At 65.3% G+C, this 221,195-nt stretch carries 217 protein-coding genes, 6 tRNA genes and 1 riboswitch (2 of these 224 only partly in view); of the genes, 94 read left to right on the top strand and 129 right to left on the bottom strand.

Annotated elements, in window-relative coordinates; translation table 11 throughout:
• The 14 genes from nuoF to DAEP_RS0102740 all read right to left on the bottom strand — a co-directional run.
• Positions 1 to 752 carry the 5' portion of an NADH-quinone oxidoreductase subunit NuoF gene (gene nuoF / locus DAEP_RS0102805; RefSeq protein WP_027243612.1) on the bottom strand. The gene continues 547 nt to the left of window position 1, outside the view, so only the first 752 of its 1,299 coding nucleotides appear in the window; its start codon is at positions 750 to 752; its stop codon lies off the left edge, out of view.
• Between the two features lie 6 nt (positions 753 to 758).
• Positions 759 to 986 (bottom strand): DUF5337 domain-containing protein, encoded by a 228-nt coding sequence (locus tag DAEP_RS0102800; protein WP_008557044.1) that lies wholly within the window; start codon positions 984 to 986, stop codon positions 759 to 761.
• A 45-nt stretch (positions 987 to 1,031) separates the two neighbouring features.
• On the bottom strand, positions 1,032 to 2,201 hold the full coding sequence (locus tag DAEP_RS0102795; RefSeq protein ID WP_027243611.1) for an NADH-quinone oxidoreductase subunit E: 1,170 nt from the start codon (positions 2,199 to 2,201) through the stop codon (positions 1,032 to 1,034).
• Between the two features lie 144 nt (positions 2,202 to 2,345).
• On the bottom strand, positions 2,346 to 2,687 hold the full coding sequence (locus DAEP_RS0102790; protein ID WP_027243610.1) for a hypothetical protein: 342 nt from the start codon (positions 2,685 to 2,687) through the stop codon (positions 2,346 to 2,348).
• Positions 2,684 to 3,901 carry an NADH-quinone oxidoreductase subunit D gene (locus DAEP_RS0102785; protein WP_027243609.1) on the bottom strand — a complete coding sequence of 406 codons (1,218 nt, stop codon included), beginning with the start codon at positions 3,899 to 3,901 and terminating at the stop codon, positions 2,684 to 2,686. The genes DAEP_RS0102790 and DAEP_RS0102785 overlap by 4 nt, the downstream gene beginning before the upstream one ends.
• A gap of 40 nt (positions 3,902 to 3,941) precedes the next feature.
• Positions 3,942 to 4,838, bottom strand: a complete 897-nt coding sequence (locus tag DAEP_RS0102780; protein WP_027243608.1) for a sulfotransferase — start codon at positions 4,836 to 4,838, stop codon at positions 3,942 to 3,944.
• Positions 4,835 to 5,440 (bottom strand): NADH-quinone oxidoreductase subunit C, encoded by a 606-nt coding sequence (locus tag DAEP_RS0102775; RefSeq protein WP_027243607.1) that lies wholly within the window; start codon positions 5,438 to 5,440, stop codon positions 4,835 to 4,837. The genes DAEP_RS0102780 and DAEP_RS0102775 overlap by 4 nt, the downstream gene beginning before the upstream one ends.
• Positions 5,441 to 5,457: 17 nt before the next feature.
• Entirely contained in the window at positions 5,458 to 5,991 is a 534-nt protein-coding gene (locus DAEP_RS0102770) for a NuoB/complex I 20 kDa subunit family protein (RefSeq protein WP_027237089.1), read from the bottom strand.
• Positions 5,982 to 6,347, bottom strand: a complete 366-nt coding sequence (locus DAEP_RS0102765) for an NADH-quinone oxidoreductase subunit A (RefSeq protein WP_008556024.1) — start codon at positions 6,345 to 6,347, stop codon at positions 5,982 to 5,984. The genes DAEP_RS0102770 and DAEP_RS0102765 overlap by 10 nt, the downstream gene beginning before the upstream one ends.
• 234 nt (positions 6,348 to 6,581) lie before the next feature.
• Positions 6,582 to 7,364 carry a crotonase/enoyl-CoA hydratase family protein gene (locus tag DAEP_RS0102760; RefSeq protein WP_027243606.1) on the bottom strand — a complete coding sequence of 261 codons (783 nt, stop codon included), beginning with the start codon at positions 7,362 to 7,364 and terminating at the stop codon, positions 6,582 to 6,584.
• Between the two features lie 20 nt (positions 7,365 to 7,384).
• Positions 7,385 to 8,242 carry a hydroxymethylglutaryl-CoA lyase gene (locus tag DAEP_RS0102755; RefSeq protein WP_027243605.1) on the bottom strand — a complete coding sequence of 286 codons (858 nt, stop codon included), beginning with the start codon at positions 8,240 to 8,242 and terminating at the stop codon, positions 7,385 to 7,387.
• Between the two features lie 80 nt (positions 8,243 to 8,322).
• A complete protein-coding gene (locus DAEP_RS0102750; protein WP_027243604.1) occupies positions 8,323 to 10,260 on the bottom strand; it encodes an acetyl/propionyl/methylcrotonyl-CoA carboxylase subunit alpha in 1,938 nt (645 codons plus the stop codon).
• An 87-nt stretch (positions 10,261 to 10,347) separates the two neighbouring features.
• Positions 10,348 to 11,952 carry a carboxyl transferase domain-containing protein gene (locus tag DAEP_RS0102745; protein WP_027243603.1) on the bottom strand — a complete coding sequence of 535 codons (1,605 nt, stop codon included), beginning with the start codon at positions 11,950 to 11,952 and terminating at the stop codon, positions 10,348 to 10,350.
• A 100-nt stretch (positions 11,953 to 12,052) separates the two neighbouring features.
• Positions 12,053 to 13,579, bottom strand: a complete 1,527-nt coding sequence (locus DAEP_RS0102740) for an AMP-binding protein (protein ID WP_027243602.1) — start codon at positions 13,577 to 13,579, stop codon at positions 12,053 to 12,055.
• Positions 13,580 to 13,728: 149 nt separating this feature from the next.
• Here DAEP_RS0102740 and DAEP_RS0102735 point away from each other — a divergent pair, with 149 nt between their 5' ends.
• Positions 13,729 to 14,331, top strand: a complete 603-nt coding sequence (locus DAEP_RS0102735; protein WP_027243601.1) for an OmpW/AlkL family protein — start codon at positions 13,729 to 13,731, stop codon at positions 14,329 to 14,331.
• Between the two features lie 95 nt (positions 14,332 to 14,426).
• On the opposite strand, the gene DAEP_RS0102730 is transcribed toward DAEP_RS0102735, so the two are convergent.
• Positions 14,427 to 15,587, bottom strand: coding sequence for an isovaleryl-CoA dehydrogenase (locus tag DAEP_RS0102730; protein ID WP_027243600.1), 1,161 nt, complete (start codon positions 15,585 to 15,587; stop codon positions 14,427 to 14,429).
• Between the two features lie 159 nt (positions 15,588 to 15,746).
• The gene (locus DAEP_RS0102725; protein WP_008554482.1) at positions 15,747 to 16,400 is read right to left on the bottom strand and encodes a DUF1236 domain-containing protein; all 654 of its coding nucleotides are present in this window, start codon (positions 16,398 to 16,400) and stop codon (positions 15,747 to 15,749) included.
• A gap of 164 nt (positions 16,401 to 16,564) precedes the next feature.
• On the opposite strand from DAEP_RS0102725, the gene DAEP_RS0102720 reads away from it, so the two are divergent.
• On the top strand, positions 16,565 to 17,023 hold the full coding sequence (locus tag DAEP_RS0102720) for a CreA family protein (RefSeq protein WP_027243599.1): 459 nt from the start codon (positions 16,565 to 16,567) through the stop codon (positions 17,021 to 17,023).
• On the opposite strand, the gene DAEP_RS0102715 is transcribed toward DAEP_RS0102720, so the two are convergent.
• Both DAEP_RS0102715 and DAEP_RS0102710 read right to left on the bottom strand, forming a co-directional pair.
• Positions 17,011 to 18,204: a DegT/DnrJ/EryC1/StrS family aminotransferase gene (locus tag DAEP_RS0102715; RefSeq protein WP_027243598.1), complete on the bottom strand. Its 1,194-nt coding sequence runs from the start codon at positions 18,202 to 18,204 to the stop codon at positions 17,011 to 17,013. The genes DAEP_RS0102720 and DAEP_RS0102715 overlap by 13 nt on opposite strands.
• 79 nt (positions 18,205 to 18,283) lie before the next feature.
• Positions 18,284 to 18,946 carry an HAD-IA family hydrolase gene (locus DAEP_RS0102710; protein ID WP_008556586.1) on the bottom strand — a complete coding sequence of 221 codons (663 nt, stop codon included), beginning with the start codon at positions 18,944 to 18,946 and terminating at the stop codon, positions 18,284 to 18,286.
• Between the two features lie 131 nt (positions 18,947 to 19,077).
• Here DAEP_RS0102710 and glmU point away from each other — a divergent pair, with 131 nt between their 5' ends.
• From glmU to DAEP_RS0102695, 3 genes are read left to right on the top strand one after another with little or no spacing between them, the layout of a single operon-like run.
• Positions 19,078 to 20,433, top strand: a complete 1,356-nt coding sequence (gene glmU, locus DAEP_RS0102705; protein ID WP_027243597.1) for a bifunctional UDP-N-acetylglucosamine diphosphorylase/glucosamine-1-phosphate N-acetyltransferase GlmU — start codon at positions 19,078 to 19,080, stop codon at positions 20,431 to 20,433.
• Complete coding sequence (gene glmS, locus DAEP_RS0102700) at positions 20,433 to 22,253, top strand: glutamine--fructose-6-phosphate transaminase (isomerizing) (RefSeq protein WP_027243596.1); 1,821 nt, start codon at positions 20,433 to 20,435, stop codon at positions 22,251 to 22,253. The genes glmU and glmS overlap by 1 nt, the downstream gene beginning before the upstream one ends.
• 5 nt (positions 22,254 to 22,258) lie before the next feature.
• Positions 22,259 to 22,942 carry a DNA alkylation repair protein gene (locus DAEP_RS0102695; protein ID WP_027243595.1) on the top strand — a complete coding sequence of 228 codons (684 nt, stop codon included), beginning with the start codon at positions 22,259 to 22,261 and terminating at the stop codon, positions 22,940 to 22,942.
• Positions 22,943 to 22,995: 53 nt separating this feature from the next.
• Here DAEP_RS0102695 and DAEP_RS0102690 read toward each other — a convergent pair whose 3' ends face one another.
• The gene (locus tag DAEP_RS0102690) at positions 22,996 to 23,445 is read right to left on the bottom strand and encodes a hypothetical protein (protein WP_027243594.1); all 450 of its coding nucleotides are present in this window, start codon (positions 23,443 to 23,445) and stop codon (positions 22,996 to 22,998) included.
• 90 nt (positions 23,446 to 23,535) lie between these two features.
• Between DAEP_RS0102690 and moaA the strand changes: the two genes are divergently transcribed.
• The 3 genes from moaA to DAEP_RS0102675 are packed head-to-tail and all read left to right on the top strand — an operon-like array spanning position 23,536 to position 26,915.
• Positions 23,536 to 24,546 carry a GTP 3',8-cyclase MoaA gene (gene moaA / locus DAEP_RS0102685; protein ID WP_008556982.1) on the top strand — a complete coding sequence of 337 codons (1,011 nt, stop codon included), beginning with the start codon at positions 23,536 to 23,538 and terminating at the stop codon, positions 24,544 to 24,546.
• Position 24,547: 1 nt separating this feature from the next.
• Positions 24,548 to 25,864 carry a 3-deoxy-D-manno-octulosonic acid transferase gene (locus DAEP_RS0102680; protein WP_027243593.1) on the top strand — a complete coding sequence of 439 codons (1,317 nt, stop codon included), beginning with the start codon at positions 24,548 to 24,550 and terminating at the stop codon, positions 25,862 to 25,864.
• Positions 25,857 to 26,915 carry a glycosyltransferase family 4 protein gene (locus DAEP_RS0102675; protein WP_027243592.1) on the top strand — a complete coding sequence of 353 codons (1,059 nt, stop codon included), beginning with the start codon at positions 25,857 to 25,859 and terminating at the stop codon, positions 26,913 to 26,915. Before DAEP_RS0102680 ends, DAEP_RS0102675 begins: the two co-directional genes overlap by 8 nt.
• A gap of 112 nt (positions 26,916 to 27,027) precedes the next feature.
• Here the strand turns inward: DAEP_RS0102675 and DAEP_RS0102670 are convergent, their stop codons facing one another.
• The 5 genes from DAEP_RS0102670 to DAEP_RS0102650 all read right to left on the bottom strand — a co-directional run bounded on the left by DAEP_RS0102670 (position 27,028) and on the right by DAEP_RS0102650 (position 33,284).
• Entirely contained in the window at positions 27,028 to 28,191 is a 1,164-nt protein-coding gene (locus DAEP_RS0102670; RefSeq protein WP_027243591.1) for a M20 aminoacylase family protein, read from the bottom strand.
• A gap of 33 nt (positions 28,192 to 28,224) precedes the next feature.
• Entirely contained in the window at positions 28,225 to 29,391 is a 1,167-nt protein-coding gene (locus tag DAEP_RS0102665) for a M20 aminoacylase family protein (RefSeq protein WP_027243590.1), read from the bottom strand.
• 199 nt (positions 29,392 to 29,590) lie between these two features.
• The gene (gene argE, locus DAEP_RS0102660) at positions 29,591 to 30,757 is read right to left on the bottom strand and encodes an acetylornithine deacetylase (RefSeq protein WP_027243589.1); all 1,167 of its coding nucleotides are present in this window, start codon (positions 30,755 to 30,757) and stop codon (positions 29,591 to 29,593) included.
• Complete coding sequence (locus tag DAEP_RS0102655; RefSeq protein WP_036760409.1) at positions 30,754 to 31,464, bottom strand: SDR family NAD(P)-dependent oxidoreductase; 711 nt, start codon at positions 31,462 to 31,464, stop codon at positions 30,754 to 30,756. Before DAEP_RS0102655 ends, argE begins: the two co-directional genes overlap by 4 nt.
• Positions 31,464 to 33,284, bottom strand: coding sequence for an ABC transporter ATP-binding protein (locus DAEP_RS0102650; RefSeq protein ID WP_027243587.1), 1,821 nt, complete (start codon positions 33,282 to 33,284; stop codon positions 31,464 to 31,466). The genes DAEP_RS0102655 and DAEP_RS0102650 overlap by 1 nt, the downstream gene beginning before the upstream one ends.
• 341 nt (positions 33,285 to 33,625) lie before the next feature.
• On the opposite strand from DAEP_RS0102650, the gene DAEP_RS0102645 reads away from it, so the two are divergent.
• The 4 genes from DAEP_RS0102645 to DAEP_RS0102630 all read left to right on the top strand — a co-directional run bounded on the left by DAEP_RS0102645 (position 33,626) and on the right by DAEP_RS0102630 (position 38,756).
• Positions 33,626 to 35,329 carry a peptide ABC transporter substrate-binding protein gene (locus tag DAEP_RS0102645; RefSeq protein WP_008556100.1) on the top strand — a complete coding sequence of 568 codons (1,704 nt, stop codon included), beginning with the start codon at positions 33,626 to 33,628 and terminating at the stop codon, positions 35,327 to 35,329.
• Positions 35,330 to 35,478: 149 nt separating this feature from the next.
• Complete coding sequence (locus DAEP_RS0102640) at positions 35,479 to 36,486, top strand: ABC transporter permease (RefSeq protein ID WP_008556597.1); 1,008 nt, start codon at positions 35,479 to 35,481, stop codon at positions 36,484 to 36,486.
• Positions 36,479 to 37,450, top strand: coding sequence for an ABC transporter permease (locus DAEP_RS0102635; RefSeq protein WP_027243586.1), 972 nt, complete (start codon positions 36,479 to 36,481; stop codon positions 37,448 to 37,450). The genes DAEP_RS0102640 and DAEP_RS0102635 overlap by 8 nt, the downstream gene beginning before the upstream one ends.
• A 232-nt stretch (positions 37,451 to 37,682) precedes the next feature.
• Complete coding sequence (locus tag DAEP_RS0102630; RefSeq protein WP_027243585.1) at positions 37,683 to 38,756, top strand: YeeE/YedE family protein; 1,074 nt, start codon at positions 37,683 to 37,685, stop codon at positions 38,754 to 38,756.
• Here the strand turns inward: DAEP_RS0102630 and DAEP_RS0102625 are convergent.
• The 5 genes from DAEP_RS0102625 to DAEP_RS0102605 all read right to left on the bottom strand — a co-directional run bounded on the left by DAEP_RS0102625 (position 38,692) and on the right by DAEP_RS0102605 (position 44,963).
• Positions 38,692 to 39,972 (bottom strand): DUF3422 family protein, encoded by a 1,281-nt coding sequence (locus tag DAEP_RS0102625; protein WP_027243584.1) that lies wholly within the window; start codon positions 39,970 to 39,972, stop codon positions 38,692 to 38,694. The genes DAEP_RS0102630 and DAEP_RS0102625 overlap by 65 nt on opposite strands.
• A gap of 213 nt (positions 39,973 to 40,185) precedes the next feature.
• Positions 40,186 to 41,613, bottom strand: coding sequence for an NAD(P)(+) transhydrogenase (Re/Si-specific) subunit beta (locus DAEP_RS0102620; protein ID WP_027243583.1), 1,428 nt, complete (start codon positions 41,611 to 41,613; stop codon positions 40,186 to 40,188).
• 15 nt (positions 41,614 to 41,628) lie between these two features.
• Positions 41,629 to 43,200, bottom strand: coding sequence for a Re/Si-specific NAD(P)(+) transhydrogenase subunit alpha (locus DAEP_RS0102615; protein ID WP_027243582.1), 1,572 nt, complete (start codon positions 43,198 to 43,200; stop codon positions 41,629 to 41,631).
• A gap of 138 nt (positions 43,201 to 43,338) precedes the next feature.
• Positions 43,339 to 43,788: a methyltransferase family protein gene (locus tag DAEP_RS0102610; protein ID WP_027243581.1), complete on the bottom strand. Its 450-nt coding sequence runs from the start codon at positions 43,786 to 43,788 to the stop codon at positions 43,339 to 43,341.
• Between the two features lie 224 nt (positions 43,789 to 44,012).
• Positions 44,013 to 44,963: an MBL fold metallo-hydrolase gene (locus tag DAEP_RS0102605; RefSeq protein ID WP_027243580.1), complete on the bottom strand. Its 951-nt coding sequence runs from the start codon at positions 44,961 to 44,963 to the stop codon at positions 44,013 to 44,015.
• Positions 44,964 to 45,108: 145 nt separating this feature from the next.
• Between DAEP_RS0102605 and DAEP_RS0102600 the strand changes: the two genes are divergently transcribed.
• The 4 genes from DAEP_RS0102600 (at position 45,109) to kynA (ending at position 48,500) form a co-directional block, all read left to right on the top strand.
• The gene (locus DAEP_RS0102600) at positions 45,109 to 45,861 is read left to right on the top strand and encodes an SDR family NAD(P)-dependent oxidoreductase (protein ID WP_027243579.1); all 753 of its coding nucleotides are present in this window, start codon (positions 45,109 to 45,111) and stop codon (positions 45,859 to 45,861) included.
• Complete coding sequence (locus DAEP_RS0102595) at positions 45,861 to 46,244, top strand: MmcQ/YjbR family DNA-binding protein (protein ID WP_027243578.1); 384 nt, start codon at positions 45,861 to 45,863, stop codon at positions 46,242 to 46,244. Before DAEP_RS0102600 ends, DAEP_RS0102595 begins: the two co-directional genes overlap by 1 nt.
• A gap of 80 nt (positions 46,245 to 46,324) precedes the next feature.
• Positions 46,325 to 47,518 (top strand): kynureninase, encoded by a 1,194-nt coding sequence (gene kynU, locus DAEP_RS0102590; protein WP_008553945.1) that lies wholly within the window; start codon positions 46,325 to 46,327, stop codon positions 47,516 to 47,518.
• A gap of 148 nt (positions 47,519 to 47,666) precedes the next feature.
• Positions 47,667 to 48,500 (top strand): tryptophan 2,3-dioxygenase, encoded by an 834-nt coding sequence (kynA, locus tag DAEP_RS0102585; RefSeq protein WP_027243577.1) that lies wholly within the window; start codon positions 47,667 to 47,669, stop codon positions 48,498 to 48,500.
• Positions 48,501 to 48,533: 33 nt separating this feature from the next.
• Here the strand turns inward: kynA and DAEP_RS0102580 are convergent, their stop codons facing one another.
• Entirely contained in the window at positions 48,534 to 49,115 is a 582-nt protein-coding gene (locus DAEP_RS0102580) for a TetR/AcrR family transcriptional regulator (protein ID WP_027243576.1), read from the bottom strand.
• Between the two features lie 94 nt (positions 49,116 to 49,209).
• Between DAEP_RS0102580 and DAEP_RS0102575 the strand changes: the two genes are divergently transcribed.
• Complete coding sequence (locus tag DAEP_RS0102575; RefSeq protein WP_027243575.1) at positions 49,210 to 49,674, top strand: (2Fe-2S)-binding protein; 465 nt, start codon at positions 49,210 to 49,212, stop codon at positions 49,672 to 49,674.
• A gap of 3 nt (positions 49,675 to 49,677) precedes the next feature.
• The gene (locus DAEP_RS0102570) at positions 49,678 to 51,918 is read left to right on the top strand and encodes a xanthine dehydrogenase family protein molybdopterin-binding subunit (RefSeq protein WP_027243574.1); all 2,241 of its coding nucleotides are present in this window, start codon (positions 49,678 to 49,680) and stop codon (positions 51,916 to 51,918) included.
• 37 nt (positions 51,919 to 51,955) lie between these two features.
• Here the strand turns inward: DAEP_RS0102570 and DAEP_RS0102565 are convergent, their stop codons facing one another.
• The 3 genes from DAEP_RS0102565 to DAEP_RS0102555 form a co-directional block, all read right to left on the bottom strand.
• Complete coding sequence (locus tag DAEP_RS0102565) at positions 51,956 to 52,471, bottom strand: GNAT family N-acetyltransferase (protein WP_051337309.1); 516 nt, start codon at positions 52,469 to 52,471, stop codon at positions 51,956 to 51,958.
• Between the two features lie 25 nt (positions 52,472 to 52,496).
• Complete coding sequence (locus tag DAEP_RS0102560; protein WP_008555703.1) at positions 52,497 to 53,276, bottom strand: gamma-glutamyl-gamma-aminobutyrate hydrolase family protein; 780 nt, start codon at positions 53,274 to 53,276, stop codon at positions 52,497 to 52,499.
• Between the two features lie 130 nt (positions 53,277 to 53,406).
• On the bottom strand, positions 53,407 to 54,027 hold the full coding sequence (locus DAEP_RS0102555; protein ID WP_245595047.1) for a helix-turn-helix domain-containing protein: 621 nt from the start codon (positions 54,025 to 54,027) through the stop codon (positions 53,407 to 53,409).
• A gap of 163 nt (positions 54,028 to 54,190) precedes the next feature.
• On the opposite strand from DAEP_RS0102555, the gene DAEP_RS0102550 reads away from it, so the two are divergent.
• The gene (locus tag DAEP_RS0102550) at positions 54,191 to 54,673 is read left to right on the top strand and encodes a fasciclin domain-containing protein (RefSeq protein ID WP_008555377.1); all 483 of its coding nucleotides are present in this window, start codon (positions 54,191 to 54,193) and stop codon (positions 54,671 to 54,673) included.
• Positions 54,674 to 54,785: 112 nt separating this feature from the next.
• On the opposite strand, the gene DAEP_RS0102545 is transcribed toward DAEP_RS0102550, so the two are convergent.
• From DAEP_RS0102545 to DAEP_RS0102535, 3 genes are all read right to left on the bottom strand, one after another.
• On the bottom strand, positions 54,786 to 55,214 hold the full coding sequence (locus DAEP_RS0102545; RefSeq protein WP_027243571.1) for a GlcG/HbpS family heme-binding protein: 429 nt from the start codon (positions 55,212 to 55,214) through the stop codon (positions 54,786 to 54,788).
• A gap of 114 nt (positions 55,215 to 55,328) precedes the next feature.
• Complete coding sequence (locus DAEP_RS0102540; RefSeq protein ID WP_027243570.1) at positions 55,329 to 57,476, bottom strand: malate synthase G; 2,148 nt, start codon at positions 57,474 to 57,476, stop codon at positions 55,329 to 55,331.
• Between the two features lie 228 nt (positions 57,477 to 57,704).
• Positions 57,705 to 57,911 (bottom strand): hypothetical protein, encoded by a 207-nt coding sequence (locus DAEP_RS0102535; RefSeq protein WP_008554087.1) that lies wholly within the window; start codon positions 57,909 to 57,911, stop codon positions 57,705 to 57,707.
• A gap of 125 nt (positions 57,912 to 58,036) precedes the next feature.
• Between DAEP_RS0102535 and pepN the strand changes: the two genes are divergently transcribed.
• The 3 genes from pepN (at position 58,037) to DAEP_RS0102520 (ending at position 62,500) form a co-directional block, all read left to right on the top strand.
• Positions 58,037 to 60,601 (top strand): aminopeptidase N, encoded by a 2,565-nt coding sequence (gene pepN / locus DAEP_RS0102530; RefSeq protein ID WP_027243569.1) that lies wholly within the window; start codon positions 58,037 to 58,039, stop codon positions 60,599 to 60,601.
• Positions 60,594 to 61,052, top strand: a complete 459-nt coding sequence (locus DAEP_RS0102525; RefSeq protein ID WP_027243568.1) for a hypothetical protein — start codon at positions 60,594 to 60,596, stop codon at positions 61,050 to 61,052. Before pepN ends, DAEP_RS0102525 begins: the two co-directional genes overlap by 8 nt.
• A gap of 278 nt (positions 61,053 to 61,330) precedes the next feature.
• On the top strand, positions 61,331 to 62,500 hold the full coding sequence (locus DAEP_RS0102520; RefSeq protein WP_036760407.1) for a hypothetical protein: 1,170 nt from the start codon (positions 61,331 to 61,333) through the stop codon (positions 62,498 to 62,500).
• 42 nt (positions 62,501 to 62,542) lie between these two features.
• On the opposite strand, the gene DAEP_RS0102515 is transcribed toward DAEP_RS0102520, so the two are convergent.
• Positions 62,543 to 64,909 (bottom strand): Tex family protein, encoded by a 2,367-nt coding sequence (locus DAEP_RS0102515; RefSeq protein WP_027243566.1) that lies wholly within the window; start codon positions 64,907 to 64,909, stop codon positions 62,543 to 62,545.
• 172 nt (positions 64,910 to 65,081) lie between these two features.
• Here DAEP_RS0102515 and gatB point away from each other — a divergent pair, with 172 nt between their 5' ends.
• From gatB to DAEP_RS0102500, 3 genes are all read left to right on the top strand, one after another.
• Positions 65,082 to 66,593 (top strand): Asp-tRNA(Asn)/Glu-tRNA(Gln) amidotransferase subunit GatB, encoded by a 1,512-nt coding sequence (gatB, locus tag DAEP_RS0102510; protein WP_027243565.1) that lies wholly within the window; start codon positions 65,082 to 65,084, stop codon positions 66,591 to 66,593.
• A gap of 272 nt (positions 66,594 to 66,865) precedes the next feature.
• Complete coding sequence (pepT, locus tag DAEP_RS0102505; RefSeq protein WP_027243564.1) at positions 66,866 to 68,107, top strand: peptidase T; 1,242 nt, start codon at positions 66,866 to 66,868, stop codon at positions 68,105 to 68,107.
• A 169-nt stretch (positions 68,108 to 68,276) separates the two neighbouring features.
• Positions 68,277 to 68,753: a DUF4177 domain-containing protein gene (locus DAEP_RS0102500; RefSeq protein WP_027243563.1), complete on the top strand. Its 477-nt coding sequence runs from the start codon at positions 68,277 to 68,279 to the stop codon at positions 68,751 to 68,753.
• Between the two features lie 17 nt (positions 68,754 to 68,770).
• On the opposite strand, the gene DAEP_RS0102495 is transcribed toward DAEP_RS0102500, so the two are convergent.
• Positions 68,771 to 69,025, bottom strand: a complete 255-nt coding sequence (locus DAEP_RS0102495) for a BolA family protein (RefSeq protein WP_008555905.1) — start codon at positions 69,023 to 69,025, stop codon at positions 68,771 to 68,773.
• 107 nt (positions 69,026 to 69,132) lie between these two features.
• Here DAEP_RS0102495 and DAEP_RS0102490 point away from each other — a divergent pair, with 107 nt between their 5' ends.
• The 7 genes from DAEP_RS0102490 (at position 69,133) to DAEP_RS0102465 (ending at position 76,708) form a co-directional block, all read left to right on the top strand.
• Entirely contained in the window at positions 69,133 to 69,756 is a 624-nt protein-coding gene (locus DAEP_RS0102490) for a J domain-containing protein (RefSeq protein WP_008556276.1), read from the top strand.
• 332 nt (positions 69,757 to 70,088) lie between these two features.
• Entirely contained in the window at positions 70,089 to 70,457 is a 369-nt protein-coding gene (locus DAEP_RS0102485) for a hypothetical protein (protein WP_027243562.1), read from the top strand.
• 379 nt (positions 70,458 to 70,836) lie between these two features.
• A complete protein-coding gene (cobS, locus tag DAEP_RS0102480) occupies positions 70,837 to 71,823 on the top strand; it encodes a cobaltochelatase subunit CobS (RefSeq protein ID WP_008557330.1) in 987 nt (328 codons plus the stop codon).
• Positions 71,824 to 71,825: 2 nt separating this feature from the next.
• Positions 71,826 to 72,284 carry a hypothetical protein gene (locus DAEP_RS23880; RefSeq protein WP_154665021.1) on the top strand — a complete coding sequence of 153 codons (459 nt, stop codon included), beginning with the start codon at positions 71,826 to 71,828 and terminating at the stop codon, positions 72,282 to 72,284.
• The gene (cobT, locus tag DAEP_RS0102475) at positions 72,265 to 74,142 is read left to right on the top strand and encodes a cobaltochelatase subunit CobT (RefSeq protein WP_027243561.1); all 1,878 of its coding nucleotides are present in this window, start codon (positions 72,265 to 72,267) and stop codon (positions 74,140 to 74,142) included. Before DAEP_RS23880 ends, cobT (DAEP_RS0102475) begins: the two co-directional genes overlap by 20 nt.
• 360 nt (positions 74,143 to 74,502) lie before the next feature.
• Complete coding sequence (locus DAEP_RS0102470) at positions 74,503 to 76,293, top strand: aminopeptidase P family protein (RefSeq protein ID WP_027243560.1); 1,791 nt, start codon at positions 74,503 to 74,505, stop codon at positions 76,291 to 76,293.
• A 73-nt stretch (positions 76,294 to 76,366) separates the two neighbouring features.
• Positions 76,367 to 76,708, top strand: a complete 342-nt coding sequence (locus DAEP_RS0102465) for a DUF427 domain-containing protein (protein ID WP_008557439.1) — start codon at positions 76,367 to 76,369, stop codon at positions 76,706 to 76,708.
• Between the two features lie 263 nt (positions 76,709 to 76,971).
• On the opposite strand, the gene DAEP_RS0102460 is transcribed toward DAEP_RS0102465, so the two are convergent.
• From DAEP_RS0102460 to ftsW, 15 genes are all read right to left on the bottom strand, one after another.
• Complete coding sequence (locus tag DAEP_RS0102460; protein ID WP_008554548.1) at positions 76,972 to 77,163, bottom strand: hypothetical protein; 192 nt, start codon at positions 77,161 to 77,163, stop codon at positions 76,972 to 76,974.
• A 237-nt stretch (positions 77,164 to 77,400) separates the two neighbouring features.
• Positions 77,401 to 79,083: a chloride channel protein gene (locus tag DAEP_RS0102455; protein WP_008556129.1), complete on the bottom strand. Its 1,683-nt coding sequence runs from the start codon at positions 79,081 to 79,083 to the stop codon at positions 77,401 to 77,403.
• A gap of 91 nt (positions 79,084 to 79,174) precedes the next feature.
• Positions 79,175 to 80,824 carry a DNA repair protein RecN gene (recN, locus tag DAEP_RS0102450; protein ID WP_027243559.1) on the bottom strand — a complete coding sequence of 550 codons (1,650 nt, stop codon included), beginning with the start codon at positions 80,822 to 80,824 and terminating at the stop codon, positions 79,175 to 79,177.
• A gap of 27 nt (positions 80,825 to 80,851) precedes the next feature.
• On the bottom strand, positions 80,852 to 81,700 hold the full coding sequence (locus DAEP_RS0102445; protein WP_008553720.1) for an outer membrane protein assembly factor BamD: 849 nt from the start codon (positions 81,698 to 81,700) through the stop codon (positions 80,852 to 80,854).
• Positions 81,701 to 81,939: 239 nt separating this feature from the next.
• On the bottom strand, positions 81,940 to 82,875 hold the full coding sequence (lpxC, locus tag DAEP_RS0102440) for a UDP-3-O-acyl-N-acetylglucosamine deacetylase (protein WP_008554947.1): 936 nt from the start codon (positions 82,873 to 82,875) through the stop codon (positions 81,940 to 81,942).
• Between the two features lie 211 nt (positions 82,876 to 83,086).
• Positions 83,087 to 84,781: a cell division protein FtsZ gene (gene ftsZ, locus DAEP_RS0102435; protein ID WP_027243558.1), complete on the bottom strand. Its 1,695-nt coding sequence runs from the start codon at positions 84,779 to 84,781 to the stop codon at positions 83,087 to 83,089.
• A 371-nt stretch (positions 84,782 to 85,152) separates the two neighbouring features.
• Entirely contained in the window at positions 85,153 to 86,487 is a 1,335-nt protein-coding gene (gene ftsA / locus DAEP_RS0102430) for a cell division protein FtsA (protein ID WP_008553434.1), read from the bottom strand.
• Position 86,488: 1 nt separating this feature from the next.
• Positions 86,489 to 87,382, bottom strand: coding sequence for a cell division protein FtsQ/DivIB (locus tag DAEP_RS0102425; RefSeq protein ID WP_027243557.1), 894 nt, complete (start codon positions 87,380 to 87,382; stop codon positions 86,489 to 86,491).
• Entirely contained in the window at positions 87,370 to 88,290 is a 921-nt protein-coding gene (locus tag DAEP_RS0102420; RefSeq protein WP_027243556.1) for a D-alanine--D-alanine ligase, read from the bottom strand. Before DAEP_RS0102420 ends, DAEP_RS0102425 begins: the two co-directional genes overlap by 13 nt.
• 317 nt (positions 88,291 to 88,607) lie before the next feature.
• A complete protein-coding gene (murB, locus tag DAEP_RS0102415; RefSeq protein WP_036760405.1) occupies positions 88,608 to 89,549 on the bottom strand; it encodes a UDP-N-acetylmuramate dehydrogenase in 942 nt (313 codons plus the stop codon).
• Positions 89,501 to 89,812 (bottom strand): hypothetical protein, encoded by a 312-nt coding sequence (locus DAEP_RS0102410; RefSeq protein ID WP_027243554.1) that lies wholly within the window; start codon positions 89,810 to 89,812, stop codon positions 89,501 to 89,503. Before DAEP_RS0102410 ends, murB begins: the two co-directional genes overlap by 49 nt.
• Before the next feature lie 136 nt (positions 89,813 to 89,948).
• A complete protein-coding gene (locus tag DAEP_RS0102405; protein WP_008557826.1) occupies positions 89,949 to 90,197 on the bottom strand; it encodes a DUF2484 family protein in 249 nt (82 codons plus the stop codon).
• Positions 90,198 to 90,297: 100 nt separating this feature from the next.
• Positions 90,298 to 91,695, bottom strand: a complete 1,398-nt coding sequence (gene murC / locus DAEP_RS0102400; protein ID WP_027243553.1) for a UDP-N-acetylmuramate--L-alanine ligase — start codon at positions 91,693 to 91,695, stop codon at positions 90,298 to 90,300.
• A 5-nt stretch (positions 91,696 to 91,700) separates the two neighbouring features.
• On the bottom strand, positions 91,701 to 92,792 hold the full coding sequence (locus DAEP_RS0102395) for a UDP-N-acetylglucosamine--N-acetylmuramyl-(pentapeptide) pyrophosphoryl-undecaprenol N-acetylglucosamine transferase (protein ID WP_027243552.1): 1,092 nt from the start codon (positions 92,790 to 92,792) through the stop codon (positions 91,701 to 91,703).
• A 26-nt stretch (positions 92,793 to 92,818) separates the two neighbouring features.
• Entirely contained in the window at positions 92,819 to 93,985 is a 1,167-nt protein-coding gene (gene ftsW / locus DAEP_RS0102390) for a putative lipid II flippase FtsW (protein WP_008555008.1), read from the bottom strand.
• A 236-nt stretch (positions 93,986 to 94,221) separates the two neighbouring features.
• On the opposite strand from ftsW, the gene DAEP_RS0102385 reads away from it, so the two are divergent.
• The 3 genes from DAEP_RS0102385 (at position 94,222) to DAEP_RS0102375 (ending at position 96,213) form a co-directional block, all read left to right on the top strand.
• Positions 94,222 to 95,403 (top strand): BaiN/RdsA family NAD(P)/FAD-dependent oxidoreductase, encoded by a 1,182-nt coding sequence (locus tag DAEP_RS0102385; protein WP_027243551.1) that lies wholly within the window; start codon positions 94,222 to 94,224, stop codon positions 95,401 to 95,403.
• Positions 95,404 to 95,469: 66 nt separating this feature from the next.
• Positions 95,470 to 95,763, top strand: a complete 294-nt coding sequence (locus DAEP_RS0102380) for a putative quinol monooxygenase (protein ID WP_027243550.1) — start codon at positions 95,470 to 95,472, stop codon at positions 95,761 to 95,763.
• Positions 95,764 to 95,769: 6 nt separating this feature from the next.
• Positions 95,770 to 96,213, top strand: coding sequence for a MarR family winged helix-turn-helix transcriptional regulator (locus DAEP_RS0102375; protein ID WP_027243549.1), 444 nt, complete (start codon positions 95,770 to 95,772; stop codon positions 96,211 to 96,213).
• 87 nt (positions 96,214 to 96,300) lie between these two features.
• Here DAEP_RS0102375 and murD read toward each other — a convergent pair whose 3' ends face one another.
• A complete protein-coding gene (murD, locus tag DAEP_RS0102370) occupies positions 96,301 to 97,698 on the bottom strand; it encodes a UDP-N-acetylmuramoyl-L-alanine--D-glutamate ligase (protein ID WP_027243548.1) in 1,398 nt (465 codons plus the stop codon).
• 154 nt (positions 97,699 to 97,852) lie between these two features.
• Here murD and DAEP_RS0102365 point away from each other — a divergent pair, with 154 nt between their 5' ends.
• On the top strand, positions 97,853 to 98,755 hold the full coding sequence (locus tag DAEP_RS0102365; protein ID WP_425411780.1) for a glutaminase: 903 nt from the start codon (positions 97,853 to 97,855) through the stop codon (positions 98,753 to 98,755).
• Between the two features lie 330 nt (positions 98,756 to 99,085).
• Here the strand turns inward: DAEP_RS0102365 and mraY are convergent, their stop codons facing one another.
• From mraY to DAEP_RS0102325, 8 genes are all read right to left on the bottom strand, one after another.
• Complete coding sequence (gene mraY / locus DAEP_RS0102360; protein ID WP_008556339.1) at positions 99,086 to 100,168, bottom strand: phospho-N-acetylmuramoyl-pentapeptide-transferase; 1,083 nt, start codon at positions 100,166 to 100,168, stop codon at positions 99,086 to 99,088.
• A 22-nt stretch (positions 100,169 to 100,190) separates the two neighbouring features.
• Complete coding sequence (locus DAEP_RS0102355) at positions 100,191 to 101,591, bottom strand: UDP-N-acetylmuramoyl-tripeptide--D-alanyl-D-alanine ligase (protein WP_027243546.1); 1,401 nt, start codon at positions 101,589 to 101,591, stop codon at positions 100,191 to 100,193.
• Positions 101,588 to 103,075 (bottom strand): UDP-N-acetylmuramoyl-L-alanyl-D-glutamate--2,6-diaminopimelate ligase, encoded by a 1,488-nt coding sequence (locus DAEP_RS0102350; RefSeq protein ID WP_008554042.1) that lies wholly within the window; start codon positions 103,073 to 103,075, stop codon positions 101,588 to 101,590. The genes DAEP_RS0102355 and DAEP_RS0102350 overlap by 4 nt, the downstream gene beginning before the upstream one ends.
• A 19-nt stretch (positions 103,076 to 103,094) precedes the next feature.
• Positions 103,095 to 104,879: a peptidoglycan D,D-transpeptidase FtsI family protein gene (locus tag DAEP_RS0102345; protein WP_008555170.1), complete on the bottom strand. Its 1,785-nt coding sequence runs from the start codon at positions 104,877 to 104,879 to the stop codon at positions 103,095 to 103,097.
• Positions 104,876 to 105,226 carry a cell division protein FtsL gene (ftsL, locus tag DAEP_RS0102340; protein WP_008557751.1) on the bottom strand — a complete coding sequence of 117 codons (351 nt, stop codon included), beginning with the start codon at positions 105,224 to 105,226 and terminating at the stop codon, positions 104,876 to 104,878. The genes DAEP_RS0102345 and ftsL overlap by 4 nt, the downstream gene beginning before the upstream one ends.
• A complete protein-coding gene (gene rsmH, locus DAEP_RS0102335) occupies positions 105,223 to 106,215 on the bottom strand; it encodes a 16S rRNA (cytosine(1402)-N(4))-methyltransferase RsmH (protein ID WP_027243545.1) in 993 nt (330 codons plus the stop codon). Before rsmH ends, ftsL begins: the two co-directional genes overlap by 4 nt.
• Before the next feature lie 3 nt (positions 106,216 to 106,218).
• Positions 106,219 to 106,722 (bottom strand): division/cell wall cluster transcriptional repressor MraZ, encoded by a 504-nt coding sequence (mraZ, locus tag DAEP_RS0102330; protein WP_083792689.1) that lies wholly within the window; start codon positions 106,720 to 106,722, stop codon positions 106,219 to 106,221.
• 855 nt (positions 106,723 to 107,577) lie between these two features.
• On the bottom strand, positions 107,578 to 108,642 hold the full coding sequence (locus DAEP_RS0102325) for an Mrp/NBP35 family ATP-binding protein (RefSeq protein WP_027243543.1): 1,065 nt from the start codon (positions 108,640 to 108,642) through the stop codon (positions 107,578 to 107,580).
• 364 nt (positions 108,643 to 109,006) lie between these two features.
• Between DAEP_RS0102325 and DAEP_RS0102320 the strand changes: the two genes are divergently transcribed.
• Positions 109,007 to 109,216 (top strand): DUF1127 domain-containing protein, encoded by a 210-nt coding sequence (locus DAEP_RS0102320; protein WP_008556344.1) that lies wholly within the window; start codon positions 109,007 to 109,009, stop codon positions 109,214 to 109,216.
• Positions 109,217 to 109,626: 410 nt separating this feature from the next.
• Here DAEP_RS0102320 and DAEP_RS0102315 read toward each other — a convergent pair whose 3' ends face one another.
• A complete protein-coding gene (locus tag DAEP_RS0102315) occupies positions 109,627 to 111,996 on the bottom strand; it encodes an ATP-dependent helicase (RefSeq protein ID WP_027243542.1) in 2,370 nt (789 codons plus the stop codon).
• Between the two features lie 208 nt (positions 111,997 to 112,204).
• Between DAEP_RS0102315 and DAEP_RS0102310 the strand changes: the two genes are divergently transcribed.
• Together DAEP_RS0102310 and DAEP_RS0102305 are read left to right on the top strand one after the other, a co-directional pair.
• Positions 112,205 to 114,007: a sensor domain-containing diguanylate cyclase gene (locus tag DAEP_RS0102310; RefSeq protein ID WP_027243541.1), complete on the top strand. Its 1,803-nt coding sequence runs from the start codon at positions 112,205 to 112,207 to the stop codon at positions 114,005 to 114,007.
• 78 nt (positions 114,008 to 114,085) lie between these two features.
• Positions 114,086 to 115,237 (top strand): alpha-hydroxy acid oxidase, encoded by a 1,152-nt coding sequence (locus tag DAEP_RS0102305; protein WP_027243540.1) that lies wholly within the window; start codon positions 114,086 to 114,088, stop codon positions 115,235 to 115,237.
• Between the two features lie 18 nt (positions 115,238 to 115,255).
• Here the strand turns inward: DAEP_RS0102305 and DAEP_RS22380 are convergent, their stop codons facing one another.
• Entirely contained in the window at positions 115,256 to 115,693 is a 438-nt protein-coding gene (locus tag DAEP_RS22380) for a BLUF domain-containing protein (protein WP_008557343.1), read from the bottom strand.
• 408 nt (positions 115,694 to 116,101) lie between these two features.
• On the opposite strand from DAEP_RS22380, the gene DAEP_RS0102295 reads away from it, so the two are divergent.
• Both DAEP_RS0102295 and DAEP_RS0102290 read left to right on the top strand, forming a co-directional pair.
• Entirely contained in the window at positions 116,102 to 119,545 is a 3,444-nt protein-coding gene (locus DAEP_RS0102295) for a pyruvate carboxylase (RefSeq protein WP_027243539.1), read from the top strand.
• A 66-nt stretch (positions 119,546 to 119,611) separates the two neighbouring features.
• Positions 119,612 to 120,103 carry a DUF2314 domain-containing protein gene (locus tag DAEP_RS0102290; protein WP_027243538.1) on the top strand — a complete coding sequence of 164 codons (492 nt, stop codon included), beginning with the start codon at positions 119,612 to 119,614 and terminating at the stop codon, positions 120,101 to 120,103.
• Between the two features lie 88 nt (positions 120,104 to 120,191).
• Here DAEP_RS0102290 and DAEP_RS0102285 read toward each other — a convergent pair whose 3' ends face one another.
• Positions 120,192 to 120,377, bottom strand: coding sequence for a hypothetical protein (locus DAEP_RS0102285; protein ID WP_008555921.1), 186 nt, complete (start codon positions 120,375 to 120,377; stop codon positions 120,192 to 120,194).
• Positions 120,378 to 120,533: 156 nt separating this feature from the next.
• On the opposite strand from DAEP_RS0102285, the gene DAEP_RS0102280 reads away from it, so the two are divergent.
• The 7 genes from DAEP_RS0102280 to DAEP_RS0102250 all read left to right on the top strand — a co-directional run bounded on the left by DAEP_RS0102280 (position 120,534) and on the right by DAEP_RS0102250 (position 124,989).
• Positions 120,534 to 120,608: transfer RNA gene (locus DAEP_RS0102280), tRNA-Gly, on the top strand.
• Between the two features lie 144 nt (positions 120,609 to 120,752).
• The gene (locus DAEP_RS0102275; protein ID WP_027243537.1) at positions 120,753 to 121,712 is read left to right on the top strand and encodes a DNA cytosine methyltransferase; all 960 of its coding nucleotides are present in this window, start codon (positions 120,753 to 120,755) and stop codon (positions 121,710 to 121,712) included.
• An 86-nt stretch (positions 121,713 to 121,798) separates the two neighbouring features.
• Positions 121,799 to 122,701 carry a NaeI family type II restriction endonuclease gene (locus DAEP_RS0102270; RefSeq protein ID WP_027243536.1) on the top strand — a complete coding sequence of 301 codons (903 nt, stop codon included), beginning with the start codon at positions 121,799 to 121,801 and terminating at the stop codon, positions 122,699 to 122,701.
• On the top strand, positions 122,686 to 123,099 hold the full coding sequence (locus tag DAEP_RS0102265; protein ID WP_027243535.1) for a very short patch repair endonuclease: 414 nt from the start codon (positions 122,686 to 122,688) through the stop codon (positions 123,097 to 123,099). Before DAEP_RS0102270 ends, DAEP_RS0102265 begins: the two co-directional genes overlap by 16 nt.
• Before the next feature lie 90 nt (positions 123,100 to 123,189).
• Positions 123,190 to 123,264 (top strand) — tRNA-Gly (locus DAEP_RS0102260).
• Positions 123,265 to 123,409: 145 nt separating this feature from the next.
• Positions 123,410 to 123,484, top strand: a tRNA-Gly gene (locus DAEP_RS0102255).
• Between the two features lie 146 nt (positions 123,485 to 123,630).
• On the top strand, positions 123,631 to 124,989 hold the full coding sequence (locus DAEP_RS0102250) for an aminotransferase (RefSeq protein ID WP_281171938.1): 1,359 nt from the start codon (positions 123,631 to 123,633) through the stop codon (positions 124,987 to 124,989).
• Between the two features lie 75 nt (positions 124,990 to 125,064).
• On the opposite strand, the gene DAEP_RS0102245 is transcribed toward DAEP_RS0102250, so the two are convergent.
• Complete coding sequence (locus tag DAEP_RS0102245) at positions 125,065 to 125,304, bottom strand: Lrp/AsnC family transcriptional regulator (RefSeq protein ID WP_008554915.1); 240 nt, start codon at positions 125,302 to 125,304, stop codon at positions 125,065 to 125,067.
• Between the two features lie 203 nt (positions 125,305 to 125,507).
• Here DAEP_RS0102245 and hisB point away from each other — a divergent pair, with 203 nt between their 5' ends.
• Positions 125,508 to 126,095: an imidazoleglycerol-phosphate dehydratase HisB gene (gene hisB, locus DAEP_RS0102240; RefSeq protein ID WP_027243533.1), complete on the top strand. Its 588-nt coding sequence runs from the start codon at positions 125,508 to 125,510 to the stop codon at positions 126,093 to 126,095.
• Position 126,096: 1 nt separating this feature from the next.
• Positions 126,097 to 126,735, top strand: coding sequence for an imidazole glycerol phosphate synthase subunit HisH (gene hisH, locus DAEP_RS0102235; RefSeq protein WP_008553606.1), 639 nt, complete (start codon positions 126,097 to 126,099; stop codon positions 126,733 to 126,735).
• Between the two features lie 64 nt (positions 126,736 to 126,799).
• On the opposite strand, the gene DAEP_RS0102230 is transcribed toward hisH, so the two are convergent.
• The gene (locus DAEP_RS0102230) at positions 126,800 to 127,531 is read right to left on the bottom strand and encodes an AraC family transcriptional regulator (RefSeq protein WP_027243532.1); all 732 of its coding nucleotides are present in this window, start codon (positions 127,529 to 127,531) and stop codon (positions 126,800 to 126,802) included.
• Between the two features lie 100 nt (positions 127,532 to 127,631).
• Here DAEP_RS0102230 and DAEP_RS0102225 point away from each other — a divergent pair, with 100 nt between their 5' ends.
• Positions 127,632 to 128,168 (top strand): peroxiredoxin-like family protein, encoded by a 537-nt coding sequence (locus DAEP_RS0102225; protein WP_027243531.1) that lies wholly within the window; start codon positions 127,632 to 127,634, stop codon positions 128,166 to 128,168.
• A gap of 110 nt (positions 128,169 to 128,278) precedes the next feature.
• The gene (locus tag DAEP_RS0102220) at positions 128,279 to 128,530 is read left to right on the top strand and encodes a WGR domain-containing protein (RefSeq protein ID WP_008553387.1); all 252 of its coding nucleotides are present in this window, start codon (positions 128,279 to 128,281) and stop codon (positions 128,528 to 128,530) included.
• A gap of 20 nt (positions 128,531 to 128,550) precedes the next feature.
• Here the strand turns inward: DAEP_RS0102220 and DAEP_RS0102215 are convergent, their stop codons facing one another.
• On the bottom strand, positions 128,551 to 128,937 hold the full coding sequence (locus DAEP_RS0102215; protein ID WP_027243530.1) for a DUF2147 domain-containing protein: 387 nt from the start codon (positions 128,935 to 128,937) through the stop codon (positions 128,551 to 128,553).
• Positions 128,938 to 129,072: 135 nt separating this feature from the next.
• Between DAEP_RS0102215 and hisA the strand changes: the two genes are divergently transcribed.
• Positions 129,073 to 129,795 (top strand): 1-(5-phosphoribosyl)-5-[(5-phosphoribosylamino)methylideneamino]imidazole-4-carboxamide isomerase, encoded by a 723-nt coding sequence (gene hisA, locus DAEP_RS0102210; protein ID WP_008555560.1) that lies wholly within the window; start codon positions 129,073 to 129,075, stop codon positions 129,793 to 129,795.
• 95 nt (positions 129,796 to 129,890) lie between these two features.
• Positions 129,891 to 130,118, top strand: a complete 228-nt coding sequence (locus tag DAEP_RS0102205) for a hypothetical protein (RefSeq protein ID WP_008555731.1) — start codon at positions 129,891 to 129,893, stop codon at positions 130,116 to 130,118.
• A gap of 2 nt (positions 130,119 to 130,120) precedes the next feature.
• On the opposite strand, the gene DAEP_RS0102200 is transcribed toward DAEP_RS0102205, so the two are convergent.
• Positions 130,121 to 130,567, bottom strand: a complete 447-nt coding sequence (locus tag DAEP_RS0102200) for a DUF302 domain-containing protein (protein ID WP_027243528.1) — start codon at positions 130,565 to 130,567, stop codon at positions 130,121 to 130,123.
• Between the two features lie 191 nt (positions 130,568 to 130,758).
• On the opposite strand from DAEP_RS0102200, the gene hisF reads away from it, so the two are divergent.
• Positions 130,759 to 131,520 (top strand): imidazole glycerol phosphate synthase subunit HisF, encoded by a 762-nt coding sequence (gene hisF, locus DAEP_RS0102195; RefSeq protein WP_008557877.1) that lies wholly within the window; start codon positions 130,759 to 130,761, stop codon positions 131,518 to 131,520.
• An 11-nt stretch (positions 131,521 to 131,531) separates the two neighbouring features.
• Entirely contained in the window at positions 131,532 to 131,849 is a 318-nt protein-coding gene (locus DAEP_RS0102190) for a phosphoribosyl-ATP diphosphatase (RefSeq protein WP_027243527.1), read from the top strand.
• A 227-nt stretch (positions 131,850 to 132,076) separates the two neighbouring features.
• On the opposite strand, the gene DAEP_RS0102185 is transcribed toward DAEP_RS0102190, so the two are convergent.
• The 3 genes from DAEP_RS0102185 to rlmB all read right to left on the bottom strand — a co-directional run bounded on the left by DAEP_RS0102185 (position 132,077) and on the right by rlmB (position 134,098).
• Entirely contained in the window at positions 132,077 to 132,547 is a 471-nt protein-coding gene (locus DAEP_RS0102185; RefSeq protein WP_027243526.1) for a CoA-binding protein, read from the bottom strand.
• A 205-nt stretch (positions 132,548 to 132,752) separates the two neighbouring features.
• A complete protein-coding gene (locus DAEP_RS0102180) occupies positions 132,753 to 133,190 on the bottom strand; it encodes a YHS domain-containing (seleno)protein (protein WP_245595046.1) in 438 nt (145 codons plus the stop codon).
• 131 nt (positions 133,191 to 133,321) lie between these two features.
• On the bottom strand, positions 133,322 to 134,098 hold the full coding sequence (gene rlmB / locus DAEP_RS0102175) for a 23S rRNA (guanosine(2251)-2'-O)-methyltransferase RlmB (RefSeq protein ID WP_008554973.1): 777 nt from the start codon (positions 134,096 to 134,098) through the stop codon (positions 133,322 to 133,324).
• Positions 134,099 to 134,218: 120 nt separating this feature from the next.
• On the opposite strand from rlmB, the gene DAEP_RS23875 reads away from it, so the two are divergent.
• A tRNA-Tyr gene (locus DAEP_RS23875) sits at positions 134,219 to 134,302 on the top strand.
• Between the two features lie 133 nt (positions 134,303 to 134,435).
• Here DAEP_RS23875 and DAEP_RS0102170 read toward each other — a convergent pair.
• From DAEP_RS0102170 to DAEP_RS0102150, 5 genes are all read right to left on the bottom strand, one after another.
• Positions 134,436 to 134,954 (bottom strand): DUF2478 domain-containing protein, encoded by a 519-nt coding sequence (locus DAEP_RS0102170; protein ID WP_027243524.1) that lies wholly within the window; start codon positions 134,952 to 134,954, stop codon positions 134,436 to 134,438.
• Positions 134,955 to 135,016: 62 nt separating this feature from the next.
• Complete coding sequence (locus DAEP_RS0102165; protein ID WP_027243523.1) at positions 135,017 to 135,679, bottom strand: NnrU family protein; 663 nt, start codon at positions 135,677 to 135,679, stop codon at positions 135,017 to 135,019.
• 124 nt (positions 135,680 to 135,803) lie between these two features.
• The gene (locus DAEP_RS0102160) at positions 135,804 to 137,840 is read right to left on the bottom strand and encodes an ABC transporter permease (protein ID WP_036760404.1); all 2,037 of its coding nucleotides are present in this window, start codon (positions 137,838 to 137,840) and stop codon (positions 135,804 to 135,806) included.
• A complete protein-coding gene (locus DAEP_RS0102155; protein ID WP_008554486.1) occupies positions 137,840 to 138,892 on the bottom strand; it encodes a quaternary amine ABC transporter ATP-binding protein in 1,053 nt (350 codons plus the stop codon). The genes DAEP_RS0102160 and DAEP_RS0102155 overlap by 1 nt, the downstream gene beginning before the upstream one ends.
• A 10-nt stretch (positions 138,893 to 138,902) precedes the next feature.
• Positions 138,903 to 139,868 carry an ABC transporter substrate-binding protein gene (locus DAEP_RS0102150; protein WP_027243521.1) on the bottom strand — a complete coding sequence of 322 codons (966 nt, stop codon included), beginning with the start codon at positions 139,866 to 139,868 and terminating at the stop codon, positions 138,903 to 138,905.
• Positions 139,869 to 140,058: 190 nt separating this feature from the next.
• Between DAEP_RS0102150 and DAEP_RS0102145 the strand changes: the two genes are divergently transcribed.
• Entirely contained in the window at positions 140,059 to 140,247 is a 189-nt protein-coding gene (locus DAEP_RS0102145; RefSeq protein ID WP_027243520.1) for a hypothetical protein, read from the top strand.
• A 21-nt stretch (positions 140,248 to 140,268) separates the two neighbouring features.
• Here the strand turns inward: DAEP_RS0102145 and DAEP_RS0102140 are convergent, their stop codons facing one another.
• From DAEP_RS0102140 to bioB, 7 genes are all read right to left on the bottom strand, one after another.
• On the bottom strand, positions 140,269 to 141,237 hold the full coding sequence (locus DAEP_RS0102140) for an ABC transporter substrate-binding protein (protein ID WP_027243519.1): 969 nt from the start codon (positions 141,235 to 141,237) through the stop codon (positions 140,269 to 140,271).
• Positions 141,238 to 141,420: 183 nt separating this feature from the next.
• A complete protein-coding gene (locus DAEP_RS0102135; protein ID WP_027243518.1) occupies positions 141,421 to 142,212 on the bottom strand; it encodes a methyltransferase domain-containing protein in 792 nt (263 codons plus the stop codon).
• Positions 142,209 to 142,826 carry a pimeloyl-ACP methyl esterase BioG family protein gene (locus tag DAEP_RS0102130; protein WP_008557808.1) on the bottom strand — a complete coding sequence of 206 codons (618 nt, stop codon included), beginning with the start codon at positions 142,824 to 142,826 and terminating at the stop codon, positions 142,209 to 142,211. The genes DAEP_RS0102135 and DAEP_RS0102130 overlap by 4 nt, the downstream gene beginning before the upstream one ends.
• Positions 142,827 to 142,829: 3 nt before the next feature.
• Positions 142,830 to 144,128, bottom strand: a complete 1,299-nt coding sequence (gene bioA, locus DAEP_RS0102125) for an adenosylmethionine--8-amino-7-oxononanoate transaminase (RefSeq protein WP_027243517.1) — start codon at positions 144,126 to 144,128, stop codon at positions 142,830 to 142,832.
• On the bottom strand, positions 144,125 to 144,751 hold the full coding sequence (bioD, locus tag DAEP_RS0102120) for a dethiobiotin synthase (RefSeq protein WP_027243516.1): 627 nt from the start codon (positions 144,749 to 144,751) through the stop codon (positions 144,125 to 144,127). The genes bioA and bioD overlap by 4 nt, the downstream gene beginning before the upstream one ends.
• The gene (locus tag DAEP_RS0102115) at positions 144,748 to 145,887 is read right to left on the bottom strand and encodes an 8-amino-7-oxononanoate synthase (RefSeq protein WP_027243515.1); all 1,140 of its coding nucleotides are present in this window, start codon (positions 145,885 to 145,887) and stop codon (positions 144,748 to 144,750) included. The genes bioD and DAEP_RS0102115 overlap by 4 nt, the downstream gene beginning before the upstream one ends.
• Positions 145,887 to 146,864 (bottom strand): biotin synthase BioB, encoded by a 978-nt coding sequence (gene bioB / locus DAEP_RS0102110; RefSeq protein ID WP_027243514.1) that lies wholly within the window; start codon positions 146,862 to 146,864, stop codon positions 145,887 to 145,889. The genes DAEP_RS0102115 and bioB overlap by 1 nt, the downstream gene beginning before the upstream one ends.
• Before the next feature lie 213 nt (positions 146,865 to 147,077).
• Positions 147,078 to 147,206: riboswitch (TPP riboswitch) on the top strand.
• Between the two features lie 137 nt (positions 147,207 to 147,343).
• On the opposite strand from bioB, the gene thiC reads away from it, so the two are divergent.
• The 7 genes from thiC to thiD are packed head-to-tail and all read left to right on the top strand — an operon-like array spanning position 147,344 to position 153,317.
• A complete protein-coding gene (gene thiC, locus DAEP_RS0102105) occupies positions 147,344 to 149,158 on the top strand; it encodes a phosphomethylpyrimidine synthase ThiC (protein ID WP_027243513.1) in 1,815 nt (604 codons plus the stop codon).
• Positions 149,155 to 150,123, top strand: a complete 969-nt coding sequence (locus tag DAEP_RS0102100) for an FAD-dependent oxidoreductase (RefSeq protein WP_027243512.1) — start codon at positions 149,155 to 149,157, stop codon at positions 150,121 to 150,123. The genes thiC and DAEP_RS0102100 overlap by 4 nt, the downstream gene beginning before the upstream one ends.
• Positions 150,092 to 150,289 (top strand): sulfur carrier protein ThiS, encoded by a 198-nt coding sequence (thiS, locus tag DAEP_RS0102095; protein ID WP_008555944.1) that lies wholly within the window; start codon positions 150,092 to 150,094, stop codon positions 150,287 to 150,289. Before DAEP_RS0102100 ends, thiS begins: the two co-directional genes overlap by 32 nt.
• Position 150,290: 1 nt before the next feature.
• Positions 150,291 to 151,058, top strand: a complete 768-nt coding sequence (locus DAEP_RS0102090) for a thiazole synthase (RefSeq protein ID WP_027243511.1) — start codon at positions 150,291 to 150,293, stop codon at positions 151,056 to 151,058.
• Positions 151,058 to 151,651, top strand: coding sequence for a thiamine phosphate synthase (locus tag DAEP_RS0102085; RefSeq protein ID WP_027243510.1), 594 nt, complete (start codon positions 151,058 to 151,060; stop codon positions 151,649 to 151,651). Before DAEP_RS0102090 ends, DAEP_RS0102085 begins: the two co-directional genes overlap by 1 nt.
• Positions 151,648 to 152,616 (top strand): HesA/MoeB/ThiF family protein, encoded by a 969-nt coding sequence (locus DAEP_RS0102080; protein ID WP_027243509.1) that lies wholly within the window; start codon positions 151,648 to 151,650, stop codon positions 152,614 to 152,616. The genes DAEP_RS0102085 and DAEP_RS0102080 overlap by 4 nt, the downstream gene beginning before the upstream one ends.
• Positions 152,613 to 153,317, top strand: coding sequence for a bifunctional hydroxymethylpyrimidine kinase/phosphomethylpyrimidine kinase (gene thiD / locus DAEP_RS0102075; protein WP_027243508.1), 705 nt, complete (start codon positions 152,613 to 152,615; stop codon positions 153,315 to 153,317). Before DAEP_RS0102080 ends, thiD begins: the two co-directional genes overlap by 4 nt.
• Before the next feature lie 148 nt (positions 153,318 to 153,465).
• Here thiD and DAEP_RS0102070 read toward each other — a convergent pair whose 3' ends face one another.
• Entirely contained in the window at positions 153,466 to 154,455 is a 990-nt protein-coding gene (locus DAEP_RS0102070) for a hypothetical protein (RefSeq protein WP_027243507.1), read from the bottom strand.
• Between the two features lie 168 nt (positions 154,456 to 154,623).
• Here DAEP_RS0102070 and DAEP_RS0102065 point away from each other — a divergent pair, with 168 nt between their 5' ends.
• The 3 genes from DAEP_RS0102065 (at position 154,624) to DAEP_RS0102055 (ending at position 157,051) form a co-directional block, all read left to right on the top strand.
• Complete coding sequence (locus DAEP_RS0102065) at positions 154,624 to 155,112, top strand: hypothetical protein (RefSeq protein ID WP_036760943.1); 489 nt, start codon at positions 154,624 to 154,626, stop codon at positions 155,110 to 155,112.
• Positions 155,113 to 155,323: 211 nt separating this feature from the next.
• A tRNA-Thr gene (locus DAEP_RS0102060) sits at positions 155,324 to 155,399 on the top strand.
• Positions 155,400 to 155,758: 359 nt separating this feature from the next.
• Positions 155,759 to 157,051, top strand: coding sequence for an O-acetylhomoserine aminocarboxypropyltransferase/cysteine synthase family protein (locus DAEP_RS0102055; RefSeq protein WP_008556968.1), 1,293 nt, complete (start codon positions 155,759 to 155,761; stop codon positions 157,049 to 157,051).
• Between the two features lie 52 nt (positions 157,052 to 157,103).
• Here DAEP_RS0102055 and DAEP_RS0102050 read toward each other — a convergent pair whose 3' ends face one another.
• Positions 157,104 to 157,835 carry an SIMPL domain-containing protein gene (locus DAEP_RS0102050; protein ID WP_027243505.1) on the bottom strand — a complete coding sequence of 244 codons (732 nt, stop codon included), beginning with the start codon at positions 157,833 to 157,835 and terminating at the stop codon, positions 157,104 to 157,106.
• 177 nt (positions 157,836 to 158,012) lie between these two features.
• Between DAEP_RS0102050 and DAEP_RS0102045 the strand changes: the two genes are divergently transcribed.
• Positions 158,013 to 160,574, top strand: a complete 2,562-nt coding sequence (locus tag DAEP_RS0102045; protein ID WP_027243504.1) for a hypothetical protein — start codon at positions 158,013 to 158,015, stop codon at positions 160,572 to 160,574.
• A 135-nt stretch (positions 160,575 to 160,709) separates the two neighbouring features.
• Here the strand turns inward: DAEP_RS0102045 and hppD are convergent, their stop codons facing one another.
• A complete protein-coding gene (hppD, locus tag DAEP_RS0102040; protein WP_027243503.1) occupies positions 160,710 to 161,810 on the bottom strand; it encodes a 4-hydroxyphenylpyruvate dioxygenase in 1,101 nt (366 codons plus the stop codon).
• Positions 161,811 to 161,962: 152 nt separating this feature from the next.
• Between hppD and DAEP_RS0102035 the strand changes: the two genes are divergently transcribed.
• The 3 genes from DAEP_RS0102035 (at position 161,963) to DAEP_RS0102025 (ending at position 165,696) form a co-directional block, all read left to right on the top strand.
• Complete coding sequence (locus DAEP_RS0102035; protein WP_027243502.1) at positions 161,963 to 162,418, top strand: Lrp/AsnC family transcriptional regulator; 456 nt, start codon at positions 161,963 to 161,965, stop codon at positions 162,416 to 162,418.
• Positions 162,419 to 162,483: 65 nt separating this feature from the next.
• Positions 162,484 to 163,704, top strand: coding sequence for a PAS domain-containing protein (locus DAEP_RS0102030; protein ID WP_027243501.1), 1,221 nt, complete (start codon positions 162,484 to 162,486; stop codon positions 163,702 to 163,704).
• Between the two features lie 102 nt (positions 163,705 to 163,806).
• Positions 163,807 to 165,696: a monovalent cation:proton antiporter-2 (CPA2) family protein gene (locus DAEP_RS0102025; protein ID WP_027243500.1), complete on the top strand. Its 1,890-nt coding sequence runs from the start codon at positions 163,807 to 163,809 to the stop codon at positions 165,694 to 165,696.
• A 50-nt stretch (positions 165,697 to 165,746) separates the two neighbouring features.
• Here the strand turns inward: DAEP_RS0102025 and cobT (DAEP_RS0102020) are convergent, their stop codons facing one another.
• Entirely contained in the window at positions 165,747 to 166,763 is a 1,017-nt protein-coding gene (cobT, locus tag DAEP_RS0102020; RefSeq protein WP_027243499.1) for a nicotinate-nucleotide--dimethylbenzimidazole phosphoribosyltransferase, read from the bottom strand.
• A 101-nt stretch (positions 166,764 to 166,864) separates the two neighbouring features.
• Between cobT (DAEP_RS0102020) and cobS (DAEP_RS0102015) the strand changes: the two genes are divergently transcribed.
• Positions 166,865 to 167,623: an adenosylcobinamide-GDP ribazoletransferase gene (cobS, locus tag DAEP_RS0102015; protein ID WP_027243498.1), complete on the top strand. Its 759-nt coding sequence runs from the start codon at positions 166,865 to 166,867 to the stop codon at positions 167,621 to 167,623.
• Positions 167,624 to 167,690: 67 nt separating this feature from the next.
• Here the strand turns inward: cobS (DAEP_RS0102015) and DAEP_RS0102010 are convergent, their stop codons facing one another.
• From DAEP_RS0102010 to DAEP_RS0101990, 5 genes are all read right to left on the bottom strand, one after another.
• Positions 167,691 to 168,200 carry a CarD family transcriptional regulator gene (locus tag DAEP_RS0102010; RefSeq protein ID WP_008553660.1) on the bottom strand — a complete coding sequence of 170 codons (510 nt, stop codon included), beginning with the start codon at positions 168,198 to 168,200 and terminating at the stop codon, positions 167,691 to 167,693.
• A 299-nt stretch (positions 168,201 to 168,499) separates the two neighbouring features.
• Positions 168,500 to 168,838 (bottom strand): ferredoxin FdxA, encoded by a 339-nt coding sequence (fdxA, locus tag DAEP_RS0102005; protein ID WP_008556369.1) that lies wholly within the window; start codon positions 168,836 to 168,838, stop codon positions 168,500 to 168,502.
• Between the two features lie 62 nt (positions 168,839 to 168,900).
• Positions 168,901 to 169,275: an RNA-binding S4 domain-containing protein gene (locus tag DAEP_RS0102000; protein WP_027243497.1), complete on the bottom strand. Its 375-nt coding sequence runs from the start codon at positions 169,273 to 169,275 to the stop codon at positions 168,901 to 168,903.
• A gap of 7 nt (positions 169,276 to 169,282) precedes the next feature.
• Complete coding sequence (locus DAEP_RS0101995) at positions 169,283 to 172,234, bottom strand: helicase-related protein (protein WP_027243496.1); 2,952 nt, start codon at positions 172,232 to 172,234, stop codon at positions 169,283 to 169,285.
• A 27-nt stretch (positions 172,235 to 172,261) separates the two neighbouring features.
• Positions 172,262 to 172,828, bottom strand: coding sequence for a tetratricopeptide repeat protein (locus DAEP_RS0101990; RefSeq protein WP_027243495.1), 567 nt, complete (start codon positions 172,826 to 172,828; stop codon positions 172,262 to 172,264).
• 100 nt (positions 172,829 to 172,928) lie between these two features.
• Here DAEP_RS0101990 and DAEP_RS0101985 point away from each other — a divergent pair, with 100 nt between their 5' ends.
• From DAEP_RS0101985 to DAEP_RS0101965, 5 genes are all read left to right on the top strand, one after another.
• The gene (locus DAEP_RS0101985; protein WP_008554433.1) at positions 172,929 to 173,219 is read left to right on the top strand and encodes an SCP2 sterol-binding domain-containing protein; all 291 of its coding nucleotides are present in this window, start codon (positions 172,929 to 172,931) and stop codon (positions 173,217 to 173,219) included.
• Entirely contained in the window at positions 173,219 to 174,181 is a 963-nt protein-coding gene (locus tag DAEP_RS0101980) for an alpha/beta fold hydrolase (protein WP_027243494.1), read from the top strand. The genes DAEP_RS0101985 and DAEP_RS0101980 overlap by 1 nt, the downstream gene beginning before the upstream one ends.
• A 159-nt stretch (positions 174,182 to 174,340) precedes the next feature.
• Positions 174,341 to 176,161, top strand: a complete 1,821-nt coding sequence (locus DAEP_RS0101975) for a M3 family oligoendopeptidase (protein WP_027243493.1) — start codon at positions 174,341 to 174,343, stop codon at positions 176,159 to 176,161.
• Positions 176,161 to 176,643, top strand: coding sequence for a GNAT family N-acetyltransferase (locus tag DAEP_RS0101970; protein WP_027243492.1), 483 nt, complete (start codon positions 176,161 to 176,163; stop codon positions 176,641 to 176,643). The genes DAEP_RS0101975 and DAEP_RS0101970 overlap by 1 nt, the downstream gene beginning before the upstream one ends.
• The gene (locus tag DAEP_RS0101965; RefSeq protein ID WP_027243491.1) at positions 176,644 to 176,868 is read left to right on the top strand and encodes a hypothetical protein; all 225 of its coding nucleotides are present in this window, start codon (positions 176,644 to 176,646) and stop codon (positions 176,866 to 176,868) included. It abuts the gene before it with no gap.
• Positions 176,869 to 176,893: 25 nt separating this feature from the next.
• Here the strand turns inward: DAEP_RS0101965 and DAEP_RS0101960 are convergent, their stop codons facing one another.
• The 4 genes from DAEP_RS0101960 to DAEP_RS0101950 form a co-directional block, all read right to left on the bottom strand.
• A complete protein-coding gene (locus DAEP_RS0101960; RefSeq protein ID WP_008557604.1) occupies positions 176,894 to 177,163 on the bottom strand; it encodes a DksA/TraR family C4-type zinc finger protein in 270 nt (89 codons plus the stop codon).
• Between the two features lie 94 nt (positions 177,164 to 177,257).
• Positions 177,258 to 177,659: a hypothetical protein gene (locus DAEP_RS23870; protein ID WP_154665020.1), complete on the bottom strand. Its 402-nt coding sequence runs from the start codon at positions 177,657 to 177,659 to the stop codon at positions 177,258 to 177,260.
• 36 nt (positions 177,660 to 177,695) lie between these two features.
• Positions 177,696 to 178,592, bottom strand: a complete 897-nt coding sequence (rpoH, locus tag DAEP_RS0101955) for an RNA polymerase sigma factor RpoH (RefSeq protein ID WP_008554396.1) — start codon at positions 178,590 to 178,592, stop codon at positions 177,696 to 177,698.
• Positions 178,593 to 178,766: 174 nt separating this feature from the next.
• Positions 178,767 to 179,792, bottom strand: a complete 1,026-nt coding sequence (locus DAEP_RS0101950; protein ID WP_027243490.1) for an RluA family pseudouridine synthase — start codon at positions 179,790 to 179,792, stop codon at positions 178,767 to 178,769.
• Between DAEP_RS0101950 and DAEP_RS0101945 the strand changes: the two genes are divergently transcribed.
• Positions 179,791 to 180,096 carry a DUF6476 family protein gene (locus DAEP_RS0101945; RefSeq protein WP_027243489.1) on the top strand — a complete coding sequence of 102 codons (306 nt, stop codon included), beginning with the start codon at positions 179,791 to 179,793 and terminating at the stop codon, positions 180,094 to 180,096. The two genes, DAEP_RS0101950 and DAEP_RS0101945, sit on opposite strands and share 2 nt — an antisense overlap.
• 10 nt (positions 180,097 to 180,106) lie before the next feature.
• Here DAEP_RS0101945 and DAEP_RS0101940 read toward each other — a convergent pair whose 3' ends face one another.
• On the bottom strand, positions 180,107 to 180,688 hold the full coding sequence (locus DAEP_RS0101940; RefSeq protein ID WP_008555507.1) for a hypothetical protein: 582 nt from the start codon (positions 180,686 to 180,688) through the stop codon (positions 180,107 to 180,109).
• Positions 180,689 to 180,853: 165 nt separating this feature from the next.
• Between DAEP_RS0101940 and DAEP_RS0101935 the strand changes: the two genes are divergently transcribed.
• Positions 180,854 to 181,213 carry a hypothetical protein gene (locus DAEP_RS0101935; protein WP_008557043.1) on the top strand — a complete coding sequence of 120 codons (360 nt, stop codon included), beginning with the start codon at positions 180,854 to 180,856 and terminating at the stop codon, positions 181,211 to 181,213.
• A gap of 195 nt (positions 181,214 to 181,408) precedes the next feature.
• Here DAEP_RS0101935 and DAEP_RS0101930 read toward each other — a convergent pair.
• Together DAEP_RS0101930 and DAEP_RS0101925 are read right to left on the bottom strand one after the other, a co-directional pair.
• Positions 181,409 to 181,485 (bottom strand) — tRNA-His (locus DAEP_RS0101930).
• Between the two features lie 184 nt (positions 181,486 to 181,669).
• Complete coding sequence (locus tag DAEP_RS0101925) at positions 181,670 to 182,167, bottom strand: GNAT family N-acetyltransferase (RefSeq protein WP_008557055.1); 498 nt, start codon at positions 182,165 to 182,167, stop codon at positions 181,670 to 181,672.
• 88 nt (positions 182,168 to 182,255) lie between these two features.
• Between DAEP_RS0101925 and DAEP_RS0101920 the strand changes: the two genes are divergently transcribed.
• Entirely contained in the window at positions 182,256 to 182,441 is a 186-nt protein-coding gene (locus tag DAEP_RS0101920; RefSeq protein WP_027243488.1) for a DUF6324 family protein, read from the top strand.
• A gap of 192 nt (positions 182,442 to 182,633) precedes the next feature.
• Here DAEP_RS0101920 and DAEP_RS0101915 read toward each other — a convergent pair whose 3' ends face one another.
• The 5 genes from DAEP_RS0101915 to ribB all read right to left on the bottom strand — a co-directional run bounded on the left by DAEP_RS0101915 (position 182,634) and on the right by ribB (position 186,131).
• Entirely contained in the window at positions 182,634 to 183,116 is a 483-nt protein-coding gene (locus DAEP_RS0101915; RefSeq protein WP_036760940.1) for an MmcB family DNA repair protein, read from the bottom strand.
• A gap of 353 nt (positions 183,117 to 183,469) precedes the next feature.
• Positions 183,470 to 183,799, bottom strand: coding sequence for a hypothetical protein (locus tag DAEP_RS0101910; RefSeq protein WP_008555818.1), 330 nt, complete (start codon positions 183,797 to 183,799; stop codon positions 183,470 to 183,472).
• 172 nt (positions 183,800 to 183,971) lie between these two features.
• Positions 183,972 to 184,454: a transcription antitermination factor NusB gene (gene nusB, locus DAEP_RS0101905; protein WP_008555352.1), complete on the bottom strand. Its 483-nt coding sequence runs from the start codon at positions 184,452 to 184,454 to the stop codon at positions 183,972 to 183,974.
• Entirely contained in the window at positions 184,451 to 185,002 is a 552-nt protein-coding gene (locus DAEP_RS0101900; protein ID WP_008556683.1) for a 6,7-dimethyl-8-ribityllumazine synthase, read from the bottom strand. Before DAEP_RS0101900 ends, nusB begins: the two co-directional genes overlap by 4 nt.
• 1 nt (position 185,003) lies before the next feature.
• The gene (gene ribB, locus DAEP_RS0101895; protein ID WP_008553589.1) at positions 185,004 to 186,131 is read right to left on the bottom strand and encodes a 3,4-dihydroxy-2-butanone-4-phosphate synthase; all 1,128 of its coding nucleotides are present in this window, start codon (positions 186,129 to 186,131) and stop codon (positions 185,004 to 185,006) included.
• A gap of 195 nt (positions 186,132 to 186,326) precedes the next feature.
• On the opposite strand from ribB, the gene DAEP_RS0101890 reads away from it, so the two are divergent.
• Positions 186,327 to 187,379: a proline racemase family protein gene (locus tag DAEP_RS0101890; protein WP_027243486.1), complete on the top strand. Its 1,053-nt coding sequence runs from the start codon at positions 186,327 to 186,329 to the stop codon at positions 187,377 to 187,379.
• Positions 187,380 to 187,543: 164 nt separating this feature from the next.
• On the opposite strand, the gene DAEP_RS0101885 is transcribed toward DAEP_RS0101890, so the two are convergent.
• Positions 187,544 to 188,131, bottom strand: coding sequence for a riboflavin synthase (locus tag DAEP_RS0101885; protein WP_027243485.1), 588 nt, complete (start codon positions 188,129 to 188,131; stop codon positions 187,544 to 187,546).
• 164 nt (positions 188,132 to 188,295) lie between these two features.
• Between DAEP_RS0101885 and DAEP_RS0101880 the strand changes: the two genes are divergently transcribed.
• From DAEP_RS0101880 to DAEP_RS0101870, 3 genes are all read left to right on the top strand, one after another.
• Positions 188,296 to 189,588 (top strand): capsule biosynthesis protein, encoded by a 1,293-nt coding sequence (locus DAEP_RS0101880; RefSeq protein ID WP_027243484.1) that lies wholly within the window; start codon positions 188,296 to 188,298, stop codon positions 189,586 to 189,588.
• Between the two features lie 95 nt (positions 189,589 to 189,683).
• The gene (locus DAEP_RS0101875) at positions 189,684 to 190,820 is read left to right on the top strand and encodes a polysaccharide biosynthesis/export family protein (protein WP_027243483.1); all 1,137 of its coding nucleotides are present in this window, start codon (positions 189,684 to 189,686) and stop codon (positions 190,818 to 190,820) included.
• Between the two features lie 6 nt (positions 190,821 to 190,826).
• Positions 190,827 to 192,839, top strand: coding sequence for a capsular polysaccharide biosynthesis protein (locus DAEP_RS0101870; protein WP_027243482.1), 2,013 nt, complete (start codon positions 190,827 to 190,829; stop codon positions 192,837 to 192,839).
• A gap of 188 nt (positions 192,840 to 193,027) precedes the next feature.
• On the opposite strand, the gene ribD is transcribed toward DAEP_RS0101870, so the two are convergent.
• The 18 genes from ribD to DAEP_RS0101780 all read right to left on the bottom strand — a co-directional run bounded on the left by ribD (position 193,028) and on the right by DAEP_RS0101780 (position 209,763).
• Positions 193,028 to 194,125 carry a bifunctional diaminohydroxyphosphoribosylaminopyrimidine deaminase/5-amino-6-(5-phosphoribosylamino)uracil reductase RibD gene (gene ribD / locus DAEP_RS0101865; protein WP_084204389.1) on the bottom strand — a complete coding sequence of 366 codons (1,098 nt, stop codon included), beginning with the start codon at positions 194,123 to 194,125 and terminating at the stop codon, positions 193,028 to 193,030.
• Positions 194,125 to 194,592 carry a transcriptional regulator NrdR gene (gene nrdR, locus DAEP_RS0101860; RefSeq protein WP_008554741.1) on the bottom strand — a complete coding sequence of 156 codons (468 nt, stop codon included), beginning with the start codon at positions 194,590 to 194,592 and terminating at the stop codon, positions 194,125 to 194,127. Before nrdR ends, ribD begins: the two co-directional genes overlap by 1 nt.
• A gap of 123 nt (positions 194,593 to 194,715) precedes the next feature.
• Complete coding sequence (locus DAEP_RS0101855; protein WP_027243480.1) at positions 194,716 to 195,132, bottom strand: secondary thiamine-phosphate synthase enzyme YjbQ; 417 nt, start codon at positions 195,130 to 195,132, stop codon at positions 194,716 to 194,718.
• A 60-nt stretch (positions 195,133 to 195,192) separates the two neighbouring features.
• The gene (locus tag DAEP_RS0101850) at positions 195,193 to 195,618 is read right to left on the bottom strand and encodes a hypothetical protein (protein ID WP_036760936.1); all 426 of its coding nucleotides are present in this window, start codon (positions 195,616 to 195,618) and stop codon (positions 195,193 to 195,195) included.
• Positions 195,619 to 195,665: 47 nt separating this feature from the next.
• On the bottom strand, positions 195,666 to 196,076 hold the full coding sequence (locus DAEP_RS0101845; RefSeq protein ID WP_027243479.1) for a hypothetical protein: 411 nt from the start codon (positions 196,074 to 196,076) through the stop codon (positions 195,666 to 195,668).
• Positions 196,077 to 196,203: 127 nt separating this feature from the next.
• Complete coding sequence (locus DAEP_RS0101840; RefSeq protein ID WP_036760933.1) at positions 196,204 to 196,605, bottom strand: hypothetical protein; 402 nt, start codon at positions 196,603 to 196,605, stop codon at positions 196,204 to 196,206.
• A gap of 106 nt (positions 196,606 to 196,711) precedes the next feature.
• Positions 196,712 to 197,008, bottom strand: a complete 297-nt coding sequence (locus tag DAEP_RS0101835; protein WP_027243477.1) for a hypothetical protein — start codon at positions 197,006 to 197,008, stop codon at positions 196,712 to 196,714.
• An 84-nt stretch (positions 197,009 to 197,092) separates the two neighbouring features.
• The gene (locus tag DAEP_RS0101830) at positions 197,093 to 197,638 is read right to left on the bottom strand and encodes a DUF4166 domain-containing protein (RefSeq protein ID WP_027243476.1); all 546 of its coding nucleotides are present in this window, start codon (positions 197,636 to 197,638) and stop codon (positions 197,093 to 197,095) included.
• Complete coding sequence (locus DAEP_RS0101825; RefSeq protein WP_027243475.1) at positions 197,635 to 198,066, bottom strand: thiol-disulfide oxidoreductase DCC family protein; 432 nt, start codon at positions 198,064 to 198,066, stop codon at positions 197,635 to 197,637. The genes DAEP_RS0101830 and DAEP_RS0101825 overlap by 4 nt, the downstream gene beginning before the upstream one ends.
• Before the next feature lie 9 nt (positions 198,067 to 198,075).
• Positions 198,076 to 198,435, bottom strand: coding sequence for a hypothetical protein (locus DAEP_RS0101820; protein WP_154665019.1), 360 nt, complete (start codon positions 198,433 to 198,435; stop codon positions 198,076 to 198,078).
• Between the two features lie 46 nt (positions 198,436 to 198,481).
• Positions 198,482 to 200,470: an RNA polymerase sigma factor RpoD gene (gene rpoD, locus DAEP_RS0101815; protein WP_008554298.1), complete on the bottom strand. Its 1,989-nt coding sequence runs from the start codon at positions 200,468 to 200,470 to the stop codon at positions 198,482 to 198,484.
• Positions 200,471 to 200,603: 133 nt separating this feature from the next.
• On the bottom strand, positions 200,604 to 202,601 hold the full coding sequence (dnaG, locus tag DAEP_RS0101810) for a DNA primase (RefSeq protein WP_027243473.1): 1,998 nt from the start codon (positions 202,599 to 202,601) through the stop codon (positions 200,604 to 200,606).
• A gap of 1 nt (position 202,602) precedes the next feature.
• Positions 202,603 to 202,941, bottom strand: a complete 339-nt coding sequence (locus DAEP_RS0101805) for a hypothetical protein (protein ID WP_008557154.1) — start codon at positions 202,939 to 202,941, stop codon at positions 202,603 to 202,605.
• A gap of 37 nt (positions 202,942 to 202,978) precedes the next feature.
• Positions 202,979 to 203,524 (bottom strand): sarcosine oxidase subunit gamma, encoded by a 546-nt coding sequence (locus DAEP_RS0101800; RefSeq protein ID WP_027243472.1) that lies wholly within the window; start codon positions 203,522 to 203,524, stop codon positions 202,979 to 202,981.
• Positions 203,517 to 206,462, bottom strand: coding sequence for a sarcosine oxidase subunit alpha family protein (locus DAEP_RS0101795; RefSeq protein WP_027243471.1), 2,946 nt, complete (start codon positions 206,460 to 206,462; stop codon positions 203,517 to 203,519). The genes DAEP_RS0101800 and DAEP_RS0101795 overlap by 8 nt, the downstream gene beginning before the upstream one ends.
• On the bottom strand, positions 206,459 to 206,728 hold the full coding sequence (locus DAEP_RS0101790; RefSeq protein ID WP_008556358.1) for a sarcosine oxidase subunit delta: 270 nt from the start codon (positions 206,726 to 206,728) through the stop codon (positions 206,459 to 206,461). Before DAEP_RS0101790 ends, DAEP_RS0101795 begins: the two co-directional genes overlap by 4 nt.
• Positions 206,729 to 206,794: 66 nt before the next feature.
• Positions 206,795 to 208,048 (bottom strand): sarcosine oxidase subunit beta family protein, encoded by a 1,254-nt coding sequence (locus tag DAEP_RS0101785; RefSeq protein WP_027243470.1) that lies wholly within the window; start codon positions 208,046 to 208,048, stop codon positions 206,795 to 206,797.
• 284 nt (positions 208,049 to 208,332) lie between these two features.
• Entirely contained in the window at positions 208,333 to 209,763 is a 1,431-nt protein-coding gene (locus tag DAEP_RS0101780) for a Glu/Leu/Phe/Val family dehydrogenase (RefSeq protein WP_008554842.1), read from the bottom strand.
• Positions 209,764 to 210,110: 347 nt separating this feature from the next.
• On the opposite strand from DAEP_RS0101780, the gene DAEP_RS0101775 reads away from it, so the two are divergent.
• From DAEP_RS0101775 to DAEP_RS0101765, 3 genes are read left to right on the top strand one after another with little or no spacing between them, the layout of a single operon-like run.
• Positions 210,111 to 211,757 carry a TadE/TadG family type IV pilus assembly protein gene (locus tag DAEP_RS0101775; RefSeq protein WP_027243469.1) on the top strand — a complete coding sequence of 549 codons (1,647 nt, stop codon included), beginning with the start codon at positions 210,111 to 210,113 and terminating at the stop codon, positions 211,755 to 211,757.
• On the top strand, positions 211,754 to 212,290 hold the full coding sequence (locus DAEP_RS0101770) for a TadE/TadG family type IV pilus assembly protein (protein ID WP_008554467.1): 537 nt from the start codon (positions 211,754 to 211,756) through the stop codon (positions 212,288 to 212,290). Before DAEP_RS0101775 ends, DAEP_RS0101770 begins: the two co-directional genes overlap by 4 nt.
• Positions 212,291 to 212,294: 4 nt before the next feature.
• Positions 212,295 to 212,927 (top strand): TadE/TadG family type IV pilus assembly protein, encoded by a 633-nt coding sequence (locus tag DAEP_RS0101765; RefSeq protein WP_027243468.1) that lies wholly within the window; start codon positions 212,295 to 212,297, stop codon positions 212,925 to 212,927.
• Here the strand turns inward: DAEP_RS0101765 and DAEP_RS0101760 are convergent, their stop codons facing one another.
• Together DAEP_RS0101760 and DAEP_RS0101755 are read right to left on the bottom strand one after the other, a co-directional pair.
• Positions 212,928 to 213,404: a hypothetical protein gene (locus tag DAEP_RS0101760; protein WP_027243467.1), complete on the bottom strand. Its 477-nt coding sequence runs from the start codon at positions 213,402 to 213,404 to the stop codon at positions 212,928 to 212,930.
• A 103-nt stretch (positions 213,405 to 213,507) separates the two neighbouring features.
• Positions 213,508 to 214,464, bottom strand: a complete 957-nt coding sequence (locus tag DAEP_RS0101755; RefSeq protein ID WP_027243466.1) for an NAD(P)-dependent oxidoreductase — start codon at positions 214,462 to 214,464, stop codon at positions 213,508 to 213,510.
• A gap of 121 nt (positions 214,465 to 214,585) precedes the next feature.
• On the opposite strand from DAEP_RS0101755, the gene DAEP_RS0101750 reads away from it, so the two are divergent.
• Positions 214,586 to 215,461, top strand: a complete 876-nt coding sequence (locus DAEP_RS0101750; protein ID WP_008555969.1) for a LysR family transcriptional regulator — start codon at positions 214,586 to 214,588, stop codon at positions 215,459 to 215,461.
• Positions 215,462 to 215,509: 48 nt separating this feature from the next.
• Positions 215,510 to 216,682 carry a 4Fe-4S double cluster binding domain-containing protein gene (locus tag DAEP_RS0101745; RefSeq protein WP_027243465.1) on the top strand — a complete coding sequence of 391 codons (1,173 nt, stop codon included), beginning with the start codon at positions 215,510 to 215,512 and terminating at the stop codon, positions 216,680 to 216,682.
• 63 nt (positions 216,683 to 216,745) lie between these two features.
• On the opposite strand, the gene DAEP_RS0101740 is transcribed toward DAEP_RS0101745, so the two are convergent.
• Complete coding sequence (locus tag DAEP_RS0101740) at positions 216,746 to 217,936, bottom strand: adenylate/guanylate cyclase domain-containing protein (protein ID WP_027243464.1); 1,191 nt, start codon at positions 217,934 to 217,936, stop codon at positions 216,746 to 216,748.
• A gap of 215 nt (positions 217,937 to 218,151) precedes the next feature.
• Between DAEP_RS0101740 and DAEP_RS0101735 the strand changes: the two genes are divergently transcribed.
• Positions 218,152 to 219,063 (top strand): pirin family protein, encoded by a 912-nt coding sequence (locus DAEP_RS0101735; protein ID WP_027243463.1) that lies wholly within the window; start codon positions 218,152 to 218,154, stop codon positions 219,061 to 219,063.
• A 179-nt stretch (positions 219,064 to 219,242) separates the two neighbouring features.
• The gene (locus DAEP_RS0101730; RefSeq protein WP_008556687.1) at positions 219,243 to 219,545 is read left to right on the top strand and encodes an antibiotic biosynthesis monooxygenase family protein; all 303 of its coding nucleotides are present in this window, start codon (positions 219,243 to 219,245) and stop codon (positions 219,543 to 219,545) included.
• A gap of 19 nt (positions 219,546 to 219,564) precedes the next feature.
• Here DAEP_RS0101730 and DAEP_RS0101725 read toward each other — a convergent pair whose 3' ends face one another.
• Both DAEP_RS0101725 and DAEP_RS0101720 read right to left on the bottom strand, forming a co-directional pair.
• Entirely contained in the window at positions 219,565 to 220,044 is a 480-nt protein-coding gene (locus DAEP_RS0101725; RefSeq protein WP_027243462.1) for a GNAT family N-acetyltransferase, read from the bottom strand.
• Positions 220,041 to 220,628: a TetR/AcrR family transcriptional regulator gene (locus tag DAEP_RS0101720; protein ID WP_027243461.1), complete on the bottom strand. Its 588-nt coding sequence runs from the start codon at positions 220,626 to 220,628 to the stop codon at positions 220,041 to 220,043. The genes DAEP_RS0101725 and DAEP_RS0101720 overlap by 4 nt, the downstream gene beginning before the upstream one ends.
• 167 nt (positions 220,629 to 220,795) lie before the next feature.
• Here DAEP_RS0101720 and DAEP_RS0101715 point away from each other — a divergent pair, with 167 nt between their 5' ends.
• Positions 220,796 to 221,050 carry a hypothetical protein gene (locus DAEP_RS0101715; protein ID WP_008556788.1) on the top strand — a complete coding sequence of 85 codons (255 nt, stop codon included), beginning with the start codon at positions 220,796 to 220,798 and terminating at the stop codon, positions 221,048 to 221,050.
• Between the two features lie 115 nt (positions 221,051 to 221,165).
• A protein-coding gene (locus DAEP_RS0101710) for a homoserine dehydrogenase (RefSeq protein ID WP_027243460.1) crosses the window boundary here: on the top strand, positions 221,166 to 221,195 show its 5' end (the start). 1,257 nt of this gene lie beyond the right edge of the window; 30 of the gene's 1,287 nt are visible here — the first part of the coding sequence; the start codon lies at positions 221,166 to 221,168; its stop codon lies off the right edge, out of view.

Raw genomic sequence — 221,195 nt, 5'->3', positions numbered from 1 at the left:
TTGTTGACGTGGCCGGAGATCGCAAACAGCTTGGTGCCCGCGTTGTTCTGGCGGCCGAAGCCTGCGAACCAGTCGGCGCCGCGGCGCAGGATGGTCGGCACAACGGCGATGGATTCCACGTTGTTCACCGTGGTCGGGCAGCCATAGAGACCCGCACCCGCCGGGAACGGCGGTTTCATCCGGGGCATCCCCTTCTTGCCTTCCAGGCTCTCGATCAGGGCGGTTTCCTCGCCGCAGATGTAGGCCCCTGCCCCGTGGTGCAGGAAGATGTCGAAGTCCCAGCCGGAGCCGGCCGCGTTCTTGCCCAGCAGGCCCTGGTCGTAGGCTTCGTCAATCGCCGCCTGCAGCGCCTCGCGCTCGCGGATGTATTCGCCGCGCAGGTAGATATAGCAGGTGTGCGCATTCATCGCGAAGGAGGCGATCAGGCAGCCCTCGATCAGCGTGTGCGGATCGTGGCGCATGATCTCGCGGTCCTTGCAGGTGCCGGGCTCCGATTCATCCGCGTTCACCACCAGATACGCCGGGCGGCCGTCGCTTTCCTTGGGCATGAAGGACCATTTGAGACCGGTCGGGAAACCCGCGCCGCCGCGGCCGCGCAGGCCTGAGTCCTTCATGGTCTGAATGATCCAGTCACGGCCCTTTTCGATGATGCCCGCGGTGCCATCCCAATGGCCGCGCGCCTTGGCGCCCGCCAGCGTGCGCTCGTGCATCCCGTAAAGGTTGGTAAAGATCCGGTCCTGATCCTTCAGCATGTGTGCCTACCTTTGGCTGTCCCGGCGCATGCGCCAGAGTTGAAATATGTTGACCAGGGCATAGATCATGCCCGCCAGCGCGGCAAAGTCGAACAGCAGCGCATAGCGCCCCGGCAGCCCCAGCATGGGGCCGATGAACAGCGACAGCACGACCCACAGCGAGATGGTCCCGGCAATCACAAGCGCGATGTGCCGGCCCTTTGCTGCAATGGCCTGGTCCTGTTCCCTGGTCATCTGTTCCCTATCACCCAAACCCGGCCCCGCAGGGCCGCAGCCCGCTTATTCGTCGTCGTCGTAGATGTGCGATTCTTTCGCACGTTTAGCGAATTCGGTCTCATCGCCCACTTGCAGCCGCTTCGCCTGCTCGACCCAGCCATCGCGGGCGATCCGGCCCCGGAACTGCAGCCGGGAATCGACCCAAGCGATCTCTTCCTCGGTCCAGTCGGCGATCTGATCGAAGTGGTAGAAGCCAAGCTCGTTCAGCTTTGCCTCCAGCTTGGGGCCAACGCCCTTCAGCATCTTGAGGTCATCGGCCAGCCCGCCGCGGGCTTCCTTCAGAAGCTCCGGCTCGCTTTCCTCGGTTGCCTTGGCCGCAGCCCCCTCGGGCGAGGAAGGCTCAGCCGCATCGGATTTCTTCGTCGGCGCGGTCTTCAGCGCCTCGGCTTGCCGGGCTGCGGGAAGCGGGGCTTCGGGCGCCTTGGGCGGCTGGCCCTCGGCGGCGCGGCCGGCAACGGTGCCGTCCTTGCCGATCCAGGGGGTCAGCAGCGGCACTTCATCGCCCTGAATGCGCTTGATGCCGTCCTTGACGTCCATCGCCAGCTGCGCGCTGGCATTGTACTGCGTCTTGCCGCTGTCGAACTCGGTCAGCGAGGTGAGGCCGGACTTCGGCTCCGCCGCGTAACGGCCGTTCTGCGGGCCGGGCGCGACCAGCTGGCCGGCCGCCAGATCGTCCAGCAGCTTGGCAAAACCCTCTGCCGTCAGATCCTCGTAATAATCCTTGCCGATCTGCGCCATCGGCGCATTGGTGCAGGCGCCCAGGCACTCGACCTCTTCCCAGGTGAACTTGCCGTCCGCCGACAGGGTAAAGGGCTTGGGGGCGATCTTCTCCCGGCAGACCGCAATCAGGTCCTCGGCGCCGCAGATCATGCAGGACGTGGTACCGCAGATCTGCACATGCGCAACGGAACCCGTGGGTTGCAGCTGGAACATGAAGTAGAAGGAGGCAACCTCCAGCACCCGGATGTGGGCCATGCCGAGCATATCGGCGATGGCTTCGATCGCGGGCTTGGAGACCCAGCCTTCCTGTTCCTGCGCACGCCACAACAGCGGAATGACCGCAGAGGCCTGGCGGCCCTCAGGATATTTGGTGATCTGCGCCTCGGCCCAGGCCAGGTTGGCGGGGGTGAAGGCAAAGCTGTCAGGCTGTTCGTGGTGAAGGCGTCTCAGCATCTGTAGTCCTGCGTCCCTTGGTCAACCGCGATACCGGGCCTGTGCCACGCCTCGCGGTCTGCTGTTTCGATCTTGCCACCGCACACCAGCGGGGCGCCGCCCTGGGCGTTCCTGGCACCTTGGCAGCGCGGCATCGGGTTAGGCTTAGGGTGCGGCACAGCGAAACACCTCATTCTGAGCAAACCCAGCCTCGGCCTTGCCAAGGTAGCTCTGCCAGCAGGCCGCGCCCAACGCGTCCCGCGCCCAATCCAGCCCTTGCAGCCCATAAAGCCAACCGATCGCCGGCTGCGGGTCCGCCCCCGCCAGCAGCACCTGGCATTCATGATCGCCCTTGCCGCTGGCGCTGGTGACACAGACAACCTCGGCCGCGTGCACATCCCGCGCGGAGATCAAGCCCATCGCCTCGGCAATCCCGCGCGCGCGGTCCGCCATCAGGCCGAGGACGAAACCCACCCCCAGCAGCAGGACACAGCCCAGCCATTTCACCGGTCGATCTCCCCGAACACGACGTCCATGGTGCCGATGATGGCGGCGACGTCGGCCAGCTGGTGGCCCTTGGCAACATGGTCCATCGCCTGCAGGTGCAGGAAGCCCGGCGCGCGGATCTTGGAGCGGTAGGGTTTGTTGGACCCGTCCGCCACCAGATAGACGCCGAACTCGCCCTTGGGCGCCTCGACGGCGGCGTAAACCTCGCCTGCCGGGACGTGGAAGCCTTCGGTGTACAGCTTGAAATGGTGGATCAGGCTTTCCATCGAGGTTTTCATGTCGCCGCGCTTGGGCGGAGACAGCTTGCCGCGGGCCATCACGTCGCCGGTGGCTTCGCGCAGCTTGGCAATCGCCTGGCGGATGATCGAGGTCGACTGGCGCATCTCTTCCATCCGGCAGAGGTAGCGGTCGTAGCAATCGCCGTTCTTGCCGATCGGCACCTGGAACTCGAACTCGTCATAGCATTCATAGGGCTGCGCGCGGCGCAGGTCCCAGGCGAGGCCGGAGCCGCGCACCATGACGCCGGAGAAGCCGTACTTCTGAATGTCGTCCTCGGTCACCACACCGATGTCGCAGTTGCGCTGCTTGAAGATGCGGTTTTCGGTCAGAAGGCCGTCGATATCGTCCAGCACCTTGGGGAATTCCATCGCCCAGAGGTCGATGTCGTCCAAAAGGTCATCCGGCAGGTCCTGATGCACGCCGCCGGGGCGGAAGTAGGCCGCGTGCAGGCGCGCGCCGCAGGCCCGCTCGTAAAAGATCATCAGCTTTTCGCGCTCTTCAAAGCCCCACAGCGGCGGGGTCAGCGCGCCGACGTCCATCGCCTGCGTGGTGACGTTCAGCAGGTGGTTCAGCACCCGGCCGATTTCCGAATACAGAACCCGGATCAGCTGGCCGCGGCGCGGCACCACGGTGCCGGTCAGCTTTTCGATGGCCAGGCACCAGGCATGTTCCTGGTTCATCGGCGCCACGTAGTCGAGGCGGTCGAAATACGGCAGGTTCTGCAGGTAGGTGCGGCTTTCCATCAGCTTTTCGGTGCCGCGGTGCAGCAGGCCGATATGCGGGTCGCAGCGCTCGACGATCTCGCCGTCAAGCTCCAGCACCAGCCGCAAAACCCCATGCGCCGCAGGGTGCTGCGGGCCGAAGTTGATGTTGAAGTTGCGGATCTTCTGCTCGCCCGTCAACACATCGTCGAATGAGTTTGAACCGTCTGCCATAACGTCCTTCCTTAATGCCTCAGCCCTTGCCTATCGCACCCTAAGCCAACCAATTGCTTGGTACACGGCTGCCATATCTTTCGTACATGTATTCGTATACATGGCCAAAAGCCTGTTTTGCCCTGTCCATCAATTCCGGCGAAGGAGTGATGTCCTGGCCAACATTCACGCGTTCGCTGAATGTCAGTTCCGGCTCAAAACCCAAAGCGCTTTTCAACACAGACCGTTCGCGTTCGTCCGTTATGTTTTCGTAGAACACGCACCACAGTTTTCCGCCCAGGCCGGCCTCTTCCAAGCGGCTGATGATCGATGCGTAATCAGAGTTGCGATACCCGAAGCTGCCGGGATCGCTGAAGTCCCTTTCAAACGCTTGCAACACTTCCTCGCGCTGCACTTTACCGGCCTTGATCCCCGGCCGCAGGCGGTGCCGTGTATCGGACCAAAGCCGCTGAACCGGGTCGCGAACCATCAATACCAGATGAGTGTTCTCGTGAACCCGCCCCATCTGCGCAAGGGTCCCGGCGTCGCAAATCGAATACCCCGGCGAAGCCTCGAAAACCACCTTTTCCTGCTGGTAGTCGCTAAGCAGGTAGTCGATATAGCGCGATGCCTGCTTGAGCCCGCCCCACCGCAGGCGCAGCAACAAAACAGAGCGTTTAATGTCGCGCCACGTCAGATCTGACTTGCGGAAAGGGGAGACCAGTAGAATCGAGCATTGCTTAAGCAGCGTTTTCAGAGCCCGTTTCTGCCACAGGCGGGAATTGATTCCGCTCGCGACATCCCAGAAATGGACTTCCTTGGTTTTCGAAACACAAACACGAGGATCGCCGCGCAGCATGACGTAAAGGAAGGTGGTCGCGGCTTTGGGCGCACCAATGCACAGCACCACGCGCTCCAAACCTTCCGGCCAGTCATGAACGGGCGTTGCCATCGTCATTTGGCAGCTTCCTTCTCGTCGCCGGGCAGGATGTATTCCGCACCTTCCCACGGCGACATGAAATCGAACTGGCGGTATTCCTGCACCAGCTTCACCGGCTCATAGACCACCCGCTTCTGCACCTCGTCATACCGCACCTCGGTATAGCCGGTGGTCGGGAAGTCCTTGCGCAGCGGGTAGCCGCGGAAGCCGTAGTCGGTCAGAATCCGGCGCAGGTCCGGGTGGCCCGAGAACAGGATGCCGAACATGTCGTAAACTTCCCGCTCGAACCAGTTGGCCGAGGGGTGCACCTTCACGATAGAGGGCACCATCTCATCCTCGCGCACGGCGGCGCGCAGGCGGATGCGCTGGTTCCGGTACATCGACAGGAAGTGATAGACCACGTCGAACCGCTTGGCGCGGTCGGGGTAATCCACCGCGGTGATGTCCACCAGGGTTGAAAACTTGCAGTTCGGGTCCGATTTCAGGAACTCCACCAGACCGGCGATGTTCGAGGGCGTGACGTCAATGGTCAGCTCGTCAAAGGACACGCTCCAGGCCACCACGCAATCGGGGCGTTTGGCTTCGATCTGGGCGCCAAGCTCTTTCAGTGCTTCAGTCATGTTTTCTCCGCCCTTCCTCAGCGCACCAGGGTGCCGGTGCGGCGGATCTTGCGCTGCAGCTGCATCAGTCCGTACAGCAGCGCCTCAGCCGTCGGCGGGCAGCCGGGCACATAGACGTCAACCGGCACAACCCGGTCGCAGCCGCGCACCACGGAATAGCTGTAGTGGTAATAGCCGCCGCCGTTGGCGCAGGAGCCCATCGAGATCACGTAACGCGGCTCGGGCATCTGGTCGTAGACCTTGCGCAGGGCCGGCGCCATTTTGTTGGTCAGGGTGCCCGCGACGATCATCACGTCCGACTGGCGCGGCGACGCGCGCGGCGCGATGCCGAAGCGTTCGGCGTCGTAGCGCGGCATCGAGGTGTGCATCATCTCAACCGCGCAGCAGGCCAGGCCGAAGGTCATCCAGTGCAGGGAGCCCGTGCGCGCCCAGTTGATGATGTCCTCGGCCGAGGTGAGCAGAAAGCCCTTGTCCTGAAGCTCTGCATTGAGGGCCCGGGTGACAACTTCCTTGTCCACACCGGCGGTGTTGGCTCCGGTCATCACTGCCATTCCAGGGCCCCTTTCTTCCACTCATAGGCGAATCCGATGGTCAGAACGCCCAGGAACACCATCATCGACCAGAAGCCGGTGTCGCTGATGTCCTTGAAACCGACGGCCCAGGGAAACAGGAAAGCGATTTCCAGGTCGAAAATAATGAAGAGAATCGACACCAGATAGAACCTGACATCGAATTTCATACGGGCATCGTCGAACGCGTTGAAACCGCATTCGTAGGCGCTGACCTTCTCCGGGTCCGGATTGCGGACCGCCAGCACAACGGCTGCCAGGATAAGGACAATCCCCAATCCTGCCGCGACGGCCAGGAAGACCATGATCGGCAGGTACTCCCTCAACATCTCTTCCAAGAGCAGCTCCTTTCCCCGGCGGTTTCCCGCGCGACGTCAATTGGCGTGTTGATTTGGAGTGTGTCTACCCCTCCGCCCCTACAGCGTCAACTAAGGCAAGGTTAAACAACGGGGTTTGTGACAGGAAAAAGCACAGCCGCAACGGTGGTGTGATTTCTTAGTGATTTCATAAGAAAAGCGGCAGCAGCGAAAGCTGCTGCCGCCCTTCAAAAGTGAGTCGGAAATACCGGTTTATCAGACCTGCCAGCCGGGCTTGCGCTTCTCGAAGAAGGCGCTGATGCCCTCGCGGGCCTCCTCGCCTTCCCAGCGCTCCACAAGCGCCTCGATCGTGTGGTCGATCACGGCATCATCCAGCCTTGGACCCAGGTCACGCGCCAGTTGCTTGGCGGCCGCCACGGCCCCCGGCGCGCAGTTCAGATAGGGGGAAACCTCCGCCTCGACGGCCTCGGCCAGCTGGTCCGCCGGAACCGCCTTGGCCAGCAGGCCCAGCTCCACCGCCTCAGCCGCGCCGAACAGCCGCGCCGACATGAACACGCGGCGCGCCTTGGCCTCACCCATGCGGGCAATCACATAGGGGCCGATGGTGGCGGGAATCAGCCCCAGCCTGGTTTCGGTCAGGCCCATCTTCAGATGATCCGCGCCGATGGCCACATCGCAGACCGAAGCCATGCCGACGCCGCCGCCGAAGGCATTGCCCTGCAGCGCGCCGATCACCGGCTTGGGCAGGGTGTTGAGCGCCATCAGCATCTCTGCCAGCACCCGCGCCTCGCGGCCGCGGGTTTCGGCGTCCGCATCCATCTGCTGGCGCATCCAGCCCAGGTCGCCGCCCGCGCAAAAGCTCTTGCCCGCGCCGGTCAGCACGACCACGCGCACGGTGTCATCCGCCGCCAGCCGCTTTGCCGCAAGGGTCAGCTCCTGCAGCATCTGGCCGGACATGGCGTTGTGCTTGTCCGGGCGGTTCAGCGTCAGGGTGCAGACGCCGCGGGCGTCGGTTTCCAGGGTGATCGTTTCAAACATCTTGCTTCTCCGCTGAAATCTTACTGCAGGCCGCGCATGGCGCGGGCCATCGCGGCGGCCTCGTCCAGCACATCCGCGTCCAGGCCGGTGTGATAGCCTAGTTCCGTCAGGCGCTTGTGGACCGCTTCGGTGGCCACGTTGCCCGCGGCCCCCGGCGCATAGGGGCAGCCGCCAAGGCCGCCCACCGCGGCATCGAACACCCGCACGCCAAGATCCAGGGAGGCCTCGATATTGTCCAGCGCCCGCCCGGCGGTGTCATGATAATGACCGGCAAGCCGCCCGGCCGGCACCTGCTGGACCACCGCCTGCAGCATCGCCGAGATCGTTTCCGGCGTGCCCTGCCCGATGGTATCGCCCAGCGAAATCTCATAGCAGCCCAGCTCGAACAGCCGGCGCGCCACCTCCGCCACCTTCTGCGGCGGAGTCGGCCCGTCAAACGGGCAGTCGGTCACGCAGGACACATAGCCGCGGACCGGCAGCCCGATGTCCTTTGCCGCGTCCAGAATGGGCAGAAAGCGGGTGATGCTTTCCTCGATGGTCGCGTTGATATTGGCCTTGGAGAACCCTTCAGAGGCGGACGCAAAGACCGCAATCTCATCCGCCTTTGCCGCCACCGCATCCTCAAACCCGCGCATGTTGGGCGTCAGCGCCGCGTAGCTTACGCCGGGGGCGCGGGTGATGCCGGCCAGCACCTCAGCGCTGCCCGCCATCTGCGGCACCCATTTGGGCGACACGAAACTCGCCACCTCGATCCGCTTGAACCCGGCGCGGCTCAGGCAATCGGTCAGCGCCACCTTCTCGGCCACCGGAATTTCGCGCTTCTCATTCTGCAGCCCGTCGCGCGGACCGACCTCGAAGATCTCGGCAAACTCGCTCATGAAACGCCCCTTCGGCTTCATCTTTCCAAAAATACTCAAATCCCGGCAGGGGCGGCAGACGCGCCGCCCCGGACTTCAGGTCAGCTGTCGTCTTCTTCCAGCCGCACCAGCGCGGCGCCCGCCTCGACCTGATCGCCGGCCGAGGCCAGCACTTCCGCGACGACACCATCGCGCGCCGCCAGCAGCGAGTGCTCCATCTTCATGGCTTCCAGAACGGCGAGCCGGTCGCCCTCCTTCACCGATTGGCCTGCTTCGGCAAACACCGCCTTGACCAGGCCCGGCATCGGCGCCTCGACCACATTCAGATCCCCGCCCGCAACGGCCGCACGGTCGAGCGGGTCCACCACGGTGAATTCCAGCCCGTAGGCGTCATGCACGGTGATCAGGGACCCGGACTGCGAGACCGTCGGCATCCGGCGCTCGCCGATGCGCCACTGGCCCTGGCTGCGCTCGGCCACAACGGTGCCGCCCTCGATGGTCCACAGCTGCCGGTCCGGCCCGTCGACCTGCACATCGGCGGTGAACTCCTCGCCCGCATGGGTCAGGGTCACAGCGCGGTGCAGCGGCGTCCACAGGCTGAAGCCGGTGTGCGCTGCGGCCTGCACCAGGTCCAGCGCCACCATGCCCGCCGCCGCCTTGTGGCGCAGCTCGGCCTGCGGCGCGGCCACCAGAGCGTCCAGATCGCGGGCGATAAGGCCGGTGTCCACCTCGCCATTGGCAAACCCCTCATGCGCGGCCAGCGCGCCAAGGAACGCCAGGTTGGTGACGGTGCCGCCGACCTCGGTGTCCTCCAGCGCGCGCGCCAGCCGCGACAGCGCCACCTTGCGGGTGGAGCCATGCACGATCACCTTGGAGATCATCGGATCGTACCAGGGGCTGATGGTGTCCCCTGCCCGCACACCGCTGTCGGCGCGGGCCTCTGCCGGGAAGGACAGATGCGTCAGCGTGCCGGTTGCGGGCAGGAAGCCCTTCGGCACATCCTCCGCATAAAGCCGTGCCTCAAAGGCGTGGCCGGTGATGGTGAGGTCTTCCTGCCTGGCAGGCAGGCTCTCACCCGAGGCAACGCGCAGCTGCCATTCCACCAGATCGACGCCGGTAATCAGCTCGGTCACCGGGTGCTCCACCTGCAGGCGGGTGTTCATTTCCATGAACCAGAAGCCATCGGGGCGCAGCCCGTCGGAGCCATCGACGATGAATTCCACCGTGCCCGCGCCCTTATAGCCGATCGCCTCAGCCGCGCGCACGCCGGCCTGGCCCATCGCCTCGCGCATCTCCTCGGTCATGCCGGGCGCCGGGGCTTCCTCGATCACCTTCTGGTGGCGGCGCTGCAGCGAGCAGTCGCGCTCAAACAGATGCACCGCCTGCGTCCCGTCGCCAAAGACCTGCACCTCGATATGGCGGGGCTGCTGGATGTATTTCTCGATCAGAACGTCGGGATTGCCAAAGGCCGTGGTCGCCTCGCCCTGCGCACTTTTCAGGGCGTCGGCGAATTCCTCCGGCTTCTCAACCAGACGCATCCCCTTGCCGCCGCCGCCGGCCACCGCCTTGATCAGCACCGGATAGCCGATCTTCCCGGCTTCGCTTGCCAGGAACTCCGGATCCTGGCTGGCGCCGTGATAACCCGGCACCACCGGCACGCCGGCCGCCTCCATCAGCGCCTTGGCGGCGTCCTTGAGGCCCATCTTGCGGATCGCATCCGCCGACGGCCCGATGAACACGAGGCCCGCAGCCTCCACCGCCTCGACGAATTTCGGGTTTTCCGACAGGAAGCCGTACCCCGGGTGGATCGCCTGGGCGCCGGTTTCCTGCGCCACCCGGATGATCTCATCCCCTTTCAGGTAGCTGTCCGCCGGGGCCGGGCCGCCGATGTGCACCGCCTCATCCGCCATTTGCACGTGTTTTGCGGCGGCGTCGGCGTCGGAATAGACCGCCACCGTGCGCACGCCCATGGCGCGCGCAGTTTCCATCACGCGGCAGGCGATTTCGCCGCGGTTGGCAATCAGGATCTTGTCAAACATGGGGTTGGTCCTTTGTCTGGATCGCCGGACCGGGGGCGCTGCCCCCGGACCCCCGGAGTATTTTGCGAAAGATGAAAGCGACGGCGCTTACATCCGGAAGACGCCGAATTTGGTCTCTTCGATCGGGGCGTTCAGCGCCGCGCTGAGCGAGAGCGCCAGCACGTCGCGGCTCTTGCGCGGGTCGATGATGCCGTCGTCCCAAAGGCGCGCCGAGGCATACAGCGGGTGGCTCTGCTCCTCGAACATCTCAATGGTGGGGCGCTTGAACTCGGCTTCCTCCTCAGCGCTCCAGCTGCCGCCCTGGCGTTCGATGGCGTCGCGTTTCACCGTTGCCAGCACGCCCGCAGCCTGCTCGCCGCCCATCACCGAGATGCGGGAGTTCGGCCAGGTCCACAGGAAGCGCGGCTGGTAGGCGCGGCCCGACATGCCGTAGTTGCCCGCGCCAAAGGAGCCGCCGACCAGCATGGTGACTTTCGGCACATTGGTGGTGGCCACTGCCGTCACCATCTTGGCGCCATGGCGGGCGATGCCCTCGTTTTCATACTTTCGGCCGACCATGAAGCCGGTGATGTTCTGCAGGAACACCAGAGGAATCTTGCGCTGCGAGCACAGCTCGACGAAATGCGCGCCTTTTTGGGCGGCTTCCGAGAACAGCACGCCGTTGTTGGCGACGATGCCGATTGGGCAGCCCTTCAGATGGGCAAAGCCGGTGACAAGCGTCTCGCCGAAACGCGGCTTGAACTCGTCAAAGCGGGAGCCGTCGACCAGCCGCGCGATCACCTCGCGGATGTCATAAGGGGTGCGCAGGTCGCCGGGCACCACGCCGAGGATCTCCTCGGGGTCGTAGGCGGGTTCCTCGGGGCTGGCCCAGTTCACCGTCAGCGGTCTGGTGATGTTCAGCGACTGCACCGCGCGCCGCGCCAGCGCCAGCGCGTGGGCATCATCCTCGGCCAGGTAATCTGCCACGCCGGACAGGCGCGTATGCACGTCGCCGCCGCCCAGGTCCTCGGCGCTGACGACCTCACCCGTGGCCGCCTTCACCAGCGGCGGGCCGGCAAGGAAGATGGTGCCCTGTTCCTTCACGATAATGGTGACGTCCGACATCGCCGGCACATAGGCGCCGCCCGCGGTGCAGGAGCCCATAACAACGGCGATCTGCGGGATGCCCTTGGCCGACATCCGAGCCTGGTTGTAGAAGATGCGCCCGAAATGGTCGCGGTCGGGGAAGACCTCGTCCTGGTTGGGCAGGTTGGCACCGCCGGAGTCGACCAGGTAGATGCAGGGAAGGCGGTTTTCTTCGGCGATCTCCTGCGCGCGCAGGTGTTTCTTCACCGTCATCGGGTAATAGGTGCCGCCCTTCACAGTGGCGTCGTTGCAGACCACCATGACCTCTTGCCCGTGCACCCGGCCGATGCCCGCGATCACGCCGGCCGCAGGTGCCGCACCGTCGTACATGGCGTGCGCCGCGGTGGCGCCGATTTCCAGGAACGGGGAGCCGGGATCGAGGAGGTTCGCCACCCGGCGGCGCGGCAGCATCTTGCCGCGGCTTTCATGGCGGGCGCGGGATTTTTCGCCGCCGCCCATGCGCGCGGCCTCCGCCGCCTCGCTGATCTGCGCAAGGGCCGCCAGATGCGCCTCGCGGTTCTGCTTGAAGCCTTCCGAGGAAGGCAACGCCTTGGATGTGAGTTTCATGTCCACTCTCCCGTTATAGGGGTTAGGCCGCTTCCCGTTGTACGGGAAATGTCTTTCATTCCGGTTGGGGCAGCGTGCGCCGGGTATGCAACACCTTGGGTCATTGCACCTCCCCCGCTGCCCGCGCCTTGAGCTCCTTGCGGATCACCTTGCCGGTCACGGTCATCGGCAGTGCGTCGAGAAAGGCCACTTCGCGCGGGTAGGAATAATGCGCGAGGCGGTCCTTGACGTAGTCCTGCAGTTCCTGCTCCGAGGCTTTGGCGCCGGCTTTCAGCACCACATAAGCCTTGACGATTTCGGTGCGCAGCGGATCGGGCTTGCCGACCACGCCCACCGTCGCCACAGCAGGGTGGGTCAGCAGGCAGTCCTCGATCTCCGCCGGGCCGATGCGGTAGCCGCCGGAGGTGATCACGTCATCCTCGCGGCCCACAAACCGCAGGTAACCGCCCTCCCAGATGCCGCGGTCGCCGGTCACCAGCCAGCCGCCGCGGAACTTGGCGGCGGTTTCCTCCGGCCGGTTCCAGTATTCCAGCAGCATCGAGGCCGAGCCGCGGCGGATGGCGACGTCGCCCTCATCCTCCGTGGGGTCGCCCGCCGCGTCGATCACCGCCAGTTCATGCCCCGGCACCGCTTTGCCGATGCAGCCCGGCCGCGGCTCGAAATCTGCTGCGCAGGAGGAGGCCACCATGTTGCATTCGGTCTGGCCATAGAATTCGTTGATGGTCACGCCCAGGCGGCGCCGGCCCCAGGCGAGCATCTCAGCGCCCAGGGGCTCTCCGCCGCTGGCAACCGAGCGCAGGCCGCTGAGCCCCTGCCCCGCTGCTTTCAGCATCCGCAGCGCCGTGGGCGGGAAGAACACGTTGCGCACGCCGGCCGTGGCGATCAGATCCGCGCAGGCCTCCGGCGAGAACTTGTCCAGCCGCGCGGCCACCACCGGCACGCCCAGCGCCAGGCCCGGCATCAGCACGTCGAACAGCCCGCCGATCCAGGCCCAGTCCGCCGGGGTCCAAAGGACATCGCCGGGCTGACCCAGGTGGTCATGGCTGATGGCAACGCCCGGCAGGTGGCCGGTCAGGACCCGGTGGCCGTGCAGCGCGCCCTTGGGGCTGCCGGTGGTGCCGGAGGTATAGATCAGCACCGCCGGGGTCTCCGGCGCGGTATCCGCGAAGGGGACCGGCGCCCCCTCCAGCCCGGCGCTGTCGGCCATCACCGCTTCGGCCAGATCTCCCAGCAGGCCGGCGCCCTCGGTATCGGTGAAGACGAAGCGCACGCCCGCGTCGCCGGCGCGGGAGGCCAGCGCATCGTGTTTGAACAGCTTGAACAAGGGCACCGAGATGCCGCCCGCCTTCCAGATTGCCAGATGCGCCGCGGCGCACCAGGGCGACTGGCTGAGCAGCACGCCCACCCGGTCGCCGGGCTGGATGCGGGTCAGCAGATAGCGGGCCAGCCCGTCGGTCATCTGCGAAAGCTCGCCATAAGAAATGTCGCGCCGCGCCGCGCCGGTCATGTCAATCAGGGCGGTCTTTTCAGCCGGATGCGCCAGGCATTGCGCGGCCATGTTCAGCCGCTCCGGCAGGTCCCAGCTGCCATCCGGGCGAAGTCCAGGAATGTTACAACCATCATGCATATTTAGACATTCCTGAAACGCATGGCAGCCATGCAATTTTCCACTGGATTTACAATGGCAAAGCAATCCGCCCCTTGATCCAGATCAGAGTTTTCAGCCGCTCCTTGGGGCACCACTGCGGGGCAAACACAAGAAAAGGGACGCACCCGATGAAACGCATGGTTTCCGCATTGGCACTGACTTCTGCCCTCGCCGCTCTGGCTGGCCCCGCGCTGGCCCAGCAGCAAGGCGACTGGACCGTTGGTGTCGGTATCGCCAACGTCAACCCGAAATCCGGCAACGGCACCCTGGCCGGCATGGCGGCCGATATCGACGATGGCACCGCGCTGTCGCTGACCGTTGAATACTTCTTCCGCGACAACTGGGGTGTCGAGCTGCTGGCGGCCTCGCCGTTCGAGCACGACGTCCGCCTGAACGGCGCTTTTGCCGCGTCCGCCAAGCAACTGCCGCCGACCCTGTCGGTCAACTACCACTTCCCGACCGCCGGCAAGGTCAAGCCGTTCCTGGGTCTGGGCCTGAACTACACCACCTTCTTCGAGGAAGAGACCGCGCTTGGCACGCTGGACCTCGATGACAGCTTTGGTGTCGCGGTCAATGCCGGTGCCGACTACCAGATTTCCGACAATGGCGCGCTGCGGTTCAACGTCCGCTGGATGGACATCGACACCGATGCGAGCCTGAACGGCGCCAGCATCGGCACCGCAGAGATCGATCCGGTTGTCGTGAACTTCGCTTACGTGCACCGCTTCTGATCCTAAGTGACCTGGTTCCGGTCTGGCGGCTGACCTCGTGCCGCCAGGCCTGTTTCAAACCCCGCGCCTCCTTCGGAGCGCGGGGTTTTCTTTTGTTACATGGTGCCCATCAGCTCGCGGCCGATCAGCATCCGCCGGATTTCGCTGGTGCCTGCGCCGATTTCCATCAGCTTGGCATCGCGGAAGATGCGGCCGACCGGGTTGTCGGACAGGTAGCCCGCGCCGCCGAAGGCCTGCACCGCCTGGTGCGCCTGGGTCATCGCCACCTCGGAAGCATAAAGGCAGCAAGCCGCCGCGTCCTGGCGGGTCACGGTGCCATTGTCGCAGGATTTCGCCACTTCATAGACATAGGCCCGCGCCGAGTTCATCGCCGTGTACATATCGGCAATCTTGGCCTGCATAAGCTGGAAGTTCCCGATCGGCTGGCCGAACTGCTTGCGTTCCGCCATGTAGGGCATCATCTCATCCATGCAGGACGCCATGATGCCGAGGCCGATGCCCGCCAGCACCACGCGCTCATAATCCAGGCCGGACATCAGAACGCGCACGCCCTTGCCCTCTTCGCCCAGCACGTTCTCGAACGGGACTTCCACATCCTCGAACACCAGCTCAGCCGTGTTGGAGCCGCGCATCCCCAGCTTGTCGAAATGCTTGGAGGTGGAGAAGCCCTTCATTTCCTTTTCGATCAGGAAGGCGGTGATCCCCTTCGAGCCCGCCTCCGGATCGGTCTTGGCGTAAACCACCAGCGTGTCGGCGTCGGGGCCGTTGGTGATCCAGTACTTGTTGCCGTTCAGGCGGAAGTGATCGTTGCGCTTTTCGGCACGCAGCGACATCGACACCACGTCAGAGCCCGCGCCCGCCTCGGACATTGCCAGCGCGCCGACATGCTCGCCCGAGATCAGCCGGGGCAGGTATTTCTGCTTCTGCTCGGCGTTGCCGTTCAGCTTGATCTGGTTGACGCACAGGTTGGAATGCGCGCCGTAGGACAGCGAGACGGAGGCCGAGGCCCGGGCGATTTCCTCCACCGCGACGGTGTGGGCCAGATAGGACATGCCGGCGCCGCCGAATTCCTCCGGCACTGTGATGCCCAGCAGGCCCAGCTCGCCCATCTCCTGCCACAGATCCGCAGGGAATTCGTTTTTCTGGTCGATCTCCTGCGCCATCGGCTTGACGCGGTCCTGCGCCCAGCGGTGAACCACATCGCGCAGGGCGTTAACATCCTCACCAAGATCGAAACTCATGCTTGCGTTGAACATCCCGCAGATCCTCCAGGGCACAGCCGATTATATGAACAGTTGTTCAATTCAATAGACGACCACATGATTCGCGTCAATCGCATTGACCCCGGGTGCTGGTGCGCACACGAAAACGGGCGGCCCGTCAGGGCCGCCCGCAATCAGACAGTATCAGGAAAATCAGCGGACTACGTGGATCACGGTGCGGCTGTCCGCCTCGACCAGAACCGGCAGGCCGTTCAGGTAAACGTAACGGAAGTTCGAGTCCGGGATGTCCGTCAGCTGGACTTCTTCCGGAATGACCACGCCGGTCACCACTTCGCCCTGCACATAAACCGGTTCGGTCGCATTGGTGCGCACATAGGTCACCACTTCCTCGTCCGGCACAGCTGCTTCACCTGCGGCCGCCCCGGCAATCGCACCGGCAACAACCCCGGCCGGGCCTGCAATCAGACCGCCAGTGATGGCACCGCCGATAGCCCCCAGAGGCGCGTCGGCTTCACCGGTGTTTTCATAGGTCACGGTGGTGACTTCAACGGGGCTGTCCTGGGCAACAACGGGAATGTACTTCTCGGTGACGGTTGCTGTCAGATACTCGCCATAGGCCCAGCCTTCGGCACCGTCATAGCCCACCTTGCACCAGTTGCTCTGCTCCAGGCAGCCGTCCAGTTTGACAGCGCCGTCTTTGGAAATGACACCGATGATTTCATGCTGCGGTCCGGGGCCTGCGCGCAGGTTCAGGTCGGTCACGGCCTGCACTTGGGCGCCGGCCCAAACCGGTGCAGCCAGAAGGGCCAGGGCAGATGCGGTCAGGGCGCGTTTCGGCGTAAACATAGTAGTCTCCTCTTCCATTTCCTGTCTGCGGCGCCTCAACGCGCCGTTGAGCAGGAGTAACTCCACCCGCGCAAAAAGGTTCCATGGATCCTTCCCCGCTTCTGCGCGTAAGTAATGACAAGGCGGGCGCGCCCCGCACCGCCCGATAGAATCAGGAGATTTTCATGAAACGTTCGAACTGCGCCCTGGCTGCCGCATTCTGCCTGCTGAGCCTGCCCGCCGCCGCAGAGGAGATCGGCCAGATCGGGGTCGACTGGGTCGGCAATGATATCGTGATCGAGGCGATTTCCGATCCCAAGGTCCAAGGTGTCACCTGCCACATCGCCTATTTCGAGCGCGGGCTGATCGACCGCCTGTCCAAAGGCAACTGGTTCGAGGATCCCTCCAACGCGTCGCTGGCCTGCCGCCAGACCGGGCCAATCACGCTGGGCGATATCGACCGCAGCGATGACGGCGAGGATGTGTTCCGCGAGTCCCGGTCCATCATCCTCAAATCGCTGCGGGTGAAGCGCCTGTTCGATGAGAAGAACCAGACGCTGATCTATGTCGCCCACGCGGCAGAGCTGACGGACGGTTCGGCCAAGGTCTCGATCTCGACCGTGCCGCTGTATCAGCCCGACTGATAGACGGCGGACACCTCGGCGCGGATGATCCGGGCAATCTGGGCGCAGTCCTCCAGGCTGAAGGTCAGCGGCACCCGCATGTCGATGATGCCTGCCAGGATGCGGTCGCTTTGCGGCAGCCGCGGGGTGTCCGCATAGCGCCAGCTGTCATAGCGGGAGGTGAAGGCCACTGGCTCCGGCGTGCCGAACCATTTCAGTTCCACCCCGCGGGCGGCACAGCGGCGGACAGCCTCCTGCACCGCGTCTTCGCTCCAGTCCAAGAGCAGGAACTGGATGGAGGAGCCGACATAAATCTCCTGCTTCGGCCGCTCCACAACCGTCAGGCCGGGCGTGCCGCGCAGGCCGTCCTCCACCGCGCGGTAGCGGTCGTTCCAGCGCGCCACCTGGGTGTCCAGATCGCGCAGCTGCGGCCGCAGGATGGCGGCGCGCAGGTTGTCCATCCGGCCCGAGATGTTCGGGGTCTCGTATTTCACCCGCTCGAACACCTCCGGTCCCGGCGCGGCTAGGTGGCGGCCGTAAAGCATGTAGGAGCCGGACATCATGATGGCGCGGGCGGCGATTTCGTCGTCATCGGTGACGAGCAGCCCGCCCTCGCCCGAATTCACATGTTTATAGGTCTGGCAGGAATAGCAGCCGGCCGCGCCATGGCGGCCCGACAGCACCCCGTTCCACGAGGCGCCCATGGTGTGGGCGCAATCCTCGATCACGGTGATGCCTGCCGCGTTGCAGATCTCCATCAGCCGGTCCATGTCGCACAGATGCCCGCGCATGTGCGACAGCATCAGCACCTTTGCCTGATCCGCCTTGGCGGCAAGGTCATCCAAGTCGATCGTCAGGTTTTCGGTCACCTCGACAAACAGCGGCTCCGCCCCGACGGAGGCGATGGAGCCCGGCACCGGCGCCAGGGTGAAGGCGTTGGTCAGCACCTTGTCGCCAGGCTTTACCCCAACCGCCCGCAGCGACGTCGCCAGCGCATAGCCGCCGGACGCCACGGCCAGGCAGTATTTCGCGCCCATCTGCGCCGCGAACTCCTTTTCGAGCAGCGCGGTCTCCCCCGTCTCGCCCTCGGCCACGTTGTAGCGGTGCAGCCGCCCGTGGCGGAGCACGGCCAGCGCAGCCTCGATGGCGTCTTCGGGGATGGGTTCCTGCTGGGTGAAAGACCCGGTAAATGTCTCGCTCATGCGGCGTTTGTGAGCCGCGGGCGGTCAGTGGTCAAGAGGCAAGCCGGACAGACGGTTTTCCCGAAACTGAGTTACGGGATCACGCAATCAGCCGCTCTGCGACGTCCAGGAGGTCCTCGAACCGGTGCAACAGCGCCTCGGGCTTGAGCGCGCCCATGTCATCGCCGGAGGGGCCAAAGGTCACCAGCACTGACGGCACGCCCGCATTGGCGGAAGTGCTGCGGTCAGTGTCGCTGTCGCCCACCAGCAGGGTGCGGGCCGGATCACCGCCTGCGCGGCGGGCGGCCTCGAACAGCGGCGCGGGGTCGGGTTTGCGCACCGGCAGCGTGTCCGCCCCGACCAGCGAGGCAAAGGCGTCACGCACGCCTAGGCTGCGCATCAGCTGATCCGCCAGCGCCTCGGGCTTGTTGGTGCAGATCCCAACGCCAAAGCCTGCGGATTTCAACGCCTCCACCGCCGCCATCGCGCCCGGATACAGCACGGTGTGATGGTCGATGGCATCCCGGTACGCCTCCAGCAGCACCGGGTAGAACTCATCCACCGTGGCCGGGTTGAACTGACCGGCCCGTTTCAGGCCTGCGGTCAGCATCGTGCGGCCGCCGCGCAGGGCAATGCCTGCATCGCCGGGATGGCTCAGCACATCGCCCAGCCCCATCTGCCGGAAACAGAAATTGGCCGCGGCCAGCAGATCGCCCGACGTATCCGCCAGCGTGCCGTCCAGATCGAAGATAACCGTCCGCATACCCTGCCCTTTCGGCACTTTTCCGCCGCCGCATGTTGCAGGCCGCAATCTAGTTTGATGGCGCGATCCCTTGCGCCCCGCCTGTTAGCGGATAAAACGGGAGAGCTAAAAAGACAAAGAGAAAAGCGATTATGAGCATTGCCCTTGTCATCCTGGCGGCCGGAAAAGGCACCCGGATGAACTCCGACCTCCCCAAAGTCCTGCACCCGATCGCCCAGGCGCCGATGCTGGAGCACGCGATGGCCGCAGGCCGGGCGCTGGCCCCGGAGCGCACCATCATCGTGGCAGGCCACGGGGCAGAGGCAGTGCGCGCCGCAGTGTCAGAGATCGACGAAGAGGCCGAGGTCGTCCTGCAGGAAGAGCAGCTGGGCACCGCGCACGCGGTCGATCAGGCCCGCGCCGCGCTGGACGGGTTCGAGGGCGATGTAGTGGTGCTCTATGGCGACACGCCTTTTGTCAGCGCCGAAACCCTGGAACGCATGGTAGAGGCCCGCCAGCGCGCCGATCTGGTGATCCTTGGGTTCGAGGCCGCCGACCCGGGCCGTTATGGCCGTCTGGTGATGGATGGCGACAGCCTGGAGCGGATCGTCGAGTTCAAGGACGCTAGCGAGGCGGAGCGCGCCATTTCCTTCTGCAACTCGGGCCTGATGGCGGGCAAGGCCAGCGCGATCTTCGATCTGATCGCCAAGGTCGGCAATCAAAACGCCTCCGGCGAATATTACCTGACCGATCTGGTGGAGCTGGCCCGGCGCGAGGGCTTGAAGGTGACCGCCGTATCCTGCGACGAGGCGGAGACGCTGGGTGTCAACTCCCGCGCCGAACTGGCACAGGCCGATGCGCTGTTCCAAGCCCGCGCCCGGGCAGAGCTGCTGGAGCTGGGCGTCACCCTGATGGCGCCTGAAACGGTTTACCTCGCTTTTGACACCTTCATCGGCCGCGACACGGTGATCGAGCCCAACGTGGTCTTCGGCCCCGGCGTTACCGTGGAAAGCGGCGCGCTGATCCGGGCGTTCTCGCACCTGGAGGGCTGCCACGTCAGCCGCGGCGCCAAGGTCGGGCCTTACGCCCGCCTGCGCCCCGGGGCGGAGCTGGCGGAGAACACACACATCGGCAATTTCGTCGAAATCAAGAACGCCGAGATTGCCGAAGGCGCCAAGGTGAACCACCTTAGCTATATCGGCGATGCCTTCGTCGGCGAAGCGGCCAATATTGGCGCAGGGACAATCACCTGCAACTATGACGGGGTGATGAAGCACCGCACCGAGATCGGCGCCCGTGCCTTTATCGGGTCGAACACCATGCTGGTGGCCCCGGTCCGGGTCGGCAACGAGGCGATGACGGCGACCGGTGCGGTGGTGACCAGGAATGTCGAAGACGGCGACCTGGCCATTGGCCGCGCCGAACAAACCAACAAACCGGGCCGCGCGCGCAAGCTCATGGAGATGCTGCGCGCCAAGAAGGCCCGCCTGCAAAAGGGAGCCAAGTGATGTGCGGAATTGTCGGCGTTCTCGGTAATCACGAAGCCGCCCCGATACTGGTCGAGGCGCTGAAGCGGCTGGAATACCGCGGCTATGACAGCGCGGGCATCGCCACCGTGAACAACGGCACGCTGCGCCGCCGCCGCGCGGTCGGCAAGCTGGTGAACCTCAGCGACCTCCTGGTGCATGAGCCGCTGGCCGGCAAGTCCGGCATCGGCCACACCCGCTGGGCCACCCACGGCGCGCCGTCGGTCAGCAACGCCCATCCCCACCGCGCCGGCGCGGTGGCCGTGGTCCACAACGGCATCATCGAAAACTACAAGGAACTGCGCGCAGAGCTTTTGAACTGCGGCATGGAGTTCCGCACCGAGACCGACACCGAAACCGTCGCGCTGATGACGGAACGGTATTTGAAAGAAGGGCACACCCCCGTTGATGCGGCCTTCAAGACGCTGAACCAGCTGGAGGGCGCCTTTGCGCTGGCGTTCCTGTTTGACGGCGAGGAGGATCTGATCATCGCCGCCCGCAAGGGCTCGCCGCTGGCGATCGGCCACGGCGATGGCGAGATGTTTGTGGGATCTGACGCCATCGCGCTGGCGCCGCTCACCGACCGGATCACCTATCTGGAGGAAGGCGACCGCGCTGTTGTCACCCGCGCAGGCGCGGAAATCCGCAACGCGCAGGGCGACCTTGTGAACCGCGAGACCAAGACCATCCAAATCGACGCCACCCAGGTCGACAAGGCCGGCCACAAGCATTTCATGGCCAAGGAAATCGCAGAGCAGCCGCAGGTGATTGCCGAGGCGATCCGCCATTACCTGCCGGTCGAGGAAGACACCGTGCGGCTGCCCGGCGAGGTCGATTTCTCCAAGGTCGACCGGCTGACCATGGTGGCCTGCGGCACCGCCTATTACGCCTGCGTCACCGCCAAATACTGGTTCGAACAAATCGCCAGGCTGCCGGTTGAGGTCGATATCGCCTCGGAGTTCCGCTACCGCGAACCGCCGGTCCCGGCCAGGACACTGGCGCTTTTTGTTTCGCAATCGGGCGAAACCGCCGACACTCTGGCCGCCCTGCGCTACTGCAAGGAAAAGGCGGACAAGATCCTGTCTGTGGTCAACGTCCCCGAAAGCTCCATCGCGCGGGAGAGCGATCTGGCGCTGCCGATCTTTGCCGGGCCGGAAATCGGAGTTGCCTCCACCAAGGCCTTCACCTGCCAGCTGACCGTGCTGTTGGCGCTAGCGCTGAAAGCGGCCTGCGACCGCGGGCACCTTACGCCCGAGGACATGGCCGGCTACGCCACCGCGATCCGCGGGCTGCCGAATGTGCTGTCCGCCGCGCTGGAGCAGAACGAGGCGATCCGCCAGGCCGCGCAGAAGGTCAGCGAGGCCCGCGACGTGCTGTTCCTGGGCCGCGGCCTGATGTACCCGCTGGCGCTGGAAGGCGCGCTGAAGCTGAAGGAAATCAGCTATATCCACGCCGAAGCCTATGCCAGCGGCGAACTGAAGCACGGCCCCATCGCATTGATCGACAAGAACATGCCGGTGGTGGTGCTGACGCCGCGGGACTCGCTGTTCGACAAGTCCGTCTCCAACATGCAGGAAGTCCTGGCCCGCAAGGGCAAGGTTCTGATGATCTCCGACCAGGACGGGATTGACGAGGCCGGCGACGACGTCTGGTGCGCAATCCGGATGCCGAAGGTCAAGGAGGCGCTGTCGCCGATCCTGTATGCCATTCCCGCACAGCTCTTGGCCTATCACACCGCGGTTGCCAAGGGCACCGACGTGGACCAGCCCCGCAACCTGGCGAAATCGGTGACGGTGGAGTGAGCGGCGTGACACTGCAGGAGGCGCTGGCACAGCTCAAGGCCCAGGCCGAACCCGGCCGGGCAGAGCAGATGGCCGCCTACCACAAGCAGAGCCGCGAAGTGCTGGGCGTTCCCAACCCGGCCACCAATGAGCTGACCAAATCCTGGCGGCAGGCCCTGACCACGGAGCAGCGCGTCTCGCTGGCGGATGCGCTGTGGGGCACAGGCATCTTCGAAGCCCGGATCGCCGCTGGTAAGCTGCTGACCCAAGCCCGGATCAAGGACGACGAGGCCGTCTGGGATCTGATGCAATCCTGGGTGCCGGACTTCGACAGCTGGGCGATTGCCGACCACGCCTGCTCCGCCATCGCCAAGCGCCTGCAGGCACAGCCTGCGCGGCTGGATACGGTAGAGCGCTGGACGCAATCGGATCACATGTGGACCCGCCGCGCCGCGCTGGTGGCCACCCTGCCCTGGGCCAAGATGAACAACCTGAAACCGGCGGATCAGCAAGCCCGCGAGCGCATCCTGGGCTGGGCGGCGGCATATGTGCCGGACCGGGACTGGTTCATTCAAAAGGCCATCGGCTGGTGGCTGCGCGACCTCAGCAAGCATGACGCCGCCCGCACCCGCGCCTTTCTGGAGGCGCACGGCGCGCAGATGAAGGGCTTTGCGCGCAAGGAAGCGGCGAAGTACCTGAAACACGCCTAGGCCTGCCAGGCACCCGCCGGGCAGCGCCCGCCGCCCCCTCAACGGAACAAGTCTCAGCCTGCGGGCAAGACCTGCACCTCGGCCAGCTCGGTCAGCGGCAGGCCCAGCGCCCGCATGGCGCTGATCGACAGCCGGCTGCTGCCCGTGTCCGCACCCGGCACGGGCTTCAGGGTGACCACCGCCTCTGTGTTGCGGCTGGTCCGGATCAGCGCCTGCTGCTCCGCCGCCACCAGCGGGGTCTCCATCCACATCCCCGGGATCGAGGGATCGCCCAGCGACGCCACCGTGGTGGCGGAGCCGCGGAACGACGGCGCGGAGGAACCCGCAGGCGCTGCGGGGTCCGCCTCTGCCGTATCAACGCCGGGCGCAGGCTCCAGCACAGGGTCCTGCGGCTCAGCCGCCGCCGGCCGGTCCTGACCATTCAGAACGGAAGAATTCAGCTGGATGCCTTCACAAGCCGCCAGCAGGGAAATCGAAGTAAGGGAAAGGATTATCATACGCATGGGCAAACCCTAGCTTTGCGCGAAACTCTTTGCCAGACACAAAAGCTGTCCCCCCTTGCCGCGGGCGGTGCCCCGCTTTACCTAGGAAGCATGACGGCACCGCTTATCGACCCCTTCGCCCGCGCAATCACCTACCTGCGCGTCTCGGTCACCGACCGCTGCGATTTCCGCTGCGTCTATTGCATGTCGGAAAACATGACCTTTTTGCCGAAGAAGGACCTTCTGACGCTGGAGGAACTGGACCGGCTGTGCTCCACCTTCATCCGGCTGGGTGTCGAGAAGCTCAGGATCACCGGCGGCGAGCCGCTGGTGCGCCGCGGCATCATGACCTTTTTCCAGGCGATGAGCCGTCATCTGGAAACCGGCGCGCTGAAAGAGCTGACGCTGACCACCAACGGCTCGCAGCTGGTGAAATACGCCGACGACCTTTACGCCGCAGGGGTCCGCCGGGTGAATATTTCACTCGACACTCTGGACGAACAGAAATTCGCGGATGTCACCCGCTGGGGCCGCCTGCCGCAGGTGCTGAAGGGGATTGACGCGGCGCAGAAGGCGGGCCTCAGGGTCAAGATCAATGCCGTGGCGCTCAAGGGCTTTAACGAGCAGGAACTCCCCGCCATCACCCGCTGGTGCGCCGAACGGGGCATGGACCTCACCTGGATCGAGGTGATGCCGATGGGCGAAGACATCGGCAACATGGAGCGTATCGGCCAGTACTGGTCGCTGAAGGACGTGCGCGCGGAGTACGAAAACCACTACACCGTCACCGATCTGGCAGAGCGCACCGGCGGCCCGGCCCGTTACGTGCGGCTGGAGGAAACCGGCCAGAAGATCGGCTTTATCACTCCGCTCTCCCATAACTTCTGCGAAAGCTGCAACCGGGTGCGCGTCACCTGCACCGGCGAAATCTACACCTGCCTCGGGCAGGAAGGCAAAGCCGACCTGCGCGCGCCCCTGCGCGCCAACGAGGAAGGCGCCGGCGTGCTGGAGGCCGCCATCCGCGCCGCGATCGGCGACAAGCCCCGCGGCCATGACTTCGACTATTCGCGGCAGAACGTCGGCGGCAAGATGTCCCGCCATATGAGCCACACCGGCGGCTGACATGCCTGGGACCGCTCCAGCGCAACGGACGCTGCTCTACTCCCTTTACTGCGGCGTCAGCGCGCTGATCGCGCCCTTTGCCTGGCGCAAGGTCGCGGGCAAGCTGCGCGATTACGGCCTGCCGGAGGAACGGGTGCGCGAACGCCTCGGCCACGCCTCCCTGCCCCGGCCCGCCGGGCGGCTGATCTGGTTTCACGCCGCCTCTGTCGGCGAAAGCCTGTCGGTGCTGACCCTGATTGCCCGCATGGGCGAGCAGGCACCGGATGCGGAATTCCTGATAACCTCCGGCACGCCCACCTCGGCTGAGCTGATTGCCAAACGGATGCCGCCGCGCTGCCGCCACCAGTTCCCGCCCCTGGACACTGCTGCCGCCGTGGATCGTTTCCTGACCCACTGGCGCCCGGACCTGGGCGTGTTTGTCGAAAGCGAACTATGGCCGCAGATGCTGGTGCGAGCCCGCAAAACAGGCTGCCCGCTGGTGCTGCTGAACGCGCGGCTGTCGGCCAAATCGGTCGCGGCCTGGACAAAACGCCCGGACACGGCGCGGTTCATCCTGGATCAGTTCGCCCTGCTGGTCACCCAGAACCGGAAGACAGCCGCCAACCTCAAGGCGATGGGCGCCGCCCCGGACCGCATCCGCCCCGGCAGCAACCTCAAGGCCGTCTCAGCGCCGCTGCCGGTCGATCAACCCGCCCTTGCCAAGGTGCGCGGCAGCATTGGCGAGCGCCCGGTCTGGGTCGCTTCCTCCACCCACGACGGTGAGGAGGAAACTGTGCTGGAGGCTCACAAGGCGCTGCTGAACCAGCACCCGGACCTCTGCCTGCTGCTCGCCCCCCGCCACCCGGAGCGGGGCGGCGCGGTTGAAACGCTGGTCAAGGGCTCCGGCCTCAGCTGTGCGCGGCGCAGCAAGGGCGTATTGCCCGGCACCCGAACCCAGGTCTATCTGGCCGATACGCTGGGCGAGGTTGGCACCTGGTACGCGCTCTGCCCGCTGGTGTTCCTGGGCGGCTCCTTGCGCGACATCGGCGGCCATAACCCGTTTGAGCCGATGCAGGCGGGGGCCGCTGTGATCACCGGCACCGGGCACTACAATTTCGCCGAAACCTATGCTGAACTGACCGACCTTGGTGCCGCGGCGGAGGTGCGCACGGCTGCGGAGCTGGCAAACCAGGTTGCCCAATGGCTCGAAGAACCTGAGGTATTCCAGACCGCCCGCGATGCGGCGGCGCAGTTCATCTCCCGGCAGTCGGATCAACTGGACACGACGGTGGACGCGCTGCTGGCGCTTCTGCCCCATGAAGGAGGCCGCGATGGCTGAAGTGGACGCCAAAACGGTTGAAGTCATCGCGCCGAACTTCAAACGCCGCCTGTCCGGCGTCACCTCCACCATCGTGCGGCTGGTGCCGCTGCAGCGGCGCCACATCGCCATCGCCACCGCAGGCAGCGGCCTGCCCGCGGATATGCCGCATCTGTCGGCGGCGCAGCTTGTGTTCATGAGCCGCAACGGCCCCGCAGGCGCCCGCGTCTGGCACGCCCGGCGCAATGTGGAGATGCTGGGCGGGCTGGCGCTGAAGTACCTTCTGGGCAAGCGGCTGAAGCTGTTGTTTACCTCCGCCTCGCAGCGCCGCCACTCGGATTACACCAAGTGGCTGATGTCCAGGATGGACCGGGTGATCGCCACTTCGGCCAAGGGCGCGGCCTATCTGGAAAAGCCCGTGCAGGTAGTGCATCACGGGATCAGCACCGAAGAATTTTCCCCGCCCGCCGACAAACCGGCGCTGCGGCGCGATCTGGGCCTGCCGGAAGACGCCATCCTGATCGGATGCTACGGGCGGATCCGGGCGCAGAAAGGCACCGATGTCTTTGTCGGCGCCATGCTGGAGGTGCTGAAAGCCCATCCCAGGGCGGTCGGCCTGGTGATGGGCCGCGCGACGGAAAAACACGTCGCGTTCGAAAAAGAACTGCGCGCCAGGGTCGAGGCTGCCGGCCTCTCCGAGCGGCTGCTGTTCCCGCCCGAGGTGCCTGTCTGGGAAGTCTCCCGCTGGTATCAGGCGCTGGACCTCTACGTCGCGCCGCAGCGCTGGGAGGGGTTCGGCCTCACCCCGCTTGAAGCGATGTCCTGCGGCGTGCCGGCGGTGGCCACCCGCGTCGGCGCCTTTGAGGAGCTGATCGCGCCCGGCGAGACCGGCCTGCTGATCGATCCGGGCGAGACCAAACAGATGGTGAAGGCCATCAACGAGGTGCTGTCCGCCGAAGGCCGGCTGGCGCAGTGGTCAAAAGCAGCCCGCAAACACGCGGTGACCAACTTCGCGCTGGAGAAAGAGGCCGAAACGCTCGTGAGCATCTACCGCGAGATGCTGGAGCACTGACCTCCCGCGCCAAGGCGCGGCCTGTTGCCCCTTCTTCTGGCTGGAAATATCCACGGGGGTGAATTGAGCCGCAGGCTCAAGAGGGGGCAGACAGCCCCCTCCCCTGCACTTTTCAAGCCGCCGGCATCCGCTGCTCGACGATCTCCGCCCACCAGCTGCAGCCCGCCGGAATGGCCTCGTCGTTGAAGTTGTACTCCGGGTGATGCACCATCGCGGTGTCGCCGTTGCCCATCAGGATATAGGCGCCGGGCCGCTCCTCCAGCATGAAGGCGAAATCCTCGCCGCCCATCACCAGCGGCGCATCCTCGCAGGAGCCGGAGACGCTGGCCGCAACCCTGGCGGCAAATTCGGTCTGTTCCTCGTGGTTCACCATCACCGGATAGCCGCGGTGATAGGTGACATCGGCAGTGCCGCCGAAGGTCGAGGCGATGCCGGTGCAGACCTCTTTGATCCGCTTTTCAGCCAAGTCGCGCATCTCCTTGGACATGGTGCGCACTGTGCCCTTGATTTGCACCTTCTGCGGGATCACGTTGAACGCCTTGGAGGAGGTCTCGAAAGAGGTCACCGAGACCACGATCTGATGCACCGGATCGGCATTGCGCGAAGCGATGGTCTGCAGCGCCAAAACTGCCTGCGCGGCCAGAACAGTGGTGTCGATGGTCTCATGCGGCTTGGCGGCATGTCCGCCGCGGCCCTCAAACGTGATGTCGAACTGGTCGGTGGCGGCGAAGAAAGATCCGGGGCGGATGGCAAAAGTGCCCAGCGGCTGGCCCGGCCAGTTGTGCAGGCCGTAAACCTCCTGAATGCCCCAGCGGTCCATCAGCCCGTCGTCGCACATCACCTTGGCACCGCCGCCGCCTTCTTCGGCGGGCTGGAAGATCACCACCACGGTGCCGTCGAAGTTGCGCGTTTCCGACAGGTATTTGGCGGCGCCCAGCAGCATCGCGGTATGCCCGTCATGGCCGCAGGCATGCATCGCGCCGGGGGTCTTGGAGGCGTAGTCCAAGCCCGTTTGCTCATGGATCGGCAGCGCATCCATATCAGCGCGCAGGCCGATGACCTTGCCGGAGGTGTCCGCCTTGCCCTTGATCACGCCGACAACACCGGTGCGGCCGATGCCAGTCACCACCTCATCGCAGCCGAAGTCCTGCAGCTTCTCCGCCACCAGCGCGCTGGTGCGGTGGGTTTCGAACAGGATTTCCGGGTTTTCGTGAATGTCACGGCGCCAGGCGGTGATTTCATCCTGCAGTTCGGCAAAGCGGTTCTTGACCGGCATTTCTCACTCCTTTGGTTGTCTGTCCCCGCAGCCTCAGGCCGCGGGCATTCTTCGTTCCACCAGCTCGGCAAACCAGCTGCATCCCAGCGGGATCGCTTCGTCGTCAAAGACATAGGCCGGGTGATGGCACATCTGGGTGTCGCCGTTGCCGAGGAAGATATAGGCGCCGGGGCGCTGCTCCAGCATATAGGAGAAATCCTCGGACGGCATGATCGGCGGGGTCTCGGCATTGACCTTGGCGGCGACTGCCCGGGCCGCCTCCACTGCATGGGAAGTGCCATTTTCGTCATTGATTGTAACGGGGTAGCCCGGAACCCATTCGACCTCAGCCGTGGCACCAAAGGCCGCGGCGGTGCTCTCAGCCACCCGGCGCACCCAGCCCTCGGCCTGGGTGCGGTATTCGGGATCCAGCGTGCGGACGGTGCCTTGCAGCCTGGCGGTATGGGCAATGACGTTGGACGCCGTGCTGTCGGTTTCAAACGTGCCGACGGTCAGCACCACGCGTTTCACCGGGTCGACGTTGCGCGATACGATGGAATGCAGCGACACCACGATCTGCGAGGCCGCCAGCGTCGTATCTATCGCCTCATGCGGGGCTGCGGCGTGGCCGCCCTTGCCGGTCACGGTAATAACGAACTCATCCGAGGACGCCATCAGCGGACCGGGACGAATTGCAAATTCGCCCACCGGGAGGCCCGGCATGTTGTGCAGCCCATAGACCTCCTGGATGCCCCAGCGGTCCATCAGGCCGTCGTCGCACATTGCCTTGCCGCCGGCCCCGCCTTCTTCGGCCGGCTGGAAGATCAGCACCGCCTTCCCGTCGAAATTCCGTGTCTCCGCAAGGTATTTGGCTGCCCCCAGCAGCATCGAGGTATGGCCGTCGTGGCCGCAGGCGTGCATCACGCCCGGCGTCTTGGAGGCATAGTCCACGCCCGAGGCTTCGGGGATCGGCAGCGCGTCCATGTCGGCGCGCAGGCCGATGGCGCGGCCGGAGGTGTTGGTCTTGCCCTCGATCACCGCCACCACGCCGGTCTGGCCGACGCCGGTGGTGATATCGGTGATGCCGAATTCCCTGAGCCGCTCCACCACAAAGGCGGCGGTCTGGTGCACCTCGTACATCAGTTCGGGGTTCTCGTGCAGGTGATGGCGCCAGGCGGTGATCTCCTGGTGCATCTCGGCAAAGCGGTTCTTGGCCGGCATATTCCCCTCCCCTTAATGTTTCAGCTTCCGTTGCGGCAGACTGTCCGCGAAAAAACTTAGCTTCGCAAGTATCCGGGGGCCGCCGGGACGCGGCGGAATCCGCCGGAACGGGGGCCATGCGTGGACGCCCTGTGCACCTTCTGTGCACCCCCTGGCATCAATCTGCGCATCATGCGCGCGGTTTCAAGGTGCCGGCAGCCTAGGCCCGCAGCTTCTCCACCAGCCCGCGCATGAAGCTGTGGCCCGCATTGAACTGCGCCACGGTGATGTATTCGTTGGGCTGATGCGCCTGGGCGATATCGCCGGGGCCGCAGATGACGGCGGAGTAGCCGGCCTGCTGGAACTGCCCCGCCTCGGTGCCGTAGCTGACCACATGGGAGCCGTTGTCACCAGTCAGGCTGCGCACCAGCGCCTCCGCGGCGCCGTCCTGTTCCGGCACCAGGCCGGGGACGTCGAAATGCTTGGACACGTCGATACGGGCCTCCGTATGGACGGCCTGCATCTCGGCCTCAATCTCACGGACCTTGGCGAGATAGGCGGCCTCCCAACCGGCAGGGCTCTCCCCCGGCACCACCCGGAAATCCATCATGAAGCGGCAGTCCTTGGCGGTGATGTTGTGGGCGGTGCCGCCCTCGATCATGCCGACGTGGCAGGTGGTCCAGGGCGGGTTGAACATCGCCTGCACTTCGCCCGGCGCCTTGGCCATGTTCTCCGCGTTCTTCTGGTTGGCCCAATCGATCAGCCGCGCGCCTTGCATGATGGCGCTGACGCCGGTGTGCATGAGCGAGGAATGAACCTCGAACCCGACCACATGAGTGGCAAAGCCGGTGCCGCCCTTGTGGCCGGTCACCGCCTTCATCATCGAAGGCTCGCCCACGATCACGGCGGAGCCCTTGGGCAGCACAGGCTGCATCGCTTCGATCATCGGCGGCGCCCCGGTGCAGCCGATCTCCTCGTCAAAGCTCAGCGCCAGCTGCAGGGGGCGCTTGACGCCCTGCTCATGCGCCTCGACCAGCGCCCAGATGGCGAGGGCATCATAGCCCTTCATGTCGCAGGTGCCGCGGCCGAAGTATTTGCCGTCCCTCTCCACCACCGTGAAGGGATCGGAGTCCCAGGGCTGGCCGTCCACTGGCACCACATCGGTATGGCCCGACAGCACCACCGCGCCCTCTTCCCAAGGGCCGGCATGGGCAAAGACGGCGGCCTTGTGCGGCTGGTCCAGGTCCACCCAGCGATGGCTTTCAATGCCATGGGAGGAGAGATAGTCCTGCACCCAATCCACCAGCGGCAGGTTTGTATCCCGGCTCACCGTCGGGAAAGAGACCAGGCGCTCCATGATCTCCAGCGGCGTCAGTTTCTTAGTCATAGTCTGTAGCCCCCTGAGACGGTAAGCACCTCGCCAGTTATGAAGCTTGCTCCGTCCCCTGCCAGGAAGCTAACCGCCGCTGCTATATCAGACGGCGAGGGCAACCGGCCCAGCGCAGTCAACTTTTCGAATTCAGCCGCCAGCTCCGGCGGCCTTGGGTTCTGCGGGTCGTTGACCGCACCCGGAGCCACTGCATTCACCCGGATACCGCGCGGTCCCAGCTCTTTGGCCATGCCGCGGGTCCACAGTTCCAGCGCCGCTTTGCTGGCCCCGAACAACGCAGCTCCAGCTGGAGGCATTCTTGCGTTTACCGAAGAAATCGAGATGACAGCCGCACCAGGCCGGAGATGCGGAAGCGCAGCAGCCAGCACCCCCTGAGCGGCAAAGAGGTTTACATCGAACATTTCCCGCAGGGCAGAGCAGTCGAAGACTTCCGGACCGTCCGATGCGATAGCACCGGCATTATTAACGATCAGATCTATCCGGCCAAAGTGCTGCAGCGTGCGCTCCACCACCCTGGCCGCGGTTTCGGGGTCGCGGAAATCTGCGCGTAACGCGAGAACAGTGCTGTCCGCAGGACTGGTCTCCAAATGTGTTATCGCCACAGAGTAGTCCCCGGTCAGCTCCTGAGCGATGGCCTGCCCGATCCCGCGGGCAGCTCCGGTCACTAAGGCGACAGGCCGGTCCTGCGGTGCTACCGCTATCATCAGTAGCCGCTGTCGGTGGTCAGCACGAAATGGCCGGGTTCCAGCTCCAGATATTCCGATGGCTCCGCCTGATAGCCGACCTCATGGATCGGCGACGGGATCGGTTTGAAGTTCAGCTCTTTCTCCGACTTGCGCTGGCGCGGGTCGGCGATCGGGACCGCCTTCATCAGCGCCTGGGTATAGGCGTGCAGCGGGTTCTCAAACACGCGGTCGCGGGGGCCGATTTCGACGATGCGGCCCAGGTACATAACACCCACATGATGGCTGACGCGCTCCACCACCGCCATGTCGTGGCTGATGAACAGGAAGGAGAGGCCCAGTTCCGCCTGCAGCTCCATCATCAGGTTCAGGACCTGCGCCTGCACCGACACGTCGAGTGCCGAGACGGCCTCGTCCGCGACGATCAGCTTGGGGTTCAGGGCCAGCGCGCGGGCAATGGCGATGCGCTGGCGCTGGCCGCCCGACATTTCGTGCGGGTAGCGGCGCATGAAGCTGCGCGGCAGGTGGACGCGGTCGAACAGGCTGGCGACGCGGTCGTGCAGTTCCGACCCCTTGGCCAGGCCGTAGTTGCGCAGCGGTTCCGCCACCTGGTCGATCAGCTGCATTTGCGGGTTCAGGGAGGCAAAGGGATCCTGGAAGATCATCTGCATGTCCTGGCGCGCCTTGTGCATCTGGGAGGCGCTGAATTTCAGAACGTCGCGGCCTTCGAAATCCACCTTGCCCGACAGCGGCTCCACCAGCCGCAGGATCGAGCGGCCCGCGGTGGATTTACCGCAGCCGGATTCGCCGACCAGCGACAGGGTCTGCCCCTTGAAGACCTTGAAGGAGACATCCTCGACAGCGTGGACGTTGGAGATGGTGCGGCGCAGCAGGCCGCCCTTGACCGGGAAGCGGGTGGTCAGGTTCTGCACGTCCAGAAGCACCTCGTCGGTGCCCTTGATCGGCTCGATCTTCTGGTCCTCGACCCCCATCAGCTTCATCGGCTCGGGGTAGTGCTTGCCGCGCATCTCGCCCAGCTTCGGCACCGCTGCCAGCAATGCCTTGGTGTAGTCGTGCTTGGGGTTCTCGAAGATCTCCTCGACGGTGCCTTCCTCGACCTTGTTGCCGCGGTACATGACGACCACGCGGTCGGCCATCTGGGCGACGACCGCCATGTCGTGAGTGATGAACATCACCGCGGTGCCGGTCTCGCGCTTCAGCCGGTCCATCAGGGCGAGGATTTCGGCCTGGATGGTCACGTCGAGCGCGGTGGTCGGCTCGTCCGCGATCAAGAGACGCGGCTCGCAGGCCATCGCCATGGCGATCACCACCCGCTGGCGCATGCCGCCGGACAGTTCGTGCGGGTACTGCCGCAGGCGCCGTTCCGGCTCGGGGATGCGGACCTGGCGCAGCAGCTCCAGCGCGCGTTCCTCGGCCTGGGCCTTGGTCATGTTCTTGTGGATGCGCAGGCCTTCGGTCAGCTGGCGGCCGACGGTGAACACCGGATTGAGCGCGGTCATCGGCTCCTGGAAGATCATGCCGATCTCATTGCCGCGGATCTGCTTCATCATGTCCTGCTCGGAGGCGGCCAGGTCGGTCTCGCCGCCCTCCCGCCGGTTGAACAGCAGCTCGCCGCCCGCAATCTCGCCGCCGCCGAATTCCACCAGGCGCATCAGCGACAGCGAGGAAACCGATTTGCCGGAGCCGGATTCCCCAACGATGCAGACGGTTTCGCCCGGGCTCACGTCAAAGGAGACGTTCTCCACCCCGACCACCGGGCCATCCTTGGTCTGAAACTCAACACGCAGGTTTCGAATGGACGCAATGGCGTTGTCCAGCATGACGGCTTCCCTATCTTTCATTCCCCGGGCCAGCCGCGGATGGCGGCCCCAGCATCCGGAGTAAACTCTACTTTGCACAAAAATGCTCATGCAAATAATGCATAGGGATTTTAAAATTGGAATTTGCAATTTCCCGGGAAGTGGTTTTCGATACCCCCGTGGTTGCCTGCAGAGCGTCATGCGCCGGTCTGTCCGGCAACATGTTAAGAGTGCTTAATGCCTGCAATTCCGGCCTGCGCGCAGGTGCGATTGCGACCCTTCCGCAGCCATGCGGCAAATCTCCGGGCCCCTGCGGCCCGGCCAACAAAAAGACACAAAACGTGTCCGACAAGGAGAGTGTGATGAAACTCAAATCCCTATTGATGGGGGCCGTTGCCACGGCGGCCCTGGCGCCAGCAGCCTTTGCTGAGCGCGGGTCCGATGGCCAGGTCAACATCATCTACTGGCAGGCGCCGTCGATCCTGAATCCGTTCCTGTCCGGCGGCACCAAGGACATCCAGGCCGCCTCGCTGGTGATCGAGCCGCTGGCCCGCTATGACCCCGAGGGCAACATGGTGCCCTATCTGGCAACCGAGATCCCGACCGTTGAAAACGGCGGCGTCAGCGAAGACCTGACCTCGATCACCTGGAAGATCGCGCCCGGCATCAAATGGTCCGATGGCAGCGACTTCACCGCTCATGACGTGAAATTCACCGCCGATTACTGCATGCATCCCGAAGGCGGCTGCGCGCAGCTGACCAAGTTCGAGGGCGTAAGCTCGGTCGAACTGGTGGACGACATGACCGTCAAGGTCAACTTCGACAAGCCGACCCCCTTCCCCTATGGCCCGTTCTCCGGCGGTGAAAGCCCGATCCTGCAGAAGGCGCAGTTCGAGAACTGCATGGGCGCCCGCGCGCCGGAATGCACCGACGCCAACTTTGCCCCGATCGGCACCGGCCCGTTTGTGGTGGATGAGTTCAAGCCGAACGACGTGATCACCATGTCGGCCAACCCCAACTACCGCGATCCGGCCAAGCCCGCGTTTGCGAAAGTGCTGTTCAAGGGCGGCGGCGATGCCACCGCGGCCGGCCGCGCGGTGATGGAAACCGGCGAGTTCGACTATGCCTGGAACCTGCAGCTGGCGCCGGAAGTGATCGCCCAGATGGAAGCAGGCGGCAAAGGCAAGCCGGTTGCGGGCTTCGGCTCGCTGGTAGAACGCATCATGCTGAACCAGACCGACCCTTCGCCGGACCTGCCGGAGGGCGAACGCTCCACCGCCAAGCATCCGCATCCGTTCCTGAAGGACCCGGCCGTCTACAAGGCGATGTCGATGGCCATCGACCGCCCGCTGCTGGTGGAAGTCGGCTATGGCAAGGCCGGCAAGGTCGGCTGCAACTGGGTGCCCGCGCCTGCGGCTTTCGCATCCGACACCTTTGACTGCTCCACCCAGGACATCGAAGGCGCCAAGGCGATGCTGGAGGAAGCCGGCTATAAGGACACCAATGGCGACGGCGTGCGGGAGACCCCGGACGGCAAGCCGATGAAGATCCTGTACCAGACCTCGACCAACGCCGTGCGCCAGGACTTCCAGGCGCTGATCAAGGAGTGGTGGAGCCAGATCGGCATCGAATCCGAGCTGCGCAACATCAACGCCTCGGTGTTCTTCGGCGGCGACCCGGGCTCGCCCGACACCTTCCAGAAGTTCTATGCGGACGTCGAAATGTACGCCAACAACTTCGACGGCACCGACCCGCAGGCCTATCTGGCCAACGGGCTGTGCGATAAGGCGCCGAAGCCGGAATCCCAGTGGCAGGGTGAGAACATCTCGCGCTTCTGCAACGAGGAGTTCGACCAGCTGCACGCCGAGCTGACCAAGACTGCCGGCCTTGAGGCCCGCGCCGAAATCGGCCGCCGCCTGAACGACATCATGGTCGAAAACGGCGGCATGATCCCGCTGGTGCACCGCGGCCGCCTGTCGGCGCACTCCAACACGCTGGGCGGCGTTCACCTGAACGTCTGGGACAGCGAGCTGTGGAACGCAGCTGACTGGTACCGCATCAAGTAAGCAGCGCTTGCCTCACCTGGGGCCCTGACGTTACATCGGGGCCCCTTGCCATTCAGCATTGGTTACGTTTAACCGCCTGCTCGTGACATGGATGTGAGGCCCTCCCCGCCTGCTCCGACCTTAATACAAGTTGCAAAGGCGCCCACCTGATGCTGACCTTTACAATCCGGCGGCTGATCCTGGCAGTACCAACACTGCTGTTCATCAGCCTCGTGATCTTCCTGCTCCTGGAGCTCGCCCCGGGCGACCCGATGGCGCAGGTTCCCCTGACCGTCCCCCCCGAAGTCAAAGAGAAAATGCGCGAGGCGCTTGGCCTCGGCCAGCCGATGCATATCCGCTTCTGGAAGTGGCTGGTGCAGTTCTTCTGGATCGAACCGCAGGTTCTGATCGACCATTACCTGGGCACGTCCTTCTCTGCAGGCGACCTCAGGGTGATCTCCTGGCAGACCCGCTCGCCGGTGATGGACATCGTGATCCAGCGGATCCCGCAGACCCTGTGGGTTGTCGGCACCGCCTATGTGGTCGCCATCCTGATCGCGCTGCCGATCGGTATCTATTCCGCCTACCGCCAGTACAGCTGGTTCGACCAGCTCGGCACCTTCGTGTCGATGGTCGGCTTCTCGGTGCCGCCGTTCTTCTCCGGCGTCCTCGTGATCGTCATCTTCTCGGTGCAGCTGGGCTGGTTTCCGTCGATCTATGACACCACCCATGTGGTCGATAGCTGGGACGCCTTTGTCTACCAGCTGAAGCAAATGATCATGCCGGTGATGGTGCTGGCGCTGCAGATCACCGCGCAGCTTTCGCGCTTCATGCGGGCCTCGATGCTGGACAACCTGAACCAGGATTACGTCCGCACCGCCCGCGCCAAGGGCCTGAGCGAATATGTCGTGGTGATGGTCCACGTGCTGCGCAACTCGATGATCCCGGTTGTGACAGTGATTGCGCTGGGGATTCCGTCGATCTTTGGCGGTGCCATCATCACCGAACAGGTGTTCAAGGTGAACGGCATCGGACAGCTGCTGATTGGCGCTATCCAGGCCAACGACCTGCCGATGGTGCAGACGCTCACCTTCATCTTTGCGGTGCTGATCGTGCTGTTCAACCTGATCGCCGACGTGCTGTACGGCATTCTTGACCCGAGGATCCGCTATGACTGACAAGGAACGCTTTGTGCCCGACGAAGGCATGGCGCCCGCCTCGACCGCGGTGCCCGGTGCAGGCGCGCTGGAGGAGCTTCACAACCCGCCGCGCAGCCAGTGGCAGGATGTCTGGGACCAGTTCAAGTCGCACCGCGGCGCGCTGATGGGCGGGGCCCTGTTCCTGTTCATCATCCTGGCGGTCTACCTGGGGCCTTATCTCTGGGACATCGATGCCACCAAGATCGACATCCGCGCCCGCAACCAGGGCCCGAGCTGGGCGCATCCCTTCGGCACCGATCAGCTGGGCCGCGATATGCTGGCCCGGATGATGGCAGGCGGCGCGACCTCGGTCTCCGTGGGTCTGACAGCGATGCTGCTGGCGCTGTTCCTGGGCTCCTTCATCGGGGTGCTGGCCGGCTTCTTCAAAAAGCTGGACGGCCCGCTGATGCGGATGACCGACCTGTTCCTGGCGCTGCCGCTGTTGCCGCTCTTGCTGGTGATGATGCTGTTGTTCCGCGAGCCGCTGAACGCTACCTTCGGGCCGGAACAGGGGATCTTCATCCTGATCGTGGCCTCGATCGGCGTGACCAGCTGGATGCCCACCGCGCGGATCGTGCGCGGCGACGTGCTGGCGCTGAAGGAGCGCGAGTTCGTGATGGCGGCGCGTTCCATCGGCACCACCAACAGCGGGCTGATCACCCGGCACATCCTGCCCAACGTGCTGTCGCCGATCATGGTCTCGGCCACGCTGGGAATCGCCACGGCGATCATCACCGAGTCCTCGCTTTCCTTCCTCGGCCTCGGCTTTCCGCCGGATTTCCCGACCTGGGGGCGGCTGCTGTTTGATGCCACCGACTATCTGCAGCAGTATCCTGAGCGGGTGTTCTGGCCTGGCATGGCGATCTCGCTGACGGTGCTGAGCGTGAACTACCTGGGCGACGGGCTGCGCGACGCGCTGGACCCGCGGATCCGCGGCCGCTGAGGCGGAACGCACGCACACATTCAAATAAAAACATGCCTTCTGGCCGCTTTCCCCAAAGCGGCCAGTTTGTTTTGCAGCCCCCGTGTCCGGCAAGATCAGCATTTTGACCAGGCCGCCCAAGCCGGGAATTTGTCCCGCCCCTGCCCCGGTCCGCAGGCCGCCCGCCGCTTGCCCGGGCGCGAAAAACCCGCCATTGCGGGAAAATGTTCCAAATCCGCAGCTGGAGAGCATCATGTTCGAAACATTCGGCTTTGAAGAGACCACGGCACGGGAAGTTTCCGTTCTGTTTGCGCTTGGCATCGGCGCCCTGTTCGGCGTGCTGGCGCAGCTGACCCGCTTTTGCTTCCGCCGCGCCCTGGTTGGCGAGGACCGCCGCCAGGCTGCCGGTGTCTGGGCAATGGCCCTGGCAGTGGCCGTTGCGGGCACCCAGGCGGCCGTGGCACAGGGCTGGATCAGCTTCGCGGAGCACCGGCTGATGGCGCAGGATCTGCCGCTGCTGGCGATTGCACTTGGCGGGCTGATGTTCGGCGCCGGCATGATCCTGACGCGCGGCTGCGCCTCACGTCTGCTGGTGCTGGCAGGCAGCGGCAACCTGCGGGCGCTTTTGGTCATCGCGGTCTTTGCCATCACCGCCCATGCCACGCTGAAGGGCGTGCTGGCCCCGGTCCGCACCGCGCTTGGCGCGGTCACGCTTCCCGCGGGCGAACAGATCTCCCTTGCTGCCCTGCCCGGCGGCGCACTGCTGTGGAGCGGTGTCATCGCCGCCGCGGCCCTGTTGACCGCTCTGCGCTCCGGCAACCGGGTGCTGACGCTTGCCGGCGCAGCGGCGCTCGGCGTGCTGGTGCCCGCGGCCTGGGTTGGCACCGGCTATGTGCTGTTTGACGAATTCGACCCCATCGCGATGGAAAGCCTGTCCTTCACCGCGCCTGCCGCTGACACGCTGTTCTTCGTGATCGCCTCCAGCTCCATCCCTGCGGGGTTTGGCGCCGGGCTGGCCGGCGGGGTACTGGCCGGTGCGCTGGCCGCCGCAGCGCTCAGCGGCAGCTTCCAGTGGCAAAGCTTCGAAAGCCCCCGCCAGACCGGCCGTTACCTGGCCGGTGCCGTGCTGATGGGCACGGGCGGCGTACTGGCCGGCGGCTGCACCGTGGGCGCCGGGCTGGCGGGCATCCCGACGCTCAGCCTCGCAGCCTTGCTGGCGCTGGCCTTCATCGCAATTGGCGGCCTTGGCATGAACGCCGCGCTCAGTGCAGCTTCTTCCGGATCCGCCGCACGCCCAGCCATACCAGCCCGACAACCGGCAGAGTGATCAGCGCCGTCAGGCTGCCCTTGCTGATATCCAGCGCCGTTGTCAGCGGGTAAAGCGCATAGGCGGCCAGCGACACGGCGTAATAGCTGATCGCCACCACCGACAGCCCCTCGACCGTGTGCTGCAGCCGCAGCGCCATATCGGCGCGGCGGTCCATGCTGGCCAGCAGCGCCTGGTTCTGCGCAGACCGCTCCACATCGACCCGGGTCCGGAGCAGCTCCCCTGCCCTGCGGGCCCGGTTGGCCAGCGTCTCCAGCCGCTTCTCGGTGGATTTAACCGTCCGCATGGCAGGCTCGAACCGGCGCAGCATGAATTCCGCCAGCGTCTGGAACCCCTCGTGCCGCGTCTCGCGCAGCAGGCGGACGCGCTGGTTGACAAGGGCGTCATAAGCCCCCGTCGCGCTGAACCGGAAGGCAGAGCGCGCCGCCATCGCCTCCAGCTCCGCCGAGACCGTCAGCAGCTGAGACAAGGTCTGCTCCGCCGGTGCTGAACCGCCGGTCATCGCAACCATCATTTCGCTCAGGTGAGTGTCCAGCGCGCTAATGGTCGGGGTCAGGCCGCGGGCGCGGGAGAATCCCAGCATCGCCATCGCCCGGTAGGTCTCGATCTCGCACAGACGCTGCACAATCCGGCCGATCCGCTGGCTGCCGGTTTCGGCGTTCGGGAACACCGCAAACCGCATATGGCCCGCCGGGTCGATGCGGAAATCGCCCGCGATCACCGCACTGCCGTCCAGCACCTGCGAAACCACCACGCTTTCCGGCACGAACCACTCCTGCGCCAGCGTCCTGACCGCGGCATCCGCAGGCCGGGGCTCGACCCGGAACATGGTAGAGGTAATGCGCTGCCCCGGCGCCGCGGCCAGCCAGTCCGCCGGGAACACCTCGAAATCCGCCGGATCAAAGGCCCGCGAGCCGGTCCCGTCGCTGTAGACGGTGTAGCTGACGAATTCGGTATGCTGTTCCCACTTCAGCATGTGGCGGCCGATCTGCGCCATATGATGCGTCGCCCCCGGCTGCGGGTGCGGCGCCCCGTGGCGGTCGAGCAGATCCGTCAGATGGTGCAGATCCTGCATCCGGTCGCGGTGTTCGGCCTCATTGGGCTGTTTGACCGCCAGGTACACCACCGTGCAGGGGCTGGACATGGCAGGGAACGGCCGGGCGTGCAGTTCATTGGTCAGCGGATACCGCAGGGGGTGGTCCTGGATCGGGGGCATTCTTGGTCTCCGGGGCAATGCCGGCGACCATAGAATGCTCTGACAAAGATGTACAGAAATGTTTTATTTCAACACGTTAGCGGAATGCAATGGTATACAGAGAGGATATTGAAGGGGGTTCTGCCCCCGGGCTACTTTCCGCCAGAAGAAGGACACGGGAATGAAAAAGGCGCCCCGGTTGGAGCGCCTTTCCCTGTCTTGTCGAGCGATTGCTTACTGGATCAGGCCCAGCAGCGTGTCGAGGCTTTGCTTTGCATCGCCATAGAACATGCGGGTGTTTTCCTTGAAGAACAGCGGGTTCTCGATGCCGGAATAGCCCGTGCCCTGGCCGCGCTTGGAGACAAACACCTGTTTCGCCTTCCAGCACTCCAGCACCGGCATGCCCGCGATGGGGGAGTTGGGGTCCTCCTGCGCGGCAGGGTTCACGATGTCGTTGGAGCCGATCACGATGGCCACGTCGGTGTCCGGGAAATCCTCGTTGATCTCGTCCATCTCCAGCACGATGTCGTAGGGCACCTTGGCCTCCGCCAGCAGCACGTTCATGTGGCCCGGCAGGCGGCCTGCGACCGGGTGGATGGCAAAGCGCACAGTCTTGCCTTTCGCGCGCAGGCGGCGGGTCAGCTCGGCCACGTTCTGCTGCGCCTGCGCCACCGCCATGCCGTAGCCGGGGATGATCACCACGCTGTCGGCCTCCTCCAGCGCCGCGGCCACGCCGTCGGCGTCGATGGCGATCTGCTCGCCGTCGATCTCCATCGCCGGACCGGAGGTGCCGCCGAAGCCGCCCAGGATCACGCTGACAAAGGAGCGGTTCATCGCCTTGCACATGATGTAGCTGAGGATCGCACCGGAGGAGCCCACGAGGGCGCCGACCACGATCAGCAGGTCATTGCCCAGCGAGAAGCCGATCGCCGCCGCGGCCCAGCCCGAGTAGCTGTTCAGCATCGACACCACCACCGGCATGTCGGCGCCGCCGATGCCCATGATCAGGTGGTAGCCGATGAACAGCGCCGCCAGCGTCATCAGCACGAGGGGCAGGAAGCCGCCGGTGTTGAAGTACCAGATCAGGCAGAGGAAGGAGAGGCCCGCGGCGCTGGCGTTCAGCATATGCCCGCCCGGCAGCTTGGTGGCCGCCGAGGTGACCTTGCCCGCCAGCTTGCCGAAGGCAATCACGGAGCCGGTGAAGGTGATCGCCCCGATGAAGATGCCGAGGAACAGCTCCACCCGCAGGAAGGCGATCTCGGCCGGGGTCTTCTTGGCGATCAGCTTGGCGAAGGTGCCGAGGTCCCCGGTGCTGGCAGCCGCCGCCACATTTCCGATCTCGAAATGCGCGATGAAGCCGACGAACACCGCGGCGAGGCCGACCAGCGAGTGCATCGCCGCGACCAGCTGCGGCATCTCGGTCATCTGCACCTTCTTGGCGACATAGGTGCCGATGATCCCGCCGCCCGCGATCAGCAGCAGCGACAACAGCCACAGGCCCGAGCCGGGGCCGATCAGAGTGGCGAAAACCGCCAGCCCCATGCCCGCGATGCCGTACCAGACCGCGCGTTTGGCGCTTTCCTGATTGGACAGCCCGCCCAGGCTGAGGATGAACAGAACAGCCGCAACGACATAGGCGGCGGTGGTGAAACCGTAATCCATGAACTCGGCCCTTCTTTAAGATTTCTGGAACATGGCAAGCATGCGCCGGGTGACGAGGAAGCCGCCGAAGATGTTGATCCCGGCCATGAAGACGCTGAGCGCCGCCAAGAGGATCACCAGGAACGAGCCGGAGCCGATCTGCATCAGCGCGCCCAGGATGATGATCGAGGAGATCGCGTTGGTGACCGCCATCAGCGGCGTGTGCAAGCTGTGCGCGACGCCCCAGATCACCTGGAAGCCCACGAAACAGGCCAGCGCGAAGACGATGAAATGCTGCATGAAGCTGACCGGCGCAAAGAGGCCCACCAGCAAAAGCAGCGCGCCGCCGCCCGCCAGCATCGCGACCTGGCTCTTGGTCTGCGCCTTGAAGGCCTCAACCTCCCTGGCGCGTTTCTCCTCCGGCGTCAGCTCCGGCACCGCGGCCTTGGGCTTGGCGGCAATCGCCTGCACCTTGGGCGGCGGCGGCGGGAAGGTGATCTCGCCCTCGAACGCCACGGTGGCGCCGCGGATCACGTCGTCCTCCATGTTGTGGTTGACCTGGCCGTCCTTGTCCGGCGTCAGGTCGGCCATCATGTGGCGGATGTTGGTGGCGTAAAGCGACGACGACTGCGCCGCCATCCGGCTGGGGAAGTCGGTGTAGCCGATGATGGTGACGCCGTTTTCGGTGACGATCTTCTCATCCGCGACGGTCAGCTTGCAGTTGCCGCCCTTCTCCGCGGCCAGGTCGACGATGACCGAGCCGGGCTTCATTGCGGCGACCATGTCCTCGGTCCACAGCTCTGGCGCTTCGCGGTTGGGGATCAGCGCGGTGGTGATGACGATGTCGACCTCCGGCGCCAGCTCGCGGAACTTGGCCAGCTGCGCTTCACGGAATTCCGGCGAGGACACAGAGGCATAGCCGCCGGTGGCGGCACCGTCCTGCTGCTCCTCCTCGAAATCGAGATAGACGAACTCGGCGCCCATCGATTCCACCTGCTCGGCCACTTCCGGGCGCACGTCGAAGGCATAGGTGACGGCCCCCAGCGAGGTCGAGGTGCCGATGGCGGCAAGCCCGGCGACGCCTGCGCCGACCACCAGCACCTTGGCGGGCGGCACCTTGCCTGCGGCGGTGATCTGGCCGGTGAAGAAGCGGCCGAAGTTGTTGCCCGCCTCGATGACCGCGCGGTAGCCCGCGATATTGGCCATGGAGCTGAGCGCATCCATCTTCTGCGCGCGGGAGATCCGCGGCACCATCTCCATGGCGATCACATTGGCGCCCTTGGCCTTGGCCAGCGCCATGCCTTCTTCGTTCCCGGCCGGATTGAAGAAGGAGATCAGCGTCTTGCCCCTGGCCAGCCGCTTCAGCTCGGCGGCATCCGGCTGGCGCACCTTGGCGATGATATCGGCGGCCTTCCACAGCGCCGCCGCTGTCTTGATGATCTCGACCCCGGCGGCTTCATAGGCGGCATCGGAAAACCCCGCCGCCGCCCCGGCCCCCGTCTCGATCGCGCAGTCATACCCCAGCTTCTGCAGCTGAACCGCAGACTCCGGCGTCATCGCAACGCGGTTTTCACCCGCATATGTTTCTTTTGGTGTTCCTATTCTCACCTTGTCGGTCCCCCTCGTCCTGCCCGTGCCAGCATCCTCTGGGTACGGATCACAATGATTTTCTCTACAATGCGCAAGATTATTGCGCAAGGATTTTGCTGCGTTGCCGCAAAGTCATGCCGCAATGCCGCGTTCCGGTCAGATCCAGCGGCGCACTTTCCGCTCGTACCGGGCCCAGTCGGCGCGGAACGTCCGGCGCATCCTGTCCTCTTCCGGGATGACAAAGCGTTTCTCCAGCAGCCAGAGGAAAACCGGGATCAGTGGCAGCGACAGCACCGCGCCGAACCAGAGGATGAGGCCCGCCAGGATCAGCACATCGCCCAGGTAGATCGGGTTGCGGCTGCGGCTGAAGATGCCCGACTGCACCAGGCGGCTGGGCGTCTGATGCGGCAGGACCGTGGTCTTTTGCCGCCGCATCTCGGTGATGGCGAGCAGCGCCAGGAGCAGGCCGCCGCCCAGCAGGACACCGCCCAGAAACTCTGCCCAGGCGCCGCCGAAGGAGAGCCCGAGCGGAAAATGCCGCGCTTGCAGCCATGCGGCCAGGACACAGCCCGCGAGCCACACGGGCGGCACATCCAGCCACCGCATCAGGCCCTGACTCCTTGCAGAATATGTCCGGAATTCATGCACATCGCGGGCAGTTTTCCCTTATCCGTCCTGGCCGTCCAGACCGGTTCGGCCGGGACTGTAAGAAAAGGACAAAATGCCCTTGGTGCCGCAGAAACGACGAATCTGTTCCGGCTTGCGGCATGATCCTGCACAAATTCACCGGTTTGCCTAAGTATATTTTTGTGTACCGCAGCGGGGCCGGCTCACTCCCACTCCATTTCCTCAAAAACCCGGCCCGCGTTCTTGGTCGCCAGCTCTTCGAAGGTATCGAGCGACTTCCAGCGCTCCTGGTCAACATAGTAGGCGCTGGCGAGGTCACCGCCCGCCTCGATGTGGGCGCCGACCTTGGCCCGTAGATCGGTCAGGTAGTCGAGCGTATAGCGGCGCACCTGCGGCAAATTGGTCGGGTGGCCGTGGCCCGGGATCACATAGGCGGGGTCAAGCGGTTCCAGCTTGTCCTGCCAGGTTTCGATCCAGCACTTGGTGCAGGTGTGCGGAAAGATGGGCAGCATGCGTTCGTGAAAGGCGATGTCGCCGGCGATCAGCAGGTCCCACTCCGGGATCCAGACCTGGATGTCGCCCGGATCATGCGCCGGGCCGAGGTGCAGCACCTGCATCTCCACCCCGCCCAAGGAGAGGTCATAGCGGTCTTCGAACGACAGGTTGGCATGTTCCACCCGCGTCTCCCCCGCCCGGTCCTTGTTGTAGCCGCGCATTTGCTGCAGAATCTGGCCGCTGTTTTCCTGCGTCTCGGCAATCGCCTCGGCATGGGCCAGCACATCCACCCCCTGATCCCGCCAGTAGCCGTTGCCCAGCATCGCGTGGCCCTGGCCGTTTTCGTTGATCACCAGCACAACAGGCTGATCCGTCACCTGCTTGATTTCGTCGTGCAGCGCTTTGGCCAGCGCGTCGGAGGCGCCGGAGTTCACCACCACCACGCCTTCTGAAGTTACGATGAAGGAAAGGTTGTTGTTGTGGCCTGCATTCTCATAGGTCGGCGGCGCGGTGGCGCCGATGGCGGAGAAGACATGCGGGATCACCTCCACCGGTTTGGAATACAGCTCGGACTGCGGGTACTGGTCGGCGATGTCTTCGCTTGCCTGCGCGGCAAGGGGCATCAGCAAGGCGGCGCTGAAGGCGGCAATGGCTTTCATCGGAAATCTCCCTGAAGGTTTGCAACGACATTCACACATGCGAATGTGACTGTAAACGCCTGTCCCATGCGGCGTGACGGCACGGCGGGGTTGCCAGAGGCTGCGGCCCGGCTAGGCTGCCTGCAAACAGGGAGGCCGGGGAAAGATGACATTGCAAGGCAAACACGCGCTGGTTACGGGCGGCGGCACCGGGATCGGGCTGGCGATTGCTCAGGCTTTGGCCGCTGAGGGCGCGCAGGTCACCATCACCGGGCGCAGGCAGGAAGTTCTGGACGAGGTTGCCACGGGCGGCCTGCATCCGCTGGCGATGGATGTGCGCAGCGAGGCGGACGTGGCGGCTAAGGTGGACGCCGCAGTGGCGGCGCGCGGCCCGGTTCAGATCTGCGTTGCCAACGCCGGCATTGCCGAAGGCGCGGCCCTGCACAAGACCTCGATGGAGTTCTGGCGCAACATGATGGCGACCAATCTCGACGGCGCCTTCCTCACCATCCGGGAGTGTTTCAAGTCGATGCGGGAAACCGACTGGGGCCGGGTGATCACCGTGTCCTCCATCGCCGGGCTGCGGGGGCTGAAGGGTGCGGCCTGCTACTCTGCCACCAAGCACGGGATGATCGGCCTGACCCGGGCGCTGAGCGAGGACTACCTGGGCACGCCGTTTACCTTCAACGCACTGTGCCCCGGCTATGTCGACACCCCGATTGTCGAGCGTAACGTCACCGCGATCTCACTACGCGCAGGCATGAGCGCGGTGGAGGCAATGGACGTGATGGTGAACGCCAACCGCCACAAGCGGCTGATCGAACCCAGTGAGGTCGCCGCCGCTGCGCTGTGGCTGTGCGGGCCCGGGTCGGGATCGGTAAACGGCCAGTGCATCGAAATCGCGGGTGGGCAGACCTGATGGACCGGGAGGCTTTCAACGCCTTCTGCGCGGGCTTTCCGGCGTCGGAGCACGTTGTGCAATGGGGCAATGCAGACGTCTGGAAGGCGGGCGGCAAGCTGTTTGCGGTTTGCGGCTGGGCCGACGGCAGGGATGCCTTCACCTTCAAGGCCGGCGACATCGCCTTTGAGGTATTGCAGGAGCGCCCCGGCGTCCGCCCGGCGCCTTATCTGGCGTCGCGCGGGATGAAGTGGCTGCAGCAATTTGATGACGATGGCCTTACGGACACGGAGCTGAAGGAACAGATCACCCTGTCCTATCAGATGGTCACTGCGAAGCTGTCCAAGAAGAAGCGCGCAGAGTTGGGCATCCCGGAGCCGCAGCAAACGCAGGACGGGCGCTAGGCACTGGACAGAATGGCGCGGATGCGGTAGCAATCCCGAAAAGCTTCAAGCTTAAAATACCCACTGCACGCGAGGCCCCGATGACCGATTTTGCCGCAACCAAGGCGATGTTCGACCTGCCTGAGGGCGTGATCTATCTGGACGGGAACTCGCTGGGCCCGCTACCGCGCGCTGCAAAGGAGCGCGTCGGTGCGATGATGCAGGACGAATGGGGTCAGATGCTGATCACCGGCTGGAACAAGGCCGGCTGGATGGACAAGCCCAGGGCGCTGGGGGACCGGATCGGGCGGCTGATCGGGGCGGAGCCGGGCCATGTGGTGATGGGCGACACGCTGTCGATCAAGGTCTACCAGGCGGTTGCCTCGGCGCTGGAGCTGAATCCGGGCCGCAAGGTGGTGCTGTCGGACAACGGCAACTTTCCCACCGATCTGTACATGGCCAGCGGGCTGCTGAAATCGCTGGGGCCGGACTATGAGCTGCGGGTGGTGGATCCGGAGGCGGTCGAGGACGCTATCACCGAGGACATCGCGGTGCTGATGATCACCGAGGTGGACTACCGAACCGGCCGCAAGCACGACATGAAGGCGCTGACCGAAAAGGCCCATGCCCATGGCGTGCTGACGGTCTGGGATCTGGCCCATTCGGCGGGCGCCATCCCGGTGGATCTGGCCGGGTGCAAGGCCGATTTCGCGGTCGGCTGCACCTACAAGTATCTCAATGGCGGCCCCGGCGCGCCGGCCTTCATCTATGTCTCGCCCCGCCATGCAGAAACCGCCCGCCCCGCCCTGTCGGGCTGGCTGGGGCATGAGGCGCCTTTTGCCTTTGACCTCGACTACCGGCCCGGCAGCGGCATCGACCGGATGCGGGTCGGCACCCCGCCGATCCTGCAGCTGACCGCGCTGGAGGCGGCAATGGACGTCTGGGACAAGGCGGACATGGACAGCGTGCGCGCCAAGTCCATCGAGCTGTGCGATCTGTTCATCGCCGGGGTGGAAAGGGCCTGCCCCCAGCTGGAGCTGGCCTCGCCCCGCGATCCGGCGTTCCGCGGCAGCCAGGTGTCGTTCAAATTCAGCGAAGGTTATGCCGCGATGCAGGCGCTGATTGCCCGCGGCGTGATCGGCGACTTCCGGGCGCCGGACATCATGCGCTTCGGCTTTACCCCGCTCTACATCGACGAGGGCGACGTGCGCGCCGCGGTGGAGATCATCGCCGATGTGATGGCAAACGCTTTGTGGGACCGCCCGGAATACATGGTCCGCCACGCGGTCACCTGATGCGCCGCACCCGCTCATCCCATCTGCCGCTTTGCCGCCCGGCGGGCTGGGTCGCGCTGTGGCGCCGCCTGGCCCAATGCGGCACCCTGAACCGGAGGACGCATTCCCTTCCCTGACATATACTGACTTTAGGAAAAGGAATGAGCCGATGACCCAACCCTATGATCCCGCCGACGACGGCGCCCAGATGTCCTTTGACGGGCGCATGTCCTATGGCGATTACCTGTCGCTCGACATGCTGCTGAACGCACAGAAGACATGGACCAATACCCATGACGAGATGCTGTTCATCATCCAGCACCAGACGTCCGAGCTGTGGATGCGGCTGGCCATCCACGAACTGACCGCCGCCCGCGAACAGCTGCTGGCCGGCAAGGCGCACCATGCCTTCAAGATGCTGGCCCGCGTGGCGCGAATCTTTGAGCAGCTGAACTCAGCCTGGGACGTGTTGCGCACCATGACGCCGTCGGATTACACCGCCTTCCGGGATGAGCTGGGCCAAAGCTCCGGCTTTCAGTCGTACCAGTACCGGCAAATCGAACTCATGCTGGGCAACCGCAACAAGGCGATGCTGCGCCCGCACGCCCACCGCCCGGACATCCTGGCGCTTCTGGAAGCCGAGCTGGCACAGCCGTCGCTCTACGACGTGGCATTGAAAGCTTTGTCGCGGCACTTCCCGTTGCCGGAGGAAGTGCTGAACCGGGATGTGTCCGGCGCCTATGTGCCGCATGAGGCCGTGCAGGCCGCCTGGACCGAAGTCTACCGCGACACCGAAACCCATTGGGAGCTGTATGAGCTGGCGGAGAAGCTGGTGGATTTCGAGGATTACTTCCGCCGCTGGCGCTTCAACCACGTGACCACGGTGGAGCGCGTCATCGGCTTCAAGCGCGGCACTGGCGGCACCGGCGGCGTCAGCTATCTGAAACGGATGCTGGAAGTGGAGCTGTTCCCCGAGCTCTGGCACCTGCGCACCGAACTGTAAGGAACGCGCAGGCCGGTGCGTTCGGCCCGCCCCTTAGCGCGGCGTCAGCCCGGCCCCGATCAGGGCTGCCAGCTGGCGCACACTGGCCTGATAGGCGGAAAAATCCGCGGCGGTTTGCTTGATGCCTTTGAGGGAAGCGCAAATCGTCTGCGCGATCACCGCGGCATCCCCGGGCAACGCCGCCAGCCCGGCCTCTGCCTGCTTCTGCAGCCAGGCGGCGTAAAGCCCGCGCAGGGCCGCCTCGCCCGCCTCAATCTCCTCACCCGCCACGCTCTTGGTGACCTCGAACAGCTCCATCCCGTGGGGCGAGGCCATCATCGACTCGATCGCTTCGCCGCCCTGCCCCCGAAAGGCGGCCAGCAGGCGGTCTGTCAGGGTGCCTTCGGAGGCCAGTCCGGTCCGGACGTTTTCCGCTGCATTGCCGTAATACGCGGCCACCAGCGCCCGGAAGATCGCTTCCTTGTTCTTGAAGTGCAGATAGAGCGCCGGGCGCGACATGCCTGCCCCCTTGGCGATGTCGTCCATCGAGGTCTTGCGGAACCCATAGGTGGAGAACGCCGCCCAGGCGGCCTCAAGGATTGCCTGCTGTTTCGGGTCTGTGCCTGCCATGTTCATAAACTTGCTTCTGACATTATCTGCAAAAAATGTCAATTGACACACTGACACTTTCGATTACATTTGTCAGATACCCAGCAAAGGAAGACACGCCATGTCCACCACGCTTCGCATCAATGGAAAACCCCATCAGGTGGACCTGCCTGATGACGTCCCCCTGCTGTGGGTGCTGCGCGATGAGATTGGACTGACCGGCACCAAGTTCGGCTGCGGCGTGGCCGCCTGCGGCGCCTGCACCGTGCATATTGATGGCACGGCGGTGCGCTCCTGCCAGGTGGCGCTGTCGGATGTCTGGGGCGAGGTGACCACGATCGAGGGCCTTGGCACGCCGGAGGCGATGGCTGCGATCCAGCAAGCCTGGGTCGAGCATCAGGTGGCACAGTGCGGTTACTGCCAGTCCGGCCAGATCATGCAGGCGGCGAGCCTGCTGGCGGAAAATCCGTCCCCCTCGGATGCGGAAATTGACGAGGCGATGCAAGGCAACCTGTGCCGCTGCGGAACCTACCCGCGCATCCGCGCCGCCATCCACGCCGCCGCCCAAAAGATGCAGGAGGCGTAACCCATGGCCAGTTTCAAGAAAATCGCCCGCCGCTCCTTCCTGATCGGCTCTGCCGCCATGGTTGGCGGGGTTGCCTTTGGCGCCTATTACGTCAGCCGCCCTGCCCCGAACCCGCTGAAACCGGGCGAAGGGGAAGTGGCGTTCAATCCCTTTGTGATGATCTCGGACCAGAAAATCACCCTGATCGCGCCGCGCGCCGAGATGGGCCAGGGCGTGCATACCACCTGGGCCGCGCTGATCGCCGAGGAGCTGGACGTGACGCTGGATCAGGTGGAGGTTCTGCACGGGCCCGCCGCCAAGGCCTATTACAACTCCGCGCTGATGAGCGAGGCGCTGCCCAGCACCGGCTATGACAAATCCAGGTTCATGCACGCGCTGGGTGACGTGCTGGGCCAGGCGGGCAAGCTGCTGGATTTGCAAGTGACCGGCGGCTCGACCTCGATGAAGGACGGGTACGAGCGGATGCGCCTGGCCGGCGCCTCTGCGCGGGAAACGCTGAAGGAAGCCGCTGCCGGGCGCCTGGGCGTCAGCCGCAGCCAGCTCAGCACCCGCGACGGCAAGGTGATTGCGCCGGATGGCGCGGAGATCGCCTATACCGGGCTGGCAGCAGATGCCGCCCGGCTGGAGCCGGTGAACGCCCCCCTGCGCCCGCGCGGCGAATGGCGGCTGCTGGGCAAATCCCAGCCGCGGGTGGACATGGCGGGCAAGGCCACCGGCACCGCGCAGTTCGGCATTGACGTGCGCCTGCCCGGCATGAAGTTCGCGGCCCTCAAGGCAAACCCGCACCTGGGCGGCGCGATGAAAGGCTTTGATGCCGCCGCTGCCCTGCAGATGCCGGGCATCGAACAGGTCGCGGATCTTGGCAATGCGGTTGCCGCTGTCGGGCGCAACACCTGGCTGGCGATCCAAGCACTGGAGGCCATCAGCTTCGATTGGGCTGAGGCCCCGGTTCCGGCCACCCAGGCAGAGATCTCCGGCGCAATCCGCGCGGCGTTTGAGGGCAAGCCGAACTCCACCCTGCGCGATGACGGAGACGCCGAAACCCTGCCGGACGGTGCGCAGGAGGTGACGGCGGAGTACGAGGTGCCGTATCTGGCGCATGCCACCATGGAGCCGCTCAACGCCACCGCGCTGTTCGATGGCACCCGCCTGCAGATCTGGTGCGGCAGCCAGGGGCCGATGCTGGTGCGGGATCACTGCGCCAAGGCGCTGGGGATCGCGCCGGAGCAGGTGGAAGTCAACACCACCCTGATGGGCGGCGGCTTCGGGCGCCGGGGAGAGGCCGATTTTGCCGTCTATGCCGCGCGCCTCGCCGGACAGATGCCGGGCACCCCGGTGCAGCTGACCTGGAGCCGGGAGGAGGACATGACCCATGACTTCTACCGCCCGGCCTCGGCGGCGCGGTTCCGCGGTGCGGTGAAGGACGGCAAGGCGCTCATGCTGGACGGGCGGATTGCCGGGCAGTCGCCCACCGCGCAGGCGATGAAGCGCTGGATCGGCCTGCCGCCCAGCGGCCCGGACGCGGCCCTGACCGACGGCGCCTTCAACCAGCCCTACGCAATCCCGAACTACCGTATCCGCGGCTATGCAGCGGACCTGCAGATCCCGGTGGGCTTCTGGCGTTCCGTCGGCGCGTCGATCAACGGCTTTTTCATGGAAAGCTTTGTAGACGAGCTGGCCCATGCCGCGGGCGCCGACCCGCTGGAATTCCGCCTGGAACTGGCGCGCGAGGAATGGGCCCCCGCCGCCAAAGTGCTGGAAGCGGTCAAGGAGATGTCCGGCTGGACAGGCACCACGCCCGAAGGCGTGGGCCGCGGTGTTGCCATGACCTACAGCTTCGGCACTCCGGTGGCGCAGGTTATCGAAGTCGCGGAGGAGGACGGGCTGATCCGGCTCCGCAAAGCCTGGATTGCCGCTGACCTGGGGGTTGCGCTGGACCCGCGGAACCTGGAGTCGCAGATGTCCGGCGGCATGGCCTATGGGCTGTCAGCAGCGATGTTCGGTGAAATCACCTTTGCCGAGGGCGCTGCGGAGCAGGTGAATTTCCCCGATTACGACGCCATCCGCATGCACACGATGCCGCAGGTGGAGGTGCGCATCCTGGAAGAGCAGACGCATATCGGCGGCGCGGGCGAGCCCGGCACCCCGCCCGCGGCCCCGGCACTGGCAAACGCGCTGTTCGACCTTACCGGCAAACGGGCACGGCGGCTGCCGCTGATACATGACTTCGATCTGCTGACCTGAGCACAGGGCGACCGGCCTTGCTGGCCGCCCCGCCGGTTCAGCCCAGGATTTTGACCATCCGGTAATTGTGGATCTTCACACCGCTGCGCTCGAACTCGCGCCGCCGGTCCACGGCGAACCCCTGCCGCTCGAAAAAGCCGCGCGCGGCTTCGCTGGCCTCCACATACAGCAGCTTAAGCCCCTGCCGCGTTGCCGCCGCTTCCAGCCGGGTATAGAGGGCCGCGGCAGCGCCTTGCCCGGCCGCGCGCGGGTGGCAGAACAGCATATCGATATGGCCATCGGATTCCAGGTCGATGAAGGCCGCGGGCGCGCCCTCCTCGTCCACCGCCACCCAAGCCGCCCGCCCGTCAGAGAGCTTTTGCCCCATGGCCGCCGCCGGCGGGGCGCCTGGGCACCAGGCGTTGATCTGCTCGGGTGAATAGAACCGGCTTGCGATGCCATGCACCGCAGCGCGGAACACCTCCGCCAGGTCCTCCGCATCATCTGCCTTGAATTGCCGGATCTTGTAGCGGCCCCCGCTGCGGGGCGCGCCCTCTTCCGCATCACTTTTCATATTCAAACCTTTTAACCAAACGCATCTATGCGGATTTCTGGAAACCGGGCTGCGTGCCGCCGTCCGCCCAGGCCCGCACTGCGGTGCCGAACGCCTCGAACAGCGGGCGCGACACCGGGTCGCTGGCGGCATCCCACTCCGGATGCCACTGCACCGACAGGGTAAAACCCGGCGCATCCTTGATGAAGATCGCCTCGGGCGTGCCGTCGGGGGCCTGCCCATCCACCACCACCCGCGCGCCCGGGCGCTTGATGCCCTGGCCGTGCAGGGTGTTGGTCATCACCTCCTCGGCGCCGAACAGTCGGTGGAACACACCGCCCGCGCTGAACCGGACGCTGTGGCGCAGCGCAAATTTCTCTTCCAGCGTGCCGTCCGGCGGCATCCGGTGGTTCATCCGGCCCGGAAGATCGCGGATCTCGGGGTGCAGCGAGCCGCCCATCGCCACGTTGACCTCCTGGAAGCCGCGGCAGATGCCCAGGAACGGCTGGCCGCGTTCCACACAGGCGCGGATCAGCGGCAAGGTGATGGCATCGCGCGCCCGGTCAAAAGCGCCATGCGCCTCGGTTTCCGCCTCGCCGTATTCATGCGGGTGCACATTCGGCCGCCCGCCGGTGAGCAGGAAGCCGTCGAACGTGTGCAGCAGTTCCTCAACGGTGACAAAACGCGGGTCGGAGGGGATCATCAGCGGCATGCATCCGGCCACCTCGGCAATCGCCTCGGAATTCATCGTGCCGCCCGCATGCACGGGGTACTGATCGTTGATCAGGTAAGAGTTGCCGATAATGCCAACCTTGGGTCGCGTCATGATCCACTCGCACAGTCATTCCCTGAAGAAAAACCTAGCCCTGACGCAGCACGGGTTCAACAGGCGGCGCAGAGCAACACAGTGTTCACAACCACACAACCCAGCGTCAGCAGCAGGCTGCCGCCCCGGATCAGCCTGCCGGGCCGTCGGGCGCGGCGTCCTGCGACACCACCACCAGGGCGCGGCACCGCTGCCCCTGCACCGCGCGGTAGCTGTGGGCAAACCCCGCGTCGAAATAGATCGAGTCGCCTTTGTCCAGCACCTCGGTGCGGCCGTGAATGCCCAGTTCCAGCACGCCCTCGATCACATAGATCATCTCCGCGCCCGGATGCGCATGGGGCATGCTTTCGGAGCCGTTGCCGGAAAATTCCGCAAGATAGGACTGGAACCGGCTTTTGGTGACCGGGAAATCCAGGCTTTCGAACAGATAGGACAGCGGCCCGCTGGTCTTGTCACCCAGTTTCAGCCGGTCCCGCTGCCGCACGACTTCCAGCACCGGCGCGTCCTCGCCCGGGCCGAAGAAGTGGTCCAGCCCGACCCCGAACACCATCGCGATGCGCAGCAGGGTCGCCAGCGTCGGAAACACCTGGCCCCGCTCGATCCGCGACAGCATCGCCGCCGACAGCCCGGTGTGCTCGCCCAGCTGCGCCAGCCCCATGTCCTTGCCCTGGCGCAGACTGCGCAGTTTGGGGCCGATTCTGTAGGCTTCCAAACCTTCCTGAAGCGTCTCGGACAGCATGGGCTTGCTCATGATTTTGACCTCCGGTGCAATCCAGTTGCGGGTCATTTTCCCCAGGTGCAAAAATAATGCACCTCACACAAAAGTGTATCTCATGCAAATTTTTTGCATGTCAAGCTATCTCTGCCAGCCCTTCAAGCCCTCTTCCCCTGGCGCCTGACTGAAAGGATGTCCCATGTTCTTTGACCGCCTCCCCCTGACTGCGCTTGCCATCGCTGTCGGCCTGTCGGTGCCCTCGGATGCTGCCGCCGGGTCCAAGGATATCGTCGCAACCGCAACCGCCGCAGGCCAGTTCGAAACCCTCACAGCCGCTCTGACCGCCGCAGATCTGGTCGGCACCCTGCAAGGCGAGGGACCCTTCACGGTGTTTGCACCTACAGATGAGGCCTTTGCTGCCCTGCCCGAGGGCACGGTGGAAAACCTGCTGAAGCCGGAAAACCGCGCGCAGCTGACAGAGATCCTCACCTACCACGTGGTACCGGGCAAGGTGATGTCGTCGGACCTGAGCGACGGCATGACCGCGGAAACCGTGATGGGCAAAGAGATCACCGTGTCGATGGACGGCGGGGTCAAGATCAATGACGCCACGGTCACCACCGCAGACGTCGAAGCCTCAAACGGCGTTATCCATGTGATTGACACCGTGATGCTGCCCTAAGCAAGCGGTCTGCTCTTAAGCTGGTCCCCCTCCCCCTCTCCCGCGTTAAGAGCAGGGTCTCCTCCCGCCGCCTGAGTGAGCTTCCCTCCAGCCCCGGCGGGAGGGGGCTGTTTCAGATTTCTCCGTGCAGCCCCGCGGCTTCGATCCCGGCAATCGCGGCGGCCGCGTCATTGTCCGAGGTGTCGCCGGTCACACCCACGGCGCCGATCACGTCACCAGAGCCATCCCTGACCAGCACGCCGCCGGGCACCGGCACGACCTGGCCGCCGTAAACCCCATTCACCGCTGCCATGAAATAGGCCTGGCTTTCGGCCCGCGCCATCTGCGCGGTGCCTGCCATCCCCAGCATCACCGCGCCATAGGCCTTGCCATGGGCGATGGCAAACCGGCCCGGCGCGGCACCGTCCTCGCGTTCGAACGCCTGCACGTGGCCGCCGGCGTCCAGCACCACCACCGACAGCGGTTTCAAGTTGTTCCCGCGCCCGCTGTCCAGCGCCGCCCGGATGATGGTGCGCGCCTGATCCAATGAAATCCCTGCCATGTGTGGCCTTCCTCCCGCCGAAGTTACGTTACGAATGAAAAAAGGAGGCCAAAAGGCCCCCTTTGACTACCCGTTATTTCCGGGAAACTGTTTTCCGCGGTCAGTTTGACGCAATCAGGCCGAAGCTTCCTGGGCCTTCAGTTCCAGGCGGCGGGCGTGCAGCACCGGCTCGGTATAGCCTGACGGCTGCACCCGCCCATTGAACACCAGATCGCAGGCCGCCTGGAAGGCGATGGTATCAAAACCCGGTGCCATCGGACGGTAGCTGTTGTCGCCGCGGTTCTGCTCGTCCACCACCTTGGCCATCTTGCGCAAGCTGCCCATCACCTCGTCCTCGCTGACCACGCCGTGATGCAGCCAGTTGGCGATATGCTGGGCGGAAATCCGGCAGGTGGCGCGGTCCTCCATCAGACCGACGTTGTTGATATCCGGCACCTTGGAGCAGCCGACGCCCTGGTCGATCCAGCGCACCACGTAGCCCAGGATGCCTTGCGCGTTATTGTCCACCTCGCGGGCGATCTGCTCAGGCGTCCACTTGCGGTAGGTGGCCAGCGGGATTTCCAGGATGCCGTCCACATGGGCGCGGCGGCCGCCGGCCTTCAGCCGTTCCTGCACCGCGAATACATCGACCTTGTGGTAATGCAGCGCGTGCAGCGTGGCGGCGGTCGGGCTCGGCACCCAGGCGCAGTTGGCGCCGGATTTCGGATGCTCGATCTTCTGCTCCAGCATCGCCGCCATCATGTCGGGCATCGCCCACATGCCCTTGCCGATCTGGGCCTTGCCCGACAGGCCGCATTCCAGGCCGATGTCGACGTTCAGGTTCTCATAGGCACCGATCCAGGCCTTGCGCTTGATGAAATCCTTGCGGGAAAACGGCCCCGCCTCCATCGAGGTGTGGATCTCGTCGCCGGTGCGGTCCAGGAAACCGGTGTTGATGAAGGCCACCCGGTGCCTGGCGGCGCGGATGCACTCCTTGAGATTCACCGAGGTGCGGCGCTCCTCATCCATGATGCCGATTTTCACGGTGTGGCGCGGCAGGCCCAGAATATCCTCGACCTTGTCGAAGATCCGGTCGGTGAAGGCCACTTCCTCCGGCCCGTGCATCTTGGGCTTTACCACATAGACCGAGCCCAGGGCGGAGTTGCCGCCGTCGCGTTTCAGGTCGTGCTTGGCGATCAGGACGGTGATCAGCGCATCCAGAAGCCCCTCGTAAGCCTCGTTGCCATCCTTATCCAGCACCGCCGGATTGGTCATCAGATGGCCGACGTTGCGCACCCACAACAGTGCGCGGCCCTTGACGGTCTTGGCGGTGCCATCCGGAGCCGTGAAGCCGAAATCCGGGTTCAGCCGCCGGGTGATGATCTTGCCGCCCTTTTCCAGGTTGGTCTCCAGATCGCCCTTCATCAGGCCCAGCCAGTTGGAATAAGCCAGCACCTTGTCCTCGGCATCGACGCAGGCGACCGAGTCCTCGCAGTCCATGATCGCCGACATGGCGCTTTCCAGCCGCACATCTGCAAGGCCCGCCTGGTCGCGCGCGCCGATCGCATGGGCGCGGTCAAAGACCAGCTCCACATGCAGCCCGTTGTTGCGCAGCAGCACGGATTCCGGTGCCTTGGGGTTGCCGCGGTAGCCTGCGAATTTCTCCGGCTGCGACAGCGGCAGGTCGTCGATCAGAAGCTGGCCGTCCTGCACGTGATACCGCCGCGCATCGGCATGGCTTGCGCCATCAACCGGGAACGCCTCGTCCAGAAACACCCGCGCGCGCGCCACAACCCGCGCGCCGCGGCCCTTGTCGTAGCCGCCCGCGGGGGCGGGGGTGCCCATCGCGTCAGTGCCATAGAAGGCATCATACAGGCTGCCCCAGCGCGCGTTTGCCGCGTTCAGCGCATAACGCGCGTTGGTGATCGGCACCACCAGCTGCGGTCCGGGCACCGATGCGATCTCGGGGTCGACATTCTGCGTTTCGATCTCGAAATCGCCGCCCTCCGGCAGCAGGTAGCCGATCTCCGCCAGAAACGCCTTATAAGCCTCGTGGTCATGCGGCTTGTCTCGGTTGGCGATGTGCCAGGCGTCGATCCGGGCCTGGATATCCTCGCGCTTGGCCAGCAGCGCGCGGTTTTCCGGCCCGAAACCGTTCACCAGCTCCGCCAGGCCGTTCCAGAACGCCTCAGCCTCGACACCGGTGCCGGGCAGCGCCTGTTTCTCAATGAAATCCGCCAGCTCCGGCGCAACCTGAATTCCCTGTTTCTCGACCCGGCTCATGACTTGCTCCTTCCGGCGGTACACCACTGTATGCTGATACCTAGTTAGGGCAGAAGTTTCCGATCAGCAACAAAACAGCCTCCCGGTGAAACCAAACGCAATTTCTTGATTTTCAAGAAAGTGCCGAAAAGATTTCCGAAAATGCAACGGTATCGCGCGTCCCCAGACGGCAGAAGGGCGCACAGGTTGCCCTGCACGCCCCGGAAACATGCTTTACCGGTCCGCCGGTCAGTCGGCGGTCCCGTCAATCACGCGCTGCACCTCGGCGGCGGTAGCCGGTGCTTCCACCTTGTCCTGCTCGCCGCCGCGGTCAAAAACCATCAGCAGGAACAGCCCCAGCGCAACCAGCGCAAACACGACCACGGCGCCGATCCCCAGCAGCGACGGTTTGTGCTTTTCTGTCTGACGGTCGACGTTGGTATCCGGTGCGGACATGGCTGAACTCCTCTCCAATACAAATTGAGGCGCAGGACGGCTTGCCGCTCCGTCCGGTGTTGCCTACGACTATGGTAACTACGTGCCGGCCCCCGCTCCGGTTCCATAAAACACGAGGTTCCGCCGTGAAAGATGCAAGCCCCGCCACCGCCCCCAAGACCTTTTACCTGAAGGATTACACGCCCTTCGGGTATGACGCCGAAAGCGTTCACCTGACTTTCCGCCTGGCGCCGGAAACAACCCGCGTCCTGAGCAAGATCCGCTTTGCGCCCAAACCGGATGCGGCGGACAGGACGTTTTTCCTGCACGGCGAGGAGCTTAAACTGATCTCGGCCAAGATCGACGGCGAGGAAGTGTCGCCCGAACTGGTCGAGGGCGGCCTCAAATGCGAGGTGCCCGCCGCCCCCTTCACCTGGGAGGCCGAGGTGGAGATCAACCCGGCCGGCAACACCGCACTGGAGGGGCTCTACATGTCGAACCGCATGTATTGCACCCAGTGCGAGGCCGAGGGGTTCCGCAAGATCACCTATTACCCGGACCGTCCCGACGTGATGTCCACCTTCACGGTGCGGATCGAGGGCGACGAGCCGGTGATGCTGTCGAACGGCAACCCCATGGGCCAGGGCGAGGGCTGGGCCGAATGGCACGACCCGTGGCCGAAACCGGCCTATCTGTTTGCGCTGGTGGCAGGTGATCTGGTGAACTACCCCGGCAGCTTCACCACAAAATCCGGCAAGGAAGTGGAGCTGAACATCTGGGTCCGCCCGGGCGACGAGGGCAAATGCGCCTTCGGCATGGAGGCGCTGAAGAAGTCGATGAAATGGGACGAGGATGTCTATGGCCTCGAATACGATCTCGACCTTTTCAACATCGTGGCGGTCGATGATTTCAACATGGGCGCGATGGAGAACAAGGGGCTGAACATCTTCAACTCCTCCTGCGTTCTGGCGTCGCCCGAGACGTCCACGGATGCCAATTTCGAACGCATCGAGGCGATTATCGCGCATGAGTATTTCCACAACTGGACCGGCAACCGCATCACCTGCCGCGACTGGTTCCAGCTCTGCCTCAAGGAAGGGCTGACGGTGTTCCGCGACGCCCAATTCACCGCCGACATGCGCTCCGAACCGGTGAAGCGGATCGAGGATGTGATTGCGCTGCGCGCCCGCCAGTTCCCTGAGGACAACGGCCCGCTCGCCCATCCGCCGCGCCCCGAGCAGTATCAGGAGATCAACAACTTCTACACCGCAACCGTGTATGAAAAGGGCGCCGAGGTGATCGGTATGCTGAAGCGGCTGGTGGGCGATGAGAACTACTACAAGGCGCTGCAGCTCTACTTTGAGCGCCACGACGGCCAGGCCTGCACCATCGAGGACTGGCTGAAGGTGTTTGAAGATGCCACCGGGCGCGGCCTCAGCCAGTTCAAGCTGTGGTACAGCCAGGCGGGCACTCCGCGGGTGAAGGTTTCCGAGGATTACGCCGATGGCACCTACACCCTGACATTCGAGCAATCGACGCCCCCCACCCCGGGCCAGCCGGACAAGGCGCCGCGGGTTATCCCGGTGGCGGTGGGCCTGTTGTCACCCAACGGCGACGAAGTGCGCGGCACCGAAGTGCTGGAGCTGACGGAAGCCAAGCAAAGCTTCACCTTCGAGGGCCTCGCCTCCAAACCTGTGCCGTCGATCCTGCGGGAATTCTCCGCCCCGGTGATCCTGGAGCGCGCAACCACCAACGCCGAGCGTGCCTTCTTGCTGGCCCATGACACCGATCCCTTCAACCGGTGGGAGGCTGGCAACGCGCTGGCCAAGGAGGTCCGCGTTGCGATGGTGCTGGACGGCGCCGCCCCCGATGCGGCCTATCTGGATGCGCTGGAAAAACTGGTGCGCGACGACGAACAGGACCCGGCCTTCCGCGCGCTGGTGCTGACGCCGCCCAGCCAGTCGGATATTGCGCAGACCCTCTTTGACCGCGGCCACACCCCCGATCCGCAGAAAATCTATGACGCGGCAGAGACCTTTGCCCAGACCCTGGCGCAGCAGCTGGAAACCAGCCTGCCCCGGCTCTATGCCGCCACTACGGTCGACGGCCCCTATGCGCCGGATGCCGAGGGGGCGGGCAAACGCGCCCTCAATGGCCGCATCCTGTCGCTGCTGACCCGGCTGGACGGCGGCGACCAGGCCGCGCGCCAGTATCAGGCAGCGGACAACATGACCCAGCAGTACGCCGCCCTAGGCGCGCTGCTGAAGTCCGAGAAAGGCGAGGCGCAAAGCCAGGCGTTCTTCAACCAGTGGCAGGACGACCGGCTGGTGATGGACAAATGGTTTGCCCTGCAAATCGCCTGCGCCGCGCCAGAGAAGACGGCTGCAGTTGCCGCGGCCCTCACCAAGCATCCGCTGTTCAGCATGAAGAACCCCAACCGCTTCCGCGCTGTGTTCGGCGCGCTGGCGGGCAGCCACGCGGGCTTCCACCACGCCAGCGGCGAGGGCTATCAGCTGCTGGCCAAGAACCTGATTGCGCTGGACAAGCTGAACCCGCAGACTACCGCCCGCATGTGCGCTGCCTTCCAGACCTGGAAGCGCTATGACGCGGACCGCCAGTCGCTGATCCGTGCCCAGCTGAAACGGATTGCCGGCACAGACGGCTTGAGCCGCGACACCACGGAGATGGTCACCCGGATCCTGGATGGCTGACACTCACGAAACGCCATCCCCGGCGGAGGACTACAGCTTCTCCCGCCGGTGCCGGTCAAAGACCGCAATGCTGGCAACAGGCGGCTGGCTGGCAGCGCTGCTGGTGCTGTGGCTGGTGCTGGACGCGGCGTTGTGGCTGGTGGCCCTGCTGGCCCTTCCCGCACTGCCTGCGCTTCTGGACCTGATCCGCAACCCGCTGGCAGGTCTCAGGATTTCCCGCAACAGGGTCGAGTGGTTCAGCGGCGGCCTGACTGGCGAAGCGGATCTGAGCGAAATTGACCGGGTGCGTTTTGACACCCGCTGGGACTTCTCTGTGCGCGCCACGCTGATCCTGCACAGCGGCAAACGAATCCGGCTGCCGCAGGAGGCGACACCGCCCCACGCCGAGGCTGATGCGGCCTTTCAACAGCGCGGGTTGCGCACCGAGCGGCACCATTTCACAGCGTTCTGAAGGCCTTGCGTAAAAGCTGCGCTAAAACAATCCCGGATTGCAAACAGCCATGCGCAATAAACCGCTGAAATACGCCAAGTTCCTCAGTGCCGCCATCTTTGCGCCCCATTGCCTGACGACACTGTGAGCAACGATAAGCTGCCACTCGTCAGGAAGCACAAATGATTACACAGTCTCGGCAGGCACGGGAACTTCTGTCCCGGATTTCAGGTCTGCTGTCCCGCGCCCCCCGGCCTGCCGCCCGCATCCGGCCCGTCCCCGTTCAACCCCCCGCAGACATGCTTCTGAACCGGAGCCTGGCGGACAGCCTGTCCATCCCGATCCGCAGCGCCCAGGGCGATCCCGACTGCCTGCAAGCCCAGAACCGCGGCCAGTTTCTGGCACGCCAGGAACGCTGGGAGGACCTCTCCCGCGAGATCCGGGAGGCCGACCAGAGCCGCGCCACCGCGCGCTGCGACCTGCCGCTGGCCGATCTCATCGCCTATGGCGCCCGCGCAGATGTGGTCAACGCCACCGAACATGCCCTCTCGGAACAGATGGATACCGGCAACCGAAGCCTGATCCGCGGGCTGATGGCGTTTGAGGCGCTGCGGGCAGAGCACCGCCACGACCCCTACCTGACGGCGCTGGTGGCGCTGGCCCATATTGATATCGGCTGGGCCTGGCGCGGCCCGGGCAACGCCCCTGCCGCCCCGGCTTCCAGCCAGCGCCGCTGTGCCGCGCATTTCGACCGCGCCGCCGCCCTGCTGGAGCCGATTGCGGAGGCCAGCGAAGACAGCCCCTTCCTCAAGGCGGCGCAATGCGCCCTGTTTGCCCGCAGCAGCAGCGGCACCCTGCCGGTGGCAGATGCCTTTGCCGCCCTGATCGACCTGGCCCCCGCCAACCACCGCCACATGCGCACGCTGGGCACCCAGATGCTGCCGCGATGGTCCGGCTCCTATGCGGCGCTGGAGCTTGAGGCCCGCCGCACTGCCGCGCGCACCGCGCAGACCTGGGGCGCAGGCGGCTACACCTGGGTCTATTTCGACGCCATCGCCATCGACGATCAGGCCTGCGCCCGGGTCGACACCCGGTTTTTCCTCGACGGTCTAAGGGATATCGTGCAGGCCGACCCGTCGCAGGAAATGATCAACCTCCTGGCGGCCTATTGCACGGTTGCGCTGCGCAAGGACTTGGGCCGCAATATCCAGGCAGATGTGCCGCGCCTCAAGATCGCCGCCGCCGCCGGCTGGCTGATCCGCGACCACCTGAAGGAGCTGCACCCGCTGGTCTGGGCCCATGCCGCCGAAGGCTTCGACAACAGCGCCCGCATCACCTCGCTCAGCCGCTTTGCCGCGCGCGGCCATGCCGGCGCGCTGCAGGCCATCGCCACCCAGTTCCGCGAGGAGATCGAAGGCGGCCAGAAAGTTGCCTTTACCGAACAAGGGCTGGAGTTCAGCCCCGCTTGAGCCTGCGGCAAACATGAAAAACGGGGCCAAGGCCCCGTTTCGTCATTTCTTCTTGAAGGCGTCCATCAAGGCCGCGCCCAGCGCGCCAGTGCCTTGGCTTGTGCCCTGATCCCGGCGCTGACCGCCCTTGGGGCCAGCAGACATCCTGCCCTTGCCGCCCTGAGGGCCGCCGGGCTTGCCGCCGCGGTGCGGGCCTGCGCCCTTCGCCGGGCCGCGCACAGCGCGGTCCTCCTTGGCTGAGGCGCCGCCGTCCTTTTTCATGGTCAGCCCGATCCGCTTGCGCGGCACGTCCACCTCGGTGACGGTGACCTTGACCACCTGGCCGGTCTTCACCACCTCATGCGGGTCCTTCACGAACCGGTCGGCCAGCTGGCTGACATGCACCAGCCCGTCCTGATGCACCCCGATGTCCACAAACGCCCCAAAGGCCGCGACATTGGTCACCGTGCCCTCCAGCACCATGCCGGGCTTCAGGTCGGTGATTTCCTCCACTCCGTCCTTGAAGGACGCCGTCACAAAGGACGGGCGCGGGTCGCGGCCCGGTTTTTCCAGTTCCTGGAAAATGTCGCGCACGGTGGGCAGGCCGACGTCCCCGCCCACAAAATCCTCTGCCCGCAGGGACTTGAGCGCTGCGCCGTCGCCCATGATCTGGCGGATGTCGCATCCGCAGGCGGCCACGATTTTGCGCGCGACGTCATAGCTTTCGGGGTGAACTGACGACGCATCCAGCGGCTCCTTGCCATCCCGGATGCGCAGGAATCCCGCGCATTGCTCAAACGCCTTGGGGCCAAGCCGCGCCACTTTCAGCAGTTCCTTGCGCGATTTGAATGCACCGTTCACGTCGCGGTGCGCCACAATCGCCTCTGCCAGCCCGGGGCCAAGGCCCGAGACATGGGACAACAGCGGTGCCGACGCCATATTGAGGTCCACGCCCACCGCGTTCACCACATCCTCGATCACCGCTTCCAGCGATTTCGAAAGTTTGTGCTGGTCCACATCGTGCTGGTACTGGCCCACACCGATACTCTTGGGCTCGATCTTCACCAGTTCCGCCAGCGGATCCTGCAAACGCCGCGCAATCGACACCGCGCCGCGCAAGCTCACGTCCAGATCAGGGAACTCCCGCGCCGCCAGCTCGGAGGCGGAATAGACTGAGGCGCCGGCCTCGGACACGACAACCTTGGTCGGCGCCTTGATCTTGGCCGGGAGGTGTTTCAGCACCTCCGCCACCATCCGCTCGGTCTCGCGGCTGGCAGTGCCGTTGCCGATAGCGATCAGCTCGACGCCGTGTTCGGCGATCAGTTTCACAATAGACACCTGCGCGCCGCGCAGATCGTTCTTCGGCTGGAACGGGTACAAGGTCTCTGTGGCCACCAGTTTGCCGGTTGCATCAACCACCGCGGCCTTGACGCCGGTGCGAATGCCCGGGTCCAGCCCGAGGGTCGGCCGCGCACCGGCCGGAGCTGCAAACAGCAGATCCTTGAGGTTGCGGGCAAAGACCTGAATGGCGTCCTCCTGCGCCCGGCCTCGCAGGTCGCCCATCAGCTCCAGCATCATCGACAGCGACAGTTTCACCCGCCAACACCAGCCCGCCACCTTGCGCAGCCACTTGTCGCCCGGGCCATTGCCGCCCGCGCCCAGTTCCGCCGCGACCATCGCCTCGGCCCGGGCCACGCCCTCTTCCGGCTCCGGCCCCACGTCCAGCGTCAGCACGCCCTCGTTGGACCCGCGCAGCATCGCCAGCGCCCGGTGCGAGGGCACATCCGCCCAGCGCTCGGTATGTTCAAAGTAATCAGAGAACTTGGCGCCCTCCTGCTCCTTGCCCTCGATCACCTTGGCGGTGAGCACCGCCTCCTTCTGCAGGAACCCCCGCAAGCGGCCCAGCAGGGCGACGTTTTCCGTCAGCCGCTCGGTCAGGATATCCCGCGCGCCGTTCAGTACGTCCTTCACCGTGGCCACAGCCTCGGTGATATAGCCTTCCGCCAGCTTCTCCGGGTCGGCGCTGCGGTCGGCCAGAATGGCATCGGCCAGCGGCTCCAGCCCGTTTTCCTTGGCGATCATCGCCTTGGTGCGCCGCTTGGGCTTGTAGGGCAGATAAATGTCCTCCAGCTGCGCCTTGGTCTCCGCCTTGGCGATGGAGGCCGCCAGTTCACCGGTCAGCTTGTCCTGCCCCTTGATCGACTCGAGAATGGAGGCCCGCCGCTTTTCCAGCTCGCGCAGATAGTCCAGACGCTCCGCCAGGGTGCGCAGCTGAGTGTCATCCAAGCCCCCGGTCGCCTCCTTGCGGTAGCGCGCGACAAAGGGGACTGTGGCGCCCTCGTCCAGCAACGCAACCGCGGCGCTCACCTGCTTGGCGGCGGCGCCGATTTCCGTGGCAATGGTCTGGCTGATGCGGGCGGATGTGTCCAAGGCGGCCTCCTGTCGTTCTGCTCGGGCTGCCAGTTCTAGCCGCGCGCCCTGACCCCGCCAAGAGGGCAAATGCCGCCCCGGCAATCCCACGCCGCCTTTGCCCCCTTGCCCCTGCCCGCGCACGGGCCTAGAACGCTTGCCAACCAAGGACATTCGGATACGGCGGAAAACCATGCTCGACCTGACATATGAACTCCCCAAGCCCAAGGTGATCGCGGGCGCCAAGCATGACTGGGAACTGGTCATCGGCATGGAGGTGCATGCCCAGGTCAGCTCAAATGCCAAGCTGTTCTCCGGCGCCTCCACCAAGTTCGGCGCCGAGCCGAACTCCAACGTGGCCTTTGTGGACGCGGCGATGCCCGGCATGCTGCCGGTGATCAACGAATATTGCGTCGAACAGGCCGTGCGCACCGGCCTCGGCCTGAAGGCGGACATCAACCTGTGGTCGGCCTTTGACCGCAAGAACTACTTCTATCCCGACCTGCCGCAGGGCTACCAGATTTCGCAGCTTTATCATCCCATTGTGGGCGAAGGCGAAGTGCTGGTGGAACTGGGCGACGGCACCGCGCGCAAAGTGCGGATCGAACGCATCCACATGGAGCAGGACGCGGGCAAATCGATCCACGACATGGACCCGCATATGTCCTTCGTCGACCTGAACCGGACCGGCGTCTGCCTGATGGAAATCGTCTCCCGCCCCGACATCCGCGGGCCGGAGGAAGCGGCGGCGTACATCGCCAAGCTGCGCCAGATCATGCAGTATCTGGGCACCTGCGACGGCAACATGCAGAACGGCAACCTGCGCGCCGACGTGAACGTCTCGGTCTGCCTGCCCGGCGCCTATGAGAAGTACCAGGAGACCCAGGACTTCGGCCACCTCGGCACCCGCTGCGAGATCAAGAACATGAACTCCATGCGCTTTATCCAGCAGGCCATCGAGGTCGAGGCGCGCCGCCAGATCGCCATTCTCGAAAGCGGCGGCGAGATCGTGCAGGAAACCCGGCTCTATGACCCGGACAAGGGTGAAACCCGCTCCATGCGCTCCAAGGAAGAGGCGCATGACTACCGCTATTTCCCCGATCCCGATCTGCTGCCGCTGGAAATCGAACAGGACTGGGTGGACAGTATCGCCGCCAGCCTGCCGGAACTGCCGGACGAGAAGAAAGCACGTTTCATCAACGACTTCGGCCTCAGCGACTATGACGCCTCGGTGCTGACCGCGGATGTGGAATCGGCGACCTTCTTCGAGGAAACCGCCAAGGGCCGCAGCGGCAAGCTCGCCGCCAACTGGGTGATCAACGAGCTGTTCGGCCGCCTGAAGAAAGAAGACCACACGATCACCGAGTCGCCGGTAACGCCTGCACAGCTGGGCGGCATCATCGACCTGATCGCCTCGGACGCGATTTCCGGCAAGATTGCCAAGGACCTGTTCGAGATCGTCTATACCGAAGGCGGCGACCCGGCGCAGATCGTCGAAGAGCGCGGCATGAAGCAGGTGACCGACACCGGCGCCATCGAGACCGCCCTGGACGAGATCATCGCCGCCAACCCGGCGCAGGTGGAGAAGGCCAAGGTGAACCCGAAACTGGCAGGCTGGTTTGTCGGCCAGGTGATGAAAGCCACCGGCGGCAAGGCCAACCCCAAAGCGGTGAACGAGCTGGTGGCGAAGAAGCTGGGCAGCTAAGCGCCACTGGAAACGGAATTTGAAAGGGCGCCCCTCGCGGCGCCCTTTTTCGTGCCGCAAAGGGGGCGGCCATGCGGGGGTCCTCTGCACCGGGTGCTGCCCTTTCCAATCTTCCGCCCGCCGGCATGCCGGACAGCCCCCGGCCGCCCCCACCCGCGGTCAGACGCTGCCCTTCGCGCTGCCACAAACCGCCTCACCGCCCCGTCGAATTCGCCGCCGCTTGACCTTCGCCGCGCCAGCGGGTTTCCTCCTGCCAAAATCCCGGAGGCTCCATGACCCGCAATTTCGACCAGGAACTTGAGGACCGTCTGGTCCGCTACGCCGCCATCGACAGCCAGAGCGACGAGACCTCAGCCGCAACCCCCAGCACCGAAATCCAGTTCGACATGCTGAACCTGCTGGTGGCGGAGCTGCAGGAGATCGGTGCTGAGGACGTGACGCTCACCGATTACGGTGTGGTGCTGGCGACCGTTCCCGCCACCGCGCCGGGGCCGGCGATTGGATTCCTCGCCCATGTCGACACCGCCCCGCAGTTCAACGCGAGCGGTGTCAAGCCGCGGGTGATCAAGAGCTACGATGGCTCTGAAATCACGTTCCCCGACAATCCCGCCCTGGTGCTGTCGCCGGAAAAATCCGCCTACCTTGCCTCCAAACAGGGCGATGACCTGATCACCGCCTCGGGCCTCACCCTCCTGGGCGCGGATGACAAGGCGGGCGTGGCCATCGTGATGACGCTGGCCCGGCATCTGCTGGCCAATCCGGAGATCAAACACCCGCAGATCCGCCTCGCCTTCACGCCGGACGAGGAGATCGGGCGCGGTGTGGGCGAGCAGCTGCCCGAGGATTTGGGCGTCGCCTTCGCCTACACGCTGGACGGCGGCGACGCGGGCGAGATCGTCTATGAGAGCTTCTCTGCCGACCGCGCGGTGGTGCGCATCAAGGGTGTTTCGATCCACCCCGGCTGGGCCAAGGAAAAGCTGGTGAACGCCGCGCATCTGGCGGCAAAGATCGTGCAGACGCTGCCGCAGGCCACAATGACGCCGGAAACCACAGACGGGCGCGAGGGGTTCATCCATATCACCGACATGAACGGCGGCTCCTCTGAGATGGAGATCAAGCTGATCCTGCGCGACTTCGAACTGGACGGGCTGGCGGCCAAGGGCGATCTGCTGCGCAAGGTTTGCGAGGCGGTGCAGGCCACTGAGCCGCGGGCGGAGATTACTTGCGGGATTTACCCGCAGTACCGCAACATGCGCTACTGGCTGGAAAACGACATGACCCCGGTGGAGCTGGCGCTGGCCGCGTGCCGCGCACATGGGATCGCCCCTGTCACGACCCCGATCCGCGGCGGCACCGACGGCTCGCGGCTGACCGAACTGGGGGTGCCCACGCCCAACATCTTCACCGGCATGCAGAACGTGCACGGGCCGCTGGAATGGATTTCGGTGCAGGACATGGCCAAGGCGACGGAGGTCTGCCTGACGCTGGCGCAGATGGCCGCGACGGAGGGCTGAACCGGCTGCCGACCCCGGAATAATTCAAAAACTCCGGCTCGGAAAGCGCCTGAATTCCGGGCCGTTTTCCGCCCCTGAAAACGGCGGCGCGCCGGGCCTGCGCCGCCGCTCCGGCCCTTGACCGCTCCCGCCTTTCCGCTAAAGCTTCAGGCCGAAACAGGAGACGTTCATGCAAGCATTTGAGTACAAGGTGATGCCCGCCCCCGCCAAGGGCACCAAGGCGAAGGGGGTGAAGACACCCGAGGCGCGCTTTGCCAATTCGATCGAGATCCTGCTGAACGAGATGGCGGCCGAGGGCTGGGAGTTTCAGCGTGCGGAGCTGCTGCCAAGCGAGGAGCGCTCCGGGCTGACCGGCTCCACCACCAACTGGCGCAACGTCCTGGTGTTCCGCCGCGCGCTCGCAGCGGAAAAGCCGGAGGCCGCGCAGGTTCCGGGCCGGGGCGCCGCCGTGGAGTTCCGCCACAGCGAACCGCCGCTGACCGCCACCGCAGGCGCCCCCGAAGCCCCCGGCAGCGCCACGCCGGGTCCGGGCGCCGGAGCCGCCAAAATGCAGTCCGGCGATGGCGCGGAGGAGCTCAGCCCTGTCTCGGGCGTGACCACCACGCTGAAAAACCGGGCCGCGCGAAAGGGCGACGGGGAGGACTGATCCTCCCCCCTTCGGGATCAGACGCCGGTGTCCAGCGCCAGCGCGTGGATGCGCGGCACGATCCCGCCCAGCGCCTTGTGAACGGCGCGGTGCTGGGCCACCCGGCTCATGCCGCCAAACGCCTCTGACCGGATCCGCACCGCAAAATGGCTCTCTCCGGAGCCGTCATCGCCCGCATGGCCCGCGTGCTTGTGGCTTTCGTTCACGACCTCCAGCGCGCTCGGCGCGAAGGCCGCCTGCAAGGCCGCTTCCATTTCCTGCTTCACGTTCATTTTCCGCTCATCCCCATAAATTTTTCAGCGCGCCCCCTTCAATCTGGCGCCCCTTAGACTAAACTGCTGCCTCCGAGTCGAACAGAAGCGTCTAGAAGGTGCGCCCCATGACCAAATCCGATCCCTTTGGCTTCGATATGTCCGTCCGCTCCGCCAAGAAGAAAAACCCGCGCGGGCGGCGGGCCGCTACCGGTGCGTCCGAAACCTCCGTGCGCGTCTGCGACAAGGACGGCTGCGAGGAAGCCGGCAAGTTCCGCGCGCCCAAGGCGCCCGACGTGCTGGATGACTACTTCTGGTTCTGCCAGGAGCACGTGCGCGAGTACAACAACAAGTGGAACTTCTTCGAAGGCACCACCGAAGCCGAGCTGAATGCGCAGCGCTCCAAGGACAAGGTCTGGGAGCGCCAGACCAAGCCCATGGGCGACCCCGAGGCGCGCGCCTGGGCGCGGCTTGGCATCGAGGATCCGCATCAGGTGCTGGGCGCCAATGCCACCCAGAACCCGGGCCGCGGCGCCAAAACGGGCCGCCGCCTGCCGCCCACCGAGCGCCGCGCCATCGAGATCCTGGAAGCCAAGGACGACTGGACCAAGGCCGAAATCCGCAAGTCCTACAAGAAGCTGATCAAGGTGCTGCACCCCGACATCAACGGCGGCGACCGCAGCCAGGAGGAGCAGTTGCAGGAGGTCATGTGGGCCTGGGATCAGATCAAGGACAGCCGCAGCTTCAAGTAAGCGGGGCACAGCAGCGATGCGCAAAGGGCGGCCTGGGGCCGCTCTTTTTTTTGTTCCGGGAGAGATTCTCCCTAGAGAGCGTTTCCCAGGGGAGATTGCCCCGGGGGAGATTGACCAGAGGCCGGTGTCCAGCGCCCGGTGCCGCCAGCGCCCTGCACAAGGGTCAGGGGGGCTATTCCAAAGGACAGGCGGGCGCGCTTCTGCCGCCAGTCAGGCGGCAATCCTACACCTTTGCTGGCGCGCAAACCGGCCTGCACTCGTTTAGATTGAACTTATCGAAACCTCAGCGCACCCGGCCCTCACAGCTGCCGCCAATTCACAGGAGACCGCCCATGCACCGCCTCGTCATCACCGCCAAACTCGCCCCCGGCACCACCCACCAGCAGATCGCCCGGTTCATCAGCCAGAACCGCCCGGCGATGCAGAACGGCGGCGCCACCGGCATGATGATCCGCAGCGGCGGGACCGTTCACATTTTTCTGGAAGGTCCCGAAGCAGTGACGCAGGCCGCCGCCAGCGCGGCCCGGTCGAGCGGTCTGTTTACCTCGGCGGATACCGAGGGGGCAGTGCCGATCCGGTTTCGGACCTTCGACAAGATCTGCCTGGCCTATGCCAAGCCGGAACACCTGGGCGGCAGCCTGCGCCGCGAGATCGGCCTGCTGACAGGTCTGGAGCTGCCGCAGCAGCCGCTGGCCGCCTGATCCCGCCCGGATCCTGTCCCGGACCCGCTGCCGCCGGCAGCGCAGGCCTCCTGGCGCCGCTGGCGATGGGCGGTCTTTTGCCGAAAGTTAATAATAGAATCTTTATTTCTTTGACCCGCACCGCAGTCAGCGGTTAGGCAAAGATGTGCCGGCCGCAGCCTATCCCCCCAAGCGTCGCGGTCGCCGGCAAAACGCGCCCCCTGCTGCCCGGCCGGGGGCGCTGTGCGTGAGGCCGCCTCAACCGTCTGTCCAGTTCCGCTTCAATCGCGGCGTCAGCTGGTTTCCTGCCATTGTTCCCCTTGCCCTCGCGCGCCAGATCGGGCACCAATCCCGCGGATTGGACCCTGATGACAGGGAAGCGGGATAAGGATCGACTGGGATGACCGACGGCTTTGTGGACATGAATGCGAAACCGACCGAAGCAATTTCGGTGCGCGATGTGTTCGGGATCGACACGGATATGACGGTCAAGGGCTTTGCCGAGAGCTCCGACCGGGTGCCGGCGCTGGACCCGACCTACAAGTTCGACCCGGAAACCACGCTGGCGATCCTGGCAGGCTTCAGCCACAACCGCCGTGTCATGATCCAGGGCTACCACGGCACCGGCAAATCGACCCACATCGAACAGGTCGCGGCGCGGCTGAACTGGCCCTCCGTGCGGGTGAACCTCGACAGCCACATTTCCCGCATCGACCTGATCGGCAAGGACGCGATCAAGCTGCGCGACGGCAAGCAGGTGACCGAGTTCCACGAGGGCATCCTTCCCTGGGCCCTGCGCAACCCGGTTGCGATCGTGTTCGACGAATACGACGCGGGCCGCGCCGACGTGATGTTTGTGATCCAGCGGGTGCTGGAGCATGACGGCAAGCTGACCCTGCTGGACCAGAACGAGATCATCACCCCGAACCCGTTCTTCCGCCTGTTTGCCACCGCCAACACCGTGGGCCTCGGCGACACCACCGGGCTCTATCACGGCACCCAGCAGATCAACCAGGCCCAGATGGACCGCTGGTCGCTGGTCTCGACCCTGAACTACCTGAGCCATGACGCCGAAAGCGCCATCGTTCTGTCCAAGGCGCCGCATTACAATACCGAGAAGGGCCGCAAGACCATCAGCCAGATGGTGACCGTTGCCGACCTGACCCGCACCGCGTTCATGAACGGCGACCTCAGCACCGTGATGTCGCCGCGGACGGTGATCAACTGGGCCCAGAACGCCGAGATCTTCCGCAACGTGGGCTATGCCTTCCGCCTGTCGTTCCTGAACAAATGCGACGAGCTGGAGCGCCAGACCGTGGCCGAGTTCTACCAGCGCTGCTTCGACGAGGAACTTCCGGAAAGCGCCGCAAGCGTGAGCCTGGGGTGAGATTGGTCACAAAAGCCATTCTGTTTGTAGCATCTGTGGCGGTTCCTAGTGCAACATTAGGGGCTGCTGATCCAGCGGAAGCCAAACGCAACGAGGGGTTTATTCCTATCGCGGGAAGCCCTCTGCGCGATGAGCCAGAATTTGTGTTGGCACGCTGCCACTCGCTGGTCAACGCGATGCAAATCCGCCGCCAGATCCACCGGTCAAACCCGGTAACCGGGCGAAATTGGGATCTAAAGACAGATTTTGACTGGGTTTTCGAGGAACCTTTCAAATCAGCTTTTTGGGCGGCTTGGGCCAGGCACAGCGCGGATAACGTGAGAGACTACACGAAACAGTACATGGATACGTTTGGACCTATACGTTTTCCTAGTACAGTGCGGCATCACCCTCTCTTTGTTTCCGACAAGGCCACTTGTTTGGAGAATTTCGGGAATGACCATGAAAAAGCCGAACGATAACCCCGCCGATCCGTTCAAGAAGGCGCTGACCGAAGCCACCAAAGTCATGGCCAACGACCCGGAGCTGACGGTTACCTACACGGTGGACCCCTCGGGGCTGTCGGGCGACTCCATGCGGCTGCCGCAGGTCTCCCGCCGGATGACGCGGGAAGAGGTTCTGCTGGCCCGCGGCACCGCGGATGCGCTGGCGCTGCGCCACCGGTTCCACGACGACGCCACCCACGCGAAATACGCGCCGCAGGGCGAAATGGCCCGCGATCTCTATGAGGCGATGGAAACCGCCCGCTGCGAGGCAATGGGCGCGCGCCACATGCCCGGCACCGCGTCGAATATCGACGTGAAGATCCGCAACGAGTCGATCCGCCGCGGCTATGACCAGATGAAGTCGTCTTCCGAGGCGCCGCTGGCCGCCTCCGCCGGTTATCTGATCCGGCATCTGGCCACCGGCCGCCCGCTGCCCGAAGGTGCTGCCAATATCATGGAGCTGTGGCGCGGGTTCATCGAAGCCCAGGCCGGCGGCACGCTGGAAAACCTGGACGAGACGATTTCCGACCAGGCCGCGTTCGCCAAACTGGCGCGGCAGGTGATCTCCGACCTCGGCTATGGCGACCAGCTGGGCGATGACCCGGATGATCTGGACGACGACGCAGGCGACGAGGCCGAGGACAACGCCGAGGAGCAGCAGGACCCGGACAGCACCGGCCAGGACGACTCCGAGGAGGAACAGGCCGACGCATCGCCGGAGCAGAGCCAGGAGCAACAGCAGGACGAGAGCCAGGCCCAGGTCTCGATGGACGAGATGGCCGACGAGGAGCTGGCCGAGGACACCGAGATGCCCGACGGCGAGGCGCCGCTGGAGCCGCCTGCCCCGCCGCCGGTCTCCGAGGCCGACCCGGACTATAAGGTTTTCCGGGACGCCCACGATGAGGAAATCGCCGCCGAGGAGCTGGCAGAGCCTGCCGAGCTGGAGCGCCTGCGCGCCTATCTCGACCAGCAGCTGGAGCCGCTGAAGGGCGCGGTAAGCCGGCTGGCCAACAAGCTGCAGCGCCGCCTGCAGGCGCAGCAGAACCGCAGCTGGGAATTCGACCGCGAGGAGGGCATTCTGGATGCCGGCCGTCTGGCGCGCGTGGTGGCCAACCCGACCACGCCGCTGTCGTTCAAGGTGGAAAAGGACACCGAGTTCCGCGACACCGTGGTGACGCTTCTGCTGGACAATTCCGGCTCGATGCGCGGCCGTCCGATCTCGATTGCCGCGATCTGCGCTGACGTGCTGGCCCGTACGCTGGAGCGCTGCAACGTGAAGGTCGAGATCCTTGGCTTCACCACCCGCGCCTGGAAAGGCGGCCTGGCGCGTGAGGCCTGGCTGAACGAGGGCCGGCCGCAGCAGCCCGGACGCCTCAATGACCTGCGCCACATCATCTACAAGGGCGCGGATGCCCCGATGCGCCGCACCCGCACCAACCTCGGGCTGATGATGAAAGAGGGCCTCTTGAAGGAAAACATCGACGGCGAGGCGCTGGAATGGGCGCACCGGCGGATGATGCACCGGCCCGAGGCGCGCAAGATCCTGATGGTGATCTCCGACGGGGCGCCGGTCGACGATTCGACGCTGTCGGTGAACCCGGCGAACTACCTGGAGAAACACCTGCGCGACGTGATCGCCATGGTGGAGAAGAAAAAGCAGGTGGAGCTGCTGGCGATCGGCATCGGCCACGACGTAACCCGCTATTACGAGCGCGCGGTGACGATCACCGATGTGGAGCAGCTGGCCGGCGCGATGACCGAGCAGCTGGCGGCCCTCTTCGACAGCGACCCGCGCGCGCGCGCCCGGGTCATGGGCATCAAGCGCGCCAGCTGACGCCCGCTCAGGCCCGGGAAGCGGCTCAGGGAGCGCTCCCGCGCCTTCGGCCTGCATCAAGATGCCGTCCACAGCCTTGGGCACGGCCGCGCGCTGACGCGCGCGGCTGCGCCAGAGGCCGCAGGCATCCGGCGCTTGGCCCAACGGGCCAAGGGGCCTCCCTGATGCCCCGATGGCCGGGCGGGAGCCGCCGCCGGTTCTGTTCCGTCAGATCCGGTGCTTTCCCGCCGCCGCTGCCCTTGCCAGCACGGGGGTGATCTGGGACAACAAAGGCGCGCGCCCTGGCCGCGCCTTTTCTGTGCCGCGGCGGCCGGGGTCCCCTGCCGCTCGCCGCCCTGCCCTTCAGCTGGAGAGACGCCGATGTATCAGACCTTCGATGTGACCGCCCGCCCGGAACAGGGCCCGCCCCGGCTGGCCGCCCTGCGCAAGGAACTGGCGGCGGAAGGCCTGGACGGTTTCCTGGTGCCCCGCGCCGATGCCCATCAGGGCGAATATGTGGCGCCGCATGATGAGCGCCTTAGCTGGCTCACCGGGTTCACCGGCTCGGCAGGCTTCTGCGCGGTGCTGCAGGGCGTTGCCGGTGTTTTCATCGACGGCCGTTACCGCACCCAGGTGAAGCGCCAGGTGGCGGCGGACTACACCCCCGTGCCCTGGCCCGAGGTGCAGCTGGCGGACTGGCTGAAGGAGCAGCTTCCGAATGGCGGCAAGGTTGGGTTTGATCCCTGGCTGCATGCAACAGGGCAGATCACAACCCTCACGAACGAGCTGAAGGGCAGCGGCATCACCCTGGCGCAAAGCGAAAACCTGGTGGACCGGATCTGGCAGGACCAGCCCGCGCCGCCGATGAACCCCGTGGCCGCGCACCCCTTGGAATACGCAGGCGAAAGCAGCGCAGACAAATGCGCGCGGCTGGCCAAGGACCTGCACGACGCAGGCCAGGCAGCGGCAGTGATCACCCTGCCCGACAGCATCATGTGGCTGCTGAACATCCGCGGCAGCGATGTGGCGCGCAACCCGGTGGCGCACGGGTTTGCCATCCTGCACAGCGACGCGCGGGTGGACCTGTTCATGGCGGCAGAGAAGCTGGACGGCGTGCAGGGCCATTTTGACGGCTCCGTAACACTGCATCCGCCTGAAGACTTCCTCAAGGCCGCGTCCTCGCTCAACGGCTCCGTTGCCGCAGACACCGGCACCCTGCCGCAGATCGTGGCCGATGCGCTTGGCGAGCGGCTGGTGGCGGCGGGCGACCCCTGTGCCCTGCCCAAGGCGCGCAAGAACGCCGCCGAAATCGCAGGAAGTGCCGCAGCCCACCTGCGCGACGGCGCCGCGATTGTCGAGATGCTGGCCTGGCTCGACGCGCAGGCGCCCGGCACCCTCACCGAGATCGACGTGGTGAAGAAGCTGGAGGCGCTGCGCCGCGAAGACCCCGCCCTGCGCGACATCAGTTTTGAAACCATCGCGGGCACCGGCGAAAACGGCGCTGTCATGCATTACCGCGTGACCGAAGAGACCGACACCCGGCTGGAGGACGGCCACCTCCTGGTGCTGGACAGCGGCGGCCAGTATCTGGACGGCACCACCGACATCACCCGCACCATCGCCATCGGCACCCCAGGAGAGCAGGAACGCGCCGCCTACACCCGCGTGCTGCAGGGCATGATCGCGATGTCCCGGCTGCGCTGGCCCAAGGGGCTGGCGGGCCGCGATATCGAGGCGATCGGGCGGATGCCGCTGTGGCTGGCCGGGCAGGATTTCAACCACGGCCTCGGCCACGGCGTCGGCGCCTATCTGAGCGTCCACGAAGGGCCGCAGCGGCTGGCCCGCACCAGCCATGTGCCGCTGGAACCGGGCATGATCCTGTCGAACGAGCCCGGATACTACCGCGAAGGCGCCTTTGGCATCCGCATCGAGAACCTTCTGGTCGTTGAACAGGCCCCGGCCCTTGACACCAGCGACCCGGAGCGCGACATGCTGTGCTGGCGCACGCTCACCTTTGCCCCGGCCGACCGGCGGCTGGTGGATGCCGCCCTGCTGACAGCGGACGAGAAAGACTGGCTCGACAGCTATCACCGGGAGGTTGCAGCAAAAATCGGACCGCAGCTCAGCCCCGCCGCGCAGGCGTGGCTTGATGCCGCAACCGCGCCTTTGTGACCCGGGTCTGACACCCGGCTGTTACATAGACTGAACAAAAGATGACACGAATGAAGAAAATGGGAAATCACGCATGACAAATATCCGTATCCGCAAGGCCGAAGGCACCTGGGTCGTCCGTTCCGGCGGCGCTGTATTGGGCGAAACTTCCAATGCGCTGGAGCTGTCGGAGGGCGGTCTGGATCCGGTCATCTATTTCCCGCGCGACGACATTGCCATGGCATTCCTCGACCGCACCAGCAAAACCACCCTGTGCGAGCACAAGGGCGAGGCCAGCTATTTCTCGATCGCCAACAAATCCTCGGTCACCGAAAACGCGGCCTGGAGCTATGAAAACCCCAAGGAGGATGCAGCAGAGATCAAGGGCCATCTGGCGTTTGTGCTGAGCGACTCCGTCAAGGTCGAACAGGTCTGATCCGCCTGCCGGGCTCCGGCGGCCCTGTGCCGCCGCCAGCGCGGGCGTCCGGTCTCAGATGCAGATTGCAATCCGGCTCGCACCGGCGCCCTGGCGCCGGTGTTTTCATGCCGGCGCTCCGTCAGAGCCTTGGTAGCGGTGCGGAGGCGGCAGAGCCTGGTGCGGCGTGCCCCGCGGCAAGCCGGCCGCGGCCGCAGCGGCACAGCAGCGCCTCTGCCCCCAGGGGGCGGAGGCCAATACGGCGGTTCTGCGAAAGATAAGGTCTAGGTGAGAATGGCCCGGCTCAGATTCAGCCTGGCTTCCTCCAGCGCGTCGCCTGCGCCAAGGATATCCGTTTCCCGGGCGCATTGGATCGCGTAGTTGATCACCGCTTCCAGGGCCGCCCGTTCATTTTCCCGCTCGCTCGCCTTATTTTTCGCACCAGCCTCTTGCGGGCCGATTTCGAAGTTGCGCATGAGTTTCCTACCGAAGTGAGTAAATCTTGCTATGTCCTGGTTGCAGTGTTGTAGAAGGCTCAGCCGCAGGGCAATGCACTTCTTAACTTTCTATTTACCTGTAGCGGATTTCTCACAGATGCGGGGAAGATCCAGGCCGGTTTCCCCCTTGCGCAGGCCGGAAGACGCAGCGCAGCGCCCTGCCCTGCGGCCGAAGCCCCAAGGCTGCAGGCGCTGCTGGCAACCTCTTTCTGCGCCTTACCGGTGCTCCTCGGCAGCGGTTGCGGCCAGGGCGCGGTTATAGGCCTTCAGCGCATCCACGTGGTAAAGCGCGCCGATGATTTCTTCGGTGCCGGCCTCCTCCATCATCACCGGCAGATAGGGCACGTCGGCGCGGTCGAACACCGGCATCGCGGCCTCCAGCGAGGCGGAGGCGCGGATGCATAGCCCTTCGTCAGCCAGCTTCTGGCAGTCCTCCAGGCTGGCGCAGCGGCTGTCCCCCATCGGCCGCATCACGGCGCCCGCGCGGATCAGCGCCAGCAGATAGGCCTGCGGCCCGGCGGCGCAGTGGATGTCGCGCCGCTCCAGCTGGGTCAGGAAGAAGGAGCGGTCCACCAGCCGCGACGCCAGCGCGGTGGACATGGAGACAGAGACCATCACCGCCAGGCCGATCTGCCAGTCGCCGGTCAGCTCGAACACGATGAGGGTAGTGGAGATCGGCGCGCCCAGCACCGCGGCGGCCACCGCCCCCATGCCGGCAAAGGCATAAAGCGTGTGGGTGCCCGACACGTCCGGCAGCACCGAGGTCGCAATCAGGCCAAAGGCCAGCCCAGTCAGCGCGCCGATCATCAGCGAGGGGGAGAACACCCCGCCGCCCATGCGCCCGCCCATGGTGATCGCCACGGCGGCGGTCTTGACCACGGTGAAAATCACCGCCTCCCCCAGCAGCAGCCCGCCGGTCAGCGCCAGCACCGTGGTCTCATAGCCGACACCGATGATATGCGGATACCAGACCGCGATCCCCCCCAGCATGGCGCCCGAGACCGCCGGGCGCAGCCAGCGCGGCAGCCGCAGCCGCGCCTGCACCGTGTTGCCCACCTTGTCGGCAAAGAAGATCGCCCGCATCTCGACCACCGCCACCAGGCCGCAGATCAGCCCCAGTATCAGGAAGGCCGGCAGCTCCACGTAAAACTGCAGCGCGCCGGGTGTGGCCAGGGTGAATTCGGTGACATCGCCGTATTCCAGCCGGTTGATCACGGTGCCCGCAACCGAGGCGATGACGATCGGCGCAAAGGCGTTGACCGCAAAGTGGCGCAGCACCACCTCCAGCGCGAACAGGGCGCCGGCAATTGGCGCGTTGAAGCTGGCAGACACCGCCGCCGCCACTGCACAGCCCAACAGGTCCCGCCCGGTGATGCCGTCGGCATTGATCCGGTTGCTGACCCAGGTGGAGATCACCCCCGCCATATGCACCACCGGCCCCTCGCGCCCGGTTGAACCGCCGGTCGACAGGGTGATGAAGGACGCCAGCGCCGAGGCCAGCCCCTCCCGCTGCTCGACGCGCCCGTCGTGCAGCGCCGCGCCCTCGATCACATCGGCGACCGAGCGCACCCGCCCGTCCGGGGTGAAGCGGTCAAGGATCAGACCGACCACCAGCCCGCCGCCCGCCGCAATCGTCACCAGAACGTACCAGGGCAGCCCCTGCGCAAAGCTGTGCAGGTAATTCACATCCGGCGCGCCATAGACCCAGGCCTGCAGCGCCGCGATCCCCTTGCGGAAGAACAGTGCGGCAAAGCCCGCGGCGATACCGATCAAAAGCGCGATCAGCCAGAACTGGAACTGGCTGGGGCCGCGATGGCGCAGCACCCGCCAGATGTCTTTCAGGCCGGCCAGCCATTGCAGTGAGATTGCGGAAAGGGACGAACGGATTTCTTGCACCATAACCTGTCAGCGGGTCTTTTTTGTTATCAATGGCCTACAACTGCCATGACGCCAGTTAAAGAACCCTCACCCGGCCAGGTTTTGCGGCAGGTTATCCGGCCAGCAATGCGCGGGCCGCAGCGCGGGCCTCGTTGGTGATGGTATCACCGGACACCATCCGGGCAAGCTCATCCACACGCTCGGTGCCATCCAGCGGCACCACCTGTGACAATGTCATGCCATCCACCACCTGCTTGCGCACCTGCCAGTGATGGCCGCCAAGGGCTGCCACCTGCGGCGAGTGGGTGACCACCAGCACCTGGCCTGCGCTGGCCAGGCTGCGCAGGCGGCGCCCCACCGCATCCGCCGTGGCGCCGCCGACACCGCGGTCGATCTCGTCGAAGATCATCGTCTTGCTGGCATCATCGCCGCGCAGGCAGACCTTGAGCGCCAGCAGGAAGCGGCTGAGTTCCCCGCCGGAGGCGATCTTGTTCAGCGGCCCCGCGGGGGCGCCGGGGTTGGTGGCGACGGTAAAGGCCACCGCGTCGGTGCCATCCGGCCCCGGCTCTGCCGTGGTGATGCGGGTCTCGAACACCGCGCGCTCCATCTTGAGCGGCGCCAGCTCCGCCATCACCGCCTTGTCCAGCGATGCGGCGCCCTGGCGGCGCACGGCGCCCAGCTGCTTGGCGGCTTGCGCGTAAGCTGCCTCTGCCGCCTTCAGCGCGGCTTCCTGATCGGCCAGGTTCTGATCGCCCGCATCCAGCGCCGCCAGCTTGGCCCGCAGGGTCTCGGCATAGCCGCCCAGCTCATCCGCCTGCACGCCGTGCTTGCGCGCCAGCGCGCGGATCGCGAACAGCCGCTCCTCGCAGTCTTCCAGCTCGCCCGGGTTGAAGTCCAGGCTGTCCAGCACCCGCTCGACCCCGCTCTGGGCATCGCCCAGCTCGATCATCGCGCGGCTCAGCGCCGCCAGCGGCTCATCCAGGCCGGTATCGTCTTCCCGGCCGGAGACGCCCTCCAGCCAGCGCTGCGCCTCGCCCATGGCGGTCTCGGCGCCTTCGCTGAGAAGGGCATGGGCACGGGTAATATCGCCGCGGATGCGCTCAGCCGCCTGCATCTGGCGGCGGCGGGTGTCCAGTGTCTCATCCTCGCCCGGCTGCGGGTCCAGCTTGTCCAGCTCCGCAACCGCATGGCGCAGGAACTCTTCCTCGGCCCGCACGGCGTCCAGTGCGGCCCGGGTGGCCGCCACCGTCTTGCGCGCCTTGGCCGCCGCGCCCCAGGCCGCCCGCACCGAGGCCAGCAGCGGCTGGGTGCCCGCATACTGATCCAGCAGCGCCATATGGCCACGCGGGTTGAGCAGCCCGCGGTCGTCATGCTGGCCGTGCAGCTCCACCAGGGTTTCCGACAGCGCCCGCAGCACCTCACCCGAGCAGCGGCGGTCGTTGACCCAGGCGGTCTTGCGCCCGTCAGCAGTGTTCACCCGGCGCAGGATCAGGCTGTCGCCGCCCGGCAGACCGGCCTCTTTCAGGATCGCATGGGCCGGATGGTCCGCGCCCAACTCAAACTCCGCCAGCACCTCACCCTGCCGGGCGCCTTGGCGCACCAGCTCGGCGCGGCCGCGCCAGCCCAGCACAAAGCCCAGGCTGTCCAAAAGGATGGATTTGCCCGCCCCGGTCTCGCCGGTCAGCACATTCAGCCCGGGCTGAAAGTTCAGCTCCAGGTGGTCGATGATCAGGATATCGCGGATATCAAGCGCGCGCAGCATAGCCCCGCCCCATTGCCGCAGCGGCCGTTACAGCCACTGCCCTTTCACCGTCTGCCGGTAGATCTGGCTCAGCCAGTTGCCGCCGCGGTCCTTGGGCTTGAGCCCCTGCGCGGTCAGCAGCCGGTAGCTGTCCTCATACCATTCCGTGGACTGGAAGTTGTGCCCCAGGATCGCCGCGGCGGTCTGCGCCTCGGCAGTCAGGCCCAGCGACAGATAGGCCTCGACCAGCCGGTGCAGCGCCTCCGGCGTGTGGCTGGTGGTCTGGAACTCCTCCACCACCACCCGGAAGCGGTTGATTGCAGAGGTGTAGTGGCCGCGGCGCAGATAGTAGCGCCCGATCTCCATCTCCTTGCCTGCCAGGTGGTCGAAGGCCAGGTCGAATTTCAGGATCGCCGAGGTGGCGTACTGGCTGTCCGGATAGACCTCGATCACCGTGCGCAGCGCCTGCAGCGCCTGGAAGGTCAGGCCCTGGTCGCGGCCCACTTCGTCGATCTGGTCGTAATAGCTCAGCGCCAGCAGATACTGGGCATAGGCCGCATCCTCATCCGCCGGGTAAAAGTCGATGAACCGCTGCGCAGCGGCGCGGCTGTTCTCGTAATCGCGGGTGGAGTGATAGGCAAAGGCCTGCATGATCACCGCCTGTTTCGCCCATTCGGAATAGGGGTACAGGCGTTCGATCTCGGCGAAGTAATAAACCGCATCCTTGGGCCGCCGGTTGGCCAGCTCGAACTCGCCGCGTTCATAGATCTGATCGGGGGAATAGGCCTCGACCGAGTCGCCGCGCTTGACCGCGCCGCCATCGCCGCCGCAGCCCGCTAGCGCCGCCATCAGAACGACCGCGCCGAGGGTTCTGGCTCCTGCCCTGATGCCGCTCATAGTGCCTAACCTCACCGTCATTGACTTACGGGTGTCCGCCCCGGTTATGCCGTCTCTAGCACATTCGAATGGCGCGCAAAACGCCTTTCGCCACTTCCGCGCTCACTTGGCAGAGAAAGCGGCCTGCGGTCAAGGCTGTACGGGAAGGCACGCCCCCGGCGCCGCCCTTCCCGCCGCAGGAAAAGACCCGGGACAAGGGGGTCCCGGGCCAGTTGTCCGCTCGTTCCTGGTTTTCTGCCTTATGCCACGCGGCGCTGTTCCGACGGAATTTCCGACCAGATCAGCCCCTGCCCCGGAAGCCGCGCAGTCATCGCCGCATCGCAGGCGACGGCCCGAACCGCGCCGGGCTCCGCAAACAGGGCCCGCAGCAAGGTGTTGGTCAGCGCGTGCCCCGCGCGCTCGCCAACGTAGCGCCCCAAGATCGGCCCCCCGGCCAGTGCCAGATCGCCCAGGGCGTCCAGCATCTTGTGGCGTACCGGCTCATCCGAGTGGCGCAGGCCCGCGCCGCTCTCGACACGGTCCCCGTCAAACACAACCGCGTTCTCGCCCGGAACACCGCCCAGGGCCAGACCGTTGGCCTGCATGGTTTCAACATCCGCCTGGCGGCAGAAGGTGCGGCTGTCGCACAGCTCGCGCGCAAAGCTGCCGTTGCGCATGTCCAGAACCTTGCTCTGGCGGCCGATGCCGGCCTCGGCAAAGTCGATGTGGAATTCGATGGTCAGCCGGTCCGACGGCAGCAGGGTGGCGCGGGCGCCGTCCTTCTCGACCGTCACCGGCTTCAGCACCTCAAACGCGGTGGCCGGCACGCCCTGGCGCTGCACGCCATACTTCATGATGCCGCGCACAAACGGCGCCGAGGAGCCATCCACGATCGGCACTTCGGGGCCGTCGATCTCGATCAGCGCATTATGCACGCCGCAGCCGGCCAGGGCCGCCATGATATGCTCAACGGTGGAGACGCTGACGCCGGAGGTGTTGACCAGCCGGGTGCAGAGCGGGCTGCGCTCGACCAGGTCCCAGCGCGCCGGAACCACGGTGTTGCCCAATGCAATGTCGGTGCGTTTGAACACGATCCCATGCCCTGCCGGAGCCGGGTTCAGGGTCATGCGGGCGGGCTTGCCGGAATGCAGGCCGACCCCTTCAAATGCCACCGATGCCTTGAGCGTATTCTGCACGTTGTGCCTCTTTTCACCATGTCCGGCCTCCCGGGCCGTGTTGCGAAAGAGAGTTAAGGTTTTGGAAAAAATCCTACAACTCAATCTTTGTAACGGTTTGAAACATGGCTGTAACAGATAGGCAAAACGCCGCTCAGGTTCATATAAACCCTTGATAAAAAACAAAGAAAGCCGCCCCAAGGCGGCTTTCTTCAACGTGATATGTGATGCGTCAGTTTGCCTGGCGGCGCAGGAAAGCGGGGATTTCGATGCGTTCCTGGTCGGGATCGGGCTGCTGCGCCTGGACCTGCTGCGGCTGCGCCGAGGGGGCCGGTGCCTGCATGGCGGGCTGCTGGCGCACGGCCTGCGGCTGATGCTTGGCTGCGGGCGCTTCGGCGGTTCCGGTCATCCGGTGGATCAGCGAATTGAGGCCAAAACGGCGCTGCCCCTCGGGCTGCTGCTGATGCTGCTGCTGCGGTGCCGGCGCAACCGGCGCCACCTGGCGCGGCTGCTGGGCGTGCGGCTGCTGAACCCGCTGGGCAGCCGCCTGCAAGCGCTCCAGCGCCTGCGGCGACGGGGTGCCCGGAGCGGGTGCCTTGGGCGCGACAAAGACGCCGGGCTGCTGGCTGGCGGTATCCGCCTGCGGGCGGAATTCCGGCACCTGCGGCCGATAGGCCGGCGGCGGCAGGCCGTCGTCGCCCATCTGCTCCGGCTCTTCGAAAATGTCGTCGGACTGCTCTTGCGCAGCAGCCTGCTGCACGTTCAGCTCTTCAAACAGCGACGGCTCTTCCAGGGTGGCGGCCTCTGCGGCTTGCGGCGCAGGCGCAGGCTCCGCGGCCCTCGGCGCTGCAACCGGGGTTTCCAGTTCCAGCGGCGCGGCGCGGGTTTCCTCGACGGTGACGGTCTGGCGCAGCGGCGCCGACATCGGGCGGCGCGGCACCGGCATATCGGTGTTCACGTCGGTGGCGTCGATGCCGGTGGCCACGACGGAGACCCGCATCCGGCCTTCCATGCCGGTGTCCAGGGTGGAGCCGACGATGATGTTGGCATCTGGGTCCACTTCCTCGCGGATGCGGTTGGCCGCCTCGTCCAGTTCGAACAGGGTCAGGTCGTGGCTGCCGGTGATGTTGATCAGCACGCCCTTGGCGCCCTTGAGGCTGATCTCGTCCAGCAGCGGGTTGGCGATCGCCTTCTCGGCGGCCTGCACGGCGCGGTCTTCGCCCTCGCCCTCGCCGGTGCCCATCATCGCCTTGCCCATCTCGTCCATCACTGCGCGGACGTCGGCAAAGTCGAGGTTGATCAGGCCCGGGCGCACCATCAGATCGGTCACGCCCTTGACGCCCTGGTACAGCACATCATCCGCCATCGAGAACGCCTCGGTGAAGGTGGTCTTCTCGTTGGCGAGGCGGAACAGGTTCTGGTTCGGAATGATGATCAGCGTGTCGACCACCTTCTGCAGGCTCTCGACGCCGGCCTCGGCCTGGCGCATCCGCTTCAGGCCCTCGAACTGGAACGGCTTGGTCACGACGCCGACGGTCAGAACGCCCAGTTCCCGCGCGGCCTGCGCGATGATCGGCGCCGCGCCGGTGCCGGTGCCGCCGCCCATGCCCGCGGTGATGAAGCACATATGCGCGCCGGCCAGATGGTCGACGATCTGCTCGATGCTTTCTTCAGCCGCGGCCGAGCCCACCTGCGGGCGGGCGCCTGCGCCCAGACCCTCGGTCACTTTCACACCCAGCTGGATGCGGGCCTTGGCCGCGCTCTGCTGCAGTGCCTGCGCGTCGGTATTGGCGACGACGAATTCAACGCCGTCCAATTCCTTCTCGATCATGTTGTTGACAGCGTTGCCGCCGGCCCCGCCGACACCAAACACTGTGATCTTCGGCTTCAACTCTTCCTGCCCGGGCATCGAAAGATTCAACGTCATGCTCTTACCGCCTGTGTTACCCGCCCTCCCGCAAAGGGCTTGTTCCTGTCCTATTCACCATAATCTTACCGCGCAGGGGATGTTTCGTCATCCCAAAAAGCACTTTGTGCCACAAAATAAGGTCTCATTCTAAGACCAAATCGCGGTATTTCGCCGTCCCTAGCAGATATTGCGGTTCAAGCACAAGCCACACACAACAAAGCGGCAGCGCCCGCACGTCGCCGAGTGCGGGAGAAGGTCTGTCTGGTATCTGGCTGGCCACTGCCCGGCCTGCTGAATCGCCGCTTTTCGCGGACGTTAAGAACAACTTAACGGGTCCTTCCGGCGCTGTCACGCCCTCTTTGACCATGGTGGCGGAATTGAATTCAGGATCACCAGTTGTCGCGGAACCAGCGCACGGCGCGGCCCAGCGTGCCGGCCGGATGGCGGCTGGCGGGCATGTCGAAATCCCACCACTCGTCCTGCGGATGAGCCGCAAACAGGCACAGCCCCACGGCGGAGGCAAAGCCCGGCCCGGTTGCCGATTGCGGCAGGCCGTGCACCCGCAGGGGCCGGCCCAGGCGCACCTGCTGGCCCAGGATCCGGCTCGCCAGCCCGTCCAGCCCCATGATCTGGCTGGAGCCGCCAGTCAGCACGATCTGCTGGCTGGACAGGTATTCGAACCCGGCCGCATCCAGCCGTGCCCGCACCTCCTCCAGGATCTCCTCGACGCGGGGGCGCATGATGCCGATCAGCTCCGCCCGGCTGACGGTGCGGCGGTCATGCTCCCAGTCGCCGGTATCGCCGCCGATGTCGATCATGTCGCGGTCGTCGGCACCGGTGGCATGGACGCCGCCGCAAAAGGTCTTGATCCGCTCCGCATTGGACAGCGGCACCCCAAGACCCATCGAAATGTCGCTGGTGATGTGATCGCCGCCCAGACGCACCGCGTCGGCATAGATCATGTGCTTCTTCATGAAAATCGAGATCGAGGTGGAGCCGCCGCCCATGTCGATGCAGGCCGCGCCCAGTTCCTGCTCATCCTCGACCAGCGCCGAGAAGCCGGAGACATAGGCCGAGGACGCAATCCCCGCCAGTTCCAGGTCGCAGCGCTGAATGCAGCGCACCAGGTTCTGCACCGCGATGGCATCGACCGTCAGCATGTGCATGTCGACCGCCAGGGTCTGCCCCATCTGGCCGCGCGGATCGGCCAGGCCGGAGCGGTTGTCCAGCGCGAAGTTTACCGGCTGCGCGTGCAGCACCTCGCGGCCCGCGCCGTATTCCGGCACCTCGCAGGCGGCCAGCACCTGGGCGACCTCATGTTCCGAGACCACCTGGCCTTCAAGGTCCAGCGCCGCGTCCAGACCGTAAGAACGCGGATTGGCGCCGGAGAAGCAGGCGATCACGTGGTCGACCCGCACCTCTGCCATCTTCTGCGCCGCCTGCACAGCGGTGCGGATGGCGCGCTCGGTCTCCTGCATGGCGGTGATCTCGCCGAACTGCACCCCGCGCGACCGCGTGGTGGCCGCACCGATCACCCTAAAGCCGGACTGTCCGGCCAGCGCACCGATCGAGCCGTCCTCGCTGAGGCGGCCGGTCCCGTCGAACCGCAGCACCAGGCAGGCGATCTTGGAACTGCCCACATCCAGAATCGCAACCACGCCGCGCTGCATCGCCTGACGGCGCATCTGCCGCATCGCCCGCTGCGACTGATAGAGATCTGTCATGTTACTGCCCGCCCCCATTCAACTGCCGGATGCGCCACCAGTTTTCCACTGCGTTTTCGGACATGCGGACGGTCGGGCGCCCAGCCAGACGCATATCCACCGCTGCCACGTCGCGCTCCAGCAAATCCTGTACCTCACTCACCGCCAGCACCCGCTCCAAGGCGCGCACCGGATCGTCCGCCGGCAGCATAATGCGCTGGTTGCGGTCCAGCACCAGGTCCCAGCGCCGTTCGCCGATACGCACCAGGCCGCGCAGCCGCGGCCCCAGGGGCTTTGCCGCCGCAAAAAGCCGCAGCGCCTGCGCCGCGTGCTGCGCCGCCCCATTGCCCGCGATCAGCGGCAAATCGGGATGCAGGTTGCGGCGGCCCAGCTCAGCGACATGGGTGCCGGTTTCATCCAGCAGCGCCAGCCCCTCGCGGCTGCGCCAGATCAGCGCCGGCTGGCGCTCTTCGACATCCACCTGCAGGATGCCGCCCGGGCGGATCCTGACGCTTGCGGATTTCACCGGATCCAGCCCGGTGATCACATCGCGGATCTGCTCCAGGTCCAGATCGAAGGAGCTGACCGGGAAATCCAGCGGCACCACCTCGCGGATATCCTGGGCCACGCTGGTGCCCGCCCCGTCCACCGCCATCACCTTGACCATGAACTCGGGCCGCTCCTGAACGGCGGCGCGGGCCTGATTGACCAGCCCCTGCAGCGTGTCGCGGCGCCCCTCATCCGCCAGGTAGGCGCTGCCGGCCGCCAGGACCAGGCACAGCGGCACCCCGAACCGCAGCCCGAAGCGGATGCCCGGCGTCAGCATCCAGCGCTGCAGCCGGTACTTCAGCCGCGACGGCGCCGGGTCCGCCCGCCCCTCTGCGCTGCGGCGGAACCGCCCCCTCAGCGATTGCATGAGGCATCCTCCACCATCCAGGCGCAAAGCTGGCCGAAGCTCATGCCGCAGAAAGCCGCCTGCTCCGGCACCAGCGAGGTCGGCGTCATGCCGGGCTGGGTGTTGGTCTCCAAGAGCACCAGGCCGCTGGCGCCGCGGGTCTCATCCCAGCGAAAATCGGTGCGGCTGACACCGCGGCAGCCCAAAGCCTCATGCGCCTTCAGCGCGTATTCCAGGCACAGGTCGTGGATTTCCCGCGGCAGGTCCGCAGGCAGCACATGGCGCGAGCCGCCCGGTTTGTACTTGGCGTCATAGTCATACCAGCCGTCGGTCAGGATATCGGTCACCGTCAGCGCCCGGTCCCCGACCACGGTGGTGGTCAGCTCGCGCCCCGGCGCATAGGTCTCGACCATCACCTGCTGCGGCATTGCGTCCGACAGCTGCGGCGGCCCGTTGGCGGCCTCATGCACGATATAGATGCCAACGCTGGAACCTTCGTTGTTGGGCTTCACCACATAGGGCGGCGCCATCACGTGGCCGGCCGCGACGTCCTCCTTGGCAAACAGCCCGCTCTCCACCACCGGTAGCCCGGCAGAACGGTACACTTCCTTGGAACGCTGCTTGTCCATCGCCAGTGCCGAGGCCAGCACCCCGGAATGCGTATAGGGGATGCCCAGCCACTCCAGCAGGCCCTGAACGCAGCCGTCCTCGCCCCAGCGCCCGTGCAGCGCGTTGAACACCACATCCGGCTTTGCCTCTGCCAGGCGCGCGTGCAGGTCCCGGCCTGCATCCACCTCAACAACCTCGAACCCCTCACCGCGCAAAGCGGCCGCGCATTCACGGCCGCTGGACAGCGATACCTCGCGTTCGGCTGACGGTCCGCCCATCAGCACCGCGACTTTCGGGAGTGCCCTGCTCGACTTACTCACCACGAAGCGCCTCAATATGCGGGGCTTTTCTGCCCCTGGTTTTTGGAGCCCTGACCGGGCCCGCCTTATGCCTTGGTGCCGGGGTTCCCCCGGCGGGTTCTTGCGGGGCTCTCCACCCCAGTGTCTGGCGGGGCCTCAGCCCCTTCAACGGGCATGCCATTGCCGCCTCTTCGGCACCGTAACGCCCAAATCCTTACCGGGGTGTTAACACTGCCTTTACCACGTTTAACAATTGCCGCTGCCCGGGTCCCGCCGGGACCATATGGTGACCTCACGCTGCGGCAACAGAAGCCTTTGTCAGCATTCAGGTTTTCAAGCTATTCGGGAAGCGGATCACCAATCCGCATGATTTCCCACTCTAGCCTGATGCCGGAATCCTCGTAAACCTTTTTCCGCACGTCTTCGCCCAGGCCTTCCAGATCTGCGGCAGTCGCGCCACCGGTGTTGATCAGAAAATTGGAATGCTTCTCGCTCATCTGCGCAGCCCCGCGCCGGGCGCCGCGCATGCCGGCGTTGTCGATCACCTTCCAGGCCTTGAGGTCATGCACATCATCCGCCTGCCCGGTCGAGGAGAACCCCGCCGGGTTGCGGAAGGTGGACCCGGCCGAGCGGTCCTTGACCGGCTGCGTCTCATCCCGCTTCTGAAGCTGCGCCTCCATCCGCGCATGCAGCTCTGCAGGGTCGCCCTTGGGGCCGCGCAGCGTGGCGGAGACCAGCACCGCGCCTTCGGGAAAGTCGGTCTGCCGGTACTGGAAGCCCAGTTCATCAGCGGTGATCTCGCGAATCTCGCCCTGGCGGGTGACGATGGTGGCCGACACGAACACATCCGCGGTATAGCTGCCGTAGCAGCCCGCATTCATGCGCACCGCGCCGCCGATCGAGCCGGGGATGGTGCGCAGGAAGGTGAGGTCGATACCCGCATCGGCCGCTTTCTTCGCCACATGCGCGTCCAGCGCCGCCGCCCCCGCGGTCACCGTATCACCTTCAGTTTCAATGCTGTTGAAGCCGCGGCCCAGCCGGATCACCACCGCGCGCAAGCCCCCGTCGCGCACGATCAGGTTGGAGCCGACCCCCATCGGGAACACCTGCACGCCCGGGTCAAGCTGGCGCAGAAAGTCCGCCAGATCCTCAACATCCGCAGGCTGGAACAGGTGGTCGGCCGGTCCGCCCACCCGCAGCCAGGTCAGCTCCGCCAGCAGCTTCTGCCGGGTCAGCCGCCCGCGAGCCGCCGGAAGTATAATTTCAGAACGCGCCGCCATCGTCTTTTCTGCCCCAGTTTCCAGCCTATGAACGCGTACAGTCCGTAAACAAGATGGCCGTTGAAATAAAGGGACAACACGACCCGGCCGACATCGTGTTCATGATTCTGCTCAAACCGGCTGACTGCCAGCCAGATCAGAATGGCCGCCCAGACCAGCGCCAGCCCAATGGCCAGCCGGCGCCACCGGTGGCGGGCGAGAACATAAAATCCGATCAGCCATGCGGCACCGAACGCCAGCCAGATTGCAAACACAGCGGCCATCCACAGCCTCCACCGCCGGCAGACACATGCCGGCTTCAAAACAGCACCGAATATTCCAAGGGCAGTCGTAGTTCTCAGCCAGTAATACCGGCGGACTGGAAAAAATCGGTTAAGCGCACCGCCACGGGCGCGCCTGTCAGCGCCGCAGCGACCGCCTGATATAGCGGCCCAGGTATATGACCGGCCAGCGCAGCACCGACATCCCTGCCAGCAGCACCGCCAGCCCCCACCACGGGCCGTTCTCCCAGGTCACATAGCCCAGCAGCGGAACCCCCAGCGCAATCAGCACATAGGCCCGGGTCCAATGGCCGTCACGGCTGGGGATCATCGCCAGGATATTGGCGGCCAGCGCCCAGACAGCGGCCAGCGTCAAAGACAACGTCATCCCAGGCTCCTCACGCTCTCAGCTTTTTCTGGCCCGGAATATCCCGGGGGGAGCCGCCGCAGGCGGCGGGGGGCAGCGCCCCCTTCTGCAGCCGCACGCCTCAGCGGCCCAGCCGTTCAGGCAGGCCGTTGGCCCAGGTGCTGATGGTGCCCGCACCGAGGCAGACCACCATGTCGCCGGGGCGGGCCTGCTCGCGCACCAGGCGCTCCAGATCTTCCTCGTTCAGCAGGGCACGGGCGTGGCGGTGGCCGTGGCGGATCAGGCCCGCCACCAGATCGTCGCGGCTGGCGCCCTCGATCGGGTCTTCACCGGCAGAGAACACCTCAGCAATCGCCACCACGTCGGCCTCGTTGAAGCAGGCGCAGAAATCTTCGAACAGGTTCGACAGGCGCGAATAGCGGTGCGGCTGGTGCACGGCGATCACCCGGCCCTCGCAGGCCTGGCGCGCCGCCTTCAGCACTGCGGCGATCTCCACCGGGTGGTGGCCGTAATCGTCGATGATGGTGACACCGTTCACTTCGCCCACCTTGGTGAAGCGGCGGTTCACGCCGCCAAAGGCCGCCAGCGCCTCGCGGATCTCTGTGCTGTTCATGCCCAGATGCCGCGCCACCGCAACCGCCGACAGCGCGTTGGAGACATTGTGGTCTCCCGGCATCGGCAGGGTGCAGCCCTCGATCACCCGGTCCTCGGCCTGCAGCACCACGTCGAAATGCGCCACGCCTGCCTTGTAGGTCAGATTGACAGCGCGCACATCGGCCTGCGCGTTGAAGCCATAGGTCACCACCCGGCGGTCGGAGATCCGGCCCACCAGCGCCTGCACCTCGGCATGATCGGTGCAGCAGACCGCGACGCCATAGAACGGGATGTTGGAGACAAACTCCAGAAACCCGTCGCGCAAGCGGTCGAAGTCGCCCCAATGCTCCATATGCTCCGGGTCGATATTGGTCACCACGGCGATGGTTGCGGGCAGCCGGTTGAAGGAGCCGTCGCTCTCGTCCGCCTCGACCACCATCCATTCGCCCTGCCCCATCCGCGCGTTGGAGCCATAGGCGTGAATGATGCCGCCGTTGACGATGGTCGGGTCAAAGCCGCCGGCCACCATCAGTTCCGCCATCATCGTGGTGGTGGTGGTCTTGCCGTGGGTGCCCGCAATGGCGACGTTCGATTTCAGCCGCATCAGCTCCGCCAGCATGTCGGCGCGGCGGACCACCGGCAGGCCGCGCAGGCGGGCCTCGTCCAGCTCCGGGTTGCCCGGCTTGATCGCCGAGGAGATCACCACAACCGCGGCTTCCTCCAGGTTCTCCGCCTTCTGGCCGACAAAGATGCGCGCGCCCAGCTCCTGCAGCCGGCTGGTGATCTTGGAGGATTTCAGATCCGATCCCTGCACCATGTAACCAAGGTTCAGCAGCACCTCGGCAATGCCCGACATGCCGATGCCCCCGATACCCACGAAATGGATCGGGCCGACGTCACCGGGCAGTTTGGTTGCAGGGTTCATAACGTTTATCCTTCTTCGGCCAGTTGTTCCACCAAGGCCGCCAGGCGTTCGGTGGCATCGGGAACCCCGGCGTCTAGTGCGGCCGCCGCCATCTGCGTGGCGGCCCGCGGGTTACTCAGAATTGCGCCCATATGCTCCGCCAGCACCGGGATATCAAGGGCGCTTTCCGGGATCATCACGGCGGCATCGGCGTCAACCAGCCCGCGGGCGTTTGCGGTCTGGTGATCGCCTGCCGCGGCGGCAAAGGGGATCAGGATCGAGGGCCGCCCGATGATCGAGATATCCGCGACCGAGGACGCGCCAGAACGCGAGATCACCAGCTGCGCCTCCGACATGCGGGCGGGCACGTCGGTGAAAAAGGTCTGCACGTCGGCGTTGATGCCATGTTCGGCATAATACGCGTTGACCCGCGCCAGGTCTTCTTCCCGCGCCTGATGCGAGACGCGCAGGTGCCTGCGGATCTCCTCCGGCAGCGCCGCCACTGCAGCGGGAACCACATCGCTGAGGATGCGCGCGCCCTGGCTGCCCCCCATCACCAGGAGCGACATCGGATAGTCCCCCGGCGGGATATAGGCGGCACCGGCCCGCTCCCTCACCGCGGCCCGCACCGGGTTGCCCGCGTGCTCATGCGGCACCCCGTCGGGCAAAACGGTCGGCCAGGTGCCGCAGGCCACGCCCGCCACCCGCTTGGCAAAGATCTGGTTCACGCGGCCCAGCACGCCGTTCTGCTCATGGATCATCCGCGGCAGCTTCAGCAGCGTCGCCGCCCCCAGCGCCGGGATCGACGGGTAGCCGCCGAAACCGATCACCGCATCAGGCCGCTCCCGCCGCATCTGCGCGGCCATCGACAGCACGCCGGCCGCGATCTTCGGCCCCGCCAGCGCCTTGTCCAGCAGCCCGCCCTGGGCAAAGGTGGCAGAAGACACCTCGGAAATCTCCACCGCGCTCGGAAAGGCGGCGGTGTAGCGCGCGCCGCGCGCATCCGTCGACAGTTTCACCCGCCAGCCGCGCGCCAGCATCGCCTCGGCCAGCGCCTGTGCAGGAAACATATGGCCGCCGGTTCCGCCGGCAGCCATCAAAAGCAGTTTCTGTGCCATCCCAGGTGGTCTCTTTCCAAATCTCGTCAGCGGCCGCGGCCGTTCAGGTAATCGGCAATCCCGCCCTGCGGGCGCGTCCGGGTAAAGGCCAGCAGCATACCCACTGCGATCCCGGTGGCAATCAGCGAGGATCCGCCATAGCTGACAAACGGCAAGGTCATGCCTTTGGCGGGCAAGAGCCGCACCGCAACCCCCATGTTGATCATCGCCTGCACGCCGAAGATGCACACGAGGCCCGTGCCCGCGAGGCGGATGAACGTATCGCGCTCGCGCATCAGCCGGAACAGCGAGCGCACCACGATCAGCGCATAAAGGACGATCAGCACCGCCACCAGAACCAGCCCGTATTCCTCTGCCGCGACGGCGACGATGAAATCGGTGTGCGCATCGGGCAGCGACCACTTCACCTGCCCCTCGCCGACACCGACGCCGAACAGACCGCCCTCGCGGATCGCGTTGGTGGCATAGCCGAGCTGGGTGGTCGGATCGACATCCGGATTCAGGAAGCCGTCGATCCGGCGGGCAAAGTGTTCAGAGCTGTTATAGGCGAAGATGCCGCCCATCACGACCACCGCGGCCATGCACACCAGCAAAAGCATCGGCGCGCCCGCCACGAAGTACATCACGCCCCAGCCGAACAGGATCAGGCTCGCCTGGCCGAAGTCCGGCTGCAGAACCAGCATCATCACCACCATCATGCACAGCGCGAAGGACATCAGCGTGCCCGGCGGGCCGTTGATCTGCTGGCTGGCAGCAATCATCCAGGCGGCCACCACGATGAAGCCGGGCTTCAGGAACTCCGACGGCTGCAGCGAGGCAAAGCCCAGCGAATACCAGCGCACCGCGCCTTTGCCGAAATCGGTGCCGAAGATCGGCAGAAACGCCAGCGCGACAAAGGCCACGGCAAAGCCGACCACCGCCAGCCGCCGCACCAGCACCGGCGACATCACCGAGGTCACCAGCATCGCCGCCAGCGCCGTCAGGCCGAACACCGCCTGCCGCTGGACATAGTGGAAATTGCCGAAGCCGTTGCGCTCCGCGAGCGGCACCGAGGCAGCAAGCCCCAGCAGCATGCCAAGCACGAACAGCATCAGGATGCAGGACATCGTCCATTTATCCAGCGTCCGCCACCATTTCGGAAGGATAGGCTCGCCTGCCCGCACAGGAACCGCGCCATAGACCATCTCAGTCATGGGAATACCGCCACTAATTGCCTCGCTCCGCCCCATTTTTCGGGGTCTCACTTAAACTGTAACGATTCGTGAGCGTCGGCGCCAGAAAAAGAACGTCCCTCGGCGGAATCCCACCGCCCTGCCGCAGGCCCGCCTTGACAGGCAAGAAGCCGCCCGCCCGCCGCCGCCGATGCGCAAGCAGCCGCCGCCAGGACCTCCCCCTTGCGCCGGCGCCGGTTCCGTGGTCGATGCGCGCCATGCGGATAAACACCCTGATTCTCGGCGCCGGCGCAGCTGGCATGATGTGTGCGCGCCATTCCGGCGGCAGCACTCTGATCATCGACCACGCCAAGGCGCCGGGCGAAAAGATCCGCATCTCCGGCGGCGGCCGCTGCAATTTCACCAACATGTATGCGGAGGCGAAGAATTACCTGTCCGCCAATCCGCATTTCTGCAAGTCGGCGCTGGCCCGCTACACCCAGTGGAACTTCATCGAACTGGTCAGCCGCCACGGCATCGCCTGGCACGAGAAAACCCTGGGCCAGCTGTTCTGCGACGGCTCCGCCAAGCAGATCATCGCCATGCTGGTGCAGGAGATGGCGCAGGCGGGCGCGGAGCTTTGGCTGCAGACCTCGGTCGAAGCCGTGGCGCAGACCGCGGAGGGCTACACGGTTAAGCTGCTGCGCGAGGGCAAGGAACAGACCGTCACCTGCCGCAATCTGGTGCTGGCCACCGGCGGCAAATCGATTCCCAAGATGGGTGCCACAGGCCTCGCCTACGACCTCGCCCGCCAATTCGGGCTGGAGGTCACGGATACCCGCGCAGGCCTGGTGCCCTTCACCTTCCCGGACGGGCGCTTCCAGCCGCTGGCCGGCGTCTCCCTGCCTGCACGCCTCAGCAACCACCGCACGTCCTTTGACGAGGCGCTGCTGTTCACCCACCGCGGCCTCTCCGGCCCGTCGGTGCTGCAGCTCTCCTCCTACTGGCGCGAGGGGGAGGAGATCACGGCCAACCTGATCCCCGAGACGCCGCTTTACGACCTGCTGCGCAGCCAGCGCCAGGCCGGGGGCCGCCGCGATCTGACCACCGAGCTGTCCCGCCACCTGCCCGGTAAACTGGTGGAGTTCCTCGCGCCCCAGCTTGGCCTCAAGGGCCGCCTTGCGGACCAGTCCGATGCCGCGCTCGCCGCGCTGTGCGAGGCCTTGCAGAACTGGCGCCTGCTGCCCGCGGGCACCGAAGGGTACCGCACAGCCGAGGTCACTTTGGGCGGCATCAGCACCGACGGCCTCTCCTCCAAAACCATGGAGGCCAAAGCCGCCCCCGGCCTCTACGCCATTGGCGAGGCGGTGGACGTGACCGGCTGGCTCGGCGGCTATAACTTCCAATGGGCCTGGTCGTCCGGCCACGCCGCAGGCAGCGCCATCGCCGCCAAGGGTTGAGCGCCGCTTTACACCCAGCCGCCTGCCGGCTATTTAGTTACCGTGATAACTTAATTGGAGTTTCCGATGACCGCCCCTTTTCAATTGTTCGCCAAGATCACGCCTAAGCCGGAACACCAGGACGCCGTCCGGGACAGCCTGCTCAGCATTCTCGCCCAGACACGCGCCGAGCCTGGCTGCCTCAAATTCAACCTGCTCGAAGGCCGTGATGAAAGCTGTTTTTACTTGGACGAGGAGTGGGCCGGCGACGGCGCGCTGGCAGAGCACTACGCCGCCCCCTACATCGCCCCGATCTTCGCCAAATACGAAGACTGGCTGGCGGCACCGGTTGAGATCCACAAGATGACGCCGCTGGCCTGACAGCTAGTGTTTTTCCTCAAGGACCTCCCGTCGCAGCAGATGGTCGAAGCCTACGCCGCCCCCTGCGGCGCGGACCCTGCGCGCATCACCGGCGCCCTGGTGATGATGCGGCGCGCCAGCCTTCTCATCCGCAGGCTCGACAGCTATTTTGCCGCCCATGGGCTGTCGCAGCTGCGGTTCCTGGTGCTGATCGTGATCGACCGGGAGCCGCAGCGCCAGTCGCTGACCCCGAATGAAATCGCGCAGCGGATAGATATCTCCAAGCCAGTGCTCAGCAGAACCTTGCACGCGCTGGAGCAGGACTGCCTGATAACGCTCGCTGCAAGCCGGACGGACGGGCGCTCCAAGGAGGTCTTTCTCACCGCAGAAGGCCGCCAGCGCCTGCTTGACATCCTGCCCGGTTACTTCGGCATCCTGTCAGAAGAGACGGCAAAGCCCGCCCCTGACTGACGCTCGGCCACCGCCGCTGGCGGACCGGCAGCGGAGCGTTGGGAGTTTTTCCGCCTGGGCGAGCCTGAAGCCCCTTCGCCGCTCCCCTCACCCCAGCCGCTTCTTCACTTCAGCGACGAAATCCTCGCCGCGCTGCTCGAAATTGTCGTACTGGTCGAAACTCGCCGCCGCCGGCGCCAGCAGCACGGTGTCGCCCGCCTGCGCATCCGCCATCGCGCGCTCCACCGCCGCCGCCATCGTGGTGCAGACCTCGGCCTCCACATCCAGCTGCAGGGCAAATCCCGCCGCCTCGCGGCCGATCACATAGGCCTTTTGCACATTGCCGGTCTGCCCCTTCAGCGCCTCCAGCCCGCCGTCCTTCTCCAAGCCGCCGCAGATCCAGCGGATGTTCTTGAAGGCGCTCAAGGCTTTGACCGCGCTGTCGAGGTTGGTGGCCTTGCTGTCATTCACATACCGCACGCCCGCCGCCTCCGCGATGGTCTGGCTGCGGTGCGGCAAGCCCGGGAAGGTCGCCATCGCATCCCCGATCACCCGCGGCGCCAGGCCCAGCGTGCGCGCCGCCGCATAGGCCGCGCAGGCATTCTGATGGTTATGCGCGCCCGGCAGGCCGGTCATCTCCCGCAGGTCGATGGAGGCCGCCTGCCGCCCTTTGCGGTACTCGCTCAGGAACCCCTTGCGGGCAAAGACCTGCCAGCCCGGCCCCGTCAGCTTGCGCGCGGCGGAAATGCGGATCACCCGGTCGTCGCTGGCCCCCTCGGACAGCTGGCCCGCCAGAAACAGCCCCTCGTCCTCGTCGATGCCGATGACGGCGCGGTCCGGGCCGCCTTCGGCAAACAGCCGCCGCTTGGCGGCGAAATAGCCGCCCATGCCGCCGTGCCGGTCCAGGTGGTCCGGCGACAGGTTGGTGAAGACCGCCACATCCGGGGTCAGCGCGCGCGCGAGTTCGGTCTGATAGCTCGACAGCTCCAAGACCACCACGCCGCCCTCGCCCGGCGGGTCGATGTCCAAGACGCCGCGGCCGATGTTGCCCGCCAGCTGGCTCTCGCGGCCCGCCTCCTGCAGGATATGGTGCAGCAGCGCCACCGTGGTCGATTTGCCGTTGGAGCCGGTGACCGCCACCACCCGCGGCGGCTGGTCGTGCATCTGCCAGTCGGCATCCGCGAAGGAGCGGAAGAACAGCCCGATGTCATTGTCCACCGGCACGCCCGCCTCCAGCGCGGCGCGGATCACCGGATTGGGTTTCGGGTAGAGATGCGGAATGCCGGGCGAGGTGATCAGCGCTGCCACATCGTCAAAGGCACCGGCCTTATGCAGGTCGCGGCAGGTGAAGCCTTCCGCCTCCGCCGCCTCCCGCGCAGCCGGGTTGTCATCCCAGCACAGCGCCTCCGCCCCGCCTGCCCGCACCGCGCGGGCGGTGGCAAGGCCGGACCGTCCCAGCCCCAGAACCGCCAGTTTCGCGCCCTCATATCCTTTGACCGGGATCATCGCCTGCACTCCCTCGAAATCCGTGCAGAAACCGCTACCCGATCCCTTCGGCCATTGCCAGTGCCCTCAGCCGGGGCCGTCAGATTGACAAGCCCCGGCCCATGCCCGAAATTCGCCGGCAGGAAACAGGAGGACGCGGCGCGTGGCACCGGATATGCAAAACTTGCTCGACCGGATCAGCGCAGCGATGCACGGCCGCACCGACCGCGGCGCGGTCGCCAGCTATATTCCCGAACTCGGCCAGGTCGACCCGGACCAGTTCGCCATCGCGGTCGCCACCGCCGATGGCAAGCTGTTTCACGCAGGCGATGCGCAAACCCGGTTTTCGGCGCAAAGCATCACCAAGGTGTTCACCCTCGCCATTGCGCTGGGGCGTGCAGGCGACCAGCTGTGGAACCGTGTCGGGCGCGAGCCTTCCGGCACCGCCTTCAACTCCATCGTCCAGCTGGAGCATGAGCGCGGCCGCCCCCGCAACCCGTTTGTCAATGCCGGCGCCATCGTCACCACGGATGAGCTGCTGGCGGGCCGCGAGCCGAAGGAGGCACTGGCGGAAATCCTCGGCTTCATCCGCGCTGCGGCCGGCGACGAGGACATCCACATCAACAAGGCGGTGGCCAGTTCGGAAACCCGCCACGGGCACCGCAACTTTGCCCTTGCCAACTTCCTGGCGTCCTTCGGCAACCTCAAGAACACGCCGGAAAAGACGCTCGGCACCTATTTCCACCAATGCGCCACCGAATTGACGACGGTGCAGCTGGCCAAGGCGGGACGCTTCCTGATCGGGGCGGACAAGGGGCCAAGCCTGGTGTCGCAGGGCCGGGTCCGGCGGCTGAACGCCTTGATGCTGACCTGCGGCCATTACGACGGGTCGGGCGAGTTCGCCTACCGCGTCGGCCTGCCCGCCAAAAGCGGTGTCGGCGGCGGCATTCTGGCGATCGTGCCGGGCAAGGCCAGTGTCGCGGTCTGGTCCCCGGGCCTGGACCACAACGGCAATTCCAAGCTCGGCACCGAAGCGATGGAGCGGCTGGCGCGGGAGATGGACTGGTCGGTGTTCTGAACCCCCCGCGCCGCACGGGTTTTGCGCACCCAGCGTACGCTGCCCTCACGCGTTCTTCACCCGCCCGCGCTAGGTTCAATGCGTTGCAACGAGACGACCAGGAGACCGGCCCCCTCAGACCACCTCCTCATTGGGTGCAGGGCGGGCCCGCACAGGCCGATAGACGGGCATGGCCCCTTGGCAAGGGTCATCCGACGCTCCGCCCCTCCGGCGGCGCCGCCTTCATTTTCAAAGACAAACCGCCCGCAGCAGCAGCCCCGGGCGGTTCCATAGAAAAGAGAGTTCAAACTGCCCCGCCGAAGATACGGCGCGGCGGCCAAACGGTGTGCTTTACCGCACCTTCAGCGTTGCCAGGCCGATCATCGCCAGGATCAGCGAGATGATCCAGAAGCGGATCACGATGGTCGGCTCCGCCCAGCCCTTCTTTTCGTAGTGGTGATGGATCGGCGCCATCAGGAACACCCGCCGCCCGGTGCGCTTGAAGTACAGAACCTGAATGATCACCGACAGCGCCTCGACCACGAACAGGCCGCCGACAATCGCCAGCACCAGCTCGTGCTTGGTGGCGACTGCAATCGCGCCCAGTGCGCCGCCCAAGGCGAGCGAGCCGGTGTCGCCCATGAACACCGCCGCAGGCGGCGCGTTGTACCACAAAAAGCCAAGGCCCGCACCGAAAAGCGCCGCGGTGAAGATCAGGATCTCGCCCGTTCCGGGCACGTAATGCACGTCCAGATATTCCGTGAAGTCGACCCGCCCCACCGCATAGGCAATCACGCCCAGCGTTCCGGCCGCAATCATCGACGGCATGATTGCCAGACCGTCAAGGCCGTCAGTCAGGTTCACGGCATTGGCCGCGCCGACGATCACGCAGATCGAAAACGGCACATAAAAGATCCCGAGATTGATCAGCGTGTCCTTGAACACCGGCAGCGCCAGCTGGTTCTGCAGCGGCTCCGGGTGATAGGCCGCGGCCCACAGCGAGGCGGTCACCGCGATCAGCACCCCCAAAAGCAGCCGCACCTTGCCCGGCACGCCCTTGGTGTTCTGCTTGGAAACCTTGGCGTAATCGTCGGCAAAACCGATGAGGCCATAGGCCATGGTCACGAACAGGACCAGCCAGACAAAGGGGTTATCCCAGCGCGCCCACATCAGGGTTGCGGTCAGCAGCGCTCCGACGATCAGCAAGCCCCCCATGGTCGGGGTGCCCGCCTTGCTGAAATGCCCCTCCGGCCCGTCGTTGCGGATCGGCTGGCCCTTGCCCTGCCGTTTGCGCAGCACGTTGATCAGCGGCTTGCCGAACAGGAAGCCGAAGATCAGCGCGGTCAAAAAGGCGCCGCCTGCGCGGAATGTGATATAGCGGAACAGGTTGTAAAAATCCCCCCCGTCCGACAAAGCGGTCAGCCAATAGAGCATCCTGGCCCTTCCCTCGTTCTTCTTACGCGTTTTCTGAGTTGGGGCCGGAGTGACCCATTTCGCGGATGCCGTCAACGATCTTGGCCAGCGCCATGCTCAAAGAGCCCTTGGCCAGCACGATATCGCCGCCCTGGATTTCGCTGGCCAGCCCCGGCACGGCTTCGGCGCTGGTCTGATACCAGCCGCCGCGCTTGCCTTCCGGCAGGGCCTCGTGCAGCGCCCGCATCAGCGGCCCGATGCAGTGAATCTTGTCGATGCCTTTGACCGCATCCAGATCCGCCAGCCCGGCGTGCAGTTCCACTTCCTGCGGGCCAAGCTCCTTCATGTCGCCCGCATAGGCGATCCGCCGGCCCTGCCCCGGCGTGGCCGCCAGCACCGCCAGCGCCGCCGCCATCGAGGTCGGGTTGGCGTTGTAGCTGTCGTCCAGCAGGGTGATGGTGCCGCTCTCCAGCCGGATCGCCTCGCGCACGCCGCGGCCCTTGACCGGGGACCACAGGGCGAGGCTTCCGGCTGCTTTGACCGGATCGGCCCCCAGCGCCTCGACACAGGCCAGCGCGCCCAAGGCGTTCATCGCAAAATGCGCGCCAAGCGATTGAATATGCAGCTCAACTTCCCGTCCGTTTGCGGTGGCGCGGGCGACGGTCTCCTCGCCTTCGATCCCGGCAGAGCGCAGGGTGTAGTCCGAAGCGCTCTCGCCGAACCAGCGGGCAGAGACGCCCAGATCCGAGGCCACATCGCGCAGCACATGCGCTTCGGCGATATCGGCGTTCAGCACCGCGGCGCCGCCGGGCTCCAGCCCTTCCATGATCGCGGCTTTCTCGCGGGCGATGCCCTCGACGTTATCAAACGCCTCCAGATGCACCGCGGCGACAGTGGTCACCATCGCCACATGCGGACGCGCCTGTATTGCCAGCGGCGCGATCTCGCCCGGGTGGTTCATGCCGATTTCGATCACCGCATATTCGGTATCGCGCGGCATCCGCGCCAAAGTCAGCGGCACGCCCCAGTGGTTGTTGTAGCTGGCGACCGCAGCATGGGTGCGGCCCTGATCCGACAGCATCCGCGCCAGCATCTCCTTGGTCGAGGTTTTGCCGACCGAGCCGGTGACGGCCACGACCTTGGCATCTGTGCGGGCGCGCGACGCCTTGCCCAAGGCCTCCAGCCCCGCCTGCACATCGTCCACGATCAGCAGCGGCGCATCCGCTGGAACGCCCTCAGGCACACGGGAGACCAGCGCCGCGCCTGCGCCTTTTTCCAGCGCCTGCGCCACGAAGTCATGGCCGTCGCGTGCGGCCTTCAGGGCAACAAACATATCGCCGGGCGCGATGGTCCGGGTGTCGATCGACAGGCCGGAGACAGCCCAGTCCCCCTGCGCCCGCCCGCCGGTGGCGGCGGCGGCCTCATTTGCGGTCCAGAGCGTCATGCCATCCTCCCGTCCAGCGCGGCCACGGCAATGCTGGCCTGCTCCACATCGTTAAAGGGCAGCACGGTGTCGCCCACGGTCTGGCCGGTCTCATGCCCCTTGCCGCAGATGATCAGCGCATCGCCCGGCCCCAGCATGTCGGCGCCGCGCAGGATCGCCTCGGCGCGGTCGCCGATCTCGATACAGCCCGGCGCGCCGCCCTTCACTGCGGCGCGGATCGCCGCCGGATCCTCGCTGCGGGGGTTGTCGTCGGTGACGATCACCACATCGGCGTTCTCATGCGCCGCCTGCCCCATCAGGGGCCGCTTGCTGGTGTCGCGGTCGCCGCCGGCGCCGACGATGGCGATCAGACGGCCCAGCACATGCGGGCGCAGCGCCTTGATGGCGCTGGCCACCGCGTCGGGGGTGTGGGCGTAGTCGACAAACACGGCAGAGCCATTGTCGCGCTCCGCCGCCAGCTGCATCCGGCCGCGCACGGTGGTCAGGTGCGGCAGGGTCTCGAACACCCGCTCCGGGTCCTCGCCGCCGGCAATCGCCAGTCCGCAGGCGAGCAGCACGTTTTCGGCCTGGAAGCCGCCGATGAGGTTGAGGCGCACCTGATAGGGCTTGTCATGCCAGGCAAAGCGCATGTCCTGGCCGGTTCCGTCGTAGCGCAGGCCCAGCAGGCTGAGGTCGCCCAGCCCCCGGCCCACGCTGATCACCTCCTGCCCGCGGGCGGCGGCCACGGCGCGCATCTCGGCGCCGCGGGGGTCGTTCATGTTGATGACGGCGACGCCTTCGTCCGGCAGCACCCGGCGGAACAGGCCCGCCTTGGCGGCGAAATAGGCCTCAAACGTCTCATGATAGTCGAGGTGGTCCTGGGTGAAATTGGTGAACCCGGCGGCGGCCAGCTGCACCCCGTCCAGGCGGCGCTGATCCAGCCCGTGCGAGGACGCCTCCATCGCCGCATGGGTGACACCCGCCTCTGCCGCAGCGGCCAGCGCGCGGTGCAGGGTGATAGGCTCCGGCGTGGTGTGGGCCAGCGGATAGCTCCAGGCGCCCTCGATGCCGGTGGTGCCCATGTTGACGGCCTCATGGCCCAGCTCGGTCCAGATCTGGCGCACGAAGGTCGCGACCGAGGTCTTGCCGTTGGTGCCGGTCACCGCCACCACGGTCTGCGGCTGGCCGCCGAACCACAGGGCGGCGGCATAGGCCAGCGTCTGGCGCGGATCCTCGACCACCACCAGGGCGGCGTGGCTTTCGTCCAGCACCTTGGCGGCGATGCCTGCGCCCGCGGCGTCGGTCAGGATCGCAGAGGCGCCCTTTTCCAGCGCGGCGGGGATGAATTTGGCGCCATGCACCTGGCTGCCCGGAAGGGCCGCGAAAAGGTACCCCTCGCGCACATCGCGGCTGTCCACCGCCAGGCCGCGGATCTGCGGGTCGGCGCCGCCGCGGGCGGTCAGCCCCAATTGGCTGAGAGGCTGTTCTGGTCTGCTGCTGCTCATGGCGGCCCTCTACCCTGGATTAGTTCGAGGTGAGGGTTATACCAGTCACCTCTGCGGGTTCAACTTGCGGACGCAGCCCCACCAGCGGCGCGATGCGGCCGATCATCTCTGCGGCCACCGGCGCCGCGGTCCAGCCGGCGGTGCGGCGCTCCTCGCCGTGGGCGATGATGGAGGGTTCGTCCAGCGTCACGATCAGCACGTATTTCGGGTCATGTGCCGGGAAAATAGAGGCAAAAGTGGCAATCACCTTGTCCTCGTAATAGCCGCCGCGGGGTTTGGGCTTGTCGGCGGTGCCGGTTTTGCCGCCCACCTGATAGCCCTCGACCTCGGCAAAAGATGCGGTGCCTTCGCTGACCACCTTGCGCAACATCTTGCGCGCGGCGGCGGCGGAAGCCTCGCTCATCACGCGCTGGCCCAGCTGCGGGCCGTTCCGCTTCAGAATCGTCGGCGCCACATAGCGGCCGCCGTTGGCCACAGCGGCATAGCCCGCGGCCAGGTGCATCGGCGTGGTGGAGATGCCGTGGCCGTAGGAAATGGTCATCGCCGACAGCTCCGACCAGTTGGCCGGCAGGAGGGGTTTTCCGCCTGCTGCTTCGGAGATTTCAAACGGGGTCGGGTCCAGCATGCCCATCGTCTGGAGGAAGCTCTTCTGCCGTTCCACCCCGATCTGCTGCGCCAGCCGCGCGGTGCCGATGTTGGACGATTTGACGATGATCTTGGTCACCGACATCTCGTTGCCGTAGTTGCGGAAATCGCGGATCGCGAAGCGGCCCCAGCGCAGCGGCCCGCGGGTGTCGATCACCGTGTCGGCGCCCACCAGCCCCAGATCCATCGCCTGCGCGGCGGTGAATATCTTGAAGGTGGAGCCAAGCTCATACACGCCCTGCACCGCGCGGTTGAACAGCGGGCTGTCAGAGGGATCGAAACCGGAGGTCGGCGGGCGCGGACGGTCGTTGGGATCGAAGTCCGGGAAGGAGACCACCGAGATCACCTCGCCGGTATGGGCATCCATCAGGATCGAGGTGGCCCCCTTGGCGTTCATCAGCTTCATGCCGCCGTAAAGCACCTGCTCGGCGGCCGCCTGCACGGTGAGGTCCAGCGACAGCTGCAGCGGCTTGCCCGCGTTGGCCGGGTCGCGCAGGTAGTCGTCAAACTGGCGTTCGACACCGGCAACGCCGATCACCTCGGCGGCGTTCACACCCTCCTTGCCGAAACCGGCGCCGCCCAGCACATGCGCGGCCAGGCTGCCGTTCGGGTAAAGCCGCATCTCACGCGGGCCGAACATCAGGCCGGGATCGCCGATGTCATGCACCGCCTGAAGCTGTTCGGGGCTGATTTTCTTCTTTACCCACAGGAACTTGCGCTTGCCGGTGAAATCCTTGATCAGCCGCTCGCGGTCGAGGTCGGGGAAGATTTCCACCAGCTTTTCCGCCGCCCCGATGGGGTCGATCATCTGCGGCGGCTGGGCATAAAGGGAATGGGTTTCGAAATTGGTGGCCAGCAGGCGCCCTTCGCGGTCGACGATATCGGCGCGCTGCATGGCGATGGCGCTGCCCGGCACGCTGGCCACGGGCTCTGCCGGTTCCGACACTGCCGTCATCGCCATGCGGGCAATGATCGCCCCGAAGGCACAGACAAAGAACAGCCCCAGCACTAAGAGCCGCCCCTCGGCGCGCTGGCGGGCCTGCACCTGCATCTCCTGATGGCGCAGGCTAAGGTTTTCGCGTTCGATCGCGTCCGGGTTGGCGCCGGTTGCGCGGGCATGAAGGACACGGGCCAGCGGGCGGAGCGGTGTGCGGATCATGGCTGCGTCCTCAGGTTCAGGCCCGAAACCTCGACCTCGTTGGTGATTTCCAGGTCCGGCAGCACCGGGTAGGAGACCTCATCCACCCGCCCGAACTGATCCGGGCGCAGCGGCAGGAGGCCGAGGCGGTCGAAATTGATGTCGGCGAGATCGCGCAGCCGCTGCGGGCGGTTCAGATAGGCCCATTCGGCGCGCAGCACGCTGAGCCGGACCTGCGCCGCGCCGATCTGCTGCTGCAGGGCGCGGGTTTCCTTCAGCACCTGCTGGGTGGCGTAATTTTCGCGGTAGGCCCAAAAGGCAAGGCCGAACACAGCCAGACAAGTTGCGGCATACAGCAGGGTCTTCATTTAGGCGTCTCTTTCAGCTGCGGCATTCCAAGCTCCTTGGCCGAGATCGGCCCCGGTGCGGCATTCGTGCGGCGCCCGACCCGCAAGCGGGCGGAACGGGCGCGGGGGTTTTCGGCCAGTTCCTGCTCGTCCGGGCCAACCGCCTTGCGGGTGACCAGCTCGAACTGGGCGGGGGTTTCTTCCTGCTCCGGCGCATAGCGGTTGGCGCGGCCGCTCTTGCCCGCGCGGTGCTGGAAGAAGCGTTTGACCATGCGGTCCTCAACCGAGTGGAAGGTCACGACCGCCAACAGCCCGCCGGGCTTCAGCGCGCGTTCGGCGGCCAGAAGGCCCTCGAACAGTTCCTCATATTCGGCGTTCACCGCGATGCGCAGGCCCTGGAAGCTGCGGGTCGCGGGGTGCGACTGGCCGGGCTTGGGGCGCGGCAGGCAGCTTTCGATGATGCCGGCAAGGCGCAGGGTGGTGGTGATCGGCTCGGCCTCGCGCTCGCGGACAATCGCCCTGGCGATGCGGCGGCTGGCGCGCTCCTCGCCGTAGTGGAACAGGATATCGGCGATCTGGGCCTCGGTCAGTTCCGCGATCAGGTCGGCGGCGGAGGGGCCAGACTGCGACATCCGCATGTCCAGGGGGCCGTCCTTCATGAAGGAGAAGCCGCGTTCGGCCAGATCCAGCTGCATAGAGGAGACGCCGAGGTCCAGCACCACGCCATCGAGGTCCTGGGCGTATTCGTCCATGCGCGAGAACACCCCCTGCTGCAGGATCAGGCGGTCGCCGTACTGCCCCGCCCAGGGTTTCGCCAGTTCAAAGGCCAGCGGGTCGCGGTCAACCGCAATCACCTGATCGGCCCCGGCTTCCAGAAGGCCGCGGGTGTAGCCGCCGGCGCCAAAGGTGCCATCGAGCCAGCGGCCGGAAACCGGCGCCACCGCCTTGAGCAGCGGCCTCAGCAGAACGGGGATGTGGGGACCGGAAGGAGCAGAGGGGCGGTCCGTCATGATCTATGCGCCTCCGGCGCCGTCTAGGAATTCAAGGGGGTCGAAGTCTTCCGGGAGCTCTTCCATCAGCTTCTCGGCTTCGGCCATCTCGACCTCTTCGTAGGTCTCGGGCTTCCAGATCTGGAAGGTATCGCCGGAGGCGATGAAGAAGGCCTCGCCCTCCAGCCCAATCTTCTGCCGCAGTTTCGCGGGCAGGACAAGGCGGCCGGTCTCATCGACGGTGGTCGGCAAGGATTGGCCGTTGAACATGCGCTCAAGGATCTTGCGGCCCTTGGAGCCGCGGGGCAATGCGGCGATCTTGGCGTCGACCTCCTCGATCGCCTCCATCGTGTAGCATTCCAGAAACTGGCGGCGGTGGTCGCCGTAGACGATCACCAGCTCGGGGTTGCCGCCGGGATCGCAATTGGGGTCGGAGGCCTCCAGCACACGGCGGAAAGAGGCGGGGATTGACACCCGCCCCTTGCTGTCCACCTTGTGGTGGCTTTCGCCTCTGAACCTGCGGCCCAATTTCCCGTCCTTTTCGCGCGTCCCTCGCGTTAATCCGTCCCCCAGAATGAAAAGGGGCGGGTTGATCTGCTGCCACTGATCAACCCGCCGCCTTGGCCCGCTTTGCGGGATGTCCGACTGCACGCGCCACCTGGGGGGATGTCTGCTCGCTCGCGCGCCGGATCTCTTGGTTCGATGAAAGCGAAGGCCTGTATGAAACCTGCTTGTTTTGTTTTTTCGGCTTGGGGTCGTTTGGCGCCCCGTCCCTCGTCTCATCTGATGAAATAGGGATACTATGGGAATTGATGGCCCTGCAACTGTTTTCTGCCCAATACCGCCAAGCTCTTGACAGAGAATCCGCAGATTCGGCCCAGATTCGCGGTCTACTCAGGGCCAAATTCGGAACTTGTTGTGAGAAAACCAGAAACAAACACTACATGTAGAGGGGAGTTGCGGCTGCAATTTTTTTCCCATAGTTTCCCGCGATTCCGGCGAGAGACTCGCAGATTTCACTGATGTTCCCCTAACGTTCTCAAATCAGCCCGCGCCTTTGCACCAGAAATTCTCCTTGCCAGCGTTTCAGCACGGGGTGATTCGTGCTGGCAAGAGGAAATGGATGGAGAAAAGGGCCATGATTTCCCATGGCGCCCATGATTTCCCGCAGGTCCCGTGAATTCCCAGCGTTCCCATGGGATCCCGCGCGCCCCGCGGGCCGGTGTCCCGGGCGGCCTGCCCCATCCGGTCCCAGGACCGGCAGCCTGTCCCATCAGCGCCCATGTGCGGGCCGCCGGCAGCAGAAGGCCCGCCACAGGGGCGGGCCATCCGGTGCAAGGTGCCATCATATATTAGAGAGAATACGTGCGTGCCCGCAGGGCCTCAGGCCATGCCGCCCCGAACCAGCCCCTCCGCGATCCGGGCATAGGCCTGGGCCATCGGCCCCTCCCCTGCCGCGACGGGGGTGCCGCTGTCGCCCGCCAGCCGGGTCTCCAGATCAATCGGCAGCGCGCCCAGGAGCGGCAGGCCCAGAGCCTCGGCCTCAGCCGCAACACCGCCGTGGCCGAAGATGTGATGCTCGCCGCCGCAGTCCGGGCAGGTGAAGAAGGACATGTTCTCGATCAGCCCCAAAACCGGGGTCTTCAGTGTGTTGAACATGTCCAGCGCCTTGCGCGCGTCCAGCAGCGCCACGTCCTGCGGGGTGGAAACGACGATGGCGCCGGACAGTTCCGCCTTGGTGCAGAGCGTCAGCTGCACGTCGCCGGTGCCGGGCGGCAGGTCGACGATCAGCACGTCCAGCTCGCCCCAGTTCACCTGGCCCAGCATCTGCTGCAGCGCGCCCATCAGCATCGGGCCGCGCCAGACCACCGCCTTGCCCTCCTCCAGCATGAAGCCGATCGACATCAGCGTGACGCCATGCGCATGCAGCGGTTCGATGGTCTTGCCGTCGGGGCTGGCGGGGCGGCCCTTGGCGCCCATCATCCGCGGCTGGGAGGGGCCGTAGATATCGGCATCCAGCAGCCCGACCTTGCGGCCCTGCCGGGCTAGCGCCACGGCGAGGTTGGAGGACACGGTGGACTTCCCCACCCCGCCCTTGCCGGAGGCAATGGCCAGGATGCGCTTGACGCCTGCGGGCTTCAGCGGCTCTGCCTGCGGTTTCGGGTGGCCGCCGACCTTGAGGCTGGGCGCAGGCCGCTGCGGAGCGTGGGCGGTCAGCGCGGCGGAGACGGCTTCGACACCGTCAAGCGAGAGCACCGCCGCCTCGGCCGCCTTGCGCAGCGGCTCCATCAGCTTGGCGATCTCAAGGCTCGGGGCCTCGATCACGAAGCTGACCCTGCTGCCCTCGATGCGCAGCGCCCGCAGCATGTCGCGCGAAACCAGCGTGCCGCCATCCGGCAGGGCCAGCCGCTCCAGCACTGCGTGAATCTGATCCTGGGTGACCGGCATGTCTGCTCTCCTGCGTGTTCTTCGCGCCTTATATATGCGGCGGCGGCGGCGCGGGGAACCCGCCGGGCCCGATTGCCGCACTCGGGCCGCGGGGACCGGCGGCGGCGCTTGTCAACAGACAGCGCTGAGCGCCATGCAAAAACCGCCGCACGGTGCCGCATAATTATACAGATGCGTAAGCGGTTGCCGAAATTGTTGTCATATTCCAGTTACATACCCATACGTCACCCATGCAGATGCTGCATAGCAGCATTGACGAAGCACGGGATTGCGACTTCTGGGGAGATCCCTAAATTATGGCTCAAGCGGCGCCAATGAGGCGCAAGACGCAGATGACGAAACGGCTGGATGAAGGAACGAAACCATGGCTGCAGCACATCAAATCTCCGCAGTGAGCGTGGCATCCCCGGTCGGCTTCCTGAATGCGATGCTGGCGAAGGCCTCCCGCTACCGCCTGTACCGCCAGACCGTCAATGAGCTGTCGGCGCTGTCAGGCCGCGAGCTGGCGGACCTGGGGCTGAGCCGCTGCGAAATCAAGCGCGTCGCCTACCAGGCCGCATACGAGAACAACTGATAGAGATCAGGCTCTTCCTCCTCCTCCCTTTGAAGAGCCTGTGCTACGCGGCGGCATCCTCCTCCTCCCTGATGCCGCCGCACCCTATACCGGTCTAATAGCCGGGTTTGGATCACCAGGGTCTCCTCCTCCCTTTTCCCTGGTGTTTGACAGAACGGCGGTGCCCCTCCTCCTCCCTGGGCGCCGCCGTTTCTTGTTTTTCAGGACATCAAATCAAGGCCCGCGGCGTGCCGAAGGCATGCTGCAGGCAAACGGCTGCAGCCAGGCAAAAGGCCTGCCGCTGCCGCGCTTTCCTCAGAGGCTGGGGGTGGCGCGGGGGCGGCGGGCAGCCGAGCTGCCCGCCGCCCCCGCGCCCGGATCGGATCGCCCTGCGATCCGATCCGCCGGCACAGCCGGCGCCAAAGCGCTGATCAGAACGGAACGTCGTCCGGGGTTGAGACGAAACGGGCGACCACTTTCTTGGTGCCGGCCTTTTCGAAATCCACTTCCAGCTTGTCGCCCTCGATGCCGGTGATAGCGCCATAGCCGAACTTCTGGTGGAACACGCGCTCTCCCAGAGTGAAGCTGGAGGTGGCGGTCAGGTCGATCACCTGATGCTTGCTTTCCTTGGGCTGCGACAGGCCGCGCTGGCCGGCGCGGGCCTGCATCCGTTTCCAGCCGGGGGAGTTGTAGCCATCGGCCTGCGCCATCTTCTCCTCGATGGAGGACCGCACCTGCCCTGCCCCCATCGCGGCACCGGGCGCCGCCGCGCCGTAGCCGCCGCCATAAAGGCCCGGCGGGGTCAGCACCTCGACATGCTCCTCCGGCAGCTCGTCAATGAACCGCGAGGGCAGCTGCGATTGCCACTGGCCGAACACCCGGCGGTTGCCGGCGAATGAGATGGTGCAGATCTGTTCGGCGCGGGTGATGCCGACATAGGCAAGGCGGCGCTCTTCCTCCAAGCCTTTCAGGCCGCTTTCATCCATCGAGCGCTGCGACGGGAACAAGCCGTCCTCCCAGCCCGGCAGGAAGACGGCGGGGAACTCCAGGCCCTTGGCCGCGTGCAGGGTCATGATCGAGACCTTCTCGTCCGCGTCCTGCTTGTCGTTGTCCATCACCAGGCTGACATGTTCGAGGAAGCCCTGGAGGTTCTCAAACGACTCCAGCGCCTTCACCAGTTCCTTGAGGTTTTCCAGACGGCCGGGGGCCTCCGGGGTTTTGTCGTTCTGCCACATGGCGGTGTAGCCGGACTCGTCCAGGATGATCTCGGCCAGCTCCATATGGGTGATGTCCGGATCGCCCGCCATGCGGCCCCAGCGGGCGATGCCCTCGGCCAGTTCGCGCAGGGCGCCGCCGCCCTTGCCCTTGATCTGGCCGCTTTCCACCGCGATCCGCGCGCCCTCCACCAGAGAGACGCCATGTTCGCGCGCCAGCCCCTGGATGGTCTGCTGCGCCTTGTCGCCGAGGCCGCGCTTTGGGGTGTTGACGATGCGCTCAAACGCCAGATCGTCGTCAGGGGAAACCACAATGCGGAAATAGGCCATCGCGTCGCGGATCTCCATCCGCTCGTAAAAGCGCGGACCGCCGATGACCCGGTACGGCAGGCCGATAGTCAGGAAGCGGTCCTCGAACGCGCGCATCTGGTGGGAGGCGCGCACCAGAATCGCCATCTGGTCGAGCCCCAGCGGCGCCTGGCCCCGGGTGCCGCGCTGCATCGCCTCGATCTCCTCGCCGATCCAGCGGGCCTCTTCCTCGCCGTCCCAATGGCCGATCAGGCGGACCTTCTCGCCGTCGCCGGCCTCGGTCCACAGCTCTTTGCCCAATCGGCCCTGGTTGCCGCGGATGACGCCCGCGGCGGCGGCAAGGATATGGCCGGTGGAACGGTAGTTCTGCTCCAGCCGCACCACCATGGCGCCGGGAAAATCTTTCTCGAACCGCAGGATGTTGCCGACCTCGGCACCGCGCCAGCCATAGATCGACTGGTCGTCGTCGCCGACGCAGCAGACGTTCTTGTGCTTGCCCGCCAAGAGCCGCAGCCACAGGTACTGGGCGACGTTGGTATCCTGGTATTCGTCCACCATGATGTAGCGGAACCAGCGCTGGTACTGCTCCAGCACGTCCGGATGGTTCTGGAAGATCGTCACCATGTGCAGCAGCAGATCGCCGAAATCGACCGCGTTCAGCTCGCGCAGGCGGGTCTGGTACTGGGCATAGAACCCGGTACCGCGGTTGTTGTAGGCGCCGGCATCGGCGGCAGGCACCCTGTCCGGCGTCAGCGCGCGGTTTTTCCAGTCGTCGATGATGCCGGCCAGCATCCGCGCGGGCCAGCGCTTGTCGTCGATGCCCGCGGCCTGAATCAGCTGCTTGAGCAGGCGGATCTGGTCGTCGGTGTCGAGGATGGTGAAGTTTGATTTCAGCCCTGCCAGTTCCGCATGGCGGCGCAGCAGCTTGACGCAGATCGAGTGGAAGGTGCCGAGCCACGGCATCCCCTCGACCGCCTGGCCCAGCAGGGCGCCCACCCGCTCCTTCATTTCGCGCGCGGCCTTGTTGGTGAAGGTCACCGACAGAATCTCGTTCGGGCGCGCCCGGCCGGTGCTGAGGAGGTGCACGATGCGGGTGGTCAGCGCCTTGGTCTTGCCGGTGCCCGCACCTGCCAGCATCAAGACCGGACCATCAAGGCATTCAACCGCTTCCCGCTGAGCGGGGTTGAGGCTGTCCAGATACGGCATCGGCCGCGCCTGCATGGCGCGGGCCGACAGCGATGCGCCCTCAAAGGCGTCCATTTCGTCGAAACTGCTCATGGCCGTGATCCTAGCGTGATTCAGCGGCGGCGGAAAGAGGACGTTCACACTCTGTTCACACGAGTCCGGTTTGCAGGCGCCAGCCCCGGGAAAGCGCGGATTTGACAGGTGTTCGCGGGAAATTCCGCCGCTCAGGGCCGCCCGATTCACAAAACCGCAAGGCTTGCATGCAACCCTGGGGTGAAACATGTCGTAGCAAGTGATCTGAATGGCAAATCAGCGCGCCGGGCATCTGCTGCCCCTCCTCAAGACCTATTCGCTGCTGCTGGTGCTGCTGGCAGCAGCCGCGCTGTCGGCCTGGGCGGTCTATGCCCTCCCCGCCCCGGTTGTCGACCGGATGCTGGAGGCCGACCTGCGCAAGCAGGCAACCGACTGGCGCCGCCGGATCCTTCTCCACCTGGAAGATGGCGGCGGCACGTTCCTGTCCGGCCATCTGGACACGCATGATACCGAATACCTGTCGCTGCTGCCGGAAACCACCGAAGCCTACCGGATCAAGCTGTTTCAGGCGGACGGGCGCGTGCTGTGGTCCACCCGCCCTGCCGACATCGGCACGGTGAACCGCGAACCCTATTTCCAGCAGATCGTGGCCAAGGGCGCGGTCTACTACGCGCAGGGCAGCAAACCGGTGGCGCAGATCGACGGATTTGAAACCCGCGACACCGGCACCATGGCAGCCACCCGCACCGTGGCGGAGATTTACACCCCGGTGCTGCAGGGCGGCCGGTTTGCCGGGGCAATCGAGTTCTATGCGGATATCACCGCGCTGCGCGAGACCTTCCTGAACCGGGTGCGGATCTCGCTGGCGCTGGTGTCAGCCGTGATGGTGGCGGCAATCGGCATCGTCTCCCTTGCCGTCATCCGCACCAACCGGTTCAGCCTGCGGCAGATGCAGCAGCGCGCCGCCAGGGATCAGGAGATCATGGCCAGCCAGATGCAGCTGGCGCGCGAAGTCAAACTGCTGGGGGAGCTGAACGAATGGCTGCAATCCTGCCGCTCGCTGGATGAGCTGTTCAAGATGGTGTCGGAGTTCATGAGCCACCTGCTGCCCGATGCCGAGGGCAGCATCTATGTGTTCTCCAACTCCCGCGATGTGCTGGACGGCTGCGCCAGCTGGAACGGCGGCGCGCTGAAGGACCATATCCGGCCCGACGAGTGCTGGGGCTTGCGCCGCGGCCGCACCTATGAATTCGGCGCCTCGGAGGTGGAGTTCACCTGCGCCCACGCGGTGCCGCATGACGGGCGGCCCTATTTCTGCTTTCCGATCCTTGCCCATGGCGAGACCGTGGGGCTGATGCACCTGCGGGCGATGCCGCCGCGGGCCGGCGATTTTTCCACCTGCAAGCCGCTGGCGCAGATGTGCGCCGAGCAGATCAGCATGGCGATTGCCAATGTGCGGATGCGCGACCAGCTGCACGACCAGTCGGTGCGCGACCCGCTGACCGGGCTGTTCAACCGCCGCCACATGACCGAAAGCCTGCGCAAGTTCCTCAGCAGCAGCGCCCTGAACTGCGCGCGCCTCAGCGTGATTGCGGTGGATGTGGACCACTTCAAGAAGTTCAACGACAACCACGGCCATGACGCGGGCGACATGGTGCTGCGGGCGGTCAGCACGGTGCTGGACAAGGCCTGCGACGGCAGCGAGGCCGCCTGCCGCCCCGGCGGCGAGGAATTCACCGTGATCCTGCCGGGCGTCACCCCCGAAGATGCGCTGACCCGCGCCGAACTGCTGCGCCAGGGGGTGGAGGAGATAACCGTGCGGTATGGCGAAAAGACGCTGCCGCAGATCACCATTTCCGCCGGCGTTGCGCATTACCCGGCGCACGGGCTGCTGCCGCAGGACCTGCTGCGGGCCGCGGATGAGGCGCTGTACGCCGCCAAGGCGAAGGGGCGGAACCAGGTCTGCGTGGCCGCCGCCAGTGCCGAGGCCGGACAGGATGCCGAATGGCGCGCGGCGGAACAGGCGGCCTCTGCGCGCGGGTCCGCTGCCGGTTCGAACAAGGCGGGCTGACGGCGGCGGCCGGCAGCGGCGCGGCGCAACCGACCGGCGGGTCTGGACATTTCCGCGCTGCGGCCCCCAAATGCGCGGATGGATCTGCATCAGCGCTACCCCGGCCTTGACGATTTGAAACGCCGCGCCAAAAGCCGCCTGCCGCGGTTCGTGTGGGATTATCTGGACAGCGGCACCGGTGCCGAGCAGGCCCGCGCCCGCAACCGCACAGCGCTGGACCGGATCTGCTTCCTGCCGTCCGTGCTGCACGGTCCGATGGAGCCGGACCTGAGCACCGTTTTTCTGGGCATGCCCCAGGCCCTGCCCTTTGGCATCGCGCCGGTGGGCATGTCCGGGCTGATCTGGCCCGGCGCCGAGGCCGCGCTGGCGCGCAGCGCCGCCGCGGCGGGCATTCCGTTCTGCCTGTCCACCGTGGCCAGCCGGTCGCCGGAGGATCTGGCGCCGCATCTGGGGCAGGACGCCTGGTTTCAGCTTTATCCGCCCAAGGACGAGGGCATCCGCGCCGACCTGCTGGCGCGGGCCCGGGATGCGGGGTTCAGGACGCTGGTGCTGACGGTGGATGTGCCCGCTGCCTCGCGCCGGGAGCGGCAGACCCGCTCCGGCCTGACCCAGCCGCCGCGGCTGACCCCGCGGCTGCTGGCGCAGATCGCGGTGCGCCCCGCCTGGGCGCTGGGAATGGCGCGCCACGGGATGCCGCATATGCGGACGCTGGACAAATACATCTCCGGTGCGCAGAAAAACCTGCCGCCGACCGCCCATGTCGGCTATTTGCTGCGGACCTCGCCCGACTGGGAGTATGTGGCGTGGCTGCGGCGCAACTGGGACGGCCCGTTCGTCGTCAAAGGGGTGCTGCGGGCGCAGGATGCCAAGCGGCTGGAAGAGGCCGGCGCCGATGCGGTCTGGATCTCCAACCACGGCGGCCGCCAGTTCGACGGCTGCCCCGCCGCAATAGAGGTGCTGCCGGAGATCCGGGAGGCGGTGCAGATCCCGCTGATTTTCGACAGCGGGATCGAAGGCGGGCTGGACATCATCCGGGCGCTGGCCCTGGGCGCGGATTTCGTGATGCTGGGCCGCGCCTGCCACTATGCGCTGGCAGCACTTGGCGCGGACGGCCCGGCGCATCTGACCGGCATTCTGGCCAAGGACATGCAGGCGAACATGAGCCAGCTGGGAACGCCGGACCTGGCGGCACTGAAGGCGCTGGAGCGGTGGCCGCCCGCGGCAGAATGATGCGTCGCGCGGCGCGGCTCAGGCGGTTTTCTCAAGCCGCTCGAAGGCGGCCAGAAAATCGCGCACGACCTGCCGCACCGCGGTTTCGCTGCCGCGGTCGGGGCTGTTGATCGGGATCAGGTTCTGCAGCGCAAACACGTGCTTTTGCACGGACGGAGGCAGCGCGTGCGGTTCCGAAAACGCCATCCGCCAGTCCGGGAACGCCCGGGCCGGGGCCGCCTCGCTGACCAGCACCCGGATGTTGCCGTGGCGCGGGTCGGCACTGATGCGGTGAAACAGCGCAGCCAGCGCCTCTGCCGGGCCTTCGATCACCTGCAGGAACCACCCCAGATGGCCGACCAGCATGCCGGTCACACCGGCGGCGGCGTTGGATTTCTGCGCTTTGTCCACGATCACGGCCAGCTCCTTGCTGGACATGCCGCGCACGGCCTGGCTGACGTAAATGATACGGTGCATGATCACTCTCCTTGGCAGCAGCCGGCGCCGGAGCGCGGCTGGTTTGTTGAGGGCAAGCATTTGAACCCAAGTCTGTTTTCAGTTTACCGCAAAACCCCTGGCGGCGGCGGTTGCGGAAGGTCAGGACCGGGCCTCTTTGGTTGCGCGGACCGGCGCATTCCTGACCCGAAGTTGAGCGTTCTGACCGAAAGCGGCCGGTGCCGGCCGCCGGGGTCCGGCGCCCCGCCAAACCCCTTCGGGGGCCAAGCCAGTTACAACGCGCAACAAACCGCCATCCGGGATGTAACAAAAATCCAAAAACAGGCCGCTTGAGAGCGCAATCATGCCGGAAATACCCAGAACTACGGTTGTGCGGATCGCTAATATCCGCCTAACACTGCACCAACTTGCACGGACCCCGAGGGTGAAATGACCGACTTCAAAAAGATCCTGATTGCCAACCGTGGCGAGATCGCGATCCGCGTGATGCGCGCCGCCAACGAGATGGGCAAGCGCACCGTCGCCGTCTATGCCGAGGAGGACAAACTCGGCCTGCACCGGTTCAAGGCGGACGAAGCCTACCGGATCGGCGAAGGCATGGGGCCGGTTGCGGCCTATCTGTCGATCGACGAGATCATCCGCGTCGCCAAGGAATGCGGCGCCGATGCGATCCACCCCGGCTACGGCCTCTTGTCCGAAAACCCGGATTTCGTGGACGCCTGCGCCCGCAACGGCATCACCTTCATCGGCCCCAAGGCAGAAACCATGCGCGCCCTGGGCGACAAGGCTTCGGCCCGCAAGGTGGCGATCGAGGCCGGCGTGCCGGTCATCCCGGCGACCGAAGTGCTGGGCGACGACATGGACGCGATCCGCAAGGAAGCGGCCGAGATCGGCTATCCCCTGATGCTGAAGGCCTCCTGGGGCGGCGGCGGCCGCGGTATGCGTCCGATCCACGCCGAGAAGGAGCTGGAAGAAAAGGTGCTGGAAGGCCGCCGCGAGGCAGAAGCCGCCTTTGGCAACGGCGAGGGGTATCTGGAGAAGATGATCACCCGCGCCCGCCACGTCGAGGTGCAGATCCTGGGCGACAAGGACGGCAACATCTATCACCTTTACGAGCGTGACTGCTCGGTCCAGCGCCGCAACCAGAAAGTGGTCGAGCGCGCGCCTGCCCCCTATTTGACCGAAGAGCAGCGCGCCGAGCTGTGCGACCTGGGCCGCAGGATCTGCCAGCACGTGAACTATGAATGCGCGGGCACCGTCGAATTCCTGATGGATATGAACGACGGCAAGTTCTACTTCATCGAGGTGAACCCGCGGGTGCAGGTGGAGCATACCGTGACCGAAGAGGTCACCGGCATCGACATCGTGCAGGCGCAGATCCTGATTGCCGAGGGCAAGAGCATTGCGGAAGCCACCGGCAAGGCGTCGCAGGACGATATCCGCCTCAATGGCCACGCGCTGCAGACCCGGGTGACCACCGAGGATCCGCTGAACAACTTCATCCCCGACTATGGCCGCATCACCGCCTACCGCTCGGCGACCGGCATGGGCATCCGCCTGGACGGCGGCACCGCATATGCGGGCGGCGTGATCACCCGCTATTACGACTCGCTCCTGACCAAGGTGACCGCCTGGGCGCCGACGCCCGAGAAGGCGATTGCCCGCATGGACCGCGCGCTGCGCGAGTTCCGGGTGCGCGGCGTGTCGACCAACATCGCCTTCGTCGAGAACCTGCTGAAACACCCGACCTTCCTGTCGAATGAATACACCACCAAGTTCATCGACGAGACCCCGGACCTGTTCCAGTTCAAGAAGCGCCGCGACCGCGGCACCAAGGTGCTGACCTATATCGCGGACATCACCGTGAACGGCCACCCGGAGACCGAAGGCCGTCCGGCCCCCGCCGCCGACCTGAAAGAGCCGCGCGCACCGCGGGCCGAGCCGGGCGACCTGCCCCGTGGCACCCGCAACCTGCTGGAGGAAAAGGGCGCGCAGGCGGTGGCCGACTGGATGAAGGCACAGCCGCAGCTGCTCCTGACCGACACCACCATGCGCGACGGCCACCAGTCGCTGCTGGCGACCCGGATGCGCTCGCTCGACATGATCAAGGTGGCGCCGGCCTATGCGCAGAACCTGAGCCAGCTGTTCTCGGTCGAGTGCTGGGGCGGCGCGACCTTTGACGTGGCCTACCGCTTCCTGCAGGAATGCCCCTGGCAGCGCCTGCGCGACCTGCGCGAGCGGATGCCGAACCTGATGACCCAGATGCTGCTGCGCGCCTCCAACGGCGTCGGCTATACCAACTATCCGGACAATGTGGTGCAGGAGTTCGTGCGCCAGGCGGCGAAGACCGGCGTTGACGTGTTCCGCGTCTTCGACTCGCTGAACTGGGTGGAGAACATGCGCGTCGCCATGGATGCGGTGGTCGAGAGCGGCAAGGTCTGCGAAGGCACCATCTGTTATACCGGCGATATCCTCGACCCGAACCGCGCCAAATACGACCTCAAGTATTATGTCGGCATGGCAAAGGATCTGGAGGCCGCAGGCGCGCATATCCTCGGCCTGAAGGACATGGCTGGCCTGCTGAAGCCTGCGGCTGCCCGCCAGCTGGTCAAGGCGCTGAAGGAAGAGGTCGGCCTGCCGGTCCATTTCCACACCCACGACACCTCGGGCGTGGCCGGGGCCACCATCCTGGCGGCGGCGGATGCCGGTGTGGATGCTGTGGATGCGGCCATGGACGCCTTCTCCGGCGGCACCTCGCAGCCCTGCCTGGGCTCCATCGTCGAGGCGCTGCGCAACACCGACCGCGACACCGGCATCGACATCGCCAAGGTGCGCGAGATCTCCGGCTACTGGGAACAGGTGCGGGCGCAGTATGCGGCGTTCGAAAGCGGCCTGCAGGCGCCGGCCTCCGAAGTGTACCTGCACGAGATGCCGGGCGGCCAGTTCACCAACCTGAAGGCGCAGGCGCGCTCTCTGGGGCTGGAAGAGAAATGGGCCGACGTGGCGCAGACCTATGCCGATGTGAACCAGATGTTCGGCGACATCGTGAAGGTGACGCCGTCCTCCAAAGTGGTTGGCGACATGGCGCTGATGATGGTGAGCCAGGGCCTGACCCGCGCGCAGGTCGAGGATCCGAAGACCGACGTGGCCTTCCCCGACTCGGTCGTCGACATGATGCGCGGCAACCTGGGCCAGCCTCCGGGCGGCTTCCCTGAGGGGATCGTCAAGAAGGTGCTGAAGGGAGAGGCCCCGAACACCGAGCGCCCCGGCGCGCATCTGGAGCCGGTGGACCTGGAGGCGGTCCGCGCGGATCTGTCCCAGCAGCTGGAAGGCTTCAAGGTCGATGACGAGGACCTGAACGGCTACCTGATGTATCCCAAGGTGTTCCTGGATTACATGGGCCGCCACCGCCAGTACGGCCCGGTCCGCACCCTGCCGACCCGCACCTTCTTCTATGGCATGGAGCCGGGCGAGGAGATCACCGCCGAGATCGACCCGGGCAAGACCCTGGAGATCCGTCTGCAGGCGATTTCCGAGACCGACGAGAAGGGCGAGGTGAAGGTCTTCTTCGAACTGAACGGCCAGCCCCGCGTGATCCGGGTGCCGAACCGTCTGGTCAAGGCCTCGACCGAACAGCGGGCCAAGGCGGAAGCCGGCAACCCGAACCACGTCGGCGCGCCGATGCCGGGTGTTGTCGCCTCTGTCGCGGTGCAGGCGGGCCAGCAGGTGCATGAAGGCGATATGCTGCTGACCATCGAAGCGATGAAGATGGAGACCGGCATCCACGCCGAGCGCGACGCGGTGGTGAAGGCGGTGCACGTCCAGGCCGGCGGCCAGATCGACGCCAAGGACCTTCTGGTCGAGCTGGAATAAGCCAGCAGGAAAGCGCTGAAGCTGCGGCCAGCCCTTGGCCGCAGCATTTCTTTTGTGGAGTTTCAAATGATCAGGCCTCTGATTTTCGCCGCTTTCGCCGCACTTTCCCCTGCCGCCGCCTTCGCCGGGGACCCCATCATCCAGTTCGAAGCTGAAGACCCGGAAATGAACGCCGCCATCGGTTCAGCGCTAAGCTCGATGGATGCCTTCCTCAGCCATGTTCTGGATAGCCAGGGCAATGCGGCCAACGGTGCTTTGGTCAAAGTGGCGCTGGAGACAAGCTATGGCCACGAGAACATCTGGGTGGACCAGTTCACCATTGCGAGCGGTGGCGGTATGACCGGCAAGCTGGCTAATGAACCGAATGATCTGCCGGGCAAGCATTTCGGCGATACCGTGGAATTCGACCGGTCAAGCCTGCGCGACTGGAGCGTGTTTCTTGACGGAAAGCTTTACGGCAACTTCACCACTCGGGTGTTGATTCCGCATCTGGATGCAGACAGCCGGGCACAGCTTGAACAGGTTCTGTCAGCAACCCCTGTGCCTCAGGATTGGTAAACAGGCCGCTGGCGGAGAAAGCCCGGCTTGCGGGCTTTTTCAATCACCGGAACAGCAACGGCTGCGCCTGCGAAACGGGCGTACAGGATCAGGCGTTCAGTACGGCGGTTGCCGGAAGCGTCGTGGTTTCGACGGGAACCGGTTTAAGCTGCTCAACCGGGCCGGCCCAGCTATCCGCTTGCGGTGCGCTGAGGTGCTCACCGCTGTGCACCAGCAGCCCCAAGGCAATCGCAGCGCCCAGACTGGCAATCCGCAGGTAGTCCTTGCACGGCATCGGCTCAACCTCCTCTGAAAATCCTCATGTTTGACAGTCAAACGCGCGTCCTCCGCCGTTCCGTCGCTGCCGGCGCGGATTTTTTTCTGCTGCTGCCGATTTTCCTCTTGCAGCCGGCGGGCGGAGCCCCTATTTCACCGCTCACCGGATGGCAGCGCGGGCGTAGCTCAGGGGTAGAGCATTACCTTGCCAAGGTAAGGGTCGTGAGTTCGAATCTCATCGCCCGCTCCATCGGGAAACGGACAGGCCGCCCTTCGGGGCGGCCTTTCGCTTTTGAGGATTTCCGCATAGTCTGCCCGGGTGCAGAAAACCTTGTGCGGAATCACGATTCCGCATAGGAACAGAGCAAGAACAGAAACGGGCGGGCAGAGCAGAATGCTGACATCGGTAGAACTATGCGCAGGTGCGGGCGGCCAGGCCCTCGGTCTCGAGGCGGCGGGCTTTGATCACACCGCGCTGGTTGAGATCGACAAGCATTGCTGCGCCACCCTGCGCCACAACCGCCCGGCGTGGAACGTGCTGGAAGAGGACGTGCGCAAGTTCAAGGAAGTTGCGGGCGACTACAAGGGAATCGATCTCTTGGCCGGCGGCCTGCCCTGCCCGCCGTTTTCAGTGGCGGGCAAACAGCTGGGCGAGAAGGACGAGCGCAACCTGTTCGACGATGCGATCGAGATCGTCGACGCGACCCGCCCCCGCGCCGTGATGATCGAAAACGTGCGCGGCTTTCTGGATGCGGTGTTCCATGACTACCGCGAGAAGCTGAAGAAGCAGCTGTCGAAGCTGGGATATGAGACCGACTGGCGGCTGCTGAATGCCTCCGATTTCGGAGTGCCGCAGTTGCGGCCGCGGGTGGCCATTGTTGCGCTGCGCAAGGAGTTTTCCGGCCAGTTCAACTGGCCCGAGCCGCTGCCGCACAACCCGCCGACCGTCGGGGCCACGCTGATTGACCTGATGAAAGAACGCGGCTGGCGCGGGGCGGATGACTGGGCGGCCAAGGCGGATGAGATTGCGCCAACTATTGTGGGCGGCTCCAAGAAACACGGCGGCCCGGACCTGGGCCCGACCCGCGCGCGGCGCGCCTGGGCGGCCCTGGGCGTTGAGGGGCGCACCATCGCCAATGAGGCGCCGGACCCGTTCCACAACGACATGCCGCGCCTGACGGTGCGGATGGTGGCGCGTATCCAGGGCTTCCCGGACGCATGGCATTTCACCGGCGCCAAGACCAATGCCTACCGCCAGGTCGGCAATGCCTTCCCGCCGCCGGTGGCCGAGGCGGTGGCGCGGGAGCTGAGGGCGGCGATTGCCAAGCCGAAGCTTCATGCCGTGCGGGCGTAAAGGCACCAAAGCGATTCATTACCTGACGGCAGCGCCCGCCCCGTGGGGCCGGGCGCTGCCCGGCGTACCGCCGGGCGGAACATAAGATGAAACTGAAACTTCCCGACAGCCTTGTGCTTCCCGGCCATCCGGACTTCGGCACCCTCCTCCCGCTGGCGGAGGAGATCACGACCCGTGCCGGCGGCGCGCTGGCGCTGGAACATGACGTGCCGCAGATGCTGCGCCAGTGCATTGATGATGTGATCATGACGCCCAAGACCGGGCGGCGCGCGTATGAAGAGCTGGAGAAAACCGAAAAGACCTATATCGGCACCCGGGTGGAGATCGAACTGCGGGCGCTCTTGCGCTTGCGCAAGGGGCGGCTGGATACCGAGATTCTGGGCCGGGATGTCGACATCAAGCACACCATGGGCGGCAACTGGATGATCCCTACCGAGGCGATTGACTGCGCCTGCCTGCTGGTCGCCGCCGATGAGGTGCGGGCGCGCTGTTACCTGGGCCTGATCGTCGCCCGGCCCGCATACCTGACCCAAGGCCAGAACAAGGACGCCAAGCGCAGCATCTCTGCCGAGGGCTTCCGACATATCCTGTGGCTGTTCAAAGATCAGCCCTACCCCGCCAACTTCTGGCGCACCGCGGATGAGGCCGCAGTCCAGCAGATCTTTGCGGGCGATACCGGAAACGAGCGCATGGCGCAGCTGTTCCGGCTGATCCAGCGCCGCCCGGTTCCGCGCGATGTGGTGGAGGCGGTGGCGCAGCAGAAGGACTTCATGCGCCGGATCCGCTCGGACAAGGGGCGCGGCACGCGGGACCTGCTGGCCCGGGACGGCATCCTGCTGCTCTCCGGCCAGTACGACAGCCAGCTTATCAAGGCGCTGGACCTGCCGCCCTGCGCCGGCGGCGAGTTCATTTCCTGCCGGGTCGAAAACGAGTATCATGCCCGCATGGCCGCACAATCCGGACATGCCGTGAAATGGCCGACAAGCTGACACCCGAACGGCGCAGCGCCAATATGGCGAAGATCCGCGCCAAGCATACCAAGCCGGAAATGCTGGTGCGGCGGATGGTGCACGGAATGGGGGTCCGCTACCGGCTGCACCGCAAGGACCTGCCCGGCAAGCCCGATCTGGTATTCGGGCCGCGCCGCAAGGTGATCTTTGTGCATGGCTGTTTCTGGCATCTGCATGATTGCCGAGACGGGCGCATTCCGGCCAGCCGCCGCGATTACTGGGAGCCGAAACTCCAGCGCAATGCCGAACGCGACGCGGAGCACGCGGCGGCCTTGCAGGCGGCTGGCTGGCAGGTGCTGACGGTCTGGGAATGCGAGACCAAGGACCTTGAAGCCCTGAAAAACCGCCTCGCAGACTTCCTCAGAACCGGAGAATAACGCTTACCCACAGATACTTGCGCGTTTTTTCAAATTTCCTCTTGCGACCCGTTTTGGAAATCCCTAAACAGCGCCTCACCGAATGGCAGCGCGGGCGTAGCTCAGGGGTAGAGCATTACCTTGCCAAGGTAAGGGTCGTGAGTTCGAATCTCATCGCCCGCTCCATTCGAAAGCCGCAAAGGCCGTCCTTCGGGGCGGCCTTTGGCGTTTCCGGGCTGCGGCACGGGCCGGAATTTCTTTCCCCGCCTTGTCATTTTCCGCTTGCAGCCCTCCGCCGGATTTCCTATTCACCGCTTCACCAGATGGCAGCGCGGGCGTAGCTCAGGGGTAGAGCATTACCTTGCCAAGGTAAGGGTCGTGAGTTCGAATCTCATCGCCCGCTCCATCCGGAACCGAAAAAGCCGCCCTCCGGGGCGGCTTTTCGCTTTTTCCACTCCGCTTGTTAAATTTGATCAAATTCCTTTTGACGTGCGTTGCAAAACACGCCAAAGCTACTGCCAAACAGCCCGTGCGGCAGCTCATTGCAGGAGTTTGGACATGGCCCCAGTCATCTATCCCACCACCAATTTCACCGCGACAGAACAGCTCTGCCTGGACCGCGGCGAAGGCATCTATGTTTATGACACGGACGGCAACAAATACATCGAAGGGCTGGCCGGCCTGTGGTGCACCTCGCTGGGCTACAGCAACACCGAGGTGATGGACGCGATCACCGAGCAGCTGCACAAGCTGCCGTTCACCCACACCTTCGGCGGCAAGACCCACAAGCCGATCATGGAGCTGGCCGAAAAGCTGAAGGCGATGGTGCCGGTGGAGGATGCCTATATCTTCTTCGGCAACTCCGGCTCGGACGCCAATGACACGCATTACAAGATGCTGCGCTATTACTTCAATGCCATCGGCAAGCCGGAGAAGCGCAAGATCATCACCCGCGAGCGCGGCTATCACGGGGTGACCGTTGCTGCCGGCTCGCTGACCTCCCTGCCCGCGAATCTGGCGCATTTCGACGCACCGCTGGAGGCGCTGCACATCCTGCGCTCGGACGCGCCGCACTATTACACCGGCCGCCGGGGCAACGAGACCGAGGAGCAGTTTGTCGACCGGATCATCAATAACCTGGAAGAGCAGATCCTGGCGGAAGACCCCGACACCATCGCCGCGATGATCGTGGAGCCGATCACCGGCGCATCGGGCGTGATCGTGCCGCCGGAGGGCTACTACGAGAAGCTGCAGGCGGTGCTGCGCAAGCATGGCATCCTGATCTGGGCCGATGAGGTGATCTGCGGCTTCGGGCGCACCGGTGCCGATTTCGGCTGCACCACCATGGGCATCAAGCCGGACCTGATGACCTTTGCCAAGCAGCTGAGCTCGGCCTATTTCCCGATCTCGGCCTCGGTCATTCCCGGCTGGATGTATGAGGCGATGATCGCGCAGACCAATGAGGTCGGTGTGTTCGGCCACGGCTATACCTATTCCGGCCACCCGGCGGCCTGTGCGGCGGCGCTGAAGACGCTGGAGATCTATGAGCGCGACAACCTGTTCGAGCACGCCGCCGAGGTGGGCGCCTATATGCAGGTGCAGCTGCGCGAGATCTTCACCGACCACCCGCTGGTGGGCGAGGTGCGCGGCAAGGGGCTGATCGCGGCGCTGGAGCTGGTGTCGAACAAGACCACTGGCGCCAGCTTTGACAAGGGTGCCGCGGGCGCGGCTGCGCAGAAGGCCTGCCAGGAGAACGGGCTGATCCTGCGGGCGGTGGCCGGCAATGCGCTGGCGCTGTGCCCGCCGCTGATCATCACCAAGGCAGAGGTGGACGATATGCTGGCCCGGATGAAGACCGCGGTTGATACCGCCTATGCAGAATTGCAGGACAAAGGGCTGATCGCGGCCTGATCCATCCCCGCCCGAAACGTTAAACGCCCCGCATTGCGGGGCGCTTTGCTGTCTGCGGCTTTGCTGCCGGACGTTTCAGAACACCTTGTAGGTCATGGTGGTCAGCGACCGCTCGATCCCTTCGATCTGCAAAAGCTTGTCGTTGATGTATTTGCCCACATCCTCCCCCGTCGGGATATACAGCTTCATCAGCAGGTCGAAATTGCCGCTGGTGGAATAGAGTTCCGAATGGATTTCCCGCAGGGCAATCTCCTCGGCCACCTTGTAGGTGGTGCCGGGTTTGCAGCGGATCTGGACAAAAACGCAGATGGACATGGGAGGCTCTCGTGGCTGATCAGGAATTTGCGCCCAAGCTCGCACGCGGCGCATCCGGGCGCAAGAGACCGGCATGGGACCGGGATTGCTGCAACAGATTGCGCCGCTTGCACTATGCCGCACTTGAGCCAGCCCCCCTGCCCGCCCTATAAGCGCCCAGGCAGAACTGAAGCTCTTGCAGCATGACGAAGGATAAGCCGCTGATGCGTACCGCCAAAGTGACCCGCAAGACCGCGGAAACCGATATCTCGGTTGAGATCAACCTCGACGGCACCGGGGTTTATGACAACCAGACCGGCGTCGGCTTTTTCGACCACATGCTGGACCAGCTAGCGCGTCATTCGCTGATCGACATGACCATCCGCGCCAAGGGCGATTACCATATCGACGACCACCACACGGTGGAGGACACCGGCATCGCGCTGGGTCAGGCGCTGGTGCAGGCGCTGGGGGACAAGAAAGGCATCCGTCGCTATGGCGAGTGCCACCTGCCGATGGATGACGCCCAGGTGCGCTGCGCACTGGACCTGTCGGCGCGGCCTTTCCTGATCTGGAATGTGACGCTGCCGGCCCAGAAGATCGGCACCTTCGATACAGAACTGGTGCGGGAGTTTTTCCAGGCGTTGAGCACCCATGGCGGCATCACCCTGCACATCGACCAGCTGCACGGGTTCAACAGCCACCACATTGCCGAGGCGGCGTTCAAGGCTGTCGCCCGCGCGCTGCGGCTGGCGGTGGAGACCGACCCGCGCAAGGCGGATGCGATTCCGTCGACCAAGGGCGCGCTCTGAGATGCTGACCGCGATCATCGACTACGAATCCGGCAACCTGCACTCCGCCGAAAAAGCCTTTCAGCGCATGGCGCGGGAGATGGACGCTGGCGAGGTTGTGGTGACCTCTGACGCCGATGTGGTGGCCCGCGCCGACCGGCTGGTGCTGCCCGGCGACGGCGCCTTTCCGGCCTGCGCGGCCGAGCTGCGCGGCCACAAGGGCATTTATGACGCCATGGTTGAAGCGGTGGAACAGAAGGGCCGCCCGTTCCTGGGCATCTGCGTCGGCATGCAGCTGATGGCGACCACAGGGCATGAATACACCGAGACGCCGGGCCTTGGCTGGGTTGGCGGCGATGTGGTGAAGATCACGCCGGCGGACCCCGCCCTGAAAGTGCCGCATATGGGCTGGAACGATCTGGTGATCGACCAGGCACACCCGGTGTTTGACGGGATCGAGAGCGGTGACCACGTGTATTTCGTGCATTCTTACCATTTCCGCGTGGCCAACCCGGCAGAGCGGCTGGCGCATGTGGACTATGCGGGCGACGTCACCGCTGTCATCGGGCGCGACACCATGATCGGAATGCAGTTCCACCCGGAAAAAAGCCAGGCCACCGGGCTGCGCATGATCGGCAACTTCCTGACCTGGCAACCTTAAGGGAACGGCGCTGGCGCGCCGTGCCTCCGGCGGGAGTATTTCGGGAAAGATGAAAGTGCGGCGTTCAGGCCGCCGAGGTGCGCACTGAAACCGGCGCCAAGCCGTACGCCTTGCGGAAGGCGCGGGTGAAGCCTTCGGGGCTGGTGTAGGCGTAGCGGCGGGCCACCGCCTCCACCCGGTCGCCGCGCGCAAGATCCTGATGCGCCAGGATCAGCCGCCAGCGGCGCAGGTAGCCGATCGGGGTTTCCCCGACTTCGGCAGCGAACAGCTCGGCAAAGCGTGACAGCGACAGCCCCGCCTCCTGCGCCAGATCGGCGTTGGTCCAAAGCCTGCCCGGATGATCATGCATCGCCACGATGGCCCGGCTGAGGCGCGGATCGGCAAGGCCCGCCAAGAGCCCGGGCCCGGTCGCGCCCCTCCGGATCTGGTTGCGCAGCAGATGCACCATCAGCACCTCGCCCAGCCGGTTAATCACCGACTGCGCGCCGCAGTGCTGGCCCTCGGCCTCCTCCTGCATCAGCCGCACCAGCCCCTGCGCCTCGGCGTTGCTGGTGATGTCATAGTCCACCACCGGCGGCAGCGCGGCCAGAAACGGGTTGCTCTGGCCCGACCATTCCACCTGCGCCGCCCACATGACCGCGTCCGGGTCCAGCCCCTCCATCGCCCCCTTGGTGCAGTAGCGGATACGCACCGGCGCGCCGCCGCTGTCCGCAAGCGCGATCAGATTGGCCTGCCCCGGCCGGGCGGCCTGCACCGCCAGCTGGAAACGGTCCATCAAGGTGGTGAGGCGGTCCATGATTTCGGGTTTCCCGTCAGGTTTTTCGGATTTATGCGACAATAAACTTTGCAACACTTCCCGGCAACCGCCCCTCACAGCAATTGCAAGGAACCGTCACGTGCTGATCCCCCGCCAGAAAACCCCGAACCTGACCCTGCCGACGCTGGACCATGGTGCTTTTGATCTCTCCTCGGAGACGGCTGAGCGCGGCACCGTGATCTGCTTTTACCGGGGCCTGCACTGCCCGATCTGCGCGAATTACCTGAAGGACTTCGAAAAGAAGGTCCCGGACTTCGCAGAGCGCGGTGTCGGCTCCATTGCGATCAGCACCGACGGCGAGGAGCGCACCCGCGCCATGGCGGACAAGATCGAGGCCAAGGCGCTGCGGTTCGGCTACGGCCTGCCGCTGTCCGAAGCCCGCGACTGGGGGCTGTATATCTCCACCTCGCGCGGCAAGACCTCTATCGGGATCGAGGAACCGGAGCTGTTTGCCGAACCCGGCCTGTTCATGGTGACACCGCAGCGGACGCTGTACTATGGCTCGGTTCAGACCATGCCGTTTGTGCGCCCGCATTTCGCGGAACTGGTGGCAGCGCTGGATTTCGCGATCCCCAACAACTACCCGGCGCGCGGCGAATACACCGGTGAGGTCTGAGCGTCACGGCAGACGCCGGGGCCGGTGCAATTCGCCGGATTGAACAATAGACAAGGGGTCCGCTTCGGGGCATACGGTGCGGACCTTTTGTCACTGCGGCAGCCCCTCCCTTGCACATCCGTTTCGAGAAATACGACCACGCCGAAGGCAATCACCGCTATTGCCTCCTGACCCTGACGCCGACGCTGTTCGGCGACTGGTGTGTCGAGCGTGTGTCCGGGCCGCTGAACGCGCCCGGCGGGGCGCAGAAGCGGACCTATTTCGCCGGGCATGCGGAGGCGCTGGCGATTTTCGAAGGGTTCCGGGACCGGCAGCTGAAACGCGGCTTTGCGCCGATCCCGGTGCAGCTGGGACTGCTGTAGTCGCAGCCCCTCAAGGGCGTTTACTGGACGCGGGTCCAGGTTTGTTTCGAGCAGATGAGACCGCCCGCAACGCAGCCGCGCAGGGCCAGCGAGCTGCCCGCCAGATCCATCTTGCCGATGTAGATCTTGTTGTTGGACGGCCGCCAGACCTTGCCCTCGTAAGAGCCGTCACCGTTGGGGACCATGTCGATCACCAGCGTCTTGCCGAGGTTCGGGGACTTGTACTCCCCCTCGCTGTTGAAGGTGCGGGCGATCTTGCCGCAGACCGCGGGGCCGCATTTGGCCATCTGGATATGGGCATAGGAGCCGTCGTCGGTCTGGGTTTTCCAGACGCCCAGAACCGGGTCCGCCGCCGCAGCGCCCGCCAGCCCCAAGGCCACAGCCACACCTGCCAGAAGATGTTTCATTCCATTTCCTCCCTGTTTTACAGGCAGCCTGTCCCTGATGCGGCCCTTCTGGCAAGGTTGACTTCGGGTCGCGTTGCAATATGCCCTTGCGTTGTGCAAAACACCGCCAGCATGATTTCACGAAGGACCGCCCGGATGATCCTCTACCCCGCGATTGACCTCAAAGACGGCCAGGCCGTGCGCCTGCTGCATGGCGAAATGGACAAGACCACCGTGTTCAACGACAACCCCGCCGCGCAGGCGCTGGAGTTTGTCGAAGCGGGCTGCGAATGGCTGCATCTGGTGGACCTCAACGGCGCCTTTGCCGGGGAGCCGGTGAATGCCGCGCCGGTTGAGGAAATCCTGAAGCAGACCAAGGTGCCCGCGCAGCTGGGCGGCGGCATCCGCGATATGGCCACCATCGAGCGCTGGATTGATAAGGGCCTGGCGCGGGTCATCCTGGGCACCGTGGCGGTGGAGAACCCGGACCTGGTGCGCGAGGCGGCGCGGGAATTCCCCGGCAAGGTCGCGGTCGGCATCGACGCCCGCAACGGCAAAGTCGCCACCAAGGGCTGGGCAGAGGAAACCGATGTGATGGTCACCGACCTCGCCAAGTCGTTCGAGGACGCGGGCGTTGCCGCGATCATCTATACCGACATCCTGCGCGACGGCGCGATGAAGGGCCCGAATGTCGAGGCCACCGCCGATCTGGCCAACGCGGTCAGCATCCCGGTGATTGCCTCCGGCGGCGTGTCCTCGCTGGACGATCTGCGGGCGCTGAAAACCTGCGGCGCGCCTTTGAACGGTGCGATTTCCGGCCGGGCGCTTTATGATGGCGCCATCGGCCTGAAAGAGGCGCTGGCGGTTCTAAAAGCCTGACGCCGCCCGGGTCTGATCCGGCGAAGTGGAACCTCATGCGCCTAGTCCGCCGAATCCTTGCGACGTTCACCTTAGGACCCATCGTCCTATGGCTGATGTGCATTGCCTTCGTGCTGCTGCTTGGGATCGGCTTTGGCTGCGAGATCCACGAGGGGTTTGCAAACCCCTGCGTGGTGCTGGGCCAGGACGTGGGGGAAACCGCCTATACCGCAGGTGTCCTGGCCGCCTGGGGCCCGCTTATCTTTGGCCCGGTCTCCCTAGGGGCCGGGCTGCTGTGGGGCATCGCCAATGCCCTGTCGCGCTATCTGGCCTCGCGGCGCTGAGCCTATTCCGCTGCCTTGGAGGTCAGCTTGCCCAAGGCCCCCTGCATTTTGGCGATGAATTCCGCATCGGCCGGGATATCAAGGCCCGACAGCATCTCTGCCGGGTCCTGATAGGTGAGCCAGACCTGGCCGTCCGCATCCTCATAAGCCAGAACCTTGAGCGGCAGATAGAGCCCTGCCCGCATGTCCGCCTGCATCGCCGGGGTGCCGAGCTTGGGGTTGCCGAAGATCAGAAGCTGCGAGCCCGGCAGCTCCATCCCTGCGGTCTGCGCGCCTGCGGCGTGGTCCACCCGGGCAAAGACGGTGGCACCCGCGCCCTCTACAGCGGCTTGCAGCGCGTCCATGGTTTCGGCCACGGGTTTCTGACTTTGCACGGTCACCAGCTCCGCGGCGGCGGGCAGTGCGGCGGCGAGGGTGACGGCACCGGCGAGGAAAAGACTCTTGGTCATGACAGCTGCTCCAAATTCAGGGACGTCCGGTCATGATCGGGGCAGCAGCTTCGGCCAGGCAATTCACAACTTCGAGACTGCACGTGTCCGGCGGTTTCGCGCGGACCAAAACGCGCATCCCCTGCCATATCTGTTGCGCTTCCGGCAGCCATTTCGTACCCACGGGGCACGCAGCTTGAAAGGCACGATCCATGCTGAAAACCCGTATCATTCCCTGTCTCGACGTCGCTGACGGGCGCGTGGTCAAGGGCGTCAACTTTGTCGGCCTGCGCGACGCGGGCGATCCGGTGGAATGCGCCAAGGCCTATGATGCGGCGGGCGCGGATGAGATCTGCTTTCTCGACATTCACGCCACCCATGAAAACCGTGGCACCATGTTCGACATGGTGCAGCGCACTGCCGAGCAATGCTTTGTGCCGCTGACCGTGGGCGGCGGGGTGCGCACCAAGGAGGACGTGCGGGCGCTGCTGCTGGCAGGGGCCGACAAGGTCTCCTTCAACTCGGCTGCGGTGGCCAACCCGGATGTGATCGCCGAGGCCGCGGATCAGTTCGGCAGCCAGTGCATCGTCTGCGCCATTGACGCCAAGACGGTGGAGCCGGGCCGCTGGGAGATCTTCACCCACGGCGGGCGCAAGCCGACCGGCATCGACGCGGTGGAGTTTGCGCGCACCGTCGTGGCCAAGGGCGCGGGGGAAATCCTGCTCACCTCCATGGACCGCGACGGCACCAAATCGGGCTTCAACCTGCCGCTGACCAAGGCGATTTCCGATGCGGTAGACGTGCCGGTGATCGCCTCGGGCGGTGTCGGCACTCTGGACCACCTGGTGGAGGGTGTGACCAAGGGCGGCGCCAGCGCGGTGCTGGCCGCCTCGATCTTCCACTTCGGGGAATACACAATTCAGGAAGCCAAGGAACACATGGCCGCCGCCGGCATCCCGATGCGGCTGAACTGAAGGGGCATGTGATGAGCCTGCTGCACGAACTCGAAGCCACCATCCTGTCCCGCAAGGGGGCCGATCCCGACACCAGCTGGACCGCCAAGCTGCTGGCGAAGGGGCCGGAAAAATGCGCCGAGAAATTCGGTGAGGAAGCCATCGAAGCTATTATTGAAGCGGTGAAGGGCGGCAAGCCGGGTCTCGCCTCCGAGGGGGCCGATGTTCTCTATCATTTCCTGGTGATGCTGGCTGCCCGCGATGTGGCGCTGGACGATGTGCTGCAGGTGCTGGCGGAACGTCAGGGCCTCAGCGGCATTGCCGAGAAAGCCAGCCGCCCCAAAGGCTGACCCCCGGGCCGGGCGGCGGGTCAAGGGAGGCGCAGCCTCGGCGCGTCAGCGCGGCTTGCCCTTGACGCGCATTCATTAACAAACTCGGTCAGGCCCTGACGGGCACACTTGCCCTTCAGGGCTTCTCAGCAAAAAAACTGCGCCGCGCAGCGGCGCCTGGCCAAACCGTGAAGGCCGCCCCTCGGGGCGGCTGGAGCGGGCGGGAGCGCCCGGCCTGGCCAAAAGCGTCACAGTTTGGAGGAAATGATCCCAGTGGCAAAGCCGCCCATGCGCAGCTCGCCGAACAGGCGCTGGTATTCGATCTTGGGGCAGCGGTTCTGGATCACGGTGACGCCGCGCGCCTCGGCCCTGGCGGCGGCCTCCGCGTGCTCCACTCCGATCTGCATCCAGATGGTCTGCAGCTTCGGCAACGCCTCCAGCGCCTCATCCACGATCGGCGGCACCGCCTCGGACCGGCGGAAGATGTCGACCATGTCCACCGGCGCATCAATCTCCGACAGGCTGGCCCGCACCGTCTCGCCAAACAGCATCTTGCCCGCATGGACCGGGTTCACCGGGATCACCCGGTAGCCTTTCAGGCCCAGGTAGCGCGCCACGTAATAGCTGGGCCGCACCGGGTTCATTGAAACGCCGACCACAGCCACCACCTTGGTGCGCTGCAGGACCTTTTTCAGATGCTCATCGCTGTACTCTGTCATGCCGCGCACCCTAGCCGTGCTGCGAGCGGGCGCAAAGCGGGATTTGATGCCGGGAGACAAAAATGCGCCCGGACGAACCGGGCGCGAGGTATGGAACGAGGGACAGTGAAAAAGATCTGCGGTGGTTCCATTCCGCAGTCTGTATTGAATATGGGTCACAGTCGGAGAAATAAAAGGCCGCCTCACGAAAACGTGAGGTGACGGATTATTTCTGCAGAATCACAGGCCAGTGCAGCTGCGCCCGGGCGATCAGCTCGCCGCGGCGGGCGGCCCAGAAATCCTGGGCTTCAGGATTATTGAGCAAATACAGCTCGCCATCGACAATCGCCCAGATCTGCGGATCACCGTGCATCAGCCTGCCCTGCGACATCGCAAAGGCGCAATAGCCGCCGAAGGCCGGCGCATAGGCGCGCGGGTTGGCCTCGAACCGGGCCTGATTGCGGGCGGTGGCAAAGCGCCAGACGACCCCCTTCCACATCACCGCATGACCGCGCCGCCCGGGCTCTGCCGCGCCCTGTTCGAAAAAGGCCACCGGGTCATAGCCGCCAATGGCGACCCCCGCGCGGGAAGAGAACACAGCCTTGCCCGCCATCTCTGCCCGGGCGGCACCGGGCAGCGACAGGAGCATGAGCGCAAAGGCCATAAAGAGCAGGCGCAGAGCCAAATTGTTCTCCATTCACATTCTCTCAGCAGCCTGCCGAGTCTGCCGCAGCGCCCCGCTGTTGCAAAGGGAGGATACGCAGATGTGATCGCCCCGTGACGGGCTGGGCCCGCCTAGCGTGCAATCGACGCGTAAAGCGCAATCGCAGCGGCGTTGGAGACGTTGAGCGAGCCAAAGCCGCCCGCGGCGCCGATCTTGACCAGGGCGTCCACGGTTTCCTTGGTCTTCTGCCGAAGCCCCGGCCCTTCGGCCCCCAGCACCAGCGCCACCGGGAGGTGCTGCTTGCCCTCCAGCGCCGTCTCGATGGTCTGCTCTGCCTCGCCGTCCAGCCCCAGGACGATAAAGCCCATGTTCTGCAGTTCGGTGATGGTATCGGCCAGATTGCGCATCCGCAGGTAGGGCTGCCGCTCCAGCGCGCCGCTGGCGGTCTTGGCCAGCGCGCCGGTTTCCGGCGCTGAATGATGCCGGGTGCCGATCACCGCACTGGCGCCCAGCACCTCTGCCGAGCGCAGGATGGCGCCGACGTTATGCGGGTCGGTCACCCGGTCCAGCAGCAGCACCCGCGGCGCTTCCCGCCCGATGCAGTTTTCGGCCAGCCCGCCCCAGTTCAAGGGCTTTACCTCCAGCGCGGCGCCCTGGTGCACCGATTGCGCGTCGATCGGCGGGTTGAACTTCCGCGGGTCGATGACCTCGGCCTCAATACCGGACTCTGCAATGGCATCTGCCAGTTTCACCTGCGCGTTCTGGGTCACCATCAGGCGCAGTTTTTCGCGCTTGGGATTAAGCAGCGCATCACGCACCGCATGCAGCCCGAACAGCCACACGGTTTCCGCGGCAGCAGCCCGTTTGGACTGCTCTTTTTCGACGACCCATTTGGGTTTCTTGGACATTTTGCTCTCCGGCAGAAAGAATTTGCGGGGCGCGCGAAAAACTTGCGATTTTCCTGTTGACGCCCGTTTGGCCTGCTAGTAATCACGCCTCCACATCAGGTGCAACATGCAACTGACAGTGGGCGACAGGCCGCAAGGTGTGGCAGGGGACTGTAACTCCCTCGCGGAGACGCACGCCTGGTTCGATTCCAGGGTCGCCCACCATCTTCTCTCTTTTTCAGACTAGACGATGGTGGTTCAGCAGCAGGCTGGACAGGCCGCCAGCCCGTTCTGCACAGCAAAAAGCCCGCGTGAGCTGCGCGGGCCTTCCAATTGTTTTCAAACGGCAATAACCAGGTCAGGCGTTTTCGGCCACGGCCTGTTCCGCCCATTCGACCAGCGCGTCCAGATCGGGGCCTGCCGCCACGGCGATGCCATCGGCGAAGGCCTGGAACGGCTCCACATTCATCTTGTTGACGCCAGAAATCACCGGAATGCCCAGCGCCAGCGCCTCGCCGATGATGGGCCGCATGCCGCGGCCGTCAGCCTCGTGCTTGCCGAATTTGTTGACGATCAGCAGCTGCGGCGCCGGGTCCGATTGCAGCGTGGCAGAGACCTGCCCCACCGCCTGTTCCAGCGCCTCGGGGTTCAAGCGGCAGCCGCGGGCGCCTGCACCCAAGGATTGCGAAATGCGGATGGTCTCGCCGTCGGGCAGCACCCGCACATCCATGTCGCACAGCTCCTTGTCGTAGCATTCCACATTGGTCTGCACGATGCCTGCCAGGCGGAAGCCCTTGGCCTGCAGCCGTTCGGCCAGCGCGCTCAGCAGGCGGTCGGTGGCGCCGCGTTCTTCGGTCATCACATAGGCCAGGTGCATGTGTCCGTCTCTCCAGTATCGTATCATTTCATAGGTGGTCATGCGGCGTCTGCGGTCAACCCCTACCAGGGCAGCGGGCTGTAGCCGATGACCGGCGCGTGCAGGATCAGAAGCGCCAGGAACACCACCGCGGCAAGCCCGGCCTCAGCACCCGAGGGCCGCAAGCGGGCGAGGTTCAGCCGCGCGGTGTTGCGGCTGAGGCGGTTCCATTCCCCCTGCCCCATCTGGCGTTGCTTGCGTCTGTCGATCAGCGCCATGCCCATCCAGGCAAAGCCCGCGAACAGCCCGAACAGGATCACATGCGCCAGGTCGCCGTTGGCCAGCAGATGCGCCCCCGCCCAGAGCGCCATCGCCGCCAACAGCGGATGGCGGCTGACGGCGAGGATGCCGGGGTCTGCCGGGTCAAAGGCGCGCACGCCCAGCCCGCCGAAGCTGAGCGGGTTCTGCCGCATCATGCCGGCCACCGCCAGCAGGCAGGCCAGCGGCATCACCAGAAGCGGCACCCAGCGGAACCCCTCCCAATAAGGCAGAACGCCGACGTAGGGCGCGCGGGCGGCGGCCACGACGAGCCAGGCCAAGATCGCCAGAGACAGCACACTGTAGGCGATGAAATAGCCGCGCAGCCCCAGGCGGCTGACCAGCCAGGGCCGCACCGGCGGGCGTACGGGGATGGCGTGGCTGGCCAGGAACAGCATCAGCGCGGCGGTGAATTCGAGCCAGCCCATCGGGGTCTCTCCGGGTGTAGATCAGTTCTCTGTGCAGCTATAGGCGGGTTGGGCGCCTGAAACGTTGCCCCAGATCAAAAAAGGGCGCCGAGGGGGCGCCCTTCAGTTTTGGATGTGCGGGCCGCTAAAGCCCCAGGGCCTTGCGCCGCTCCTCGGCGAATCCCTGCACCATGCGGTCGGCAATCAGGGCAAGGATCGCCATGGCTGCACCCGCTGAAATCCCCAGCCCCACATCTGCCTGCCCCAGCGCCAGATAGATCGACTGGCCAAGGCCGGTTGTGCCGATCAGCGCCGCGATGACCAGCATCGCAAAGGCGTAGAGAATGGTCTGGTTCAGGCCCAGCAGGATCGAGGGCGCCGCATAGGGCGCGCGGATGTCCTTGAGCATCTGCCATGTGGTTGCGCCAGAGGCGGTGGCTGCTTCGATCATCTCGTCGGGTGTGGAGACCAGGCCGTGCCTTGTGTAGCGGATCATCGGCACGATGGCGTAGGCGATGATTGCCAGGAAGGCGGAGAACTCGCCGATCTGGAAGACCATCAGCACCGGGATCAGGAACACGAACAGCGGGATCGTCTGCAGCATGTCGCAGACGGGGCGCACCACGCGCCAGACACCGGGCGAGACCGCCGAGGCAAGGCCGATGGCGCCGCCCATCACCGCGCAGGCAAAGACCGCCGCGCCGGAGAGATAGAGGGACAGCAGTGCCCGCTCCCACAGGCCCGAGAGCAGGATGGTGCCCAGAAGCACCACCGTCAGGATCGCGAGCCCGCGCCCGCTTGCGACCCAGGCCAGCGCGCCGGCGCCTACCAGCACAAAGGGCCAGGGCAGCTGCGAGATGCCGGTTTCCAGCATCCCCGCGGCGATCAGCAGCATCGCGCCCAGCGCCAGCTGGCCGCGCAGAGCAAAGACCACCGCCGCAGCAGCACCGGCTGCAAACAGCGCGAGGCTCATCGCCGGGGTCCAGGCAAAACCCCAGGTGAAGGGCAGCACCGCCTGATCCAGCCCGATGCGGATGGGCAGCAGCACGTAAAACAGCACGTTGTTCTTGAGCGCGGTCAGGAAGTCAGCGTTGGCGCTGGTGAAGGCCGACAGGCCCCGGTCCACGCTGTCCGCCACCGGATTGAACAGGGCATAGGTGCCGGGCTGCTGAACGCTGCTCCAGAAAACCGCGCTGACCACGACGCCCAGCGCCAGGATACCCCAGGCGACGCGCGGGTCGTGCTTGCTGCGCCGGTCCTGTGTCAGGGTGCCGCTCATCCGGTCGATCAGAATCGCGAAAATCACGATCACCAGACCGGCCAGCAGGCTCTGGCCGAACTGCGCCTTGCGCATGGTCAGAAGAACCTCCCAGCCGATATCGTCAAAGCCGCCGATCACGGCAGCGATGATCACCATCGACAAGGCCGCCATCAGGCACTGGTTGACGCCGACCATGATCTGCTGCCCGGCAGAGGGGATCTCGCACTGAAACAGCTGTTGCAGCCGCGTGCCGCCGGACATCACGGCAGCTTCCTTGATCTCCGGCTCCACCCGCTCCAGCCCCAGCAGCACGTTGCGGGCCATCGGCGGGGCGGCGTAGATGGCGGAGGCGATAAGGCCAACAACGGGGCCAAAGCCGAACAGCACCAGCAAGGGCGTGAGATAGGCAAAGGTCGGCACCGTCTGCATGATGTCCAGCACCGCCTGCACCGGCTGGCGGATGCGGGGATACTCATTTGCCAGAATGCCGATGCCGCCGCCGATGATCAGCGCCAGCGGCACCGAGACGGCAACCAGCGCCAGGGTGTTCATGCTTTCTGGCCAATACCCCGAGGCCAGCACAAAGCCGAGGCCCACAACTGCCATCAGCGCCATGCGCACCCCGCCCAGCATCCAGGCGAGCGCCGTAGTGGCGCAGATGACCAGCGGCCAGGGGGCACGGCTCAGCACGTAGTTCGCTGCTTCCATCGGGTAAAACATCAGCGCCGAGAAACTGCGCGCGGCGGGCTTGATCAGCGCCAGGAACCACTCCATGGCGGCACCCACCCAGTCGGTTGCGGGCAGCACCCAGGCGGCGGGGAACTTCACCAGCCACGGCAGGCTGCTTTCCAGCAGCAGGCACAGCGCGCCGACCGCCGCCGCGATCAGCGCCGCAATGGAGCCTTTCGAGAGAGCTGCCATCACCCCTGCTCCACCTGCAAGGCCGCGGCCAGATCGGCCGGGTTCACCACACCGACCAGCTTGCCCTCGGGCGTTCGGACCGGAACAGGTTCATAAAGCTCCATGCACCGCGCCAGCGCCGCGTCCAGCGTCATGTCTTCGCGCAGGCCGGGATCGTCGGCGCCGTAGACCTGATGCTCACCCGTCTGCATGACCGAGGCGACGCGGGCGTGCCGGCCCTTGGCCACGTCCTTGGAAAACTCGCGCACGTAATCATCGGCCGGGCGCAGCACGATATCGGCAGGTGTGCCGATCTGCACCACCTTGCCGTCACGCATGATGGCGATGCGGTCGGCGAGCTTCAGCGCCTCGTTGATGTCATGGGTGATGAAAACGATTGTGGTCTTCAGCTTGGCCTGGATCTCCAGGAATTCATCCTGAAGCTGCCGCCGGATCAGAGGGTCGAGCGCCGAGAACGGCTCATCCAGGAACCAGACCGAGCAATCCGCCACCAGCGAGCGGGCGATGCCGACGCGCTGGCGCTGGCCGCCGGAGAGTTCGCGCGGGTAGTTCTTTTCCCGCCCGCCGAGGCCGACCAACTCGATCACCTCCTGCGCCTTGGCCAGCCGCTGTTTCTTCTTCACCCCCTGCACCCGCAGCGGGTAGGCGACATTTTCGGCCACGGTCATATGCGGGAACAGGCCGAAGTGCTGGAACACCATGCCGAGCTTCTTGCGGCGCAGCTCGATCAGCCGCTTGGGGCTGGCCTCGACGATGTTCTCGCCGTCGATGCGGATCTCGCCGCCGGTGGCGTGCAACAGGTGCGAGATGCAGCGGATCAGGGTCGACTTGCCGGAGCCCGACAGCCCCATGATCACAAACAGCTCCCCCTCCTTCACATCGAAGGAGGCGTCTTGGACAGCGGGGATCAGCCCCCTGGAACGCAGCTCCTGCGCTGCCGCTTCGGGTGTCTCGTGCCGCGACAGCGCCTCCTTCAAGGCGCTGTCTGCGTTGTTGCCAAACACCTGCCAGACATTCCGGCAGGTGATGGCGGGCGTTTCAGAGCCGTTCACTGGATAAGGCTCAGTTGGTGGCGGCGTCGACAACCGGGCGCCACTTGTCCTCGTTGGCGGCCATCCATTCGGCAACCACCTCTTCGACCTTGCCGCCGTCCACATCGACCGCGCCCATCATCGGCTGCTGGTCCTCAACGGCCAGGGTGTAGTTCGACAGGATTTCATAGGCCGCGGGCCAGGTTTCCTCCATCCCGGACCAGGCGGCCTTGAAGATGCGCGAGGGCGAGAAGTCGCAGTCGTTCACCGCGTCCGGGTTCGGGCCCCAGGCCGGGTCGCTGAAGCAGGCCTCTTCGCCCGGCGGCAGGTCGACGAACTTGACGTCATAGGCCGACATCGCCCAATGCGGCTGCCAGAAGGTGATCAGCAGCGGCGTCTTGCGCTCGGTTGCGGCGCGCAGTTCGACGATCAGCGCCGCCTCGGAACCTGCGGGCACCGCCTTGAAGGGCAGCCCCAGCCCGGTCATCCGGTCCGCGCCCGGCGTGCCCCAGTCCGCGGGGTAGTCCACCAGACGCCCTTCGGGCAGGGTTTCGGCGGTGGCGAACTGCATCGCGCAGTCCTTCAGCGCCTCCCACGCGGGCAGGCCGGGGCAGATTTCGGCCACATGCGCGGGATAGGCGATGCCTTCGCGGGCGTTCAGCTCCAGGTCGCCCAGCTCCACCACGGTGCCTTCTTCGATCTTCTTGCCGTATTCGTCGGACACGTTGGAAGACCAGATTTCCAGCGTCGCGTGGATATCGCCGTCGGCAATCGCCTGGAACTGGTTCATCATGCCGGCAGAGACATATTCCACGTCATAGCCCGCGGCCTTCAGCATCTCGCCTGCGATATGGGTGGTCACATGCTGGCCGGTCCATTCATTGACCGCCAGCTTGATCGGCTTGCTGGTATCGCCCAGTTCGGCGGCCGAGGCGATGCCCGCAGCCACCGTCATCGCGGCTGCGCCCAGTGCCAGCGCATATCCTTTGAAAGTCATCTCAATACTCCCTGTCATTATCCTTTTGCGCCGCCTGTTTCCGGCTGTGGCGCGTCATTTGGAACCCGGCGGTTCATGGCGCCTGCCCGGCCTGTCAGCCGGCCCTGTTGCTGTCAGCAGGCACCCATGAGCCAAGTGTGGCCGGGGATAATGCAAGTATTGGAACATATTACGACGCTTTGTCGAGCAATTGCGCCGCAAACCGCAAAATATTCTGATTGACGGTTCAAGTTTTTGTGCAAACGCACAACTTCCGGAATCATTTTTCCCGCCCGCGCCGGGCCTGCGCGGCGGCGCCCGCCGCCGCAAGCCGCTGGCCCCAAAGCGCAAAACAGCGCCCCGCAACGAAGGGGCGCTGTTCAGGAAATTGATCTGCTGAATTGCCAGGCGGACCCCTTGATCAGGAGCGGCCCTTGCCGGTGGCCTCTTCGACCGCCGGCATCCATTTGGCGCGGTTCACCGCCAGCCAGCCCCGGGCAGCGCCCTGAACCGTCTCGCCCCGCACATCCACCAGCCCGATCAGCGGCTGCTGGTCCCAGATGCTCAGCTCGTAGTTCCTGAGGATTTCATGGGCGGCGGGCCAGCGCTCCTTAAACCCGGACCAGCTGGCCTTAACCACGCCGCCGCGGGCAAAGTCGCAGTCGCCGGCCGCCTTGGGGTTGGGCCCCCACGACGGGTCGCTATAGCAGGCCGGCTCCGGCTTGGGCAGGCGCACGAATTGCAGCGCATAGGAGGACATTGCCCAATGCGGCGCCCAGAAGGTTGCAATCACCGGGCGCTTGTCCTTGTAGGCCTGCTGGAACTCCTCGATCATCGCCGCCTCGGACTCAGCCGCGACCACGTCAAACGGCAGATCCAGCGCCCGGATCCGGTCCGCCCCGGGCGAGCCCCAGGATTCCGGATAGGCCAGGTAGCGGCCGCGCGTGCCGTTGCCGTCTGCGGAGAAGATGCCGGCGCAGTCGCGCAGCGCTTCCCAGTCGGGCAGTCCCGGGCACATCTGCGCGACATAGGGCGGGTAAACCACGCCGTTGCGCGCATCCAGCCCCAAGTCGCCCAGCTCTTCCACCCGGCCCGCATCGCGGACGGAGAAGTAGTCCTCCGGGTCGCTGGTGGTCCAGATTTCCATCATCGCATGAACCTCGCCAGTGGCGATCTGCTCATAAAGCGCGTTCAGGTCCGCTTCGACATATTCGACCTTGTAGCCCGCCTCTGCCAGCATGCCGCCCGCGATATAGGTCGACAGGCGCTGGCCGGTCCAGTTGTTCAGCGACAGGCGGATGGGCGTTTCCACATCGCCCATGTCAGCTGCCTCAACGGCCCCGGAAACCGCCAGCGCCGCCAGCGCTGCCGCAAACGCTTTCACTTTCATTGGCGTCACTCCCCTACTGCCAGTCTTGCCACATGCCGCGCGCAGGCGCAGCTCCGGGTCCGGCATAACAGGGGGAGATTGACAAAGATTAACGCCACGGCGGGGCGCCGGCATGAACGGATAGAGAAAACGCCTAAAACTTGCTTCAAGCGCGCATGGCGCCGAAGGATCAGCAGCCGCGGATCAGGCCCTGCGGCGGGCCACAAGCAACACCGGATCATAAGTCAGCGGCAGCTTGCCGCCACGGCCGAACCGCTCGCGGTAGGCGTTCTCGAAGTCCCGCAGATGCCGCCGCGACCAGCTTTGCTGCGCGTGGCCGTTGACGCCGGTCTGGCGCAGGTGCTTCAGCAGCGCCAGCGCACTGTCGAACTCCAGCACCACCGGCGCCTGGGTGACCGCCAGAATGTCCAGGCTTTGCGGCAGCACCGCCCGCCACTCCCCGGCATCCAGATAGCTGGGCGCCGCCGCGGCGGAGCCCAGCGCCGCCAGCTCGCGGAACTGGCCGCGCCCGAAGCCCGACAGCGCCAGCCAGCCGCCGGGGTTCAGCCGCGCCGCCAGCCGCGCCGTCAGCGCAGACAGGTCCGGGATCCATTGCACGGTGGAGGCCGAGGCGATGAGGTCCAGACCGTGCGGCAGCGGCAGGCTTTCGACCGGCCCGGCCTCGAACCGGACCCGCTCGGGCGCAGCGCCGCCTGTCTCCTGCAAAGCGGATGCAGCCTCCGGCACCAGATCGTTCAGCAGCAGGCTGCCAAACCCGAAACGCTGCACCAGCTGCCGGGTCAGATGGCCGGTGCCGCAGCCGAACTCCAGGGCGGCCTCAAACCGCTCCGGCGCGCCCTGGGCCTGCAGCAGCTCTGCCAGCCGGGCGGCAATGTCCGCCTGCACCGAAGCGGAGCGGTGGTAGCTTTGCAGCCCGCGCCGGAAGCTTTGCCGGACCCGCGACTGGTCCAGCTGAGGCGGCATGATATCTTTCATTGCAGCAGCGCCTCCCACGTCTCGAACTGGCAGAACGGCGCGTGCGCCGCGTCGATCAGGCGAACCGCCTGACCCGCCCAGGCCCGCTCCAGATTGGCCGGCGGAAAGATCTTGTCACCGGAACTGATCCAGATCCGGTCGAACCGCGTCTGCGGCGCGTCACCGCGGCGCTCGACAGCCATAAGCTCGGCACGGCGCGCCTCCACATCCAGCGGTTCGGGGGTTTGCGGCTGCCCGAAGACGCGGGTCAGGAAACTTTGAAAGGTCTCCAGGCTCAGCGTCTCCGCTGTCTTGCGGAAGACCGCAGGCGGAATGCCCGCGCTGCGGTTCACCGGCTTCAGGCTGCCGTTCACCGCCACCTTGCGGTGGAACGGATCGGGCCGCCCTTGCTGCCAGTGAGCATACGCCGCAACCCCAAAGGACCAGGCCAGCAGGCTAACCCGCTCATAGCCAGACAGATCCGGCAGGTCCGCGTTCAGGTCAGAGTAACCGCTAGCAAACAGAATGTCCTGCGGGCCGTCCAGGTGCCAGAACACCTCCGGCCCCACAGCCCAGCCGCCGAAGACCACGATGGCCTCGGCAGCTTGGTTCTGTTTCAGCCAGCGGAACTCCATGGCCTACAGTTCCCGCGCCAGCCGCAGCATGCCCGCGGTGATTTCGCTGAGCTGATCCGGCGAGGTGATGAAGGGCGGCATGGTATAGATATTGGTGCCGAAGGGGCGCAGGAACACGCCCATCTCATGGGCGCGGGCGTGGGCCTCGTCTGCCGAGACGCGGTGTTTCATCTCGATGACGCCAATGGCGCCCAGTACCCGCACGTCCGCAACATTGGGCAGATCGCGGGCCGGGGCCAGTTCGGCCTGCATCTGCTCAGCTATTGCCTCCACCCGGCCGCGCCAGTCCTGCCCGGTCAGCAGGTCCAGCGAGGCCTTGGCCGCAGCGCAGGCCAGCGGGTTGCCCATATAGGTCGGCCCGTGCATGAACAGCCCCGGGTTGCCGCCGCCGATTCCTTGGGCCACGCGGTCGTTGGTCATGGTGCAGGCAAATGAGATATGGCCGCCGGTCAGCCCCTTGCCGAGGCAGATGATATCCGGCTCTACGGTGCAGAAATTCGTGGCAAACAGCTCCCCCGTGCGGCCGAACCCGGTGGCGATCTCATCGAAGATCAAGAGGATGCCAAGCTCATCGCACAGCGCACGGGCCTGGTTCAGATACTCCGGGTGATAGAAATACATGCCGCCGGTACCCTGCACGACGGGCTCCAGAATGAACGCCGCGATCTTCTGCGCATTGGCCTCCAAGACGGCGCGCAGTTCTCCCAAACCGTTCCGTGCCGGATCGTCGTTCCAGTCCTCATGGATGCGGACCGGCGGGCGGGAAACGAAATGCTGCACGCTCAGCGCGCCCTGGAACAGGTGGTGCATTCCGGTGTCCGGGTCGCAGACGCTCATCGCTTTCCAGGTGTCGCCGTGATAGCCGGAGCGGATGGTGGCAAACTGCTTGCGCTCTGGCTGGCCGATGGCGTGCTGGTACTGCACCGCCATCTTCATCGCCACTTCGACCGAGACAGAACCGCTGTCGCAATAGAAGATGCGGGTGAGGCTTTGGGGGGTGATCTCCAAGAGCTTGCGGCCGAGGTCGATGGCCGGATCGTGGGTCAGCCCGCCGAACATCACATGCGGCAGGGTGTCGAGCTGGTCGTGAATCGCCTTGGTAATCGCCGGGTTCTTGTGGCCATGCATCATGCACCACCAGGATGACATCGCGTCGATCAGCCGGGTTCCGTCGTCCAGTGTGATATGCACGCCCTCGGCTTCCTTGACCACAAATGTCGGCCCGGGCTTGGCCACGTTGGTATAGGGGTGCCAGAGGTGCTGCTGGTCGAATTCGAGCTGGGTGAGGCCTGCTGCGCTCATGACAGTGCCTCCCTAATCAGGTCCAACCGGATGCTGGCCTGAAAAGCCACGGCCAAGGCGTCAGAGGTCAGCTCACCCAGCACCGGCAGCCGGCCCAGATGCGCCGCCTGGCCGAACTGGCAGATGGTTTGCTCCACCTCTGGTTCCGCGTCGCCGATGAAGGCCACGCCCACCACCGGACAGCCTGCGTCGCGCAGCGCCTTCAGCGACAGAAGCGTGTGATTGATGGTCCCCAGCTGCGTCCGCGCGCAGAGGATCACCGGCGCGCCCCAGCGGGCGAACAAATCGAGATACAGCACCTTGCGGTTCAACGGCACCATCAGTCCGCCTGCCCCCTCGGCCACCAGCACGCCGTCCACTGCGGGCAACGGCAGCGTGTCCGGGTCGATTTCCACGCCCTCGGCCTCGGCCGACAAATGCGGCGAGGCGGGCAGTTGCAGCAGGTAACCCTCCGGCAGCGCAGGGCGGCCCGACAGGCGGGCCACGATCTGGCTGTCGGTCTCCTCCTCCAGACCCGATTGCACCGGCTTCCAATAGGTCGCGCTCAGCGCCTGCACCAGGCCGGCGGAGAAGATGGTCTTGCCTATGCCGGTATCGGTTCCGGTGACAATCAGCGCGCTCATGCTGCACTCTCCATTTCCCGGGCGAGGTCTTCGAACATCGCGGTGATGACCTCTGCCGCTGTATTCAACGTGATCGACAGCCGCAGCCGCGAAGTGCCGCGCGGCACCGTCGGCGGGCGGATGCCGCGGATGTCATAACCATGGCCTTGCATGGCTGAGGCCAGCGCCATGGTGCGTTTGTCATCGCCAATCACCACCGGCAGGATCTGGCTCTCGAAGCCCTCCAGCCCGCACAGGCGTTTGGCCTCGTCTTGAGCATGGGTGATCCCCTGCCACGCCCGTTCGCGGCGACCCGGGTTCTGCTGCAGTTCCCGCAAGGCGGCCCGCACCAAAGCCGCGTTCAAGGGCGACGGCGCGGTGGCAAAGATGAACCCGCGCGCCTTGTTGATCAGCGTTTCGATCAGAACCCGCTGGCCGCAAATCAAAGCGCCGGAAGCGCCCAGCGCCTTGCCGCAGGTATGCAACGAAAGGACGTTCGGGCGGCGGGCGATTTCATGTGCCAGCCCGCGGCCCAGATCGCCGAACACGCCGGTCGAATGCGCCTCATCCACAACCAGAACTGCGCCCTCCGTATCCGCCAGCGCCATCAGCGCCTCCAGCGGTGCCAGGTCGCCGTCCATGGAATAAACCGCCTCAACCGCGATCCAGGCCTGCCCCGTACCGCCGTCAGCGCGCCAAGCCTTCAGCACCCGTGCGGCATCCTCCGCCTCGCCATGGGCAAAGCTGCGGGTCTCTGCCCGGCCCAGCCGCATCCCGTCATGGGCGCTGGCGTGGATCAGCGCATCATACAGAACCAGATCGCCCTGCTGCGGCAGGGTGGAGAAGATCGCCTGATTGGCGTTGAAGCCGCCACCCATAAACAGAGCGGCCTCGGTGCCGAAGAACCCCGCCGCCTCCGCTTCCAGCAGCTGATGTTCTGCATCATTGCCGCGCAACAGGCGCGAACCGCCCGCCCCCACCGGCACACCGCGCGCCAGCGCATCGGCGGCGGCGGCGCGCAGCACATCGCTGCCCGCCAGCCCAAGGTAGTCGTTGGAGGCAAAGTCATGCCCGTCCCGCGGCATCAGCTGCCGGTAGCGCCCGCGCGTGCGCAGCGCTTCCAGCGATGTCTCATGCCTCGGGAAGGCGCCCGCCATCAGCGGCTGCCGTCGCAGCCTGCCGCCATCGCGGTGATGCCCAGACGGTCGAACAGCTGCTGGTCTTTGTCTTCTTCCGGGTTGTCCGCGGTCAAGAGCGTGTCGCCCACGAAGATCGAGTTTGCGCCGGCAAAGAAACACATGGCCTGCATCTCGTCCGACATATCGGTGCGGCCCGCCGAAAGGCGCACATGCGATTTCGGCATCAGGATGCGGGCCAGCGCCACGGAGCGGACGAATTCGATCGGGTCCAGTTTCTCGACATTGGCGAGCGGCGTGTCGGCAATTGGGATCAGCATGTTGACAGGCACCGAGTCCGGGTGCGCGTCCAGCGTAGCCAGCGCCAGCATCATGTCGATGCGGTCCAGCTGCTTCTCGCCCATGCCGACGATACCGCCGGAGCAAACCTTGATGCCCGCCTCGCGCACCCGGTTCAGGGTGTCGATGCGGTCGGCAAAGGTGCGGGTGGTGATAATTTCGGAGTAGTAGCGCTCCGAGGTGTCGATGTTGTGGTTGTAATAGTCCAGACCTGCGTCACGCAGGCGGAACACCTGCTCCTCGTCCAGCATGCCCAGCGTCATGCAGGTTTCCATGCCCAGATCCTTGACGCCTTTCACCATCGCCTCCAGCGCGGCCATGTCGCGGTCCTTGGGCGAGCGCCAGGCGGCCCCCATGCAGTAGCGGGTCGCCCCGCCTTCCTTGGCTTTCTTGGCCTCGGCGATCACCCGCTGCACCTCGATCAGCTTGGAGGCCGAGAGCTGCGCGCCATTGCGGGCCGACTGGGAGCAATAGGCGCAATCCTCGGCGCAGCCGCCGGTCTTGATGCTCAGCAGTTTGGATTTCTGCACCTGGTTGGGGTCGAAATACTGCCGGTGCACGGTGTGCGCCTGAAACAGCAAGTCCATGAAAGGCTTGTTGTAAATCGCTTCCGCTTCCTCGCGGGTCCAGTCGGTGCGGATGGGTGCAGCGTCCAGCATGCTGTCTCCTGTTCTCTATACCTGTTGGCCATGCGCGGATGGCGTTGCGGATTTTTATAGATAATTTTGCAAGCGCCGATCAAGCACCAAAGCCGCACTGCAGCGATTTGCCCCGGATTTTGAGCAAGAATCCACCCAAACATATGATTGTAAATAATAAAAAATATCTACAAAGATTCCGGTTGACGGGAGCCCCGCACCTCCCCTAGCCCTATAGGCACGCAGGGGAGTCCCGCCCAAGGGACTGAGAGGCGTCATGGTGCGGGGCAACCCGGACCGGCGGCGCGACCCTTTGAACCTGACCCAGTTGATACTGGCGTAGGAAGCTAGGAGCATGGTGCGCGCCCCGGCGGCAGGCCCGTGTTTCGAACAGGCAGCATGCGTGCACAGGCCGTACACCGGCTGTACACCCCCCTGCCCGTTTTCCTCCGTCCCGGCTCAATTGGTGTTTTTGAACCGAAGGCCCGGAGGAACACCAGATGAACGTCCCCAACCCCAAGATCACCACAGGCGCCTTGCCCGCGTCGCGCAAGATCTACGTCAGCGGCGAGGTCCACCAGGACCTTCGCGTGCCGATGCGGGAAATCTCCACCCACCCCACCGCGGGCGAGGCGCCGCTGCCGGTCTATGACAGCTCCGGCCCCTATACCGACCCGGATGTGCTGACCGACATCCGCCAGGGCCTGCCCGGCCTGCGCCGCCAGTGGATCCTCGCGCGCGGCGACGTCGAGAGCTATCAGGGCCGCGATGTGAAGCCCGAGGACAACGGCTTTGTCGAGGGCGGCCGGCTGACGCCGGAGTTCCCGGTGAAACCGGCCCCCCTGCGCGGCAAGGACGGCAAGGCGCCGACCCAGCTGGCCTATGCCCGCGCCGGCATCATCACCCCGGAGATGGAGTTCGTGGCGATCCGCGAAAATCAGCTGCGCGAGCTGTCGCCGTGCCATGCAAACCGCGACGGCAACGACTTCGGCGCCAATATCCCGGACTACGTGACGCCGGAATTCGTGCGCTCCGAAATCGCCGCCGGCCGCGCCATCATCCCGGCCAACATCAACCACCCGGAACTCGAGCCGATGATCATCGGCCGCAATTTCAAGGTGAAGATCAACGCCAATATGGGCACCTCCGCCGTGACCTCGTCGATGGAGGAGGAGGTGGACAAGCTGGTCTGGGCAATCCGCTGGGGCGCCGACACGGTGATGGACCTGTCCACCGGGCGCAACATCCACAACACCCGCGAATGGATCGTGCGCAACTCCCCGGTGCCGATCGGCACCGTGCCGATCTACCAAGCGCTGGAGAAGGTGAACGGCATCGCCGAGGATCTGACCTGGGAGGTGTTCCGCGACACGCTGATCGAGCAGGCAGAGCAAGGCGTCGACTATTTCACCATCCACGCGGGCGTGCGCCTGCACATGGTGCCGATGACGGTGAACCGGGTGACGGGCATCGTCTCGCGCGGCGGCTCGATCATGGCCAAATGGTGCCTGCATCACCACAAGGAAAGCTTCCTCTATGAGCATTTCGAGGAAATCTGCGACATCTGCCGCCAGTATGACGTCAGCTTCTCGCTGGGTGATGGCTTGCGCCCCGGCTCCATCGCGGATGCCAATGATGAGGCGCAGTTTGCCGAACTGGAAACCCTGGGCGAGCTGACCAAGATCGCCTGGGCCAAGGACTGCCAGGTGATGATCGAGGGGCCGGGCCATGTCGCCATGCACAAGATCAAGGAGAACATGGACAAGCAGCTGGAGTGCTGCCACGAGGCGCCGTTCTACACGCTGGGGCCGCTGACCACCGACATCGCGCCGGGCTATGACCACATCACCAGCGGCATCGGGGCGGCGATGATCGGCTGGTTCGGCTGCGCGATGCTGTGTTACGTGACCCCGAAGGAGCATCTGGGCCTGCCCGACCGCGACGATGTGAAGACCGGCGTGATCACCTATAAGATCGCCGCCCATGCCGCCGATCTGGCCAAGGGGCTGCCGGGCGCACAGCGCCGCGACGATGCGCTGAGCCGGGCGCGGTTCGAGTTCCGCTGGGAGGATCAGTTCAACCTCTCCCTGGACCCGGACACGGCGCGCGAGTTCCACGACCAGACCCTGCCGAAACAGGCCCATAAGGTGGCGCATTTCTGCTCCATGTGCGGGCCGAAATTCTGCTCGATGCGGATCAGCCACGACATCCGCGCCGAAGCGCAGAAAGAGGGCATGGAGGCGATGGCTGCCAAGTTCCGCGAGGGCGGCGAACTCTATGTGCCTGCACCTGAGGCTGTGGAACCGGCGGAATGATCACCATCGCAGGCGCGGGCCTCGGCGGTCTCGCCTGCGCCTATGAGCTGGCGCAGCGCGGGGCGGCGGTCACGGTCTATGAACGAGGGAAAACGCCCGGAGACAGCAGCGTCGCGCGCTTTGCCGGCGGCATGCTGGCGCCGTGGTGCGAACGCGAAAGCGCCGAGGAGGACGTGATCACCCTCGGCAGCCGCGCCGCCGGCTGGTGGGCCAGGATCACCCCGGTCCACAGGCGCGGCACGCTGGTGGTGGCGCCTGCCCGCGACCGGGCAGAGCTGACCCGATTTGCCCGCCGCACCACCGGCCACCGGGGCGTGGGCGGGGCGGAGATCGCGGAGCTGGAACCGGCGCTGGCGGGGCGGTTTGCGCAAGGGCTGTTCTTTGAGCAGGAGGCGCATCTGGACCCGCGGCGCGCGCTGCGCGATCTGAGCGCAACGGTGCAGGCGCTGGGGGTGGAGATCCGCTATGGCACCCCCGCCCCGGCCCGTGTCACGCTGGACTGCACCGGCATGGCCGCGCCCCTGCCCGGCTTGCGCCCGGTGCGCGGCGAGATGGCCGTCCTCCATTGCCCGGAGGTGGAGATCAGCCGCACCCTGCGGCTGCTGCATCCGCGGATGCCGCTTTACCTGGTGCCCCGCGGGGACGGGTTTTTCATGATCGGCGGCACCATGATCGAGAGCAGCTCCGGCCGGGGCATCACCCTGCGTTCGCTCAGTGAACTGCTGAGTGCTGCCTTCGCCCTGCATCCGGGCTTTGCGGAGGCCAGCGTGGCGGAAACCGGCGCAGGGCTGCGCCCGGCTTTCCCCGACAACCTGCCGCGGCTGACCGAACAGGGCGGCACGCTTTACCTCAATGGGCTTTACCGGCACGGCTTTTTGCTTGCCCCCGCGATGGCAGAAGCCGCGGCCCGCCGCCTGCTTCAGGAGACAACGGATGAAGATTATCGTGAACGCCGAACCGCGTGAGGTGTCGGCAACCGATCTGCAGGCGGTCCTGCACGAGTTGGGCTTTGCCTGCTCGGCGGTTGCGACCGCGCTGAACGGCACCTTTGTGGCCCGCGAAAAGCGGGAAGAGGTGCAGCTGTGCGATGGCGACCGGCTGGAAGTGCTGGCGCCGATGCAGGGAGGCTGAGATGGAAGTCTACGGAACTGAGATCACCTCGCGGCTGCTGCTGGGCACAGCGCAATACCCCTCGCCTGCGGTTCTGGCGGCGGCGGTGCGGTCCAGCGGCACGGAAATCATCACCGTCAGCTTGCGCCGCGAAACCGCCGATGGCTCCGGCGCCGGGTTCTGGGAGAGTCTGCGGCACACCGGCTGCCGCATCCTGCCCAACACGGCCGGCTGCCATTCGGTGCAGGAGGCGGTGACGACGGCCCGTATGGCACGGGAGCTGTTTGACACCCCCTGGATCAAGCTGGAGGTGATCGGCCATTCCGACACGCTGCAACCGGATGTGTTCGGCCTGGTGGAGGCGGCGCGGGTGCTGAGCGGCGAGGGCTTCCAGGTCTTTCCCTATACCACGGACGATCTGGTGGTGGGGGAGAAGCTGCTGGAGGCGGGCTGCGAGGTGCTGATGCCCTGGGGGGCGCCGATCGGCTCCGGCCAGGGGTTGCGCAACCCGGATGGCTTGCGGGCCATGCGGGCACATTTCCCGGATGTGCCGCTGATCGTGGATGCCGGCATCGGGCGGCCCTCGGACGCGGCGGAGGCGATGGAGCTGGGCATGGATGCGGTGCTGCTGAACACCGCGGTGGCCAAGGCCGGCGACCCTGCCGGGATGGCCCGCGCAATGGCGCTGGCGGTTGAGGCCGGGCGTCTGGGGCATGGGGCCGACCCGATGGAGCGGCGCGAAATGGCGGTGCCCTCCACCCCGGTTCTGGGACTGGCGGAGTTTGCGTAATGGACCGTTTCTATCTGATCGTTGGCCACGTCGGCCGGCTGGAGCTGCTGGTGCCGCAGGGGGTCAAACTGGTGCAGCTGCGCATCAAGGACCAGCCGGACGCCGAGTTGCGCCGCCAGATTGCCCGCGCCCGCGACTTCTGCGCGGTGCATGGCGCGCAGTTGGTGGTCAATGACTACTGGCAGGCGGCGTTGGAGCTGAACTGCAATTTCGTGCATCTGGGCCAGGAGGACATGGACACCGCCGACTTTGCCGCGCTGCGCCGCAGGGGCGTGCGGTTCGGGCTGTCGACCCATGACGAGGCGGAGCTGGAGCGCGCCCTGTCCCTCGGACCGGCCTATGTGGCGCTGGGGCCGGTTTATCCGACGCTGCTGAAGAAGATGAAATGGGGGCCGCAGGGGCTGGAGCGGGTCACCCGCTGGAAGCAGATGGCGGGAAAGACGCCTCTGGTGGCGATTGGCGGGCTGACGCCGGAGCGGCTGCCGGGGGTCTTTGCCGCAGGGGCCGACAGTGCGGCGGTGGTGACCGATATCCAACTGGCGGAAGATCCCGAGGCGCGCACCCGCGAATGGGCGGAGGCCTGCCGCGCATGAGCCGCTATGCGCGGCAGATGATCCTGCCCGAAGTCGGTGCCGGTGGTCAGCAACGGCTCGCCAAGGCGCATGTTCTGGTGGTGGGCGCCGGGGGCCTCGGCTGCCCGGTGCTGCAGTATCTTGGCGGCGCGGGCGTCGGGCGCATCACGGTGATGGACGGCGACGCGGTGGAGGAAAGCAACCTGCACAGGCAGGTGCTTTATTCCATGGCCGATCTCGGCCACCCCAAGGCGGAGGCCGCCCGGCGGCGTCTGCTGGCGGCCAACCCGGATCTGCAAGCGGCGGCCCTTGTGCGGCCGCTGGACGCCGCCAATGCCCCGGCAATGGTTGCGGAGGCCGATCTGGTGGTGGATGCCGCGGACAGTTTTGCGGCGTCCTACATCCTCTCGGACACGTGCCGGCAGCAAGGCAAGACGCTGATCTCCGCTTCGGCGCTGGGACAGTCCGGGTATGCCGGGGGCTTCTGCGGCGGCGGGCCGTCCTTGCGCGCGGTGTTCCCGGATCTGCCCGCGCAGTCCGCGACCTGCGCAACCACGGGCGTGATGGGGCCTGCCGTGGGCATAATCGGCGCGCTGCAGGCGCAGCTTGCCCTGAAGGCGCTGCTCAATCACCAGCCGTCCCCGCGGGGACAGCTGTTTATTTTCCGGCTGCAGGACCTGCAGGTCAGCGCGTTCCGCTTCGATGATGCCGCGGAGCCGGAGGACGCGCTGCCCTTCATCGCGCCGTCTCATATCCGCCCGGACGACACGGTGATCGAGCTGCGCGAGGCCGCCGAAGCCCCGCGCCTGCCTGCGCCGCACGCCCGCCGGATGGCCCGCGCGGATATGCTGGCAGCGGATTTGCCGCGAGCGGGGCGGATCGTGCTGTGCTGCCGCACCGGGCTGCGGGCCTGGGGCGCGGCACAGGACTTGCGGCAGGCGGGATACGGGAACCTGGCACTGCTGGCAGCCGGGGATCGCGGATGACCTGGATCCTGGCGATTGGCGGCACCGACAGCAGCGGCGGCGCGGGCCTGAGCCGCGATACGGCGATGGCGGCAGCGCTGGGGGTGTGCGTGCGCCCGGTGGTGACAGCCGTGACGGTGCAGACCAACGAGGCCGTTCTGGCCGTTCACCCCTGCCCCGCACAGAGTGTTGCAGACCAAGCGCGCGCTGCCCTGGCAACGCCGCCGCTGCCCGGTGCGGTGAAGATCGGAATGCTGGGGTCCGCCGCAGTGGCAGAGGCGGCGGGCGCGGCTTTGCCCGCGGGGCTGCCCATCGTGGTGGACCCGGTGCTGAAGGCAAGTTCCGGCGGCACGCTGATGGCGGCGGACGGCTTTGGCGCGCTGCTGCGCCGGGCAGCGCTGGTGACGCCGAACCTGCCGGAGCTGGAGGTCTTGTCAGGCGTGCAGGGCGGCCCTGAAGTGCAGGCCGCTGCGCTGCTGGCGCAGGGGGTGCAGGCGGTGCTGGTCAAAGGCGGCCATGGCACCGGGGCGGAAAGCACCGACCTGCTGTTCACCGCAGATGGCCCGCCCCTCGCCTTTGCCGCGCCGCGGCTGACGGTGTCCAAACGCGGCACGGGCTGCAGCCTGGCCACGGCCATCGCCTGCCACCTGGCCAAGGGCGGCAGCCTGCAGGCGGCCTGCCGCCACGGCAAAGACGCGGTGCACCGCTGGCTGCGCCGCTGAAAGGCGCAGCGCAGCTGGCAGAGGGTATTGAGGCCGGTTTCTGGACGGAGCCTTCCGGCGCCCCTTCCCAATGCCTCGGCGGCCGGGCTGCTGCCATAAGCCCGCGGCATCGGGCGGGCGTTGCAGCAATCAGAAAGACAGGCCGGCCTCAGCGCATCCAGAAGCCTTCTTTCTTGATCCGGTTGCGGATCGCCTGCTCGCGCCGCGGCAGGTTTTCACGGTCAAACAGCGCCCGCACCTTTTCGCCGCGGCCCTGATAGACCATGCGCTTGACCGGCTCATAGGCTTTCAGAACCTTCTTGATCCGGTTCGGCGCCGCGATCTCGTGAAGCAGTTCCACCACCCGGTCGCTCTCACGCGCGTAGAGCAGCGGAAACAGCCGGTAGTGGCAGCTTGTTTCGCCATCCAGGAAACCGCTTGGCAGCGCGTCGCGGCCGCCGCCGAAAGCGTGGATCACCAGCGGCAGCACGATCTGGTCGAGCCAGGGGTCGAGGCTTTGGCCGGTCAGTTCGGCTGGCGGATCGTCCCGGACCGACTGCGCGTATGCCAGGAACCGCGCGCCAAAGCCCCGCGGACAGGCGCCGTAGAAAAAGCCTGCGTTGAAATAAAGGTAACGCTTCCAGAACTCATCCGGCTGGCTGAGGTCGAGGCTGGACGGGAAATCCAGACCGAAACGGCTGTACAGCGACTGCCAGATGCCCGCATAGCCCGGCCCGTAGAGCGTCGGCTGGGGCCAGGTCCCCTCGACCCGCAGAGAGGCCGAGGGACGGGAAAAGTCAAACGGCACCTCCGCCAGCTCGCCGGTGATCAGCGTGTCGGTGTCGAAAAAGACAAACGGCTCCCCCTCAGGCAGGGCCTGCAGCGCCTCGATCTTGTTGCCATAGGGGTATGCAGCGCCGAACACCTTGCTTTCGAAGGGCAGGATTTCCGCATCCAGCTCCGCCAGCGCCTGCAGCACCTCCGGATCGCGGATGCTGGGATCCTTGTCCCACAACGGCCCCGGCTGCGGCACCGCGACAAACAGGCGGCCGGAAAATCCGGGGGAGCAGCGGCGCAGCGAGGCGGCAAACAGCACCGCCTCATACTGCAGCCGGCCCGCCTGGCCGATGATCATCACGTTGAAGGGGGCATTTGCCATTGTTTTCCCCGTTTTCCGTCTCTGCCGGGCGGTTAGGACTGCCTGTTAAGGCCGCAGGCAGACCTGCCTGCTAAGCTAGCTACAAGCCGGCAGGATGCCGTGCAACAGGCCGTTGGGAAATTCGGGCACCCCTGTGTCATCGCGGGGCGCCTCAAGTGGAGCGAGATGATGATTGATGTGATCCTGGCGATCATCGCGGCAACGGCTCAGCCGGGCCCGCAGGGCGGCACGCCCGAGGCTGCGGCGCTGTCTGCGCCTGCCCCGTCCGCACCTGCCCTGGCGGCGGAACCGCAGGAGGCCACTGGCCGTTTCACCACCGCAGCCGAGGTGAAGCCGATCCTGGCCGCGACCCGGGCCAACTGGATCCATGTGCGCGAATTCAACGGCCAGGATCTGCTGTATGTCACCCATCTGTGGTCCTGGCGCTGCGGCCTGGCGCAGGTCAGGCTGAGCGTGAACGGTGCCGCGCCGGAACCCTGGCCGCTGCCGGAATGCCATCTGGACGAAGCGATTCCGAACATGATCAAGGAAGAGGACGGCATGCCCTACCGCAGCTATCCGCTGGGTTCGATCCGGCAGGTCGCCGTCGAGGTGACTTATGACGACCTGAGCCGCGAAGACCTGACCTTCGGCCGCAACGGGCAGCCGCTGGAGTAAGCCTGAACCGGCTGCCAGACCCGTCCGCCGCGGGCTGAGCAGCCGCATTCCGGCCCTCCCCGCGCAACCGTGAAAGCCACCCCCGGACCGGCGCGCTTTGGCACCTGCAATGCGCGCCGCGGCCCTGCGTGTATGCAAGCCTGTTCTTTTGCTGAAAAGACCTCTTGCGAGGCACCCGCGAAGGATGTTAAGCGCGGTTTCACAGCTAAGTGCCCCTATAGCTCAGCTGGTAGAGCAACTGATTTGTAATCAGTAGGTCCGCGGTTCGAGTCCGTGTGGGGGCACCATTTCTTCCGCTAGACTCTTGTTTCTGCTTCAGACGTTGCCGCCCGCGCAACGCCGCGAACGCTGTTGGAACTCATTCCGCCTGCGGCACCTGCACCGGCAGCCAGGCTGGCTGATGCAGCAGGCGGACCCCGGGTATGCCGGTGACAAGCGGATCTGGCCTCGCTGTCCGCTTTCTCAGGCTGCAACTCAGGTGCTGGAGCCTGCCTGCCGCGCTGAACCCTCAATTTGAAAGGTCGGCAACCTGCAGGGCAAACCGCAGCCCCGCCCCGTTTCCGCTGCGGCATTGGCGCGATTGCCTTCTGCCCGAAGCCATGCTGTTGTGCGCGCGACGCAGTAGAGTTTTCAGGGAGACCCACTCATGACCGATGCCCCGTCTTATGGCTTTGACACCTTGCAGATTCATGCTGGCGCCAAGCCGGACCCGGCCACTGGCGCGCGGCAAACGCCGATATACCAAACCACCGCTTATGTCTTCCGCGATGCCGAACACGCTGCGGCCCTGTTCAACCTGCAGGAAGTCGGCTTTATCTATTCCCGCCTGACCAACCCCACCGTCGCCGTGCTGCAGGAGCGGCTGGCGACGCTGGAGGGCGGCGTCGGCGCGGTGTGCTGCTCCTCCGGCCATGCGGCGCAGATCATGGCGCTGTTCCCGCTGATGGGGCCGGGCTGCAATGTGGTGGCCTCGACCCGGCTGTATGGCGGCACCGTCACCCAGTTCAGCCAGACCATCAAGCGCTTCGGCTGGTCGGCGAAATTCGTCGACACCGACGATCTGGACGCGGTGAAGGCGGCGATCGACGAAAACACCCGCGCGGTGTTCTGCGAATCCATCGCCAACCCGGGCGGCTATGTGACCGATATCCGGGCGCTGGCGGACATCACCGATGGCGCAGGCATCCCGCTGATCGTCGACAACACCTCTGCCACGCCCTATCTGTGCAACCCGATTGCCCAAGGGGCCACGCTGGTGGTGCATTCGACCACCAAATACCTGACCGGCAACGGCACCGTGACCGGCGGCTGCGTGATCGACAGCGGCAAGTTCGACTGGTCCGCGAATGACAAGTTCCCCTCGCTGTCGGCGCCGGAACCGGCCTATCACGGCCTCAAGTTCCACGAGACCTTCGGCCCGCTGGCCTATACCTTCCACGGCATCGCCATCGGCCTGCGCGATCTTGGCATGACGATGAACCCGCAGGCGGCGCATTACACGCTGATGGGCGTCGAGACGCTGTCCCTGCGGATGCAGCGCCATTGCGAGAACGCCCGCAAGGTGGCCGGCTGGCTCGAGAACGATGACCGGATCGACTATGTGACCTATGCGGGGCTGCCGTCCTCGCCCTATTACGAGCGCGCCCAGGCCTGCTATCCCAAGGGCACCGGCGGGCTGTTCACCTTTGCCGTCAAGGGCGGCTACGAGGCCTGCATCAAGCTGGTGGATTCGCTGGAGATCTTCAGCCATGTCGCCAACCTGGGCGACACCCGCTCGCTGATCATCCACTCCGCCTCCACCACTCACCGGCAGCTCACGCCGGAACAGCAGGAAGCGGCAGGCGCCGGCCCCAACGTGGTGCGCGTGTCCATCGGCATCGAGGATGCTGACGACCTGATCCGCGACCTGGACCAGGCGCTGGCCAAGGCCTGCGGCTGAGACACGGCTTACCTGAAAAAGTAAGGCCGGGCGCCCTGCCCGGCCTTTTTCGTTATTCGCTTGCCGCACCGCCCGGCTCGGTCATGTCGAACACCACCGAGACATTATGGGTGAAGGTCAGCTCGCCCGCTTCGACCGGCATCGCCTCGTTGCGGGCCATGTCCATGGCCATCATCGGACGCGGCCCGCCGCCGCTGCCGTTCTCGGTGATTGTGCGCACCGGGCCCAGCTCCATGCCAGCCGCTTCAGCAAGCTGCTGCGCCTTGCGCATCGCATCCTTGACCGCCTCGCCGCGGATCCTGTCGGTGACTGCGGCAGGATCCTCAACGCCAAAGCTCAGCCCCTGGAACTGGTTGGCGCCCGCGGTCAGCACCGTGTCCAGCACCGGCCCCAGACGGTCCAGATCGCGCACCCGCACCATCAGCGTGTTCGATGCCTGAAAGCCGGTGATCTCGCGCCGGCCGCCGTTGTCGTAGGAGCGGTCCTGCGACCAGACCGGATGCATCGCAATCTGCTGGGTCTGCATGTCGGCGCCGGCGATGCCGCCGTCTTTAAGCTGCGCAATCACCGCCTCCATTGCCTCGGATACCGCCGCCATGGCAGCAGCGGCTTCCTCTGCCTCCTCGGTCACGCCCAGAGTGATGGTTGCCAGTTCCGGCGCCACCTGCAGCATGCTTTCGCCATAGACCGTGATCTGCCGCGGGGCGGCGGCCTCGCTTGCGGCTGCAGCGCCTGCGCCCATCGACAGCATCAGTGCGGCGGCCAGAAGTTTCCTTGCTTTCATCTTCAAAAGCTCCTTTTTCGAATGCCCATTAGATGGGGACGGCAAACTGCCGCCCGCAAGCCCCGCCGTCAGTCTTTTCCTTTAACTCGGCAATCTCCTGCTTTAAGGTCCGCGGCAAAACACCGGGCGCGTCGGGCGGCCCCGGGCAGTATGGATTTGGATGGTTTGACCCAAGGCATGAAACCGGCTTTTGCTCTTTCGCTTTCCGCTGATGGTATTGCGCTTCTTTATCGCGCCGAGGACGGCTGGCGGCACGTGGGCAGCACCCCGTTTGACGCCGGGGATCTGCCCGCTGCACTGGCGGACATCCGCGCCGATGCGCTGCGGCTGACGCCGGACGGCGTGTTCAGCAAGCTGATCCTGCCCGATGACCAGATCCGTTATCTGACGGTCGAGACCGGTGAAATGCCCGCGGAAGAGCGGATTGCCGCCGCCAGGACTGCGCTCGAAGGGGCGACGCCCTATGCTGTGGATGAGCTGGCTTTTGATATCAGCGCGGACGGCGGCCTGACCCATGTTGCCGCCGTGGCGCTGGAAACGCTGGACGAGGCGGAAACCTTCGCGGTGGAGCATGGCTTTGGCCCGGTGAGTTTTGTCGCGGCACCCGAAGACAGCGGATTTCAGGGCGAGCCCTTCTTTGGCACCACCCGCGCGATCCGCGGCACCGAAGTAGAGCCCGACAGCGACGCGGTGGAGGTTGTCGGCCCGGCCAAGCTGCCGGCGCCAGCGGCAGAGCACAAGGCAGAAGAAAGCGCGCCCGCCCCGGCAGAGGACACACCGGAGCCGTCCGCGGATACTGCCGCCGAACAGCCGGCGGAGAAGCAGACGCCCGCAGCAGCCGCCAGACTGGACCCGCCGCAGCCGCCCCGGGCGCCCGTGCAGGAACCGGATGCGGATGCGGCAAAAGAGAGCGCGCCCGCGGATGCCCCGGCGCCTCCCGCCGATGCGAAGGCGCCGGTCAGACTTCCGCCTGCGCCGCCGGCACCGGCAGCCGGCGGCTCCGCGCAGGAGGGCAACGGGTTCTCCAGCATCCGCAGCAAAGCTTCGGCCGCAAACTCCTCTGCCCCGCCCGTTCAGGGTCCGGCGCCGGCGCCTGACCGGGTTCCGCCGCCTCTTGCGGCGAAACCGCTGGGGGCCGCTGTTGCGGCCAAGCCCGCGGATCAGGCCGGCGCCGCCGCGCCGCAGCCGAAGATCCCGCCCGCCCCCGCAGCGCTGCGTGAAGCTGCCGCAGCTCCGGCCCCGCCGCCCAAGATGGATGCCGGCAAACCGGCAGCTAAAGGAAAGCCGCGCTACCTCGGGGTGATCCTGACAGCCCTGCTGCTGCTGTTCATGGCCACCGTCGCGGTTTGGGCGGTATTCGGCGAAAGCGGCTTCTTCCAGGACACGCCGGCTGAGGACAGCGGCCTGGCCCCCGAAGGCGTCCCCGGCAACCCCCCGCCGGACGGGGCGGACAGCCCGTCCGGCGTGGTGCCGCAGCCCGGCGCGGATGCAGTTGATGCCGCCATCGCGCCGCAGGTCAGCGTGCTGGCGGATCAGCCCGACCCCGGCGTACTGGTCCTTGGCGCGGCTGCGGATGCCTCCGCTGGCGAAGCGGCCTTGGCGGACCTGCAGGACAGCGCGGAAGAGCCCTCGGCCGAAGACGAAGCTGCCGCGGATGGCGCGGAGCTGCCTGACGAGACCGCTGAGGCTGCCGCGGCAATTCCGGACGCGCTGGAGGATTTCGACGCGGACGAAGGCTTGGCGGCGCCTGCCGCCCCGGCACAGGCACCGCAGCCGGAGCCGCAGGACGAACTGGCCTTGGCCGCGCGCTATGCCGCGACCGGGGTCTGGCCGGTTGCGCCGGATCTAGGAACCAGCCCTGCTGCTCCCGGCCTTGATGAGCTTTATACCGCCTCCATTGACCAGCCCGATATCGCCGCCGATGCGGTGGCGCTGCCGCAGCCGGAGTCCTTTGCCGGGGATGACAGGCTGGCGGCGATTGCCTCCCCCGCCGTTGCGGGCGCGGACTTTGACCTGGACGCCCGCGGACTGGTCAAGGCCAGCCCCAAAGGCACACTTAACCCCGACGGCATCACGGTCTACCTGGGCCGCCCGAAGAAGGTGCCGCCGCGCGCACCGGAGCGCAGCGACCCGGCCGCCGAAGCCCTGGCCGAAGAGGTGGCCCGCAATCAGGTGCTGTCGCGCAAGCGCCCCAAGGCCCGGCCCGCGGATCTGGAGGAACAGACCGAGCGCGCCCAGCTGGGCGGCCTCAGCCGGGCCGAGCTCGCCTCGCTGCGCCCGCGCCAGCGCCCGGCCAGCGTGAAACCGGCCGGGGAAGAGCAGATGGCGGCCACCGCCCTGGCCATTGCCGCCTCGGCCGTGCCGCGTGAGCGGCCTGCAAATTTCGCCAATCTGGTGGACCGCGCCCGCCGCAACGCCCAGAACCAGGTGCCGGCCGCCGCCGCCGCGCCCGCCGTGCCCGCCGCGGCCGCTGCTGCCGCGCCGCGCATCCCGACCGAAGCCTCGGTCGCCCGCCGCGCCACGGTCAGCAACGCCCTCAATCTGCGCAAGCTGAACCTGATCGGGGTTTACGGCACCGCCTCTGACCGCCGCGCGCTGGTCCGGCTGCCGTCGGGCCGTTACATGAAGGTGCGGGTCGGCGACCGCATCGACGGCGGCCAGGTGATTGCCATCGGCGAAAGCCAGTTGCAGTACCAGAAAGGCGGCCGCAACCGCACCCTGACGATGCCCAACAGCTAAGCCTCCGGGCGCGCGGGCAGTTTGCCCCTGGCCCCTGCCCCCGGTCTGCACGCAGACGGGCACCGAATACGCCAACGAACACGAAAAAGCCGGGCCCGCTGTGCGGACCCGGCCCTGTCACTCAAGCGCCAGCGGTTACTCGGCGGCCTGGATCTCGCCGGATTCGATCTGCTCCCGCTCGATCGATTCAAACAGCGCCTTGAAGTTGCCCTCGCCAAAGCCGTCGTCGCCCTTGCGCTGGATGAACTCAAAGAAGATCGGCCCGATCACGGTCTTCGAGAAGATCTGCAGCAGGATCTTGGTCTCGCCGCCGTCAACCACGCCTTCACCGTCGATCAGGATGCCGTGTTTCTTCATCCGGTCCAGCGGCTCTTCATGGCCCTGCACGCGCTCGTGGCTCAGGTCGTAATAGGTTTCCGGCGGGGCCGGCATGAACTTGATGCCGCGCTCCGAAATCTCATCGGTGGAGTCATAGATGTTTTCGGTGCCGACGGCGATGTGCTGGATGCCCTCGCCCTTGTACTTCTTCAGGTAGGAGACGATCTGCCCGGTCTCGCCGCGGTCCTCGTTGATCGGGATCCGGATACGTCCGCAGGGCGAGGTCAGCGCGCGGCTCAGCAGGCCGGTGTATTTCCCTTCGATATCGAAGAACCGGATCTCCTTGAAGTTGAACAGATCGCCGTAGAACCTGAACCACTTGTCCATGTTGCCCTTGTAGACATTGTGGGTCAGGTGATCGAGGTAGTAGAAGCCGACGCCGCGCGGCTTGGACTGCTTCAGCCACTCGAATTCCTCGTTGTAGGGCGAGGTGTCATGGTACTGGTCGATGAAGTAGATCAGCGAGCCTCCGATGCCCTTGATCGCGGGCACGTCCATGGTCTTGTCATCGCCGTCATAGGCTTCGGCGCCCTTGGCGACGGCATGTTCGAACGCTTTCTGCGCATCGGCCACGCGCCAGCCCATCGACGGCGCGCAGGGGCCATGCTCTGCGACGAATTTTTCAGCAAAGCTGCCGGCCTCGGCATTCAGGATATAGGTGATGTCGCCCTGCTGCCACAGCTCAACGCCGGGCTTCTGCTTGTTGCGGCCGACCAGTTCATAGCCCATCCGGGTGAACAGGTCCCGCAGTTCCTGCGGCTCCGGGCTGGCAAATTCAACAAATTCAAAGCCATCGGTGCCAGCCGGGTTTTCCGGGGTGATCTCGGATTTCGGGGCATTGTGGGGGAACGGACCCATTGCGCGTCTCCTTCATGTGATGCGGGGACAGGATTAAATCTTGCGCCAAGAATACCGCATTTCCGCTGCAGGTTTTCCGCGTAGTTTAGCGCGCGCCGCTTGCTTTATGCGCAGGTTTTTCACATTCTCCCGCAAAAACGGAGAAACCCCGCATGCTGGATCCGACCGACACGAAACTTCTCGCGGCGCTGCAAAAGGACGCCCATCTGACCGCGCAGCAGCTTGGCGAGATGCTCAACCTGTCGCCCAGCCAGGCCGGGCGGCGGCGGCAGCGGCTGGAGGCGGAAGGCTATATCGAGGGCTATGCGGCACGGCTGAACCCGGCCAAGCTGGGGCTAGCGGTGCAGGGATTTGTGCAGGTGCATCTGGGCAGCCACGGCCCCGAGCAATCCAAAGGGTTCGCCCGGCTGGTGGCCAGCCAGCCGCAGATCACCTCCGCCTGGACGATGACCGGCGAAGCCGATTACCTGCTGCGCGTCTACTGCGCCGATCTGCAGGCGCTGAACACGCTGATCCACGAAATTCTGCTGCCCCACCCGGGCGTTTCACGCGTCCAGAGCCAGATCGTAATGGCACAATTAAAACGCGATGCGCCGCTACCAACTTAACTACTCGGGAAGGGTTTGGGCGTAAGACGAACGCAACGACTACTCAAACAGAAGTGGAATTTGCCGTGTCTTTTGTTGACCGCCGTGTTGAAACGCGCCCTAGCAGCGGCGAGGCTCCCTTTGGCCTCCATGAAGTGTTCTTCTCCAGGACTGACGGCCGGGGCGTGATCCAGGCCGGCAACTATGTGTTCCGGCGGGTGGGCGCCTATCCCTGGGAGGAGCTGATCGGCGCGCCGCACAAGGTGATCCGCCACCCGGACATGCCCAAGGGCGTGTTTTCTCTGTTCTGGGACACGATCCAGCGCGGCGACCCCATCGGCGCCTATGTCAAGAACAAGTCCAAGGACGGGCTTTACTACTGGGTATTTGCCGTGGTTGTCCCTTGCGAGGACGGCTACCTCTCCGCCCGGATCAAGCCCAGCAGCAAACTGTTCGGCGAGGTGCGCGCCTTTTATGCCCAGATGCTCAAGCGCGAGAAGGACCAGGGTGTCAAACCTGAGGACAGCGCCCAGTACCTGCTCGACTGGCTGGGCAGTCACGGCTACGAGAGCTACCACCAATTCGCCGCCCACGCGCTGAGCCAGGAGCTGATCACCCGCGATACCGGCCTCGGGAACCAGCCGCACGCCCGCATCCGGGAGCTGACCGGCATGCTGCGCAATGCCGAAACGCTGGTCGAGGAGACCGAAGGGCTGATCGCCGATTTCGACGCCATGCACACGATCCCGCACAACCTGCGGGTGCTGGCCTCGCGGATCGAGCCCTCGGGCGGCCCGGTCACCGTGCTGTCGCAGAACTATGGCTCCATGTCGCGCGAGATGTCGGACTGGTTCGCAGCGCATGTGATGGGCAAGAACAGCAATTTCGCCAAGATCAAATCTTCCGTCAACAACAGCCTGTTTGTCGAAGGCATGGCGCGGATCCTGATCGAATGCGACAACCAGCTGCAGAAAGAGCGCCGCGAACTGGGCAATGTCGACATGGAAGCCGAGCGCAAGATCCTCGGCGATCTGGTGAAGGATCAGGTCAAGCGCTCGCAGGACGGCATGAAGGAAGTCGACCAGGAAGCCGAGCGCATCACCAGCGCCTGCCAGATCATGCACCGGCATTTCCTTGGACTCAGCTCAACCCGGGTGCTGCTGAAGATCGAAAGCGCCAGGCTGACCGATTCTGGCGAAACCCTGGCCGATATCATCGACCAGCTCGGCGGTTTCCAGGAGCGGATTTCGCGGCGGCTGGACCGGATCGGCAAGCTCAGCGAAGAAATCCGCCTGCTCGAGCAATAATTCCGCGGCGCCTGCCCCCGGCAGGCGCCGAATTGCCTTATCAGCGCGCCGCAGCTGCCAAAGCCATTGCCAAGGCACCGGCGCGCTTGCGATACCTTCTGTATGGAAGAGTTTTTTTATCAGGCAACCGTTTATCTTGCAGCCGCCGTCATCGCGGTGCCGCTGGCCGCCCGCCTTGGCCTTGGCTCGGTGCTGGGCTATCTGGCGGCGGGCATTGCCATTGGCCCGGTGCTTGGCCTGACCGGCACCGAAACCGAGGACCTGCGCCATTTCGCCGAGTTCGGCGTGGTCATGATGCTGTTCCTGATCGGGCTGGAGCTGGAGCCGCGCGCGCTGTGGGCGATGCGGCACAAGCTGCTGGGACTGGGCGGCGCGCAGATTTCCCTGTCCACCTTCGCCCTGATGGGGGCAGCCATGGCGATGGGCCAGCCCTGGCACGTCAGCCTGGCCATCGGCCTGGCGCTGTCGCTCTCCTCCACCGCGATCGTGCTGCAGACGCTGTCCGAAAAGGGGTTGATGCGCACCGGCGGCGGCCGCTCGGCCTTTTCGGTGCTGCTGACCCAGGACATTGCGGTGATTCCGATCCTGGCCCTCCTGCCGCTGCTTGGGTCTTATGCGATTCCGCAATTCTCCAGCGATGGCTCCATCATCCTCGAAAGCGACAGCCACGGCGCGGGCCACGGGTCCCTGTCGCTGGTGGACGGGCTGCCCGGCTGGGCGGTGACGCTGGTCACCCTGGGCGCCATTGCCTTTATCATCCTGGCAGGCATCTACCTCACCCGGCCGCTGTTCCGCTTCATCCACGCCTCCAACCTGCGCGAGATGTACACCGCGCTGGCGCTGATGATCGTGGTTGGCATCTCCTTCCTGATGACGCTGGTCGGCCTGTCGCCGGCGCTCGGCGCGTTTCTGGCGGGTGTGGTGCTGGCCAACTCGGAATTCCGGCATGAGCTGGAAAGCGACCTCAACCCCTTCAAGGGGCTTCTGCTGGGGCTGTTCTTCATCACCGTCGGCGCAGGCATCAACTACCGCCAGCTCCTGGCGGATCCCGCCGACCTGATCGGACTGGCCGCGCTGGTGATCTTTGCCAAGGGCGCTGTGCTGTTTGCGGTTGGCCGCGCCTTTGGCCTGCGCCGCCGCGGGCTGTGGCTGTTCACCCTCAGCCTGGCGCAGGCCGGGGAGTTCGGCTTTGTGCTGCTCGCCTTCTCGCGCCAGCTGAATGTGATCCCGGCGGCGCTGTCGGAAAAGCTGCTGCTGGTGATTGCCCTGTCGATGCTGATCACACCGCTGCTGTTCATCCTTTATGACTTCCTCTCCAAGCGCATGGCCGACGCCCGACAGGAGCACGAGCCTGACGAGATCGACGAGGAAGGCCCGGTCATCATCGCGGGCATCGGCCGCTTCGGGCAGATCGTCAACCGGCTGGTGCAGGCCAGCGGTTTCAAGACCGTGGTGCTGGACCACGACATGGAGGCGGTGCAGCTGATGCGCCGTTTCGGGGTCAAGAGCTTTCTGGGCGACCCGACCCGGCCAGAACTCCTGAAAGCGGCCGGCATTGCCAAGGCCAAGGTGTTTGTGGTGGCGCTGGATGATCCCGAAGGGGTGGTCAAGATGGTGTCCCACGTGCGCCGCGCCTATCCGGACCTGCACATCATCGCCCGCGCCAAGGACCGCAACCACGTCTACGAGCTGTATCAGGCCGGCGCCAACGACATCGTGCGCGAGCTGTTTGACAGCTCGGTCCGGGCGGGCCGCTACGTGCTGGAGAACGTGGGCCTCACCGAATACGAGGCGGCACAGGCGGCGCAGACGTTTTACAATCACGACCGCCAGAACCTGCGCGACCTGGCCGAGCACTGGATCCCCGGCACCCCGGCCAGCCAGAACCCCGCATATATCGAGCGGGCACGGGAACTTGAAAAGGCCCTTGAAAGCGCGATTTTCGAGATGGCGGAGCGCAAGCGGAAGAAATCTTCCGAGGCCGCCGAATAAAAAAGCCCCGGCGCAGGCCGGGGCTTCGTTTTAGCAATTCAGACGGACGCTCAGCCGTCCGAGACCCCCGCCTCGGCAAAAGTCGCCATACCGCTGTGGCAGGCAACGGCGCCTTTCAGCACCTGGATCGCCAGCGCCGCGCCGGAGGCCTCGCCCAGCCGCAGGCCCAGCGACAAGAGCGGCTGTTTGCCCAGTTTTTCCAGCAGCACCGGATGCGCGCCCTCGGCGCTTTGATGGCCTGCCAGCGCGTGGTCCAGCGCCCCGTCTGCGGTCTGCAGCAGGCAGGCGGCAGCGGCGCAGCAGATGAAGCCGTCCAGGATCACCGGGATCCGCAGCACCCGGGCCGCTGCAATGGCGCCGGCCATCGCGGCAATCTCGCGCCCGCCGAGGCAGGCCAGCGCATCCAGCCCGTCCCGGATGGCGTCCTTGTGCAGCGCCACGCCTTCGGCCACCACCCGGGTCTTGCTGGCGAGCCCGGCATCGTCCACGCCGGTGCCGCGGCCGGTCCAGTCCGCCGCGTCTCCGCCGAACAGGACACAGGCCAGCGCCGCCGCGGGGGTGGTGTTGCCGATGCCCATCTCGCCGACCACCAGCAGGTCGGCGCTGGGGTCCACTGCGGTCCAGCCCGTCTGAAGGGCAGTCAGGAGCTCGTCTTGGGTCATGGCCGGACCTTGGGTGAAATCGGCCGTCGGGCGGTCCAGCTCCAGCGCGTGCACATCCATGCGGGCGCCTGCCAGCTTGGCCAGCTGGTTGATCGCAGCGCCGCCGTGCTGGAAGTTGAGGACCATCTGCGCGGTGACTTCCGGCGGAAAGGCGGAAACACCTTGCGCCGTCACGCCGTGATTGCCGGCAAAGACGATCACCTGCGGCGCGGCGATTTCGGGCCGGTCGCTGCCGCGCCAGCCGCCGTACCAGATCGCCAGATCTTCCAGCCGGCCCAGCGCGCCCGGCGGTTTGGTCAGCTGGCTGTTGCGTGCGGCAGCGCCCTGCAGCGCGGCCTGGTCCTGGACCGGCGCAGCAGCCAGTGCGGCGCGGAAATCATCAAGGGAGGAAAGCTGTGGCAGCATATGAAAGCCTCGTTGCATCTGAGCGCGTGACGCGGATAAAGCGGTTGGCAATCTGTTTAACCGCTGGCGGAAGTGCCGCAAGCCCCGCAATAGGCCCGTAAATGCGAAAAAACGACATCCAGGCAAATGATGTGCTTCTGGCGCTGGTGCTGCTGACCCGGCTGCCGCTGCCGCATCTGCCGCCGCAAGCGTTTCAGCGTCAGGCCAAGGCGGTCTGGGCGTTTCCGCTGGCCGGGCTGGCGGTGGCCCTGCCCGCAGCACTGCTGGCCGCGCTGACGCTTGCGGCGGGCCTGCCTGCCGCGGTGGCCGCCGGGCTGGCGCTGTCGGTTCAGGTCCTTCTGACCGGCGCCATGCATGAGGACGGGCTGGCCGACACTGCCGACGGGCTGTGGGGCGGTTTCAGCCGCGAGCGGCGGCTGGAGATCATGAAGGACAGCCGCAGCGGGGCCTATGGGGTGATCGCGCTGATCCTGGGGTTCGGCCTGCGCTGGTCCGCGCTGGCCGCCCTGATGCAGGTTGCAGGCCCCTGGCCGCTGCTGGCGCTGGCGATGATGAGCCGGGCAGTGATGCCCGCGCTGATGGCAGCGCTGCCCAATGCGCGCTCCGCAGGGCTGTCGCAGACCGTGGGCCGCCCCCGCGCCCTGCCCTGCCTTCTGGCCGCAGGGCTTGCAGTTCTCCTGTCCCTGCCGCTGATTGGCGCGGCAGCCCTTGGCACCGCCCTGGCAATGGGAGCGGCCGCTTTGGGGCTGGGCGCGCTGGCCAGGGCCAAGATCGGCGGCCAGACCGGGGACATTCTGGGCGCGGCGCAGCAGGTGGCGGAAATTGCCGGGCTGCTCGCGTTGCTCGCCATCTGCAGCTGAACCGGGCAGGCATTAAAAAAGGCCGCGCCCTCGCAGGCACGGCCCTTCTGTCTTGTGATCCGGCTGATCAGGCAGCGCGGGAGGTCAGAACCTCATCCACCTGCTTGGCAGCGGCGATCTCATCATTGCCCGAGACGGCGGCCACTTCGCGGGTGAGGCGCTCCAGCGCGGCCTCATACAGCTGGCGCTCGGAGTAGCTCTGCTCGCGCTGATCGTCGGTGCGGTGCAGGTCGCGGACCACTTCGGCGATCGAGATCAGGTCGCCGGAGTTGATCTTCTGCTCATACTCCTGGGCGCGGCGCGACCACATCGCGCGCTTCACCTTGGCTTTGCCCTTCAGCGTTTTCATCGCCTGCTCGATCACATCCGGCGAGCTCAGCGAACGCATCCCCACTTCGGTCGCCTTGTTGGTCGGCACCCGCAGGGTCATCTTGTCCTTTTCAAAAGTGATCACGAAAAGCTCCAGCGCAAAGCCGGCCACTTCCTGCTCCTCGATCGAGATGATCTGGCCAACGCCATGCGCCGGGTAAACCACGTAATCATCGGGGCGGAATTCGAGCTTCTTCGACTTGGTCATACAGGTTTTTCCTCACTCACAGCCGGGCGGCACCGGCATTAACGCGAAAAAGCACCGGACTCCGGCCAGTTGGTCTGGACCAGTCCCCGGGACATTTTCTTCGCAGAAATAGCGCCCAAAGTACGCACCGCCTGAGGCGTGCGCCCGGGGCGGACTCCGATTTCTTTTGCCTATTGTGGCCAGAGTATATCATAAAAATGGGCCGCCTGAAAGACAGCCCGCTGGTCAGGGACCGTAAAATCCCTATGCAATGCGGCGGTTTTTTGCACAATTGCGCCATCGCCGCTCGGGACGGAGAATCAGCCGCCTTCGCCCGGCGCCTCGGAGAAGTACTTCTCCATCTTGCCCTCTTCGCCGTCACGTTCCTCATAGCCCGGCAGCGGGTCTTTCTTGGACACGATCACCGGCCACAGCTCGGCATATTTGCGGTTGAATTCAACCCATTTGTCCATGTCCGGCTCGGTGTCCGGACGGATCGCATCCGCCGGGCATTCCGGCTCGCAGACGCCGCAGTCGATGCATTCGTCGGGGTGGATCACCAGGGTGTTCTCGCCCTCATAGAAGCAGTCGACCGGGCACACCTCAACACAGTCGGTGTATTTGCAGGCGATGCAGTTTTCCGTCACGACATAGGTCATAGTACCGAGTCCCGTTATCCGTTTGCGCCTAGCTAATCCAGACCGGCCAAGGCTTCAAGCCGTCAAAGGGTATCCTGCTTGCGAGTAAGATCAAGCGCCCTGCGGGCTTTTTTGTCCGGGCGGCCTTTTCCTTCGAACTTGGGATTGGCCGGAACGTTTTCCTGCTTCTCCGTCATATCGAAATAAAGGGCCTGCGCTTCCGGCGCCGGGCCGCGGCGTTCGCCGGTGGCCTCGATGCGGACCACGCGGATGACCTTGCCCTGGGCGAAGGTCAGAACGTCCCCGGGGGAGACGTTCTGAGCCGGTTTCGATGCCTTGGTGCCGTTGACGCGCACATGGCCCGCGCCGACCAGTTTGGCGGCCAGGCTGCGGGTCTTGAAAAACCGCGCATACCACAGCCATTTGTCGATGCGGATCCGGGGCGCGCCGTCGGCCATGGCCGGTTCAGTCGCCCTGTTTCAGCCCCATCAGCGCAGCGGCGAAGGGGTTGTCCGGGTCGATCTGCTTTTCCTTCCTGGCGGGACGCGAGGAATAGGTCTTGGCGCCCTTGTCCTGACGCGGACCGCCCTTGCGGCCCGGTTTGCCGTGGCCGCCTTCGCCGCCGCCTTTACCGCTGCGCGGCTTGCCCTTGCCGCCCGGCTTGCCGTCGCCCTGCGGACGGCGGTTCTGCTGGCGCTGGCCGCCCTGGCGTCCGCCCCGGGTGCCGCCCCAGGTGAAGGTGTAAAAGACTTCTGTCTCCGCTGCGTCCAGCGTGGCGTCGGCCGCTTCGCCCACCGGGATTTCATCCGCAGCAGTTTCTGCAACCGGCGTCTCAGCCACCGGCTCGGCCGGTTCCTCGGCCACCGGGGCAACGCCTGCATCCTCGATCGCTTCAGTGCCTGCGGGCACGTCCGCGGGAGCGGCTTCAGCTTCTTCTGCCGGTGCGGCGGCAGGCGTGTTCTCGACCTCTGCCGCGGCGTCCATCACCGGCTTGTCTTCGGACGGGGTGCCGGTTTCGGTCACTACGGCATCCACCGGCTTGACCTTCTGGCGCTCGCCCTTCTCAGCGCTGTAGCCCAGGCCCTGCATCAGGTCGGCGAACTGCTCCAGCGTCATGCCGGTGATCGACAGCATGTCGGCCTTGGCTTCAAAGCCGCCGCGGCTGTCTTCGGCGCGCAGCATATCGGCCAGACGCTCCAGCATGTCGATGCGGATCATCCGCTCGCCTGCGGCGCGGTAGCCGCACATAGTGTCATAGCCCTCGGGCGCGTCCTTGATCGACGGCACGGTGACCAGGCCCGGCGGCGGCGCCTCCGGGAAGTCCTGCAGGCCGTTGGCCAGCGACCACAGCACCAGGCGCAGACGGGTCGGCGCGGGCTTCAGCAGCAGCGGCATGAAAATGGTGAACTGGCCGAAGCGGATGCCGTGCTTGCGCAGCGCGCCGCGGGCGTCCTGATCCAGATCCTTCACCTCCTGCGCAACGCCTGCACGCGGCAGCACGCCGAGGTTTTCGACCATCCTGAAGGCAAAACCGCGCGCCAGGCCGGTCAGCTCTTCGTCCTTCTGCAGGTTCAGCAGCGGCTCGAACAGCGCGTTGATCTTGCGGGTGATGAAATGCAGCAGGCGGCGCTCCACCTTCTGGGCGACATCCGGCCCGGCGGCGTCGTCGACGAACACCTCGATCTGCGGGCTCAGCGCGTCTGCGCCGGCCACCAGCTTGCCCACCGCATCGCCGCCCCACATCAGGCCGCCCTGCTCGGTATAATCGATCTCGGTATCGGGTGCGTTATAGAACCGGTCCGCACGCAGATGGAATTGCGGCGCCAAAGCCTGCAGCGAGGCCGCTTTCAAGGCTTTTGCCTCAGCACCCTGCGCACCTTTGTCCGGGCTGAACCGGAACCCTTCCAGACGGCCGACGAATTCGCCTTCGACCGTCACTTCACCCTTGTCATTCACTTCGGCCAAAAGGGCCTCCTTCTGTTTGAGCCGGCGCAGAAGCACGGATGTGCGCCGGTCCACAAATCGCTGAGTCAAGCGCTCGTGCAGCGCGTCTGACAATCTGTCTTCTACAGCGCGCGTTTCCCCGCGCCAATGGCTTTCGTCACGCAGCCAGCCATTCCGCTGCGCGACATATGTCCACGTCCGGATAAAGGCCAGACGCTTGGACAGGGTATCTATGTTGCCGTCGGTCCGGTCAATCCGCTTGATCTGGCGGGCCATCCAGTCATCAGGCACCACGCCGCCGCCGTGCAGATGCTCAAAGATAACGCCCAGAAGCGAGGTATGTTCCGCATGGCTGATGCCGCGGAAGTCGGGAATCCGGCAGACATCCCACAGCAGTCTCACCGATTGCGCGTTGGTGGTGCGGGCGATGATGGAGGATTCGCGCGACAGCATCTTCAGCGCGCCCAGGTCGTCGGCCTCGCGCGCCTTGGTCAGATGCTCGTTCGAGGGGCTTGATTCGAGCGAGTTGATCAGCGCCTCGACGGTGCCGAACTGGAGATCGGCAGAGCGCCAGTTGAGCTTTTTCAGCGGCGTGAACTGGTGGTTCATGATCGCCGAGGCGGTGCCTTCATCCAGCGGCCGGGCATCGCCGGTGACGCCGAAGGTGCCGTGGCTCATCCCGCGGCCCGCGCGGCCTGCGATCTGGGCCAGTTCATTGGGGGCCAGCGGGCGCATCCGGCGGCCGTCGAACTTGGTGGTGGAGGAAAACGCCACGTGGTCGATGTCGAGGTTCAGTCCCATGCCGATGGCGTCAGTTGCGACCAGATAGTCGACCTCGCCATTTTGATACAGCGCCACCTGGGCGTTGCGGGTGCGCGGGGAAAGCGCGCCCATCACCACCGCCGCACCGCCCTTCTGGCGGCGGATCAGCTCGGCAATGGCATAGACATTATCAACCGAGAACCCGACGATGGCAGTGCGCGGCGGCATCCGGCTTATCTTTTTCGAACCCGTGTAGACCAGATCGGACATCCGCTCCCGGCGGTGGAACTCGACGCCCGGCACCAGCGCCGAAATCGGACCGCGCATGGTGTCGGCGCCCAGGAACAGCGTCTCCTGCGTGCCGCGGGCGCGCAGGAGACGGTCGGTGAAGACATGGCCGCGCTCCGGGTCGGCGCAGAGCTGGATCTCGTCGATCGCCAGGAAGTCGCAGCCCATGCCCTCGGGCATCGCCTCCACCGTGCAGATCCAGTACTGCGCCCGGGGAGGCACGATGCGTTCCTCGCCGGTGACCAGCGCCACCACCGAGGGGCCGCGGGCCGCCACCACCTTGTCATAGACCTCGCGCGCAAGCAGACGCAGCGGGAATCCCATCACCCCGGTGCGGTAACCCAGCATGCGTTCGATGGCGTAATGGGTTTTGCCGGTATTGGTCGGGCCGAGGACGGCCACGATCCGCGATGCGCTTGCCATTGCTTCAGCCCCCGCCCCCGAGAGGGCTTAGAGTTCCCTGCCCTCGACCGAGAGCTTCAGACGTTCGAGGGCGCTGCTTACTTCCTCGTGGTGCGGATGTATAGCCTTGGCGCGCTGGTAGGCCTGGTAGGCGCGCGCAGGCTCACGGAACTGTTCAAACAGCGCGCCCAGCGCGTAGATGGCGTTGTAATCCTGGGGATTCAAGGCCAGCGCGCGTTCCAGGTCGGCGACAGACGGGCCGTAGAGACCCATCGCGAAGTAAACCCGGGCGCGCTGATACCAGCCGCGGGCGAACTCCGGCGCATGGTCTGTCAGCGCCGTCAGATGCTCTGCCGCCTGCTGCAGATCGCCGCGTTCAATCGCGTCGGTGCCGCGCCGCAGCAGCAGGTCCATGGAGGGCGAGCCGCTCTTGGCCCAAAGCGCCTGCAGCTCGCGGTCAATCGCCGCAGCCTCCGTCGCCCCGGCAGAGGCCAGATCCTGCAGCAGCACATCGGCCGGCAGGCCCTGCGCATGCCCCTGGCCAGGCAGGGATATGATAACTGAGGCCGCTGTTGCCGCCACGATAGCTTTGAGCTTTGGAAATTTTGCCAGCATGATGCCCCCAGTGTAATCCCGCGCGCTGCATTTTCCAGTATTGGATGCACATGCTTCACAGGTTTGTGCTATAAGCGCGCCCAACAGATTGAGGACCGATATGAGCGTTACCCTTGAACAGGCGGCAGAAGCCCTGAACGGCAAGCTGGATGCGGGCGAATTCGATTCCACCGCCAAGTTCCAGATCGAAGGCCTGGGCGCCATCATGCTGGACGGCGCCGGCGCCCGTGCCGGCGACGAAGAAGCGGACGTGACGATGACCGCAGATGCCGACACGTTCCAGGCGATCCTGGACGGCGAGCTGAACCCGACCGCCGCCTTCATGTCCGGCAAGCTGACCATCGACGGCGACATGGGCGCCGCGATGAAGCTGGCGGCGGCGCTGGCCTGATGGACGGCGCCCCGGTGGAGCTGCAGCCCGCCCCCCTGTTCGCGGAGATCGCGCAGGGGCCGGCGAAGGGCGCAGCCCATTGGGTCCAGACCGCTGACGGCCTGCGCATCCGTGCAGGCCATTGGCATCCTGAGGGGACGGCCAAGGGCACGGTCCTGCTGTTCCCCGGGCGCACGGAGTATATCGAGAAGTACGGCCTTGCCGCGGCGGAGTTTGCCGCCTGCGGCTATGCCACCCTCACCGCGGACTGGCGCGGCCAGGGGCTGGCCGGGCGGATGCTGGCAGAGCGCCGCCTGGGCCACGTGGGCCATTTCACCGATTTCCAGAAAGACGTTCGGGCACTCACGGCGCTGGCGGACCAGCTGGAGCTGCCCCGGCCCTGGTTCCTGGTGGGCCATTCCATGGGCGGCGCCATCGGCCTGCGGGCGCTGATCGAAGGGCTGGACGTCAGGGCCTGCTGCTTCACCGGCCCGATGTGGGGCATCCAGATCCCGCCGCTGATGCGCCCGCTGGTGCGCGTCCTCAGCGGAATCGCGCCGTATCTGCGCCTGCACGAGCGGCTGCTGCCGACCACTGCGCTGGAGCAATACGTCCAGATCACCCCGTTTGAAGGCAACACCCTGACCACCGATCCTGAGATGTACCGGATGATGCACGCCCAGCTGGAGGCCCAGCCGGACCTGGCGCTTGGCGGCCCCACCATCCAATGGCTGCGCGTCAGCCTGGAGGAATGCGCCTGGCTGGCGCAGCAGCCCTCCCCCGCGCTGCCCTGCATCACGTTCCTGGGCACCGACGAGCAGATCGTCAACTGCGAGGCGATCCACGACCGCATGGACCGCTGGCCCGGTGGCGAGCTGGACCTGATCGAGGGCGGCCAGCATGAGGTGATGATGGAAACCCCGGACATCCGCGCGCATGTGTTCTCCCGCATGTGCCGCCTGTTCGAGCAGCACGGCGGCTGACCCCCGCGGCATCCCGTTGCCTGTTCAGCGCGCGCCCCTTTTACCCGGCCGTTACCCGTCTCTGTCATTCTCCTGCGCTGATCCGCCCCCGGCTGCTTGTGATCCAGCAAGCCGCCGCTTAGATGTTGGGTCAAAGCATTTCTCATGACAGGAGCCCCCATGTTCCAGCTTCCCTTCCCCGTCCGCGACGCAAACGCCACTGCCGGTTCCGGCGGCCTCGGCAACCTGCCGGAATGGGACCTCAGCGACCTCTACGCGTCTGAGGACGCCCCCGAACTGGCCCGCGACCTGGACTGGCTGCAAAAGGAATGCGCCGCCTTTGCCGCCGACTACGAGGGCAAGCTGGCAGACCTGGACGCAGACGGCCTGCTGGAATGCGTGCAGCGCAACGAGAAGATCAACAACATCGCCGGCCGCATCATGTCCTTTGCCGGTCTGCGCTATTACCAGCTGACCACCGATGCGGACCGCGCCGCCTTCCTGTCGGACTGCCAGGAAAAGGTGACCATCGCCACCACCCCGCTGGTGTTCTTCACGCTGGAACTGAACCGGATCGAAGATGACGCGATGCAGGCGCATCTGAACGCCAATGAAGACCTCGCCCGCTATGCCAGCGTGTTCCGCCGTATCCGCGCGATGAAACCTTACCAGCTGTCCGACGAGCTGGAGAAGTTCATGCACGATCTCGGCATCGTCGGCGACGCCTGGGAGAAGCTGTTCGACGAAACCATCGCGGGCCTGACCTTCACTGTCGACGGCGAAGAATTGAACATCGAAGGCACCCTGAACCTGCTGACCGAGCAGGACCGCAGCAAGCGAGAGGCCGCCGCCCGCGAGCTGGCCCGCGTTTTCGGCGAGAACATCAAGACCTTCGCCCGCGTCCACAACACGCAGGCAAAGGAAAAGGAAATCATCGACCGCTGGCGCGGCATGCCCAGCCCGCAGACCGGCCGCCACCTGTCCAACGATGTCGAACCGGAAGTGGTCGAAGCGCTGCGCGAGGCGGTGGTTGCCGCCTACCCCAAGCTCAGCCACCGCTATTATGAGCTGAAGCGCAAATGGCTGGGGCTGGACGTGATGCAGGTCTGGGACCGCAACGCGCCGCTGCCGCTGGAGGACAGCCGCATTATTGGCTGGGACGAGGCCGAAAAGACCGTCATGGAGGCCTATGAGGCCTTTGATCCCCGCATGGGCGAAATCGCAGCCCCCTTCTTCTCGGACGGCTGGATCGACGCCGGCGTGAAACCCGGCAAGGCGCCCGGTGCCTTTGCCCACCCGACCGTTACCAACGTGCATCCCTATGTGATGCTCAACTATCTGGGCAAACCGCGCGACGTGATGACGCTGGCGCATGAACTGGGCCACGGCGTGCATCAGGTGCTGGCGGCCGAACAGGGCGAGATGCTGTCCTCCACCCCGCTGACCCTGGCGGAGACCGCTTCTGTCTTTGGCGAGATGCTGACCTTCCGCAAGATGCTGGACAAGGCCGAAACCAAAGAGCAGCGCAAGGTGCTTCTGGCGGGCAAGGTCGAGGATATGATCAACACGGTTGTGCGCCAGATCGCCTTCTACGACTTCGAATGCAAGCTGCACGCCGCCCGCGCCGAGGGTGAGCTGACGCCGGATGACATCAACGCCATCTGGATGTCGGTGCAGGCGGAAAGCCTGGGCGAAGCCTTCGAGTACATGGACGGTTACGAGACCTTCTGGGCCTATATCCCGCACTTTGTGCACTCGCCCTTCTATGTCTACGCCTATGCCTTTGGCGATGGCCTCGTGAACGCGCTCTACTCCGTCTATGCGAGCGGCGCCGAAGGCTTCGAAGACAAGTATTTCGAGATGCTGAAGGCGGGCGGCTCCAAGCACCACAAGGAGCTGCTGGCGCCCTTCGGCCTCGATGCCACCGATCCCCAGTTCTGGGACAAGGGCCTCAGCATGATTTCCGGCTTCATTGACGAGCTGGAGGCGATGGAGGACTGATGCGCCTCTCCCTGCGCCCGGTGGCCCGCAGCGAATTTGATCTGGTCTCCCGCATCGAAGTGGAACCGGATCAAATCCTCTTTAGCGGCACCGTGGCGCAGGCCTTCGAAGAAGATGAGGAAGGCGTGGATTTTCACGCCATCCTCGACGGCACACGCGCGGTAGGCTTCTTCAAGACTGACCGGCTGTATCACGAGACCTATGAGTTTGTCCGGGCGGATGAGCTGGGCCTGCGCGCCTTTATGATCCACAGCCGCGATCAGGGCAAAGGCTATGCCACTGCGGCTGTGCTTGCCCTGAAACCCTACCTTGCCGCCAGCTACCCGGAGCGCAGCGCGGTCTTGCTGACAGTCAACATGCAGAACCCCGGCGCCATCCGCTGCTACCTGAAGGGCGGTTTTGCCGATACCGGCGGCATCTATCCCCATGGCCTTGCCGGTCCGCAGCACATTCTGCGGATGGGCCTGGCGGCGGCGCCTTAAGTGGCCGGGAAGGACAGTTTCAAAGACCGCTTCCGCCCGTTCTTTGCCTGGGTCCGCGCGCATGTGCCGCGCGGGCTGAGGCTGGTGCTGGGTATCCTGCTGATCCTTGGCGGCATCTTCGGGTTCCTGCCGGTGCTTGGCTTCTGGATGGTCCCGCTTGGCGTTCTGGTGGCCGCCATGGACATAAAGCTGATCCGCCGGTGGCTACGCCGCAGAAGGCGGTAAATGACCGGCTGGCCGCCGGCAGCGCTTATTTCAGCTGGCTGTCCTTGGAGCCGCGCCGGTTGATGCCGCCGCGCGCCTGATGCGCGCCATCGCGTTCCTGCTGGCAGTCTATGCACAGCTTGACGCCCGGAATGGCGGCGCGGCGCTTTTCCGGGATCGGCTCCTCACACTCGGCGCAATGGGTCCGGCTTTCGCCCACCGGGCGCTTTTGCGCCTTCAGTCGTGCCAGCTCATCATTGATCGAGGCTTCGATCTGCTCATTCACCGCGCCGTCCTGCGCCCAGCCGCCAGCCATGGCTCCTCCTCCTGTGCCAGAGGATGTGAATGTAGGGCCGCACAGCCGCCCTGACCAGTACCCCACGGCGGCAATAACCGAGTAAATCTATCAACTATTTGATTTTATTGCACTTTCCCTTGACCGCCCGTATGCCGGCCGGTACATAGGTTGCAGAAATTGCAAGCAAGCCAGACTCACCAGGCCGCAAGCAGCCAGCGCTCCAGCCACCCTTCGGGCCAGCCAGACCGCCAGCGACGCCAGCCACCAGAGCGAGTTCAGCCAGCCACGCGCCAGCCTTGCAGCCAGCAGCATCGTCAGCCATCCCTATCCAGCTTGATCGCACCCAGCCCGCAAAGGCCAGGCACGCGCCAGACAGGTTCCCCGCCAGCAATCGCCAGCCCTTCAGGTCAGCCAGGCTGACCCAATGTTTCGCGCGCGAAACATTGGGGAAACACCGCTGCCGTAAAGCCAGCGCACCCGCCAGCAAACGGCGCATAAAAAAAGGCGGCGCCATGGCACCGCCTTTCAACGTTTCTTCTGGACGCAGCGGTCAGGTGCTGGACAGCATCCCCTTCTCGCCCGCAAGTTCGCGCATCTTCTTCTGCAGCTTTTCGAACGCCCGCACCTCGATCTGGCGGATGCGTTCGCGGCTGACGTTGTACTGCGCGCTCAGATCCTCAAGCGTCACGGCCTGATCCATCAGGCGGCGCTGGGTCAGAATGTCCTTCTCGCGGTCGTTCAGCACATCCAGTGCCTCCGCCAGCAACTCGCGCCGCGCTTCCAGTTCATCGCGGGCCTCGTAATCGCCGGCTTGATCGGCATCTTCATCCTCAAGCCAGTCCTGCCATTGCATCGTGCCCTCACCCTCGCTGCCGACGGTGGCATTCAGCGAGGCGTCGCCGCCCGACATGCGGCGGTTCATCGAGATCACTTCATCCTCGGTCACGCCAAGGTCGGTAGCGATCCGCTTGACGTTCTCGGGGCGAAGGTCGCCATCTTCAAGCGCGCCGATGCGGGCCTTGGCCTTACGCAGGTTGAAAAACAGTTTCTTTTGCGCGGAGGTGGTACCCAGCTTCACCAGCGACCAGGAGCGCAGGATGTATTCTTGGATGGACGCACGGATCCACCACATGGCGTAGGTCGCCAGGCGGAAGCCCTTTTCCGGGTCAAAGCGTTTTACAGCCTGCATCAGGCCGACATTCGCCTCGGAGATCACTTCGGCCTGCGGCAGGCCATAGCCGCGGTAGCCCATGGCGATCTTGGCCGCGAGCCGCAGATGGGACGTCACCATCTTATGAGCCGAGGCCGCATCCTGTTCTTCCACCCAGCGCTTGGCCAGCATGTATTCCTCTTCCGGCTCCAGCAGCGGAAACTTGCGGATTTCCTGGAGATACCGGTTCAGGCCGCCTTCGGGCGTCGGGGCAGGCAGGTTTGCATAATTCGCCATATAAAGTGTCCCTCCCAAAATGTATAAGGACTTAACATTAGCGCATATGTGTTAGCGCTAAGTCCTTTTCAAGGACCGCTTGTGGAATTCTTCTATGTTAGCCCCGGCGCCGCCGTCTGTGAATTGCATCACAGGGCAGAACACGCTTATTTGCTGATAGTTTACTGGCGCAAATTACTGGCGCAAAGCCGCCAGCAACTCCGCCATGTCCTGCGGCAGCGGCGCCTCGAACCTGAGCGGTTCGCCGCTGACCGGATGGCCAAAGCCCAGCACCGCGGCGTGCAGGGCCTGGCGCGGGAAGGCCCGCACAGCGTCCTGCGCTTCCTCGCTCAGCGCTTTGGCGGGCAGCTTGCGGCGGCCGCCATAGGTGGGGTCGCCCACCAGACTGTGGCCGGCATGGGCCATATGCACCCGGATCTGGTGGGTGCGGCCGGTTTCCAGCCAGCATTCAATCAGCGCCGCGCAGGGCGGATTGCCAAAGCTCTCGCAGATGCGGGCCCGGGTCACCGCGTGGCGGCCGCCCTGGAACAGCACCGCCTGCCTTTGGCGGTCGGTCTTATGCCGGGCCAAATGGGTGGTGAGCTTGAGGATATTGCCGGGCTCGAAGCTCGCCCCCTTGACGCCGCGCAGGCGCGGATCGTTGCCGTCCGGCACGCCATAGCAGATTGCCTGATAGTACCGCTCTACTGTGTGTTTCTCGAATTGCGTGGCCAGCCCCTGATGCGCGGCATCGGATTTGGCCACCACCAGGAGGCCGCTGGTTTCCTTGTCGATGCGGTGAACGATGCCCGGACGCTTGACCCCGCCGACGCCCGAGAGGTTGCCGCCGAAGTGATGCAGCAGCGCGTTCACCAGCGTGCCCGAAGGCGAGCCCGGCGCCGGGTGCACCACCATGCCCGCGGGCTTGTTGATCACGATCAGATCATCGTCTTCAAACACGATCTCCAGCGGGATGTCCTCGGGCCCGATATGGCTGTCTTCGGCCTCTTCCACCTCGATCGCGATCACCGCGCCAGCCGCCACATTGGCCTTGGGGTCCTGCACCACGGCGCCATCCACCGTCAGCGCCCCCTCCCCGATCAGCCGCGCCAGCCGGGTGCGCGACAGAGCGGCCTCCTCTGGCACATCGCGCGAAACCGCTTTATCAAGCCGCTTAGGCGGGTTTTCCGCGATGACAAACTCAATCCGGCGGCTGCCCATGACTGATCCTTCCGAGACCGAAATCCAACAGGAACCGCCGCAGATCCGGTTTCTGCGGCGGCTGGTGACCACGCTGACCGTGGTGATGATTGGCGGGCTTGTAGTGATAATCTCACTGCTTGTCATCCGCCTGCAGGCAAGTGATGCGCCGCTGCCTGCGGAAATCGCCCTGCCCGCCGGAGCGGAGGCAGAGGCGGTGACCCTTGGCCGGGACTGGATCGCAGTGGTCAGTCGGGACAACCGCATCCTGATCTACGACCGCGAGAGCGGCGCGCTGCGTCAAACGGTGCAAATCACCGACTGAGCCGCCCGGCTCAGGACCTCAGCAGCACCTTGTTGGAATCGATTGCCGCGGCGATCTGTGCGTATTGGGTCTGCCGGTCCTGCGCGGTTTCCGCGCTGCGCAGCAGGACGGTGGCCGCGTCATCCAGGATACGGGCGGCTTCGCGGTTCACCGCGGCCTGAGCCGAGGCGCGCACCGGCGTAAGCGGCCGGGCGGTGCGCTCTGCCGGATCGCTTGCGCTGGAGACGGTCACCCGGCGCCGGTCCGGGTCGCGGTTCTGGCGGGCCAGCTGCCTGAGCTTGCCGGAGGTGTCCTGCAGCACGCTGCGCACCTCGTCGTAATCGGTGTCCTCTGGAATACTGCCCGCTGCGGCCTCCAGCCGCTCGGACAGGCAGTCGACCTGCAGGGCCGAATCACCGGTAGCGCGGCAGAAGGCCTTGGCCGCGGCCAGGGTCGCCAGCAGCTCCGTCAGAAAGGCCGCCGAGCCGAACTCCCCGCCCGGCACCACCACCGTGTAAACAAACGGTCCCGGGCTTTGCGCCAGGGCCGGCGCGGCGGCCAAGCCCAGGCAGGAAACCCCTGCGGTCAACGTCTTGGCAATTGAATTCAGCATCTCGTTACCCCCGCTGCATCGCTGAATGCACCCGCCGCCGCCGGCTCCGCGCAGCGGCACTGCGCGGCATCTTGCCGGAACCCGGAGACCCGTTATCTGCGTTATTGCCCGGTGCTCAGCCGTTAACTAATCTGAATACGTTCCTAATCATAAGGTTGTTTATCCATGTATACCAGTATCTTGCAGGCGGCCACGCTGATAATCCCGCTCGCCTTCGCCGGCCAGGCGGCTTTTGCCCAGGCCGCAGACCCGGCCCTGGAGGAAGCCAAGCGCCGTCTGGCCTGCGGTGCCGGGGTACCGGTTTCCGCCAGCTATCTTCCCAACGGCTCGCTGCAGGTGACCTGCCAGGCGCCTGGCGCCGAAGCTGTGGCCCAGTCCAGCACCAGCCGGATGCCGGAGACCGGCCTTTCGGCTGGTGCCACGGCCGGGGTGATCGCGGGTGCCCTGTTCCTGGTTGTGATTGCCGACGACGATGACGGCACCACCACGACCACGACGACAACAACCACAAGCACGGCTGACTAAAGCCGGGGCCGGCCGCTGGTTCAGGCAGCGGCCGGTCTGCTTCCCGCCGCGCGGCCCGCAGTGAAGCCCTTCGATGGCATCACAGAGCCAGCCTGACGCTTCCACAATCGCCAGCAGCAACGACCCAGGACCGCAGGACAGCCCGGCAAATTTGCAGCGAGCGATACGGCAGCTTATTTATGTTGAGGGGGGGGATGGTACCGCCTCCCCGGCTTGAACGGGGGACCTCTGGATCCACAATCCAGCGCTCTAACCAACTGAGCTAAGGCGGCACTGAGGGGGCATTTATAGCACGTCCCAAGGGCACGCAAGAGGTTTTTTCACGTTTCCGCCGCAGAAAACCACGGCAGCCGGACGTCTGATGCGGGACCTTCTGCAATCCGCCGCGCCCGCCTGGGAATTATCCACAAGCGGTTGCAATTGCAGCCGAATCCAGCGCAGCCCGCCCAGCGGAAATCAGGCGCCGGCGGTTTCGAACGTCAGCCGCCAGGTCTGCTCCACCAAGTCCTGGCCATAGCTGCGCACCGGGCGGCTGCCATCCAGCTGCCAGCCGAACGCGCGGTACAGGGCGCAGGCGGTCCGGTGGCTTTCATGGGTTGTCAGCATCATGCCCCGGTACCCCGCGGCCCGGGCAAATTCCACGCATTCGCGCAGCAGCCGTTTGCCTAGGCCCTTGCCGCGGGCCTCCGGGGTCAGCAGGAACAGCCGCAATTGCGCGGTCTCCGCGTCCTTCTTCATGCAGAACACCGTCCCCAGCCGCTCGCCGCGGCTTTCGGCCATCCAGCCCCGCTCGCAGGCGGGATCATGGCCCGCGCAGAAACTGTGCAGGATGTCGGCGACCAGCGGCCCGAAGGTCTCGTCGAAGCCCGCCTCGCGGGCATAGAGATCCTGGTGGCGGGCTACCAGCCACTGCATGTCGGTCGGGGCGAATCGGCGCAAAATCACATCCGTCATGCCTCAGTGTAGCGCAAAGGCGGCTTGCCTTTCAGCGTGCGGCGGGCTAGCACCGGCTGCATTCCGCTGACCGGCTAGGGAGTGCAAGATGAGTATCAATACCGAACGCGACATCGAGGCAAACCTGCAAATCGGCCCGACCGATCAGGGCATGGTGCGGATCTTCATCGAGGCCGGCGGCACCGAGATCCCGATGGATTTCGAGCCGGAAGAGGCCGAAGAGATCGCAGACGAGATCCGAGCCGCAGCCCAGGCGGCGCGCAGCATCAAGTGATCCGGGGCGTCTGAGCCGCCGCGCCCGCCGCGAGGCCGGTTCCTGGTTCTGCCGCAAGCTCAATCACATGGCGCAGCAGCGCAGCACCGCGGCCGCCAGCAGGGCGCCGAAGGCGCGCTGCCGGGCCCAAGGCTGCCAAGGGGACCCGGCGCAGCCGGGACACCTGCAGGCGCGGGAGCGCACCCCTCCGCCCTATAATTTTATATCTGCGCCCCCTGCCCCGCCCGGCAGCAGCCCGTCTTTGCCCGGGAAAGGATCGCGCAGGAATTGCAGGCGGCAGGCAGCATCCATGGCAAATTTCTGCACCAGCTTCTTGCGCCGGGCCGGCGCCAGCTTGTCCTCCGGCGCCATGCGGATGATTTCCGCATCATAGGGATCAGCGATGATCAGCCCGGTGCCGTCCGGCAGCAGCTCGGCCGGAAAATCCATGTCCACCGCCCAGAAAAAGCGGTCGCACCATTCCAGATAGCCCTGCCATTTGCTGTCGGCCTGATAATCGGCGCGGCTGGATTTGCATTCGACGACCCAAAGCTCGCCTTTCGGCCCCAGCGCCATCACGTCCACCCGCAGGCCGCGGGCGGGCACGAATTCCTCCAGCGGCGCGAAGCCGAGCGAGCGCAGACAGCGCGACACTCCGCGGGCCAGTTTTTGTCCAGGCTGAAGATGTTCCATCATGGGCGTGAATGTGAACAATTGGTGAACAAATTGCAATCCCGCGGTTTTGCCGGGAAATGATGAACGCCGGTTCTGCGTTCCCCTTGTAACAAGAGGCCGGGCAGCTTAGTTAAGTCCTTGGCGGGTTCTGCCCTTCTCGTGACAGGCAGCATTCCGGTGGCCTTAAGCAATTCCGAGGGAGCTGGCTCTGTGCGGATCCTGGTCCGTTTACCTGGCGCCCACCTGTATATACAGGTCCTCGGGAATCAAAGCCGCACGGTTGACTGGTGGTCCCGCCGCTTCTCCCCCCTCCGCAAAAGAAAACCGCGCCCTCCGTCAGGAAAGCGCGGTCCGGATGTCCGTTATTCTGCGGATCAGCGGCGGGCGCGCAGCTGGCGCTGTGCCTGGGACGGCTGTTCGGCGGGCACTTTCACCGGCTGAAACGCATTCACCACCGGCGTGCCGCGGCGGGGGCCGCCGTCTTTCTCAGCCATCGCCATCACGGCCCAGGCGAACTGCACCCCGGCAAAGACGATGCCATGCATGAACCAGAGCAGGAACACCGCCAGCAGCCCTGCATCCGAGGCTGTGACCAGCGACCAGAGGTTCATCACGTTGAACCACAGCAGCACCGCGACAAAGGCGGCGGCAATTGCGAAGCCAATCACAACATTGCGGATATACATTTTCACCAGTTCAGGCATCTGAGTCCTCCAGATAAGCCTGAAGAGGTTATCAGCCTTTGCAGCGCCGTCCAGCGGTTCCGGGCAGAATGAGCGGAATTTGTCGCACTCTTTGCGCAGCACCAGCTGCTGAAGCAAAAAAGCGCGCCCTGCGGCGCGCCTTTTTATCCTCATAATCCAGTGCCGGCCGGTCTTAGAACGCGTCCGGCCTGGCCTCCCGCGCCATGTGGTCCAGGACGGCATTGACGAACTTCGGCTCCTTGCCTTCTGGGAAGAAGGCGCGGGCAATGTCAACAAATTCGTTGATCACCACTTTGGGCGGGGTGTCGGACTGGGTCAGCTCAGCCCCCGCCGCGCGGAACAGCGCCCGCAGCGTCGGGTCGATGCGGGCAATCGGCCATTTCGCCACCAGGGCGCGGTCGGTCATCTGGTCGATGCGCGCCTGATAGTTCACCGCCTCGCGCACCAGCTTGCGGAAGACCTTGGTATCGCCTTCCGCCATTTCGTCACCTTCATAGACAGCGCCAAACCGGTGGTCCTCGAACTCGACGATGACCTGGTCAAAGGTCTGGCCGCTCTGTTCCATCTGGAACAGCGCCTGCAGCGCGTAAAGCCGCGCTGCTGATCTCATCTGATTCTTGCCATTGCCCTTGGGGCGGCTGTCCTGGGTGCTCATGCGCTGGTGGATCCGTTGTCTGTACCGGCAACCTGGTAGGCCCCTGCGGGTGCCTTGAAGCCAATGCCTTTGGTCTGGGCGCCCCACTTACGCGTGAGTGCGATCAGATGCAAGGCCGCAGCCGCCGCGCCGCCGCCTTTGTTCTGGTCGGCGGTATCGGCGCGCACTTCGGCCTGTTTGCGGTTTTCCACGGTCAGGATGCCGTTCCCGATGCACAGGCCCTGCAGGCCCATCAGCTGGATCGCGCGGGAGCTGTCGTTGCAGACCGTGTCATAGTGGGTGGTTTCGCCGCGGATCACGCAGCCCAGCGCCACATAGCCATCGAAGTTCGAGCTGCGGTCGGCAATGGCAATTGCGGTCGGCACTTCCAGCGCGCCGGGCACTTCGACGATTTCAAACGTGCCGCCTGCGGCTTCGATCTCAGCTGCGGCGCCGGCGACCAGATTGTCGGCGATATCCTTGTAGTAGGGCGCGACAACGATCAGCAGCTTCACGGGCTTGTCGAACTCTGCGCGCGGCAGGGTGTAATGTGTTTCATGTCCGGCCATATCAAGCGTCCTTCAGAATGGGGCGGCTGCCGGTGATGGACAGGCCATAGGCGTCCAGCCCGACGTATTTGGTGGAGGGCGAGTCGGTCAGCAGGACCAGCTCGTGCAGGCCCAGGCCCGACAGGATCTGGGCGCCGATGCCGGTCTGCTTGATGGTCACCGTGCGCGGGCCTTCGTCCTCGTTGGCATAGAGCGCGTTGCGCGGCTGGCGGAACAGGGTCACAACGCCGCGGCCCTCTTCGGCGATGATCTCCATCGCGCGGGGCAGCTGGCGGGCCGACTTGGGGCCGAGACCCAGGATGTCCGTCGCCTCATGCAGCGCATGGGTGCGCACCAGCACCGGCTCCGGCGTGGTGATGTCCCCCTTGATCATCACCACATGCTCGATGCCGTGGGTCTGGTCGGTGAACAGCCGCATTTCCCACTCGCCGCCGAATTCCGAGGTCACGGTCTCGCGCGAGGTTTCCACCACCAGGTTGTCATTGCGCGCGCGGTAGGTGATCAGGTCGGAAATGGTGCCGATCTTCAGCCCGTGTTTCCCGGCGTATTCGACCAGATCCGGGAGGCGTGCCATGGTGCCGTCTTCCCTCATGATCTCGCAGATCACCGACGCCGGGTAATGGCCCGCCAGCCGCGCCACGTCGCAGCCGGCCTCAGTATGGCCCGCACGGACCAGCACCCCGCCCCGGCGCGCGCGCAGCGGAAACACATGGCCCGGCGTTGCAATATCGGCGGAGGTTTTCTGCGGGTCGATGGCGGTGGCCACGGTCAGCGCCCGGTCAGCGGCGGAGATGCCGGTGGAGACCCCCTCGCGCGCCTCGATGGAGACGGTGAAGGCGGTCTCATGGCGGGAGGAGTTGTGCAGCGCCATCATCGGCAGGCCCAGCTCCTCGATCCGCTCAGCCGGCAGGGTCAGGCAGATCAGGCCGCGGCCATGGGTGGCCATGAAATTGATCGCGGCGGCATCGGCGTGCTGCGCCGGGATCACCAGGTCGCCTTCGTTCTCGCGGTCCTCATGGTCAACCAGGATGAACATGCGGCCCTGGCGGGCCTCTTCAATGATCTCTTCAATCGGGCTGATCGCATCGCGCAGTTGCGCCTCAACCGGCCCCGGTTTTTCAAAGCTCATATGGCAGCCTTTCGATGTGCATGGGCAGCACGCCTGGCACTGCGGGTTCTTTCCCAGCCAGATAGCCCAGGCCGGCGGCAAATGCCAGTCCCGCAAACGGCACCAGGGGGTCTGGACGCGGCCTGTGCAGCCGTGCACAACTGGCTTTGGATCCAATTCCGGATCCGCCAGGCCAGATGGATGGGAGGACCGGACATGCGCGCATCCCGCATATTGCAGGCCGTCGAAGCTCATGCCGAGGGCGAGCCGGGCCGGGTGATCACCGGCGGCATGCCGCTGCTGCGGGGCAATTCGGTGTTTGAGAAGATGCAGGACATGGCCGCCAACCATGACGAGATCCGCCTCTCGATGCTGCGCGAGCCGCGCGGCAACCCCGGCCTGTGCGGCAATGCCATCGTGCCGCCCTGCCACCCGGAGGCCGATGCGGGCTTCATCATTTTCGAGCAGACCGAATACCCGCCGATGTCCGGCTCCAACACCATCTGCGTGGTGACGGTGCTGCTGGAGACCGGAATCGTGCCGATGACGGAGCCGGTGACGGAGCTGACCCTGGAGGCGCCGGCCGGGCTGATCCGGGTGCGGGCCGCGTGCCGCGATGGCAAGGTGACACGGGTAGAGTTCCGGAACGTGCCGGCGTTTGCCGTGCATCTGGATGCGAATGTGGAAGTGGCGGGGCTGGGCACCGTCACCGTGGATGTGGCCTGGGGCGGCATGTTCTTTGTGCTGGCCGAAGCCGGGCGGCTGGGCGTTGCGCTGGACGCGGACAACGGTGCGGAGATCGTTCGCGTGTCAGAGGCGATCCGCCACGCCGCCGCCGAGCAGCTCCCGGTGGTGCATCCGGACAATCCCGGAATTACCGGCCCGACCATCACCAACCTCTGGGGTGCGCCGGTGGCGGAAGGAACCCATGGGCGCGGAGCGGTCACCCTTTCGACCGGCCCGTTCGATCCAAACCGTCCGCAGGACGCCAGCGGCATCCTCGACCGCTCGCCCTGCGGCACCGGCACCTGCGCCAAGATGGCGGTACTGCACGCGCGCGGGCTGTTGGGGCTAGGCCGGGACTATGTGAACGCCGGGCCGCTGGGCACCACCTTCACCGGGCGGATCGTGGAGGAAACCCAGGTTGGGCCCTACAAAGCGATTGTGCCAACGCTGTCGGGGCAAGGCTGGATCTACGGGCTGAGCCAGTACACGCTGGACCCCAGCGATCCGTTTCCGGCGGGCTACACCGTCGGCGACATGTGGTGAGGCGCGCCGCCTTGGTGGCGCGCGCGGCCCAACGCTTTTGACGGCATCCGGGATGCAGGCCAAAGGGGCGGGAGCGCTTTGCTTTCCGGCGCCTGAGGGGCGCTGCCCCTCGGCCTGGCGGCCTCACCCGGGAGTATTTCGGGAAAGATGAAAGACCGTGGCCCTTATCCGGCGTCGTGCAGCCGGGCGACGTAGCGGGCCAGGGTGTCGATTTCCAGGTTGATCTGGTCCCCCAGCTTCACATCACCCCAGGTTGTGACCTCCTTGGTGTGCGGGATAAAGTTGATGCCGAAATCGCAGCCATCCACGTCATTCACCGTCAGCGAGGTGCCGTTGAGCGCCACCGAGCCCTTGGGGGCGATGAAGCGGGCCAGCGCCTCAGGCGCGCGCAGGGTGACGCGGGTGCTGTCGCCCTCGTCCGTCATGGCCACCACACCGGCGACGCCGTCCACATGGCCGGACACGATATGGCCGCCCAGTTCGTCGCCCACTTTCAGCGCGCGCTCCAGGTTCACCCGCTTGCCCACGGTCCAGGAGCCGAGGTTGGTCTTGGAGACGGTCTCCGCCGAGACCTGCACGTCGTACCAGTCGTCGCCCAGCGCCACCACCGTCAGGCAAACGCCATCGGAGGCGATCGAGGCGCCGATGTCGATGGTGGCGGTGTCGTAGCCGGTGCGGATCCGCGCCCGCAGGTCGCCCTGCTGCTCCAGTTCGGCGATGGTGCCAACGTCAGTGATGATGCCTGTGAACATGGGTGCGCTCCCCGCCGGTGCAATGTCTATCCTGCGGCAGAGGTAGCCAAGCCGTGCGGTCTTCACAAGCCCCGGCTTGCCATCCCCCCCGCGGAAGCCTTAGTTTCGCCGCACTCAAATATTATCCGATCCTTGCCTTTGTCTTTCGAGTTATGCCCCCTGTGATGCCGCAGCACCCTGCACCAAACCGGAGCTTTCTGTTCCTGCAAGGCCCGCACGGGCCGTTCTTTGCAGCGCTCGGAAAAATGCTGCAGGCGGCGGGCTGCGAGGTGGCGCGGGTGGGGTTCAATGCGGGCGATCAAGCCTTCTGGCGCGGCAGAGAGAGCTATATCCCGTTCACCGGCCCGCAACGGGAGTGGCCCGAGGTGCTGGCCGGGCTGCTCGACAGCCGCGGCGTCACCGACGTTGTGCTTTATGGCGACACCCGTCCCGTTCACGCCGCCGCAGTGGCTGCAGCCCGGCAGCGCGGGCTGACCGTGCATGTGTTTGAGGAAGGCTATTTGCGTCCCTACTGGGTGACCTATGAGCGCGGCGGCGCCAATGGGCATTCGCGGCTGATGGACATGACCGTGCCCCAGATGCAGGAGGCGCTGGCGCTGTCGGACATGGAGACGCCGCTGCCGCCAGCGCATTGGGGCGACATGCGCCAGCATGTTTTTTATGGCGCGTTGTACCACTGGTTCGTCATGTTCCTGAACCGCAAGTACCGCCATTTCCGCCCGCACCGGGCGCTGCCTGTGACCAAGGAATTCCAGCTTTACCTCAAGCGCTTGCTGCTGATGCCCGTGCAGGCGCTGGAACGGCGGCTGGCGGAGCAGCGCATCCGCGGCGGCGGCTTTCCCTATCACCTTGCGCTGCTGCAGCTGGAGCATGACAGCTCGTTCCAGATGCATTCCCCGTTCAGCAGCATGGGCGAATTCCTGGCGGAGGTGATCGGCGGCTTCGCCGCAGGCGCCCCGCGCCACCACCACCTGGTGATCAAGGCGCACCCGCTGGAGGATGGCCGCGCCCAGGTGCGCCGCACCCTGCGGCGGCTTGCGCGGGAGCACGGCATCGCCGGCCGGGTGCATTACGTGCGCGGCGGCAAGCTGGCGCAGCTGCTGAACGAGGCGCGCACAGCGGTGACCGTCAATTCCACCGCCGGCCAGCAGGTGCTGTGGCGCGGCATCCCGCTGCGGGTGTTCGGCCGCGCGGTCTATGGCAAGCCCGAGTTCGTCTCGGAGCAGCCGCTGGCGGAATTCTTTGCCGCCGCCAGCCGCCCTGACAGCCGCGCCTACAAAGATTACCGCCGCTTTCTGCTGGAGACCTCGCAGGTGCCCGGAGGATATTATTCGAGCAACGGGCGCCGCCAGCTGCTGCGCCAGGTGGCGGATATGATGCTGGCGGAGGAAGATCCCTATGACGCGCTGCGCCTGGGCACAGCGGCACCGCGGCAACAGTTGCGCCTGGTGACCTGACGCAGATTGACCCTAAGACTGGATTTTTCCCTGCTGCCCGGTTAGGTTGCCGGTAAAACTTGAGGCAAACAATAATTGGTCGAGGAGACCGAGCAGTGAAATCCGTTCCCCTTCGCTGGGCGCGTCCGGTAGCCTTGCTGGCAGCCTTGACGCTGGCCGCCTCCTGCGGCCTGCCCAAAGTCGGCCCCAACAAGCGCCAGATCTTCGCCGGGTCCGTGCAGCGGGAAGGCGATGCCTTTATCGTCTCCGTCAACGACCGGGTGGCCCGCGCCACGGCGGTGGTGCCTGCCCTGGGGTTCTCCTCCGGGTTCACCTCGGCGGGGCCGCTGACCTCTGACACCATCCGCCCCGGCGATGTGCTGGGACTGACGGTCTGGGAAAACGTCGATGACGGGCTGCTGGCCGCCGAGGCCACCAATGCCACCGTGCTGGAAGAGGTGCAGGTCGACAGCGCCGGCTATATCTTTGTGCCCTATGCGGGCCGCCTGCGGGCCTCCGGCAGCACGCCGGATCAGCTGCGCGAGGCCATCACCCGGAAGCTGGAAGACCAGACCCCGGATCCGCAGGTGCAGGTGCGCCGCCTGGCGGGCGATGGGGCGACGGTCAGCCTCACCGGCTCTGTCGGCGCGCAAGGTGTCTATCCGATCGAACGCCCGACCCGCACGCTGTCCTCCATGCTGGCCAAGGCCGGCGGTGTGACGATCCAGCCGGAGATTGCCCAGGTCACCGTGATCCGCGGCCATGAAAAGGGCAAGATCTGGTTCCAGGACCTGTTCGACAACCCGCAGCTGGATGTCGCCCTGCGCGGCGGCGACCGCATTCTGGTGGAGGAGGACACCCGTTCCTTCACCGCCCTTGGCGCAACCTCCGCCCAGGCGCGGGTGCCGTTTGAAAGCCAGGATCTGTCCGCACTGGAGGCCATTGCCCAGGTTGGCGGCCTGATCTCCACGGCCTCGGACCCGACTGGGGTGTTCGTGCTGCGCAACGAGCCAGCGGAAATCGCCAACCAGGTGCTGGGCCGCGACGATCTGATCGGCGCGCAGCGCATGGTCTATGTTCTGAACCTGACCCAGCCGAACGGCCTGTTTGTGGCCCGCGACTTCGTGATCCGCGACGATGACACGCTCTATGTCACCGAAGCGCCGTATGCGCAGTGGACCAAGACCATCTCGCTGCTGGTGACGCCGGTGGGATCCCTGTCGAGCGTTTCGACCGCGCTGGACGGCAGCTAAGACAGCATGAGCCTGACCGCAGGCCAGCACAAAGCCGGGAGCGCTGCGTCCCGGCTTTTTGTTTACAACGGCGGCTTTCTCACCCAGCGCCGGGTACGGCGGATTTTGCAATTGTGCGGCTACGATATCCGGCTGGGGCTGCCGCAGCCCGAGGACCTCGTCGGCATCTGGGGTGCCTCCCCCACGGCGCACCGCGGGCAGGCGGTGGCGCAAAAGCGCGGCTGCGGGCTGCTGCGGGTCGAGGATGCCTTCTTGCGCTCGGTCCATCCCGGCCGCGCCGGGGAGCCGCCTGCGGGGCTGCTGCTGGACGGGGCCGGAGTGCATTTCGACGCTGGCGTGCCATCGGATCTGGAGCAGCTTCTGGCCAGCCACCCGCTGGATGACGCGCACCTGATGCGCCGGGCGCGCGATGCGGTTGCGCGGCTCAAGGCCGCGCATCTTAGTAAATACAACGCCTTTGATCCCGAAGATCCGGTGCCGGAGCCGGGCTATGTGCTGGTAGCGGACCAGGCGCGGGACGATGCCTCCGTCACCGCGTCGCGCGCGGACCGCGCGCGGTTTCTGGAGATGCTGGCCTTTGCCCAGGAGGAGCACCCCGGTGCGCGGGTGCTGATCAAGACCCATCCCGAGACTCTGCACGGCTACCGGGCGGGCTATTACGGCGCCGGGGACGCACAGGCGCGGGTCGAGCTGTTCACCGGCAGCGTGTCGCCCTGGGCGCTGCTTGAGGGCGCGGTCGGGGTCTACACCGTTTCCTCACAGCTGGGGTTCGAGGCGATCCTGGCAGGCCACAAGCCGCGGGTCTTCGGCCAGCCGTTTTATGCGGGCTGGGGGCTGAGCGCGGACGACGCGCCGCCCGCACGGCGGCAGCGGCGGCTGACACGGGCGCAGCTGTTTGCGGCCGCGATGATCCTCTACCCGAAATGGTACGACCCGTTCCGGGATGAGCTGTGCGAGCTGGAAACGGTGCTGGACAACCTGGAGGCAAAAACCCGCGCCTGGCGGCAGGACCGCCGGGGCTGGGCCGCCTCCGGCATGCGGATGTGGAAACGCAAGCCGCTGCAACAGTTCTTTGGCGCAGAAAAGAAGGTGCTGTTCACCGAAGACCCGGCCAAGGCACAGGCCGGCGGCCGCAGCTGGATGGTCTGGTCCGGCAGGGCAACGGATGCTCATAAAGGCGCGGTGCGGGTGGAGGACGGGTTCCTCCGGTCGCGCGGACTGGGCGCGGAGCTGGTGCCGCCGCTGTCGCTGGTGACCGACCGGAGCGGGATCTACTATGATCCGCGCACGCCCTCCGGCCTGGATACGCTGATAGCGCGCCGGGTAGACATGACCCAAGCGGAGGCGCTGCGGGCGGAGCGCCTAGTGCAGTCGCTGGTCCGGGACGGCGTGTCGAAATACAACCTGGGCGGCGGCGTGCCGGCGCTGCCGGAGGGCCACCGGATTCTGGTGCCGGGTCAGGTGGAGGACGATGCTTCGATCCTGTGCGGCGCCGGGCAGGTGCGGACCAACCTGGAGCTTTTGCGCGCCGCGCGGGACGCCAACCCGGAGGCGGTGATCATCTACAAGCCGCACCCGGATGTGGAGGCCGGATTGCGCAAAGGCCAGGTGAATGCCGAGGGGCTGGCGGACATTGTTGCCGCGCAGGCGGACCCCATGGCCCTGCTGGAGAACGTGCAGGAGGTATGGACGATGACCTCGCTCCTGGGGTTCGAGGCGCTGCTGCGGGGGGTTAAGGTGACAACGCTGGGCACGCCGTTTTATGCCGGCTGGGGGCTGACTGCAGATCTGGCGCCCGTGCCGCCCTGGCGGACGGCAAAGGTGCCGCTCTTGGGCCTCGCCCATGCGGCGCTGATCGACTATCCGCGCTATTTCGACCCGGTGACGGGCCAGCCTTGCCCGCCGGAAGTTGCGGTGCTGCGCCTGCGCGAGGGCCGCCTGCCGCATCCGGGAGTTGACAACCGCCTGCTGTCCAAGCTGCAGGGACTGTTTGCGACCTACGCCCATATGTGGCGCTGACCCCGGCAACGCACTGCACAAGCAGAGCTCCTGCGCCCGCAGGACGCCCTGGCTCCTGCCAGCGCCTCCTTGGCGGCCTTGGGTGTGGCCCGGTGCAGGGCGCCGGGCCACGCCCAACGGGAGCGGAGCAAGACCCTGCTCCGGCGACGGGCGGGAGAGTCCGCCTGTCAGGTTAAGATCATAAAGGGTCAGCGCAGCGCGCGGGTCCAGCGGTGCAGGATGTCGCCGCCGAGGGGGCGGGTTTCGACCAGCTCGAACCGGGGCGCTTCCTCCAGCCGGCCAATGCCCAGGGCTCCGATCGAAGGCAGCCCCTCGGCGCCGATCCCCAGACCTGCGGTGAAACCAATCAGCTCATCCACCAGATCAAAGGCCAGGAGAGAGGCTGCCAAGGCGCTTCCGCCCTCGCAGAACACACGGGTCAGCCCGGCCTGTCCCAGCTGCTGCAGAACGTCCACTGCGTCCAGCTGCACCCCGTGTGAGGCGCAGGGAATCAGCTTGGCCCCCAGCCCTTCCCAGGCCTGAATACGCTCCTGATCCGCACCATGGCCGTGGCAGAGCCAGACCGGCACCTTCTTGGCCGTGCGGGCCAGCTGGCCCATCAGCGGCAGGTCCAGGTGGCGGGAGATCACCACCCGCACCGGCTGCCGCTCCACCCCCAGATCGCGCACCGTCAGCGAGGGATCATCCGCCCGCGCAGTGCCGCCGCCGACCATCACCGCATCGTGGCGCGCGCGCATCGCATGCACGGCGCGTCGCGCCTCCGGCCCGGTGATCCATTTGCTCTTCCCCGATCCGGTGGCAATGCGGCCATCGAAACTGCTGGCCAGCTTCAGCGTCACCAGCGGACGGCCCTGTTCGGTCTTCAGGAAGAACCCGGCATGATCGCGTGCCGCCTGGGCGCCCCAGACGCCCGTGTCCACCCGGATGCCCGCGTCCCGCAGCATCCGGATGCCCTGGCCGGAGACCCGCGGATCGCTGTCCCCGATCGCAGCGACAACCCGCGCCACCCCGGCCTTGATCAGCGCCTGTGCACAAGGCGGCGTTGCGCCCTGATGGGCGCAAGGTTCCAGCGTGACATAGGCGGTGGCGCCGCGGGCAGCCTCACCGGCCTGCGCCAGCGCCTCGGTTTCCGCATGCGGACGGCCGCCTGGCTTGGTCCAGCCGCGCCCCACGATGCGGCGGCCCTGCACGATGACGCAGCCCACAGCCGGATTCGGCCAGCAATTGCCCTGCCCGCGCCGCCCAAGGGACAGCGCCAGCGCCATGTAACGGTGATCTGTGTCCATTATTCTTCCGGGGCCGCCGGCGGGCGCAGCTCGTGGACAAAATCCTCGAAATCATCTGCCGCCTGGAAGTTCTTGTAAACACTGGCAAAGCGCACATAGGCCACGGTGTCGATCCGGGCCAGCGCCTCCATCACGATCTCGCCGATTTTCTTGGAAGGAATATCGGTCTCGCCCATGCTTTCCAGCCGCCGCACGATGCCTGAGATCATCTGGTCGATGCGTTCCGGCTCAATCGGGCGCTTCTGCATCGAAATGCGGATCGAGCGCTCCAGCTTGTCGCGGTCGAAATCCTCGCGTTTGCCGTTGGACTTGATCACCACCAGATCGCGCAGCTGCACCCGCTCGTAGGTGGTGAACCGGCCGCCGCAGGCGGGGCAGAACCGGCGCCTGCGGATCGAAACATGATCTTCGGCGGGGCGTGAATCCTTGACCTGAGTGTCGATATTTCCGCAAAATGGGCAGCGCATCCGCCTGCTTCCTCAATCCTGTCAGTCTGATTATTAGTGCCGGGATCGGCCCGGTTATCCACAACTATAGGCTACCCTCCAGAATTTGGGTAGAGGTGATTTCCCGCCGCTAGATAAAGAGGGTCACGCCAGATACGACGCCACCCGGCGCTGGTGCGGCGCGTCGCGATGCTCGAACAGGTAGAGCCCTTGCCAGGTCCCCAGAACCGGCGCGCCGCCCGCCACAGGGATGGTCAGGCTCACCGGCATCAGGGCCGCCTTGATATGGGCAGGCATGTCGTCCGGGCCTTCATAGGTGTGGCGCAGATAAGACATCGACGGATGGTTCGAAGGCGGCACCAGCCGGGCGAAGAACGCCCGCAAGTCTGTCTGCACCTCCGGGTCGGCGTTTTCCTGGATCAGCAGCGAGCAGGAGGTGTGGCGGACAAACAGCGTCAGCAGGCCGTCCCGCACGCCGCTGCCGGACACCCAGGACTGTACTGCGGCAGTAAACTCGTAAAGGCCCTGCCCCCGCGTCGGAATGGTGAATTCATGATGCATGAGGCAGTTCTGGCGCAAACCGGACCGGCAGGCAACTGTGGCGCCGTGCCAAGGCAGCGGTTATGGCAGCCAAGGCTCGCGCCCGGGCAGCCGGTCATAGCAATAGGTCTGCGCCGCCGTCACCCGCAGGCTGTCGCCCGCCTGCCGCACGTTCAGCGACAGGCTGCCAGAGCGGTCAGGCACCCCCGGCGGCAGGCCAAAGGCAAATTGCACCGCCTTGCGGCCCGGCCGGTTGACCGAAGGCCCCTCGCCGCGCCAGACGTAAATCCGCTGGTTCACCGGTGCGCGCAGCTGGCGGATGGCGAAGTCAGCGATGCTGCACCAGTAGTCCTGGGGGCCGGACCGGCTCCGGGCCACCACTTCCCAAACACCTTCGGAGACCGGCAGCACCTCGTTCCGGTTGATCGCCCGCCAAGCGGAAGCGGGCACCGGAATGGCCAGAACCAAAGCCAGCAGCCCTGGCAGCCACAGTTTTTTACAGCTCATTTCCATCCCCTTTCCCGCCGCCGCGGCGGCCGCGGATCAATCTGGTTTCAGGGCCGCCCAAACGGCACGAAGCAGTATTCATGGGCCCTAAGCACACTCATTGTATCACCAGCTTGCAGGCTGTTAACAGACCCGTATCCGCCCGCCGGTGCGGCAGCCGCCAAATTCGGGTCCAGCGTGAACTGGACCGCGGAACGGCGCCCCGTGGTTTCGCTGGGGCCAAGGCCGCGGTAAATATACAGGCTGGTGTTCCAGGGCCGCCGCAGCACGCGCTGCACGTGATCCGCAGCGCCGCACCAGAACAGATAGCCGCTGCCGCTGCGGGCAATGACCTCGAACACGCCATCGGACACCGGGTTAACACGGATGCTATGGCGGCTGGCGTTGGCGGCGGAAACGTCCGGGAGCGCCAGTATCAAGGACGCGGCAAGGACCGTGGCGGCGGTTGCTGGTTTCATGTGATCTTCCCTCCGGTCTGAAGGTTGCCCGCCTGGCCAGGCGGCCGGGCGGCTCCCCCTCAAGGGTAGAAAGATCTGGAACACAAGCCAGTCACACTGCCGTGCGCGCCCGGGCCTGCGGCACCGGTTACAGCGCAGACGCCTGCGCGCAGTAGCCGTGCCCTTGCTGCACAGACATGCTCTCGCCGGGGCGGAAACCAAGCGACAGCCAGCCGATCTTTGGCGTGATGCCCGCCCGTTCCGGGTACAGTGTGAACTGCACCGATGAGCGGCGGCCGGTGGTCACGCTCATGTCCCGTCCGCGCACCACATAGAAACGGTCGGTCCAATTTGCCCCCAGCTCCCGGCGGGCATACTGGGCGGCGGCGCACCAGTAATCCCAGGTGCCGCCGGACCTGCCCGGCACAACTTCGTAAATGATTTCATCGACCGGCAGCACCCGCACGCCCCGGTTGGCGAGGAAGGGCTCTGCGACCGCAGGAACCGCGCCGAGACAGGCCAGGCCAAGCGCGTAAATGAAGTTTCTCATCCGGAATGATCCCTCTGCTTCTTTCAGCATAGAGATTGGGGAGAAGGTCTCCAAGCGCAGGTTGCGGACTGGGCCGCTTGCTCTCGCAGATGTGTGCAGGCTGATTTCAGGCGCGCACCGGAAAGGGAATGATCTCCGCGCTTTCCTGCTGGCGCCCCAGAATCTCTTCCAGGACGGCCAGCACGGCCGCGTCGGGCGTTGTTCCGGTTTCCGGGTGGAACCTGGCCCGGGCCTGGCGCCGCAGCATCGCCCTGGAACTGCTGGCATCCTGCTGCTGCAGGATGCGGCCCTGCCGCGCCAGTGCCTCGACCATGAACTGGTTGGCCGTCACAAGATCGTTCAACGAGCGGAGCTTGTCCGTCAGCGCGGCAAGCGCCTCATTCATATCGGCGTGTTCAGACATCTTCTTCCCCCCGGAAGACCTATGGCGATGCCTGCGATGTTACGCGCCGCCGCCGTGCGGGACAACGCCAGGGTTACCAAATGGTTAACGCCTGACGTCCAGCTCCGGAAGCACGATGTGGCCGCTGTAGCGCACCAGCAGGCCGATCCGCGGCAGGCTGGCGGAGATGTCAAACCCCAGATGCCCTTCCGGCGTCTCATACTCCATCGACGCGCTTTGCGGGCAGAGGGCGCGGGGCAGCGGCAGGCCGAACAGCCGCGCCTTCTCGACCGTCACCACCAGCGCGCCTTGCTGGACCGAGGCCGCCAGCTCCAGCTCCACCGGCCCGAAGCGCTCCACGGCCTGCCCTTTATGCGGATCAAACCGCAGGCGCGAGCGGGTCTGGTACTTGCCGAAACTGCGCTGCCACACGTGGCCCCTGCCCTGCTGGGCGACGTCCAGCCGGAAGCGGGTGCGGGGCATCGGCGGCGGAAACCCTGCCAGACCGGCGAGCAGCCGCGCCCAGCGGTTGCCGCCCTCAACCGTTACAACGCCCTGGCTGCGCGCCGGCGGCTGCGCGTGGAACCGCAGCAGGGCGGGCGGCACCTCCAGCCGTTGCGCTGCGATGATTTCGCCAAAAGCGTCCTTCATGCGCCAAAGCCCCCGGCCGCAAAGCGGGCGCGGACCTCCGGGCTGGGGATCATGCAGCGGTCATAGCGGCCGAACAGCCGGTAGCGGTTGCGGGCGACGCTGAAATAGAGCGGGTCCTTGAGCCATCCCGGCAAGAACCGGCAGACCGACAGCACCGGCCACGGCCAGGGCAGCGCCCGCATCGCCGCAGCAAAAGCATCGAGCCTCTGATGGGAGCGGCCATCGACGATTACCAGGTTGGTCTCGAACTCATCTGTTGGCAACCCGTGAGCGCGGTACAACTGCTGCCCCAGCGGCGACTGCGCGGTGGCGAAGGAGAACCGGCCTTCCCGGTCATGGCGCAGCATGAAGCGGAAGAAGCCAGAGCACAGCACGCATTCGCCGTCGAAGACGATGAGGTTTCTGTTTTCTAGCCAAGGGTGCCCCACCGTGCGCCTTCACTGACAGCCAATTACTTTTTCGACATCGACCGCAGCCCAATCAAACGCCAAGACACGCCCCTGCTCGGCTCTCAGGCCGGGCCACCCACCATACTTTTCCAAAGCTTTCGGCGATGGCCTGATTTCTCCGGTCTTCAAGCTTTTCTGGTCCACGACAACAGTTGCGATGTCGGGAAGGTTTGCGTGCTCACAAATCGCCCGCACCAGATCCAAAGGAGTACCCAACAATCTTTGCTCTCCCTGTCGCCCAATCAGTTCAGCCAGGTCTCCGTATGTAACAAAAACCTTAGCACTTGATTGCCGCAGCTTGACGTATTCAGAGAAAATCCGGTTTGCCCAGTATTCATTCGTCGCCATAGATCCCTCGCTAATGAAAAAGGCGCCCCGCCGGGCGCCTTTCAATTTACTGATCCAGGAAGCTGCGCAGCTTGCGCGAGCGGCTGGGGTGCTTCAGCTTCCTGAGCGCCTTCGCCTCGATCTGGCGGATCCGTTCGCGGGTCACGCTGAACTGCTGGCCGACTTCCTCAAGGGTGTGGTCGGTGTTCATACCGATGCCGAACCGCATCCGCAGGACCCGTTCCTCGCGCGGCGTCAGGGACGCCAGCACCCGGGTGGTGGTTTCCTTGAGGTTCTCCTGAATGGCGCTGTCGAGCGGCAGCACGGCATTCTTGTCCTCGATGAAATCGCCCAGCTGCGAATCTTCCTCGTCCCCGATCGGGGTTTCGAGAGAGATCGGCTCCTTGGCGATCTTCATCACCTTGCGGACCTTCTCCAGCGGCATCTGCAGCTTGTCGGCCAGCTCCTCCGGAGTCGGCTCGCGGCCGATCTCGTGCAGCATCTGGCGGCCAGTGCGGACCAGCTTGTTGATGGTCTCGATCATGTGGACCGGGATCCGGATGGTGCGGGCCTGGTCGGCAATCGAGCGGGTGATCGCCTGGCGGATCCACCACGTCGCATAGGTCGAGAACTTGTAGCCGCGGCGGTATTCGAACTTGTCGACCGCCTTCATCAGGCCGATGTTGCCCTCCTGGATCAGGTCCAGGAACTGCAGGCCGCGGTTGGTGTATTTCTTGGCGATGGAGATCACCAGGCGCAGGTTGGCCTCGACCATTTCCTTCTTGGCTTGGCGGGCTTCTTTCTCGCCCTTCTGAACCTGCTGCACGATGCGGCGGAATTCAGAGATGTCCAGACCGACATACTGACCCACCTGGGCCATGTCGGAGCGCAGCTCCTCAACCTTGTCGGTGGAGCGCTCAATGAACATCTGCCAGCCGCGGCCAGGCTTTTCGCCCATTTCCGACAGCCAGTTCGGGTCCAGCTCGCGGCCGCGGTAGGCGTCAACGAACTCGCGGCGGTTGATGCGGGCCTGGTCGGCCAGCTTCACCATCGAGCTGTCAATCTGCATGACGCGGCGGTTGATGCCGTAAAGCTGGTCGATCAGCGCCTCGATACGGTTGTTGTGCAGGTGCAGCCCGTTCACCAGTTCAACGATTTCAGAACGCAGCGACTGGTAGCGCACCTCATCCTGCTCGCTGAAGGAGCCGTCCTCGTTCAGAGTGGCCGAAATCCGGCTGTCCTGCATTTCGCTCAGCTCGGCGAAGTCGGTGGAGATCCGCTCCAGCGTGGTCAGCACCCGGTCCTTGAGCGCAGCCTCCATCGCGGCCAGCGACATGTTGGCCTGATCGTCCTCGTCCTCGTCGTCGTCGGCGGAGATCGGGTTGCCGTCGGCGTCCAACTCCGGGCCTTCCTCCCTGGACGGCTTGGCCGCGGCCTGCACCGCCGAAGGATCGACCACCGGGGCCGCGTCCTCGCCGTCCTCGTCCAGCTGGTTGCCGAAGGTGGCCTCCAGGTCGATGACGTCGCGCAGGAGAATATCCTCGGACAGAAGTTCGTCGTGCCAGATGGTGATCGCCTGGAAGGTCAGCGGGCTTTCGCACAGGCCCGCAATCATCGTGTTGCGGCCGGCCTCGATGCGTTTGGCAATGGCGATCTCGCCCTCGCGGCTCAGCAGTTCGACCGAGCCCATTTCACGCAAGTACATGCGCACCGGGTCGTCGGTGCGGTCCAGCTTCTCGGTCTGGGCGCCTGCCAGCGCAACCTCGCGCGGGCCTTCGGTGGTCACAAGGTCGGTGGCGCCCTTGTTCTCTTCTTCCTCGGCCTCTTCGTCCTCGATGATGTTGATGCCCATTTCGCTGAGCATCGACATCACGTCTTCGATCTGTTCCGAGCTGACCTGATCCGGCGGCAGAACCTGATTGAGCTGATCGTAGGTGATGTAGCCTTTTTCGCGGGCTTCCGCGATCATCTTCTTGACCTGAGCCTGGCTCATATCAAGGGAGATTTCGGCGTCCTGATCGTCAGGTTTGCGGTCGTCGGTGTCTTTGGCGGCCATTCATTGCTCCTACTCAGGGGCTGCGGGGCAGTTCGAATCACGCGAATCATGTGCGCGATCTTCCGATTCGTCACCCCGTTTACCCAATTTTCCTGTGCTCTTCCTTAGCAAAACGCAGAATCACCTCTGCGTGTCACTTCTCTGAAAAGCCGATCCGGTCCAAAAGGGCGCCGAAGGCATCACGCTCATCCCGGTTGAGCCGCGCGCCATTCTTGCCCACGTCATAAGTCGCCTTGTCCTCGTTTTCGCTGCGCACGGCCTTGTTCTTGGCCTCTGCCGCCTGCCGCAACCGCCAGGTCAGCGCCTCATCGGCAAGGCCATGCAAATCCTCTTCGGCTTCCGCCAGTTCCGCATCCAATCCGCGCAGCGCTTCAAGTTTTGCGAGCTCTTCGGCCAGGGTCATGCTGGCCAGTTCGGTGTCGCCGGGTTTGCGCAGGCAGGGAATGATTGCAACGTGGCGAAGGCCAAACAGGTTTTCAAGGGCATGAGGCCCCAAAGACCAGTCGATTTCCTCGCGCAGCCGCTCCGGCGCGTCGATGCCGTGGCGCAGCACCATGTCGCGCAGCAGCGCCAGATCCGGGTCGGCACATTGCAGACGCTCAAGACTGGTTTCGAAATCCGGGATCACCGCCGGGGTGGTGATCGCCGTCGCCAGGATCACCGCCTCGCGCATCGCAGCAAAGGATTCATCGTCGGCACCCGCGACCAGCGAGGCCCGGGTGGTTGCGCGCGGCTGCGGGATCACGCCGAACCCCTTGCCAGGCTTCCAGGGCGCGCGGGCGCCATCGCGGAAGCCGCCGGCCCTGCCGCCGCGCTGCTGATAACCGCCTTCGCTGCTGCCCCGGCTGCCGCGGAACAGCTGCCAGCGCATTTCCTTGACGTCTTCGCCATAGTGCTTGCGGATCGAGGGATCGCGGATCAGCTTGATCTTTTCCCGCAAGCTTTTGTCCAGCGCCGCCTTGCGCTCGGGACTGTCGAAAACCTTGCCCTCGGTCTCGCGCCGCCACAAAAGCTTGACCATCGGTATCGCCTGATCCAGCACCGCCCGCACCGCTTCCGGGCCTTCGCTGCGGATCATGTCGTCGGGATCCTTGCCTTCCGGCATGATGGCAAAACGCAGGGATTTACCGGCCTCCAATAGCGGCAGCGCCAGGTCTATCAGCCGCATGGCCGCGCGGAGGCCCGCGGTGTCGCCGTCCAGTGCAATGATCGGCTCATCCGACATCCGCCACAGCATCTGCAGCTGGTTTTCGGTAATCGCGGTACCCAGCGGCGCAACGGAGGATTGGAACCCGCCTTCCGACAGCGCAATCACATCCATGTAGCCTTCGGCCACGATCAGCGTGGAACCGCGCCCCGAAGCCGCACGCGCAGGCCCGTGGTTATAGAGGCTGCGGCCCTTATCAAACAATTCGGTCTCGGGCGAGTTCAGGTACTTGGCATTATCGTTCGGGTCCATCGCCCGCCCGCCAAAGGCAATCGCCCGCCCGCGCGCATCACGGATCGGGAACATGATCCGGTTGCGGAAGGTGTCATAAGGCTTCCCGCCCTTGGTCGAGGGCTTGGCCAGCCCCGCGCCGATGATCAGATCCTCGGGCACATTCTTGCCGCGCAAAGCGTCCCACAGGTTCTGCCAGCCGTCGGGGGCAAAGCCGATTTCCCAGCGGTCGAGCGCCTGCGCCGTCAGGCCGCGGCGCTGAAGATATTCGCGCGCGTCACGGGCCGCATTGGTTTTCAGCTGCAGGCGGAAGAACTGGACCGCTTGCTCCATCACATCGGCCAGCAGCGTCCGGCGGTCCTGTTTCTCCTGCGCGCGCGGGTCGCGCTTGGGCATCTCCATGCCCGCTTCACCGGCCAGGATCTCCACCGCCTCCATGAAACCGACGTTCTCGGTCTCTTGCACAAACTTCAGCGCGTCGCCTTTGGCGTGGCAGCCGAAGCAGTAATAGAACCCCTTGCGGTCCTCGACATGGAAGGATGCGGTTTTCTCGTGATGAAAGGGGCACGGCCCCCAGTAATCGCCCTTGCCCGGCTGCGACTTGCGCTGATCCCACATGACCTTGCGCCCGACAACATCAGATATGCTGATGCGGGTGCGCAGTTCATCCAGAAAGCCGGGCGGCAGGGACATATCAGTTCGACTTCAGCTGTTTCTGCATCGCCTGGATCTGATCCCAGTTCTGCAGGCACTGCTGCTCGAACAGCGCGCCAAGGTCGGTGCTTTTCAGGTCGCGCCGCTTCATCGCGTAGACGTGGCTCGTCAACTGCGGGATCGCCTTGGAATAGGCGGCGGGCCATTCCGGCTCGCTGCCCAGGATGGTCTGTTCCACGTCTTCCTGCTTCACCCGGTCCAGGCGCGCCTGCTGCACCGCAGCCATGACCTGGCCCTGGTATTTGCAGCTTTGTTCTTTGCTTTCAGAAGCATAGGCCGGCGCCGCCAGCAAGGCGGCTGCAAGGACGATGCGGATCATAGATGCGCTCCGGGAATCAGTTGGTGATCCCCGCAGGTTACCCCCGCGCCGCGACAGCTTCCATGGCTGTTTTCAAATCATGCACAAGCGTTTTCGCCATCGAGCGGAACACCATGATCTGAAACGCCTGCGGGCCGGTGCGGGTCACCGAGGCCATCATGTGCTTCAGCTCACTGCGCACCGTGTGGCCGCGCTTGAACACAGCGGCCCGCAGGTCCACAGGCACCAGCCGCGCCAGCACATCCACTGCGCCCTGCCCCTCCAGCCTCACCACGGCCCAAGCGTCGCTCTGATCCGTCAGCGCCGCGTGCTCGGCCAGCTTCGCGTCAGGCTCAGACCCCATCAGCAGCGCCATGCCGCGGCCGAACCAGACAGCCCGGCTGCCCGCCTTGCCCGTCGCACGGTTTGCCGCGGGGAATGCCATGCCGTGGGCAGCCTCCAGCGCCTGGCTCAGCGCCTTTTCCTGACCCTTGAAGGGTGCCAGGGCCCACATGGCGCCGGGGTGATCTTCAGTGAGGCTTATGCCGCCGAGAGTCACCGGCAGCAGCCCCTCGCAGGGGCTTTTCGCAATCAATTCAGCCACGGGCACGCTCTCCTTCCGGATCAAAGAACACAGGCGAGACAACCTCGCACAGGGTGTCAACGCCGCGCATATGGTCGACCAGCCGCACGGTTTCACCAATCCGGTCCGGCCCCTCCTTCAGGAAGGCCAGTCCAACTGGATGCCCCAAAGTTGGCGAATAGCCGGCCGAGGTGACATAGCCCTGGTCATAAATCCGCTCGACCGGATCACCCGGCGTAAACAGATGCGCACCGGCGCTGATCTCTTTCGCTGCCCCCACGGGTTTCAGGCCCACCAGGCGCATCCGGTCTTCGGCCATCAGCCCCTCGCGGGTGGACATGGGTTTGCCCAAGAAGTCCTTCTTCTGCGACATCATCCCCTGCAGGCCCAGATCAAACGCAGTCACGGTGCCGTTGATCTCCGCGTGTGTGATCAATCCCTTCTCGATCCGCAGGACATTCAGCGCCTCCATGCCATAGGCGCCGCCGCCCATCGCCTCGGCCCGCTTCAGCAGCTCGCGGAACAGGCTCTCGCCATAGCGGGCAGGCACAGCAAGTTCATAGGCATGCTCACCGGAGAAGGAGATCCGGAACAGCCGCCCCTTCACACCCAGCACAGTCGCCTCCCCGCAGCCCATGAAAGGCCAGGTCCCGCTGTTGACGTCCTCATCCACGAGACCATTCAGCAGTTCCTGAGACTTTGGCCCGGCGACAGCAAACTGCGCCCACTGCTCCGTCACTGAGGTGAACCGCACGTCCCACCCGGGACGGAGGACCTGGGAGACATACTCCAAATGCGCCATCACCTGCCCCGCGGCAGCGGTTGTGGTGGTCATGAGAAAATGGTTCTCGCCCAGCCGCGCGGTGGTGCCGTCATCCATGACAAAGCCATCCTCGCGCAGCATCAGACCGTAGCGCACCTTGCCCGCCTTCAGCGTGCTGAAGGTGCTGGTGTAGAGGAAATCCAGGAATTTGCCTGCGTCCGGCCCCTGAATGTCGATCTTGCCGAGGGTGGAGACATCGCAGACCCCGACCGCATTGCGCACCATCGTGACTTCACGGTCGCAGGACTGGCGCCAGCTGGTCTCCCCCGGTTTCGGGAAATAGGCGGCGCGGTACCACAGGCCCGCTTCCAGCTGATGCGCCCCGCGGGTATCGCTCTCGCCATGCGAAGTCAGGAAGCGCTGCGGCTTGAAGCCCTCGCCCGTGGCCCCCGCCCCCATTGCCCCGATGGACACCGGCACAAACGGCGGACGGAAGGTGGTGGTGCCCGTCTCCGGGATCGTGCGCCCGGTGGCATCCGCCAGCACCGCCAGCGCGGCAACGTTGGAGTTCTTGCCCTGATCGGTCGCCATTCCTTGCGTGGTGTAACGCTTCATGTGCTCGACCGAGCGGAAGTTTTCGGTGGCCGCCTGCTTCACATCCTTGACGGTCACATCGTTCTGGAAATCAAGCCAGGCGCGGCCCTTGCCGGGCACCGCCCACAGTGCGGCAATGCGGTAGGGATCATCCTCGGCCTCCGGCAGATCGGCGGCAGCGGGTTTCAGGCCCAGCGCATCCAGCATTTTCCCGGCAGCCTCTGCCCCGTCGCGCAACGCGCCCGCGGTGGAGAATGTGCCGTTACAAGCCCCTGCGGCGGCCATGCCGGGCACGGCCTTCTCAGCCGGGACAAAAGCCAGCGCCTCGCGCTTCCAGATGGGGCGGCTGTTCAGATGACATGTCAAATGCACCGACGGGTTCCAGCCGCCGGACATCGCCAGGCAGTCGGTCTGGATCTTCCCCTCGCCCTTGACCGAACGCACGGTGATGCTCTCCAGCCGCTGACGGCCTGCAGAGTCGCAGACCTGCGCGCCCTTGATCACCTGATAGGGTCCGCCGTCCGGCGCCTCGTGGCGGCTGTCGATCACCGCCGCGATGTGCACGCCCGCGTCATGCAGGTCGCGCGCCGTCCGGTGCGCCTGATCGTTGTTGGCAAAGACGGTGACCCGCTCGCCCGGCGCCACGCCCCAGCGGTTCAGATAAGCCCGCACCGCGCCCGCCATCATGATCCCCGGCCGGTCGTTGTTGCGGAAGGCCACCGGGCGTTCGATCGCACCCGCCGCCAGCACCGCATGTTTGGCCGCAATCCGCCAGAAGCATTCGCGCGGCAGGTGGCTGCCCTTCAGCGAATGGCGCCGCGGCAGGTGGTGCGAGACCCGTTCCAGCGCGCCGTAAGTGCCCTGATCATACGCGCCAGTGACGGCAGTGCGCGTCATCAGCCGCACATTGTCCATCGCCTCAAGTTCGGCCAGCACATCCGCCGCCCAGGCATGGCCCGGCTTGCCGCCGATCTCCTCGCGCTCGGCCAGCAGGCGGCCGCCCATGCGGCTGTCTTCTTCGGCCAGGATCACATCCGCCCCGGCCCGGCCCGCAGTCAGCGCCGCCATCAGGCCCGCAGGCCCGGAACCGATCACCAGCACGTCGCAGAAGGCAAAGGCTTTTTCATACCGGTCCTGATCCGCCTCGCCCGACAGAGCGCCGAGGCCTGCCGCACGCCGGATCAGCGGCTCATAAACCTTCTCCCAGAAAGCTGCCGGCCACATGAAGGTCTTGTAATAGAAACCAGCGCCAAAGAACGGCGCGGCCAGATCGTTCAACGCCATCACGTCGCGCTCAACCGAGGGCCAGCAGTTCTGGCTGCGCGCCTCCAGCCCTTCAAACACCTCCTGCTGGGTGGCGCGCACATTCGGATCCTGCTGGCCGCCAGTGCCGATGGTCACCAGCGCATTCGGCTCCTCGCTGCCCGCCGTCAGAATGCCTCGCGGGCGGTGGTATTTAAACGACCGCCCCACCAGATGCACGCCGTTGGCCAGCAGCGCCGCCGCCAGTGTATCGCCTTCCAGCCCCATCATGTGACGGCCGTTAAAGGCAAAGGTGACGGGCTTCGCGCCCTGGTTCAGACCCTTACCGGGAAGTCTCATGCCTCACCTCCCAGCCCGGCCTCAGAGGCCAGCTGCACCGCCAGGATCTCATGCGTCGCGGTATTGCGCGTCACCTTCAGCCACGCGTTGCAGCCCATCTCATGATACCACAGTTCATCCAGCGGCCCGGCCGGGTTCTCCCGCAGGTTCACATAGTCATGCCAGGCATCCAGATCCGCGCCCGCGGCCGGGCGCACCAGCGCGGCCCCTTTGTAATAGAATTCACGGCGGTCTCTTTCGCCGCAGAGCGGACAGGTAATTCTCATGACCGGCGCCCTTTCATCTTTCCGAAAATACTCCCGCCGGAGGCATGCCCGGCGCGCTCCAAACGCTTAGTGCAGATTATGCTGCGCACCGGTCCCCTCCTCATCCATCAGGCCAACGCCGCTGCGGAAGCGGTCAAGCTTGAACTTCGTGGCCGCCCCGTGCGGCCGGTCCGTAGCAATCAGATGCGCATACACGCTGCCCGACCCCGGCGTTGCCTTGAACCCGCCGTAGCACCAGCCGCAGTTCAGGTAGAGGCCGTCAATCGGCGAATGGTCGATGATGGGCGAGCCGTCCGGCGTCATGTCCATGATGCCGCCCCAGCTGCGCAGAAGGCGTGCCTTGCTGACCGCCGGCACCATCGCCACAAAGGTCTCCATCGTGTGCTCCACCATCGGCAGGTTTCCCCGCGCCGCATAGGAGCTGTAGAAATCCAGGTAGCTGCCAAACACCAGCCCGCCCTTGTCGGACTGGCTGATATAAAGATGCCCTTCGGCAAAGGTGATCACGTGATCGACGATGGGCTTCAGCCCTTCAGAGACAAAGGCCTGCAGCACGTGGCTTTCGATTGGCAGCGTCAGCCCCGCCATCGCCGCCACCTGGCCGGAGCGGCCCGCTGCCGCCAGCGCCACCTTCTTTGCCCGGATCGGACCGCGCACGGTCTGCACCCCCACCACCTTGCCGCCTTCCACGTCGATCCCGGTGACTTCGCAGTTCTGGATCAGGTCCACACCGCGCATGCCGGCTCCGCGGGCATAGCCCCAGGCCACCGCGTCATGCCGCGCCGTTCCGGCGCGGCGCTGCATCAGCCCGCCCATGATCGGGAAGCGGTTGTTCTCGAAATTCAGAAACGGCGCCAGCTTGCGCACCTGTTCGCGGCTCAGCAGCTCTGCATCATCACCCTGGTTGATGATGGCATTGCCCCGGCGCACGGCTGCATCGCGCTGGCCGTCGTTGTGGAACAGGTTGATGATGCCGCGCTGGGACATCATCGCGTTGTAGTTCAGGTCCTGCTCCATCCCCTCCCATAACTTCAGCGAGTGGGAATAGAATTCGGAATTTCCCGGCAGGTAATAGTTGGCCCTCACGATGGTGGTGTTGCGCCCAACGTTGCCGCCGCCAAGGTAGCCCTTCTCCAGCACCGCGACATTGGTGATGCCGTGTTCCTTGGCCAGGTAATAGGCGGTTGCCAGCCCGTGACCGCCGCCGCCGATGATCACCACGTCGTATTCGGATTTGGGTTCAGGATCCCGCCAATGAGGCTTCCACCCCTTGTTTCCGGTGAGCCCCTCCCTGAGCACACGCCAGCCCGAAAACCGCATGTCGTCCCTCCCCCGTCAAATCACTTGTCCGCACCCGGAAAATTACCGGCCCGGGCCTTGGCGGCATTGCTACCTGCTTTCGCCTGCTGCTCCTAGCCCAAACGCTCAATTTGCGGCGCATCAGCACGGCTCTGCTGGAAATCACACGAACTGATCACTTGTGTCTAGTAATAATTGCGCCCGTTGATGACGCATAGCATGCAGGCGGCAAAAAGAACGGGGCGGAGAGTTTCCCCTCCGCCCCGCGGCTGTTCTTCTGACTTGCAGTCCGCCCTTGCGGCCCGTCAAAGGCCCTTCGCGTGATAGCTCTTGGCGACCTTGTCGATCGACACCAGATAGGCGGCGGTGCGCAGGTCGGTCACGTCATCGCGGCTGTGCCAGACTTCGCGCATCGACTGATAGGCCACCCGCATGGTGTCATCGAGACCGGAGCGGACCAGCTCCAGTTCGTCGGCGCCGCGCAGGTATTTCTCCTTGAAGTGCGGCGACATCGACCAGGTGTCGCCCATCACGTCATCCAGGCGCTGCAGTTCATCGATGACCAGCTGGTGGCGCGCCTCTTCCTGACGGCGCTGCATCCGGCCGAAGCGGATATGGCTGAGGTTTTTGACCCACTCAAAGTAGGACACCGTCACACCGCCTGCGTTGGCATACATGTCGGGAATGATGACCGTGCCCTTCTTGCGCAGGATCTCATCCGCGCCGGCGGTAACAGGGCCGTTCGCGGCCTCGATGATCAGCGGCGCCTTGACACGCTCGGCGTTCTCGAGGTTGATCACCGCTTCGAGCGCGGCCGGGATCAGCACGTCGCATTCTTCCTCCAGCAGCAGCGCGCCGTCTTGGACGAACTGCGCATCAGGATAGCCGGCCACGCCGTCGTGCTTGACGATCCAGTTGCGCACCGCCTCCACGTCCAGGCCGTCCGCGCTGTAAAGCCCGCCGTCACGCTCGATGATGCCGGTGATCAGCGCGCCATCTTCCTCGGACAGGAACTTGGCCGCGTGATAGCCCACGTTGCCGAGGCCCTGCACGATGATGCGCTTGCCTTCCAGCTTGCCGGTCAGGCCGGCGGCGGCCTTGTCCTCTTCGTAGCGGAAGAATTCGCGCAGGGCATATTGCACGCCGCGCCCGGTTGCCTCGACGCGGCCGGAGATGCCGCCTGCATTCAGCGGCTTGCCGGTGACACAGGCCTTGGCGTTGATGTCGGTGGTGTTCATCCGCGCGTACTGGTCTGCAATCCAGGCCATCTCGCGCTCGCCGGTGCCCATGTCGGGCGCGGGCACGTTCTGCGACGGGTTGATCAGGTCGCGCTTGGCCAGCTCATAGGCAAAGCGGCGGGTGATCAGCTCCAGCTCATGCTCGTCATATTCGCGCGGGTCAATGCACAAGCCGCCTTTGGAGCCGCCGAACGGCGCCTCAACCAGGGCGCACTTATAGGTCATCAGCGCCGCCAGCGCCTCAACCTCATCCTGGTTCACGCCGGGAGCATAACGGATACCGCCTTTTACCGGCTCCATATGTTCGGAATGAACGGAACGGTAGCCGGTAAAGGTGTGCATGGCGCCGCGCAGGCGCACCCCGAACCGCACTGTATAAGTTGCGTTGCAAACTCTGATCTTTTCCTCCAGCCCCGGCGGCAGATCCATCAGGGAAACGGCCCGGTTAAACATCAGGTCCACGCTTTCGCGGAAGCTCGGCTCTGTGCGGCTGCTCATCTAAAAACTTCTCCGTGATCAAACATCGACTCGCTGCCGATGATGCCCTCACTCTATGCAGAGATAATTAATGAGTGCGACCTTTTTGACCATTCCCTGCCAAAAAGATTCTCATTTTATCCAAAGGTTGACGATTCGCCGCCTGCCGGGCTGCCATTGTCCGCACCACCGGCACAAGGCGGCCCAGCGGCCGGAGATTGGGCCCCCGGTCCCTTACAATCGTAGCTATTTCGGCAAAATCGCGCCCCAATTCCGCCACCTTTACCAAGCATTAATAAACGTGAATTCCGCTGCCAAAGCCGTGCTGACCCGTTCCAGAGCCGGCGGGGTACTTAGGGGGTGTCACTATGAACATGCGTCACAAAAGCTCCACTGCGCTGTGCAGCCCACTGAGGCTGCCCGGCCTGTCCAAGGTGCGAAGCTTCCTGCGCGAAGAGGACGGGGTGCTGGCGAAGCCCATGATCGGCACCTTCCTGGCCATGCTTGCGGTCGGCGGCATCGGGGTGGACCTGATGCGGATGGAGCGCGACCGGACCGAGCTGCAGTACACGCTTGACCGGGCAGTGCTCGCCGCGGCCGATCTGGACCAATCCCTGGATGCCGATGCCGTCGTTCTGGACTATCTGACCAAGGCCGACCTGGAGCAGTATTATTCCGACCCCGATGATCAGAAGGGGCTGGGCTACAAAAGCGTCGAAGCAACCATCAACACCGATTTCGAAGCCTATCTGCTAAAGTTCGCGGGCGGCGACAACATGTCCCTCTACGCGAACTCCCGCGCGGAAGAGACCATTGGCAGCGTCGAAATCTCAATGGTGCTCGATATCTCCGGCTCCATGAACTCCGGCAACCGGCTGGTGAACCTGCAGGCCGCCGCGAAATCCTTTGTGACACAGATCACCTCCAATACCGATGTCAGCAACCTTTCGATATCGATCATCCCTTATGCGACGCAGGTGAATGCGGGTAAGGAACTGCTGAGCAAATACCCGAACGTTTCGCAGGAGCATGACTATTCCTACTGCGTGAATTTCATCAAGGACCAGTTCAGCAAGCACACGCTTAACCAGGATGAAAACCTGATCCGCACCGCGCACTTCGATACTTTCACTTATTCGATGAATATGATCGACCGCCCTGTCTGCCCCACCCGGCCCGGCTCGGCCATTCTGCCCTTCACCAACGATGCCGCAAAACTGCATGCCTATATCGACAGCCTGACCGCCTCCGGCAACACCTCGATCGATATCGGGATGAAATGGGGCAGCGCCCTGCTGGATCCCACAGCGCGCGGCGTGGTGAACGCGCTGGTTGACGATGGCGTGATTGATGCGTCTTTCCGCAACCGGCCGACCGACTACGGCAGCGGCGACACGCTGAAGATCATCATCCTGATGTCCGACGGCCAGAATACCAATCAGTATATGATTAACGAAAGCCGCCGGGAGGGGATCTCGGACGTGTGGTACAATGAAGAGGCCGATGTATTTTCAGTCTACAATCCCAGCGGAAACAACTACTATTGGTACTCTAAGGGATGGTACTCTAAGGGATGGGAATCTAAGGGACGCTGGGAGGACCACCGTTTCGGAGAGGGTACCTATAAAGACTGTTACTACTGCTCCGAGAAAGAGGAGCCCGGCACCTCTGAGCGCTTGACATACCAGAAACTGCACGCCCGCGTCTCCTTGGCCTCGATTGCCCGCGATCTCTACAGAAACACCTCCGATGCTTGGGCCAATTGGTTCACCGCCGGCCGCTATTTCCACAACCGCGTCGCCAAGGATCAGCACACCAAGACGATCTGCGACATCACCAAGGACCAGGGCGTGATTGTTTACTCGGTCGGCTTCGAGGCCCCATCCGCCGGCATCAAGGTGCTGGAGGATTGCGCCAGCTCGCCCGCCCACTTCTTCGATGTGGAAGGCCTGGAGATCTCCGATGCGTTCTCGTCCATCGCCACCTCGATCCGCCAGCTGAGGCTGACCCAATGATCCGCCGTGCCGCACACGCCCTGCGCCGTTTCAGGCAGCAGCAGGATGGCAACGCCACCGTGGAATTCGCCATCGTGATCCCGGCCTTCATCATGATCCTGATGTCGACCGTCGAGCTGGGCATGATCAATCTCCGCCATTCCCAGCTGGAGCGGGCGCTGGACCAGACGGTCCGCACCATCCGTCTCAGCACCGGAGGGGACATGAGCCATGACCAGCTGCGCGATGAGATCTGCACCCGCTCAGGCTTCATCGACGAGTGCAGCACGTCCCTGCGCCTGGAAATGCTCCGGATCAACCCCTACGCCTGGACACCAATCGACCCGACACCTGACTGCATTGACAGTGTCGAGGAGATTCAGCCGGTTCGGACTTTTGTGAACGGCCAGTCAAACGAACTGATGTTCATCCGCGCCTGCATGAAGTTCGAGCCTATTTTTCCCACCTGGGGTCTGGGCACCCACCTGACCAAGGACGGCGACGGCCGCGTCAATCTGATCGCGTCATCCGCCTTCGTCCAGGAGCCGAGGTAACGCCATGCTGACACTGCTGTCCCGCCATTTCTCCGGCTGCCTGCCCGGTCCCGCCCGCCGCTTTCTGAACGGTACACAAGGCAGCGTCTCGATCGAATTTGCCTTTTACGCGCCGCTGCTGCTGGGCCTGTTTGCCGCCATTTACACCTTCTTTGATGCCTTCCGGCAGGAAAGCATCAACATGAAGGCCGCCTATACTGTCTCCGACCTGATCTCGCGCGAAACCAACTACGTGAACGAAGCTTATATCGACAGTATGCACGCGCTGGCCACGGAACTGGTGCGCAGTGACACCACGCTGTCCACCCGGATCTCCGTTGTGCGCTGGGACGAGGGTGACAAGCGGTATTACGTCGACTGGTCAAAAGTCCGCGGCAACGTGTTTCAGGAGTGGGTTGACGGCACCATCAACGAGGTGAAAGACGATCTGCCCGCGATGCCCGATCAGGAGCGCGTGATCCTGGTGGAGACCTGGAACGAGATCCAGCCGGCCTTCAACGTGGGCATTCCGCTGATGGACGTGCAGAACTTCGTGTTCACCCGCCCGCGCTTTGCCCCGCAGGTCGTCTTTGTCGAGGACAAGGGCAACGGCAACAACCACAACGACGACGCCGAGAAGGCCGGGCCGCCTGCCTGATCAGACTTGGCCGCGCTGCATCAGCATCGCGGCCAGGATTTCCGACATCGCCTTTCCTTGCGACCCCGGCGTCACCCCGCCGATACCGATGCGGCGGCCGGACCGCCACCACAGCCCCGGCATCCAGGTCCTGCCTCCAGACGTGCCGGTGCGGATCAGGAACCCGTTTGACGGCTTGAAGGCAAAGAAGCCGCGGTCGATGGCTTCGATATCCTCCACCCTGGCAATCACCTGCCCGTTGGAGCAGCGCAGCTCCTCGGCGGTCAGCTCGATCCGGTGCGTTGTAGCCTGCCACATCCGCACCGCCAGCCACAGCGCCGCGGCCCCCACGACAAGCAGGAACACCAGCCAGGCCGGCGACGGCGGCGCGGAAAACGCCACATAGACCAGCAGGCCGCCGGTCAGGCCCAGCATCGCCGTCCCCATCACCCGGCGCGCGGCAGAGGCCTCGATTGTGGCCAGAACGTCTTTGCTCATCAGCTGCTCCCCTAACTGCTGAGCCGGGCATAAACCGGATTTGCAAAAGAGAACAGCCCCCGCCGCTGCGGGGGCTGAACGCGGCCGTGCCGTTCGGGGAAACTTACTCCGCAGCAGCGCGGCGCACGGCAACCTCGTACCCCGGCTCTTCGGGCTCGTCGTCGATCAGTTCCTGCGGAAATCCTGGTGCTGTGACCGACAGGCCGGTGGCCTCTTCCAGCCGTTCAATCATCCGGTCCGACTGCGCCCGCTCGCCATAGCGGCGCTGACCGTCCTGCATCATTTCGATCATCAGCGGCGACAGTTCCAGCGGCACGTTGTGGCGGTCGGCCAGGGTCTGGAACAACCCGATATCCTTCATCACCAGATCCATGGTGAAGCTGACATCGCGCGATCCCGACAGGATCAGCTGGCTTTCTGTCTCATGCACAAAGGAGTTGCCCGAGGACATCGCGATCGCCTCATAGGTCATGCCCAGGTCCATCCCGCAGGCCTTCATCACCGTCAGCGCCTCGCACAGCGACAGCAGGTTGATGTTGGCCAGGTAATTGGTCATCACCTTCAGCAGGCTGGCGTTGCCGATCTCCCCCACATGCAGGATGCGGCGGCCCATAGTAGTCAGGACGGGCAGGATCCGGTCGAAGGTTTCCCGCTCGCAGCCGGCATAGATCGAGATATTGCCGGTGTCGGCGCGGTGGCAGCCGCCGGAGACCGGGCAGTCGACCGGCGCACCGCCGCGCTCTGCCACCAGGGCGCCCAGGCGTTTCACCTCCTCCACGTCGGTGGTGGACATCTCCATCCAGATCTTGCCGGGCTGCACATGCGGCAGCATTTCGGTGACCACCGCGTCCGAGGCCGCCGGGCTCGGCAGGCAAGTGATCACCGCATCGCAGTCCTGCATCATCTGCGCCGGGCTGCCGCCCGCCTTGGCGCCGCGCGCGACAAACTTCTCGACCAGCGCCGCATCCAGATCATGCACCGCTACGTCCAGCCCGTTGCGCACCAGGCTGCCGGCCAGCTTGCCGCCGACGTTGCCGAGGCCGACAAAGCCGATCTTCATCTTAGATTTCATGTCCCGCTTCTCCTCCCCGGGGTATCGCCTGCGATATGGCTAGCTTGACCTCAGCTAAAACAAAAACGAATAATAACGCGGCCTGACCCCAAGATTTTTTGCAACGCACATGTCCGATCTGCCCAATCTCGTCTGGCTGCGCGCCTTTGAGGCTGCTGCCCGCCTTAACAGCTTCACCGCCGCGGCGGAGGAACTGGGGCTGACACAGGCCGCGGTCAGCCACCAGGTGCGCAGCTTGGAGAAAAGCTTTGGCATCACCCTGTTCATCCGCCGGTCGCGGCATCTGGAGCTGACGCAGCTAGGCCACGCCTATTACCCGTCGGTGGCGCAGGCGCTGACGGATATTGCCTATTCCACCCGCGGCCTGCTGGGCCACGCGCAGACCCGGACCGTGACCCTTCGGGCGCCGGTCTCGACCGCCGTCCTTTGGGTGGCACCGCGGCTGGGGGCATTTCACAGCGCCCACCCGCACATCCGTATCCGGCTGATCTCGGCAGTCTGGGCCGGCAGCACCCAGGACGAGGACGTGGATATCGACCTGCGGCTGGGTCCTACCGGCTGGTTTGACCGGCGCGCGCATCTGCTTTCCACCGAAAGCGTGATTCCCGCCGCGCAGCCGCAGCTTGCAGCGCAGTTGCAATCGGTGGACCAGCTGTTCGGCCAGACCCTGATCCACATCCACGGCTACCAGGACCACTGGCTGCGGCTGTCGGAGCAGGAAGGCGTGCCGCTCAAGGATCGCGGCGCGCCGCTCTATGTCGACACCTCTCTGGCCGCAATCGAGCTGGCAGCTTCCGGCGCAGGCGTTGCCATGCTGATGCGCCGCTACGCGGAACTGCCGTTGTCGCAAGGCCGGCTGGCGCAGGTTCTGGGCGCTGAAATCCCGATGGGCCAGGGTCACTATCTGATGCCCGCCGCGGACGAAGCGCCCAACAGCGCCGAAACCGCCCTGGTGCGCGACTGGATCGTGTCGTTGTTCTGCTGATCAGCACGGCCCCTTGCCGGACCCCCGGCAGGCGGCTAGCGTCTGGCCATGCCTTGGCCCCAGAACACACCGCCCCAGCGTGACGGCGACGCAGCCGCAGGGATCGACGTCACCGACGGTTTCGAACGGTTTTCGCAGCGCAACGACATCTTCACCCGCGCCTTCTGGGACGAGCGGGTGAAATCCAAACACACTGCCAAGTTTTTCGCCTCCTACCGGATGGAGGCCGCGCCGCGGCGCGGGGACGGGTTCACCCAGCGCGACTTTGCCCTGCGCAACGCGGCCTGGCTGATTTCCGACGTGGTCTCCAGCCGCCGGGCGCATGAGGGCGTCCGGGAGGGGTTCCAGGCCGCAATCCGCCCCGACACGCCGGTGGCCAAGGACACGCTGGAAATTGATGACACCACCCGGATGTCCGCCGAGGTGAAACGCATCGCCAGGTTCTTCGGCGCTGATCTCTGCGGCATCACCGATCTGGACGACCGCTGGCTCTACACCGCGCGGGTCGATGCCCGCGACATGTCCGAGGCGCCGCATGATTTGCCCGAGGGGCTGACCAGCGTGATCGTGCTGGGCCATGAAATGGACAAGGACCTGGTTGCCACCTATCCTTCTGCGCTGGCGGGGGCGGCGACGGGGCGGGAATACAGCCATGAGGCCGCCATCGTGATGCAGCTGGCCGCCTATATCCGCAATCTTGGCTATGAGGCGGTGGCCTCGATGAATGACACCGGCCTGGTGATTCCCTATGCGGTCAAGGCGGGCCTGGGGGAATACGCCCGCAATCAGATGGTGATCACACCGGAATTCGGACCCCGCCTGCGGTTCTCCAAGATTTTCACAAACCTGCCGCTGGCGCATGACCTGCCGCAGCCGCTGGGGGTGAAGGCGTTTTGCGATATCTGCACCAAATGCGCCGACGCCTGCCCGGTGAAAGCGCTGCCCTACGGTCCGCCCTCCACCGAAACCGCCAATGTCTCGGCGATCAAGGGGGTCCGGAAATGGACCTCGGACGCGGAGAAGTGTTTTTCGTTCTGGGCCAAGATGGCCTCCGACTGCGCCATCTGCATGCGGGTCTGCCCGTTCAACCGCGACTTTTCCAAACGGCGCAACCGGCTGTGGCTGAAGCTGGCGCTTGGCCCGCTGCGCAGGCTGGCGCTGCGGCTTGCAGGCAAGCATGGGCAGCGGCGCAAACCGTCGGAGTGGTGGGACCGGGCCTGAGACAGGAGAGCACTGAGAATGCCTCTGCCCAAATCGGCCCTTGGCTGATTGCCCTAACAGCGCTCAGGGGCTCAGCGAGACTGCAAACACCTCCTCAGGTGCTTGCAGTCCTTTAAGGCTCTGCGCGCCCAGTGGCCGCCCCTCCAGCCCCGCCCGCTGCAGGAACCCGGACGACACCAGCAACGGCTCATGCCTGGCGCCGCACAGCTCCGCCACCCGCGCTGCCAGGTTCACGTCGCGGCCGATCACCGTGTAATCCAGCCGCATCCCCGATCCCACGTTGCCAAACGCGGCCTCGCCAAAGTGCAGCGCAATACCAACCTCGAACTGCGGCGGGTCCAGCCGGGCGGAAACCCGCGCCAGCCCGTCGCGGGCGGCAGCCAGCTCCCGGGCACAGGTCCGCGCCTCGTCCTCCTCAGCGCGGAAGATCGCCAGAATGCCATCACCGATCAGTTTCAGCACCTCGCCGCCCGCGGCCTCGACCGGCGGCACAATGCAGTCGTAATAGGCATTGAGCAGGCCGGTGGCCTGTTCCGCGCTCATGCCCGCCGTCAGTTCTGTAAAGCGGCGCATATCGGCAAACAGGATGGCAGAGCGGATCCGCATCACCTCGCCCCGGTGCACATCGCCCGACAGGATCCGCCGCTGCGGCTCCTCACCGACATAGATCCGCAGCACCTCCTGCAGGGTGCGGGCGGTGGAAAGAACCTCCTGGCTGGCGGCCAGCGCCGGAAAAACCGCTCGCAGGAAACGGATGTCTTCGCCGGAGAACCCCTCTGCCGCCCGGGTGGCAAAGCTGAAGATGCCTGCGGTGCCGATTGCCATGAAAACCGGCGCCATGATGTAATGGGTGTACCCTTCCGCCTTCAGGTCCGGGACGATGCCATAGCGGTCGTCCGGCGTGTCCGGCAGCCACAGAATCACCCAGTCTCCGGTGCTGTGCACATCGGCAGCCGGGGAGCGGGCATAGCCTTCGCCGCTGTACTCGTTAAAGGGGAACAGCTCGCTGCGGGTGCCCTTGCCGTGCTCCCAGAAGCGGGCGCTGGCGACCGCCTCGGCATGCAGCAGCTGCACGATGGAGGCAGCCCGCTGCAGCGGCACGCCCGCCGCCCGGATCAGGCCGCAAACCTTTGCCAGAAGCTGTTCCGGATCCTTGGAGGAACGCCCCTCCTCCAGCGCGAAGGAGATCAGGCGCAAAGCGTCCTGCAGCCGCTCCGGCGGCAACTGCAGCAGGGGATCGGGGGCTTGTGTCATTTGCTCAGGCTACCGCGCGCGGGATGCACCCGGCAACGGCAATGCTCCCGCCCGTCCTTGCCGCCTGCGGCAGCGCGCCCCGTTGGGCCGCGCAGCCCTGCGGGCTGCGGGCCAGCCTGTTCACCTGCGCACAGCAGCCGTTTCCGGCGGCAGGTTTCCGGACAGCCCTGCACACACTATCTTAGCCGCAGCCAAAGTTCACAGGAGGCATGGAGATGTCCCTCAGACCCATTCTCGAAACCCGCGCCGCGCAGCCTCACATTGAGGGCGCCGGCGTCAAGCTGCACCGCGCCTTCGGCTTTCAGGATCCGTCGGAGCTGGACCCGTTCCTGCTGTTCGACGACTTCCGCAACGAGCGCCCCGAGGACTACCTGCGCGGCTTCCCCTGGCACCCGCACCGCGGCATCGAGACCATCACCTATGTGCTGGCGGGCACCGTGGAGCATGGCGACTCGCTGGGCAACACCGGCACCCTGGGTGCGGGCGATGTGCAGTGGATGACCGCCGGGTCGGGCATCCTGCATCAGGAAATGCCCGCGGGCAACGCCAAGGGGCAGATGCATGGCTTCCAGCTGTGGGGCAACCTGCCCGCCAGCCAGAAGATGACCGCCCCCCGCTACCAGGACGTGAAGGGCACCGAGATCCCGGAGGTCATCGACGACGACGGCACCCGGGTGAAGGTGATTGCCGGTGACTTCTGGGGCACGCGCGGCCTGGTGGACGGCATTGCCGCCGACCCGCAGTACTTGGATGTCTACGTCCCGGCAGGCGTCAGGAAGACCCTGCCGATCGACACCTACCGCCGCGCGTTCGCCTATGTGTTCGAGGGCGAGGCTGCCTTTGCCGATGCCTCTCCCCCGCAAGGAGTGCTGCTGGAGAAGGAGGTCGCAGGCCAGGAGGTCAACATCCGCGACCTGTCCGGCGACCGCACGCTGATCCGCTTCGGCACCGGCGACGCGATCACCGTGCAGGCAGGCCCCGAGGGCGTGCGCTTCCTGCTGATCTCAGGTGCGCCGATCAATGAGCCCGTCGCCTGGCACGGGCCGATTGTGATGAACACACAGGCCGAACTGCATCAGGCCTTCCGCGACCTGCGCAACGGCACTTTTATAAAGCCCGCGCACTGACCGGGAAAACCGGTGCCCACATTTCCCTGTGCGCGGCGCAAGCCCGCGCACCGGCCGGATAAACCGCTGCCGCCTTTCCCTGCGCGCGGCGCAAGCCCGCGCAGTTACCGGCTGCGGCCCGCCAATCGGGCTCCTGATGTGCTATACTCCCCCTGTCCACTGCTCAGATGGGGGGAGAGATGATTATCCGGGTGTTCCGTGCCACCGTCCGCGACGACAAGATCAGAGATTTCAAGGACTTCCTGACCAATACCGCCGTGCCGCATGTGCGCCGCCAGCCGGGGCTGGTCTCGGTTACAGCCGGGCTGCCGCGGCCGGATTCGCCCGCGACCTTCTGCGTGGTGATGGTGTGGGAGAGCATCGACGCTCTGCAGGCCTTTGCCGGCGAGGACTGGGAGCAGCCGCATGTGCTGCCGGAAGAGGACCCGATGGTCCTGAACCGCCAGATCGACCACTATGACATGATCGGCCTGCTGAGCTGACAGGCCAGCCCAATGTGCCTCAGCCGCTGGCGCACCAGCTATAGACCGTCGCCCTGCCTGCGGGCTGCGGAGTGAAGCCCGCTTTTTCCAGCACCCGGGCCGAGGCCGCGTTTTCCAGCATAACACCGCCGCTCAGGCACATGCCGCTGCCGCTGAAATGGGCCTGCAAGCCGCTGATCAGCTCGCTCGCCAGGCCCTGACCCCAAGCAGTTTCGGCAAACAAATAGCCAAGGTTGCGGGTTTTACCGCCGTCCTCCGGATGTGACAGGATCAGCAGCCCGATCCCCTGCCCGTCCGGGCCGCACAAGCCAATCACCTCAGCCTGCTGCGCCACCGCGGCCAGGAAATCCCGCCGGGCCCGGTCGCTGTCCTGCGGCTGGAACCTTTCCGGCAGCCATTGCACCACCTTCGGCGCAAACAGCGCCGCCAGGTCCGCCTCCGTCAGTTCCTGCCAGCGCGCCGCGCGCAGGCGTGCGGTCCGCAGGTTCAACAGGCTCAAGCGCTGAGCGCCTTTTGCACCATATTCCAATAGGCCTGCTCCACCTCATCCAGCGAGAGCCGCCCTTCGGACCGGTACCAGGTGTTGACCCCGTTCAGCATCGCAATCACTGCAAGCGTAGCGATCTTGGTGTCGGGGATGGCAAACACACCCTGCTCCACACCTTCTTTCAGGATCCCCTCCACCCCGTTTTCATAGTCGCGGCGCAGCGATTCGATGACGGTGAAGTTTTCCTCCGTCAGGTTGCGCAGCTCCATGTAGGCGATGAACACAGCATCGGGGCGCTCCAGGTGAAAGCGGATATGAAATCCGGTAAAGGCCCGCAGCCGTTCCATCGCACCCGCGGCCCGCGGCACCGCGTCCCAGGCTGCCTGCAGTTCTTCCATGTGGCTCGACATCAGGCTGAACAGCAGGCTCTGCTTGTCCGGCGTGTAATTGTACAGCGCGCCGGCCTGCACCCCGACCTCGCTGGCGATCTGGCGCATCGACACGGCGGCGTAGCCATGCTGGGCAAACAGCCGTAAAGCCGCCTCGCGGATGCGGGGGCCGGTGATGTCGGAATGGGAACCTTGGGTGCGTGCCATGCCGGCAACAGTAACTGAACAGGTGTTCATATAAAAGAGAGAATGCGGCTGCAGCTTTCTGTACCAGCACTGCCTGGCGAAGCCAACGCTGCGCTGCAGTTGGAAATCAATTGTGCAGGCGCGCCGGAGCCCCTAGAACCGGCAGAGCGGAACAAAGGGCTAAGGCGATGCAGATGTGGGCGCGGATCACTTTCCTCCTGGCTGCGGCAAGCGCTGCCGCCTGCACCCGGGTGCCCGAACTGGAAGACCGGCTTACCCCGGATCTGCGCAATGCGGGCTACCCACGTCTGCTGCCGCTGGATGACGCACTGGAGCCGCTGGCGCCGCCGCAGCAGGCCGGCCAAGAGCTGCAGCAGGAGCTCGACGCCCGCAGCGCCCGTCTGCAGCGCCGCGCCGCGGCGGTGAAAAACGCCGAATTCTGACCGCTTCCCGGCATTCCCCCCTGCTTCTGCCCGCTGCAGGCGGCAGCGGCGTTGCACGCTCGCGCCGAACCCGATAAGGCGGGGCGGAGCAATTCGGAACAAAGGACCTCCAGCTATGACAGAACCGCTTCGTCTTGGGATTGCA

This window comes from Leisingera daeponensis DSM 23529, assembly GCF_000473145.1.
Taxonomy (GTDB): Bacteria; Pseudomonadota; Alphaproteobacteria; order Rhodobacterales; family Rhodobacteraceae; genus Leisingera; species Leisingera daeponensis.
This window is presented reverse-complemented; position numbering and strand designations above follow the sequence as displayed.

Bases quoted from the DNA above. Each gene is read 5' to 3' on its own strand.
- murD (WP_027243548.1), bottom strand. From the start codon at position 97,698: ATGATCCCGGTCAAAGGATATGAGGGCGCGAAACTGGCGGTTCTGGGG.
- ribD (WP_084204389.1), bottom strand. From the start codon at position 194,125: ATGGACACAGATCACCGTTACATGGCGCTGGCGCTGTCCCTTGGGCGG.
- DAEP_RS0102100 (WP_027243512.1), top strand. From the start codon at position 149,155: ATGATCACCATCGCAGGCGCGGGCCTCGGCGGTCTCGCCTGCGCCTAT.
- DAEP_RS0101720 (WP_027243461.1), bottom strand. From the start codon at position 220,628: ATGGCACGCACCCAAGGTTCCCATTCCGACATCACCGGCCCCCGCATC.
- DAEP_RS0102485 (WP_027243562.1), top strand. From the start codon at position 70,089: ATGCACCGCCTCGTCATCACCGCCAAACTCGCCCCCGGCACCACCCAC.
- DAEP_RS0102785 (WP_027243609.1), bottom strand. From the start codon at position 3,901: ATGGCAGACGGTTCAAACTCATTCGACGATGTGTTGACGGGCGAGCAG.
- DAEP_RS0102205 (WP_008555731.1), top strand. From the start codon at position 129,891: ATGTGCATTGCCTTCGTGCTGCTGCTTGGGATCGGCTTTGGCTGCGAG.
- DAEP_RS0102730 (WP_027243600.1), bottom strand. From the start codon at position 15,587: ATGTTCAACGCAAGCATGAGTTTCGATCTTGGTGAGGATGTTAACGCC.
- DAEP_RS0102365 (WP_425411780.1), top strand. From the start codon at position 97,853: ATGCAAAACTTGCTCGACCGGATCAGCGCAGCGATGCACGGCCGCACC.
- cobT (WP_027243561.1), top strand. From the start codon at position 72,265: ATGAAAAAGCCGAACGATAACCCCGCCGATCCGTTCAAGAAGGCGCTG.
- kynU (WP_008553945.1), top strand. From the start codon at position 46,325: ATGACCGATTTTGCCGCAACCAAGGCGATGTTCGACCTGCCTGAGGGC.
- DAEP_RS0102115 (WP_027243515.1), bottom strand. From the start codon at position 145,887: ATGGCGGGCGCCTTCCCGAGGCATGAGACATCGCTGGAAGCGCTGCGC.
- ftsZ (WP_027243558.1), bottom strand. From the start codon at position 84,781: ATGACGTTGAATCTTTCGATGCCCGGGCAGGAAGAGTTGAAGCCGAAG.
- rpoD (WP_008554298.1), bottom strand. From the start codon at position 200,470: ATGGCCGCCAAAGACACCGACGACCGCAAACCTGACGATCAGGACGCC.
- DAEP_RS0101925 (WP_008557055.1), bottom strand. From the start codon at position 182,167: ATGACGGATGTGATTTTGCGCCGATTCGCCCCGACCGACATGCAGTGG.
- bioA (WP_027243517.1), bottom strand. From the start codon at position 144,128: ATGAGCGCAGCAGGCCTCACCCAGCTCGAATTCGACCAGCAGCACCTC.
- DAEP_RS0101785 (WP_027243470.1), bottom strand. From the start codon at position 208,048: ATGCGGTTTTCGGGCTGGCGTGTGCTCAGGGAGGGGCTCACCGGAAAC.
- dnaG (WP_027243473.1), bottom strand. From the start codon at position 202,601: ATGTCCCTGCCGCCCGGCTTTCTGGATGAACTGCGCACCCGCATCAGC.
- DAEP_RS0102050 (WP_027243505.1), bottom strand. From the start codon at position 157,835: ATGAAAGCAAGGAAACTTCTGGCCGCCGCACTGATGCTGTCGATGGGC.
- DAEP_RS0101920 (WP_027243488.1), top strand. From the start codon at position 182,256: ATGAGTATCAATACCGAACGCGACATCGAGGCAAACCTGCAAATCGGC.
- DAEP_RS0102140 (WP_027243519.1), bottom strand. From the start codon at position 141,237: ATGAAAGTGAAAGCGTTTGCGGCAGCGCTGGCGGCGCTGGCGGTTTCC.
- DAEP_RS0102310 (WP_027243541.1), top strand. From the start codon at position 112,205: ATGGCAAATCAGCGCGCCGGGCATCTGCTGCCCCTCCTCAAGACCTAT.
- DAEP_RS0102085 (WP_027243510.1), top strand. From the start codon at position 151,058: ATGGACCGTTTCTATCTGATCGTTGGCCACGTCGGCCGGCTGGAGCTG.
- pepT (WP_027243564.1), top strand. From the start codon at position 66,866: ATGACCCGCAATTTCGACCAGGAACTTGAGGACCGTCTGGTCCGCTAC.
- DAEP_RS0101910 (WP_008555818.1), bottom strand. From the start codon at position 183,799: ATGCCTGAACTGGTGAAAATGTATATCCGCAATGTTGTGATTGGCTTC.
- DAEP_RS0101760 (WP_027243467.1), bottom strand. From the start codon at position 213,404: ATGAGCAAAGACGTTCTGGCCACAATCGAGGCCTCTGCCGCGCGCCGG.
- DAEP_RS0102190 (WP_027243527.1), top strand. From the start codon at position 131,532: ATGAGCCTGCTGCACGAACTCGAAGCCACCATCCTGTCCCGCAAGGGG.
- rpoH (WP_008554396.1), bottom strand. From the start codon at position 178,592: ATGGCGAATTATGCAAACCTGCCTGCCCCGACGCCCGAAGGCGGCCTG.
- DAEP_RS0102755 (WP_027243605.1), bottom strand. From the start codon at position 8,242: ATGAGCGAGTTTGCCGAGATCTTCGAGGTCGGTCCGCGCGACGGGCTG.
- recN (WP_027243559.1), bottom strand. From the start codon at position 80,824: ATGCTGCGCGCGCTTGATATCCGCGATATCCTGATCATCGACCACCTG.
- DAEP_RS0101780 (WP_008554842.1), bottom strand. From the start codon at position 209,763: ATGAGCAGCCGCACAGAGCCGAGCTTCCGCGAAAGCGTGGACCTGATG.
- hisH (WP_008553606.1), top strand. From the start codon at position 126,097: ATGCTGACCGCGATCATCGACTACGAATCCGGCAACCTGCACTCCGCC.
- DAEP_RS0102170 (WP_027243524.1), bottom strand. From the start codon at position 134,954: ATGCACCTGGCCTATGTGATGACCGAAGAACGCGGCGCCACCGACCGC.
- DAEP_RS0101945 (WP_027243489.1), top strand. From the start codon at position 179,791: ATGACTGATCCTTCCGAGACCGAAATCCAACAGGAACCGCCGCAGATC.
- DAEP_RS0102525 (WP_027243568.1), top strand. From the start codon at position 60,594: ATGGCTGACACTCACGAAACGCCATCCCCGGCGGAGGACTACAGCTTC.
- DAEP_RS0102395 (WP_027243552.1), bottom strand. From the start codon at position 92,792: ATGGCACAGAAACTGCTTTTGATGGCTGCCGGCGGAACCGGCGGCCAT.
- DAEP_RS0102185 (WP_027243526.1), bottom strand. From the start codon at position 132,547: ATGACAGAGTACAGCGATGAGCATCTGAAAAAGGTCCTGCAGCGCACC.
- DAEP_RS0102470 (WP_027243560.1), top strand. From the start codon at position 74,503: ATGTATCAGACCTTCGATGTGACCGCCCGCCCGGAACAGGGCCCGCCC.
- DAEP_RS0102675 (WP_027243592.1), top strand. From the start codon at position 25,857: ATGGCTGAAGTGGACGCCAAAACGGTTGAAGTCATCGCGCCGAACTTC.
- DAEP_RS0102605 (WP_027243580.1), bottom strand. From the start codon at position 44,963: ATGAAAGCCATTGCCGCCTTCAGCGCCGCCTTGCTGATGCCCCTTGCC.
- DAEP_RS0101840 (WP_036760933.1), bottom strand. From the start codon at position 196,605: ATGAGAAACTTCATTTACGCGCTTGGCCTGGCCTGTCTCGGCGCGGTT.
- DAEP_RS0101915 (WP_036760940.1), bottom strand. From the start codon at position 183,116: ATGATGGAACATCTTCAGCCTGGACAAAAACTGGCCCGCGGAGTGTCG.
- glmS (WP_027243596.1), top strand. From the start codon at position 20,433: ATGTGCGGAATTGTCGGCGTTCTCGGTAATCACGAAGCCGCCCCGATA.
- DAEP_RS0101775 (WP_027243469.1), top strand. From the start codon at position 210,111: ATGAACATGCGTCACAAAAGCTCCACTGCGCTGTGCAGCCCACTGAGG.
- DAEP_RS0102465 (WP_008557439.1), top strand. From the start codon at position 76,367: ATGACAAATATCCGTATCCGCAAGGCCGAAGGCACCTGGGTCGTCCGT.
- DAEP_RS0102565 (WP_051337309.1), bottom strand. From the start codon at position 52,471: ATGAAAAGTGATGCGGAAGAGGGCGCGCCCCGCAGCGGGGGCCGCTAC.
- DAEP_RS0102055 (WP_008556968.1), top strand. From the start codon at position 155,759: ATGACCGATGCCCCGTCTTATGGCTTTGACACCTTGCAGATTCATGCT.
- DAEP_RS22380 (WP_008557343.1), bottom strand. From the start codon at position 115,693: ATGCACCGTATCATTTACGTCAGCCAGGCCGTGCGCGGCATGTCCAGC.
- DAEP_RS0102215 (WP_027243530.1), bottom strand. From the start codon at position 128,937: ATGAAACATCTTCTGGCAGGTGTGGCTGTGGCCTTGGGGCTGGCGGGC.
- DAEP_RS0101830 (WP_027243476.1), bottom strand. From the start codon at position 197,638: ATGAAGGACGCTTTTGGCGAAATCATCGCAGCGCAACGGCTGGAGGTG.
- nusB (WP_008555352.1), bottom strand. From the start codon at position 184,454: ATGAGCACCCAGGACAGCCGCCCCAAGGGCAATGGCAAGAATCAGATG.
- DAEP_RS0102645 (WP_008556100.1), top strand. From the start codon at position 33,626: ATGAAACTCAAATCCCTATTGATGGGGGCCGTTGCCACGGCGGCCCTG.
- cobS (WP_027243498.1), top strand. From the start codon at position 166,865: ATGCGAAAAAACGACATCCAGGCAAATGATGTGCTTCTGGCGCTGGTG.
- DAEP_RS0102245 (WP_008554915.1), bottom strand. From the start codon at position 125,304: ATGTCCATCTGCGTTTTTGTCCAGATCCGCTGCAAACCCGGCACCACC.
- DAEP_RS0101765 (WP_027243468.1), top strand. From the start codon at position 212,295: ATGCTGACACTGCTGTCCCGCCATTTCTCCGGCTGCCTGCCCGGTCCC.
- DAEP_RS0102135 (WP_027243518.1), bottom strand. From the start codon at position 142,212: ATGAAAGATATCATGCCGCCTCAGCTGGACCAGTCGCGGGTCCGGCAA.
- DAEP_RS0102425 (WP_027243557.1), bottom strand. From the start codon at position 87,382: ATGCAATCGCTGAGGGGGCGGTTCCGCCGCAGCGCAGAGGGGCGGGCG.
- DAEP_RS0102800 (WP_008557044.1), bottom strand. From the start codon at position 986: ATGACCAGGGAACAGGACCAGGCCATTGCAGCAAAGGGCCGGCACATC.
- hppD (WP_027243503.1), bottom strand. From the start codon at position 161,810: ATGGGTCCGTTCCCCCACAATGCCCCGAAATCCGAGATCACCCCGGAA.
- DAEP_RS0102770 (WP_027237089.1), bottom strand. From the start codon at position 5,991: ATGGCAGTGATGACCGGAGCCAACACCGCCGGTGTGGACAAGGAAGTT.
- ftsA (WP_008553434.1), bottom strand. From the start codon at position 86,487: ATGACAGATCTCTATCAGTCGCAGCGGGCGATGCGGCAGATGCGCCGT.
- DAEP_RS23870 (WP_154665020.1), bottom strand. From the start codon at position 177,659: ATGGCGCCGCCTTTTTTTATGCGCCGTTTGCTGGCGGGTGCGCTGGCT.
- bioD (WP_027243516.1), bottom strand. From the start codon at position 144,751: ATGAGCGCGCTGATTGTCACCGGAACCGATACCGGCATAGGCAAGACC.
- DAEP_RS0102710 (WP_008556586.1), bottom strand. From the start codon at position 18,946: ATGCGGACGGTTATCTTCGATCTGGACGGCACGCTGGCGGATACGTCG.
- glmU (WP_027243597.1), top strand. From the start codon at position 19,078: ATGAGCATTGCCCTTGTCATCCTGGCGGCCGGAAAAGGCACCCGGATG.
- DAEP_RS0102690 (WP_027243594.1), bottom strand. From the start codon at position 23,445: ATGCGTATGATAATCCTTTCCCTTACTTCGATTTCCCTGCTGGCGGCT.
- DAEP_RS0102200 (WP_027243528.1), bottom strand. From the start codon at position 130,567: ATGACCAAGAGTCTTTTCCTCGCCGGTGCCGTCACCCTCGCCGCCGCA.
- DAEP_RS0101980 (WP_027243494.1), top strand. From the start codon at position 173,219: ATGGACGGCGCCCCGGTGGAGCTGCAGCCCGCCCCCCTGTTCGCGGAG.
- hisA (WP_008555560.1), top strand. From the start codon at position 129,073: ATGATCCTCTACCCCGCGATTGACCTCAAAGACGGCCAGGCCGTGCGC.
- DAEP_RS0101890 (WP_027243486.1), top strand. From the start codon at position 186,327: ATGCGCGCATCCCGCATATTGCAGGCCGTCGAAGCTCATGCCGAGGGC.
- DAEP_RS0102000 (WP_027243497.1), bottom strand. From the start codon at position 169,275: ATGGCCGACGGCGCGCCCCGGATCCGCATCGACAAATGGCTGTGGTAT.
- DAEP_RS0102090 (WP_027243511.1), top strand. From the start codon at position 150,291: ATGGAAGTCTACGGAACTGAGATCACCTCGCGGCTGCTGCTGGGCACA.
- bioB (WP_027243514.1), bottom strand. From the start codon at position 146,864: ATGCTGGACGCTGCACCCATCCGCACCGACTGGACCCGCGAGGAAGCG.
- DAEP_RS0102680 (WP_027243593.1), top strand. From the start codon at position 24,548: ATGCCTGGGACCGCTCCAGCGCAACGGACGCTGCTCTACTCCCTTTAC.
- DAEP_RS0102080 (WP_027243509.1), top strand. From the start codon at position 151,648: ATGAGCCGCTATGCGCGGCAGATGATCCTGCCCGAAGTCGGTGCCGGT.
- DAEP_RS0102410 (WP_027243554.1), bottom strand. From the start codon at position 89,812: ATGGCCGCTGTGTTTGCAATCTGGCTGGCGTTCGGTGCCGCATGGCTG.
- DAEP_RS0102295 (WP_027243539.1), top strand. From the start codon at position 116,102: ATGACCGACTTCAAAAAGATCCTGATTGCCAACCGTGGCGAGATCGCG.
- DAEP_RS0102045 (WP_027243504.1), top strand. From the start codon at position 158,013: ATGAAACCGGCTTTTGCTCTTTCGCTTTCCGCTGATGGTATTGCGCTT.
- DAEP_RS0102655 (WP_036760409.1), bottom strand. From the start codon at position 31,464: ATGATAGCGGTAGCACCGCAGGACCGGCCTGTCGCCTTAGTGACCGGA.
- fdxA (WP_008556369.1), bottom strand. From the start codon at position 168,838: ATGACCTATGTCGTGACGGAAAACTGCATCGCCTGCAAATACACCGAC.
- DAEP_RS0101885 (WP_027243485.1), bottom strand. From the start codon at position 188,131: ATGTTCACAGGCATCATCACTGACGTTGGCACCATCGCCGAACTGGAG.
- DAEP_RS0102600 (WP_027243579.1), top strand. From the start codon at position 45,109: ATGACATTGCAAGGCAAACACGCGCTGGTTACGGGCGGCGGCACCGGG.
- murC (WP_027243553.1), bottom strand. From the start codon at position 91,695: ATGAACCCTGCAACCAAACTGCCCGGTGACGTCGGCCCGATCCATTTC.
- cobT (WP_027243499.1), bottom strand. From the start codon at position 166,763: ATGCTGCCACAGCTTTCCTCCCTTGATGATTTCCGCGCCGCACTGGCT.
- murB (WP_036760405.1), bottom strand. From the start codon at position 89,549: ATGGCGGCGCGTTCTGAAATTATACTTCCGGCGGCTCGCGGGCGGCTG.
- DAEP_RS0101870 (WP_027243482.1), top strand. From the start codon at position 190,827: ATGAGCCTGACCGCAGGCCAGCACAAAGCCGGGAGCGCTGCGTCCCGG.
- kynA (WP_027243577.1), top strand. From the start codon at position 47,667: ATGACCCAACCCTATGATCCCGCCGACGACGGCGCCCAGATGTCCTTT.
- DAEP_RS0102775 (WP_027243607.1), bottom strand. From the start codon at position 5,440: ATGACTGAAGCACTGAAAGAGCTTGGCGCCCAGATCGAAGCCAAACGC.
- DAEP_RS0101845 (WP_027243479.1), bottom strand. From the start codon at position 196,076: ATGAAACCAGCAACCGCCGCCACGGTCCTTGCCGCGTCCTTGATACTG.
- DAEP_RS0102025 (WP_027243500.1), top strand. From the start codon at position 163,807: ATGGAAGAGTTTTTTTATCAGGCAACCGTTTATCTTGCAGCCGCCGTC.
- DAEP_RS0101820 (WP_154665019.1), bottom strand. From the start codon at position 198,435: ATGGCGACGAATGAATACTGGGCAAACCGGATTTTCTCTGAATACGTC.
- DAEP_RS0101935 (WP_008557043.1), top strand. From the start codon at position 180,854: ATGTATACCAGTATCTTGCAGGCGGCCACGCTGATAATCCCGCTCGCC.
- DAEP_RS0101940 (WP_008555507.1), bottom strand. From the start codon at position 180,688: ATGCTGAATTCAATTGCCAAGACGTTGACCGCAGGGGTTTCCTGCCTG.
- DAEP_RS0102285 (WP_008555921.1), bottom strand. From the start codon at position 120,377: ATGCCGTGCAAGGACTACCTGCGGATTGCCAGTCTGGGCGCTGCGATT.
- DAEP_RS0102495 (WP_008555905.1), bottom strand. From the start codon at position 69,025: ATGAACGTGAAGCAGGAAATGGAAGCGGCCTTGCAGGCGGCCTTCGCG.
- DAEP_RS0101805 (WP_008557154.1), bottom strand. From the start codon at position 202,941: ATGATCCGCATCGTCCTTGCAGCCGCCTTGCTGGCGGCGCCGGCCTAT.
- DAEP_RS0102535 (WP_008554087.1), bottom strand. From the start codon at position 57,911: ATGTCCGCACCGGATACCAACGTCGACCGTCAGACAGAAAAGCACAAA.
- DAEP_RS0102795 (WP_027243611.1), bottom strand. From the start codon at position 2,201: ATGCTGAGACGCCTTCACCACGAACAGCCTGACAGCTTTGCCTTCACC.
- DAEP_RS0101985 (WP_008554433.1), top strand. From the start codon at position 172,929: ATGAGCGTTACCCTTGAACAGGCGGCAGAAGCCCTGAACGGCAAGCTG.
- hisB (WP_027243533.1), top strand. From the start codon at position 125,508: ATGCGTACCGCCAAAGTGACCCGCAAGACCGCGGAAACCGATATCTCG.
- DAEP_RS0102595 (WP_027243578.1), top strand. From the start codon at position 45,861: ATGGACCGGGAGGCTTTCAACGCCTTCTGCGCGGGCTTTCCGGCGTCG.
- DAEP_RS0102315 (WP_027243542.1), bottom strand. From the start codon at position 111,996: ATGAGCAGTTTCGACGAAATGGACGCCTTTGAGGGCGCATCGCTGTCG.
- DAEP_RS0102715 (WP_027243598.1), bottom strand. From the start codon at position 18,204: ATGAGCGAGACATTTACCGGGTCTTTCACCCAGCAGGAACCCATCCCC.
- rlmB (WP_008554973.1), bottom strand. From the start codon at position 134,098: ATGTCCAAGAAACCCAAATGGGTCGTCGAAAAAGAGCAGTCCAAACGG.
- ftsL (WP_008557751.1), bottom strand. From the start codon at position 105,226: ATGAAGACCCTGCTGTATGCCGCAACTTGTCTGGCTGTGTTCGGCCTT.
- DAEP_RS0102065 (WP_036760943.1), top strand. From the start codon at position 154,624: ATGATTGATGTGATCCTGGCGATCATCGCGGCAACGGCTCAGCCGGGC.
- DAEP_RS0101855 (WP_027243480.1), bottom strand. From the start codon at position 195,132: ATGCATCATGAATTCACCATTCCGACGCGGGGGCAGGGCCTTTACGAG.
- DAEP_RS0102290 (WP_027243538.1), top strand. From the start codon at position 119,612: ATGATCAGGCCTCTGATTTTCGCCGCTTTCGCCGCACTTTCCCCTGCC.
- DAEP_RS0102620 (WP_027243583.1), bottom strand. From the start codon at position 41,613: ATGGATTACGGTTTCACCACCGCCGCCTATGTCGTTGCGGCTGTTCTG.
- DAEP_RS0102150 (WP_027243521.1), bottom strand. From the start codon at position 139,868: ATGACTTTCAAAGGATATGCGCTGGCACTGGGCGCAGCCGCGATGACG.
- DAEP_RS0102560 (WP_008555703.1), bottom strand. From the start codon at position 53,276: ATGACGCGACCCAAGGTTGGCATTATCGGCAACTCTTACCTGATCAAC.
- DAEP_RS0102325 (WP_027243543.1), bottom strand. From the start codon at position 108,642: ATGCCGGTCACCCAGGATCAGATTCACGCAGTGCTGGAGCGGCTGGCC.
- DAEP_RS0102265 (WP_027243535.1), top strand. From the start codon at position 122,686: ATGGCCGACAAGCTGACACCCGAACGGCGCAGCGCCAATATGGCGAAG.
- DAEP_RS0102630 (WP_027243585.1), top strand. From the start codon at position 37,683: ATGTTCGAAACATTCGGCTTTGAAGAGACCACGGCACGGGAAGTTTCC.
- DAEP_RS0102385 (WP_027243551.1), top strand. From the start codon at position 94,222: ATGCGGATAAACACCCTGATTCTCGGCGCCGGCGCAGCTGGCATGATG.
- DAEP_RS0101995 (WP_027243496.1), bottom strand. From the start codon at position 172,234: ATGGCAAGCGCATCGCGGATCGTGGCCGTCCTCGGCCCGACCAATACC.
- DAEP_RS0102035 (WP_027243502.1), top strand. From the start codon at position 161,963: ATGCTGGATCCGACCGACACGAAACTTCTCGCGGCGCTGCAAAAGGAC.
- DAEP_RS0102610 (WP_027243581.1), bottom strand. From the start codon at position 43,788: ATGCGGTGGCTGGATGTGCCGCCCGTGTGGCTCGCGGGCTGTGTCCTG.
- DAEP_RS0102760 (WP_027243606.1), bottom strand. From the start codon at position 7,364: ATGTTTGAAACGATCACCCTGGAAACCGACGCCCGCGGCGTCTGCACC.
- DAEP_RS0102460 (WP_008554548.1), bottom strand. From the start codon at position 77,163: ATGCGCAACTTCGAAATCGGCCCGCAAGAGGCTGGTGCGAAAAATAAG.
- DAEP_RS0102745 (WP_027243603.1), bottom strand. From the start codon at position 11,952: ATGAAACTCACATCCAAGGCGTTGCCTTCCTCGGAAGGCTTCAAGCAG.
- moaA (WP_008556982.1), top strand. From the start codon at position 23,536: ATGACGGCACCGCTTATCGACCCCTTCGCCCGCGCAATCACCTACCTG.
- DAEP_RS0102640 (WP_008556597.1), top strand. From the start codon at position 35,479: ATGCTGACCTTTACAATCCGGCGGCTGATCCTGGCAGTACCAACACTG.
- DAEP_RS0101850 (WP_036760936.1), bottom strand. From the start codon at position 195,618: ATGAGCTGTAAAAAACTGTGGCTGCCAGGGCTGCTGGCTTTGGTTCTG.
- DAEP_RS0102455 (WP_008556129.1), bottom strand. From the start codon at position 79,083: ATGGTGCAAGAAATCCGTTCGTCCCTTTCCGCAATCTCACTGCAATGG.
- DAEP_RS0101950 (WP_027243490.1), bottom strand. From the start codon at position 179,792: ATGGGCAGCCGCCGGATTGAGTTTGTCATCGCGGAAAACCCGCCTAAG.
- DAEP_RS0102780 (WP_027243608.1), bottom strand. From the start codon at position 4,838: ATGACGATGGCAACGCCCGTTCATGACTGGCCGGAAGGTTTGGAGCGC.
- ribB (WP_008553589.1), bottom strand. From the start codon at position 186,131: ATGAGCTTTGAAAAACCGGGGCCGGTTGAGGCGCAACTGCGCGATGCG.
- DAEP_RS0102130 (WP_008557808.1), bottom strand. From the start codon at position 142,826: ATGGAGTTCCGCTGGCTGAAACAGAACCAAGCTGCCGAGGCCATCGTG.
- DAEP_RS0102545 (WP_027243571.1), bottom strand. From the start codon at position 55,214: ATGGCAGGGATTTCATTGGATCAGGCGCGCACCATCATCCGGGCGGCG.
- DAEP_RS0102180 (WP_245595046.1), bottom strand. From the start codon at position 133,190: ATGGCCTTTGCGCTCATGCTCCTGTCGCTGCCCGGTGCCGCCCGGGCA.
- DAEP_RS0101730 (WP_008556687.1), top strand. From the start codon at position 219,243: ATGATTATCCGGGTGTTCCGTGCCACCGTCCGCGACGACAAGATCAGA.
- DAEP_RS0102650 (WP_027243587.1), bottom strand. From the start codon at position 33,284: ATGCTGGACAACGCCATTGCGTCCATTCGAAACCTGCGTGTTGAGTTT.
- DAEP_RS0101755 (WP_027243466.1), bottom strand. From the start codon at position 214,464: ATGAAGATCGGCTTTGTCGGCCTCGGCAACGTCGGCGGCAAGCTGGCC.
- DAEP_RS0102345 (WP_008555170.1), bottom strand. From the start codon at position 104,879: ATGATCCGCACACCGCTCCGCCCGCTGGCCCGTGTCCTTCATGCCCGC.
- DAEP_RS0101975 (WP_027243493.1), top strand. From the start codon at position 174,341: ATGTTCCAGCTTCCCTTCCCCGTCCGCGACGCAAACGCCACTGCCGGT.
- DAEP_RS0101750 (WP_008555969.1), top strand. From the start codon at position 214,586: ATGTCCGATCTGCCCAATCTCGTCTGGCTGCGCGCCTTTGAGGCTGCT.
- DAEP_RS0102305 (WP_027243540.1), top strand. From the start codon at position 114,086: ATGGATCTGCATCAGCGCTACCCCGGCCTTGACGATTTGAAACGCCGC.
- DAEP_RS0102575 (WP_027243575.1), top strand. From the start codon at position 49,210: ATGTCCACCACGCTTCGCATCAATGGAAAACCCCATCAGGTGGACCTG.
- DAEP_RS0101790 (WP_008556358.1), bottom strand. From the start codon at position 206,728: ATGAGAATTACCTGTCCGCTCTGCGGCGAAAGAGACCGCCGTGAATTC.
- DAEP_RS0102625 (WP_027243584.1), bottom strand. From the start codon at position 39,972: ATGCCCCCGATCCAGGACCACCCCCTGCGGTATCCGCTGACCAATGAA.
- DAEP_RS0101880 (WP_027243484.1), top strand. From the start codon at position 188,296: ATGCCGCAGCACCCTGCACCAAACCGGAGCTTTCTGTTCCTGCAAGGC.
- DAEP_RS0102380 (WP_027243550.1), top strand. From the start codon at position 95,470: ATGACCGCCCCTTTTCAATTGTTCGCCAAGATCACGCCTAAGCCGGAA.
- DAEP_RS0101715 (WP_008556788.1), top strand. From the start codon at position 220,796: ATGCAGATGTGGGCGCGGATCACTTTCCTCCTGGCTGCGGCAAGCGCT.
- DAEP_RS0101795 (WP_027243471.1), bottom strand. From the start codon at position 206,462: ATGAGACTTCCCGGTAAGGGTCTGAACCAGGGCGCGAAGCCCGTCACC.
- ftsW (WP_008555008.1), bottom strand. From the start codon at position 93,985: ATGACTGAGATGGTCTATGGCGCGGTTCCTGTGCGGGCAGGCGAGCCT.
- DAEP_RS0102270 (WP_027243536.1), top strand. From the start codon at position 121,799: ATGAAACTGAAACTTCCCGACAGCCTTGTGCTTCCCGGCCATCCGGAC.
- argE (WP_027243589.1), bottom strand. From the start codon at position 30,757: ATGACTAAGAAACTGACGCCGCTGGAGATCATGGAGCGCCTGGTCTCT.
- DAEP_RS0102750 (WP_027243604.1), bottom strand. From the start codon at position 10,260: ATGTTTGACAAGATCCTGATTGCCAACCGCGGCGAAATCGCCTGCCGC.
- cobS (WP_008557330.1), top strand. From the start codon at position 70,837: ATGACCGACGGCTTTGTGGACATGAATGCGAAACCGACCGAAGCAATT.
- mraY (WP_008556339.1), bottom strand. From the start codon at position 100,168: ATGCTCTATTGGCTGACCGCTTTGTCGGACGGGGGGGATTTTTACAAC.
- DAEP_RS0102670 (WP_027243591.1), bottom strand. From the start codon at position 28,191: ATGCCGGTCAAGAACCGCTTTGCCGAACTGCAGGATGAAATCACCGCC.
- DAEP_RS0101970 (WP_027243492.1), top strand. From the start codon at position 176,161: ATGCGCCTCTCCCTGCGCCCGGTGGCCCGCAGCGAATTTGATCTGGTC.
- thiS (WP_008555944.1), top strand. From the start codon at position 150,092: ATGAAGATTATCGTGAACGCCGAACCGCGTGAGGTGTCGGCAACCGAT.
- thiC (WP_027243513.1), top strand. From the start codon at position 147,344: ATGAACGTCCCCAACCCCAAGATCACCACAGGCGCCTTGCCCGCGTCG.
- DAEP_RS0101990 (WP_027243495.1), bottom strand. From the start codon at position 172,828: ATGCTGGCAAAATTTCCAAAGCTCAAAGCTATCGTGGCGGCAACAGCG.
- DAEP_RS0101900 (WP_008556683.1), bottom strand. From the start codon at position 185,002: ATGGCCGGACATGAAACACATTACACCCTGCCGCGCGCAGAGTTCGAC.
- DAEP_RS0102230 (WP_027243532.1), bottom strand. From the start codon at position 127,531: ATGGACCGCCTCACCACCTTGATGGACCGTTTCCAGCTGGCGGTGCAG.
- DAEP_RS0102160 (WP_036760404.1), bottom strand. From the start codon at position 137,840: ATGGCAGCTCTCTCGAAAGGCTCCATTGCGGCGCTGATCGCGGCGGCG.
- DAEP_RS0102490 (WP_008556276.1), top strand. From the start codon at position 69,133: ATGACCAAATCCGATCCCTTTGGCTTCGATATGTCCGTCCGCTCCGCC.
- DAEP_RS0102665 (WP_027243590.1), bottom strand. From the start codon at position 29,391: ATGCCGGCCAAGAACCGCTTTGCCGAGATGCACCAGGAGATCACCGCC.
- DAEP_RS0102735 (WP_027243601.1), top strand. From the start codon at position 13,729: ATGAAACGCATGGTTTCCGCATTGGCACTGACTTCTGCCCTCGCCGCT.
- DAEP_RS0101960 (WP_008557604.1), bottom strand. From the start codon at position 177,163: ATGGCTGGCGGCTGGGCGCAGGACGGCGCGGTGAATGAGCAGATCGAA.
- DAEP_RS0102540 (WP_027243570.1), bottom strand. From the start codon at position 57,476: ATGAGCCGGGTCGAGAAACAGGGAATTCAGGTTGCGCCGGAGCTGGCG.
- hisF (WP_008557877.1), top strand. From the start codon at position 130,759: ATGCTGAAAACCCGTATCATTCCCTGTCTCGACGTCGCTGACGGGCGC.
- nrdR (WP_008554741.1), bottom strand. From the start codon at position 194,592: ATGCGCTGCCCATTTTGCGGAAATATCGACACTCAGGTCAAGGATTCA.
- rsmH (WP_027243545.1), bottom strand. From the start codon at position 106,215: ATGACGGACCGCCCCTCTGCTCCTTCCGGTCCCCACATCCCCGTTCTG.
- DAEP_RS0101735 (WP_027243463.1), top strand. From the start codon at position 218,152: ATGTCCCTCAGACCCATTCTCGAAACCCGCGCCGCGCAGCCTCACATT.
- DAEP_RS0102275 (WP_027243537.1), top strand. From the start codon at position 120,753: ATGCTGACATCGGTAGAACTATGCGCAGGTGCGGGCGGCCAGGCCCTC.
- DAEP_RS0102550 (WP_008555377.1), top strand. From the start codon at position 54,191: ATGTTCTTTGACCGCCTCCCCCTGACTGCGCTTGCCATCGCTGTCGGC.
- DAEP_RS0102740 (WP_027243602.1), bottom strand. From the start codon at position 13,579: ATGCATGATGGTTGTAACATTCCTGGACTTCGCCCGGATGGCAGCTGG.
- DAEP_RS0101770 (WP_008554467.1), top strand. From the start codon at position 211,754: ATGATCCGCCGTGCCGCACACGCCCTGCGCCGTTTCAGGCAGCAGCAG.
- thiD (WP_027243508.1), top strand. From the start codon at position 152,613: ATGACCTGGATCCTGGCGATTGGCGGCACCGACAGCAGCGGCGGCGCG.
- DAEP_RS0102355 (WP_027243546.1), bottom strand. From the start codon at position 101,591: ATGACGCTCTGGACCGCAAATGAGGCCGCCGCCGCCACCGGCGGGCGG.
- DAEP_RS0102405 (WP_008557826.1), bottom strand. From the start codon at position 90,197: ATGACGTTGTCTTTGACGCTGGCCGCTGTCTGGGCGCTGGCCGCCAAT.
- DAEP_RS0101835 (WP_027243477.1), bottom strand. From the start codon at position 197,008: ATGTCTGAACACGCCGATATGAATGAGGCGCTTGCCGCGCTGACGGAC.
- DAEP_RS0102520 (WP_036760407.1), top strand. From the start codon at position 61,331: ATGCTTCTGAACCGGAGCCTGGCGGACAGCCTGTCCATCCCGATCCGC.
- DAEP_RS0102725 (WP_008554482.1), bottom strand. From the start codon at position 16,400: ATGTTTACGCCGAAACGCGCCCTGACCGCATCTGCCCTGGCCCTTCTG.
- DAEP_RS0102350 (WP_008554042.1), bottom strand. From the start codon at position 103,075: ATGAGCAGCAGCAGACCAGAACAGCCTCTCAGCCAATTGGGGCTGACC.
- DAEP_RS0101745 (WP_027243465.1), top strand. From the start codon at position 215,510: ATGCCTTGGCCCCAGAACACACCGCCCCAGCGTGACGGCGACGCAGCC.
- DAEP_RS0102010 (WP_008553660.1), bottom strand. From the start codon at position 168,200: ATGACCAAGTCGAAGAAGCTCGAATTCCGCCCCGATGATTACGTGGTT.
- DAEP_RS0102320 (WP_008556344.1), top strand. From the start codon at position 109,007: ATGGCTGCAGCACATCAAATCTCCGCAGTGAGCGTGGCATCCCCGGTC.
- DAEP_RS0102570 (WP_027243574.1), top strand. From the start codon at position 49,678: ATGGCCAGTTTCAAGAAAATCGCCCGCCGCTCCTTCCTGATCGGCTCT.
- DAEP_RS0102165 (WP_027243523.1), bottom strand. From the start codon at position 135,679: ATGGGCTGGCTCGAATTCACCGCCGCGCTGATGCTGTTCCTGGCCAGC.
- DAEP_RS0102580 (WP_027243576.1), bottom strand. From the start codon at position 49,115: ATGAACATGGCAGGCACAGACCCGAAACAGCAGGCAATCCTTGAGGCC.
- DAEP_RS0101740 (WP_027243464.1), bottom strand. From the start codon at position 217,936: ATGACACAAGCCCCCGATCCCCTGCTGCAGTTGCCGCCGGAGCGGCTG.
- DAEP_RS0102500 (WP_027243563.1), top strand. From the start codon at position 68,277: ATGCAAGCATTTGAGTACAAGGTGATGCCCGCCCCCGCCAAGGGCACC.
- DAEP_RS0102555 (WP_245595047.1), bottom strand. From the start codon at position 54,027: ATGAGCAAGCCCATGCTGTCCGAGACGCTTCAGGAAGGTTTGGAAGCC.
- DAEP_RS0102070 (WP_027243507.1), bottom strand. From the start codon at position 154,455: ATGGCAAATGCCCCCTTCAACGTGATGATCATCGGCCAGGCGGGCCGG.
- gatB (WP_027243565.1), top strand. From the start codon at position 65,082: ATGCTCGACCTGACATATGAACTCCCCAAGCCCAAGGTGATCGCGGGC.
- DAEP_RS0102445 (WP_008553720.1), bottom strand. From the start codon at position 81,700: ATGAGCGGCATCAGGGCAGGAGCCAGAACCCTCGGCGCGGTCGTTCTG.
- DAEP_RS0102720 (WP_027243599.1), top strand. From the start codon at position 16,565: ATGAAACGTTCGAACTGCGCCCTGGCTGCCGCATTCTGCCTGCTGAGC.
- DAEP_RS0102635 (WP_027243586.1), top strand. From the start codon at position 36,479: ATGACTGACAAGGAACGCTTTGTGCCCGACGAAGGCATGGCGCCCGCC.